Origin of the sequence: Bartonella sp. P0282 (genome assembly GCF_048452985.1) — a bacterium.
GTDB classification, from domain to species: domain Bacteria; phylum Pseudomonadota; class Alphaproteobacteria; order Rhizobiales; family Rhizobiaceae; genus Bartonella; species Bartonella choladocola.
The window spans coordinates 541,099-771,784 of the sequence record NZ_WTFO01000001.1 but is presented as its reverse complement, the minus strand read 5'-3'; the positions used below and the strand labels follow the sequence as shown (position 1 = coordinate 771,784).

Annotated in this window: 173 protein-coding genes, 5 tRNA genes, 1 other RNA gene, 6 pseudogenes and 1 riboswitch (2 of these 186 running past the window's edge); of the genes and pseudogenes, 95 read left to right on the top strand and 90 right to left on the bottom strand. The window is 46.0% G+C overall.

The window, feature by feature from the left end:
- The 3 genes from pcaF to GQS64_RS03380 all read left to right on the top strand — a co-directional run.
- On the top strand, positions 1–325 hold the 3' end of the coding sequence (gene pcaF / locus GQS64_RS03390) for a 3-oxoadipyl-CoA thiolase (protein ID WP_198230627.1). Its footprint begins 881 nt before the window's first position; 325 of the gene's 1,206 nt are visible here — the last part of the coding sequence; its start codon lies off the left edge, out of view; it ends in the stop codon at positions 323–325.
- A 94-nt stretch (positions 326–419) separates the two neighbouring features.
- Complete coding sequence (locus GQS64_RS03385; RefSeq protein WP_198230626.1) at positions 420–1,607, top strand: cyclase family protein; 1,188 nt, start codon at positions 420–422, stop codon at positions 1,605–1,607.
- Positions 1,567–2,271 (top strand): SDR family oxidoreductase, encoded by a 705-nt coding sequence (locus tag GQS64_RS03380; protein ID WP_198230625.1) that lies wholly within the window; start codon positions 1,567–1,569, stop codon positions 2,269–2,271. The genes GQS64_RS03385 and GQS64_RS03380 overlap by 41 nt, the downstream gene beginning before the upstream one ends.
- A gap of 772 nt (positions 2,272–3,043) precedes the next feature.
- Here the strand turns inward: GQS64_RS03380 and attM are convergent.
- The 3 genes from attM to GQS64_RS03365 form a co-directional block, all read right to left on the bottom strand.
- Positions 3,044–3,835 (bottom strand): AttM family quorum-quenching N-acyl homoserine lactonase, encoded by a 792-nt coding sequence (gene attM, locus GQS64_RS03375; protein WP_077990840.1) that lies wholly within the window; start codon positions 3,833–3,835, stop codon positions 3,044–3,046.
- 546 nt (positions 3,836–4,381) lie between these two features.
- Complete coding sequence (locus GQS64_RS03370; RefSeq protein ID WP_198230624.1) at positions 4,382–4,549, bottom strand: hypothetical protein; 168 nt, start codon at positions 4,547–4,549, stop codon at positions 4,382–4,384.
- Positions 4,550–4,957: 408 nt separating this feature from the next.
- Positions 4,958–5,821 (bottom strand): LysR family transcriptional regulator, encoded by an 864-nt coding sequence (locus tag GQS64_RS03365; RefSeq protein WP_198230623.1) that lies wholly within the window; start codon positions 5,819–5,821, stop codon positions 4,958–4,960.
- Between the two features lie 112 nt (positions 5,822–5,933).
- Here GQS64_RS03365 and GQS64_RS03360 point away from each other — a divergent pair, with 112 nt between their 5' ends.
- A complete protein-coding gene (locus GQS64_RS03360) occupies positions 5,934–7,172 on the top strand; it encodes an MFS transporter (RefSeq protein WP_198230622.1) in 1,239 nt (412 codons plus the stop codon).
- Positions 7,173–7,594: 422 nt separating this feature from the next.
- On the opposite strand, the gene GQS64_RS03355 is transcribed toward GQS64_RS03360, so the two are convergent.
- The 3 genes from GQS64_RS03355 to GQS64_RS03345 all read right to left on the bottom strand — a co-directional run bounded on the left by GQS64_RS03355 (position 7,595) and on the right by GQS64_RS03345 (position 10,231).
- Positions 7,595–7,948, bottom strand: coding sequence for a RidA family protein (locus tag GQS64_RS03355; protein ID WP_198230621.1), 354 nt, complete (start codon positions 7,946–7,948; stop codon positions 7,595–7,597).
- A 4-nt stretch (positions 7,949–7,952) separates the two neighbouring features.
- Positions 7,953–9,197 (bottom strand): D-amino acid dehydrogenase, encoded by a 1,245-nt coding sequence (locus GQS64_RS03350; protein ID WP_198230620.1) that lies wholly within the window; start codon positions 9,195–9,197, stop codon positions 7,953–7,955.
- A 137-nt stretch (positions 9,198–9,334) separates the two neighbouring features.
- Positions 9,335–10,231, bottom strand: a complete 897-nt coding sequence (locus GQS64_RS03345) for a LysR family transcriptional regulator (protein ID WP_198230619.1) — start codon at positions 10,229–10,231, stop codon at positions 9,335–9,337.
- A gap of 119 nt (positions 10,232–10,350) precedes the next feature.
- On the opposite strand from GQS64_RS03345, the gene GQS64_RS03340 reads away from it, so the two are divergent.
- Positions 10,351–11,751, top strand: a complete 1,401-nt coding sequence (locus GQS64_RS03340) for a Na+/H+ antiporter NhaC family protein (protein WP_198230618.1) — start codon at positions 10,351–10,353, stop codon at positions 11,749–11,751.
- An 884-nt stretch (positions 11,752–12,635) separates the two neighbouring features.
- On the opposite strand, the gene GQS64_RS03335 is transcribed toward GQS64_RS03340, so the two are convergent.
- A tRNA-Ser gene (locus tag GQS64_RS03335) sits at positions 12,636–12,725 on the bottom strand.
- A 422-nt stretch (positions 12,726–13,147) separates the two neighbouring features.
- Positions 13,148–13,750, bottom strand: a complete 603-nt coding sequence (gene gstA / locus GQS64_RS03330; protein WP_198230617.1) for a glutathione transferase GstA — start codon at positions 13,748–13,750, stop codon at positions 13,148–13,150.
- 267 nt (positions 13,751–14,017) lie between these two features.
- Here gstA and dusB point away from each other — a divergent pair, with 267 nt between their 5' ends.
- The 4 genes from dusB (at position 14,018) to GQS64_RS03310 (ending at position 17,754) form a co-directional block, all read left to right on the top strand.
- The gene (dusB, locus tag GQS64_RS03325; protein ID WP_198230616.1) at positions 14,018–15,004 is read left to right on the top strand and encodes a tRNA dihydrouridine synthase DusB; all 987 of its coding nucleotides are present in this window, start codon (positions 14,018–14,020) and stop codon (positions 15,002–15,004) included.
- 2 nt (positions 15,005–15,006) lie between these two features.
- Positions 15,007–16,137 (top strand): two-component system sensor histidine kinase NtrB, encoded by a 1,131-nt coding sequence (locus tag GQS64_RS03320; protein ID WP_198230615.1) that lies wholly within the window; start codon positions 15,007–15,009, stop codon positions 16,135–16,137.
- Positions 16,134–17,591, top strand: a complete 1,458-nt coding sequence (gene ntrC / locus GQS64_RS03315) for a nitrogen regulation protein NR(I) (protein ID WP_198230614.1) — start codon at positions 16,134–16,136, stop codon at positions 17,589–17,591. Before GQS64_RS03320 ends, ntrC begins: the two co-directional genes overlap by 4 nt.
- Before the next feature lie 73 nt (positions 17,592–17,664).
- Positions 17,665–17,754: transfer RNA gene (locus tag GQS64_RS03310), tRNA-Ser, on the top strand.
- 712 nt (positions 17,755–18,466) lie between these two features.
- On the opposite strand, the gene pyc is transcribed toward GQS64_RS03310, so the two are convergent.
- Together pyc and GQS64_RS03300 are read right to left on the bottom strand one after the other, a co-directional pair.
- Positions 18,467–21,925, bottom strand: a complete 3,459-nt coding sequence (gene pyc, locus GQS64_RS03305) for a pyruvate carboxylase (protein WP_198230613.1) — start codon at positions 21,923–21,925, stop codon at positions 18,467–18,469.
- 111 nt (positions 21,926–22,036) lie between these two features.
- Positions 22,037–22,918 carry a LysR family transcriptional regulator gene (locus GQS64_RS03300; RefSeq protein WP_077990795.1) on the bottom strand — a complete coding sequence of 294 codons (882 nt, stop codon included), beginning with the start codon at positions 22,916–22,918 and terminating at the stop codon, positions 22,037–22,039.
- Between the two features lie 94 nt (positions 22,919–23,012).
- Here GQS64_RS03300 and GQS64_RS03295 point away from each other — a divergent pair, with 94 nt between their 5' ends.
- Positions 23,013–24,509, top strand: a complete 1,497-nt coding sequence (locus GQS64_RS03295) for a CoA-acylating methylmalonate-semialdehyde dehydrogenase (RefSeq protein WP_198230612.1) — start codon at positions 23,013–23,015, stop codon at positions 24,507–24,509.
- Between the two features lie 98 nt (positions 24,510–24,607).
- Here GQS64_RS03295 and GQS64_RS03290 read toward each other — a convergent pair whose 3' ends face one another.
- The 6 genes from GQS64_RS03290 to GQS64_RS03265 form a co-directional block, all read right to left on the bottom strand.
- Entirely contained in the window at positions 24,608–25,921 is a 1,314-nt protein-coding gene (locus GQS64_RS03290) for a c-type cytochrome (protein WP_198230611.1), read from the bottom strand.
- Positions 25,922–25,929: 8 nt separating this feature from the next.
- The gene (locus GQS64_RS03285) at positions 25,930–27,705 is read right to left on the bottom strand and encodes a GMC family oxidoreductase (protein ID WP_198230610.1); all 1,776 of its coding nucleotides are present in this window, start codon (positions 27,703–27,705) and stop codon (positions 25,930–25,932) included.
- 2 nt (positions 27,706–27,707) lie between these two features.
- The gene (locus tag GQS64_RS03280; RefSeq protein WP_198230609.1) at positions 27,708–28,445 is read right to left on the bottom strand and encodes a gluconate 2-dehydrogenase subunit 3 family protein; all 738 of its coding nucleotides are present in this window, start codon (positions 28,443–28,445) and stop codon (positions 27,708–27,710) included.
- Positions 28,446–28,533: 88 nt separating this feature from the next.
- Positions 28,534–29,430 carry a myo-inosose-2 dehydratase gene (gene iolE / locus GQS64_RS03275; RefSeq protein WP_198230608.1) on the bottom strand — a complete coding sequence of 299 codons (897 nt, stop codon included), beginning with the start codon at positions 29,428–29,430 and terminating at the stop codon, positions 28,534–28,536.
- Positions 29,431–29,469: 39 nt separating this feature from the next.
- Positions 29,470–30,354: a GRP family sugar transporter gene (locus tag GQS64_RS03270; RefSeq protein ID WP_198230607.1), complete on the bottom strand. Its 885-nt coding sequence runs from the start codon at positions 30,352–30,354 to the stop codon at positions 29,470–29,472.
- A gap of 236 nt (positions 30,355–30,590) precedes the next feature.
- Positions 30,591–31,271, bottom strand: a complete 681-nt coding sequence (locus GQS64_RS03265; RefSeq protein WP_198230606.1) for a FadR/GntR family transcriptional regulator — start codon at positions 31,269–31,271, stop codon at positions 30,591–30,593.
- Positions 31,272–31,545: 274 nt separating this feature from the next.
- Between GQS64_RS03265 and GQS64_RS03260 the strand changes: the two genes are divergently transcribed.
- From GQS64_RS03260 to GQS64_RS03245, 4 genes are read left to right on the top strand one after another with little or no spacing between them, the layout of a single operon-like run.
- Entirely contained in the window at positions 31,546–32,328 is a 783-nt protein-coding gene (locus tag GQS64_RS03260) for an amidohydrolase family protein (RefSeq protein WP_198230605.1), read from the top strand.
- Between the two features lie 7 nt (positions 32,329–32,335).
- The gene (locus tag GQS64_RS03255; protein WP_198230604.1) at positions 32,336–33,112 is read left to right on the top strand and encodes an SDR family NAD(P)-dependent oxidoreductase; all 777 of its coding nucleotides are present in this window, start codon (positions 32,336–32,338) and stop codon (positions 33,110–33,112) included.
- A 27-nt stretch (positions 33,113–33,139) separates the two neighbouring features.
- Entirely contained in the window at positions 33,140–34,987 is a 1,848-nt protein-coding gene (iolD, locus tag GQS64_RS03250; RefSeq protein WP_198230603.1) for a 3D-(3,5/4)-trihydroxycyclohexane-1,2-dione acylhydrolase (decyclizing), read from the top strand.
- Complete coding sequence (locus GQS64_RS03245) at positions 34,987–35,748, top strand: HpcH/HpaI aldolase family protein (protein WP_246798483.1); 762 nt, start codon at positions 34,987–34,989, stop codon at positions 35,746–35,748. Before iolD ends, GQS64_RS03245 begins: the two co-directional genes overlap by 1 nt.
- Before the next feature lie 199 nt (positions 35,749–35,947).
- On the opposite strand, the gene GQS64_RS03240 is transcribed toward GQS64_RS03245, so the two are convergent.
- Positions 35,948–36,736 carry an SDR family NAD(P)-dependent oxidoreductase gene (locus GQS64_RS03240; protein ID WP_198230602.1) on the bottom strand — a complete coding sequence of 263 codons (789 nt, stop codon included), beginning with the start codon at positions 36,734–36,736 and terminating at the stop codon, positions 35,948–35,950.
- Positions 36,737–36,947: 211 nt separating this feature from the next.
- On the opposite strand from GQS64_RS03240, the gene GQS64_RS03235 reads away from it, so the two are divergent.
- The 3 genes from GQS64_RS03235 (at position 36,948) to GQS64_RS03225 (ending at position 40,067) form a co-directional block, all read left to right on the top strand.
- The gene (locus GQS64_RS03235; protein ID WP_198230601.1) at positions 36,948–38,147 is read left to right on the top strand and encodes a mandelate racemase/muconate lactonizing enzyme family protein; all 1,200 of its coding nucleotides are present in this window, start codon (positions 36,948–36,950) and stop codon (positions 38,145–38,147) included.
- 14 nt (positions 38,148–38,161) lie between these two features.
- Positions 38,162–39,070, top strand: coding sequence for a TIM barrel protein (locus tag GQS64_RS03230; RefSeq protein WP_198230600.1), 909 nt, complete (start codon positions 38,162–38,164; stop codon positions 39,068–39,070).
- Positions 39,071–39,716: 646 nt separating this feature from the next.
- On the top strand, positions 39,717–40,067 hold the full coding sequence (locus GQS64_RS03225) for an antibiotic biosynthesis monooxygenase family protein (RefSeq protein WP_077990770.1): 351 nt from the start codon (positions 39,717–39,719) through the stop codon (positions 40,065–40,067).
- A 341-nt stretch (positions 40,068–40,408) separates the two neighbouring features.
- Here the strand turns inward: GQS64_RS03225 and GQS64_RS03220 are convergent, their stop codons facing one another.
- The 5 genes from GQS64_RS03220 to GQS64_RS03200 all read right to left on the bottom strand — a co-directional run bounded on the left by GQS64_RS03220 (position 40,409) and on the right by GQS64_RS03200 (position 44,996).
- The gene (locus tag GQS64_RS03220) at positions 40,409–41,062 is read right to left on the bottom strand and encodes an ABC transporter ATP-binding protein (protein ID WP_198230599.1); all 654 of its coding nucleotides are present in this window, start codon (positions 41,060–41,062) and stop codon (positions 40,409–40,411) included.
- Positions 41,055–41,810, bottom strand: coding sequence for an ABC transporter ATP-binding protein (locus GQS64_RS03215; protein WP_198230598.1), 756 nt, complete (start codon positions 41,808–41,810; stop codon positions 41,055–41,057). The genes GQS64_RS03220 and GQS64_RS03215 overlap by 8 nt, the downstream gene beginning before the upstream one ends.
- Entirely contained in the window at positions 41,807–42,742 is a 936-nt protein-coding gene (locus GQS64_RS03210) for a branched-chain amino acid ABC transporter permease (RefSeq protein WP_198230597.1), read from the bottom strand. Before GQS64_RS03210 ends, GQS64_RS03215 begins: the two co-directional genes overlap by 4 nt.
- Entirely contained in the window at positions 42,742–43,638 is an 897-nt protein-coding gene (locus tag GQS64_RS03205) for a branched-chain amino acid ABC transporter permease (RefSeq protein ID WP_198230596.1), read from the bottom strand. Before GQS64_RS03205 ends, GQS64_RS03210 begins: the two co-directional genes overlap by 1 nt.
- A gap of 68 nt (positions 43,639–43,706) precedes the next feature.
- Positions 43,707–44,996 (bottom strand): ABC transporter substrate-binding protein, encoded by a 1,290-nt coding sequence (locus tag GQS64_RS03200; RefSeq protein ID WP_198230595.1) that lies wholly within the window; start codon positions 44,994–44,996, stop codon positions 43,707–43,709.
- Positions 44,997–47,425: 2,429 nt separating this feature from the next.
- On the opposite strand from GQS64_RS03200, the gene GQS64_RS03195 reads away from it, so the two are divergent.
- The 10 genes from GQS64_RS03195 to GQS64_RS03150 all read left to right on the top strand — a co-directional run bounded on the left by GQS64_RS03195 (position 47,426) and on the right by GQS64_RS03150 (position 59,309).
- A complete protein-coding gene (locus GQS64_RS03195; RefSeq protein ID WP_198230594.1) occupies positions 47,426–48,187 on the top strand; it encodes an IclR family transcriptional regulator domain-containing protein in 762 nt (253 codons plus the stop codon).
- 245 nt (positions 48,188–48,432) lie between these two features.
- On the top strand, positions 48,433–49,971 hold the full coding sequence (locus GQS64_RS03190; RefSeq protein ID WP_198230593.1) for a pyruvate carboxylase subunit B: 1,539 nt from the start codon (positions 48,433–48,435) through the stop codon (positions 49,969–49,971).
- Positions 49,958–50,488, top strand: coding sequence for an acetyl-CoA carboxylase biotin carboxyl carrier protein (gene accB, locus GQS64_RS03185; RefSeq protein WP_198230592.1), 531 nt, complete (start codon positions 49,958–49,960; stop codon positions 50,486–50,488). Before GQS64_RS03190 ends, accB begins: the two co-directional genes overlap by 14 nt.
- Positions 50,489–50,527: 39 nt before the next feature.
- Complete coding sequence (accC, locus tag GQS64_RS03180; RefSeq protein ID WP_198230591.1) at positions 50,528–51,886, top strand: acetyl-CoA carboxylase biotin carboxylase subunit; 1,359 nt, start codon at positions 50,528–50,530, stop codon at positions 51,884–51,886.
- Positions 51,887–51,944: 58 nt separating this feature from the next.
- Positions 51,945–52,751 (top strand): SDR family NAD(P)-dependent oxidoreductase, encoded by an 807-nt coding sequence (locus tag GQS64_RS03175; protein ID WP_198230590.1) that lies wholly within the window; start codon positions 51,945–51,947, stop codon positions 52,749–52,751.
- 424 nt (positions 52,752–53,175) lie between these two features.
- On the top strand, positions 53,176–54,489 hold the full coding sequence (locus GQS64_RS03170; protein WP_198230589.1) for an MFS transporter: 1,314 nt from the start codon (positions 53,176–53,178) through the stop codon (positions 54,487–54,489).
- Between the two features lie 1,074 nt (positions 54,490–55,563).
- The gene (locus GQS64_RS03165) at positions 55,564–56,550 is read left to right on the top strand and encodes an ABC transporter substrate-binding protein (protein ID WP_198230588.1); all 987 of its coding nucleotides are present in this window, start codon (positions 55,564–55,566) and stop codon (positions 56,548–56,550) included.
- Positions 56,550–57,365, top strand: a complete 816-nt coding sequence (locus tag GQS64_RS03160; protein WP_198230587.1) for an ABC transporter permease — start codon at positions 56,550–56,552, stop codon at positions 57,363–57,365. Before GQS64_RS03165 ends, GQS64_RS03160 begins: the two co-directional genes overlap by 1 nt.
- Entirely contained in the window at positions 57,362–58,093 is a 732-nt protein-coding gene (locus tag GQS64_RS03155) for an ABC transporter ATP-binding protein (protein ID WP_198230586.1), read from the top strand. The genes GQS64_RS03160 and GQS64_RS03155 overlap by 4 nt, the downstream gene beginning before the upstream one ends.
- 4 nt (positions 58,094–58,097) lie before the next feature.
- Positions 58,098–59,309, top strand: coding sequence for an NnrS family protein (locus GQS64_RS03150; protein WP_198230585.1), 1,212 nt, complete (start codon positions 58,098–58,100; stop codon positions 59,307–59,309).
- Positions 59,310–59,670: 361 nt separating this feature from the next.
- On the opposite strand, the gene GQS64_RS03145 is transcribed toward GQS64_RS03150, so the two are convergent.
- Positions 59,671–59,746 (bottom strand) — tRNA-Thr (locus GQS64_RS03145).
- A 234-nt stretch (positions 59,747–59,980) separates the two neighbouring features.
- Here GQS64_RS03145 and GQS64_RS03140 point away from each other — a divergent pair.
- Genes GQS64_RS03140 through GQS64_RS03130 form a run of 3 tightly spaced genes read left to right on the top strand, consistent with a single transcriptional unit; the run spans position 59,981 to position 61,571 of the window.
- Positions 59,981–60,940, top strand: a complete 960-nt coding sequence (locus GQS64_RS03140; protein ID WP_198230584.1) for a hypothetical protein — start codon at positions 59,981–59,983, stop codon at positions 60,938–60,940.
- A 5-nt stretch (positions 60,941–60,945) separates the two neighbouring features.
- Positions 60,946–61,368: a group III truncated hemoglobin gene (locus GQS64_RS03135; RefSeq protein WP_198230583.1), complete on the top strand. Its 423-nt coding sequence runs from the start codon at positions 60,946–60,948 to the stop codon at positions 61,366–61,368.
- Positions 61,368–61,571: a SlyX family protein gene (locus GQS64_RS03130; RefSeq protein WP_369805223.1), complete on the top strand. Its 204-nt coding sequence runs from the start codon at positions 61,368–61,370 to the stop codon at positions 61,569–61,571. The genes GQS64_RS03135 and GQS64_RS03130 overlap by 1 nt, the downstream gene beginning before the upstream one ends.
- An 806-nt stretch (positions 61,572–62,377) precedes the next feature.
- On the opposite strand, the gene msrA is transcribed toward GQS64_RS03130, so the two are convergent.
- The 3 genes from msrA to GQS64_RS03115 all read right to left on the bottom strand — a co-directional run bounded on the left by msrA (position 62,378) and on the right by GQS64_RS03115 (position 64,201).
- Complete coding sequence (msrA, locus tag GQS64_RS03125; protein ID WP_198230581.1) at positions 62,378–63,031, bottom strand: peptide-methionine (S)-S-oxide reductase MsrA; 654 nt, start codon at positions 63,029–63,031, stop codon at positions 62,378–62,380.
- Positions 63,018–63,356, bottom strand: coding sequence for a hypothetical protein (locus GQS64_RS03120; RefSeq protein ID WP_198230580.1), 339 nt, complete (start codon positions 63,354–63,356; stop codon positions 63,018–63,020). Before GQS64_RS03120 ends, msrA begins: the two co-directional genes overlap by 14 nt.
- Positions 63,357–63,499: 143 nt before the next feature.
- Positions 63,500–64,201 carry a cyclic nucleotide-binding domain-containing protein gene (locus tag GQS64_RS03115; protein ID WP_077990753.1) on the bottom strand — a complete coding sequence of 234 codons (702 nt, stop codon included), beginning with the start codon at positions 64,199–64,201 and terminating at the stop codon, positions 63,500–63,502.
- A 208-nt stretch (positions 64,202–64,409) separates the two neighbouring features.
- On the opposite strand from GQS64_RS03115, the pseudogene GQS64_RS03110 reads away from it, so the two are divergent.
- The 7 genes and pseudogenes from GQS64_RS03110 to moaA all read left to right on the top strand — a co-directional run bounded on the left by GQS64_RS03110 (position 64,410) and on the right by moaA (position 75,849).
- Positions 64,410–67,123, top strand: a pseudogene (locus GQS64_RS03110) (nitrate/nitrite transporter).
- Between the two features lie 24 nt (positions 67,124–67,147).
- Complete coding sequence (locus tag GQS64_RS03105) at positions 67,148–70,894, top strand: nitrate reductase subunit alpha (RefSeq protein WP_077990751.1); 3,747 nt, start codon at positions 67,148–67,150, stop codon at positions 70,892–70,894.
- Complete coding sequence (narH, locus tag GQS64_RS03100; RefSeq protein WP_077990747.1) at positions 70,891–72,429, top strand: nitrate reductase subunit beta; 1,539 nt, start codon at positions 70,891–70,893, stop codon at positions 72,427–72,429. The genes GQS64_RS03105 and narH overlap by 4 nt, the downstream gene beginning before the upstream one ends.
- Complete coding sequence (gene narJ, locus GQS64_RS03095; RefSeq protein ID WP_077990745.1) at positions 72,429–73,127, top strand: nitrate reductase molybdenum cofactor assembly chaperone; 699 nt, start codon at positions 72,429–72,431, stop codon at positions 73,125–73,127. Before narH ends, narJ begins: the two co-directional genes overlap by 1 nt.
- A 13-nt stretch (positions 73,128–73,140) precedes the next feature.
- Complete coding sequence (gene narI, locus GQS64_RS03090) at positions 73,141–73,863, top strand: respiratory nitrate reductase subunit gamma (RefSeq protein ID WP_077990743.1); 723 nt, start codon at positions 73,141–73,143, stop codon at positions 73,861–73,863.
- Positions 73,864–73,887: 24 nt separating this feature from the next.
- Positions 73,888–74,829: a peptidylprolyl isomerase gene (locus GQS64_RS03085; protein WP_210329423.1), complete on the top strand. Its 942-nt coding sequence runs from the start codon at positions 73,888–73,890 to the stop codon at positions 74,827–74,829.
- Positions 74,830–74,841: 12 nt separating this feature from the next.
- On the top strand, positions 74,842–75,849 hold the full coding sequence (moaA, locus tag GQS64_RS03080) for a GTP 3',8-cyclase MoaA (RefSeq protein WP_077990741.1): 1,008 nt from the start codon (positions 74,842–74,844) through the stop codon (positions 75,847–75,849).
- 522 nt (positions 75,850–76,371) lie between these two features.
- Here moaA and GQS64_RS03075 read toward each other — a convergent pair.
- Complete coding sequence (locus GQS64_RS03075) at positions 76,372–77,316, bottom strand: 2-hydroxyacid dehydrogenase (RefSeq protein WP_077990739.1); 945 nt, start codon at positions 77,314–77,316, stop codon at positions 76,372–76,374.
- A gap of 248 nt (positions 77,317–77,564) precedes the next feature.
- Between GQS64_RS03075 and GQS64_RS03070 the strand changes: the two genes are divergently transcribed.
- The 8 genes from GQS64_RS03070 to GQS64_RS03035 all read left to right on the top strand — a co-directional run bounded on the left by GQS64_RS03070 (position 77,565) and on the right by GQS64_RS03035 (position 88,564).
- Complete coding sequence (locus GQS64_RS03070) at positions 77,565–78,809, top strand: aminopeptidase (protein WP_198230578.1); 1,245 nt, start codon at positions 77,565–77,567, stop codon at positions 78,807–78,809.
- A gap of 576 nt (positions 78,810–79,385) precedes the next feature.
- Positions 79,386–80,261 (top strand): bifunctional DNA-formamidopyrimidine glycosylase/DNA-(apurinic or apyrimidinic site) lyase, encoded by an 876-nt coding sequence (gene mutM, locus GQS64_RS03065; protein WP_198230577.1) that lies wholly within the window; start codon positions 79,386–79,388, stop codon positions 80,259–80,261.
- A 165-nt stretch (positions 80,262–80,426) separates the two neighbouring features.
- Positions 80,427–81,809, top strand: coding sequence for a dipeptidase (locus GQS64_RS03060; RefSeq protein ID WP_198230576.1), 1,383 nt, complete (start codon positions 80,427–80,429; stop codon positions 81,807–81,809).
- 10 nt (positions 81,810–81,819) lie between these two features.
- The gene (locus tag GQS64_RS03055; RefSeq protein WP_077990734.1) at positions 81,820–82,440 is read left to right on the top strand and encodes a ribonuclease D; all 621 of its coding nucleotides are present in this window, start codon (positions 81,820–81,822) and stop codon (positions 82,438–82,440) included.
- 201 nt (positions 82,441–82,641) lie between these two features.
- Positions 82,642–83,379: an outer membrane protein gene (locus tag GQS64_RS03050; protein ID WP_077990732.1), complete on the top strand. Its 738-nt coding sequence runs from the start codon at positions 82,642–82,644 to the stop codon at positions 83,377–83,379.
- A gap of 393 nt (positions 83,380–83,772) precedes the next feature.
- The gene (locus GQS64_RS03045; RefSeq protein ID WP_198230575.1) at positions 83,773–84,513 is read left to right on the top strand and encodes an outer membrane protein; all 741 of its coding nucleotides are present in this window, start codon (positions 83,773–83,775) and stop codon (positions 84,511–84,513) included.
- Between the two features lie 242 nt (positions 84,514–84,755).
- Positions 84,756–87,671 (top strand): isoleucine--tRNA ligase, encoded by a 2,916-nt coding sequence (gene ileS / locus GQS64_RS03040; RefSeq protein WP_198230574.1) that lies wholly within the window; start codon positions 84,756–84,758, stop codon positions 87,669–87,671.
- A gap of 263 nt (positions 87,672–87,934) precedes the next feature.
- Entirely contained in the window at positions 87,935–88,564 is a 630-nt protein-coding gene (locus GQS64_RS03035; protein ID WP_077994415.1) for a hypothetical protein, read from the top strand.
- 212 nt (positions 88,565–88,776) lie between these two features.
- Here GQS64_RS03035 and GQS64_RS03030 read toward each other — a convergent pair whose 3' ends face one another.
- The 3 genes from GQS64_RS03030 to GQS64_RS03020 form a co-directional block, all read right to left on the bottom strand.
- Positions 88,777–89,010: a hypothetical protein gene (locus GQS64_RS03030; protein WP_198230573.1), complete on the bottom strand. Its 234-nt coding sequence runs from the start codon at positions 89,008–89,010 to the stop codon at positions 88,777–88,779.
- A gap of 410 nt (positions 89,011–89,420) precedes the next feature.
- Positions 89,421–90,254 carry an aldo/keto reductase gene (locus GQS64_RS03025; RefSeq protein ID WP_198230879.1) on the bottom strand — a complete coding sequence of 278 codons (834 nt, stop codon included), beginning with the start codon at positions 90,252–90,254 and terminating at the stop codon, positions 89,421–89,423.
- Positions 90,254–90,703: a nucleoside deaminase gene (locus GQS64_RS03020; protein WP_198230572.1), complete on the bottom strand. Its 450-nt coding sequence runs from the start codon at positions 90,701–90,703 to the stop codon at positions 90,254–90,256. Before GQS64_RS03020 ends, GQS64_RS03025 begins: the two co-directional genes overlap by 1 nt.
- A gap of 175 nt (positions 90,704–90,878) precedes the next feature.
- On the opposite strand from GQS64_RS03020, the pseudogene GQS64_RS03015 reads away from it, so the two are divergent.
- From GQS64_RS03015 to lpxK, 10 genes and pseudogenes are all read left to right on the top strand, one after another.
- Positions 90,879–92,261 (top strand): annotated as a pseudogene (locus GQS64_RS03015) (pseudouridine synthase); the annotation flags it as partial.
- 526 nt (positions 92,262–92,787) lie between these two features.
- Positions 92,788–93,345, top strand: coding sequence for a 16S rRNA (guanine(966)-N(2))-methyltransferase RsmD (gene rsmD, locus GQS64_RS03010; RefSeq protein ID WP_369805198.1), 558 nt, complete (start codon positions 92,788–92,790; stop codon positions 93,343–93,345).
- A 146-nt stretch (positions 93,346–93,491) separates the two neighbouring features.
- Positions 93,492–94,844: a M16 family metallopeptidase gene (locus GQS64_RS03005; RefSeq protein WP_225868134.1), complete on the top strand. Its 1,353-nt coding sequence runs from the start codon at positions 93,492–93,494 to the stop codon at positions 94,842–94,844.
- Between the two features lie 8 nt (positions 94,845–94,852).
- A complete protein-coding gene (locus GQS64_RS03000) occupies positions 94,853–96,181 on the top strand; it encodes a M16 family metallopeptidase (RefSeq protein ID WP_198230569.1) in 1,329 nt (442 codons plus the stop codon).
- A 433-nt stretch (positions 96,182–96,614) separates the two neighbouring features.
- Entirely contained in the window at positions 96,615–97,946 is a 1,332-nt protein-coding gene (locus tag GQS64_RS02995; protein ID WP_198230568.1) for a TldD/PmbA family protein, read from the top strand.
- The gene (locus GQS64_RS02990) at positions 97,933–98,733 is read left to right on the top strand and encodes a 3'(2'),5'-bisphosphate nucleotidase CysQ (protein ID WP_198230567.1); all 801 of its coding nucleotides are present in this window, start codon (positions 97,933–97,935) and stop codon (positions 98,731–98,733) included. The genes GQS64_RS02995 and GQS64_RS02990 overlap by 14 nt, the downstream gene beginning before the upstream one ends.
- 46 nt (positions 98,734–98,779) lie before the next feature.
- Positions 98,780–99,025, top strand: coding sequence for a DUF4170 domain-containing protein (locus GQS64_RS02985; protein ID WP_198230566.1), 246 nt, complete (start codon positions 98,780–98,782; stop codon positions 99,023–99,025).
- Positions 99,026–99,250: 225 nt separating this feature from the next.
- Positions 99,251–100,006 (top strand): lysophospholipid acyltransferase family protein, encoded by a 756-nt coding sequence (locus GQS64_RS02980; protein WP_198230565.1) that lies wholly within the window; start codon positions 99,251–99,253, stop codon positions 100,004–100,006.
- Between the two features lie 11 nt (positions 100,007–100,017).
- On the top strand, positions 100,018–101,340 hold the full coding sequence (gene waaA / locus GQS64_RS02975; protein ID WP_077990709.1) for a lipid IV(A) 3-deoxy-D-manno-octulosonic acid transferase: 1,323 nt from the start codon (positions 100,018–100,020) through the stop codon (positions 101,338–101,340).
- Positions 101,330–102,352: a tetraacyldisaccharide 4'-kinase gene (gene lpxK / locus GQS64_RS02970; RefSeq protein ID WP_077990707.1), complete on the top strand. Its 1,023-nt coding sequence runs from the start codon at positions 101,330–101,332 to the stop codon at positions 102,350–102,352. The genes waaA and lpxK overlap by 11 nt, the downstream gene beginning before the upstream one ends.
- A gap of 63 nt (positions 102,353–102,415) precedes the next feature.
- Here lpxK and GQS64_RS02965 read toward each other — a convergent pair whose 3' ends face one another.
- The 3 genes from GQS64_RS02965 to GQS64_RS02955 all read right to left on the bottom strand — a co-directional run bounded on the left by GQS64_RS02965 (position 102,416) and on the right by GQS64_RS02955 (position 106,442).
- Positions 102,416–102,655 (bottom strand): DUF2093 domain-containing protein, encoded by a 240-nt coding sequence (locus tag GQS64_RS02965; RefSeq protein WP_075869960.1) that lies wholly within the window; start codon positions 102,653–102,655, stop codon positions 102,416–102,418.
- 571 nt (positions 102,656–103,226) lie between these two features.
- Positions 103,227–105,092 (bottom strand): DNA mismatch repair endonuclease MutL, encoded by a 1,866-nt coding sequence (gene mutL, locus GQS64_RS02960; RefSeq protein ID WP_198230564.1) that lies wholly within the window; start codon positions 105,090–105,092, stop codon positions 103,227–103,229.
- Positions 105,093–105,248: 156 nt separating this feature from the next.
- Positions 105,249–106,442, bottom strand: a complete 1,194-nt coding sequence (locus tag GQS64_RS02955) for an O-succinylhomoserine sulfhydrylase (RefSeq protein WP_198230563.1) — start codon at positions 106,440–106,442, stop codon at positions 105,249–105,251.
- A gap of 148 nt (positions 106,443–106,590) precedes the next feature.
- A riboswitch (SAM riboswitch) is annotated at positions 106,591–106,656 on the bottom strand.
- 79 nt (positions 106,657–106,735) lie between these two features.
- Here GQS64_RS02955 and GQS64_RS02950 point away from each other — a divergent pair.
- From GQS64_RS02950 to GQS64_RS02940, 3 genes are all read left to right on the top strand, one after another.
- Positions 106,736–107,830: a 2'-deoxycytidine 5'-triphosphate deaminase gene (locus GQS64_RS02950; protein ID WP_077990703.1), complete on the top strand. Its 1,095-nt coding sequence runs from the start codon at positions 106,736–106,738 to the stop codon at positions 107,828–107,830.
- A gap of 55 nt (positions 107,831–107,885) precedes the next feature.
- Positions 107,886–107,959 (top strand) — tRNA-Gly (locus GQS64_RS02945).
- Positions 107,960–108,367: 408 nt separating this feature from the next.
- Positions 108,368–110,737, top strand: coding sequence for a membrane-bound PQQ-dependent dehydrogenase, glucose/quinate/shikimate family (locus GQS64_RS02940; RefSeq protein ID WP_198230562.1), 2,370 nt, complete (start codon positions 108,368–108,370; stop codon positions 110,735–110,737).
- A 764-nt stretch (positions 110,738–111,501) separates the two neighbouring features.
- Here the strand turns inward: GQS64_RS02940 and GQS64_RS02935 are convergent.
- The 7 genes and pseudogenes from GQS64_RS02935 to gshB all read right to left on the bottom strand — a co-directional run.
- Positions 111,502–112,269: pseudogene (locus GQS64_RS02935) on the bottom strand (cell wall hydrolase); the annotation flags it as partial.
- Positions 112,270–113,334: 1,065 nt separating this feature from the next.
- Positions 113,335–114,057 (bottom strand): phosphate signaling complex protein PhoU, encoded by a 723-nt coding sequence (phoU, locus tag GQS64_RS02930; RefSeq protein WP_198230560.1) that lies wholly within the window; start codon positions 114,055–114,057, stop codon positions 113,335–113,337.
- A 17-nt stretch (positions 114,058–114,074) separates the two neighbouring features.
- Positions 114,075–114,833: a phosphate ABC transporter ATP-binding protein PstB gene (gene pstB / locus GQS64_RS02925; RefSeq protein ID WP_077990690.1), complete on the bottom strand. Its 759-nt coding sequence runs from the start codon at positions 114,831–114,833 to the stop codon at positions 114,075–114,077.
- Positions 114,834–114,901: 68 nt separating this feature from the next.
- Positions 114,902–116,194, bottom strand: a complete 1,293-nt coding sequence (gene pstA / locus GQS64_RS02920) for a phosphate ABC transporter permease PstA (RefSeq protein ID WP_198230559.1) — start codon at positions 116,192–116,194, stop codon at positions 114,902–114,904.
- Complete coding sequence (gene pstC / locus GQS64_RS02915; protein ID WP_077990688.1) at positions 116,191–117,675, bottom strand: phosphate ABC transporter permease subunit PstC; 1,485 nt, start codon at positions 117,673–117,675, stop codon at positions 116,191–116,193. Before pstC ends, pstA begins: the two co-directional genes overlap by 4 nt.
- A gap of 56 nt (positions 117,676–117,731) precedes the next feature.
- Positions 117,732–118,781: a substrate-binding domain-containing protein gene (locus GQS64_RS02910; protein WP_198230558.1), complete on the bottom strand. Its 1,050-nt coding sequence runs from the start codon at positions 118,779–118,781 to the stop codon at positions 117,732–117,734.
- 142 nt (positions 118,782–118,923) lie between these two features.
- Positions 118,924–119,862 carry a glutathione synthase gene (gene gshB, locus GQS64_RS02905; RefSeq protein WP_198230557.1) on the bottom strand — a complete coding sequence of 313 codons (939 nt, stop codon included), beginning with the start codon at positions 119,860–119,862 and terminating at the stop codon, positions 118,924–118,926.
- 98 nt (positions 119,863–119,960) lie between these two features.
- On the opposite strand from gshB, the gene GQS64_RS02900 reads away from it, so the two are divergent.
- Entirely contained in the window at positions 119,961–120,728 is a 768-nt protein-coding gene (locus GQS64_RS02900; RefSeq protein ID WP_198230556.1) for a molybdopterin-synthase adenylyltransferase MoeB, read from the top strand.
- 111 nt (positions 120,729–120,839) lie between these two features.
- On the opposite strand, the gene GQS64_RS02895 is transcribed toward GQS64_RS02900, so the two are convergent.
- From GQS64_RS02895 to GQS64_RS02870, 6 genes are all read right to left on the bottom strand, one after another.
- Entirely contained in the window at positions 120,840–121,073 is a 234-nt protein-coding gene (locus GQS64_RS02895; RefSeq protein ID WP_198230555.1) for a hypothetical protein, read from the bottom strand.
- A 563-nt stretch (positions 121,074–121,636) separates the two neighbouring features.
- Entirely contained in the window at positions 121,637–123,262 is a 1,626-nt protein-coding gene (locus GQS64_RS02890; RefSeq protein WP_077990672.1) for an ABC transporter ATP-binding protein, read from the bottom strand.
- Positions 123,259–124,419 (bottom strand): ABC transporter permease, encoded by a 1,161-nt coding sequence (locus GQS64_RS02885; RefSeq protein WP_198230554.1) that lies wholly within the window; start codon positions 124,417–124,419, stop codon positions 123,259–123,261. The genes GQS64_RS02890 and GQS64_RS02885 overlap by 4 nt, the downstream gene beginning before the upstream one ends.
- Positions 124,419–125,525 carry a microcin C ABC transporter permease YejB gene (locus GQS64_RS02880; RefSeq protein ID WP_075869757.1) on the bottom strand — a complete coding sequence of 369 codons (1,107 nt, stop codon included), beginning with the start codon at positions 125,523–125,525 and terminating at the stop codon, positions 124,419–124,421. The genes GQS64_RS02885 and GQS64_RS02880 overlap by 1 nt, the downstream gene beginning before the upstream one ends.
- A 168-nt stretch (positions 125,526–125,693) precedes the next feature.
- Positions 125,694–127,517 (bottom strand): extracellular solute-binding protein, encoded by a 1,824-nt coding sequence (locus tag GQS64_RS02875; RefSeq protein WP_198230553.1) that lies wholly within the window; start codon positions 127,515–127,517, stop codon positions 125,694–125,696.
- A 59-nt stretch (positions 127,518–127,576) separates the two neighbouring features.
- Positions 127,577–128,122: a c-type cytochrome gene (locus tag GQS64_RS02870; RefSeq protein WP_198230552.1), complete on the bottom strand. Its 546-nt coding sequence runs from the start codon at positions 128,120–128,122 to the stop codon at positions 127,577–127,579.
- A gap of 118 nt (positions 128,123–128,240) precedes the next feature.
- Here GQS64_RS02870 and GQS64_RS02865 point away from each other — a divergent pair, with 118 nt between their 5' ends.
- A complete protein-coding gene (locus GQS64_RS02865) occupies positions 128,241–128,981 on the top strand; it encodes a 3-deoxy-manno-octulosonate cytidylyltransferase (protein ID WP_198230878.1) in 741 nt (246 codons plus the stop codon).
- Positions 128,978–129,838, top strand: a complete 861-nt coding sequence (locus GQS64_RS02860; RefSeq protein WP_198230551.1) for a prephenate dehydratase — start codon at positions 128,978–128,980, stop codon at positions 129,836–129,838. The genes GQS64_RS02865 and GQS64_RS02860 overlap by 4 nt, the downstream gene beginning before the upstream one ends.
- 385 nt (positions 129,839–130,223) lie before the next feature.
- Here the strand turns inward: GQS64_RS02860 and nudC are convergent, their stop codons facing one another.
- Both nudC and GQS64_RS02850 read right to left on the bottom strand, forming a co-directional pair.
- Complete coding sequence (gene nudC, locus GQS64_RS02855; protein WP_198230550.1) at positions 130,224–131,138, bottom strand: NAD(+) diphosphatase; 915 nt, start codon at positions 131,136–131,138, stop codon at positions 130,224–130,226.
- An 18-nt stretch (positions 131,139–131,156) separates the two neighbouring features.
- A complete protein-coding gene (locus GQS64_RS02850) occupies positions 131,157–131,567 on the bottom strand; it encodes an HIT family protein (RefSeq protein ID WP_077994405.1) in 411 nt (136 codons plus the stop codon).
- A 68-nt stretch (positions 131,568–131,635) separates the two neighbouring features.
- Between GQS64_RS02850 and ffs the strand changes: the two genes are divergently transcribed.
- From ffs to GQS64_RS02820, 6 genes are all read left to right on the top strand, one after another.
- Positions 131,636–131,733: signal recognition particle sRNA small type (ffs, locus tag GQS64_RS02845), an RNA gene on the top strand.
- A 190-nt stretch (positions 131,734–131,923) separates the two neighbouring features.
- Positions 131,924–133,924 (top strand): DNA polymerase III subunit gamma/tau, encoded by a 2,001-nt coding sequence (locus tag GQS64_RS02840; RefSeq protein WP_198230549.1) that lies wholly within the window; start codon positions 131,924–131,926, stop codon positions 133,922–133,924.
- 5 nt (positions 133,925–133,929) lie between these two features.
- Complete coding sequence (locus GQS64_RS02835) at positions 133,930–134,253, top strand: YbaB/EbfC family nucleoid-associated protein (protein WP_198230548.1); 324 nt, start codon at positions 133,930–133,932, stop codon at positions 134,251–134,253.
- A gap of 511 nt (positions 134,254–134,764) precedes the next feature.
- Positions 134,765–135,370 carry a recombination mediator RecR gene (recR, locus tag GQS64_RS02830; RefSeq protein ID WP_198230547.1) on the top strand — a complete coding sequence of 202 codons (606 nt, stop codon included), beginning with the start codon at positions 134,765–134,767 and terminating at the stop codon, positions 135,368–135,370.
- A gap of 3 nt (positions 135,371–135,373) precedes the next feature.
- On the top strand, positions 135,374–136,618 hold the full coding sequence (locus GQS64_RS02825; protein ID WP_198230546.1) for a lytic murein transglycosylase: 1,245 nt from the start codon (positions 135,374–135,376) through the stop codon (positions 136,616–136,618).
- The gene (locus GQS64_RS02820; protein ID WP_077990656.1) at positions 136,619–137,596 is read left to right on the top strand and encodes a cation diffusion facilitator family transporter; all 978 of its coding nucleotides are present in this window, start codon (positions 136,619–136,621) and stop codon (positions 137,594–137,596) included.
- 320 nt (positions 137,597–137,916) lie between these two features.
- Here the strand turns inward: GQS64_RS02820 and irrA are convergent, their stop codons facing one another.
- Entirely contained in the window at positions 137,917–138,345 is a 429-nt protein-coding gene (gene irrA / locus GQS64_RS02815) for an iron response transcriptional regulator IrrA (RefSeq protein WP_149866625.1), read from the bottom strand.
- A gap of 284 nt (positions 138,346–138,629) precedes the next feature.
- Between irrA and fabA the strand changes: the two genes are divergently transcribed.
- The 3 genes from fabA (at position 138,630) to fabI (ending at position 141,303) form a co-directional block, all read left to right on the top strand.
- Complete coding sequence (gene fabA, locus GQS64_RS02810; protein ID WP_077990655.1) at positions 138,630–139,139, top strand: 3-hydroxyacyl-[acyl-carrier-protein] dehydratase FabA; 510 nt, start codon at positions 138,630–138,632, stop codon at positions 139,137–139,139.
- A gap of 77 nt (positions 139,140–139,216) precedes the next feature.
- Positions 139,217–140,437, top strand: a complete 1,221-nt coding sequence (fabB, locus tag GQS64_RS02805) for a beta-ketoacyl-ACP synthase I (RefSeq protein ID WP_077990654.1) — start codon at positions 139,217–139,219, stop codon at positions 140,435–140,437.
- A gap of 47 nt (positions 140,438–140,484) precedes the next feature.
- Positions 140,485–141,303, top strand: a complete 819-nt coding sequence (fabI, locus tag GQS64_RS02800; RefSeq protein ID WP_077990653.1) for an enoyl-ACP reductase FabI — start codon at positions 140,485–140,487, stop codon at positions 141,301–141,303.
- A 522-nt stretch (positions 141,304–141,825) separates the two neighbouring features.
- On the opposite strand, the gene GQS64_RS02795 is transcribed toward fabI, so the two are convergent.
- The 3 genes and pseudogenes from GQS64_RS02795 to rpsO all read right to left on the bottom strand — a co-directional run bounded on the left by GQS64_RS02795 (position 141,826) and on the right by rpsO (position 146,040).
- Positions 141,826–142,827 (bottom strand): class I SAM-dependent methyltransferase, encoded by a 1,002-nt coding sequence (locus GQS64_RS02795; RefSeq protein ID WP_198230545.1) that lies wholly within the window; start codon positions 142,825–142,827, stop codon positions 141,826–141,828.
- 598 nt (positions 142,828–143,425) lie between these two features.
- Positions 143,426–145,561, bottom strand: a pseudogene (gene pnp, locus GQS64_RS02790) (polyribonucleotide nucleotidyltransferase); the annotation flags it as partial.
- Positions 145,562–145,770: 209 nt separating this feature from the next.
- Positions 145,771–146,040, bottom strand: a complete 270-nt coding sequence (gene rpsO / locus GQS64_RS02785; protein ID WP_077990649.1) for a 30S ribosomal protein S15 — start codon at positions 146,038–146,040, stop codon at positions 145,771–145,773.
- A 504-nt stretch (positions 146,041–146,544) separates the two neighbouring features.
- Between rpsO and GQS64_RS02780 the strand changes: the two genes are divergently transcribed.
- Positions 146,545–148,176 carry an MFS transporter gene (locus GQS64_RS02780; RefSeq protein ID WP_198230544.1) on the top strand — a complete coding sequence of 544 codons (1,632 nt, stop codon included), beginning with the start codon at positions 146,545–146,547 and terminating at the stop codon, positions 148,174–148,176.
- Between the two features lie 608 nt (positions 148,177–148,784).
- On the opposite strand, the gene truB is transcribed toward GQS64_RS02780, so the two are convergent.
- The 16 genes and pseudogenes from truB to tsaB form a co-directional block, all read right to left on the bottom strand.
- Positions 148,785–149,747 carry a tRNA pseudouridine(55) synthase TruB gene (truB, locus tag GQS64_RS02775; RefSeq protein WP_077990647.1) on the bottom strand — a complete coding sequence of 321 codons (963 nt, stop codon included), beginning with the start codon at positions 149,745–149,747 and terminating at the stop codon, positions 148,785–148,787.
- Between the two features lie 6 nt (positions 149,748–149,753).
- The gene (gene rbfA / locus GQS64_RS02770; protein WP_077990645.1) at positions 149,754–150,152 is read right to left on the bottom strand and encodes a 30S ribosome-binding factor RbfA; all 399 of its coding nucleotides are present in this window, start codon (positions 150,150–150,152) and stop codon (positions 149,754–149,756) included.
- A 184-nt stretch (positions 150,153–150,336) separates the two neighbouring features.
- Complete coding sequence (gene infB, locus GQS64_RS02765; protein WP_077990644.1) at positions 150,337–152,985, bottom strand: translation initiation factor IF-2; 2,649 nt, start codon at positions 152,983–152,985, stop codon at positions 150,337–150,339.
- Positions 152,982–153,615 (bottom strand): annotated as a pseudogene (locus GQS64_RS02760) (RNA-binding protein). The gene infB and the pseudogene GQS64_RS02760 overlap by 4 nt, the downstream one beginning before the upstream one ends.
- A 17-nt stretch (positions 153,616–153,632) precedes the next feature.
- Positions 153,633–155,264, bottom strand: a complete 1,632-nt coding sequence (gene nusA, locus GQS64_RS02755; protein WP_077990643.1) for a transcription termination factor NusA — start codon at positions 155,262–155,264, stop codon at positions 153,633–153,635.
- A 117-nt stretch (positions 155,265–155,381) separates the two neighbouring features.
- A pseudogene (gene rimP, locus GQS64_RS02750) lies at positions 155,382–156,005 on the bottom strand (ribosome maturation factor RimP); the annotation flags it as partial.
- 196 nt (positions 156,006–156,201) lie between these two features.
- The gene (gene trmB, locus GQS64_RS02745; RefSeq protein ID WP_198230543.1) at positions 156,202–156,918 is read right to left on the bottom strand and encodes a tRNA (guanine(46)-N(7))-methyltransferase TrmB; all 717 of its coding nucleotides are present in this window, start codon (positions 156,916–156,918) and stop codon (positions 156,202–156,204) included.
- Positions 156,918–158,183 carry a methionine adenosyltransferase gene (gene metK / locus GQS64_RS02740; RefSeq protein ID WP_077990637.1) on the bottom strand — a complete coding sequence of 422 codons (1,266 nt, stop codon included), beginning with the start codon at positions 158,181–158,183 and terminating at the stop codon, positions 156,918–156,920. The genes trmB and metK overlap by 1 nt, the downstream gene beginning before the upstream one ends.
- A 319-nt stretch (positions 158,184–158,502) precedes the next feature.
- The gene (locus tag GQS64_RS02735) at positions 158,503–158,916 is read right to left on the bottom strand and encodes a helix-turn-helix domain-containing protein (protein WP_077990636.1); all 414 of its coding nucleotides are present in this window, start codon (positions 158,914–158,916) and stop codon (positions 158,503–158,505) included.
- Positions 158,917–159,048: 132 nt separating this feature from the next.
- Entirely contained in the window at positions 159,049–160,659 is a 1,611-nt protein-coding gene (gene lnt / locus GQS64_RS02730; protein WP_198230542.1) for an apolipoprotein N-acyltransferase, read from the bottom strand.
- A 144-nt stretch (positions 160,660–160,803) separates the two neighbouring features.
- Complete coding sequence (locus GQS64_RS02725) at positions 160,804–161,811, bottom strand: hemolysin family protein (protein WP_198230541.1); 1,008 nt, start codon at positions 161,809–161,811, stop codon at positions 160,804–160,806.
- 118 nt (positions 161,812–161,929) lie between these two features.
- Positions 161,930–162,403, bottom strand: coding sequence for an rRNA maturation RNase YbeY (gene ybeY / locus GQS64_RS02720; protein WP_077990631.1), 474 nt, complete (start codon positions 162,401–162,403; stop codon positions 161,930–161,932).
- Positions 162,400–163,479 carry a PhoH family protein gene (locus GQS64_RS02715; RefSeq protein ID WP_198230877.1) on the bottom strand — a complete coding sequence of 360 codons (1,080 nt, stop codon included), beginning with the start codon at positions 163,477–163,479 and terminating at the stop codon, positions 162,400–162,402. The genes ybeY and GQS64_RS02715 overlap by 4 nt, the downstream gene beginning before the upstream one ends.
- Positions 163,480–163,637: 158 nt before the next feature.
- Positions 163,638–165,002 carry a tRNA (N6-isopentenyl adenosine(37)-C2)-methylthiotransferase MiaB gene (gene miaB, locus GQS64_RS02710; RefSeq protein ID WP_077990628.1) on the bottom strand — a complete coding sequence of 455 codons (1,365 nt, stop codon included), beginning with the start codon at positions 165,000–165,002 and terminating at the stop codon, positions 163,638–163,640.
- Between the two features lie 229 nt (positions 165,003–165,231).
- A complete protein-coding gene (gene rimI / locus GQS64_RS02705; RefSeq protein ID WP_198230540.1) occupies positions 165,232–165,726 on the bottom strand; it encodes a ribosomal protein S18-alanine N-acetyltransferase in 495 nt (164 codons plus the stop codon).
- Positions 165,723–166,391 (bottom strand): tRNA (adenosine(37)-N6)-threonylcarbamoyltransferase complex dimerization subunit type 1 TsaB, encoded by a 669-nt coding sequence (gene tsaB, locus GQS64_RS02700; protein ID WP_198230539.1) that lies wholly within the window; start codon positions 166,389–166,391, stop codon positions 165,723–165,725. Before tsaB ends, rimI begins: the two co-directional genes overlap by 4 nt.
- A gap of 742 nt (positions 166,392–167,133) precedes the next feature.
- Between tsaB and dps the strand changes: the two genes are divergently transcribed.
- Positions 167,134–167,622: a DNA starvation/stationary phase protection protein Dps gene (gene dps, locus GQS64_RS02695; RefSeq protein WP_077990620.1), complete on the top strand. Its 489-nt coding sequence runs from the start codon at positions 167,134–167,136 to the stop codon at positions 167,620–167,622.
- 620 nt (positions 167,623–168,242) lie between these two features.
- On the opposite strand, the gene cyoD is transcribed toward dps, so the two are convergent.
- The 10 genes from cyoD to acnA all read right to left on the bottom strand — a co-directional run bounded on the left by cyoD (position 168,243) and on the right by acnA (position 181,361).
- Complete coding sequence (gene cyoD / locus GQS64_RS02690) at positions 168,243–168,677, bottom strand: cytochrome o ubiquinol oxidase subunit IV (RefSeq protein ID WP_077990611.1); 435 nt, start codon at positions 168,675–168,677, stop codon at positions 168,243–168,245.
- Positions 168,677–169,366, bottom strand: coding sequence for a cytochrome (ubi)quinol oxidase subunit III (locus GQS64_RS02685; RefSeq protein WP_077990608.1), 690 nt, complete (start codon positions 169,364–169,366; stop codon positions 168,677–168,679). The genes cyoD and GQS64_RS02685 overlap by 1 nt, the downstream gene beginning before the upstream one ends.
- Positions 169,363–171,381, bottom strand: a complete 2,019-nt coding sequence (gene cyoB / locus GQS64_RS02680) for a cytochrome o ubiquinol oxidase subunit I (protein WP_077990604.1) — start codon at positions 171,379–171,381, stop codon at positions 169,363–169,365. The genes GQS64_RS02685 and cyoB overlap by 4 nt, the downstream gene beginning before the upstream one ends.
- A 79-nt stretch (positions 171,382–171,460) precedes the next feature.
- Positions 171,461–172,441: a ubiquinol oxidase subunit II gene (gene cyoA, locus GQS64_RS02675; protein ID WP_077990602.1), complete on the bottom strand. Its 981-nt coding sequence runs from the start codon at positions 172,439–172,441 to the stop codon at positions 171,461–171,463.
- Positions 172,442–172,712: 271 nt separating this feature from the next.
- Complete coding sequence (aroQ, locus tag GQS64_RS02670; RefSeq protein WP_198230538.1) at positions 172,713–173,150, bottom strand: type II 3-dehydroquinate dehydratase; 438 nt, start codon at positions 173,148–173,150, stop codon at positions 172,713–172,715.
- Positions 173,151–173,175: 25 nt separating this feature from the next.
- Complete coding sequence (locus GQS64_RS02665; protein ID WP_198230537.1) at positions 173,176–174,486, bottom strand: DNA replication/repair protein RecF; 1,311 nt, start codon at positions 174,484–174,486, stop codon at positions 173,176–173,178.
- Between the two features lie 6 nt (positions 174,487–174,492).
- Positions 174,493–175,611: a DNA polymerase III subunit beta gene (dnaN, locus tag GQS64_RS02660; protein ID WP_077990591.1), complete on the bottom strand. Its 1,119-nt coding sequence runs from the start codon at positions 175,609–175,611 to the stop codon at positions 174,493–174,495.
- Positions 175,612–175,801: 190 nt separating this feature from the next.
- A complete protein-coding gene (dnaA, locus tag GQS64_RS02655; protein WP_369805194.1) occupies positions 175,802–177,262 on the bottom strand; it encodes a chromosomal replication initiator protein DnaA in 1,461 nt (486 codons plus the stop codon).
- Between the two features lie 947 nt (positions 177,263–178,209).
- The gene (gene rpsT, locus GQS64_RS02650; RefSeq protein WP_077990583.1) at positions 178,210–178,476 is read right to left on the bottom strand and encodes a 30S ribosomal protein S20; all 267 of its coding nucleotides are present in this window, start codon (positions 178,474–178,476) and stop codon (positions 178,210–178,212) included.
- A 191-nt stretch (positions 178,477–178,667) separates the two neighbouring features.
- The gene (acnA, locus tag GQS64_RS02645; protein WP_198230535.1) at positions 178,668–181,361 is read right to left on the bottom strand and encodes an aconitate hydratase AcnA; all 2,694 of its coding nucleotides are present in this window, start codon (positions 181,359–181,361) and stop codon (positions 178,668–178,670) included.
- 298 nt (positions 181,362–181,659) lie between these two features.
- Here acnA and ccmA point away from each other — a divergent pair, with 298 nt between their 5' ends.
- From ccmA to GQS64_RS02620, 5 genes are all read left to right on the top strand, one after another.
- Positions 181,660–182,283: a heme ABC exporter ATP-binding protein CcmA gene (ccmA, locus tag GQS64_RS02640; RefSeq protein WP_077990578.1), complete on the top strand. Its 624-nt coding sequence runs from the start codon at positions 181,660–181,662 to the stop codon at positions 182,281–182,283.
- On the top strand, positions 182,283–182,948 hold the full coding sequence (ccmB, locus tag GQS64_RS02635; protein WP_198230534.1) for a heme exporter protein CcmB: 666 nt from the start codon (positions 182,283–182,285) through the stop codon (positions 182,946–182,948). The genes ccmA and ccmB overlap by 1 nt, the downstream gene beginning before the upstream one ends.
- 91 nt (positions 182,949–183,039) lie before the next feature.
- Positions 183,040–183,810, top strand: a complete 771-nt coding sequence (locus GQS64_RS02630; RefSeq protein WP_198230533.1) for a heme ABC transporter permease — start codon at positions 183,040–183,042, stop codon at positions 183,808–183,810.
- Positions 183,807–184,022 (top strand): heme exporter protein CcmD, encoded by a 216-nt coding sequence (gene ccmD / locus GQS64_RS02625; RefSeq protein WP_198230532.1) that lies wholly within the window; start codon positions 183,807–183,809, stop codon positions 184,020–184,022. The genes GQS64_RS02630 and ccmD overlap by 4 nt, the downstream gene beginning before the upstream one ends.
- 5 nt (positions 184,023–184,027) lie before the next feature.
- Complete coding sequence (locus tag GQS64_RS02620) at positions 184,028–184,633, top strand: DsbE family thiol:disulfide interchange protein (RefSeq protein ID WP_198230531.1); 606 nt, start codon at positions 184,028–184,030, stop codon at positions 184,631–184,633.
- A gap of 379 nt (positions 184,634–185,012) precedes the next feature.
- Here the strand turns inward: GQS64_RS02620 and GQS64_RS02615 are convergent, their stop codons facing one another.
- Entirely contained in the window at positions 185,013–186,488 is a 1,476-nt protein-coding gene (locus GQS64_RS02615; RefSeq protein ID WP_077990567.1) for a RimK family protein, read from the bottom strand.
- A 6-nt stretch (positions 186,489–186,494) separates the two neighbouring features.
- Positions 186,495–187,595 carry a GNAT family N-acetyltransferase/peptidase C39 family protein gene (locus tag GQS64_RS02610; RefSeq protein ID WP_198230530.1) on the bottom strand — a complete coding sequence of 367 codons (1,101 nt, stop codon included), beginning with the start codon at positions 187,593–187,595 and terminating at the stop codon, positions 186,495–186,497.
- A gap of 360 nt (positions 187,596–187,955) precedes the next feature.
- Between GQS64_RS02610 and GQS64_RS02605 the strand changes: the two genes are divergently transcribed.
- Entirely contained in the window at positions 187,956–188,567 is a 612-nt protein-coding gene (locus tag GQS64_RS02605; RefSeq protein ID WP_198230529.1) for a transglutaminase-like cysteine peptidase, read from the top strand.
- 581 nt (positions 188,568–189,148) lie between these two features.
- Here GQS64_RS02605 and GQS64_RS02600 read toward each other — a convergent pair.
- Together GQS64_RS02600 and GQS64_RS02595 are read right to left on the bottom strand one after the other, a co-directional pair.
- On the bottom strand, positions 189,149–190,255 hold the full coding sequence (locus GQS64_RS02600; protein WP_369805193.1) for a PLP-dependent cysteine synthase family protein: 1,107 nt from the start codon (positions 190,253–190,255) through the stop codon (positions 189,149–189,151).
- Between the two features lie 157 nt (positions 190,256–190,412).
- Positions 190,413–190,976, bottom strand: coding sequence for a GcrA family cell cycle regulator (locus tag GQS64_RS02595; protein WP_077994396.1), 564 nt, complete (start codon positions 190,974–190,976; stop codon positions 190,413–190,415).
- Between the two features lie 561 nt (positions 190,977–191,537).
- On the opposite strand from GQS64_RS02595, the gene GQS64_RS02590 reads away from it, so the two are divergent.
- The 5 genes from GQS64_RS02590 (at position 191,538) to GQS64_RS02570 (ending at position 198,576) form a co-directional block, all read left to right on the top strand.
- Positions 191,538–192,737: an aspartate aminotransferase family protein gene (locus tag GQS64_RS02590; protein ID WP_198230527.1), complete on the top strand. Its 1,200-nt coding sequence runs from the start codon at positions 191,538–191,540 to the stop codon at positions 192,735–192,737.
- Between the two features lie 10 nt (positions 192,738–192,747).
- Positions 192,748–193,671 (top strand): ornithine carbamoyltransferase, encoded by a 924-nt coding sequence (argF, locus tag GQS64_RS02585; RefSeq protein ID WP_077994395.1) that lies wholly within the window; start codon positions 192,748–192,750, stop codon positions 193,669–193,671.
- A gap of 195 nt (positions 193,672–193,866) precedes the next feature.
- Complete coding sequence (locus GQS64_RS02580) at positions 193,867–194,892, top strand: Hsp33 family molecular chaperone (RefSeq protein WP_198230876.1); 1,026 nt, start codon at positions 193,867–193,869, stop codon at positions 194,890–194,892.
- Between the two features lie 517 nt (positions 194,893–195,409).
- Positions 195,410–197,482: a transglycosylase domain-containing protein gene (locus GQS64_RS02575; RefSeq protein WP_198230526.1), complete on the top strand. Its 2,073-nt coding sequence runs from the start codon at positions 195,410–195,412 to the stop codon at positions 197,480–197,482.
- A gap of 128 nt (positions 197,483–197,610) precedes the next feature.
- Complete coding sequence (locus GQS64_RS02570; protein ID WP_198230525.1) at positions 197,611–198,576, top strand: DUF1402 family protein; 966 nt, start codon at positions 197,611–197,613, stop codon at positions 198,574–198,576.
- A gap of 457 nt (positions 198,577–199,033) precedes the next feature.
- Here the strand turns inward: GQS64_RS02570 and GQS64_RS02565 are convergent, their stop codons facing one another.
- Both GQS64_RS02565 and GQS64_RS02560 read right to left on the bottom strand, forming a co-directional pair.
- Positions 199,034–199,591 carry a Smr/MutS family protein gene (locus GQS64_RS02565; RefSeq protein WP_198230524.1) on the bottom strand — a complete coding sequence of 186 codons (558 nt, stop codon included), beginning with the start codon at positions 199,589–199,591 and terminating at the stop codon, positions 199,034–199,036.
- Between the two features lie 63 nt (positions 199,592–199,654).
- Complete coding sequence (locus GQS64_RS02560) at positions 199,655–200,344, bottom strand: Tim44/TimA family putative adaptor protein (protein WP_198230523.1); 690 nt, start codon at positions 200,342–200,344, stop codon at positions 199,655–199,657.
- Positions 200,345–200,528: 184 nt separating this feature from the next.
- Between GQS64_RS02560 and GQS64_RS02555 the strand changes: the two genes are divergently transcribed.
- Complete coding sequence (locus tag GQS64_RS02555; protein WP_198230522.1) at positions 200,529–201,050, top strand: FxsA family protein; 522 nt, start codon at positions 200,529–200,531, stop codon at positions 201,048–201,050.
- A 125-nt stretch (positions 201,051–201,175) separates the two neighbouring features.
- A complete protein-coding gene (secB, locus tag GQS64_RS02550; RefSeq protein WP_077990542.1) occupies positions 201,176–201,655 on the top strand; it encodes a protein-export chaperone SecB in 480 nt (159 codons plus the stop codon).
- A gap of 679 nt (positions 201,656–202,334) precedes the next feature.
- Here secB and rpsA read toward each other — a convergent pair.
- From rpsA to aroA, 3 genes are all read right to left on the bottom strand, one after another.
- Entirely contained in the window at positions 202,335–204,035 is a 1,701-nt protein-coding gene (rpsA, locus tag GQS64_RS02545; protein ID WP_077990540.1) for a 30S ribosomal protein S1, read from the bottom strand.
- Between the two features lie 148 nt (positions 204,036–204,183).
- Positions 204,184–204,831: a (d)CMP kinase gene (cmk, locus tag GQS64_RS02540; RefSeq protein ID WP_077990539.1), complete on the bottom strand. Its 648-nt coding sequence runs from the start codon at positions 204,829–204,831 to the stop codon at positions 204,184–204,186.
- Positions 204,828–206,156, bottom strand: a complete 1,329-nt coding sequence (gene aroA / locus GQS64_RS02535) for a 3-phosphoshikimate 1-carboxyvinyltransferase (protein WP_077990537.1) — start codon at positions 206,154–206,156, stop codon at positions 204,828–204,830. Before aroA ends, cmk begins: the two co-directional genes overlap by 4 nt.
- 301 nt (positions 206,157–206,457) lie before the next feature.
- Between aroA and GQS64_RS02530 the strand changes: the two genes are divergently transcribed.
- The 6 genes from GQS64_RS02530 (at position 206,458) to GQS64_RS02505 (ending at position 213,125) form a co-directional block, all read left to right on the top strand.
- Positions 206,458–206,859, top strand: coding sequence for a TIGR02300 family protein (locus GQS64_RS02530; protein ID WP_077990535.1), 402 nt, complete (start codon positions 206,458–206,460; stop codon positions 206,857–206,859).
- A gap of 137 nt (positions 206,860–206,996) precedes the next feature.
- A tRNA-Ala gene (locus GQS64_RS02525) sits at positions 206,997–207,072 on the top strand.
- A gap of 514 nt (positions 207,073–207,586) precedes the next feature.
- Complete coding sequence (gene bluB, locus GQS64_RS02520) at positions 207,587–208,222, top strand: 5,6-dimethylbenzimidazole synthase (RefSeq protein ID WP_198230521.1); 636 nt, start codon at positions 207,587–207,589, stop codon at positions 208,220–208,222.
- 144 nt (positions 208,223–208,366) lie between these two features.
- On the top strand, positions 208,367–210,205 hold the full coding sequence (ilvD, locus tag GQS64_RS02515; protein WP_077990528.1) for a dihydroxy-acid dehydratase: 1,839 nt from the start codon (positions 208,367–208,369) through the stop codon (positions 210,203–210,205).
- Positions 210,206–210,354: 149 nt separating this feature from the next.
- On the top strand, positions 210,355–211,950 hold the full coding sequence (locus tag GQS64_RS02510) for an AMP-binding protein (protein ID WP_198230520.1): 1,596 nt from the start codon (positions 210,355–210,357) through the stop codon (positions 211,948–211,950).
- Positions 211,951–211,952: 2 nt separating this feature from the next.
- Positions 211,953–213,125, top strand: a complete 1,173-nt coding sequence (locus GQS64_RS02505) for a thiolase family protein (RefSeq protein ID WP_198230519.1) — start codon at positions 211,953–211,955, stop codon at positions 213,123–213,125.
- A 3-nt stretch (positions 213,126–213,128) separates the two neighbouring features.
- Here GQS64_RS02505 and GQS64_RS02500 read toward each other — a convergent pair whose 3' ends face one another.
- A complete protein-coding gene (locus tag GQS64_RS02500) occupies positions 213,129–213,419 on the bottom strand; it encodes a hypothetical protein (protein ID WP_198230518.1) in 291 nt (96 codons plus the stop codon).
- Between the two features lie 29 nt (positions 213,420–213,448).
- Positions 213,449–216,160: a DNA mismatch repair protein MutS gene (gene mutS / locus GQS64_RS02495; RefSeq protein WP_198230517.1), complete on the bottom strand. Its 2,712-nt coding sequence runs from the start codon at positions 216,158–216,160 to the stop codon at positions 213,449–213,451.
- A 301-nt stretch (positions 216,161–216,461) separates the two neighbouring features.
- Here mutS and GQS64_RS02490 point away from each other — a divergent pair, with 301 nt between their 5' ends.
- The 4 genes from GQS64_RS02490 to pncB all read left to right on the top strand — a co-directional run bounded on the left by GQS64_RS02490 (position 216,462) and on the right by pncB (position 229,105).
- On the top strand, positions 216,462–218,756 hold the full coding sequence (locus GQS64_RS02490; RefSeq protein ID WP_198230516.1) for an NADP-dependent malic enzyme: 2,295 nt from the start codon (positions 216,462–216,464) through the stop codon (positions 218,754–218,756).
- Positions 218,713–218,805, top strand: coding sequence for a hypothetical protein (locus tag GQS64_RS02485; RefSeq protein WP_369805192.1), 93 nt, complete (start codon positions 218,713–218,715; stop codon positions 218,803–218,805). The genes GQS64_RS02490 and GQS64_RS02485 overlap by 44 nt, the downstream gene beginning before the upstream one ends.
- 284 nt (positions 218,806–219,089) lie before the next feature.
- Positions 219,090–227,684 carry a GH36-type glycosyl hydrolase domain-containing protein gene (locus GQS64_RS02480; RefSeq protein WP_198230515.1) on the top strand — a complete coding sequence of 2,865 codons (8,595 nt, stop codon included), beginning with the start codon at positions 219,090–219,092 and terminating at the stop codon, positions 227,682–227,684.
- A gap of 116 nt (positions 227,685–227,800) precedes the next feature.
- Complete coding sequence (gene pncB / locus GQS64_RS02475; RefSeq protein WP_077990519.1) at positions 227,801–229,105, top strand: nicotinate phosphoribosyltransferase; 1,305 nt, start codon at positions 227,801–227,803, stop codon at positions 229,103–229,105.
- Positions 229,106–230,243: 1,138 nt separating this feature from the next.
- Here pncB and gyrB read toward each other — a convergent pair.
- A protein-coding gene (gyrB, locus tag GQS64_RS02470) for a DNA topoisomerase (ATP-hydrolyzing) subunit B (RefSeq protein WP_077990516.1) crosses the window boundary here: on the bottom strand, positions 230,244–230,686 show its 3' end. 1,987 nt of this gene lie beyond the right edge of the window; 443 of the gene's 2,430 nt are visible here — the last part of the coding sequence; its start codon lies beyond the right edge, outside the window; its stop codon occupies positions 230,244–230,246.

Here is a 230,686-nt window from a genome sequence, read left to right as displayed (position 1 = left end):
TATGGGAATTGGTCCGGCAGCAGCAACGAAAAAACTGTGCCGTCATCTTGGCCTGACACCTCAGGATTTCGACGTTATCGAACTCAATGAAGCTTTTGCCAGTCAGGCGCTTGCAACATTGCGGGATCTCGGACTCAAAGACGACGCCGAAAATGTCAACCCGAATGGTGGAGCTATTGCTCTTGGCCACCCGCTCGGTATGTCCGGAGCACGTATTGGCGGCACTGCTGCTTTGCAATTGAAACTGACACAAGGCAGATATGCACTGGCGACTATGTGTATCGGTGTCGGGCAAGGAATTGCTGTCGCGTTTGAACGCGCCTGACCAAAAGCTTTACGAACAATTCTGGCAACTCCGGTTGGTCTCTTTCGACCCAAAACGTTTTATAGTTATCGGGAGAAATAAAAAAGAAATAAATATGCCAATATCGAGGTGGAAAAAACGCCCCGACGGTTCCAATCGGGGTGATTTTGGTCCTGACGATCAACCGGACTATATTAATTATCTTTTGCCGCAAAAAGTGAAAGAAGGTATAGCCGAAGTTAAAAAGGGTTCAAGTTTTTCACAAAATCCCCCCTTCGGCTATCCGGAAGGTGAAAAACTTGATCCTGATCGTCAGCCACCTGTTTTGCGGCCATCGTTACGTCAAAACCGCGTCAATTATCATTGCGAGATGGATAAGCTTGTTCCGGTAAAGTCCGACATTCCAAGTGACAATATGGTTATATTTTTTCTGCAATATACTAGCCATGGGGAAGGGTTGGCGCATACCGGTTCGCTATTCAATACGCAAGATGAGGGTATCAGACGACCGTTTTACTATAGCGGATTTGCGGCCGGAAAAAATATTATCGGTCCCGAACAAATAAAGGATAGCGGTATTCCGACCGGTTTCGACAATGCAAGTACTTCATCGGCACATGCATTGGGCATTGAAAAAATGTCACGCAAGGCCGTTCAGGGACGTGCTGCCCGGCTTGATTTACGTGCATATTTCAAAGATGACCGTAAGCTCGTTACCTATTCCGATATTATGGAAATATTGGATAAAGACGGGATCGAAGTGACAAAGGGCGACATCTTGTGCCTCCATACCGGCTTTGCCGATCTTGTATTAAAAATGAAGCGCAATCCGGACAAAGACAAGCTTGAGAACAGTTCATCTGTTCTTGATGGAAGCGATGAAAAGCTTCTGGAATGGTTAAGCGAAACAAAAATTGCGGCACTTGCGGCAAATAACGATGCTGTAGAAGCGTTTGTGCCACGAAAAGGAAAGCATAGCTCTGCACTTTTGCTATTACATGTTTATTGGCTCTTCAAAATCGGTCTCCTCATTGGAAAATTATGGAATTTAGCACCACTTGCCTACCGGTTACGCAACCATAAAAAGCATCGCTTTCTTTTGACAGCACCACTCCTTGATCTACCCTGTGCAATCGCATCCCTCCTCACACCTGACGCCACTGTCCGAGGAGAGTTTTCAGTAACAGGGTTCGACCTCTTTTTAACCCAAGCAATGTCTTCTTCTTCAAGCTATTTGATTATTAAAGCCTCAGGAAAAACAAATGACAACGAAACAACGTGTTCTCATAACCGGCGGTGCTAACGGGATTGGTGCTGCCATCGCGCGACGCTCGATACAGGACGGGTATGAACCGGTAATTATTGACAGAACCGGCGACGGCATTATTGCCGACCTTTCCAATCCTGATGAGACAGAAAAAGCTTTAAAGACTGCACTGGCACAAGGTCCCATCACACGTCTCGTCAACAATGTCGGCATCGTCCGTCCGGCGAGTGCAGAAACCCAAACATTGGACGATTTGAATCTCGTCCTGTCGCTTAATTTGCGTTGTGCCATGCAATGTATGCAAGCGTTAGTTCCCTCCATGAAAGAAGCGGGCTTCGGCCGGATTGTCAACATTTCATCTCGCGCCGCATTGGGAAAAGAGTTGCGCACGGCCTATGCCGCAACAAAAGCGGGACTTATTGGAATGACAAGAGTTTGGGCCTTGGAACTGGGCAAATTCGGTATTACGTCCAATGCTATCGGCCCCGGCCCCATCAAAACGGAATTGTTCCAGAAGGCAAATCCTGACGATTCACCGCGCACAAAAGCGATTATCAACTCGATTCCCGTCAAACGTATCGGTTTGCCTGAGGATGTCGCTCAAGCTGTTTCTTTCATGCTTTCCGATAAGAGCGGTTTTGTAACAGGACAAACGCTTTATGTCTGTGGCGGTATGACGGTTGGCGTATCGCCCCTCTGAAAGGTGGATAAAAAACAACGAAAATGTCAACGCCACGGTCGCGATAGATTTGTTTTCCAAATAAAATCTATCGCCATGGACAGAACAGTGGTTTTGACATCCTGTTTTCGGATTTATAGCTGCAAGAGGACGTGAAAAATAGGCCTTAAAAAACAGCACATAGTAAAATATTATAATAATGTATTTATATTGTTTTTACTAATAAATTAATTATGACATTATAAATCATAATATATAATATTTTTATATAATTTTTATTTTAAATTGTTAAAATATATTTTTATGTTAATCATGCTATTCATAATATACAAAATTGCCAACTCCGTTTTCCCAAAACCTTTGTCGGTGAACGGTCTTCCTGATACAAGCATAGCTATATCCCCTCTCCGTTTTTAAACCGGACAAAACACAATGCAGAAATTTCCCGATGAGCAAACGATTATCGATATGAACCGGTGCGATATAATCGGCGCATATTATTTTATCCGGTAAAGTGAAATACCGCGAATCTCCCTTTTACATGAATGAACGTGGCAAACTTGATATTTCCAAGGTCGACAGTTTTTGGCCAATCAATATCACAATGAAATTAAAAACCTTTTCATCATTCCTTAGTTGATTTGAGAATCTGAAATTTCCACGTCGGGTTTCATAAAACGTAACAATTGAAAATATAAAAGCGCATTGCTTATCAACTTCCGCAATGCGCTTTACCAAATTCGATTTGCAATTTTTGCGACATCTATCCCTTGGCTATTACAGCACAATTCTCCTAATCGTAATATTCGGGTGCTTTTTTGAATGTTTTCCAACCGTCAGGATCGTGACCGGTTACAACCATTGCATCCGTTTTATCAGCCAGCATACGTAATTTTTGTACCGATCGCACACTGTCTACTGCAGAAGCTAAAAAGCCGGGCAATGACTTTTCATTCCAATGGTCGGTTGTATAGGCTGCATCCACAGCTAATATAACGGATCCGGTATTTGGCAAATTAACCAGAAAAGACTGGTGTCCAGGCGAATGACCGGGTGTGAAAACACTTATCAACGTGCCATCGCCATAAATATCATAATAATCATCGGCTTCTGCGTTGAGAAATTGCCATTTCAAATTGGGGCGATCAAAGTCTTTATTTATATAACCACCACGGGCAAACCAATCCGGCGTATGGGCATATTCATATTCACGGCGCTGAACAATATGGGTTGCTTGCGGAAAACGCCCGATTGCTCCGGTATGATCCAGATGAAGATGCGATTGAACAACGTAACGAACGGATTCGGGAGCAATACCCAAACGTTTCAATTGATCGACACACCCGTCGTGAGGATCAAGTACCGGCCAGTATACATTACAAATTTCTTCCCAATAGCCCTTCGGATCTGTTGCCACTTCAATGGCATTTCCACCATCAATGACAATATTACCCTTCGGGTGTGTTATAAGATAAAAAGGAACCGGAATTTCATAATCCGTATTCGCGCCTTCGTTCATTTTTATATTATGCAGTTTGCACTTCAGACTCCCCGATTGCAGCATATACAATCTTATTTCGCTCATATTATCCTCCCGTAAAATATTTTTAAAAAAACGAATTTGTAATCAATTACATTTCATCAGAATTATTGCAATTCAAATCTGTTACTAGCTAATTTTTATCGAAAAATTATATTTGAAATATCATTTCCGATCCTTCTGCATCATATTTTACTATTTCGTTCAAATAGTTATGAATCAATCATCGCACATTGGAGACACACAAATTTTCTTAAATTGTCAGAAATAGTAGCGGCTAAAGCGCGATTTCACTATCAAACGATGAAATGCATCGGCGAAGACAAGTCCAATCGCATTGCAAATATCATGCATATGCATCCAAGCAATTGCAACTGGCGGAGCTATAAATTGGCAATGCGGGAAAAATTATCCCGAACTTTTATATATCCGGCCATCATAACCGGACAGGTTCAACGCCATTCAGCCTAATTTTGGTTGAACATAAGCGAATATCATTGAATTTATCCTTTATTCATCAGCAGAAAACAAAGTGCGTCATTCCACTGATGAATATTTTTAATGATGTCGAGCGAGCTTGAAAAGCTGACATTATATTTCGCCTTTCGCATTGAATTCTTCCAATGACATACGGATATTTGCGGCAATTGTTTTGATCGGTTCAGGTGGACACCATTCGGGATGGCACATCTTCAATAAATATCGTAATTCCTCGCTATCTATTCCACAGGCAAGATCGGCAAGGAAAAAGCCAAGCATAGAACTGCGTATAAGCCGCGAACCATCGCCAACTGCTGCTGCGGTTGTTACTTCTTTGGCCTCGTCGTTTCATATTTTTGAGCGATAGAAACAAAACCCCTCAATTTGAACAAAGCCGGCCCCCTGAATTGAGTTCATTAATTAGATTACAATAAAGGAAAGGATGTTGATAAATGAAACATCCTTTCCTTTTTACGAATTTCTGAACCACTGTTTTATTCGACAATATAATTTGCTTTTGCCTTAAATAAACGCCACGAAAATTGGCCATTTATGATAAAACATATGTTGCACCCCTCGCACTTCATTATGCGATTTTGCATCATTGCCATCTTATTAAAAAGGCTCAGGGCTTCATGCAAAGTGACGGCGTTTTCATTCAAAAACCTTGATAACACGTTCCATTTTCTAATTTAAAGTCGCATCAAGCGAGCGGCGTAAAACTTCGGCAATATCCGATTTTTCCGGCTTATATAAAAGCAGATATTCAATATCCGGCAAAGTCGGGAGATTATAGAAATGCGTATAATCTTTTAGACTGTCATCCATCGAATTTTCGTTAAGACACCCAATGCCCAAACCGGCTTTGACCGCCAATTGTAAACTTGCAACATTCGAGGCTGTATGCGTCAATCCAAAAGGAACCGAACTATCCGAGAGAAGTTGAAGGGCTGCCTTTTGTATGACACAGCCCTTTTTCATACCAATCAGCGGCAAGACCCTACCGGTTGAAAACCTCTTCTTTGCTGCACCCGCCCAATATAACCGCTCGCGTTTTATAACAACCCTATTGGAATAGGAGGGTAACGGCGTACCGATAAGATGTGTCAGGATTATTATATCGAAACCGTCAAGATTGTTTTCATGAATAAGCGTATTTGAGCCGCTTTTGAATGTAAGGCTCAATTGTATTTTCGGACGATCTGCTGTCAACATCTCCAAAGCCTCTGCCACTTTTTCAGGCATGAGGTAATCTGTAATAGAAATCGAGATGTTTTCGGTTGCTGCGACATTATGCATGTCGGCAAGCGCCAAACGGTTAAGTTTCAAAATAGCAAGCGCATGTTTTTGCAACTTTTCGCCATCAATTGTCGGTCGTGTTCCTTTTTTTCCTCTTTCGAGTAATTGACAGCCACAAACAAGTTCAAGCTTTTGCATTTGCTCTGTCAATGCCGACTGGGAACGGTAGAGGCGTTCGGATGCTTTCAGAAAACTTCCGGTTTCCAAAATTGTAATGAAGGTCGTTAAAAGATCGGGATCCAGATTTTGCATATACGCACCTTTTAAAATTCGGAAAAACCGAATTATTTTATAAAATATTCCTGTTATATTTATAATTAATCCAGTGCTACGCATTTCTCAACTGAAAAAGCGGAGCTGAATAATGAGTGACAAAATTTTCATCAACGACGGGGTTCGTTCAAGCGGGCACAAGTGGAAGGTACTGTTTACATGTGCGTTGGCGAATACATGTTTTACATTTGTGATTGGTGGTGTTCCGGCCGCAGCTCTCCTTTTACGGGATGATTATCAAATTTCCACACCGGTATTGGGGATGCTTATGGGAATTGTCGGAATAGGCATAGCTTTTGGTGAAGTTCCTTGGGGAATGCTCACCGACCGGCTGGGCGACCGGCCCATTCTTATAACCGGTTTGACGACCACGGCATTTGTCCTCATCCTGACAGCTATCATAATAAATGTCGTTCCGATTGTTTATGCTCCTGTAACATTATTCATCGGGCTACTCATTATCGGCCTTTCAGGCGGCAGCCTGAATGGTTCGAGTGGACGAGCTATTATGCAATGGTTCGACAAAGACGAACGTGGATTTGCGATGGGTGTCAGACAGACTGCTGTTCCGCTCGGCTATGCCTTGGGAGCAGTCTTTTTCCCTCTCGTTTCATATAAAATGGGTTTTGTCTGGTCACTTTATATCTCGGCCTTGTTTTGCATTCTCTTTGCCTTTTTAACTTATCTTTGGGTTGTTGATATAGATCAGGGAAAAAGCACCGAAACAAACGGGACAGCCAAGAAAACTGAATCCGCTACCCATGTTTTCAAACAGTTCGCTATATGGCGTATTGTTGTCGCAATAGGCCTTTTGTGCGCACCACAATTTGCACTGATGACTTTTACAATGCTTTTCTTACACGACTTCGCACATATCAATATCGAATATATCAGCGCGATACTGTTCTTTATCCAGATAAGTGCCGGTTTCACACGTATTTCCGGTGGCTATTATACCGATAAGAAAAACAATCGCGCAGGCTTTTTAAAAGCGGTAACAATATTAAGTGCTATAGCGTTTTTTGTTCTTACACTCCTTACCTTTTTCTATGGAGAGGCTCCCTCGACGCATCTATCATGGGCTTTGGTGACTGCGGTTCTCGTTGCCGGTGTCTTCATATTATCTTGGCAGGGCGTCGGAATGACCGAATTGGCAACAATGGCAGGCCCGAAAAGCGTTGCAACCGCAATGGCAATGGCAAACACGGCAACCTTCTTTATATTGTTCGCAACCCCGACAATTATACCGTGGATACTAAACGCAACATCCTGGACAGGTGTTTGGGGGGTTATGACACTTGTCTGTGTCGGAATGTTTTTCCTGTTCTGACTGAATGTTTTCCATGAAAATTAAAAATAAAAAATCACCCTTTCATCAAAATTGGAAACCCACTGCTAAAAAAAGTCCCGAATTTTTAATATGATAGTTACGTTCGGGACTTATCAATTTGTAAAAATTATTTTTTAATATAAAAAATAGAAATATATACTATCTATAATATATTATAATACTTTTATAAGTAAATTATATTAATAAATTTAGATTTAAATTATTTATTATATAATAATTATTCCATAATAAAATGAAAATTACAACTTAGTATATCATCATAATGAAAAATGCTAAAAAACAAAAACCGGATGATACGCTCTGCGGACAGTCCATCCATCGCAAAGAGTAACAACCCGGTTTTTATGCACCCGTAAAAACATTTTCATGGAAGTAAAAATAGTTTTTAACGCAGCTTGATTTTACCGCTTCACCGCTATTGCCGCCACTTCCACCAAAACATTCGGACGAGCCATATTTGCTTCCACGGCGGCACGCGCCGGCGCACAATTTTCAGGCAACCATGCTTCCCAAACTTCATTAAACGCGTCAAAATCTTTTGCGATATTCTTGATCCAGATCTGCGCCGATAGAATATGAGCTTTATCACTTCCAGCTTCATCAAGCAGATGATCTATTTTTTGCAATACCTCTCTTGTCTGGGTTACAAAATCACCGTCAAGTGTCGTGGGAACCTGCCCCGACAAAAATACAAAGTTGCCGCATGAAACAGCAGCAGAAAGCCGTTTATTTGTGTCAATACGATCAATCGTCATGATATTATTCCAGTTCCAAGCCATTCAAATCGATTGGTGAAGATTGATGAGTTATGAGATGAGAAAGGACAGTTGCACTTCCCGCCGAAAGCGTAAATCCGAGGCTTCCGTGACCAACATTCAGCCAGAGATTCTGATATTTCGACTTGCCCAATATGGGTGGGCCCTTTGGCGTCGACGGACGCAATCCCGTCCATTCTTCAGCTTTATCGATTGTTGTGAACTCATTGAAAGTTTCCCGCGCTATTTCCTTTATGGCATTAATACGTGATTGGCGGATTCCGGCGTCTTCGTAACCGATATCGACCATGCAAGCCAACCTCAGACGATCACCAAGTTTTGCGTAAAGAATTTTATTGCTATAATCTGTAAGACTTATAGCTGGTACAATGTGTGGTTTTTCGGGATAAGGAAGCGTAAGACTGTAGCCTTTTAACGGATATATCGGCACAGAAATACCGATATGCGCCAAAATGTCTTTGCTGCTGTTACCCGTACAGATAACATAATCATCTCCGGTGACAGAACCGGAATTTGTCTCGACGCCCGTAATACGGTCTTTTTGCGTGATAATTTGATCTATATGGGTTGATGTTTTAAGAGTAAAATTCGGATGTTTTTTTAATGCCTCTAATAAAACACAACAAAATTTATAACAATCTGCGGTTTCGTCACCGGGAGAAAAAATAGAACCGGCCAACTTGTTTTCTATAAATCCGAGCGAAGGTTCAAGTTCTACACTTTCTTTAGCGGTCAAAGCCTTCTGAAATTCTTTATTAATACCTGCTTTGGCTTTGTTAAAATCATTCAAATCACGATATATCACAAGTTTTCCGGTCTTAACCCAATCAAAATTACCCAATTCGCCACTCTCGCGCCATTGCGTAACAATTTTTTGGCTGAATAAGGATAATCTGAGAATATGAGCGCCATTGATTTTATTGGTTTTGGCATTGCATGCCAATAGAAATTGAAACAACCATTTCCACTGATCCAATGAAAAACGTAACTTCAGATTAAGTGGCGACCGTGGCTTACCTATCCACTTGAAAACATGCATGGGTACTCCGGCATCAGCAAGAGGCGATACGTAGCGATAGCTTAACTGCCCGCCATTGGCAAAGCTTGTAACCAATCCCACATCGTCCATTCGTTCGACTAACGTAACTTTTTGCCCTTGTTTAATCAAAGCATAGGCCGTCGTTAATCCGATAACGCCACCGCCAATGACAACGACATGTCTTTCCACTTTTCCTCTCCCGCCCATTTCATTCAATAAGCTCGCCCTTTTCTTTCAATAAGCCCGCCCATTTCTTTCAATAAGCCTGCCCATTTCTTTCAATAAGAATGAGTAAAAAGGATAAAGAAGAAAACAACAATTGAGTTTTATTTTGTCATATATAACCTTTCGTTAAGTTGTTTAACCTGCGTCGCCAAATGGTGTTGCAACATGGAAATATATTTTTGTGTCGGTTTTGAAACTGTCAAATCACGGTGTTGGATGAGATAAATCGTTGCGGAAAGTTTTGGTTCTATTGGAAATATCATGTGGTCAGGCAGCATGAAAAAAGCTGTGAACAGGTCGATAATTGACGAACCAACGCCCTGTTTTACAAATTCGGCAGCCATGTAATAAGTTTGAACATCAACGACTGTTTTCTTGAATATTCGTGATCGACCGATCGCCGTAGTAAAAGAATATGCATTAGGATGTATCCAGCGATCTTCATCAATCTGATGAATGTTTATGGGGTTACGATGCGGTAGACTGTCAATATATACCAATGGTATTTCTGCAATCGGCGTAGAAATCAACCCGCTATCGTTTTTCAAACCGAAGGTAATGGCCAAATCCAATAGTCTATTATTTAATTGTTGCTGTAATTCATCGCTATGTTGCGTACCGACAGTGATAAATACACGCGGGTTTTCTTTTATAAATCGAGCTGTAACTTGCGGAATTGCACAAAGAGCCAAACTGGGCAAGCAGCCAATGGTTATTCTGCCTTCAGGATTATTGGCCAAGTTTCTTGCAAGACTTTGTAAATTGTTTAGATCGACATAAATCGATTTTATTTGTTCAAATAATATATGTGCTTCCTGAGTGGGCGTCAGTTTGCCTTTTACCCGTTTAAAAAGGGAAAAACCCAATTTATATTCTGCCAATTTCAATGATTTACTAACCGCAGGTTGGGACACACATAAAATTGATGCCGCGCCATTGAGCGTTCCGCACGTCATTACAGCATAGAAAACTTCCAAATGTTTCAGACTAAGTCCCATTTACCTCTCCCGCCATTAACCTTTGGTTATAGGTACTGGAAAAAAAATCATTCTCCGGATTCGATCATTGTAAAGTAGATTGCACGGAAAATACAATAAAACACTTGGGAGGGTTATAAATGGCGGTGAAATTACATTTTAGCAATCGCAATTTGGTGCTTGGTTTTGTGATGTTCGTATCGCTATTATTGGCACTATATACGCGAACGCTGCCTAGCGGTGAAATCGGCATCATCGGTTTGACACCAATTTTTGCCTTGGCAATTCTATCCATTTGCGGATTGGATATCGTTTTATCTGTGGTTGTTGCGATCATTCTTGGCGTCATAATGACGTCGACCACACCTGTGGAATTAGGCAAGCTCTTAGCAGCATCCACCGGTTCTTTTATCGCTACGGTCGGCTTGATTATTATGTTGGGAGCTGGTGTCGGAGAGGTAGCAACCCGCACAGGTGCGGCAAAGCAACTGGTCAATTTTATCGTCAATAAAATTGGACTTTCGAGCCAAAGACGCGTCAAACTCGGAATTATTATTTCATCCATTGTAATTTGTGGCTCGTTAGGCACTATGGCAGGCGGGAACGCGATCATCGTTGCGGTCATTATCCCCGTAGCGGCTGCAGTCGGATTGACACCCCCGACTGTGGCACTATTGTTGATGACTGCGGGATCAATCGGTCTATTTATTGGTCCATTTACGCCGAGCACAGTCACAATTCTGGAATTGGGCGGCTTGTCCTATCCACAATTTCTCATTCACGCCGGCTTACCAATGAGCCTTGTTACGTTATTGGCTGGCTGGTTTATGTCTAACAAAATTCAACAATGGACTGTCGGCAAGATAAAATATGATGAAGAAATCGTCGATAAAAATAAGACCGACGTGGACGACGAAAAAAGAGGAAAGCGTTCAGCACTGGTATTTTTCTTGACCATTGTTGTAATGGCTTTCATAGGAGTGATTGTACAAGCCGGTTTCAGTTTTGCGATTTTTGTTATGTTGACGGTTGCAACTTTGACCGGTCTCTCAGGTGGTTTATCTCCCATAAACATTCTGGATGCGATGTACAAAGGATGTGGTCGTCTCGTCTGGATGTTCCTGCTTTATTGGCTTTATAATCCGGTACTGGTATTGGTTGACAAACTTAGTGCTTATCAGGCTTTGCTCAACGATGTAACGCCATATCTACAAGGCTTCTCGGCCGCCTGGTTGTGCTTCTTTGTTTTCCTGTTCAACATTATCGGCCACGTACCGGGAGCTGCCGTAGCCCAGATGACCTTTACCAAAAAAATCTTCGGACCTATTCTTTTGGCACAAGGTGTTACCCCGGAAGGTTTAACTGCGGTTCTACTGGCCAGTTCGCAGGTTGACTGGTTTGGTCCTTTTCCGTCGTCCGATATGTTCGGACAAATGGGATTAGCCCGTTCGACATCACTTAAATATATGCTCTACGGGGGTTGGGCAATTGTTATCGCGAATATCGTGATGTTTGCGATATTATTTCAGATTGTTACTTGAAAAAGCCGGTTTGATAAGATGTTTAAAAAATGGCGGCCTTGCCGCCATTTTTATTTTTGCTGGCCGGTAATCCGGTTATTAACTGAGCTGTCAAGCTGGCAACTTCAATTGACCTAACAAGCTCACTTCAAGTTGTTTCACATTCACTTAAAACAAAAATAGAAGTAAGAAATGCTGACTATCGGCTATCGAAAGCGCATCGAAGTGGTTAAGCCGAATTGGCGGGTTAGCCGAATTGGGCGGGTTGCCCCGAAAGAAGAGCTATATTGCGTTTTATGACCAACATTCCAACGATCACCACACAGACGTTTCGGATACCAGACAATATCAGTTAATTAAAATGTTAGTAGCATCGAGATAAAGATCTGGAAACACATTGTCGATTTTCCAACTTGGCGTGAAATATCGGAGAGGCAGTTACAGCACCCGTTCCAAGGACAAATGTCTTTAAGCAAAGAATTAAAAAGTAAATCTGTTCTTTAAATGAGTGATGTCATTCGATTGTGATTGACCACTATTTTATAGCTGTCACCCCGCCTGCATTTATAATGGTATTTTCGCGCGACAGATTGTATCAAATATCGAAAATATACATTAAAAATTTATGTAGGAAGAGTTTTGGAAAAACTGATAAAAGTGATTAATCTAATGAATCAAAATAGTTTCTTTTAAAAATGGCGGAGAAAAAGTCCCCTTCGCTATTGTTTCAGCACGTCGCAAGCCGTGCCATACAGATTTTTTGTTTAATATTATCAATGAGTTATTGTCCTTTACGGCCTATCATGATACCGTCCCTTCCAAGTTGTATCGGGGGATGAAATGGGGGATGGGAAAATATTAAAGTAACTGATATTGTTGCTTTATATATGTTTTTTTGATTGCAATGGCGGAGAGAAAGGGATTCGAACCCTTGATACGGTTGCCCGTATACACGCGTTCCAGGCGTGCGCCTTCAACCACTCGGCCACCTCTCCAGCGAGGCGCAATATAACGGGAAAGACTCCGAGTTCAAGAGGAAACTTCATTTCATACAAGAAAAAGTCGTTTGATCTCGGATGGCTTCCACCTTTATGACGCGAACCGGCAAGAATTTGAAGATGCGATTGAATAAGCTGACAGGGTGAAAGTCTTATCAATTCAATTCGATGACACTTTATTCAATTATCAAGATGATTGCCATTTCTCGAAGTTATATCGCTCCCGTCATCAAGCTTCGGGCATTTTAGCACTTCACAAAATTTGCAAAACAATGGTTATAAAAAAATCCCCATTGAAAAACAGAAAGCCTGCTTCGACCTCTCGTCAAAAGCAGGCTTTCTTCCCCTTGAAAATGAAACCGGCTAGCTCAACCCGAATCCTAATATGCAGTGATTTCCGCATATTGATTCTGATATACTCAAGCAGCTTTTTCATCCGCAAAAGCTTTTTTTACGCTGTCGCGGCCATTGATTTTTTCCATATAAGAAGACAAGGCAGGCATATCGAGAAGATCGATCCCGACAAATTTGCACCATGTCAAAATTGTGAAAAGATAGGCATCAGCAACCGTGAAATGGTCACCGGCTACAAACTCGGAATTTTCAAGCTTTTTTTCTGCGTAGACAAGCCTCTGGATAAGTTTCGATTTCGCAGCTTTTTTCTCTTCTTCCGAGGTCGGGTGGAAAAGCGGCCCGAAACCTTTATGAAGCTCGGTTGCAATGTAATTCAACCATTCCTGCACTTTTGCCCGCTCGAAAGTGCCCGGCTTTTCAGCCAAATTCTTTTCAGGCTTGAGATCAGCAAGATATTGCACAATAGCCGGCCCCTCGGTAATGACACGACCGTCATCAAGTTCAAGAGCCGGAACATAGCCTTTTTGTGTGACAGTCAGGTAATCTTTGCCACTTGCTGTGACCTTTTTTGCCAAATCAACCTTTTCAAGCGTAATTGGTATACCTGCTTCCAGCGCTACGATATGTGGAGAGAGTGAACAGGCACCGGGGGCAAAATACAATTTCATAATCTCTATCCCTTCAAAAATATTGCTGTTTTATAGCCCGAAATTGATACAGTTTTTCGTTTCTTTCAATAGTCTCGCTTCATCTTACATTGTTCAATTCAAATGCGCATTTCAATTTATTTTTAACAGAACAAATCCCGATCTCTTTATTTTTTGCGCATAGAACCGATTTTGAATGCATAATCCTAGACATTGCATTGCCTTTTGTGAATAAAATGATAAAAGATTAGGCGTTTTTAAAATTGCACAACAAAAAGGCACTCGTGATTGTCCATTCTTTCCACTCCTCTTAAAGTTGGCAATCTGGAATTCAGAAACCGTGTTTTTCTTGCCCCTATGTCGGGGGTAAGTGATCTACCGTTCCGGCAAAGAAGTTGGCTCGCCGGTGCGGGCATGGTGGTTTCGGAAATGGTGGCGAGTGCCGAATTATGTTCCGGCGCGGTTGAAAGCCAAATGCGTGTGAATGGCAAAGGCCTTCCCCAGCATGTGGTACAGCTTGCCGGTCGCGACCCCGAATGGATGGCAAGAGCGGCTGAAATCGTTCAGGATAATCATGCCGATATGATAGATATTAACATGGGATGTCCGGCCAAAAAGGTCATTGGTGGATATTCGGGTGCGGCACTCATGCGCGACTTGAAACTTGCCATGTCATTGATAGAGGCCGTTTTGAAAGTAGCCAGAATACCTGTTTCACTCAAAATGCGGCTTGGTTGGGATGAAACAACAATCAATGCGCCGGAACTCGCACAAATGGCCGAAGCGGCCGGTATTGCCATGATTACAGTGCATGGCCGCACCAGAATGCAGTTTTATAACGGTCAAGCCGACTGGGATGCTTTGAAAAAAGTGCGTGATGTCATTTCAATTCCCATGGTAGCAAATGGCGATATTGGCAATCTTGAAGAGGCTGAAGAATGCCTGCGCCGCTCCGGTGCCGATGCTGTCATGATCGGGCGGGCAAGTTACGGTGCGCCGTGGCTCTCCGGTGAAATCGCAGGCCATCCTTTTTCAGCAAATCTCGGTGATTATGTTTGCGACCATTATCAGGCGATGCTTGATTATTATGGTGAAAATACCGGTCTCCGTCACGCCCGAAAACATATCGACTGGTATTTGAACAAACATGCCAAAGGAGTTTATAGCAGCGAAGAGCGGCAGGAACTGATGACTTCACGCAGTCCGGAACGTGTTCTTACATTAATAAATTCGATATTTTCAAGAGATTCGGTTCATCCGAAAAGGGCAGCTTGACAATGCAACAAAAAGCCAAAAATCCGGAGCAAAATCTGGCAGGTCTCGTACTTGATGCTGTTCGCCATCCGGTTATTCTCGTCGATAAGGACAATAGCATCGCCTATGCCAATGCCTATGCCGAACAATTTTTTAAAGCGAGTTCTTCTGTATTGGCGCGAAACAAGCTCGAAACATTCTTGCCCTTTGGCAGCCCCCTGCTCTCGCTTATCAATCAGGTGAGGGAAAAACCAAAACCGGTTAATGAATATCATGTCGATTTATCATCACCAAAACTGGGTTATGACAAGCTTGTCGATATTTTTGTCCAGCCGCTCTCGGAGATACCGGGTAGCGTTGTTGTGCTGTTTCAAGAAAAATCTATGGCCGAAAAGCTCGACCGGCAAATGACCCATCGGGGAGCTGCCCGCTCGGTTACCGGCCTTGCCTCGATGCTTGCCCATGAAATAAAAAATCCGCTTTCGGGAATACGCGGTGCTGCCCAGTTGCTTGAAAGTGTGGTTGGCGATGACGACCGCCAGTTGACACGTCTGATTACCGATGAAACAGATCGTATTGTTGCTCTGGTTGATCGTATGGAAGTGTTTTCCGATGAGCGGCCAATCGAACGTTTTCCGATCAATATTCATACCGTTCTCGATCATGTCAAAAGACTGGCGCAAAACGGTTTTGCAAAGAATATAAAATTTGTCGAAAAATACGATCCCTCGCTGCCACCGGTCTTTGCCAATCGTGACCAGCTTATCCAGATTTTCCTCAATCTCGTTAAAAATGCGACAGAAGCTCTGGAAAGTGTAAAGAACCCGACAATTACGCTTACCTCCTCCTATCGGCCCGGTATCAAACTTTCTGTTCAAGGGCGGCATGACAAAGTCACTCTGCCGATGGAATTCTGTGTGGAAGACAATGGAGCGGGTGTTCCCAAAGACATTCAGGAAAACCTGTTTGATCCGTTTATTACCAGCAAACCGAACGGATCCGGCCTTGGACTTGCACTGGTTGCCAAACTTGTAAACGACCATGGCGGGGTGGTCGAATGCGATTCACAACCGGGGCGTACGATATTTCGTGTTCTTTTACCTATGTGGCGGCCGGAAGAAACAGAACACAAGCACAGCGGAGAAACCGAATGACAAAAGGGATGATACTTGTTGCAGATGACGATGCAGCAATCCGCACCGTTCTCAATCAGGCACTCTCGCGTGCAGGTTATGAAGTGCGCGTCGCACCGAATGCTGCAATGCTGTGGAGATGGATTGCCAATGGCGATGGCGATCTCGTCATTACCGATGTTGTTATGCCGGATGAAAACGCATTTGACCTTTTGCCTCGCATTAAAAAGGCTCGTCCGGAAATTCCTGTGATTGTCATGAGTGCCCAGAATACATTTATGACGGCGATCAAAGCCTCGGAAGCAGGCGCATATGACTATTTGCCCAAGCCGTTCGATCTTTCGGAGCTTATCAATATTGTCGGAAGAGCCATGGTGGAGCCGCGCTCCGAAAACGAAAAGCCCAAATCCGATGAAACCGCCGATGCAATGCCGCTTGTTGGCCGTTCCGCTGCAATGCAGGAAATTTATCGCATTCTTGCCCGCATGATGCAGACAGACCTGACTGTGATGATTACAGGGGAATCCGGAACAGGAAAAGAACTGGTTGCCCGTGCACTTCACGAATATGGCAGACGCAGAAAAGGCCCCTTTGTCGCAATCAATATGGCAGCAATTCCGAAGGATCTCATTGAATCGGAACTTTTCGGGCATGAAAAAGGTGCTTTTACCGGTGCCAATATGCGTTCGAGCGGGCGCTTCGAGCAGGCCAACGGCGGAACCTTGTTTCTCGACGAAATTGGCGACATGCCGATGGATGCACAAACACGTTTGCTACGCGTTTTGCAACAAGGCGAATATATGACAGTTGGCGGAAGAACGCCGATCAAAACAGATGTCAGAATCGTTGCTGCAACCAACAAGGATTTACACCAGCTTATCAATCAAGGACATTTCAGAGAAGATTTGTTTTATCGGCTCAATGTGGTGCCGCTACGCATTCCCGCTTTGCGTGAAAGAGCCGACGATATTCCCGACCTTGTGCGCCATTTCTTCAAATTGGCCTCCGACAACGGATTGCCTTCAAAACATATCAGCAATGAGGGGCTTGATTTGTTGCGCCGTTATTCCTGGCCGGGCAATGTCAGGGAATTGGAAAATCTTGTACGCAGACTTGCCGCACTTTATCCGCAGGAAGAAATTGCGGTCGACGTTATCGAGACCGAGTTGAAAAATGAAACCGGTCTTCACGGCGCAGACAATCCCGTTTCGGTGAGTGACAATATAACGATTGGCGAAGCAGTCGAGATGAATATGCAAAAATATTTTGCTTCTTTCGGTAATGAGCTCCCCCCTGCCGGACTTTACCACCGCGTATTGGAAGAGGTCGAGTATCCACTTATTCTTGCCTGTCTTACAGCGACAAAGGGAAACCAGATCAAGGCAGCAGAGCTGTTGGGGCTTAATCGCAATACTTTGCGCAAAAAAGTGCGCGATCTCAAAGTGAACATTTATAAAGGCACGAAGGCAAATTAAATTTGGCTCAAAAAAATTCAAATAAGTGATTGACCTTTAGCCAGAACCTTGTAAAGACTTGCGCATCCTTTTTGGAGGGGTGGCCGAGCGGTTTAAGGCACCGGTCTTGAAAACCGGCGTGCAGGCGACTGTACCGTGGGTTCGAATCCCACCCCCTCCGCCATTTCAATCAAAAAAATATATATAAAACAATAATATCATTTACTTTTGTATTTTATCATCCCCCAACTCATCCCCCGATAATTCTTGAAGGGTATAGCAGCATAATGGACGGTAAAGAATTTTTGGGAGGCAAAACTGCATAGGACAGCATCACACAGCCTTCAATAGCGAAGGGGATACCCCTTCCGCTATATTCCATGAAAAAATAGGAAGAAGAGTTCTTTATATAAAATCTGCCGGAATTGTGCCGTAGATCGGTCAATATTATACACCAACCGAACTTTACTGTGCTGTTTGTTCCAAACAAAATACAAAGTTAAAGATATTCCTGTATCCAAATACAGTGCCGTAAAACCGGTTCTGATTGGACATGCATATAGTGTATCTATTCGCGACAGGCTCACTCCCCCTTACTGGTGTCTAAAGCTTTTCCTCTGCATGGACATTTCTCCCGAATGCAAGGGTATAATGCGTTGACATTGTGCGGAACATAGATATGCGAGCACAAAGGCTCGCATTAAAAATTTTACAGATGCAATTGTAAAAGTGAGGAAAACGGTTCGTCGCTTGACTGTCTTTATCATTGATAAAGAATGGAACCGAACCGGAAAGCCGAGACGACTTTATCCGACTTGTAACCGGTTCCGGCACAAGCAAACGAGAATAATAGTGCCGCGCCGGAACGGGATTGGTAAGAAAATAACAGTTAATATTTATTCCAAAACGACAAGCAGATCCTTGGCATCAATCTGGTCGCCCTGTTTGACCAGAACTTCTTTTACCGTAGCATTTTTATCGGCATGAAGGACTGTTTCCATCTTCATGGCCTCGATTGACACCAAAACATCGCCTGTCTTTACTTTATCGCCGACATGAACCGCAACAGAAGAGATCATACCCGGCATCGGAGAACCGATCTGGAAAGCGTTTCCGGCTTCCGCTTTAGGACGAATATTGTTGGACGAACCATGAGCACGATAATGCACATGGATGCGGCGTGGTTGGCCGTTCAACTCGAAGAATAATGTAACCATACCTTTTTCATCCGGTTCGCTACGCCCCAGATAATGGATGATTAACGATTTGCCGTTTTCGATTTCGACCAGTATTTCATTTTCCAAAGGCAGGCCATAAAAATAAACCGGCGTCGGAAGCGAGCTTACCGGACCATAGAGATTTTTGGCCACCACATAATCCGTGAAGACTTTTGGATACATCAAAAAAGACGCAAATTCCGCATCGTCAATATCACGTCCTGCTTTTTCGGTTGCGATCTTTCTTTCTTGTTCAAGATTTGCGGCTTTAAGCAAAGAACCGGGCCGAACTGTAAAAGGTTTTATGTCTTTGAGTATCTTTTTCTGTAAAGCAACCGGCCACCCGCCTTCAGGTTGTCCCAGATCACCTTTCATCATCGAGACAACCGAATCCGGAAACGCGATGTCTTTATCCGGATTTTCGACATCTGCAACTGACAGATTTTGGCTCACCATCATCAAGGCCATATCGCCAACAACCTTGGAAGAAGGGGTCACTTTGACAATATCGCCGAACATCCGGTTGACATCGGAATAGGCCTGCGCCACTTCATGCCAACGGCTTTCCAATCCCAATGAACGTGCCTGCTCTTTGAGATTGGTAAATTGCCCGCCCGGCATTTCGTGCAAATATACTTCAGAGGCAGGGCCTTTCAAATCACTTTCAAAAGCCGCATATTGTTGACGTACCGCTTCCCAATAGAACGAAATGCGGCGTATCCATTTGCTATCCAATCCGGTATCACGGTCGGTTCCTTTCAATGCTTCGACGATTGATCCGAGACAGGGTTGAGACGTATTTCCGGAAAACGCATCCATCGCAGCATCAACAATATCGACACCGCTTTCCACAGCAGCCAGTACAGATGCCGCTGCGATGCCGGATGTGTCATGGGTATGAAAGTGGATTGGCAGATCGGTAGATTCACGCAATGCTTTAAACAAAACACGTGCTGCGCGCGGCTTCATCAAACCGGCCATATCTTTAATGGCTATGATGTGGGCGCCTGCATTTTCCACTTCACGTGCAAGTTTCAAATAATACTTCAAATCATATTTCGGACGGGCACTATCCAGAATATCGCCTGTATAACAAATGGCGGCCTCGCAAAGTTTTCCTTCCTCAAGCACGCTGTCCATCGACACGCGCATGTTTTCCACCCAATTGAGACTGTCAAAAACGCGAAAAATATCAATGCCGTTTTTGGCAGCCTGACCGATGAAATATTTGACGACATTATCAGGATAGCTCTTATAGCCAACGCCATTGGCACCCCGTAACAACATCTGTGTCAAAATGTTGGGAATGGATTCACGTATTTTTTGCAAACGTTCCCACGGGTCTTCGGTCAGAAAGCGCATTGCAACATCGAAAGTGGCCCCACCCCAGCATTCAACCGAGAAGAGATCGGGCAGAGCTTTTGCATATGTTCCGGCAATCGTGACAATATCATGGGTACGCATACGCGTTGCCAGTAATGATTGATGCCCGTCCCGCATTGTCGTATCGGTAACAAGTACACGATCCTGTTTGCGTATCCATTCGGCAAATTTCTGCGCTCCCAACTCGTCTAGCCGGTTCTTGGTGCCGCTCCTGATATTCTGGTTATCGGTGACGGGTACGACAGGACGAGCCAAATGTTCGGACGGCTTTGAACGCCCTTTTACCTCAGGATGACCATTCACCGTGACATCGGCAATATAGGTCAGCAGCTTTGTTGCTCTATCCTGACGTTTTACAAAATTGAACAATTCCGGCGTGGTATCAATAAATCGGGTGGTATAGTCGTTGGCAGCAAATTTCGGGTGGCTGATGATTGCTTCCAAAAAAGTCAGATTGGTAGCAACACCCCGAATCCGGAATTCGCGAAGTGCTCTATGCATACGGGCAATAACTTCATCCGTTGTCGGAGCCCATGCTGTAACCTTTTCAAGCAACGGGTCATAAAAGCGGGTAATCACCGCCCCTGAATAGGCAGTGCCACCATCAAGACGGATTCCGAAACCTGTTGCACCACGATAGGCCGTAATCCGACCATAATCGGGAATAAAATTCTGTTCCGGATCTTCGGTGGTAATGCGGCACTGAAGCGCATGACCACGTATGCGAATGTCTTCCTGCTTCGGAATACCCGATTGTGGTGTACCGATCGCAGCGCCTTCCGCAATACGGATTTGCGCTTTGACCACGTCAATACCGGTTATTTCTTCCGTGACCGTGTGTTCAACCTGAATACGGGGATTAACTTCGATAAAGTAGAATTTGCCGCTATCGACATCCATCAAGAATTCGACAGTGCCGGCACCGATATATTTTGTCGCGTTTGCAATCTTCAAACCATAGGAAGCAAGTTCGCTGCGTTCATCGTCATTCAAATAGGGCGCGGGTGCGCGTTCCACTACTTTCTGGTTACGGCGTTGGATCGAACAATCCCGCTCGAACAAGTGCACTGCATTGCCGTGAGTATCTCCAAGAATTTGCACCTCGACATGACGGGCATGTTCAACCAATTTTTCAAGATAAACTTCATCCTTGCCGAAAGCCGCTTTGGCCTCGCGTTTTGCTTCCAATACTTCTTTCGCCAAATCGTCGGCTTTGCGAATGGTACGCATGCCGCGACCGCCCCCGCCCCAGGAAGCTTTCAGCATTAACGGATAGCCTATTTTTTCGGCGAGACTCTTTATCTCGTCGAGATCATCCGGTAGCGGATCGGTAGCAGGAACAACCGGAACGCCGATTTCGACAGCAAGATTGCGTGCTGCAACCTTGTTGCCCAGACGGCGCATCGTTTCACTCGTCGGGCCGATAAAAATAATTCCGTTTGCAGCACATGCATCGGCAAATTCGGGACTTTCCGACAAAAGCCCGTAGCCCGGATGGATTGCATCGGCTCCCGACAATTTGGCGACGCGGATGATTTCGTCAATTGATAGATAGCTTTCGATCGGTCCCATTTCGTGGTCGAGATGGGCTCCCCTGCCAATCAGATAACTTTCATCCGCTTTGAAGCGATGCAGTGCAAGCTTGTCCTGTTCGGCAAAAACAGCAACCGTCTTGATATTCAGCTCGTTGGCTGCGCGAAAAACGCGGATTGCAATCTCTGAACGATTGGCAACCAGAAGTTTACGAATGCCCATCTGTATATGTTCCCTTTTACTATTATTTTATATTGAGCCGGTAAATAGATCACATTCAATATTGTTTTTTGCACATCAACTGTGGAAGAAACTACCAAGATGAAATTGTTATTACTCGAAAAGAGAACGGTTTTTTTGCACAATGACCGCAATCATTGATGCAACCTCGCTCACCCGACGAATATTGCGTGCGGACTCGTGGTAGGATAGCCAATAGGCACGCTCGATTTTGTGGTCTGGCAATACAGGTATCAAATCATTATAATTTTGCGCTATATAGGAGTGTAACACCGCAATACCGGCGCCACTTCTGGCTGCTTCCAATTGCCCCAATGTGCTCGAAATCTGGAAATTGGATGTAAAATCACGACTGATTTCATCATTATAGGCAAGTGCCTGGGAAGCCACCAAATCTTCAACATAGCTTATGAGATGGTGCGCCTTAAGTTCTTCAATGCGTTCAGGAAGACCATATTCCTTGATATAATTACGATGGGCATAGAGACCCAGCCGATAATCGACAAGTTTGCGGGCAATAAGCCGCCCGTGTCTTGGTCTTTCAACTGTTATGGCGATGTCGGCCTCGCGCTGCGATAAAGAAAAGGATCGTGGCATAGGCACCAATTGCAAAACAAGATCGGGATAACGCAATAAAATATCATTTAAACGGGGAGCAAGAAAAGAAACCCCGAAACCATCAGGCGCTGCAATACGTACATGACCGGCAAGATTGATATTTTTGCCGCCAAGCTGTTCTTGCGCAAGTAACAATTCGGCTTCTATCTTTTCGGCACGCACCAGCAATTCTTCGCCGGAAGCCGTCAGGTCACAACCGGTGGTACGTCTTACTACCAATTGCGTTTTGAGTTCATCTTCCAATGCCGTGAGCCTGCGGGCAACTGTTGTATGATTAACAGACAAAAGTTTTGCTGCAGAAAGAAGTTGCCCTTTCCGTGCGACCGCCAAAAATATTTTTAGATCATCCCAGTTCATAATACATAATTTTGCACAACAGATAAGAATTATCCACCATTGTTTTTGTATAATAACACGTAACAATGGAGTCATAACTTCATTGGAGGAAGTAATGCAAGAATATGGTCATTTTATAAACGGTAAATCTGTCAAAGGTAAAAGCGGGCGCCAGTCCGACGTTTTTCTGCCTATGGATGGTTCGGTTCAAGCCAAAGTCGATTTGGCAACGAAAGCTGAAATCGACGAAGTGGTGAAGATTGCAGCAGCGGCACAACCTGCCTGGGCGGCTGTCAACCCGCAACGCCGATCGCGTGTGTTGCGCAAGTTTTTAACACTTGTCGAGGAGGAAATGAAACCGCTTTCGGAACTTCTCGCCAAAGAGCATGGCAAAACAGTTTCCGATGCTGCCGGAGATATACAGCGCGGTCTGGAAGTTGTGGAATTAAGCCTTGGTGTGCCCCATTTGACAAAGGGAGAATTTACTGAAGGTGCCGGCCCCGGCATTGACACTTATTCGATCCGCCAACCTTTGGGTGTCGTCGCCGGTATTACCCCTTTCAATTTTCCGGCTATGATTCCGCTTTGGATGGCCGGACCGGCAATTGCTTGCGGCAACGCTTTCATTCTCAAACCGTCCGAACGCGATCCGGGTGTGCCGCTCAGATTGGCAGAATTGTTTATCGAAGCCGGTGGCCCTGCCGGAATATTCAACGTTGTTAACGGTGACAAAGACGCAGTTAACGCAATTCTGGATAATCCCGATATTAAAGCTGTTAGTTTTGTAGGCTCGACGCCTATAGCCCGATATATTTACGAACGGGCGGCCGCAAATGGCAAACGGGTACAAGCTCTGGGCGGCGCCAAAAATCACATGTTGATTATGCCGGATGCCGATCTCGATCAGGTTGTAGATGCATTGATCGGAGCCGGTTATGGTTCTGCCGGTGAACGTTGCATGGCGATCTCGGTCGCAGTCCCCATCGGAGAAGATACAGCCAACCGGTTAATGGAAAAGCTTATTCCCCGTGTCAAAGCCTTGAAGGTTGGCACTTCGCTCGATCCTTCAGCCGATTATGGCCCGGTTGTAACAAGAGAAGCCCAACAGCGTATCCTCAATTATGTCGATATCGGTGTCAAAGAAGGTGCAAAACTGGTCGTCGACGGGCGCAACTTCAAACTTCCAGGCTATGAAAACGGCTTTTATGTCGGCCCCTGCCTGTTTGATAATGTCACCAATGAAATGCAGATATATAAAGAAGAAATCTTCGGGCCGGTTCTTGGCGTTATTCGTGCCAAGAATTATGAAGAAGCTCTCGCTTTGCCAACCACACATTTATTCGGCAATGGCGTGACTATTTTCACGCGTGACGGTGATGCCGCGCGGGATTTTGTCAGTCGCGTAGAAGTTGGTATGGTCGGCGTCAATGTGCCGATACCGACACCGGTTGCCTACTATACTTTCGGTGGCTGGAAAGCTTCCATTTTTGGTGATTTGAACCAACATGGACCGGATGCGTTCCGCTTCTTCACACGCACCAAGACGGTCACGTCGCGTTGGCCCTCGGGTATTCGCAGCGGCGCCGAATTCTCGATGCCGACTATGAAATAAGTTTGAACAATCCGGGGTATTACGAAGAATACCCCGGATTTTTTAAAGTTTTACCGATATCGAGAGCAACCTTGGCTCAAAGCCCGACCTGTCGAGTATCATTCCCCTAACGGTTTTCTTGCTTTCAACGTTTCACGCATTTTGGCAACTTCGTCAGGCGAAACCGCAGGTGCCGCATTGCCCCACTCATTACGGATATAGGTCAACACATCGGCAGCCTGCTGGTTTGTAAATTTCCATGCAAAACCCGGCATTGACGCACCCGTCGGATTAAACCGGGTGATCGCTCCTTGGGAACCGACCAGCAGAACACGTGTCAAGCTTTCACTACTTCCACCTTTAATCCCGTTATTGCCTTTGAAAGCCGGAATCATATCGGCGACACCTGTTCCATTGGATACATGACAGGCAGTGCAATTGTCGTTAAAGATGCGTTTGCCATTGACCATTTGCGGGTTATCGGCCGATAAAGCTTGCAGTTTCACTGCACCGTGATCCGGCAATGATTTGATATAAATCGCCATGGCTTTCAAATCGTCGTCGGTGAAATACTGGAAGGATGCCTTGACGGCCTCTGCCATCGGGCCGGATGCAACAGTTACATGGTTGCTGCCGGTTTTCAAATATTGAACCAACGAAGCTTCATCCCAATTGCCCAACCCTTCGTCTTTGGAACCGGTTAGTGATGGTGCATACCAGTTTTGCAACGTCGCTCCGGTGTAACGACGGGAATTGATTTCGGCGCCAAAAGCATTACGTGACGTATGGCACATGGAACAATGTGCAGCTCCCTGAACGAGATAACGACCGCGGTTCCATTCCGGTGATTGGTCTTTCGCAACCTTTATATCCGAGGCATCAAAGAACAGCCGTTTCCAACCAAGCATCAGAAAACGGATATTGAAGGGAAATGATAACCGGTTTTCGACAACCTCATTATGAACAGGCGTTACAGTTTGCAGATAGTTCCACAAATCATGAATATCCTGATCGCTCATCTTGACATAGGATGTATAAGGCATTGCCGGATAAAGCGGGCCATTCGGCCCCTTGCCATTGCGCACAGCATCGGCAAATTGTGCTTCTGTCCAATTTCCTATACCGGTTTCTTTATCCGGCGTAATATTGCTGGCATAAAGCATACCGAAGGGCGTCTCTACCCCGAAACCGCCAGAAAGATCAGCCTTATGATCTTTGGTTTGGTGACAGGCAACACAATCGGCAGTCAAGGCAACATATTGCCCGCGTAAAATACTTGCCTTCAGCTCGCTATCATCTTTCCGGTCAGAGCCTTTACTAGCAAATTGCGAACTATCGTAATTGCGCGACGGCATTGTTACAATTCCGCCAACTGCCACGATAACACCCAGAACAACGAGGCCAAGGATAATTTTAAAAAATCTCTTCATCATCCCCCTCCTCAAACACGTACCAACGGACCGGGAGCCGGTATATATTTTTCTATAATTGCGCGTGCAGTCCACAGTGCCAGTGCACCGACTGTTGCGGTAGGATTATAGCCGGCATTATTGGGAAATGACGACGCTCCCGATACGAATACGTTATGCACATCCCAGCTTTGTTGATAGCGGTTCAAAACGCTCGTTCTGGGATCTTCACCCATCACTGCGCCACCAATTGTGTGATCGCTCGCTGTGTCATAGCCGGTGAAATTTGCTCGTGCAGAATTTGTACCGACAACATGTTCGGCTTTCATGGCGTAACCGATTTCGACACTTTTTTGCTCAATAAATCGGGCAGAACGACGATCATTTTCATTATAATTGAAGGTCATTCTCAACAATGGTTGTCCATGGCCGTCTTTATAAGTGGGGTCGAGATCAAGGTAGTAATCCTTGTGGGAATAGCTTGTACCCTGCCCGAAAACGACAGTCGCGTTCTGAAACGCATGTTTATAGGCTTTTTTCCACTCTCTTCCCCAACGCGGAGTACCGGGCGGGAGAAAGTCTGTATTTCCGATGGGGCGGGAACCTCTGGTAACAACCAGAATGCCCGCGCCACCAATAAAATCGAGATTTGAATGATCGAAACAATCGCCATTGAAATCGTCAATCTGGGCAGACAAGGCACCCGAACCGGCGAACTGGTTGAGATATTCGTTCTTGAAGAAAATGCTTGCGCCGGAAACTGTCTGGAAACAATAAGCGCGACCGACCGTACCTTCTCCGGATACCGGATCGTAAGGCTTGCCAATTTTTGAAAGCAGCAACAGGCGCACATTATGCAACTGGAATGCGCTGAACACTACAATATCGGCAGGTTGTTCCCATTCTTCACCGGTATGTTTATCAATATAGCTCACACCGGTCGCAGTTTTGCCGTCGGGTGCAAGATTGGCTTTAAGAACGGTTGAATCTGCAATAACTGTAAAATTCTTGCGTTGCATCAAGGCTGGAATAACACAATTGTTCGGCGTTCCCTTTGACCAGTTTCCGCAACCATAATAGAGGCAATAACCACAATAGGTACATGGTGCCATATGGATGTTGAACGGATTGGTATAGGCAGCAGATGTCTGGGCTGCCGGTACCATGAACGGATGATAGCCCATATTTGCCGTTGCTTCGGTAAAAATATCCGTCAAACGTGTTGTTTTCAAAGGTGGCAACGGATATTCGTTTTGACGCGGTTCTTCAAACGGATTGCCGCCTTCAATAATTTTACCCTGAAGGTTACCGGCTTTGCCGGAAATACCGGCAATTTTTTCATAACGATCGTAAAACGGCTCCAGATCTTCGTAGCTGACACCCCAATCCTGTACGATAAGGCCATCAACCAGTTTTTCTTTACCGTAACGCTCGGCAATCGTTGTCATCGGCTTGAAATCATAGGCCGTAAAACGCCATGCCATTCCTGCCCAATGGGCGCCTGCACCACCGACATTATAGCCCATGTCGAAAGTGCTCCAGTCACGCACCGGCAAGGCTGTTTGTGTGCGATCATTACGCACCGTGATGGTTTCTATGGCCGGCGGTAAAATCAGGTCACGACGTGTATCCCAACGTAATTCATCCGCATCGACAGCAGGCGGATGGTCGGTCGAGGTTTCCAACCATGGCCCCCGTTCGATTGCAACAACATCAAGACCAGCGCGGGTCAGTTCTTCGGCAATCAAAGACCCTGCCCAACCAAGACCGACGATGACAACATCGGCTTTAGGACGACGATTTGTCATAATCAGATTCCTTGTTTATGATTGCTACGCATAACGAGACTGATAGGCTCGATGCCGAGATTTTCGCCTTTGCGATCCATTGCAAAACGGAAATCGTAACGGGCACCCGGAAAGCCCAGCATCTTCCAGCTTGCCATTCCTTTGTTACCCCCATATATCGGATCCGAAAGATAGCCTTCACGGACGTTTTGCAGCATGAGTTCAAAAAGAGCTTTGGGATGAACATTGTCGGGTAAAGGCAAAGTTCCTTCTTCCATAGCCTCCAATATGGCTATCTGACGTTCGTTCGATAGTTTATCAAAGCTCTTGCCATCCGTATTTTTGCAATATGTATCAAGTGCAGCCAAACCGATTTTATAGCGTTCAGCCGGAGAAAATGAATATTGCGGGCCTTGTTCAGGTGTGCCTTTCAAAAACGGGCCAACCAGATATTGTTTTGTTCCCTTGCCGAATGCACCGGCCAATTGATTGTCGATAAAGGTTACACAACCGGCTTCTTTCCCGCCAATACCCAATTCATCCGACGGAATAAAACAATCGGCAATTGCACCCATCACATCGGCTTCGGATTGTGTGAAAAAAACAAGTTTATGTTCATCAATAACAGGATAAAACGACGTAGGCGTTGCATCGGCCTTCCAGGGCATTGTGCTGTTTATAATTGTCGCACAACCTTTCTGGACAAATGTTCCCGCCACCATAAATCCCGTTAACATTGTAATAAATTCACGGCGTCTCATCAGTCTAGGCTTTCAATATCAATGTATTTCTCGATTTCCGTATTTTTAAGTCAATAGAACTTGTCCCATAATTTAGATCTATTCTAAACTACTCTATAATGTAGCCCGAATTATCCAAGCATTTTTTCAGATAGTTATAACCCATGGTAGCATATTGCAGCGGGGGGGCTTTTTCGGGATCCTGTTCGGCTTCAACAACGAACCAGCCTTGATAATGTTGTGCGGCCAGTTCATCACAAATTTTCTGGAAATCGATCATACCGTCACCGGGCACGGTAAAGACGCCTTCCAGAACGCAATCCAGAAAGGAGGAACGATCCCGATCAATTCCATTCATGATATTTTCACGAACATCCTTACAATGGACATGGACGACGCGTTTGCCGTATTTTTTCAGTATAGATAACGGATCAACGCCCGCCATAACGAGATGTCCGGTGTCAAATAACAAGCCAACGCTCTTTTTGGTTGCTGCAAGAAAGCGATCAATATCATGTTCCCTTTCAATAACCGCGCCAAGATGGTGGTGATAGGCAAGTTGAATATCTTCTGTGAGACACCAATCGGCAAAATCGTTCATCTTCTGCGCATAGCCAAGAATTTCATCGTCGTTCAATTGCGGACGCTTGTTTAACGGAACATGACGTTGACCTTGTATGCTGCGGGCAACTTCACCATAAACCATTGTCTTTACATCAAGATCACGTAGCAACTTCATTAAAGGCAAGGCTTGCTTTTTTTCGGCTTCCAAATTGTTATCAAGCAAAGTGCCGGAATACCAGCTTGCGGCCAATGCCAGATCATTGTTTGCCAATAATTGCCGAAGAACATTTGTTTCGCGCGGGAATTTGCCGCCCATTTCTGTTCCGCTGTAACCTGCTTTGCGGCTTTCTTCCAAACATTGTTCAACCGGAGTATCTCCGCCCAATTCGGGAAGATCGTCATTTGTCCATGCGATAGGGCATGCTGCCAATCGAGCTTTCATTTTTCTAATCCTTCAACCATGATGACGAAAATTTAATGCTTACATTTTGGTCGCGCCGACCATCAAACCGCCAATGACAACACAGCCGACGCCGGACAAAACATAGATCAGCTCTTTGCGTGTCTTTTTTTCCTTCAAAAACAGAAGTGCACCCAATGTTGCAACAACCACAGCCATTTGCGACAGCGTCCAACCGACAGCCAATCCATTCATCTGGATAGAAATCAAAAGTGTAAAATTGGCTATTGCGAAGAAAAGGCCGGAAAGTAAATTGGCAAATGTCTTTTTACCGAAAACACCGGTATCCTTGTCGCCAACAGATTTCCCCATGGTCAAAACACATAAGATTAATGTAGCGACAAACATCACAATTGATTGTGGAACGACCATCTGCCAGCCATCGACAGTAAAAAACTTTCCGATAGAGGCATAGGCGATATATGTCAGAGATGATAGCACAACACATATCATACCAAGCTTGGTGTCACCGTGGACTTCTTCTTTTTTCTCGGTGAACGTGGTAAGCCAAACGCCAACAACCAGAAGCAGAAGAGCGGGAACACCGCACATAAACTGCCAGGAAGCAATCCAATCTTTGAAGAAAAGGACGCCAAGCAGAGTATTACAGGCCAATGTCAGCCCTGTCACAATCGGAAAAGCTTTCGATACGCCTATGAGCTCGAAGGAACGAACCTGTAAAAATTGCGCGACTGTCCAGCAAATACCATTAATCAGGGCTGCTGCAATCAATGTTGGGGACCAAATGATCGGCTCCCCGAATAACCAGACGACAATTGCAAATATAAGTGTAGCAGTGACAACACCCATCAATTTATTTTGGGTAATACCACCGACTTTTTGCATAGAGAGGACTTGCAGCCCCCATCCAAGAGCAGGCACCAGGCCAATAAGCAGTGCTTCCATATTTTCCTCCCGATTTGTAAAGCACCAGAGACCTCTTTTTGCAGCTCCATTCTAAAACGGCACTTTTCATTTGGCCGGTCAGAAACATCTGAAAGTTATTTGCGTCAAAGGATCTCCACCCAGTGACGAATGATATGTTCAGCTTCCATAAATGTCAATATTGAACAATATTAATATATTTTTCTTATATTTTTCAATATGATAACTATTATTATTTACTAATTTTTACTAATTAATTATTTTCCTATCAATCGTTCTATGCCTGCCGACAAATGTTTCAATACAGCCGCTTCCGCCTCATCCGGCGCGTTGTCTTTGATAGCTGTAAATATACCGGCATGTTCTTTTGCCACTCTTTCAGCATGTCTCCAATCGAAAGCAACGGTGCGCATTTGGCGTCCCAGACGCATAGCGACCAGAATATGCGGCTTCAACATATTGAATGTAAAATCGAGATAATGGTTGTGTGCGGCTGCGACAATCAGACGATGAAATTCAATATCGCGATCCATCTGTTCTTCACCGTCAACACCGGATTTTGCATAAAGCTCCATGGCCGCGTGTATTTTGTCGACATCCTCGTCGCTGCGAACAAGTGCTGCCTGTCGGGCGGCTCCCCCCTCGATAATCATTCTGAATTGTAAACATTTAACGAGATCGGCAATCGTCGTCGGCGGGTCGATAAAGGCCGTTTCTTCTGTTGCTTTTTCACGCAGATACGTTCCCGACCCGCGACGGGATTCAAGTACGCCTTCGGCCTTCAATATATCGAGCGCCTTACGCAAAACAGGGCGTGAAACCTGTATCTGGCGCGACAAATATGTCTCCGGCGGCAATCTGTCACCAACCTTGATAGCAGGATCACGCAACAAAGTTCTTAATTTATCAAGAGCACCATCAATGAGCGGCGTTGTCATAAAACCATCTCCTAAATTAGTAATAATTTGTAATTTTTAATTTTTTACAACTATTTTTAATAAGTAAAATCATTATGTTAAAAAAATAGCCCTTTCTTTTTTAAAATTAATATTGACTAAAACTATAGATAGGCTTTTATATAGTTCAGGTGAAACTTTCAGTAAAACCATAATGGGGAGCGGGAATACAGATGTTCGATAATGGCATCAACTCCCAGTAATTTTGATGCTTGATAATAACAAATTCTTACCACCTCGTCTTTTTGATGCACATATGCACTTTTATAATACTGTCGCTAACACGGCGACAACGCCATTTAAAGTTCCCGTCGCCGACGTTAATTCCTATCAACAAAAAATGGCGGAACTGAATATTGAAAAAGTAGCTGTTGTGCAATCAATGCTCTATGGCACCGATAATTCGGTGATGCTTCACGGCGTTGAAGCGCTTGGATTGAAGCGCGCCTGCGCTATTGCGGTTACAAAAGCCGATGCGCCTAAAAAATTATGGCAGGATCTCGATAAGAAAGGCGTTCGCGGTTTAAGAGCCTTTATGCTGTTTGACCCGTTATTGCAATGGAGTGAACTGGTAGAGTTATCAAAACGTCTGGCGGATATAGGCTGGCAACTTCATTTGCAAATGGACGGAAGAAAACTGCCGCAATATCGGGACATCATTTCACAAATTGCCTGTCCGCTCGTCATCGATCACGTAGGCAAATTTATCCCCCCCGTTAAAGTTCATTCGGATGAATTCCAAACACTTCTGCGCCTTCTCGAAAACGAAAACAGATGGGTCAAGATTTCCGGCTTTTATGAAACGTCGAAAAACGGCGCTCCCGATTATGAAGATGTAACGGTTCTGGCGCGCACGCTCGTTTCCCATATACCGGATCGGGTGGTTTGGGCATCCAATTGGCCGCATCCCAATTTACAGCCGCCCCCCGACGATTTGGCCCTCATTGAATTGACAATGAGGCTTACCGACACACCGGAAGCGGCAGAAAAGTTATTTTATTCAAACGCAATGCGCCTCTACGGCTTTTCAAAACCTTAAGGACTTTATGATGTCATTCGACGGAAAATTCTATATTATTACAGGTGGTGCCGGCGGCATTGGACTAGCAACCGCGAAATATCTCGCCAAACGTGGTGCAAGAATTCTCGCTATTGATCGGCAAAAAGCCTCTTTTTCACAATCGGAAGCGGAGTTTGATCGCATAACGTTTGAAACCTGCGATGTAACCAACCGGAAACAAATCGAAACAATCATCGAGCAAGCCGTCGAAAAATTCGGAATACCGGACGGTCTTGTAACCAGCGCAGGCGTTGATCGGCACCATGATTTCTTTTCATTAAGTGACGACGAATTCAAAAACATTCTTGATATTAATGTATTGGGTTCTTTCAGATTTACCCAGATCTGCGCGCGTCTGTGGAAAGAACATCCGCGTCAGGACAATAGTACATATGCTGTTGTGCTACTTTCATCTGTCAATGCGATCATTGCTACCGCGACCCACACGGCTTATGCGACATCAAAGGGAGCAGTCGCACAAATGACCCGTGTTATGTCAGTCGAGCTTGCTCCATATGGCATTCGGGTGAACGCGATGGCTCCCGGAACAATACGAACGGCACTTCTCGACGCTCTCGTCAAAGAAAGTCCCGATGCACTCGATTCAGTCCTTTCCCGAACGCCATTAGGCCGTGTCGGTAACCCCGAAGAGATTGCAAGCTCCATCGCTTTTCTGCTCGATGATGCTTCTAGTTACGTGACCGGACAATCACTTTACGCAGACGGCGGAAGAACAATTCAAAATCTCATACTCAAAAAATAAACATCAACCCATGACCGGGAGGAAAACATGACTCAAAAAACGATACGCCTGACAATGGCGCAAGCATTGGTTCGCTACCTTATCAATCAGTTCATTGACGACGATGGCGTTGAAAAGCCGCTATTTCCCGGTATTTTTGCTATATTCGGTCATGGCAATGTGACATGCCTTGGCGAGGCCCTGGAACCCTATCGCGACAGACTTCCGGTTTGGCGTGGACAGAATGAACAGTCGATGGCAATGGCCGCCATTGCTTACGCAAAAGAGCACCGCCGCCGCCAGATTATGATAGCGCTTTCGTCGATTGGACCCGGCTCGTCGAATATGATGACCGCAGCAGCTGCCGCCTACTCGAACAGATTGCCGGTTCTTTTGTTATCGGGCGATGTTTTTGCAACCCGTCGACCGGATCCGGTTTTACAACAAACCGAAAATTTTCAGGATGCAACCGCAACTGTGAGTGACGGTTTTAAACCGTTCACACGTTATTGGGATCGCATAACCTATCCATCCCAGATTATTTCTTCACTACCTCATGCTGTATCAACCATGCTTGATCCGGCCACTGCGGGACCGGCATTTATCGGATTATGTCAGGATGTTCAGGAAATGGCTTATGACTATCCGGAAGCATTTTTTGCCAAAAAAATACATCACATAGACCGCCCGCGCGCCGATAAAAAATCCATAGAACAGGCTGTTGAAACTCTTAAAAAAGCTGAACGTCCGCTTGTCATTGCCGGAGGGGGTGTGCGTTATTCAAAAGCCGAACAGGACTTGCAAAGCTTCGCCGAAAAATACAATTTGCCGGTTGTAGAAACAATCGCCGGTAAAGGAACATTGATACATGGTCATCAAAATCTGATGGGAATGATCGGCGTATCCGGTTCCGATGCCGGAAATATGATGGCAGCAAATGCCGACTGCATTATTGCCATTGGAACACGTTTGCAAGACTACATCACCGGCTCGTGGACGTGTTTTCCACGCGATGCGAAATTTGTTTCAATCAATACAACGCGCTTTGACAGCGTCAAACATCAGGCACAAGGCGTTGTCGGCGATGCTAAAGAAGCACTAGCCGATATTTCGGAAAAGCTCGGCTCATGGAAAGCTGATAAAGACTGGTTGAAACGAGGACAGGACGCCACCCGAAAATGGTATGAAAAAGTCGAGCAGTTTCAAAAACCTGACAATGGTGAAATCCTCACTTACGCACAAGTTGTCGGTGCTGTTAATGCCCAATCGGATGAATTTGACACCGTCGTTTCATCCGCAGGCGGAATTGTCGGCGAACTCCTGAAAGGCTGGCATGTCAAGGGACGTTACGGCTTCGACAGCGAGATGGGCTCCTCGACGATGGGCTATGAAATCGGCGCGGGTTGGGGAACAGCGATGGCACGTAATAAAGGTGAAGTCTATGTCATGCTTGGCGACGGCTCTTACCTGATGGCCAATTCGGATATCTATTCTTCCGTCCTCACAGGGCACAAGATTATTGTTATCGTCTGCGACAATGAAGGTTTTGCAATTATCCGCCGCCTACAGGTGGGAAAAGGTAATGTTCCTTATAATAACATGATCGCCGAAAGTAAGGTAAAGCAACCCTTTGGTGTCGACTTTGCTGCCCATGCTGCCGCTATGGGAGCTGCTACAAGACGGGTTGACAGTTATAGCGAGCTCGAAGATGCTTTGGACTGGGCACGCAAACAGGATAAAAGTTGTCTTATTCATGTTCCGGTTGCTGCTGACAAATGGACACCCGGCGACTCGTTCTGGGATGTGGGGGTTCCGGAAATAAGCCACCGCAAGGAAGTTTGTGATGCAAGAGCCGAGCAAGTTGATGGAAGAAAAATGCAACGCGAGGGGGTATAATGATGACGCAGTCGGGAAATAGTTTTAAAGCAAATTTGCACAAAAAGAAGCTCATAGGATTATGGGTTTCGCTGTGTTCACCCGCATCTGCCGAAATTTGCGCCCGTTCGGGAGCCGATTGGGTACTGGTCGACATGGAACATGCCCCCAATGAGGTGGCAGGTGTTGCCGATCAGCTAAGAGCGGCCGAACATGCAACCGCAGTCATTGTCCGCCCGCCCGAAAGCACACAGACATATGCCAAACGCCTTCTCGATATAGGTGTTAAAACCATTATGTTTCCCATGATCGATACACCCGAACAGGCTAAGGCGGTTGTCTCATGGACAAGGTATCCGCCACACGGTATACGCGGCATTTCCGGAGTTATCCGCGCTTCCGACTATGGCAGAGATAGCCAATATCGCGAACGTCTCGAAGAAGAAATCTGCGTTATTGTGCAGGCTGAAACACCTCAGGCTATTGCTAATATTCCGGCAATTGCAGCCGTTAAGGGCATTGATGCGATTTTCATTGGCCCCGGTGATCTTTCAGCATCAATGGGATATACGGGTAACGCGAATGCACCTGAAGTAAGACGCGTCATCAAAGAGGCATTGGGAACCATTAAAAGCAACGGAAAGGGTGCCGGTGTGCTCGGATATGGTGCTCCCCTTGCACACGAGTTTTTTGCAGAAGGTGCCGATTTTGTTGCAGTTGGTGCCGATACCTGGCTGCTTGCTCGCGAAACAGCCGGACTTGTCAAAGCCTGCCGCACCTGACTATATCGAGTTTTAAACTATTGATTTTTGTATTGAAACCGGCAACTCCGTTTTGCCGGTTTCATTGATTTAACCCCTTTTGGCGATTTCAATGATTTACCCCCGTTTGCCGATTTTAAATATTGAACTCCGGCAATGCGGTAAACTGTCAGCATTGAGTCATGCACTGGCAGTTAATTATGGCTCCAATAATAGAACATCAAATTGAGTCAATCACACCGCCGTCGACACGTATAGATGCACCTGTCGTTCCTGAGGCCTGTTGTGAAGCGATATAGACGACCATATTGGCGACCTCGTCTGTTGTCGTTGGACGTTGAAGAATTGAACTTGGACGCATGCGCATAACGTAATCACGGGCTGCCTGATCCAGTGTTTTACCGTTCTTCTTGATGTCATCCTGCAACTGTTCAATCATACCATCTGATAATGTTGGCCCTGGCAGAACCGCATTCACCGTCACGCCGGTTCCTGCCAGTCTTTTTGCCAAACCGCGCGATAAAGCCAAAAGCGCCGTTTTTGTCACACCATAATGAATCATTTCCGAAGGTATATTGAAGGCCGATTCCGAAGAAATAAAAATGACCCTGCCCCATCCTTTTTTAATCATGGACGGGGTTAATTTGCGCGATAAGCGAACACCCGACATAATATTGGTTTCAAAAAACTGCTCCCAAACGTCGTCTCCTGTGTCATAAAAATCGCGTTCGCCGAATATTCCAAGATTATTCACCAATATATCGACAGACGGAAAAGTCTCTGTCAATTTTGTGCAATCCTGTGCCAAAGAGAGATCGCCAACAAAAGACTGGACAGCCTTGCCAGTCGCTTTTTTCAACTCTTCAGATGCATGTTCGACACTTTCGCGACTGCGTCCATTAATGATGACATCTGCGCCCGATAGCGCCAATCCTTTGGCGATGGCCAGACCGATGCCTTTTGTCGATCCGGTTACGATAGCCCGCTTACCATTAAGTTCAATTTTCATTTACATCTTCCTTCAATTCTGTTTTCACACCAACGGACAAAGCGATTCCGCTTCAAACATTAATTTGTATAAATTAGTAAAATACCCGTTTTTAACATATTGTAATAACGTTATTTTTTAAAAATTATTTGTATAATATAACACATTTTTACAAATAATTATTGACTTTTTTCGATTATAAGTTTCAACATGCTGCAATGGGAGAGTTATTATGTCCAAAATTCAGTCCATTCAAACAATCCGGATTGCCGACCGCCCGAAACTTATATGGGTAGAAATCACAACCGATGAAGGCATTGTCGGTCTTGGAGAAAGTTTCCGCAATGCTGAAAGTGTCGAAGCTCTAATTCATGAACACGTTGCTCCCCAGATACTTGGAAAAGATTCCAGAAATATAGAAGAAATTTCACGTTTGTTGATGGGCTATTATCTCGGATTTAACAGCAGTGGTGCTGAAATCCGTGCGGCCAGTGCTGTCGATATTGCTCTATGGGATATTGCAGGCAAGCGCCACGGCATACCGGTTTATGAAGCGATAGGCGGAAAAAGCAGGAACGAAATACGCGTTTATAATACCTGTGCCGGCTATGACTTCAATTCGCGCGGTGTAAACCGACGTTTGGTAAGTGGCAATGAAATTCCTGCCGGTCCATCCGACGACCAGATAGCTTTTACAAAAGATGCCGGTGCACTCGCAGAAAGCTTGTTATCGGAAGGTTATAGCGCAATGAAAATTTGGCCTTTTGATATTTTTGCTGTGACTGGTGGCAATACCATCACTTTGCCCGAACTGAAGCAAGGATTGGAACCTTTCAGAAAAATTCGGCAAGCGGTCGGTGATCGCATAGAAGTCATGTGTGAACTTCACAGTTTGTGGAGCTCATATGCAGCCGAGCGGATTTGTCGCGCTTTGGAAGATTACAATATCTTCTGGGTTGAAGACCCGATTAATAAAATGGACAATTTCAAAGCGCTGGCAGATCTGCGGCAACGGGTGCGCGTTCCGGTCTGCGGTAGTGAAACACTCGGTGGAGCGGCAAGTTTCCAAAAAATGCTGTCGGCGAATGCCACCGATATTGTGATGGCTGATCTCGCATGGTGCGGCGGCCTGACCGAAGGGCGCAAAATAGCCTATCTTGCCGAAATCTATGGCAAACCTTTTGCGCCGCATGATTGTACCGGTCCGGTTACACTGGTTGCCGGTCTTCATCTGGCGCTCCATGCTTCCACAGCCATTTATCAAGAAGTGGTCAGAGCAAGTCTGGCATCGTGGTATCCCGAACTCGTTTCCGGACTGCCGCCGATTGAAAACGGAAGCATTCATGCTCCTGAAAAACCGGGGCTCGGAATATCTCTTCATGAAAATGTAAAAAGCCGGAAAGATGCAATCTTGCGAAACAGTCACCTTTGACGGAGGGACCTAAAATGAATAGAAGACAGATCCTGAAATCTATCGGCCTCATGGCCATTGCCAATCCGTTTTACATCAAACAATCCCTCGCCGAAAGCAACCAGCCGGCTTTACCGAAATTTGCCTTGAACCGGATAACAGCACCGCATTTATCGCTCGGTCATTATCTTGAATTATGTCATACCCTTGGTATCGACAATATCGAGCTTAGAAATGATATAGCCGGTAGCGAAATACAAAACACAAAAGACATCGGTCAGGTTGCAAAAACCTGTCAATCCGCAAACATCAAAGTTTTAACAGTCAACGCCTTATACCCGATGGATATTTGGAACGACGAATTAAAGAATAAAGCGATAACAATTGCTGCCGCAGCACAACAATTGGGGGCTAAAGGCGTGGTTTGCTGCCCGTCGGTCGAGCCGGATGACAAGAGAAGTAGCGAAGAAAAAGCGGCCGGTTTACGACGTTCACTCGACGCATTGGCAAAAATATTTCACGATCATAATGTGATGGGATATATCGAGCCGCTAGGTTTTACACAATCATCTCTGCGCCGCAAAAAAACTGCACTCCAAGCCATATCGGATGTCGGCGGAAATGATGTCTTCCGGCTGGTTCACGACACATTCCATCATTTTCTGGCACAGGATCCGGATTACTTTGTCGATATGACCGCAATTGTCCATATTTCGGGTGTTGACGATAAAAACCTGCCTATTGATGCAATTCGCAATGAAGACCGGACCGTTGTCGACCCTCAAGATATTATGAGCAACATCCAGCAACTTAAAGAGCTTCGGAAACGCGGATATAAAGGTGATATTTCACATGAAATATTTTCCCCGAACGTACAAAATGATAAAAACATCGCTTCACGATTGAATACGTCCATGGAATATATCCGCTCTTCTTTAGCGTAACCACGCACCGATATGATAACAGACATTTAAAAAATGGGTGAAAAACTTTTATTTCATCCATTTTATTTTATTATATTCATTTTAAAACAATATTATTTTATAATTATACTGTTTGATTTTTATAACGACGAATGATATTTCTTAATATTATATAATAAAATTTATAATACCGTATTCATAACACCTTCAAACTTGATCTGCACCTATCGGTTTTTTCTTATTTAAAACCGCATGCATTCGCTTACTCTTGTTGCATAAGATAACCGGATATTTCATTATTTTTTCTGCAAAAATATCACAAAAAATGTAGTTTTAACCCCTATTAAATAATATTAAAAAAGAAATATATTTGTTTTGTCCGATTTTATCGCGTTTGTTTAAGTTTAACTTTTATTTTATGTATTCTCAATTTTCCAATAACATGTAAAAAATTTACGAGTTTTTATTTTTACTATTGTCATGGAAAATTGAACAAAGCTATTGTTGTGAAATAATCGCGCAAGTCTTTATACGTTCTTTTTACTTTATCATTCGGCAATGGCAAGATCGCTAAAAGAATTTGTCTGATAACGTTAAAAACGCTGTTATAAAACGTGAATTAAGCTAATCTGCTCGAATTGGAATTATATTCGGAACCTTTATTGCAATGACAAAAGCTTTTTCAATAACACCCCCACCCCCCTATTACATTGTAGCCTTTTCGTCACAAAGGACTGAGGGAGACAATGGCTATGGGGAAATGTCCATAGCCATGGAAAAACTGGCCTTGCAGCAACCGGGTTGTCTTGGTGCTGAAAGTGTTCGCGGTGCTGATGGCTTCGGGATTACCAACTCGTTCTGGAAAGACGAAGCCAGTATGAAGGCCTGGAAAGCAAATGTGGATCACAAATTGGCTCAAAAATTAGGGAAGGAAATATTTTATTCCCGTTACATCATCCGCATTGCGAAAGTCGAGCGGGACTATGGTTTTGACAAAGAAGTCACAGCAACAAATTGATTGACTGATGCAATTTCGTTTTTCGAGTTGACCTTCCACGGTCAAAGCCGAACAATCGTTTATTTCATCTGCGGTGATAAATCTATAACCGGTTTTAAAGGGACGACGTGACAACCGATAGCATAATAGATGAGAACAGATGTTCTGTGCATGCATATCAATCCAACGCCCGACCTGAATTGAAATTCATCGTTTTGATATCCATTCAAATGAACAATGATTGAATATAACGATTTCTAATTGTTTTTATCTTTTTACGCACTATACAATGAAAACAGATTGAAAATCGGGAAAATGAGCGATTTTTGTCATTTAAGTTTCAACGTTTTTATTGAACGTTTTTACTGTTTGATATTTTTTTCAACTTTTCCACGCTCGATAACATAAACATCATCAAGGAGGCTCTTGGAATGCACATGATCGGCCTCGGAAAGTAAAATTGTCAAACCTTCCGTTCGTAGGGCTGCAATCACTTCAATCAATCGTTGAGCCAAAGCCGGAGCAACCCCCTCGAAAGGTTCGTCCAACAATAATAATGAACGCCCGATAATTAATGCACGTCCCAATGCAACAAGTTTTTGTTGCCCTCCAGAAAGAGTAATCGCCTTACGGTTTGCAAAACGGGCAATTTCGGGCATGAGTTCATATATCCATTTCAAGCGTTCAGGCTGTCGTTTCTGTCCAGTGGCATCGAGAGGCAAAAGAATATTTTCTTCGACGCTGAATTCAGGAATCAAACGGCGATCTTCCGGCATATAGCCCACGCCAATCCTCGCCCGCATATGGGTCGGCTGGTTCGTCATATCTTTTCCATCAATCCATATTTGCCCTTTGGATAACGGAAGAATTCCCATAATCGTGCGCATAAATGTTGTTTTTCCGGCACCATTTCGTCCAATAAGGCCAACTGTTCGTCTTGGCTCCATGGTAACACTCACGGATCTCAAAATATGGGTGCCCGCTATAAATACGTCGACAGATTTTGTCTCAAGCATAAGACTTTCCAATCACATAGTTTTGCACCTTGTCGTTCTCCAACACGCTGTTTACATCGCCGTCTGCCAGGATAGTACCTTCATAAAAAGCAATGACACGATGAGCATAATGGCGGACAATAGAGACATCATGTTCAATAAATAATATTGTGGCGTTGATCGCTTTGAGCGGAACAATGACCTGTTCCATCATTTCCATTTTTTCATCAACACTTACGCCCGACGTTGGCTCATCAAGCAGCATGATTTCCGGCTTTCCCACAGATGCCATTGCAATATCCAGCTTCTTTCTGACGCCTTGCGGCAATGTACCCGCAAGCTCTTTTTCGATCTCTGACAAACCGAAATGTTCCAACATCTGGCGAGCCTCGTCTATGCGTCGTGACGTGAGGCTACTTGCCCACAAAGACACCGACGATTCAGCCGCCGCATCGGCGACAATCATGTTTTCGAGCACAGTGAGCTTTGGAAATATCTGGGCAATTTGAAACGACCTACGAATACCTTGAAGCGCAGTTTTCCTTGGATCAAGACCCGTAATATCCTTTCCACGGAAAAGAATAGCACCCGCCGAAGGTTTGATATATCCCGTTACCATATTAACAAATGTCGTTTTTCCTGCACCATTTGAACCGATGATAGCGATTTGTTCACGCGGTTTTATTTCCAAAGATATATTGTGGGCTGCGATAACACCTCCGAAATTCTTTTCTAATCCTTTCACTGCAAGAATGGATTCTTGTGTCATTTGCGTCTTCCCCCAATAAGTGACCACAAACCGTTTGGAAGCGTCAGTATAACTGTTAACATGACAACGCCCAGAATAAGTTGCCAGGCATGCGGTACATATCCGATTGAATAGGTGCGAACAATTTCAAGCAAAAAATATCCCAAAATAGGTGCAATGACGCTTCCTCGCCCTGCAAGCAATGCAACAAAGACAAAGCCGCCCGATGTCGTCCAATTTGTTAGTCCGGGTTCGATATGTCCGGTCGAAATGGCAATCAAGCACCCTCCGACGCCCGAAATAACGCCAGCCGTTACATAACAGCAGAAAGTGACAATCCGCGGAGAAGCCCCAAGATAGTTAAGACGCACTTCGTTTTGTTCGACTGCGTCCAACATAGCACCGGCATTAGAAGCCAGATAACGTGTGACTACAAAACAAATCAGGACAACAATAATAACTGAAAACCAATAGGCATATACGTCACGAATGCTGGAATCCGGCACAAATCCGAAATAGCTCACAGCAGGGATGTTGAACCCGTCTGTTGATCCCAGACTCGATGATTTGACCAGAACTCCATACAAAATCATTGAAATAGCCATTGATAACATGGCAAAAAATATTTCCCGATAACGCGACAGCAACAAGCCTAATACCAGACTAAAAAACAGAGATACAACCACTGATGCTATGAGAAGCAATGTGATTTCCCTGATGCCGGAGACCACCGCGAGAAAGCCTGCAACGTAAGCCCCAAGGCAATAGAAAAAGCCTTGCCCGAAAGAAACCAAACCGGCTCTCATCTGAATCATGACGGCAAGAGCGACAAGCCCTCCGGCCAAAGATGTTTGCAACTGATAACGCATCCATGCCGGCAAAAAGAAGCCACAGGCTAACAAGATTGTTAAAAACAAAACCCGATAACCGTCTTTTCTGAAATCGATAGACATTATATTTTCCGAACTGCTTGTTTAGCAAAGAGGCCATGTGGACGTACTGCCAAAACGACAGCCATGATGGCGTATATGGCGAATAACTCGAAATCGGGTGCCAAATGCACACTTGTCGCTCGCGCAAAACCGGCCAGAAGTGCACCGACAGCCGCACCGCTGATCGATCCCAGACCACCAATAACGACCACTGCAAAAGCAAGTATTATAACTTCGGCCCCAATATCGGGCGTGATTGAAATTTTCGGAGCCGTCAATACACCACCGATCACCGCAAGCGTGGTCCCCAAGGCGAATGTTATCGCAAAAATGCGAGTCACATTAATGCCCATAGCCGCACTGATCTCGCGATCGGCGACAACGGAAATCATCATTTTTCCAGTCCTGGTGAAGTTGATCCACCAATAAAGACCAAGTCCGATCACAATGGCTACGGCTATAATCAAGAAATCATAATTCTGATAAAAGAGGCCAGCTATATCGGAATAACCAAAATAGGCATAAGGCTCGGTTACGAAATAACCCTGTACCCCCCATATGAGTTTTACAACGTCAGACAAGATAAGGAAAAGTGAATATGTAACCAAAACCATGAGGACTTCATCTCGACCATATAGCCAACGAAGAACACCTCGTTCGATCACCAATCCGACAATAAAACCTGTGACAATAGCAACCACTGCCATGACCAAAAAAGCGCCTGCTTGTGGCAATCCGGCACTATAATAAGCGCCGAGTGCAGTGACACAAGAATAGGCGCCGATGGTATAGAATGCGCCATGAGCAATGTTCAATATTCGCATTACACCGAAGATCAAAGTCAGACCGACAGCGACAAGGAATAACCATGCCGAATAATTCAATCCATCAAGAAAAATCGCGGTTAACAGTAACATATAAAACAAATTCCATTATTTAGTCGGGGAGGCAGAAAAATATCTGCCTGTTTTATGCCTGATCGAAGTCAATCGCATTTGGCTTGCGGAAATCCTGCCTTGATCCATTCGTCAACCGGAACGCCTTCCGGAGGGTTGACACAAGATGCAGAATAATCACGGCGATTGCTCAAAATTACCTTGCCATCCTTGTCATGATCGATTTTCGCAAAAGATACGCCTTGAATTGCTTGATGGCCTTTGCCAATAGCCATTTCTACAGTGCCCGACGGAGATTCAAATGTTAATCCCTTGAACGCTGCGACGGCTGCTTCCTTATCGCTAACAGGGCCATTTTTCTCCCAAGCGCTCTTTAAGCCGAGAATGGCCTGAACCATCTTCCAGGCGGCATAGGTTGGTTCTTTGCCGAACTTTTCAGTATAGGCCGAGCGAAACCACCTTGAAAGCTCGTTATCCGGTGCAAAATAACTGTAAGGCCCACGTGCCCCGATGATTACACCCGCAGGAAACTTGCTCCCCAAAGTCATCGCTGATGGTTCACCGCAAGTCAACATAACCGGTGTTCGTGCAAATATACCGCGAGGCTGACCTTGAAGCACAAAAGCGTCGACATCACCACCCCAAAGGCTTGAAAATATAACGCTCGGTCGCGATGTCATAAGTGCAGATATCTCGGCACCATATTGCCCGGCACCTAATTTGGGAAATTGTGACGTTGCAACGGAAGATGACGGGAAAATTACCTTCAAAGCTGCACTAAAATCGTTCCAATTATCCTGTCCGAAGGCATAATTGGCATTTATACCCGCAACTCTGCTGACATCAATGCCTTCATCCTTAAAATAACGTGCTGCACCGATTGCATCTGTTGTTTGTATTGGACCGGTACGAAAAAGATATTTCGGATCCTTGACAACGCTTTCAAATATCTGATTGGTTCCACAATCCACCAAAACTGTCGGTGTTTTCATTTCTTCGGCTACCGGCGCAATAGCTTTGCAATTTCCCGATGATGTGTAACCGATTACAGCTTCGACTTTATCCCGCTCGACAGCGTTGCGATATTCGGTCACGGCATCGGTTGCTTCATCTATATATATAGGTTCGATTAGTCGGCCATTGATGCCCTTATGTTCCTTATAAGGAGCAGGAAATGTTCCCTCGTTAAGCGCTTGCACAACAATTTCGGCCGCATTTTTTTCAGGTTCGCCAAAAGTACCGGCAGCTGCTGTTGACAAAAACACCGGAAAAGCAATTTTTATAGGCTGCTTTTCCTGAGCCTGAACCGAGCCGATGCTGATTGCCAAAGCAATTGCCGGAAAAAGCGCTTTCATACTCCGCTTATAATTTATTTTCATTTATCCTCACTCCCACTTGGCCAAGCGCATATTTTGCTGTGCCGACAAAGAAAAACCTGAAAGCAAACCGTTATAAACGCATTTGCAAAAGACCGTTTTAAATAACCGTTCAACCAGCTCTTATGTTGTTCAGTAAAATTTGTTCTTTTTTACATAATCCAACTGAAACACCGTTATTTCTTATATTTTATATTCATTATAGTTTATTTTAATATTTAAAATAGATATTCACTATTAAAAATAAATTTAACATTATAATTAATTAATAGATTTAATTTATTTTTTCATAAAAATATAATTAATTAAATAAATAATTTAAATTATATATTTTTATAATTTCTCCTCTTTTTTATTATATTAGTAATTTAAAATGAATATTTTCTATAAAATTAAATGAACAAAAAATATTTATATATTAATTTTTACAAAAATATTAATATATTTTATTGGTTATTATTCATCATTGAATGACATTTTATAGAAATATTATATCCCTGATTTATGATAAAATACCGCGTTTAAATACGCGTCTATCCTGCCAAATTTTCCAATAATGAAAGGCTGGAAACCGCCCCGATGAAATTAATTTTACAACTCCGACACATCTCTAACACATCATGGCGAACACAGCATATAGCAAAGCGAACAGCGCATTTGTGTTGAATTTCCATGCCAGTCGTCGCACCATCCAATGGCAAACGTCACAGCGCAGAAAAATGTCTTGGTAAATTCATCTTCCTCCCCACTTAAATATTCTCCCTGTTTCGTATTATGTTTTATATTTAATCCGAGTCAATTACCAAAAATCGCATTGTTAACTTTGTTCACATATCGTACTTTATTGATTATACTTAGTTATTCTTATCTTTTTTTCAAAATATCAGTGAAATTTAATAAAATTTAAAAGTTCCATCATGTCTTGGTTTGAACCCTGATAAAAATGATGAGCTGTCTTAAGGCTTTTCGATAACACTAGATTTGGACCCGTTGTTATAGATTCCAGACGAACATCCGTGGGGAATGGTTGCTCTTATCGTTTTCCAAGGAGAATTGTTTTAGTCACGTTCATACGTCGGGAATTTGCGGGTGACGCAACACGCCTGAACACTTAGGCATTGCCGGTTTACCACACGCTACACTATTGCCATATCCTATTATTGATATTGCATCCAATTATTCATATCAGTCATATCAAAACAAGGCTTAAAGCTGTTAGGAATGATTATTCGTGAAGATTATTGGTCGAGAATCCCGTGTTCGCGAAATTCTCGCGATAGGGCATAGATCAACAGTCGATCTATCAGTAATGCCTAGCCTTCAATTTTGAAGCCTTTATCGAGATAGTATTACTTTATCACCGATGCGAGTTATACACGGTTTTTACCGGTTGAGGTGGCGTATGGCGATTATGATAAAAAAAGGAAGCGGTTACTTTAAGACAATCCGTCCAATGCACGAAAAACACTTCCGACCGTTGTGATCTATATTAAAAAACAACAAAAAATTGGAAAACAACAAAAATAGCTGAAACTCGTCATTGCATGCTGTTTTATGTGTAAACCATTCCACTCATATCGACCAGATTTGAAAGTCCTTGAATTGAAGTGATTGGATCCGATAATAATGTCGGTTTTGTTATAGATTATGAACAGCCCGAGAAGTTCAAACTTGAAACGCGGTTTTGCCATGTTCAAGCCTTTTGGAAAAAGGTCGCATTGAAACGGCAAATAGACGGACGAAAGCGTTTTCCATATCAAGCGATAGCGTTAAAAAAATACCCCGCCTTGAAGCTCTTTAACGACGGCTTATGAAGGTTGTCTCCCGCATAATTATGTTAATGCACACACAGGGTTATCAGACTTCAAACTCACGAATTTTTTGCCGATTCAAAACGCCTTTTTCAACGGTCATGAAAAGTAACAAACATCAAATTATGTCTCAACCAAACAAATGTCCTTTTCGGGTTTGAATTGGCTAAAGCTGATTTTGCTAGCCAATAAATTCTGGACTTGATTAAAATTCCAAGTCACGCGGAGATCGCAAAAAAGTACAGCTTTGTATTTTTAAACCACAAAAACCGCTATATTCCAGCCAATTGGTTTTGAAATTCCAGCTTTAATTATAGTTGCCGCCTGCTTACGGCATTTTTCTTCAAGTGCATTGCGAAAAGTTCCGAATTCAGTCTCTTTCACAATTTCAAATGATCTAAAAACCAATGAATTACGGTGCTATCGCAAAATAATATATTTTTAAATCATGCCGGAATTGAAAGGAAAACTATGTTTCCGTTGTAGAACATGATTTATATATCTCCCATATAAGGTTGTTATAAAATATATTTTCGCAACATAATTTTAATAATATAACAACTTTGTCATAATTTAATATTCTACATAATAAATAGACAAATTAATATGAAAGCGGAAAATATGAACTTGAACAAGCGTGATTTGATGGGTGGGTTAGCCAAAGGTTTGCAAGTAATAGAAGCATTCACCGCCGAAACACCCCGATTATGTATCGCACAGGCTGCCGATATAGTCGGATTGGATCGCGCGACAACGCGACGTTGTCTTTTGACACTCGCAGAGTATGGTTATTGTGCTTATGATGGAAAATTTTTCACAGTCACCCCCCGCATTTTACGGTTAGGGACAGGTTGTCTCGCTGCTATGCCGCTACCAAAAATCATGCAACCAATTCTCGATCAACTTTCCGAAAATATCAAACAAAGCACATCGGTTTCGATTCTCGATGAAAATGAAATTGTTTATATAGCACGCGCGTCACAAACACGCGTTATGTCTGTAACACTGATGCCCGGATCCCGTTTACCCGCCTATTGCACTTCCATGGGGCGCGTTCTGTTAGCCGCATTACCCGCCGAACAAGCGCGCGCTATTCTGGAGAATTCATGCTTGAAAAAACGCACCCAATTCACATTGACTACAGTCACGGACATCATGGATGAACTGGATAATGTTCGTAACCATGGTTATGCACAAATAGACCAGGAAGTCGAAATAGGATTACGTTCTATTGCTGTGCCATTAAAAAACGGGCATGGAAAAGTTATCGCTGCGTTAAACACCGGCGTTCCGGCTTCATTTTTACCTATGCAAGAAGCTGTTGAACAATACTTGCCTGCTTTGAGACGTATTCAAAATCAATTCAGTTATATTTCTTCGTGATTTCTTTTTTGTTCGATTAACGAACAAAAATCATATATCGACTTTTTATCATTGACGACATCATATTACAAAACATAACTTGTTCTTGCTCATCATAGTATGAGGGAGGTTTGTGGGAGGACTTTCAAAGACATTTTATGTTTTTATTTTCAGTAAAATATCGCCCTTCTTTACAAATTTAAAATTTATTTTGTCTCAAAGGACACAAATTCTTTGAGGAAAACATACGTAGTTGGGATGTCGCAATGACTCAAAACCAGAATCTTAATATATCTCAAATTATGGCTGCTGGCGGACGTCCAGCTAATAGTTTACGTGAAATAAAAATTATTGATACGACTTTTCGTGACGCACATCAGAGCCTTTGGGCCACGAGAATGCGTACCGAACATATGCTGTCCATGTTGGACGACATTTCCCAGGTCGGTTTTGACCAGATTGATCTGGCTGCTCCGATACAATTTGACGTTTCGGTACGTTATCTCAAGGAAGATCCTTGGGAACGTGCGCGTTTATTGAGCGAAAGAGCGCCAAATGTCCGTTTCCGCGGTCTGGTTCGGTCAAAAAATTTGGCTTCATTCGATTTTTTACCTGACGACATAATTCTAGCCTGGGTCGAGCAACTTTATGCAAACGGTTTTCGCGTTATCGGTTCATTTGACGGGCTGAATGATATTGACAATATCGTCCCCGGATTGAAACGCGCCAAAGAACTGGGAGCTTACACATTTGGTGCTCTGTCGTATTGTGAAAGCCCTGTTCACACAGACGAGCTTTATATAGCCAAGACCAAAGAATATCTCGAAAAGACAGATGTTGACGCATTTATGCTCAAAGATGCGGGCGGGCTTCTTACACCTGAACGAATACGGACACTTGTTCCGGCAATCAAAAAATTGATTGGCGATAAACCGCTTGAAGTTCATACGCACTGCTTGACAGGACTGGGGCCACTGGTGTGTCTCGAAGCTGTAGAACATGGGGCTGATGCGCTCCATCTTTCGATTGCGCCACTTGCCAATGCCAATGCCCAGCCAGCGGTACAAGACGTTGTTCGCGCATTAAAGTTGCTTGGATATAAAGTAAACCTTGACGAGGACCGCATCGCCAAGGTGAGCGACAAAATTCGCGAAATAGCCGAACAGGAAGATAAACCGCTCGGCGCACCTGTAGCTTATAACAGCTTACATTACATGCATCAAATTCCCGGTGGCATGTTATCAAATTTTAAATCGCAACTTGAAACGGCTGGTCTGTCGGATCGTTATGACGAGCTTCTGAACGAAATCGCACGCGTCCGTTCAGAATTGGCATATCCCATCATGATTACTCCGTTTGCCCAATTTGTTGGCACTCAAGCGGTGTTAAATGTCATTACCGGCGAACGTTATAAAATTGTTCCCAATGAAATTAAAAAATATGTTTTGGGTTATTACGGAAAACTACTTGCGCCGATAGATCCCGAATTGCGTGAAAAGATCATCAAAAATGGTGCATCCGACATCGCTATGGAACCTTCGCCATTACCACCTATGTTGGCGGATCTGGAAAAGGCTTATCCCGAAGACAGCGTCGATATAGTTTTGTTGCGAGCGATGTTTGCAGGAACCCAAGTAGATGAAATGTTAAAAGCAAAAAAAGAGGGCACTGGCGGAGAAGACAATAGCCCCCTGCTTAAACTAATCAAGAGTGTCTATGAGCGTAACAAGCAAGGCACAATTTCAATAACAACACCGAATATAGAACTGACAATTGGAGTGGAGAAAGCTGATGTCAATGGATAATGAAGCGATTAAAGAACTTAACGCTATTCTGAAATGGGTCAATCTTTCTGAAGATGTCAAAGATTTCCACCTTAAGACAGGTGATATAGAAATATCGCTTTCCCGCAATAATAATTCGATTCTTTTTTCATCGGGCCAGCAGGTAGCTGCGCCTCATACTCCATCGAATTTGTCGACGCCTGCCGTAAAAGCAGAACCAACACCGAGTGCACCGGCTGTTGCTCCAGTACCAACGCAGGAACCGGCTACAAATAATGCCTATCAGCTTGGTGAAAATGAAATATTCATCAAGGCACCAATGGTTGGAACTTTTTATGCGTCGCCGAAGCCGGGTGCGCCCGCCTTTGTAAAGCCCGGTGATAAAGTAAAACCTGATACGGTGCTTTGTATCGTTGAAGTCATGAAGTTGATGAACAATATCGAAGCAAAAGTAGAAGGCGTTGTAAGCAAGATACTTGTCGAAAACGAACAACCTGTTGAATATGGTCAGCCGCTGATTGTCATCAAGACTAAATAGGCTGTTTTAAGCTTACACAAACGAAATCGGATTAACTAGATGTCATCTCTTATAAAAACTGTTTTGATTGCCAACCGTGGTGAAATCGCGTTGCGCATTATCCGTGCATGCAGGGAACTGGGTATTAGAACAGTTCTTGTCCACTCCGAAGCCGATGCAAAGTCTCTTCCTGTCAGATTGGCTGATAAGGCTGTTTGTATCGGCCCTTCTCAATCCAATTTAAGTTATCGGAATACACAGGCAATACTCAGTGCAGCCAAGACGTTTGATGCTCAGGCTATCCACCCCGGATATGGTTTTATGGCCGAAAATGCAGCCTTTGCAGCGGAGTGCGAAAAAGAAGGGGTGATATTTATCGGGCCGGAAAGCTCGGTTATTCATCAGATGGGAGATAAAATAGAAGCAAAAAAAATTGCCAAAAAAGCCGGTGTACCTACGGTTCCCGGTTCTGATGGGGCAATCAAAGATTTTGCCGAAGCCCTTGATGTTGCAAAAAATGTCGGTTTTCCTTTGCTGATTAAAGCTGCTGCCGGCGGCGGTGGCCGTGGAATGCGTATTGTTCGCGAAATGGCCACCCTTGAACGTGATCTTTCTGAAGTTATGTCGGAAGCAGAAACGGCATTCGGTGACGCATCGGTTTATATCGAACGTTATCTCACCAATATCCGCCACATTGAAATTCAGGTGATTTGCGACGGAAAAACTTTTTTACATTTGGGAGAACGCGATTGTACAACGCAGCGCCGTAATCAGAAACTTATCGAAGAAGGGCCATCTCCCGTATTGGATAAAGAACTGCGTTCTCAATTGGCAGAAGCGGCTATTTCTTTGTGTCGCGAAGTCAAATATAAAAATGCCGGCACTGTCGAATTTGTGTTCGATCTCGACGAAAGAAAATTCTATTTCATAGAAATGAACACCCGCATACAAGTCGAACACCCCGTTTCAGAAATGATTACCGGTTTCGACTTGATAAAAATGCAAATAGGGATTGCAAGTGGAATTCCTCTCGCAATTAAACAAGAAGACATATGCGTTAACGGACATGCTATAGAATGCCGTATCAATGCGGAAGATCCTATGAACAATTTTATGCCTTGCCCCGGCGTTGTGAACAGGTTTCATATGCCCGGCGGCCTTGGCATCCGGATGGATACACATATCGAAGCCGGATATGCAATTCCACCATTTTATGATTCAATGGTAGGCAAATTGATATGCTGGGGGCAAACGAGAGACGAAGCAATTGCACGGATGCTCTCTGCCTTGGACGAGCTTGATCTCGGTGAAATCACAACAACTGCGTCGTTTCACAGAACGTTGTTGCAGAACAAACAATTTGTTTCTGGTGTCTTCAATACGTCATTTGTTGCCAATTTGATGAAGGCAGAGAATTGAAAAATCTTATAATTTCAATCTTTGACCAAACATAAATTCGCTTTCGGGAGGGAAAAAAGTGAACGATTATAAATTTGATTTCACGGGTAAAAATGTCGTCATAACCGGTGCATTGGGAGGATTTGGATCAAAAGCTACAGAGACGTTCAAAGCTCTAGGTGCAAATGTAATTGGCTTGGAGAAAGGTCCTCTCAAAGAAAGACATTCGCACAATATAGATCTTTTGATTGAAGTGGATGTATCCGACCCCGTAAGTGTATCCGATGCATTTCACAAAATCGACGAAAAATACGACCATATTGATATATTAATCAATAATGCCGGCGTTCGCGAAATAAAAACGATTCTGGAAATCGAACCGGCCGAGTTTGCTCGCGTTATTTCGGTTAATGTTAACGGCACATTCTATTGCGCGCGCGAGGCTGCATTGCGTATGGCCAAAAACAAGTCAGGCAATATTATATCCGTTGCCTCGATTTGTGGTGTTCTAGCAATGCCCAATCGTCCGGCTTATACAGCCTCCAAACACGCAATTATCGGCTTGACAAAAAATCTCGCAACCGATCTCGCAGCCCATGGAATACGCGTTAATGCAGTTGCTCCCGGTACTATCCGCACACCACTAACAGAAGCTTATTATCAAGATAAAAAATTTCTTGATGATCTTGATTCTACCGTTCCACTGGGCGCGCAAAAAGGAAATGTTGATGATATTATCAATGCATTTTTATTTTTAGCGTCTCCATTTTCGGAATTTGTAACAGGAACTGCTCTCGTCGTGGATGGTGGATGGTCTGTCACGAAAGCGGTCAGTTACAGGCCGGATTCACCGCATACAAAAAGTAGTTCCTCAGGTAAACTATAGAAAATCGGAGCAAAGCGAGCTTGATTAATCAAAATCGCACCGGACCCCTGCATACTTAATGTTAACGGTGCGATTTAACTTATATTTCATCAATAAAAACCGGGTATCCAATTTCGTTGTTCTTATTGAAAGATATCAATTTATTAGAAATTTATAAATTAAAATTTAATAATATTTAAATTTAAAAATTTTAAAAACTATTTTTATATATATTTCCATTTGTAACAATTTTAATAATATATTATATAAATATTTATATTCTATTATATTTACAATAAAAATATATCATATCAATTATTACCAATATTAAAAATAATTTTTTTATATATAAAAATCGTAACATTTTTAGAAAATTTGATGAATACACTGATAAACTGTAAGTGATCTTGCAAAAACACTTAAAATTGCATTCGGGAGGAAAAGTATGTCTACACAATCGGAAATAGAAGACGGAATCGAAATAATAAAAATGGGCGCTAGCCAAGCTGACCGTATAAAAGCAGTTTCTTCGGCTGTACTCGGAAATATATTGGAATGGTTCGACTTCGCAGTATACGCGTTTTTTGCAACGATTATTGCCGCAAAATTTTTCCCTTCCGAAGATCATACAGTCTCCATATTGGCAACTTTTGCGGTTTTTGGTGGCGGCTTCCTCGCACGCCCGATAGGGAGCATCATCATCGGAAAAATTGCCGACTCCAAAGGACGCAAAGTCGCCTTGATTATAACAATATATTTTATGGCTCTTTCCACGATTGGCATCGGTCTGTTGCCGTCTTATGAAACAATAGGGATATTTGCACCTATTTTATTAATGGTTTTTCGCATTGTTCAAGGCCTCGCAGCCGGTGGTGAATTTGGTGGTGCGACCGCTTTTATTGTTGAATGGGCGCCAGAGAACCGTAGGGGCTTTTACGGTTCATTTGTTATGGCCTCTCTTTGTGCGGGAATGCTTTTGGGTTCGGGTGTGGCTGCTATCGTTACATCTGTCATGAGCGAGCAGGCGTTGGTTGCTTGGGGATGGCGTATACCGTTCTTGTTGGGTGTTTTAATTCTTATCGTTGGCGTTTATATGCGCAGTCAGGTGGGAGAAGCGCCGGCATTTGAAAAAGCCAAGAAAGAAACAACACCCCAGCAAAGCGAAGCCAAATCGAGGTCGTTTCTCATTGCATGCAAGGCATTCGGTATATCAATTGTTTGGACCGGTTCATTCTATGTATTGCTGAGTTATATGCCGACATTCACCCAAACTATACTCAAACTATCAAAAGCTGAAGCCCTTTGGTCAAATACGGTCGGGTTGCTTGTCATTGTGATTGCTATCCCGTTATGTGGATTGGCTTCCGATATTTTCGGAAGAAGGAAACTTCTCCTTATTGCTTGTGTATTCTTCATCTTTCTTACCTACCCATTGTTTTCATTGATGATAGCCTACCCGACATTTACAGTCGTTGTGACATGCCAGATCATATTTTCAGTTCTCGCGGCTTTCTACAATGGCCCGGCGCCTGCAGCGATGGCTGAAATGTTCAGCACTGAATCCAGAACTTTGTGGATGTCACTTGGCTATAGCGTGTCGAATGCTATTTTTGGAGGTTTCGCCCCTTTTATAGTTACACTGCTAATAAAATTTACAGGTTCACCACAATCGCCAAGCCTCTATGTCATTCCGATTTCTATCGTTTCTGCAGCGGTAATTTTAAATATGCGTGAAACTGCCCATGATAAACTCAAATGACATAACCATTCCATTAGCAATTTAAGATCTTAATTTTCACCGTCGGATAACATTTTTATTATCATAATTGATTATATTATAAAAATCGTATTATCCGACGGTGAAGTTATATTAAAATATTTCAATGTTGTTATTTCTAATTAATTTTTAAAAATTTAAATTAATATAAGTTTGTTTTTAAATATTTTAACAAATAATATTACTTGATTGTTCAATCTACCACACCAATTTCGCCCGCAAATCAGGCCACAAAAATAAACGTTATGGGTGTTCCACAAGCTGATGAGAATTCATATCGGTTTTAAAACCGTTCGAGGGATATTCCAACGATCGAAATAAATAGACCGATACTTCCGAGAGAATAACTTGCGAAGTTATAGACTTATATTTTCAACAATGTTGTTAATGATCTTCTGATTATTATTGATCTCAAATTCGATCATATCAATTTATTCCTGCACGAAAGAAAGTTGGCGGAATGGATATTGTTTTTGCCTACAATAGAGGAAAACTGAAACAGAAGTTCCTCTATCACACCACTTGCTCGATATTGAAACCGTTATATAAAAATTCCTTAACGGCATCATTTAGCACCTAAGATAACCGATACAACGTTTTGAATATACTTGTTATGAATTTTCCCGCAATACTTACTGTCAACCGCAATGTGTCGTATTTTATCTATAAATGACGAATTTTCACAGATTCTCAATCTATAAAACCAGAATCAACATGGAAGCAAAATATAAAATCCGACGAAAAGATCGTAAGGTTCATATATTGTTTTAAAAATATTTTTCCAATTCAATATATTATCAAAACAACGAATATATAATTTAACATTACATGATAATACTATAAAAACAAAGCATTTTAACAATAATCATTTCAGGAAGTGCGCTATAGTAAAGCGACATTTCGCCTTGTCAGGAAATATTTTTTCGCCTGAAATGAAAGCAGCATTTTGATTTTTTAAAATTGAGGAATAAACTCATCTTAAATTCTATGCCATAATCAAACACCCATGACCAATTCATATGACCATTGTTAATGAATGATTTTTACCAGAGGTAGATGATGCTTACTCAAACACGCCGTCATTTTTTAATTGGTGCTTCACTTCTCCCCGCTATTTGTGCATTTCCTGCTATTGCCGCTGCCGAAGACAAAAAACCGGTAATATGGGGGCCTCCGGCGGGTCCTTCTATCGTCGCGGCTTATGCAGTAAAAACCGGCATGTTGGAAGATTTGCTACCCGGATGCCAATTCAAGGTTTGGAACAATCCCGATCAGATCAGAGCAGGCTTAAGCTCCGGTTCTGTCAATATGGCTATTTTGCCAAGCTATAACGGCGCGAATTTATATAATAAGGGTCTTGACGTGAGATTGGCAAATATTCTGACAGACGGGCTTCTTTACATCGTCGCACCGGAAGCATCCAATATCAAAACACTTCAGGATCTTGTCGGGAAAAAACTTGCTGTACCGTTCAAAAACGATATGCCCGACTACATTATGCAAGCAATTTTAAAAGCATATGACATCAAGCCGGATGCAATCGACATGCAATATACGGGAAGCCTCCCCGAAGCCATGCCGCTTCTTATGATCGGGCGTGTTGATGCTGCAGTCATTGTCGAACCTGCAGCGTCCACAGTGATTTCTATGAGCGCTGCATCGCCTAAAAAAATTGTTCGTGCGCTTGATATTCAAAAACTTTGGGAAAAAGTTTCAAAGACGGGTGCCATTCCGCAAGCCGGTCTTGTCACCGGCAAAGGATTTGAAGGCGACGCAGGAACAAAAAAAATAGCAGCACTCAATGCATGTTTGGCAAGTGCGCTCGAACGAATTAAGGCCGATCCCGAAAAAGCCGCCGAACAGGTTGGCGATTTGCTTGATTTCCCTCCGCGATTGATTGCCGCATCCGTCGCTTTCAGTCATCTTGTTGTCCATAATGCCAGAGAAGTCAAACCATCGCTTGAAACATTTTTTAATGTTCTCATCGAACAAAATTCCGCAATTCTAGGCGGAAAACTACCTGACGACGGATTTTATGCCTGATGCGCTCTACCAGACTCATTTCTCATCTTGTTTCGCTTGGAAACTATTTCTGGGGAGGTTTTGCAGGGCTTGCCGGTTGCTTCTGTTTTTTCGCTGTCTGGCAGTTAGCACATGAGCTTTATGGCAGTTATGTGCTCCCCTCTCCGCAACAAACTTTGCAAGCAATGATCTTGCTTGTCCAAACGGACAAATTCATAGCGATGGCAAAAATAACGGCCGAGCGTTCCTTCATGGGCTTTGCGATAGCCGGTTCAATCGGAATTCTAAGCGGAGTATTATGCGGTTATTCATTTGCTGCGATCCGGCTAATGCGTCCGATCATTATCATTCTATTAGGGGTTCCACCGATAGGCTGGATTGTCCTTGCACTCATATGGTTTGAAAACGGCGGCGGGTCTGTTGTCATGACGATTGCAGTTGCGTCCTTTCCGCTTATTTTTATCAATAGCGTAGAAGCAATTGCCACGCGTGACCGTTCGCTCGACGATATGGCTCGTGCTTTCAACATCGGCATATTGAAACGATTTCGTACAATCACATTTCCGCAAATGGTGTCTTTCATATTTCCCGCCTTGTCGCTTTCGGCAGGAAGTGCATGGAAAGTTGCGGTCATGGCCGAACTTTTAAGTTATTCGGGGGGCTTGGGAGGCTTACTTTTCGAGGCACGTAGTACCTTCGATGTACCCGAAGTTACTGCTATCATTTTGATTATTGTGTGTTTTGCTTTGGTAACCGAATTCGGCATTATTCATCCGATACGGGAATTTTTTGAAAGCTGGCGGCATGCATCCGACCCTTGGGGCGTTAAAAGATGAGAATCGAAATGCAGGATATTGCGTTTTCTTATCTCGGAAGACGTATTCTTGAAAACGTCAATATTCACGTCGACGACCATGAAACATTGGTTGTTCTGGGTGCCTCCGGAGCCGGAAAAACGACAATATTGCAGATAGCGGCAGGCCTGTTGACACCTAACAAAGGAGAGATCAAGAAAAGTTTCCGGCAACAGGCAATCGTTTTTCAGGAACCGAGATTGTTACCCTGGAAAACGACCTATGAAAATATTGCCTATGGTTTGAATCATTCACGCCGGAGAGACGAAACAAATGACCTCGTGTCGGACTGCGCAAGAAAAGTCGGTTTAAAAATAACAGATCTTGAAAAATATCCGGCCGCATTATCCGGTGGTATGCGCCAGCGCGCAGCAGTCGCGCGTGCTCTTGCTGTCAATCCCGATATTATCTTTTTTGACGAACCGTTTTCGGCAGTCGACATTGGCTTACGGCGCAATCTTCAGGATATTGTTATTGAAGAGGCAAAAGGCCAAGGTTTTTCGTCATTATTTGTTACCCATGATCTTCACGAAGCATTGCGCATTGCTCACCGTCTGTTACTGGTTGGTGGCGATCCGGCAACAATTGTCGCTGAAAGACATGTTGAAGGTGAACCAGGAAAGAGGAGCGAACGCGAAATATTCGATATGAGCGAAGAATTTGCCCAAGATCGTGATTTTTACGACCTTCTTTATAGGAACAAGGATTAGCGCGATGGGGCTTGGCAAAAAGATCAGAGCAGTGATTGCTCATAGTCCCTTTTTTATAGAGGGCGTTTTCCTTTTCTTTCCGGTATCGGCCTGTTACGCCGTATTGATGCCGTTTATCTGGGTGATTGTCTATCAACTCGACTATCCCGGTACACGATATATCTTCCCCCAGCAATGGCATGCGCATGAAATGATTTTCGGCTTTTACTCTGCTGCCCTTGCAGGCTTTCTGTGTTCGGCCGTTGCCGAATGGACAGAAACCAAGCCGTTAAATGGCATGAGACTTTTCCGGTTATTTTTATTATGGCTTCCCGGACGCATTGTCGGTTTTTTCGGTTCGGATTACCTGATGATAACGGGCAGTCTATTTGATTGCGCCTTTTTGGCCTTGTTGATCGCTTATGTCGGCTTGCCAATTATTTTGGGAAAAAAATGGAAAAGCATTTCGTTCCTGTTATGGCTCCTCATCCTTTTCATACTCGAAACAACTTTGAAAATTTCATGGTGGCAGGAAGAAACAGAACTCTCGTCTCGTCTTTTATGGGCGATCATTTCTGTTTTTGTTGTTTTGTTCTCTTTGGCAATTTCGCGCATCAACACCGTCGTTACAAATCTCTCATTGGATCCTTCGGGCGAAACAAGCCCTTATCGCCCGCATCCGGGCAGACGCAATCTGTCGCCATTTTTGACAGTCTTATATGCTCTTTCAATGCTTTTCCTGCCATCTTCACAAATGCAATATTATCTGGCTTTCGCTGCCAGTGCTGGTTTTATGGACAGAACAGCGGAATGGTTTATCGGTAAGGCTGCTTTCAAGGCTGAAGTGTTATGTCTCGCGCTTGCAAACACCAGCGCGGGTGTGGGCTTTTTTCTTATCGGTCTTTCCGGTTTCAACGAAAGCATATCAATTTATGCAGGATTACATATATTGACTATCGTAACACTCGGACTTGGTGTTCTGGGTGTATTCACGATCGCCGGTTTACGTCATTCAGGACGAAAATTGATAGCCGTACCATGGCAATCAAAAGCGGCAATCGCATTTATTATATTTGCGGCGGCGTCGCGGGTTCTTCCTGAAACAAGCAGTGCATTCGCGTTCATTAACTCCCATTATGCTGTGGCTGCAACATTATGGTCGGTGGCTTTTTTGCTGTGGCTGTGGGGATATTTGCCAATCCTCGGACACCCCGTAAAAGTGAGCTTCCCTGAATGATTTCCGGGCTTTTTTATTTGTGCCGATTTTTATTTACCGAAGAATTTTCTTTTTGATCTGCAGGAATTTTTCGTTCGCTTTTTCCGTGTTAAAAAACGTGTAAATCCGTCTGGAAAATCGTAGTGCGCTCTATTATGACGCGCTCCATTCAGGATAAGAATTAATATGTTGTTTTATTTGTGATTTTTGGTGCAGCATGCCGGCGGCATAATTTTTTATATAATATTGTTTTTATTATATTTTTACCGTTGTATTTTGTAAATGTGTTACATTTTGTTTTACATTTTTGGCTAAAATATCAATATCTTAAAAATTGAAAATAAAAAAATTCAATAAAAACAGATACTTATGAAGATTTTATTGGTGCCGCATGCCGGAATCGAACCAGCGACCCCATCATTACGAATGACGTGCTCTACCAACTGAGCTAATGCGGCACAGATTCTTTTAACTACAAAAGAACCGGTATCGGGTGATAACTAAAAGATCAAACGAAAGCAAGCGGGCAATTCGGTCTTTCAGTGTTTTTCGTTGGTTCTCGATATTACTATATCAAAAAAACGGTTTCTTTGAAAACTTGACCATAAATTTGATTTGCGATTTGGTTTGCCAATCTTTCCGCTCTTGCTTATTCTATCGAACGGATTTTCGATTATAAGGAGAATTGTTCTTTGGCCAATGCCGAGCAAGCCATCCGCAACGCATTATTAAAAATTGATGCGAGCAATGTTGCCCAAAGACGGCGTGTGTATGAATCAGCCTGGAATGCACATGAACGTGCTCTATTGGCTAATCACAGGCTGAATGATGAAAGCCGGACCAATCGTCGGGATGCGTTGATGCAACTTATCCAACATATTGAAAACGGCTATACGACTTCCAATCCGGACGATCCCGCTGAGGAGAATCATAAACTTGCAGCCGAAGGTCCCGAAGAACAGATAGAAATAGAAGTCAATGGTGCAACCAATCTTATAAACACCACACAACACCGCGCATTGGCGCGCCGACGTTCAAAAATTCTATTGATTGTTGCACCGTCAATTCTTGCGATTGTTATGATAATCTGCTTCACCGCCTGGTCGTTTTTCAATAGTCTTTCCGGACGCGCAATTATCGAACATCGCGCGCAAGCTCTGACGCAAAGCCAACAGGTAAAAACAGTTGTTCCTTTTCGTCAGGAAGCAAGCAAGGATGACGGTTGGATAAAATTTTTCAACCCCGGTGATGCAACAGCAATCACAACATATGGAAGCACATCTGTGTCCATAAAGGATGATGACGGTGTGCCTTATACACATATTTCCGCTAATAGCGAGCAAGATGTCGTCGTTATAGAAATCGGTGCGGGAGTACTGTCCGGCTTACGCGGCAAAAAAACCATGCTCGACATCAATGCAAAGAGTGATAGTTCAACGCCTAGCCAGATGAGCATTACCTGCGATCTCGGAAGTAATGCGGATTGCGGCAGACGCCGTTTTGAAGTTCCCTTGAATAGAACCGACCTTCTGTTCGAGGTCACAATACCGGCTGAAGGAACGAGTGCGGCCAAGCTTTATTTGACGACTGATCTTTTAGGCGAAGGCCATGGAATTGATATTTACGGGATGAAAATAAAAGCAGCGGATTGAGATTTATGGCACAAGAACCGATTGCAGTAGATGAAGCAGTTATCGAATCTGTGGTTCGTACATTTTATGGGCGGGTGAGAAAGGATCATTTACTTGGTCCCATCTTTGAAGAACATATTCGAGATTGGGAACCCCATTTACAAAATATGTTCGCCTTCTGGTCATCGGTCATGCTGCATACCAACCGCTATAACGGACGCCCAATGCCAAAGCATGTCGTTTTACCGATTGATGCTGCACATTTCGACCAGTGGCTCGACATTTTCAAAAAAACTGTTGAAGAACTTTGCGTGAAGGAAGATGCCGAATTGTTCATGAAAAAAGCAACCCAGATTGCCCACAGTCTCGAGCTGGGTCTTGCCTTCAACAATAAGGTTCTTTTACAACCCGGCGAACGCTATATCAGAAATAAGGATCACACATTGTGATTGAAACAGATCGTCTTACCGAAGTGGAAATAAAACTTGCCGAACAGGAGCGGCTCGTCGAGGAGCTTTCTACTGTTCTTGCCGAACAATGGAAAACAATCGACCTTATGGATAAAAAATTGAAAGCTCTGACCAAACGCTTTCTGGAGCTTGAAGAACAAAGCCAGCCCGACATTCCTGTTACCCGACCACCGCATTGGTGAAACATGGGTTAAGCCTTGTTCCAAAGGTGTTGAAGCCGAAACTCTGTTAGACAATATTGATAATCAACATTTATTAGGAATAATGACCCTCTCCATCTTTTTCATCGGCAATAACGGGGTTGAAAATTTTGTTTAGCCTTATTTGCTGATGACCAATCGGTGCACGTGGAAAATATTTTTCAAACATCTTAAAATATTGCCGAAAGCCAGCCAACCCAAAGCATAAATCCGCGACAGACACCTCCGGGGAAAAAGATTAGGCCGACAAGCGCGAGTATGACGTTATCGTGCCACAACGCTTCTACGACATGCGTCCCGAGCAGGAATGTGAACGAGTTCCAGATAAGAAATAATATACCGTCAACTGTATTCCGCATTTTTAGTCCGTCAAAATTCAATAACTGTCAGCCTATAAAAAGCGCAAATAATATATGCAAAAATTATTGAATCTTTTGACTTCAATTTTTTGTTTGCGGCTGAATCCCATCTGAAATCGACGCTATTTTCCCTGTGATTGGCATGGTTGAACCACGAATTTTTAGAAAATTTTGCTTAGAAAAATGACACGCATTATTTGGTCAACTTCGACCAATCGGAAGGCACATTCCGCTTTGAAATTCTCTCCGCTGATATTTTCCGCACTATCAAAGATAGTCATAAAGTTATTCTCTGCAAAATGCCAAGACGTCATAAGGGCTTTTTGAAAGTAAGAAACAAATTGCAATAATAATGCCGTCCAAAATTGTAATGGACGGCAGATTTTTAATAAAACTTTGAAACTTGCTTTTAACTACCGGCGGTCACCTTCATGAAATAGGACAGGTCACGCCGGTTCCCTTCAATCCACAATAGCCATTCGGGTTTTTGGCAAGATATTGCTGATGATAATCTTCAGCAAAATAGAACGGCCCTTCCAGCGCGATTTCCGTTGTGATTGGCCCCAATCCCTGCGATTGCAGTGCCTTTTCAAATTGTGCTTTGCTTTTTTGGGCAATTTTGAGATCTTCGTCATTTGCCAGATAGAGGCCGGAACGATAATTATTGCCTATATCATTTCCCTGCCGCATTCCTTGCGTGGGATCATGTTGTTCCCAAAAGGTTTTCAATATCTCGTCGAGATGAAGGATCTTCGGGTCATAGACGACAAGTACTGCCTCTGTATGTCCGGTTTTACCTGTGCAAACTTCTTCATAAGTCGGGTTTGGTGTAAAGCCGCCTGTATAACCTGCGGCTGTCACGTAAACGCCCGTCATTTTCCAGAACAGTCGCTCGACACCCCAGAAACAGCCCATCGCCACAATAATATGATGCATATTTTCAGGATATGGACCTTTCAGATTGTGACCATTGACATAGTGTGTTTTTGCGGTTGCAATCGGTTCACTCCTGCCGACAAGTGCATCTTCTTTTTTCGGCATATCGAGTTTTTCCGAAAATGACAAAATATCAAACATTTTCATCCCCAAAGTTTCCGGCATCCGGTAAGGCTTCACCATCATAACCGATCATATAAGATACCAACGCTAAAATACCAAAAACGATCCATGTCGGACAGCGACTTACAAATTCAACGGCTGGCGAAAGATAAAGGGGAAAAAAATTCAAAACCGGATTCTCCGCGGTCGACGTGCCTAGCGATAGAATGAACGAGGCTGTCGACGCGATTGAAGTAAATGTGATCGTTGAAGCTCCGACCGAATGGGCTGCATCAATGACAAGCACAATAATCATGATAACAAGAAATAAAAACGAAACGAAACGAAAGATCCGACGAATAAACCGCACAAGAACAATTCCTTATCAATAATGATTTCAGTTCTGAATAATTTCAAGCTCGAATGACTTCAAGCTCGAACGCATTCACGTTTGGCGCTTGAAATTCGGGCAGCCATTCTGAAACCGGTTCTGTATCGTTCGTTTATTAATAATCAAAGAGGCTCGCGTTTGTCGATGAGTTTATCCGGATGGGCAAAATTGATAAGCTTTTGCCTGTCTGTGAAGACAATGCGTGAACCATCAACATTGACACCGTGTTTTGCAACAGTTGCGAATGCACGTGAAAGATTTTCCGGCGTCATACCGAGTTTGAAAGCAAGCAGCTTCTTCTCGAACGGAATTTCAATATAATTGGCATCCACATGATAATCGGCTTCAGCCAAAATCCAGTTTGCCAATCTTTCACTGCCATTTCTCAATTTCTGGTTCTTCAACTCCTTGATGGTCGTGCGGTACCGACGCGACAATTCGCGCACCACCGCATGCATAAATGCGGTATCATTATCAATGGCTTCTCTGAACCGCGCAGCCGGAATCATCAGCACCTCGGCTTCGGTCAATGTTCTGGCAGATTGCAAACACACATCATCATTCAAAATAGCTGCGAGAATGAAGAGACTGACCGGTTGGAGAATATCAAGAATTGTTACCCGCCCATGGCTGGTCGCATACATTTCGACCTGACCATCGACCAATATATAGAGAAAATCCTGCATGTTGTTTTCGCTCACCAGAACCACTCCTGGCGGAAAACGTTGAAAAAAACCCGGACCCGTTAAGGAGTGGAAGGTTTTTTCGCTTGCCTGTGAAAAAATATCAAGATTTTGAATTTTTAATCGATCTTCTGATCTCATATTGTTCCTCTAATTAGCATTTTTTGTTTTTGCCTTAACAAATATCAAGTGCAGCAGAGAAATATTTCAAGCCACAATCATCATTATTTTAAATTAAGCTTTTCTTTTATTTTAAATAAAACTCATTTGATTTTGATCAAGGTGCGCTATTTCACTCATTACTACATACGCCCTCAACAAAAAGAAAGAATTTATCTGGTGCTAAAAAATGGAACAAACTGATACTCCAATCAAAGGCTCTTCAGAGGCACTTTGGCTGAGCTCTTTAGCCTTTACCGTTTGTTTTGCGGTATGGACAATTTTTTCGATTATCGGCATTGCGATACAGAAAAAATTGGGCTTGAGCCAGTCTGAACTCGGACTTCTGATAGCCACGCCGGTTCTCACCGGCTCACTCGTGCGTATTCCACTTGGCATCTGGACCGAACAGATCGGTGGACGCATTATTTTTGTATTATCAATGCTGGCCTCCGCTTTATCGACGTTTCTTCTCACATTTGCCCACACCTACACGTGGATGTTGGTGGCAGCTCTTGGAATTGGCATTGCCGGTGGCACATTTTCTGTCGGCGTTGCCTATGTTTCGCGCTGGTTCAGCGCCAAAAGACAGGGTCTCGCACTGGGCATTTTCGGTGCAGGCAATGTTGGTGCAGCCGTCACAAAACTTGGCGCTCCATGGGTGATGAGCTGGTGGGGTAGCTGGGAAGGTGTGGCCTATATCTGGGCACTGGTGCTCGTTATCACGGCGGTGATCTTCTGGCTCTTTACGTCCGATGATCCTGTGCTTGTCGAACAACGCCGTTCAGGCACAAAACCGCAAAGCGCTTTGCTTGAACTGGCACCTTTAAAGAAACTGCAAGTATGGCGTTTTTCCTTCTATTACTTCTTCGTATTCGGTGGATATATCGCTTTGGCAACATGGTTGCCGCACTATTTGCAGGATGTTTATTCGATTGATCTGTGGCTTGCCGGTGTTATCGCAGCACTCTATTCGATACCCGCGTCACTCTTCCGTGCCTATGGCGGTTATCTTTCTGATAAATTCGGTGCACGCCGTGTCATGTATTGGACACTGACAATGTGTACAATTACATGTTTCATCCTCTCCTACCCACCGACACAATACACGGTTGAAACGGCCAAAGGTCCATTCACCTTTACATTTGCCATCAGCCTTGTCGGTTTTGCCCTGATCGTTGCCATACTCGGCTTCTTCATGGCTCTAGGGAAAGCGGCTGTTTATAAGCATATTCCGGTTTATTACCCGAAAAGCGTCGGTGCCGTTGGTGGCCTCGTCGGTATGATGGGCGGACTTGGCGGTTTTATCCTGCCAATTCTCTTCGGTGAAGTCCTCGACATCACCGGCGTCTATTCAACCTGCTTCATGATTTTATTTGTCATTTCACTCGCGGCACTCATCTGGATGCATGTTTCAATCCTTCTGATGGACCACCGCAAATTGGTAGAGCTCGGGCAAAAAACGCCTGAATTTCAGGAGTAATTCGCATGTCCAATCAAATTAATAAAGGTTATGTATTAACCGAATGGAATCCCGAAGATAACAGCTTCTGGAACAATTACGGGCGCAAAATTGCCAACAAGAATCTCTGGTTGTCTATTCCGGCTCTGCTTCTGGCTTTTGCCGTGTGGCAGGTTTGGTCGGTGGTTGTGGCCGAATTGCCGCGTGCCGGTTTCAAATTCAGTTCGACACAATTGTTCTGGCTTACCGCTTTACCTGGGCTTTCAGGTGCAACACTGCGTATTTTCTATTCCTTCATGGTGCCGATATTCGGTGGCCGTCGCTGGACGGCGCTCACAACCGCTTCTTTGTTGATACCGGCACTCGGAATCGGTTTTGCTGTGCAGGACGTCAACACCCCTTATTGGATCATGGCGCTTCTTGCACTGTTGTGCGGCTTCGGTGGCGGAAACTTTTCTTCCTCCATGTCGAACATCTCGTTTTTCTACCCGAAAGCCGAAAAAGGTAAAGCGAGCGGCCTTAATGCCGGTTTGGGCAATCTCGGTGTGTCGGTTGTGCAATTTGTTGTACCGCTCGTTATTGCTACCAATGCCTTCGGCTGGTTGGGCGGCCACCCGCTCACTGTGACGCAAGCCGACGGTTCCACTTCCGAACTCTGGCTACAGAACGGCGCTTTTGTTTTCGTACCCTTCATTGCTTTATCAGCCATATGCTGCTGGTTCGGAATGAACGACATTGCCGATGCCAAGGCTTCATTTGCCGATCAGGCTATTATTTTCAAACGCAAAGACAACTGGTTGATGTGCGTTCTTTATATGGGAACTTTTGGCTCGTTCATCGGTTTTTCTGCTGCATTCCCACTTTTGATGCGGTTGACCTTTCCGGATGTGAACGTGTTGCACTACGTATTCTTGGGACCACTGATTTCGGCACTCGCACGTGCGGGATTTGGTGGCGTAAGCGACAAAATCGGCGGTGGACGTGTAACCTTCTGGGCATTCATCCTGATGATGCTTGCTCTGGGTGCCGCACTCTATTTTGTGGCTAATCCCGGCAGCGCCATTGCTTTCCCCGGTTTCTTTGCTGCATTCATGGTTTTGTTCTTTGCAACCGGTGTTGGCAATGCTTCAACCTTCCAGATGATACCGGTTATTATGAGCCGTGTTATCGACAAGACCATGCCGAACGCCACGGAAGAACAAAAACGCCATCAAAGCGACCGTGAATCGGCTGCAATCACCGGCTTTACTGCCGCCATTGCTGCCTATGCCTTCTTTCTTATACCCGTAAGTTTTGCACTATCCAAAGATGCAACGGGTGGCCCGCAAGCCGCACTTTGGGGATTTATGATTTTTTACGTTATTTGCCTCGCCATCACATGGTTCTGTTACATCCGTAACGGTGCAATCCTCCATGTCGAAGGTCGTCGGACACAAAAATAACGCTGTAAGTTAAGGAGACCATTGATGAGTCTACTACTCGATCGCCTGAATTTTCTGGCACGAAAAAAACAACCGTTTTCTCATGGACATGGTGTAACAACCGATGAAAACCGCTCATGGGAAGACGCTTATCGCAAACGCTGGCAATATGACAAAATCGTGCGCTCCACGCATGGTGTCAATTGCACCGGCTCGTGCTCGTGGAAAATCTACGTCAAGGGTGGTATTGTCACTTGGGAAACCCAGCAGACCGATTATCCGCGTACCCGCCCCGATCTCCCCAACCATGAACCACGTGGCTGTCCACGGGGCGCAAGCTATAGCTGGTATATGTATTCGGCAAACCGTGTAAAATATCCGCTGATCCGCTCGCGTCTCATCAAATTGTGGCGCAAGGAACGCGTGGTAAAAACACCGGTCGGTGCATGGGCTGCAATTCAGGAAAATCCTGAAAAGCGGGCTGAATACCAGAAGGTACGCGGGCTTGGTGGCTTTGTTCGTTCTACATGGGACGAAGTCAACGAGATTATCGCTGCTGCCAATTCTTACACAATCAAGAAATATGGTCCCGACCGGATTATCGGCTTTTCGCCGATTCCGGCAATGTCCATGGTCTCCTATGCTTCCGGTTCGCGTTACCTGTCACTTCTGGGCGGTGTATGCATGTCTTTCTATGACTGGTATTGCGATTTGCCGCCTGCTTCACCTATGACATGGGGTGAACAGACAGATGTGCCTGAATCTGCCGACTGGTATAATGCCGGTTTCCTTATGCTTTGGGGCTCTAACGTGCCGCAAACCCGCACACCGGACGCGCATTTTTATTCGGAAGCCCGCTATAAAGGCACAAAATCGGTGGTGGTTTCACCCGATTATTCGGAAGCAAGCAAATTCGCCGATCTCTGGCTTCATCCCAAGCAAGGAACCGACGCAGCACTTGCCATGGCGCTCGGCCACGTTATTTTGCGCGAATTCCATCTGGAGCGTCAGGCTGAATATTTTGAAGATTATTGCCAGCGCTACACAGATATGCCGATGCTCGTCAGACTGGTTAGCAAAAATGGCCACTTCATTCCTGACCGGTTGCTGCGTGCCTCCGACTTTGCCGACAAGCTCGGTGAAACCAATAATCCCGAATGGAAAACTGTTGCCGTTGATATGAAAAGCGGTGATTATGTTGCGCCACTTGGCTCATCCGGTTTCCGTTGGGGCGAAAAAGGCAAATGGAACCTTGAATCAAAAGATGGCAAGGGCCGTGATGTCACATTGGAAATGAGTTTCATGCTTGAAGGCGAGCATGACACCGTTGCCGATGTCGATTTCCCCTATTTTGCAAGTCGCGAACACAGTTTCGATGACGGCACAGATCATGAGAGCATTCTCACACGCAAAGTACCTGCCCGCAAATTGAAATTGCCGGAAGGCGAGGTTGTTGTCGCCACCGTTTTTGACCTGTTCGTTGCCAATTACGGCTTGGAACGTGGCTTCAAAGACAAAAACTGTGCAACCTCCTATGATGACAACATCCCTTATACTCCCGCATGGGCAGAAAAGATTACGGGCGTTTCGCGCGACAAAATCATAACCGTTGCGCGGGAATTTGCCCGCAATGCCGAAAAGACCAAAGGTCGCTCGATGGTTATTCTCGGTGCCGGTATCAATCACTGGTACCATATGGATATGAACTATCGCGGCATTATCAATATGCTTGTTATGTGCGGTTGTATCGGCCAATCCGGAGGTGGCTGGAGCCACTATGTGGGACAGGAAAAATTGCGCCCGCAAACCGGTTGGGCTCCGCTTGCTTTCGGTCTTGACTGGTCGCGCCCGCCACGCCAGATGAACGGTACGTCGTTTTTCTATGCCCATACCGATCAATGGCGCTATGAAACTGTGAAAGTCAGCGAATTGTTGTCGCCAACTGCTCCCGAAGGGTCGTGGGATGGTGCATTGATCGACTATAATATCCGTGCCGAGCGCATGGGATGGCTGCCGTCGGCACCACAATTGAAAGCAAATCCGATCAACCTTGTTAAAGAAGCGGAAGCTGCCGGTAAAGAAACGAAGGATTATATCGTCGACGGTCTGAAATCGGGCAGCCTTCAAATGTCGTGCGAAGATCCGGATGATCCGTTAAACTGGCCACGCAACATGTTTGTCTGGCGCTCGAACATTCTCGGTTCATCAGGTAAAGGGCACGAATATTTCCTCAAACACTTCCTCGGCACGGCCAATGGAGTGTTGGGCAAGGATCTGGGAGATCAGGGACGGGTCGAGACCAAAGAAGCCGTCTGGCACGACGAAGCGCCGGAAGGCAAACTCGATCTTCTCGTCACACTCGATTTCCGTATGTCTACAACCTGTGTCTATTCCGATATCGTGTTGCCGACTGCAACATGGTACGAAAAGAATGACCTTAACACGTCGGACATGCACCCCTTCATCCACCCGCTTTCAAGCGCGGTTGATCCGGCTTGGGAAGCAAGATGCGACTGGGATATTTTCAAAGGCCTTGCCGAGAAATTCTCCGAAGTATCGAAAGAAGTGCTGGGTGTTGAAAAAGATGTCGTTTTGTCTCCGAGCCAGCACGATACTGCGGGCGAGCTTGGTCAGCCATTCGATGTCAAGGATTGGAAAAAGGGCGAAATCGAACCCGTTCCCGGCAAAACAATGCCGGCCATTGCAGTGGTTGAACGCGACTATCCGAATATCTACAAGCGTTTTACCGCCCTTGGGCCTTTGATGAAAAAGGTCGGTAATGGTGGCAAAGGTATCAACTGGAAAACCGAAGAGGAAGTCGATCTCGTCGGCCGTATCAATGGCGTTGTTGAAGATGAGGGTGCCACAAAAGGCATGCCGAGCATTGCAACCGATATTGATGCAACCGAAGTCATTTTGACCCTTGCACCTGAAACCAATGGTGAAGTTGCCGTCAAGGCATGGGAAGCTTTGGGTGAACATACAGGACGCGACCATACGCATCTCGCATTACCTAAGGAAGACGAAAAGATCCGTTATCGCGACATTGTTGCCCAGCCGCGTAAAATCATTTCGTCACCCACGTGGTCTGGTCTTGAATCAGAAAAAGTCTGCTATAATGCCGGCTATACCAATGTTCACGAATTGATCCCGTGGCGCACTATCACCGGTCGCCAGCAACTTTATCAGGATCATTTGTGGATGCGTGCCTTTGGTGAAGGTTTCTGCGTTTATCGCCCGCCGATCGACACCAAAACGGTAACAACGGCGATCGAAGCCAAGGCCGGTGACAAGCCGCATCTGATTTTGAACTTCATAACCCCGCACCAGAAATGGGGTATCCATTCGACCTATTCCGACAATCTGTTGATGTTGACTTTGAACAGAGGCGGACCGGTTGTCTGGATTTCGGAAAATGACGCTCAAAAGGCCGGTATTGTCGATAATGACTGGGTGGAAGCTTTCAATGCCAATGGTTCGCTTGTTGCCCGTGTCATCGTTTCACAGCGCATGAAAGACGGAACGGTCTTCATGTATCATGCCCAGGAAAAAATCGTGAATGTTCCTGGCTCGCCTTTAACCAAACAACGCGGAGGGATCCATAACTCGGTGACCCGCGTTATTACCAAACCGACCCATATGATCGGCGGCTATGTCCAGCAATCATACGGTTTCAATTATTACGGCACTGTCGGTGCCAATCGCGACGAGTTTGTGGTGGTACGCAAACTTGACCATGTCGATTGGATGGATGGTGAAGCAAATTCAGCAATGAAGGAGGCCGCAGAATGAAGGTTCGCGCGCAAATAGGTATGGTTCTGAACCTCGATAAATGTATCGGTTGCCATACCTGCTCTGTCACCTGCAAAAATGTCTGGACGAACCGTGAAGGCGTTGAATATGCCTGGTTCAACAATGTCGAGACCAAACCCGGCATCGGTTTTCCCAAAGATTGGGAAAACCAGAAACGCTGGAATGGCGGCTGGATAAGAAAATCGAATGGCAAGATACGTCCGCGCATGGGCGCAAAATGGCGCGTTCTCTCCAAAATTTTTGCCAATCCCGATCTGCCGGAGATTGACGATTATTACGAACCGTTCGATTTCGACTATGAGCATTTGCAAACGGCAAAAGAGTCAAAAACCATGCCGGTTGCCCGTCCGCGCTCGAAGATTACCGGCGAGCGCATGGAAAAAATCAAATGGGGCCCGAATTGGGAAGATGTGCTTGGTGGCGAATTTTCCAAGCGTTCCGAAGATTACAATTTTGCCAATGTCGAAAAAGAAATTTACGGCGAATTTGAAAATACATTCATGATGTATTTGCCACGTCTTTGCGAACATTGCCTCAATCCTGCCTGCGTGGCCGTTTGCCCATCGGGAGCGATTTATAAGCGCGAGGATGACGGTATTGTTCTCATCGATCAGGAAAAATGCCGCGGCTGGCGTATGTGTGTTTCAGGCTGCCCCTATAAGAAGATCTATTTCAACTGGTCTTCCGGCAAATCGGAAAAATGCATTTTCTGCTATCCGCGCATTGAAAGCGGTATGCCGACTGTTTGTTCGGAAACTTGTGTCGGGCGTATCCGTTATCTTGGTGTGATGCTTTATGATGCCGACAAGATTTCCGATGCTGCTGCTACAGAAGGCGAACAGGATCTTTATGAGGAACAATTGAAGATTTTCCTTGATCCGAATGACCCTGCTGTTATCGAACAGGCACGTAAAGACGGTGTCAGTGACGAATGGATTGAAGCCGCCCAACATTCGCCTGTCTATCAAATGGCAATGAAATGGAAAGTAGCCTTTCCGCTTCATCCTGAATATCGCACTTTGCCGATGGTCTGGTATATTCCGCCGCTTTCGCCGCTGCAATCGGCAGCCGAAGCCGGCAAGCTTGCAATGGACGATTTTATTCCCAATGTCCGCTCGTTGCGCATACCCGTGCGTTACCTTGCCAATTTGTTGACTGCCGGTAAAGAAGCACCGGTTGTTTCGGCACTTGAACGTATGCTTGCCATGCGTGCTTATATGCGTGCGAAATCTGTCGATGGTGAATATCGTCCGGAATATGCGGAAAAAGTCGGCATGACACCTGAAATGATCGAACACATGTATCAGGTCATGGCGATAGCCAATTATGAAGACCGTTTTGTCATTCCGACATCCCACCGTGAAGTGAGTGAAGATGCCTATGATCTGCGCGGGTCTTGCGGCTTTTCATTCGGCAACGGATGTTCGGGCGGCAATTCAAAGGGTGATCTTTTCGGCTCAAAGGGTAAGAAAGTCGTCACAACACCGACAGACTTATTGAAGGAGAGCGCGTAATGAATTCCGATCTCAAAATCATTTCCTTACTTTTAAGCTATCCGGATGAAGAATTGCAGCAATCGGGCAATCTCATCAGAGCAACGCTCGATCAACTTTCCGATCTTGATGCGTCAGAAATTGTCGGCCTGAAAAGTCTGGTCTCGGCAATTTCCGATCGTGACATTTATGAAGTACAGGAAGACTACGTTTTGCTTTTTGACAGAACGCGGTCTTTGTCGCTCCATCTTTTTGAACATGTATACGGCGAAAACCGTGATCGTGGACAGGCGATGGTCGACCTCAAGGACATGTATGACGAGGCCGGTTTTGAAATCGACGTTCACGAAATGCCGGATTATCTGCCGATGTTTCTGGAATTTCTGTCAACAAGAAGTGACGAAGAAGCCCGCCATCTTCTTGGCGAAACCTTGCACATCATTTCGGCTATCCGGCAGAGATTGCAAAAACGCGGTTCCGTTTATGCAGCAGCTTTTGTTGCTCTTGAAAGCCTGTCTGGCGAACGAGCCGACGAGGCACTAACGGCCGAAATCGTCAACCGTAAAGAAGATGACCCGAATGACCTTGAGGCTCTCGACCGCATCTGGGAAGAAGAAGCCATTACTTTCGGTGGCAATCAGGGTGAAAATGATTGTGGGCCTGACCGGTTACAACGTCGCATCCGTGCCCAGCACCGCGATGCTTCAACGCAAATTTAAGGATAGAGAGACAATGTTGCACTTTTTCCATACACTCATATTCGGGGTCTATCCCTATATTGCTTTGACTGTTCTGGCACTTGGCTCGATTATCCGTTATGACCGCGAGCCTTATACATGGCGTGCAAGTTCCAGCCAGTTGTTGCGTCGTAAACAATTGATGTGGGGTTCTGTTCTTTTCCATGTCGGTGTGTTGTTTATCTTTTTAGGCCATTTTGTCGGGCTTCTCACACCGATAGCCGTTTGGGATGCTCTAGGCGTCAGCCATAGTTTCAAACAGATTGTTGCAATGACAGCCGGTGGCATTGCCGGAGCCATGGCCATTATCGGCGCAACAATGCTTGCCCACCGACGTTTGTTCGACCCGCGTGTCAGGGCAACGTCAAGCACAACAGATACATTGATTATTCTTCTGTTGTGGGTACAGCTTTTCCTCGGCCTTGCAACCATACCTTTTTCGATGCAGCATCTCGACGGGCATGAAATGGTCAAGCTGATGGATTGGGCACAGGGAATATTCACCTTCAACCTAGCAGCTTCAAGCTATATCACCGATGTGGCTTTCGTATTCAAACTGCACCTTTTCCTCGGTCTTACCATTTTGCTTTTATTCCCGTTTACACGTCTCGTTCATATGCTGAGTGCGCCGGTGCGTTATATCTGGCGTCCGGGCTATCAGGTTGTTCGCAAAAAAGAACGCCTGCCCGTTCACATCCGTAGAGAAGTAACGGAGTAAAACTTCGGATAAGGGAATAATTTTATGGCAACAAGGGTTAAAATCGAACATTCGGGATTAAGAAAAATAGTGGTTCCCCCTTCCCCCACCAAGCAGGAAATCGACACCAGAATTCCGCCGAAAGCAAAGCCACTATTTAAAGAAGTCAGCGTCAATGGCGTTGTCATTCCCGAAGTTGATATTCTGCAAGAAGCACAAAATCATCCGGCTCGAACGCCGGGTGAAGCGCTTCTTGAAGCCGCGCGTTCATTGGTTATCCGTGAACTTTTGTGGCAGGAAGCAAAAAATAAAAATCTTGTTCCCGATAATGAAGACAGCCCACGGGAAGAGAGTGCGGGGGAGGATAATGGGGCGCAAGATAATGCCCGCCAGACAAAGCTTGATGCTGCAATCTCTGCCCTTCTTGAAAGTGAAATAAAAACACCTGAAGCAAGTGAAGAAGATTGCAAAGCTTTTTATGATCGTGACCCGTCACGCTTTTCAACCGAAACGATCTGGCAGGTTAGACACATTCTCGTTAGCGCCAATCCGAAAGACAAAAAGGCTTTCGATCAAGCACGCGAGAAAGCTTATGCCATTTTGGAACAGGTGAAAAAAAATCCGCAAGACTTTGCCACAATTGCGAAAGATATTTCTTCCTGCCCTTCAGCGGCAGAAGGTGGTAATCTTGGTCAGATAACGCGTGGCTCGACTGTGCCGGAATTTGAAAATGCTTTGAAAAAAGCAAAAAAACCAGGGCTATTGATGCAACCAATCGAGAGCCGTTATGGTTATCATATTGTAGAAATAAACCAGATTATTCCCGGAAAAATTCTTCCGCTGGAATTGGTAAAAGAAAAAATCGCTGCCTGGCTGGAGGCGTCAAGCTGGTCAAAAGCTGTTCAACAATATATAGCAATTTTGGCCGGAAAATCCCATATCACGGGTATTGATTTAAAATCCGGTGAGGGACCTCTTGTCCAGTAAGGAGTTTAGAGAGTGCAAAAAACACCAGAATCAAAGTTGGTTGATCCTTTTGGCAGAAAGATCAGCTATCTGCGACTTTCTGTAACCGATCGTTGTGATTTACGCTGTGTTTACTGCATGGCGGAAGAAATGGTGTTTTTGCCCAAAAAAGAGCTTCTGACAATCGAAGAACTCTACCGTGTTGCCAGCCGGATGATTGATCTTGGTGTCACCAAAATCCGTCTTACCGGTGGAGAACCATTGGTTCGGCGCAACATTATGGTCTTGTTTGAAATGCTGGGTAAGCATCTCGGACATGGCCTTGAAGAATTGACATTGACAACCAATGGAACATTGCTTGCCCGTTATGCCGAGGCACTTGTTCAAAATGGTGTCAAACGTGTCAACGTTTCTCTCGATACACTTGACCCTGTCCGCTATCACCAATTGACCCGTCGCGGTGATATTGCCCATGTGCTTGCCGGTATTGATGCGGCACAAAAAGCCGGATTGAAAGTTAAATTGAACGCTGTTGCCATGCGTGGCGGCTTTCTCGGTGAAGTTGACGATCTTATCCGTTTTGCCCATGGGCGCGGTATGGATTTGACAGTCATTGAAGAGATGCCAATGGGCTATACCGGTCATGACCGTTATGAAACCTTCCTTTCACTCGGTGCTTTGCGCAAAAGTCTCGAACAACGCTGGACATTGGTTCCGGATGCCCATTGTTCAGGCGGCCCTGCCCGTTACGTAACAGTCAAGGAAACGGGTGGCAGACTTGGTTTCATTACCCCGCTTTCTTGTGATTTCTGTGCTTCTTGCAATCGTGTGCGCATCGGTTCGACAGGCAAACTTTACCCTTGCATGGGGCAATCCGGCATGGTCGAATTGCGTGAAGCCATCAGAAGCTCGGAAAGTGATGAAAAACTCACCGAACTTATCCTGAAAGCAATCGACAGCAAGCCAAAGGGGCATGAATTTTCGATCGAAAAAGATGGTATTTGCGGATTAAGCCGCCACATGTCGGAGCTTGGCGGCTGATTATCACCTTCAGCATAAAAGCTTAGAGAGCCATTCCGGTAAAACTGAAAACACAGTGAAAAACCGGAAGCACTGGCCGCTCGACTTATTATCGTTATAGCACACCTTATTATCGTAACAGAATTATCGTAACAGAAATTGTGCTCGCTGCCCCAACTTCGTAAACCGGTGGCTTTCAATGATGGTCGAGAGCCATGAATTGTCGATGGTTGAACACACGTGCCATTAGTTTTTTAGAGCATTTTTAGAATGTGTAGAGCAGACTGTCAAACCGGATTTTACGTGATTTTTCTGCTTCAAACCGGTTCGTTCCAAAACGCCCTTCCACCGGCTTTCAACTGACAAAAACTTGTGCAATCAACCTTTCCATCAAATAAAATAAGCACTGTAACGGACTACAGTGCTTATCTCTCGTTTATCAAGATTTCTTTTTCTCGATCACTGGATAAAATGCGCTTATAAAAAGCGCTTTCGACTTATCCGGCGACAGACTGTTTTTCATTTTTAACCGCTATCAAAGCGTCAGAGTGCCACTTCTGAAGGCAAGGGTTTGTCGGCAAAAAACGCATCGACATTTTCCACCACAAGATCGGACATTCTATCACGTGTTTCAACAGTACCACTGCCGTGATGGGGGTAGAGAACCACATTTTCAAGCGTATAAAATGCCGGATTGATATTAGGCTCGTTAAGATAGACATCAAGACCGGCCGTTTCCAATTCTTTATTTTGCAAGGCTTTAATCATGGCGTCTTCATCAATAACCGTACCGCGAGAAATATTGATAAGAGAACCGCGGTTTCCAAGTGCTGCGATAACCTCTTTGGAAATGAGCTTCTCGGTTTCCTTGCCGCCGGTTACTGCAACAACCAGAATATCCGACCATTTGGCAAGTTCCACAAGCGAGGGGAAAAACTCGTAAGCAATATCCGGTTTTTTGTGGCGACCGTAATAACCGATTGTCAGCCCGCAACTTTCAAACCGTTTGGCTATTGCATGTCCAATGCGTCCGAGACCGACGACACCTGCGCGTTTTCCGGCCGTTGTTTCTGTAAGAGCCATCGGGCCTTTCTTTGCCCACTCACCGGAGCGCACATAATGATCGCCAAAAACAAGTCTGCGACGGGCGGCGAGCATCAACATCAGCGCGACATCGGCAACGTCATCGGTCAATACATCCGGCGTATTGGTTAAACGGATTTTATGATCTTTCAGGTCTTTGAGATTGACCTGATCGAACCCCGCCGTCACACAGGCGACAAGCCCGACATGTGGCAGTTTTGAAATCAGCCTGTTATCAAAAACAATATTGCCGGTACTGATAACTGCACGACAATCTTTTGCGTTTTTTTCGATAAAACCGGCACTATCCTTGGCCAAATCCGCGCGTAACAAATGGTAACGCTTGTCGAGGTCTTCCATTTGGCGGTCGCCTAGCGGGCTTAGTACCAATATATCCTGTTTCACTTTATTCTCCCTCTGGTTTTATTAAAATATTTTTCAACAAAAGATATTAATGAATGGAACTGTGCTGTCTATCGAAAAATTCAAATACCACTCATGATTTGAAAGTCATGATAGGCGATTGTTCCAATTTCCCCGTTTTTTCAAGTCTTGCTGTTTTCAAAGCGGCTTTGACATCGCGGGTAAAACTATTATCATTTGCCCGAAAACACGTCGTTTCGCGATTTATATTGTAAAAGGAAACACCCGCAATGAATGAAGACCAATCTGTTATCGATCCCCAAAAACTTGACCGGCTTGCCGAAGTTGCTGTCAAGGTCGGTCTCAACCTGCAGAAAGGTCAGGATCTCGTTCTCACAAGCCCGCTCGCGGCACTTCCGCTTGTGCGCCGCATCGCCCATCATGCTTATAAAGCCGGTGCAGGAGTTGTCACCCCTATTTTCAGCGATGAAGAGATGACACTCGACCGTTTCAAACATGCTGATGACAAAAATTTCGATAAAGCCGCAAGCTGGCTTTATGAAGGCATGGCAAGAGCCTATGCAAACGGTGCGGCACGACTTGCTATTGCGGGTGACAATCCGTCACTTCTTTCTAACGAAGATCCCGCCAAAGTATCACGCGTCAATAAGGCCACATCTCTTGCCTATCAACCGGCGCTCGAAAAAATTGCCGGTTTTGACATTAACTGGAATATTGTCTCCTATCCCAATCCCTCTTGGGCGGCCGTGGTTTTTCCCGATTTACCAATCATCGAGGCGACCAAAAAACTTGCCGACGCGATATTTGCTGCTTCCCGTGTCGATAAGCCGGATGCAATCGGTGCATGGAAAGATCATAACGCCAATTTGAAAAAACATGCAAAATGGTTGAATGACCAACGCTTTTCCGCCCTTCATTATAGTGGCCCCGGAACAGACCTCACAATCGGTTTGGCTGACGGGCACGAATGGCAAGGTGGCGCTTCAAAGGCAAAAAATGGCGTTATCTGCAACCCGAACATCCCAACAGAAGAGGTGTTTACCACTCCTCACGCCCATCGGGTTGAAGGTTATGTAAGTTCGACAAAGCCCCTATCCTATCAAGGAACATTGATTGACAACATCAAAGTGCGTTTTGAAAAAGGGCGCATCGTTGAAGCTCATGCTTCAAAGGGCGAAAAAGTATTGCAACAGATACTCGATACCGATGAAGGAGCCCGCCATTTGGGTGAAGTTGCACTCGTTCCCAACTCATCGCCGATTTCTGCAAGCGGCCTGTTGTTCTATAATACATTGTTTGATGAAAATGCCGCTTGCCATATCGCTCTTGGACAATGTTATTCAAAGTGTTTTTTGAAAGGCGCAGCGCTTTCAAAAGAACAAATCGAAAAGCAGGGTGGCAATAAAAGTCTCATTCATATCGACTGGATGATCGGGTCGGGAGAAATCAATATTGACGGCATCACCGCTGACGGGAAAAAAGTTCCGGTCTTCAGAAAAGGTGAATGGGCTTAATTAAGCCCATTTTTTCAACAAAGCCCGATTTGAGAAATACGGATTTCTTTTTTTGCTAAAAATTCGACTTTTGCTAAAAATTCGACGCCTGTCTTTGAACAGGGCTAAAAACAACAAAAAGGCCGGGGAAAAACCCGACCTTCCGTTATGCGTTGACTGCCAGTACATCCGTGGTCAATCACCGCTCTATTGAACCTGATTTAGGTGTGTTATCGTGCTTTTTCAAGTAGATAACATTTAATGTTATTTAACACTAGCAGAACATCGTTAAAATTCCGTTAATTTTTCAACCGGTCTTCCAGAAAATTGAAACAAGACCAAACAATCAAATTCTCCGGCTTTCTCATGACAGTTCAAAGTCCCATAAAACTTCACGAGCGGGCGATTTCAAAATTTTTTATTTCTGTTCAAAAAAATATGACCTTCTGTCATTTAAAAACATCATTTTTTTCATAAGAAAAATTTTTTTGACCTTAAAAACAGCGTTTCCGAAGATTATTTTGATAACGACAATTCTTTAAAGCCGGAACTGGAACGGTTGAAACAAATCCCCGACGATAAGCAAAGCAGCCGAATATGCCCGAACTTCCCGAAGTTGAAACTGTAAGACGTGGTCTTGAACCAAGCTTCACCCATGCGAAAATAATAAACGTTAAACAAAACCGGCCGGATTTGCGTTTTCCTTTTCCGGAAAATTTTCAGTCCCGCCTTACCGGTCGTGAAATTATCGGCCTCGGACGGCGGGCAAAATATCTCCTCATCCATCTTGATAGTGATGAAACTATTATCAGCCATTTGGGCATGTCCGGTTCGTGGCGAATTGAAAACACGACGCTTGGTTCCTATTATCACGAAAAAAATAAACTCGCGGCACATGACCATCTTGAAATGGTGATAGAAACACCGGATGGCCAATCGTTACATGTGATTTATAATGACCCGCGCCGTTTCGGTTTTATACTTTTGGCAAAAACCGCAGAGCTGGAACACCATAAATTATTGGCCCATTTAGGCCCCGAACCTACGGGAAACGGTCTTTCCGGAGCTTATCTCAACGAGAAATTACGAAATAGGAAAGCCCCTCTTAAAGCAGCACTTCTCGATCAAACCATCATTGCCGGACTTGGTAATATTTATGTTTGCGAAGCTTTGTGGCGAAGTCACCTTTCTCCCAAACGCAAATCATCGACATTAGGAGCAAAATCTGCGACGGCGCGAAAAAAATCGGAATTGCTTGCACAAAATATCCGTGATGTCATAACCGAGGCAATTGAAGCGGGTGGCTCTTCCTTGCGCGATTACGTCCATACCGATGGTTCGCTTGGCTATTTCCAACACCGGTTTTCGGTTTATGGGCGTGAAGGGGAACCATGCCCCGACTGCGGAAAGGCTATAAAACGAATTGTCCAATCCGGTCGTTCGAGTTTTTATTGCACGCATTGTCAAAGGTAATGTCGGGATAAGACTGGAAAATGTTTCAGAAATACGAAAAGCTGAAACATTGTGCCCGATATGATGTCATAAGAACGAACGAACCAAAATTGATTGTCAACAGCTTGCAAATCGGTTCGAGAGGCTTAAAGTTGTTTTTCAATCAACGAACCGCAGGTGCATTCCATGCTTGATAAAGTTTTATCCCGTCTTGATTTAAATCTCGATAATAGTCTGCAACATCTCTTCGAGCTGTTACGCATTCCCTCCATTTCGACCGACCCGAAATATCGGGAAGATTGTCGCAAAGCTGCCGATTGGCTGGTCAATGATTTGAAATCGATCGGTTTTGAAGCCTCGCGTCGCGATACCACAGGAAATCCTATGGTTGTTGCCCATCATCCGGGACCGACAAAAGATGCACCCCACGTTTTGTTTTATGGCCATTATGATGTGCAGCCGGTTGACCCGCTCAACCTTTGGGAAGATGATCCTTTCGATCCGAAAATAAAAGAGCTCAATGGTGAAAAGGTCATTGCCGCGCGCGGTGCCGGAGATGACAAGGGACAGCTTATGACCTTTGTCGAAGCATGTCGCGCTTTTAAAAATGAAACCGGTAGCCTTCCGGTTGCCGTTACCATCCTGTTCGAGGGGGAAGAGGAATCAGGCTCTCCCTCGCTACAACCATTTTTGCATGCCCACAAAGACGAATTGAAGGCCGATTATGCACTTGTTTGCGACACAACTATGTGGGATGCCGACACGCCTTCCATCTCTATAGCGCTAAGAGGCATGGTCGGAGAAGAAATTATTATTCATGGTGCCGATCGCGATCTTCATTCCGGTCATTTTGGTGGTGCAGCGGCAAATCCGATTCAAATTCTTGCAAAGATTATTGCCGGCCTCCACGATGAAAACGGCCATGTAACCCTTGAAGGTTTCTATGATGGAGTTGAGGAAACACCGGAAGCTGTTTTGAAATCGTGGAATGCACTTAACCGTGGCCCCAAGGAATTTTTAGGGCCTGTGGGCTTGTCGATACCGGCAGGCGAAAAGGGGCGCACTGTTCTTGAAATGACATGGGCAAGACCGACTGCCGAAGTCAATGGCATTAGCGGCGGCTACGAAGGAGAAGGCTTCAAAACAGTGATTGCTGCAAAAGCCAGTGCAAAAATTTCCTTCAGACTTGTTCATAAACAGGATCCGGCAAAAATCAGAAAATCATTCCGTGATTATGTCCGCTCCAAAATTCCGGCCGACTGTTCGGTTGAATTCAAAGACCACGGTGCTTCTCCGGCAATCAACCTTGCCTATGATTCGGCGCTTGTACAGCTCGCCAAGAAAGCTTTGACCGAAGAATGGAACAAACCGGCTATTCTTGCAGCCATGGGCGGCTCTATTCCGATTGTCGGTGATTTTCAATCTTTCCTCGGCATGGAATCATTGCTTGTCGGTTTCGGTCTGGACGATGACCGCATCCATTCCCCTAATGAAAAATACAATCTCAAATCATTCCATAAGGGACAACGTTCCTGGGCCAGAATTTTAACAGCCCTGGGAAACAAATAGGACAATAAGAATGGCTAAAATACGCGTTCACAAAGGCGACTTGCCTGACCTGAAAAACTATAATGTCAAGGAAGTTGCCATTGACACTGAAACTCTCGGACTGCAACCGCATCGTGACCGGCTCTGCGTTGTCCAGATTTCGCCGGGTGATGGCACTGCCGATGTTATCCAGATTGCAAAGGGGCAAAAGACTGCCCCCAATCTTGTAAAAATCCTCAGAGATCCGGATATTACCAAGATATTCCATTTCGGCCGTTTCGATCTTGCCGTATTGGCTTTGACGTTCGGCGTTATGCCGAGACCGGTTTTCTGCACAAAAATTGCCTCGAAACTGACCCGTACCTATACCGACCGGCACGGTTTGAAAGATCTTGTCGCCGAACTTCTTGAAATCAATATTTCAAAGCAGCAACAATCATCGGATTGGGGGGCAGACGAGCTGTCGTCGGCGCAAGTCGAATATGCGGCAACCGATGTTCTTTATCTTCACCGGTTAAAAGCGATTCTTGAAGCAAGGCTGATCCGCGATGGTCGGGCAAGTGTGGCAAAATCTTGTTTCGAGTTTCTGCCGTCAAGGTCGGAACTCGACCTTATCGGCTTTCCCGAAGTCGATATTTTTGCGCATAGCTGATTCGCCAATTGCTGTTTATAAATTAAAAAACGCCGGTTTTCCGGCGTTTTTTTATCGTTTGTTTACCATAATGAAGAGCTTATAGGCTTCAAGGCTCAAAAAAATGCTCATTCCACTTGTTGTGGTATTTTTGCTACAGACTTTATCCCCCCGCAAACTATATTGACCTCAATCGCAATACATTTCGCGTGGAGTTAACAAATGAAAATAAAATATCTCGTTGCTGCTTCGGCTTTGGCTTTAACCGCTGCTTCCAGCGCACAGGCTGCTGACGTTGTCATGAATCAGGAACCGGCTCCGGTTGTTGCCGCTCCTGCTTTCTCCTGGACCGGCTTCTATGCTGGTGGTCAAATCGGTGGTTCATGGTCTGATACAGACCAGAAAATCAAAGGCCGTAGCGACGTAAAGGACTATGCAGGCTTCGGTAAATCATTCTCGCCGGATCCGTCAGGTTTCATCGGTGGTCTTTATGCCGGTTACAACTATGACCTTGGAAACAATATCGTAATTGGCGCCGATACCGACTGGGTATGGGGCGATATGGACGAAAGCGACAGCAAGACCTACCTCAAAGATCAAGCGGGCGAATACAAGCTTAGCGGCAAGATCAAAGAAAAATGGGCCGGTTCTACCCGTGCTCGCATCGGCTACGCAATGGATCGCTGGATGCCTTATTTTGCTGGCGGTGTTGCTTATGCCAAGATCGACTCGGATGCCAAGTTCTCCGGTGCTCGTAACAGCAAGGTCAGTGATAGCGATACTTTGACAGGCTACACTTTGGGTGCCGGCGTTGATTATGCCATGACCGACCACATCATCCTTCGTGCTGAATATCGTTACACCGACTTCGGTGACCAAGACTACGGCAACAAGGACTTCAAATATAATGTAGATTACAAGACCAACGATGTACGCGTTGGCGTTGCCTACAAGTTCTAATTCTTTTCTGAAGAATTCAAAAAAAGCCCCGCAGAAAACTGTGGGGCTTTTTTTATCTCGTTCAATTAAACTTTCCAATTTTCAGAGAAGCTGATATAGCGCGAATGCGTGTCTTTTACGTAAAGTATATCAGGCATATGAATTATCTGTTTTGAAAAGAACGGAGAATTTGCGAATCATAGCATTTTGACGATTTTTGATCCCGATCAAACGGGATTTTGAGCATTTTGCCGAAATGGATTGCATTAAATTTCCCCGTTTTTTCAAGCACTTTCACATTTTATTGAGGTTTTTTATTCAGTTTTTGTGAGGTGTGTCTTTCGTGCTACAGCAATTCTTATCCGGATAAACTATATAGGTTCAGACGGCATTTTATTGCATTGGAGAATAAAAATGAAAATTAGATATCTTATCGCTGCTTCCGCAGCTGCTCTCACAGCAGCTTCTGCAGCTCAAGCTGCTGACGTTGTAGCAAATCAGGAGCCGGCTCCTGTTGTTGCAGCTCCTGCTTTCTCTTGGACCGGTTTCTATGCTGGTGCCCAGATCGGTGGTTCCTGGTCTGATACAGACCTTAAAGGCAAATACAAAGATGACAAAGGTGACTGGGGTCGTAGACAGGGTTTCTCACCCGATCCGTCAGGCTTCATCGGTGGCATCTATGCCGGTTATAACTATGACCTCGGCAACAACATCGTTATCGGCGCTGATACCGATTGGGTATGGGGCGACATGGACGAGAACGACAAACGTTCTTACAACAACAATGCTTTCAGCCTCAATGGCAAGTTGAAAGAACAGTGGGCCGGTTCTACACGTGCTCGTGTCGGTTATGCAGTTGACCGCTGGATGCCTTACATCGCCGGTGGTGTTGCTTACGCCAAGGTTGATTCGCACTTCCGTGTAAAAGATTCTAACGGCAAGGTAATTCCTGGTTACTCGGCTAGCGATAGCGACACACTCGTCGGTTGGACAATCGGCGCTGGTTTCGACTATGCTATGACAGACCACATTATCCTTCGTGCTGAATATCGTTACACCGACTTCGGTGACGAAGACTACAGCAAGAACAACGTCAAGTACAATGTTGACTACAAGACCAACGATTTCCGCGTTGGTGTTGCTTACAAGTTCTAATTTAAACGAACTTTGTTTTGGAAAGGCTCCGTATTTTACGGGGCCTTTTCTTTTTGTCCATTTTTCAGTTTTCTTTCTGTTTCATCTCATGATAAAGCCATGCATCATGAGTCATTATTATCCTGACCTATGGACGTTGCGAATTATTAGCCCGATCTTCACCCTTGCCTGAAAAATGCAACGGTTTGAAAGATCGGGAGAATGTAATTTCAAAGCTGTGACGTTCTACGGGAATTTTCGATATGTCAAATAAAGACCAAGCCATGGATTATTCAAAAACCCTTTATCTGCCTAAAACAGACTTTCCTATGCGTGCGGGACTGCCGCAAAAAGAACCGGAAATTGTCAAACGCTGGGAAGACATGGATCTCTATAATGCACTACGCAAACAGGCGGTTGATCGCCCGCTTTACGTGTTGCACGATGGCCCCCCCTATGCCAATGGAGACATCCATATCGGGCACGCTTTGAATAAAATTCTGAAAGATACAATCGTTCGTTCTTTCCAGATGCGCGGTTATAATGCCAATTATGTACCCGGTTGGGATTGCCATGGCCTGCCGATAGAATGGAAGATCGAAGAAAAATATCGGGCAAAGGGCAAGAATAAAGACGATGTTCCGATTAACGAATTCCGTCAGGAATGTCGGGAATTTGCCAAACATTGGGTTAAAATCCAGTCGGAAGAATTCAAACGGCTTGGCATTATCGGAGATTTCAAAAATCCTTATACGACGATGGCTTTCCATGCAGAGGCACGCATTGCCGGTGAATTGATGAAATTTGCCATGTCTGACCAGCTTTATCGCGGTTCCAAACCCGTTATGTGGTCGGTTGTCGAAAGAACCGCTTTGGCAGAAGCGGAGGTCGAATATCACGATGTTGAATCCGATACAATCTGGGTCAAATTTCCGGTTCTGAAAGCCAAGGCCGATGATTTATCAGGGGCTTTTGTTGTTATCTGGACAACCACACCGTGGACAATTCCGGGTAACCGTGCTGTTGCCTATTCTTCGCGTATTCCTTATGGGCTTTATCAGGTTGTGGATGCCGAAAACGATTATGGCCCCAAGCCCGGTGAAAAACTGATATTTGCCGAGGCATTGGCTGAAGAAAGTGCCAAAAAAGCAAAACTGACTTTCAGAAAGCTTCGCTCTTTGAATCCTTCCGAGCTTGATACGATGCTGCTTTCGCATCCGCTCAAAGGCTTTGCCAATGATTACGCCTTCAAGGTTCCGCTGCTTGATGGAGACCATGTAACGGCCGATTCCGGTACCGGTTTTGTTCATACAGCACCAAGCCATGGGCGCGAAGACTTTGAAGCGTGGATTGCAAATAAAGGAAAAATTGAAGCGCTCGGCATTGATTCATCCATCCCCTTTCCGGTTGATGATGCCGGATATTATACCAAAGACGCTCCCGGTTTCGGCCCCGATCGCGAAGGCGGTGCTTCTCGCGTCATTGATGATAATGGTAAATATGGCGACGCTAATAAAACCGTTATCGCCCTGTTGATTGAAAAAGATATGTTGTTTGCCCGCGGGCGTATCAAACACTCTTACCCGCATAGCTGGCGGTCGAAAAAACCTGTTATCTTCCGCAATACACCGCAATGGTTTGTCTATATGGACAAGAAACTCTCTGACGGTACAACATTGCGCGAGCGTGCCCTCAAAGCTGTTCACGATACACGTTTCGTTCCGCCGGCAGGACAGAACCGTATCGGCGCAATGATGGAAGATCGCCCTGACTGGGTATTATCGCGTCAACGTGCATGGGGTGTTCCCATTGCAATTTTCGTTAAAGAAAATGGCGAAATTCTCAAAGACGAAGCGGTTAACAAGCGTATTGTCGAGGCTTTTGAAAAAGAAGGTGCCGATGCATGGTTCAAGGAAGGTGCAAGAGAACGTTTTCTGGGTGAACATGCCAAAGAGGACTGGCAACCGGTTCATGACATTCTCGATGTCTGGTTCGATTCAGGTTGTACGCATGTGTTTACTCTTGAAGACCGCCCCGATTTGAAATGGCCTGCCGATCTTTATCTTGAAGGCTCGGATCAACACCGCGGCTGGTTCCACTCGTCAATGCTTGAAAGCTGCGGAACGCGCGGAAGAGCTCCTTATAATACCGTTCTAACCCACGGGTTTACGCTCGATGAACAAGGCAAGAAAATGTCGAAATCATTGGGTAACACCGTAGCACCTCAAGATGTCATCAATAGTTCGGGTGCCGACATTTTGCGCCTTTGGGTTATGACAACCGACTATTGGGAAGACCAGCGTCTGGGAAGAAATATCATCCAGACCAATGTCGATTCCTATCGGAAACTCCGCAATGTTATCCGCTGGATGCTTGGCACACTCGCTTATGACGAAGGCGAAAATATCGCTTATGAAGCCATGCCCGATCTTGAAAAGTTCATGCTGCATCGCCTTTACGAGTTGGACAGGCTCGTTAATGATGCCTATGACGGGTTTGATTTCAAACGCATTACCCGTGCCTTGCTTGATTTTTCGATCGTTGACCTCTCGGCCTTCTATTTCGATATTCGCAAAGATTCGCTTTATTGCGATGCGCCTTCTTCTATAAAACGCAAATCCGCCATCCATGTTGTACGTGAAATTTTTGAACGCATGGTCACATGGCTTGCGCCGATGCTGCCATTCACAATGGAAGAAGCCTGGCTTGAACGTCATCCGGAAAGCAAATCGGTTCACTTCGAGCAATTCCGCAAGACACCCGATAGCTGGTGTGACAATGAACTGAATGAACGTTGGCGCAAAATCCGTCAGGTTCGTAAAGTTGTCACAGGCGCACTGGAACTTGAACGGGCAGAAAAACGTATCGGCTCTTCTCTGGAAGCAGCCCCTGTTGTCTATATTTCGGATCTCGACTTGCTGGAAGCGGTAGAGGGTATGGATATGGCTGAAATTTCTATAACCAGCGATATTGTCATTACCAATGCAGAAGCCCCGAAAGACGCTTTCAGGCTTGATGATGTCAAGGGTGTTGCTGTGGAATTTCATAAAGCCGAAGGGACGAAATGTGCACGCTCCTGGCGTTACACACAAGATGTCGGAAGTGATCCCGATTATCCGGATGTATCGGCGCGCGATGCTGCCGCTTTGCATGAACTTCATGCTCTGGGAAAGATCTGATTAAATATAGAAAACACCGGCAGAGACTGTTACTTTGCCGGTGTTAAACAAGTCATAAGACTTCTTCTTAACATCCGCTTTCATAGGGATTGCCGTGAAGGTACATCTCATGATAAGGGTTTGGTTTATAAGTGCCGACAAGTGGCACAAAAGAATGGTCGTGATCTGCCTGAGGGTGGAATAGTAAAAGCAATTTTTGGCGGCACAGCCGGGAAGACGGATTAGCAGTGAAAAAACGCGAAGTAGCAATTATTGTAACGGGTATGGTTACGGCCGGTCTTATGCTGACGGGGTGCGGTGTTTCCAGCCCGACCTATGGAACGGACAAATCGACCGGAAAACAGTTGATCGACGATTTTTCAAATATTGCATCAATCAGATCGAATAATAACCGGAATCAGGTTGACACAAAGCCCCGTCCGGAACTGGTTCGCCCTGCTCCCGGTACAAAAGGCGTTCTTCCCCAACCACAAACCAATGTTGCCCAGACAGGTACACCTGATTGGCCGGAATCGCCGGAACAGAAGCGCCAGAGATTGCGCGATGAAGCAACGGCCAACCAGAATAACCCGAACTATGTCTCCCCCATCGTTCCCGATAGCGGCAAAGAAACGAAATCGACCGGTTCGAGTGATTGGTTGAACGGCATCCACCGTAACGAGCAGGTTAATAATGACAAGGAACAGCGTGCCGAATATTTACGCCGCAAAAAAGAAAATGAAGGCGGCTCATCCACCACACGCAAATATCTGAGTGAACCTCCGTTAAGTTATCGCCAACCGGCGGCATCGGCACCGGTCGGGGATAAAGGTGAAGACGAAGCGAAGAAAGAACGCGAGAGAAAGAAAGCCATGAAGGAAACTTCGGGCAAAAAGAGCTGGTGGCCTTTCTAAATATCAAGGTAATGCCCCTGTTCTTGAACAGTTTATTCTTTTGTGAAAACACACCGGTTTTCCCGATAGGGCGAGAGTTTGATTTTGCTTGAAAGGTATGAAGACTGTCCGTTCGCTGGCTGTAGCTTCAGCCAAGTCATTCCGTTTTTTTATACTGTCTTAGCCTCCCGTTACATGTTCCATTGCCCCTTTCAACGCATTTTACATTGACCTCACCCGTTACATGTTAGATCGACTGTTATATTGACTGTTACATCGACTGTTGCATTGACAATGTGAAAAAGCTCCAAACGTGTAACGCAATAGTAGAGCCGCTTCCGGATTGAAACTTTTCGCCCTATCAAACGGCTATAGCAATGGGTGCATATCATGACTTGTTTGTCTCGATAAATGCTGCTATTCGGGCAACCTCCAAACTCGCCTTGGGCGAAGGTCTCGTCGTTCATTTTTATTCGGGACACACGAGATAAAAATAGCGTTCTTTGTTCAATTCATTCACTTGTTTCAATTGCCCGTTAAGTCAATTTTCAATCAATGTGGATTTCTTCAAGAGCTTCCAAACCGACTATCAAGCAAACCGAACGGCAACCAAACCGACTATCAAGCAAACCGGCAGCAAGCAAACCAACCGGCAAGCAAACCAACCGGCAACAAAACCGGCAGCAAGCAAACAAAGTGTTCAGGAACAGGTTGGACTTTCTAAAATGGGTGTTTCTCTCATCAACTTCGCGATTTTTCCCTTCTTCTTCGTTTCAAGAGGTCAAAAAAACAGCCATTCTTATTGTCCAGTCTTTCTGAACGCTCACCACCCGCTTGTTTCAAACATTCGGCATTCAAAAAGAGTTTTTTACGTTTCTCAGATAACCTCAAGCGGGTGTTTCTGTGATGGTGGCAAAAATATTTTATCAAGTCGCTCTAAAACATTGCGGTCGAGTGCGAGATCAAGCGCTTTGACGTTTTCACGCAAATGTTTAATTGACGAGGTTTTCGGGATAGCAATCATCAGCGGATTGCGGATTACCCAAGCCAGCGCAAGAACAGACGGGGCAATATCGAGTTCTGCCGCAAGCGCGATCAGATCACGGTTTTTCATGATGCGCCCCTGTTCGATCGGCGCATAGGCCATAACCGGAATATCACGTTTTTCACACCACGGTATAAGGTCGAATTCCGGCCCGCGACGCGACAGATTATAAAGTATCTGGTCCGTTGCAATGTGACCTTTCAGCGAAACAGCTTCGAGTTTTTGCATGAGTGCGGTATCGAAATTGCTAACACCCCAGGAACCGATTTTTCCTTGTTCGACAAGTCGTTCAAAAGCTTCCACCGTTTCGCTCAAAGGAATACTGCTTTGCCAATGAAGAAGATAAAGGTCTATTTTTTCGATTTTTAAATTTTTAAGGCTGCGTTCGCACGCAGCAATCGTCCCTTTTCGTGAAGCATGACTTGGCAAAACCTTTGAAACAACAAAGGCATCGTCACGTCGCCCGACAAGAGCTTCACCAACCACTCTTTCGGATCCACCGTTTCCATACATTTCGGCCGTATCAATAAGTTTCAATCCCAGATCAAGACCGGCACGCAAAGAATCGGCTTCCGCTTCGACGGGGGCTATTCCCTCGCCCATACCCCATGTTCCCTGTCCTAAAGCGGGCACGAACGAACCGTTCGGGAATTTTACTGTTTTCATCATTCTTCCCTTTTTCCTGCAAAAAAATTCTTGAGCAACAGGGATGCCCGTCTTTCACCCAAACCGGAATAAACCTCCGGCCGATGATGACAAGTTGCCTGATGATAAAAGCGCACACCATGTTCAACCGCGCCGCCTTTTTCGTCGCCTGCGGCAAAATAAAGTCGCCTTATACGTGCAAAAGATATGGCAGCCGCGCACATTGTACAGGGCTCCAAAGTCACATAAAGATCGCAATCTATCAATCGCTCGCTTTGAAGCGCCTCGCACGCCATACGAATAACCCGTATCTCCGCATGACCTGTCGGATCGAAATTCCTATGCGTCAGGTTGGAAGCCTTGGCGATGATTTTACCCGCTTTGGTAATAACAGCACCGACCGGCACTTCGTCGTTGGTATTTGCAATCAAGGCTTCATCAAAAGCTATTTCCATTGGCGTTTTTGTCATTTTTGCCTTTCAGTCGCTTGAAGCTCCGGAACAATTGGATTTTATCGACCATTTATGTCATTTATGACAGTTTAGCAGAAAACACCTGATGAAAGAGATTCCATATCAGAAAAAAATAAGCTAGAGCGGTTAAAAATGAACAATGCGCCCCGGTGCTTCTAAAGGATAATGTGAGATGACATATGATCGCGGCAATAAGAAACCGCAAAATGACCGGGGGGATACAAGAAATAATTTCGACCCGCGTGGAAAGAAAGCCCCAAAACCGTCAAGGGAAAAGACCCCCGAAGAAAGCGATGGCAGCGAACGTATTGCCAAAAGATTGGCACGCGCCGGAATTGCATCACGGCGTGACGCTGAAACCATGATTGCAGCAGGGCGTATCGCGGTTAACGGTAAAGTTCTTGATACGCCTGCATTCAATGTCAAACGCACAGATGCGATTACCGTTGATGGCAAACCCTTGCCCCCCATTGAACGCACCCGCGTCTGGCTTTACCACAAACGCGCCGGACTGGTGACAACCAACCGTGATCCGGAAGGTCGTCCTACGGTATTTGACAGCTTGCCGGAGGGAATGCCGCGCGTTCTTTCGGTCGGACGGCTCGATATTAACACAGAAGGCTTGCTGCTTCTCACAAATGACGGAGGGCTTGCCCGTGTTCTTGAATTACCGTCAACCGGTTGGGTGCGCAAATATCGTGTTCGTGCACATGGCAAAGTCACGCAAGCCGATCTTGACACATTGAAAGACGGTATTGCCATAGATGGTATTTTTTATGGGGCTGTAGAAGCAACCCTTGAACGCGAACAAGGAACGAATGTCTGGCTGACAGTGGCTTTACGAGAAGGTAAAAACCGCGAGGTCAAGAATATTCTGGGTGCTCTGGGACTGACCGTCACACGTCTTATCCGCATCTCTTTCGGTCCCTTCCAGCTTGCCGACCTTGAAGAAGGTGCTGTGCGCGAACTCAAAGGCCGCACATTGCGCGACCAGTTGGGCGAACGCCTTATCGAAGAGGCCAATGCCGATTTCGATTTGCCAATTTTGAAACCGTTTTCCAATGCCCCTGTCGTTGGTGAACAAAAGCCGCGCGAAAAACCGGCTGTTTCGGATGACGGCTGGATTTCTTCAACACCGGAAGCCCCCCGTTTTTACAAGCGTTGGAAAAAAGCCGATTTTGCCGAACGTGGCCGCGACCAGCTTTCAACAAGACCTGACGGTTTTAATAAACGGAACGATAAATTCGGCAGTAAATCTGCACCCTTTAAAAAAGCTTTCGAGAAAAAGCCCGAAGCCGAACCTCAGCGATTGCGCAGTTCCAATGTCTGGATGGCTCCCGGCGCCCGCCCTCAAACCGCGCATAAGAAATTCTGGCGGACGAGAGATGAACAGGAAAGAAATGATAACGGCTTTGAAGAGAGAGCCGCTCGCCGTCATCCGCATCGTGCTTCACAAAGCGAGAGCGACACACATTTTGACCGCCGTGAAAAACATTTCGATAAATCGGCCCGCAAACCCGATTTCAAACAGAAATTCCGTAAAGAGCGCTCGTCAGAAGACTATGAAGGCCCGACAGGCTATCGGAACAACAGGGATTATCCGAAAACCGGAACTTATAGACGATCGGAAAACGATAGCCCCGATCACGGGCACAATCACGAATTTGCAGGTGAAAAGAAATCCTTTCGCCATAAATCTTCCCCGGCTGCCGGAAGACCACCAAGAAAATATCTTACGGAACGGAAATTTTCTAAAAATCAGGACTTTGATCGGCCGGAAAGAAAATTTGATCGCCCTGAAAGAAAATATCACAGTTCTTCAAAGAGTAGCGAAGGTGGTTTCGGCTTTCCGCGCCGTCATTACCAATCGGAAAATTCCGGCGGGTCCGAGCAAAAGAGATCGGCACATTTTTCGGGAAATCGGTCTGAAAGACCATTTTCCTCCAAAAATGAACGCAACGGGAAAAAAGCCTTTGCCGGTAAGCCTGCGAAAACCGGCAAATTTTTAGATCGTAAGGGCGGCACAAAAGGAAACGGGCGTACCGGCAGCCAACGTTCCGGTCGACCGGATGGAGGAGCGAGTGCGGGTCGTCGGCGGTAAATTTTCCGGACGCCATCTTGCAACGCCTGCCGGTCAGGCAATCCGCCCGACAACTGACCGCACGCGTGAGAGCCTGTTCAATATTCTGGGATCGCGTCAAGATAATTTCTGGAATGGCAAGCGCGTGCTTGATCTGTTTTCGGGAACCGGTGCGCTCGGCATTGAAGCGCTTTCGCGTGGTGCGGAAACCTGCACTTTTGTCGAGCAGTCGGTTGAAGGGCGCGGATTAATCCATAAAAATATCGAAGCCTTCGGGTTACAGGGTGTTACCCGCCTGTTACGCCGCGATGCAACGCGTTTGGGGCAAATCGGTACGATGCAGCCGTTCGACATTGTGTTTGCCGACCCGCCTTATGGCCGTGGCCTCGGCGAACAAGCTTTTTCTGCCGCTGTTGAAGGCCATTGGGTTAAAAATAGTGCGCTTTTTGTGCTTGAAGAGACCAAAGAGGCCACAATTCGTTTACCGGAAATTTTTAAGCTTGACGACGAGCGTCATTATGGTGGCACAATTATTTATATCTATATGTTACAATTGTGATGAAACAGCCGAGAGAGGTTTTGCCTGTGCCTGAATTGATGAGAAAAACGGTTTTAAAAGCGACGTTCGGCGTTCTTTTGTCTACAAGCGCGCTTTTTCCCCTTTATGCCGAAGAGACCAGCGGGAAAAATCCGACGGAGCAACAAATGACAGCTTCAGACAAAACTGATCTTCCTGAAATTACAAAATCCGGTCCAACGCAAAGTTTTACCTTGAAAAATGGACTTCAAGTTGTTGTGATCGAAAATCATCGGGCGCCGGTTGTTACACAGATGATCTGGTATCATGTCGGTTCGGCCGACGAGCCGAAGGGACATACCGGTATTGCCCATTTTCTCGAACATTTGATGTTTAAAGGCACTGCCACCCATAAAGACGGTGAATTTTCCAAATTCATTGCCAGAATCGGTGGGGAAGAAAATGCATTCACGTCCTATGACTATACCGGTTACTATCAAAGCGTTGCTTCCGATTATCTCGAAACAATTATGAAGTTTGAAGCAGACCGGATGGAAAATCTGGTTTTGACAGATGATGTGATCGCGCCTGAAAGAAATGTTATTATCGAAGAACGGCGGATGCGCACCGACAACAGCCCTGATGCCATACTTGCCGAAGAAACGCGGGCAACATTATTCATGAACAGCCCCTACCATAATCCTGTTATCGGGTGGAAACAGGAAATGGAAAAGTTGACACGTGATGATGCGATTGATTTTTACAATAAATATTACACCCCGAATAATGCAACGCTTATTATATCGGGCGATGTTACAGCGGAAAAAGTGCGCGAAATGGCTTCCGACATTTACGGAAAATTGCCGGTTCGTTCTGAAATCGGCCCGCGTATCCGCCCGCAAGAACCGGAAAAAAGAACACTTCGCACTGTGACAATGCATGACCCGCGGGTGAGTGAACCGAGTTTCCAGAAAATGTGGGTGGTTCCCTCCTATCATAATACAAAAGTCAAAAATGAAGCCGAAGCACTTGATTTGCTTGGTGAAATTTTAGGAGGCGCACCACGGGGACGGCTTTACCAGAAGCTGGTTGTCAAAAACGGGTCGGCAGCATCTGTCGGTGCCAATTATAGCGGCAATGCTGTTGATGACGGTTTGTTTTACCTCTATGGAATGCCTCGCGGCGAGGCAAGCCTCGATGATGTCCAACAACAAATTGCCGATGAAATTGCAGATATTCGCAAGAATGGCGTCACTAAAACCGAGCTCGATCAGGCGCGCAATCGTTTTATCAAGAATATGATATTCTCTCTCGATAGTCCGGCCGGTCTCGCACAAATATATGGAAGTTCCCTTTCCGTCGGCATGAATATTGATGATGTTACCCATTGGCCGGAGCGGCTGAAGGAAGTGACGACAGACGATATCAAAGCCGTTGCCAACCGTTATCTTGATACGGACAAAAGCGTAACCAGCTATTTGTTGCCGCCCGTTCACGAAGCCCTGCCACACGACGTAAACCAACAAAAGAAAAGCAAATGAGGGTCGCTATGAACAAGAAACCGCATATTTTCCATCGTGCCTCGATCCTTGCTTTTTCACTATTTTTAAGTCTCGGATTGGGCGTGTCCGTTGCCGGTGCGTTGAACATCGAAAATGTAACGTCGAAAAAAGGCCTTCACGGCTGGCTTGTGGAAGACAATACTGTACCGGTTGTTTCCATACAATTTTCTATTGGCGGGGGAACAACGCAGGATCCTGAAGGTAAAGAAGGTTTGGCAAATTTGATGACAGGCCTTTTTGATGAAGGTGCCGGTGATCTCGACTCACAAGCATTTCAGGGGCGTCTTGATGATCTCGGCGCTGAAATGGCATTTTCGGTTAATCGCGACCGGATGCGCGGAAACATGAAAATGCTCGCCGATAAAAGAAACGAAGCTATCAATTTGCTGGCTCTTGCTGTTCAAAAGCCGCGCTTTGATGACGAAGCGATCGAGCGCATCCGCGAACAACTGGTTGCCGAGCTTAAAGCTTCCGAAAAAGACCCGAAAACCATTGCTCAAAACCGTCTTTTGACGTTGATTTATGGCAAACATCCTTATTCAAAAAAGGGAGAAGGAACACCGGAAACATTAGGCACTATAAGTCGTGACGATCTTCTTAAAGCACATCATGCCATGTTTGCCCGCGACAATATTCATATCGGCATTGTCGGGCCGGTGAAGGCGGAAGAAGCGGCAACAATAATCGACAAAATATTCGGCGCTCTGCCGGAAAAAGCAGACCTTCAAAAAATAGAAGAAGCCAAGCTCAATCTCGGCGGTATGGCCAATGTCAATTATGATTTGCCGCAAACATCCTTGATGCTTGTTTACCCCGGTGTCAAACGTAATGATCCTCAATTTTTTGCGGCTTATCTCATGAATTATATTCTGGGTGGGCCGGGGCTCACATCGCGTCTGTTCTCGGAAGTCCGTGAAAAACGCGGCCTTGCCTACACGGTCGGTTCTTCACTCATGCTTTATGAACATTCGGCCGCCTTGGCTGTGTCGACCGGCACGCGTTCAAGCGAGGCACAAAAAACGCTCTCTACCATTCGCAATGAAGTCAAAAAAATGGCCGACGACGGGGTGAGTGAACAGGAACTTGAAGATGCCAAGAGCTATGTCATCGGTTCCTATGCTGTGCAGAATATGGGGTCTTCTTCCGACATTGCCGCAACACTTGTCGGCCTACAGGATGAAAATTTGCCGATAGATTATATTGAAAAACGTCAGGCGCTCATCAATGCTGTAACGCGTGAACAAATAAAAGCAATTGCTGAAAAGCTGCTTCGTCCGGAACCTGCTTTATTGGTTATCGGGCCATCCAAAGGTTAAAATGAATTGTTCGATGCCGGTTTCTTAAAATCGACATCGAATCCCCAAAAAACGCAATACATTTTCCGGTCAAAACGCGTATCATTCATCACTGCTTTTGACACTATTTTCAAAATATCTTCCCGTATAAGGTCCTGTACCGGTCAGAGGCTCTATCTTCCGGCTTATGGAAGAAGCTTCCTTCTTTCGACCGGCAAAACCGTTCAAAACCGGAATTTTTAAATAATACCGGCGGGCTTTTTGAAAACAATCGCCGCCCCTCTAAAAGGTTAATGCCTGTTTGTTGAAAAACGGGTTTGTTCAAAACGTTTTCCAATTTTTGTCACTTGAAATAGTCTCGGCAGACTTCTTCATATATATTTTATGAAAAGAATTGAGTTTTATTGCGCAAGTTTTTATAAATCTTGAGCGAAATGATTAAGAGGAATCTTCTATGGTTCACAACAGCCAAATTGATAAAGCGTCTGCCCTTGTAGAGGCTGCGCGCAAAGCCGGAGCCGACAGTGCTGATGCGGTCATCATTCGCTCGCGTTCGGTTAGTGTATCGGTAAGGCTTGGAAAAGTGGAAGCAACCGAAGCTTCCGAAAATGACGACTTTTCATTGCGCGTGTTTGTCGGCAAAAAAGTTGCAAGCATTTCGGCCAATCTTTCGGCAGATCCGGCAAGCCTCGCAGAACGTGCGGTTGCCATGGCTAAAGTTTCGCCTGAAAATCCTTTTGAAGGTTTGGCTGACCGCTCTCTCCTTGTTAAAAATCCGAAAGATCTTGATCTTTATGATCCATTTGTTCCGGATAGCGAACGTCTGACAGAAGAAGCTCTCGAAATCGAAAATGCTTCCCTATCGGTCAAGGGTGTTACAAATTCCGGTGGTGCAACATCTGCCTATGGTAGCGGCGGACTGGTTCTTGTCACCAGCGACGGATTTTGCGGTAGCTATCAATCAAGCCGTTTTTCCTATTCATGCAGCGCACTTGCCGGTGAAGGAACGGCAATGGAACGTGATTATGATTACACGACAGCTCTTCACCATGAAGACCTAGATAAAACAACAAAAATCGGAAAAAATGCAGGCGAGCGTGCGGTGAGACGATTGAATGCGCAAAAGCCGAAAACCGGAACTGTCAATGTTATTTTCGAGCCGAGAATGGCACGCGGTATTGCCGGACACATTGCTTCAATGGTGAATGGTGCTGCTGTTGCACGTAAAACCAGCCTGTTGCAAAATCGCATGGGCGAACAAATTATGAAGCCGACAATTACCATAACCGATCAGCCATTGAAAAGGCGCGGAAATGCTTCCCGCCCCTTTGACGGGGAAGGTGTGGAAGGAATGGCCTTGAATATTATCGAGAATGGCGTTCTCGAACACTGGTTTTTATCATCATCTGTCGCACGCGAGCTTCACCTTCAAACCAATGGGCACGGGGTTCGCTCGGCTTCTTCTGTGCAACCGGCAAGCACCAATTTTGCAATTGAACCGGGAAATCAGACACCTGAAGACATGATGAAGGCAATCAAAACCGGTTTTTACGTAACCGAACTCTTCGGCCATGGCGTTGATCTTGTGACCGGTCAATATAGCCGTGGTGCATCGGGGTTCTGGATTGAAAATGGTGAACTTGCCTATCCGGTAAGTGAAGTCACTCTCGGTTCCAATCTCATTGATATGTTGTCACATCTGACACCGGCAAGCGACATTGACCGCCGCTATGGCACGGCAGCCCCCACTCTGTTGATTGAAGGAATGACCCTTGCAGGCAAATAATACGATCAATTCCGAAGATCTGGAGCTTATCAGCAATGCTGCTCGACAAGCAGGAGAAACAGCGTTCAGCTATTTCGGTCGGAATCCGAAAGTCTGGATCAAACCCGGAAATTCACCGGTAAGCGAAGCCGATTTTGCTGCCGATAAAGTTCTCAAAGAACTCTTATTGGCCGCCCGCCCCGATTATGGCTGGATTTCCGAAGAAACCAAAGACGAACGTCCGGACAGGCACTATCAAAGATATTTCGTGGTCGATCCGATTGACGGAACACGCGGCTTTCTTTCCGGCTCCCATCATTGGTGTATATCGGTGGCAGTGATCGAAGAGGGAATTTCGCAAGTTGGCGTTCTTGATTGCCCTGCAACCCGTTCTGTCTACAAGGCGGAACGGGGCAAAGGTGCCAGCCTCAATGGCAATAAGCTTCCGCTTCTTGAAGGGCATGACGGGAAACTCGTTGTTTCTGCAACCGGAAAATTTGAAGCAAAGTTACCGGAAACCTTCAAATCCAAGGTCAATTTCGCACATTATCTCCCCTCTCTTGCCTATCGTATTGCACTTGCCGCCGAAGGCAAAATAGACATCGTCCTGATAAAGCCCGAGAGCCATGATTGGGATATTGCTGCGGCTGATCTTATTTTGCAGGAATGTGGCGGTTTGATACAGGACTTCAATAATGTGCCTCCCGTTTACGGAAATCCGCCATATGAACACGATTTTTTGATTGCATGTATTAAAGGTCGGCTTGATAACATGGTAGATATTGTCCGAAAAACCCGATTGAGGTAATCCTTCCGGAATCCGGATACGGGTAAGGCAATAACAGGAGGTATATATGAGCACGACAGGTGAATCGAAACAATTATTGCATCTGGTCTTTGGTGGAGAATTAAAAAACCTTGATAGCAATGAATTTCGTGATCTCGATAAACTAGATATTGTAGGAATTTTTCCTGATTATAAGTCGGCCGAGGCCGCATGGCGGGCAAAAGCCCAATCGAGCGTCGATAATGCATTGCAACGTTATTTCATTGTTCACCTTCACCGCTTGCTGGATCCTGAACATTCCGACAGCAAATAGCTATTTGCCAGTTTTGAAACGAAACACTATAATTTTAACGCTTTTTGAAGCATTTTTATATTCTCGGTAGTGCATTTGGTTGGCTTCTCTTGATCTTGACAGGAGAGTATGACAATGCACTCGTATATGGCAAAGGCGCTCTCGAAACGCCTTTGCAGGCTGTGTTTGTCTTCCAACAAGAGGGTTGCGACCGTCCGTGTTAAAAGTGATCGGTTCGACAATTGAATGACTGAGCAAAAAAAGAAGAAAAAATCGGGCATTTTAAACCGCTTATGGCGCAAAATTCGCTATCCTTTGATGAATGCACGCGTCACCAAAGCGATTGTCGTGTCACTGATGGCTAATTATTTGCGGCTGGTTTATTGGACCAATCCACGGCTTAAAGGTTCTGATGATCCGCAAAAAGCCCATGATGCCTACAATCCTTTTATCATCACTTTCTGGCACGGGCGCCATATTATGGGGCCGTTCTTGCGCCCCAGAAAAGAACATATCATTGCCATGTTTTCCCGCTCTGCCGATGCCGAAATCAATGCAAGAGTCGGCGAAAAACTGGGACTTGAAACAGTGCGCGGTTCGGGCGGACGGAGCAAGCACCAGAATACCGACAAAGGCGGTGCACGGGCACTTCTTACATTGAAACGTGCATTGCAAGAAGGTAAAACAGCGGCAATGATTGCCGATATTGCCCATGGAAAAGCGCGGGAAGCCGGAAAAGGCATTATTTTACTGGCAAAAATTTCCGGTCGCCCCATTATTCCCTATATATATTCTTTTTCACACGTGAAAATTCTCGAAAAAACATGGGACAAAACCGTAATTCCGCTCCCTTTTGGACATTCTATATTTCTTATGGGAGATGCGTTCTATGTGCCGGAAGATGCAGATGAAGACCTTATGGAACAAAAACGCATCGAACTTTCTGATATAATGAACCGTCTGACCGACGAGGCAGAAAAACGCCTCAAAGAAAGAAAATAGGGGGGAGCACTATGAAGGAATTCAAGGCTCGCACAGCGCTATATCTTTATCGCATGGCAGGCGGCCTGATTAGTCCACTCGTTCCGTTCTATCTTTCGATAAGAGCCGCACGCGGCAAGGAAGACCCGCACCGCAAACGCGAACGTATGGGGCGCACCAATAAAAAGCGCCCTGAAGGGCCGCTTATCTGGCTTCATGCGGCAAGTGTCGGGGAAACGCTGGCACTGGTTCCTCTGATCGAGCGTATTTTGCAGCTTCATATCAATGTTCTTTTGACAACCGGCACTGTTACGTCTGCCAGTCTCATTGAAAACCGCTTTGGCAGTCGCGTTATCCACCAGTTTGCACCACTTGATGTTAAACCGGCAATCAGAAGATTTCTTGACCATTGGAAACCCGATCTGGCACTTGTCTGCGAATCCGAAATCTGGCCCTTACGAATCAACGGGCTTGCGCGCCGTCATATCCCGCAAGTTATGGTGAATGCACATATGTCCGCTCGTTCATTCCATTCATGGCAAAAACGGCCGGCTCTCGCTTCGCATATTTTCAGGCAGATTGATGCTGCCATTGGTCAAAGCGAAAGTGATGCCGAACAATATCATGCGCTCGGCGTCAAAACAGTTGCGGTTTCAGGAAATCTGAAAGCGGATATTGCACCGGAAGCCGACAAAAATCTGTTAATGCAATATCGGGAAAGTCTGCATAACCGGCTGGTTTGGGCGGCGATTTCCACCCATGAGGGTGAAGAAAATATTGCTGCCGAAGTTCATATCGCTTTAAAAACACGGCTACCCAATCTTTTGACAATCATTGTGCCCCGTCACCCCGAACGGGCTGACGCGATCATGGAAGAACTTGAAAAGAAGTCCCTTCACGTTATTCGACACAGTGAAAAACGGATGCCCGATGAGGATACCGATATTATACTCGTTGATACGATTGGTGAAATGGGAGTGTTTTTGCAACTTGCAAAAGTATCCTTTATCGGCAAATCTTTAACGGAAACCGGAGGGCACAATCCGCTTGAACCGGCGCTTTTGGGGTCAGCTATCCTGACAGGCCCGCATGTGGAAAATTTCAAAGATACATTCGATGTATTTTTTGCCAATAATGCGGCGAGAGTCGTTGAAGATGCCACGCAATTGGCTGTCCAGCTCAATACACTTTTAACACATGAACCGTTACGCTATGAAATGATCGAGGCGGCCTATGACACGGCCACCAATATGAGCGGAGCACTGGAACGCACATTAAAAGTGTTACGCCCGTTTATTGATCCTTTGATTATGCAGGCCAAGCTTCATCATCAGGATACCAATCATGGTTGGTGAAGCGCCGGACTTCTGGTGGAATGAACAGAAAGTCATGCGTTGGCTTTTACTTCCGGTTTCATGGATTTACGGTTTTTTTGCCCGCCGTAGAATGGAACGGGAAAATGTTCCGGTGATTGACCTTCCGGTTTTATGTGTCGGCAATTTTACGCTTGGTGGAACGGGAAAAACGCCCGTTGTTATCAGCCTTGCAGAAGCGGCCAAAAAACTTGGTCTTAATCCGGGCATTGTTTCGCGTGGTTATGGTGGTGAAATTCGCAGTGCCCATCTGGTCGACGCGCAAATGGATAAAGCGCGCGAAGTCGGTGACGAACCATTGCTTCTTGCCCGACATGCACTTGTTGCCGTAGCCACCGACCGGTTGGAAGCAGCAAAACTTTTAAAACAGCAAGGCTGCAATTTTATTTTGATGGATGACGGCTTCCAAAGTCGTCGTCTCTTCATTGACTATGCTTTGATGGTAGTGGATGGCCTTAGGGGCTTGGGGAACAATGCAGTGTTTCCGGCGGGGCCGCTCCGTGCACCGCTTGTAACCCAACTTGCCTATACCGACGGTGTGCTGATGATCGGCAATGGGAACAAAGGTAACGAAGTTATCCATATGGCAGCCCGTGCAGCAAAACCGTTGAACTTTGCCCATCTTCTGCCCTCTGCCAGCGATACTGTTTCGGGCAAAAAATTTCTGGCCTTTGCAGGCATAGGAAATCCGCAAAAATTTTTCCGCTCAATTGGCGAATTGGAAGGCAAAGTTGAACAAACGCGAATTTATGCCGACCATCATTTTTATACAGATTTCGATCTTGATGACATTAGGGGCACGGCCAAGGCAGAGCATCTTTCCATTGCTACCACCGCAAAGGATTTTGCCCGTTTAAAAACCGATGGGCAGGACAAAAAGCTTGAAAATCTTGTTGTGTTCGATGTCGAGGTTCAATTTGATGATGCGGATTTTTGTAAGCAACGGATAAACGAAACACTCGAAGCGTTCAAAAACCGCACTTTTGAAGAATAAAAAACAAAAAGCGCCCCGAATAGGCGCTTTTATTGAAATCAATGCATAAACCGGCAATAACATTTATTTTTTAAGTGTTGTGCCTAAAAGCTTACGTAAACGGGGATCGCATTCAAGTTCACGGCGATAGGAAATTTCGCAACTTGCATAAGCTTCCTGACGGGGCGCACTCCAGTATCTCAGTTCGTCCAACGGAATTTTCTCGCCTGTAATTGCACATAAAACATAAGTTCCGTGTGTTAAAACTTCATAATCGCCACTCAGGTAATGGAGTTGTGCCTCGCGTTCACCACCGGGAAACATCATTATTCTAAACCTTTCAGATTGCTCATTGGCGATCATTATAAAGCGTCGGGTAAAACTATAAAAGCCTTAAATCCTTCGCTCACGAAACTATTGATAAGTGTTCAAACCTGTCGGTCATTTTGAGAGGTTCACTTTTTATCTCCTCTAACCATTATCTCATCGACGAGGTTTTCGTTTTCGTTCAGGATTTTTGTCATTCAGGCTTTCAGCACTCATCCGCAACGAACTGTCCAAACCGGAAGCCGGACGGTTTTGTTAAGAGAAGAGAACCACATCGGTAAATTTCAACAAATGACTTCACGGTAAACGGAAAGGCGAAGCTGTTTTTTAGAAATAAACACGAGACCCCGATCATCCGAAGCGTTCCCGATTTAATTCGGCCACATAATTCCGGTTGCATAAGTTCGGCCGCATAATTTCGGGCGCATAATTTCGGGCGCATCATAAAGCCTGTTCGGGCGCATAAAATTGGCAGACAAAGCCGCGAACCGGTTTTTTCATCCAGAACCGTCGGTTCTTAAGTGACGGTTACGAACAGACACCCGCAAGCCTTTCAAAATCAAAACAATCAACGGCGGCCGAACAATCTTTCAATATCGGTAAGTTTCAACTCGACATAGGTCGGGCGTCCGTGATTACAAGTTCCGGAACCCGGAGTTGCTTCCATCTGGCGTAAAAGCGCATTCATTTCTTCCGCCCGCAACAAGCGGCCGGAACGCACCGAGCCGTGACAGGCCATGGTTGCCGCAACATAATCGAGCATCGCTTTCAAACCGTTTGTTGTATCATAAACGGCAGCTTCATCGGCCAAATCGGCAATAAGGCCTTTGACATCCACCTCGCCAAGCATGGCCGGTGTTTCGCGAACCGCGACGGCACCGGGGCCGAATGCTTCGATTTTCAACCCGAATTTTTGCAATGTCTCTGCATGTGCCAAAAGCCGGGTTGCATCTTCTTCCGGCAATTCCACGATCTCCGGAATAAGCAACATTTGGGATGGCAAAGGCTTGGAATAGAGCGCCTGTTTCAAAGCCTCGTAAACCAGCCTCTCATGTGCTGCATGTTGATCGACAATAATAAGGCTGTCTTCAGTTTGGGCGATAATATAGTTTTTGTGGATTTGGGCGCGTGCAGCACCAAGGGGAAAACGCTGTTCCTCGACAGTTGGAATTTCCATTGCCGGACGGCTATCGGTCGTCGGTTGATCGAGATCACCCAACACATTTCCATAGTCTTCATTGAAGCCTGATGAAGGTGTTGTATAAAGCGGCTTGTTGACCATTTGTGCGGCCGGTGGCACAGGCGCTCTTGAAAAAGAATTATAGGAAAAAGCTCTATTATTATAAAAAGTCGGGCGCGGTGGAACAGATGAAGAAGGTGGTATGCCATCAGGGCGGAAACTTTTGAGCATTGCGTCCGCCCCCGTCGTTGCGGGGTGAATGCCGGCATGGCTTAAAGCTTCGCGAATGCCACCAACAATAAGCCCGCGCACTAAACTCTGATCGCGAAAACGCACATCCGCCTTTGCCGGATGGACATTGACATCGACATCGGATGAAGGAAGATTGATGAAAAGCACACAAACCGCATAGCGGTCGCGCGCCATCGCATCGGCATAAGCCCCGCGAATAGCGCCCAATATCAATTTATCGCGCACCGGTCGGCCGTTCACATAAGCAAACTGATGGAGACTGTTACCCCGATTGAATGACGGTATGCCCGCAAAGCCTTTAAGCTCCACCCCTTCTCTTACCGCGTCAAGAGTAATAACGTTGGGGGCAAAATCTTTTCCCATAATCTGGGTGATGCGCTGTAATTGTGCCTCTTCTCCTGTACCGGTCGCGGGATAATCGAGCATCGAGCGATCTGTACCGGAAAGCGAAAACCGGACATTCGGAAATGCAATGGCAATCCGTTTGACAATATCGGTTATCGCATTGGTTTCGGCACGATCTGTTTTCATGAATTTGAGACGTGCCGGTGTGACGTAAAAAAGATCACGCACTTCGACAATTGTTCCCGCGTTACCTGCTGCGGGACGCGGCCCATCAACATGTCCGGCATTGACAACGATTTCAGCCGCATGTTCAGAAGAAGCTCTACGTGACACCAGTTTCAACTTTGAAACCGACCCGATTGACGGCAAAGCTTCACCACGAAATCCGAGTGAATGGATGTCGTGAACATTATCGTCGAGTTTGGAGGTGCAATGACGCGATATTGCCAGTTCAAGTTCGTCCTCCGCAATACCGCACCCGTTATCCGACACGCGGATCAGACTTTTTCCGCCACCTGCCGTTACAATTTCTATCCGTGTCGCACCGGCATCAATAGCATTTTCGACGAGTTCTTTGACCACACTTGCCGGACGCTCGATCACTTCGCCCGCTGCAATCTGGTTAATTACGGTTTCACTGAGATGATGTATTGTCATGAAGTCATTATAACCGATTTACAAACCCGCGTATAGCGAAAGCACATTCTCGCTCCGGCATTATCCCCCCCTTGAATAGATAAATCCATTTAAAAAAGCGCAAGCTTTTTAAAAAGCTCGCGCTCATATTTGTGAACAATCCGGAAAATGGATTTATCAGAGTGTCGCGTTCAATGCCTGTTCGACATCTTCCAACAAATCGTTGACATCTTCGAGACCAACCGAAAAACGCAACAATCCGTCACTAATGCCGAGTTCGGCACGTGCTTCGGGGCCGATGCTCTGGTGCGTTGTGGTTGCCGGATGGGTCATGATCGAACGTGTATCTCCAAGATTATTGGAAATAAGCGGTATTGTCAGATGGTTGCAGAATGAAAAAGCAGCCTTTTTGCCACCCTTCAATTCAAAGGCAATCATTGTCGAACCGCCGGTCATCTGTTTTTTTACAATATCTCTTTGCGGGTGGTCGTCACGCCCCGGATAAATGCATTTTGCGACCGCCTTATGCCCGCTGATAAAATCGGCAAGTTTTGCTGCCGAGCGTGTCATTTCCTCGACACGAAGCGGGAGCGTTTCAAGACTTTTCAACATAAGCCATGCGACATAAGGGCTCATGCCCGGTCCCGTATGGCGGAAGAAGTCCTGCAAATTTTCTGTCATCCATTCTTCACTCGATAAAATCATTCCACCGAGACAACGCCCATGCCCGTCAATATGCTTGGTGGTTGAATAGACAACGACATCAGCACCAAGTTCGAGCGGCTTTTGATAAAGCGGCGTGGCGAATACATTATCGACAATCACAGTTGCGCCAACTTTATGGGCAAGTTCCGAAACCGCTTTAATGTCGACCATTTCCAAAGTCGGATTGGCAGGCGTTTCAAAAAATATCCCGCGTGTATTGGGGCGAATTGCCTTTTCCCAATTTTCAATTTTACGCCCGTCAATGATTGAAACCTCGACGCCATAACGGGGCAAAACTTTTTCAATGATATAACGGCAGGAACCGAACATGGAGCGGGCTGCAACAAAATGGTCGCCCGCTTTCACAAAACATAAAATAGCTGTCGAAACAGCGGCCATTCCCGAAGCAAGTGCGCGCGCACTTTCAGCCCCTTCCAAAGCACACATACGTTTTTCAAACATATCTGTGGTCGGATTGGCATAACGTGAATAGACAAAGCCCGGATCCTCTCCGTCAAAACGCCTTTCGGCTGCTTCGGCACTCGGATAGGTAAAGCCCTGGGTTAAATAAATCGCTTCACAGACTTCTCCATAAGGAGAGCGTTGAGCCCCCGCATGAACCATTTCTGTAGCGGTACGGTATTTACGATGCGGATTAAGTGTCATAAGTCACCTGCTTTCATCAAAAAACCTTTGCCGTCATGGTAAAGATTGAAAAACAAGATGCCAAAAGTCCGCTTGATCTTACGGCCTTTTAGCATTTCAAGGGGGTGAATGGAATTGGCACCGAAGACTTTACGTTGTCATCCGAACGCGTTTATATTCCATAACCCCAAGCGTGGCTGCAAGCCGGCCGGCCCAAATCACCACGGGATAAATCTTCCATATGCCCTTCAACCGCTTGCGTCAATCCGTGAACAGGTTAAAGAGAGAATGGAAAACAGGAAAAGGTAGTCATCATGGCACGCTCAAGCGGCATTCTGGCAGATAGCGATATTCAGGGTTTATTTGAAAACAATATTTTGAAATCGGATCGCCCGTTAGACAAAGATCAGATACAACCGGCCAGTCTCGATTTGCGATTGGGCAAAAAAGCCTATCGTGTCCGTGCTTCTTTTCTGCCTGGCCCTGAAAAACAAGTGATTGATAAACTTGAACAATTCAAGCTTCATGAATTCGATCTCGAAAATGGTGCGGTGCTTGAAACGGGGTGTGTCTATATTGTACCGCTTATCGAGACACTCGCACTTTCTGACGAATTGAGTGCCTCTGCCAATCCGAAAAGTTCAACCGGACGGCTCGATATTTTTACCCGTATTATAACCGATTACGCACAAGAATTTGATAAGGTCACCAGTGGTTATCATGGGCAACTTTATCTCGAAATAAGCCCGCGTACATTTCCCGTTATTGTCCGCACCGGTTCAAGATTGTCGCAAATCCGTTTCCGTAAAGGAAAGAGCGGGTTGAATGAAAGCGAACTCTTGGCCCTCCACAAAAAAGAAATGCTGGTTTCCGATGACCACCCCAATATTACCGCAAGCGGTGTCGGGCTTTCGATTGATCTTACAGGAAATTCAAACGGACTTGTCGGCTATCGCGGCAAACATCATACCGGCGTTATCGACGTGGATAAGCGCGGCGTGGCCGATGTGCTCGATTTTTGGGAGCCGATTTATGATCGGGGTTCCCATTCGCTTATCCTTGATCCGGACGAGTTCTATATTCTCGTCTCGCGTGAAGCGGTTCACGTCCCGCCGCTCTTTGCTGCCGAAATGACACCGTTTGACCCGTTGATCGGCGAATTCCGTGTTCACTATGCCGGTTTCTTCGACCCCGGTTTCGGCAATAATGAAGCGGGTGGCAAAGGCTCGCGCGCCGTTCTTGAAGTGCGCAGCCATGAAGTTCCCTTCATCCTCGAACACGGACAAATCGTCGGCCATCTCGTTTATGAACATATGTTGAGGCATCCGAAATCTCTCTACGGGCGTGATCTCGGCTCGAATTATCAGGCACAGGGCTTGAAACTGTCAAAACATTTTAAACCACTTTGATGAGAGGGTGCTTGACAAAAAGCATTAAAGATTGCATCCGTGTGTCACGCATTTTGCGGGTATGATGTAATGGTAGCCTGTCAGCTTCCCAAGCTGAACGCGCGGGTTCGATTCCCGCTACCCGCTCCAGCTCTTTGGCTGTTTCCCTAGCCTTTATAAAGTATTTTCTGTTTATACAGTATTTTTGTTCTCCTCTTATATTTTTGAATTTATGCTCAATTTAAATAAATATAATCCATTGAAGTTTTCAAAACCAAAAAAATTTATATCGTTGTTTTGAATGATTATAATTTTATATTTTTGCAATTTAATTCATTTATATGAACATATGTTTAAAATTATTTTAATTTTAAATAATAATTAAATAAAACCACTTGATCTATAAAATATTATTATATTTTTATATTAAAAACCTGGCGTTCATCACACTCATATGAACGGGTGCCGAATTGACGCTGTTTCAACTTTATGCAAAAGATTTGCAAAAATAAAAATCTGAAAAACCCCGAAATTATTTCCAATCAGTGGGAAGTTCAAATGATAAGGTTCAAAAATGGCCCTTCGAGAATGACCGTTTTTCTGGTTATTCTGTTAAGCTTGCTGGTATTAGCGGCGGGGCTTTATTTCACTCTTCTTGGCGGCTATCTCATTTATCTCGGCAGCCGGACATGGTACTATTTAGCACTCGGCATCCTGTTGCTTCTGTCGGGCTTGTTCATGATCCGGCTTAACCGTTTCAGTGTATGGATCTTCGCTTTTATCTATGTGATGAGCGCATTATGGTCTTATCATGAAGCGGGGCTTGATTACTGGCAGCAATTTTCTAACCTCTTTGCTTTGTCTGTGGCCTTTTTTCTGGTGTTGCTTGCCTATAGACCAATGGCAAAAAAACAGGGGAAAATCGCAGGCTCCGCATCTCTTGTTTTGGCCGGCTTGGTCTTTATCGGTATGGCGGCAACAATTGCCAGTTCGTTTATACCGAAAAATGTCATCCATACGGCAGAAAAAGCCAAGCCTGCATTACCGGTGCAACCGGCTAATGAACAAAAAGACTGGAAAAGCTGGGGCAATGACGATCATGGCAGCCGCTTTGCCGCCCTTGACCAGATAACGCCTGCCAATATCAAAAAACTTGATGTGGCCTGGATTGCCCATACCGGTGACATTCCCCAAAGTAACGGTTCAGGGGCGGAAGACCAGAATACCCCGCTCCAGATCGGCACTAATCTTTATGTTTGTACAGCCTATGGCAAGGTGCTTTCATTCGACGTTGATAGCGGTAAACAGAACTGGATGTTCGACCCACGCGGAACGGGACCGAACTGGCAACGTTGCCGCGGCTTGGGTTATCATGAAACGCAACCGGTCAAAGCTGTGAAAGCTGATACAGCTTGTCAGGCACGTCTGTTTTTGCCAACCGGAGACGCAAGACTCATCGCACTTGATGCGGCAACCGGAAAGCCTTGCGAAGAGTTCGGGGATAAAGGCACTGTCGACCTTAAAGTGGGCATGGTTGAAGTCAAACCCGGTTATTACCAGCAAACATCGACACCACTTGTTGCCGGTGATGTTGTTATTGTCGGCGGGCGCGTAGCTGACAATTTCTCGACCGATGAACCACCAGGGGTCGTCAGAGCCTATGATGTGAAAGATGGCCATCTCGTCTGGGCTTGGGATCCCGGTAACCCAGATATTCACGGACTTCCGCCGGAAGGGCAAACCTATACACGTGGAACACCGAATGTCTGGGCGGCAATGTCATATGACGAAAAACTCGGACTCGTCTATTTACCGACAGGCAATTCGACACCCGATTTCTGGGCTGGCTATCGCACAGCCGAAGATGACAAATACTCGTCTTCCGTTGTGGCTGTCGATGTGAAAACCGGCGAGGTGCGTTGGCATTACCAATTTGTCCATCATGACATTTGGGATTTTGATACGCCCGCACAACCTGTCCTGCTCGACGCACCCGATGATGATGGAAACATCGTACCGGCACTCGTTCAGGTCACCAAACAGGGAGAAGTCTTCCTGCTTAACCGTGAAACCGGCGAACCGATTGCGGATGTTCAAGAAAAACCGGTACCGCAGGGTGATGTTGCCGGTGAACGTTATTCGCCAACACAGCGCTTCTCTGTCGGGATGCCGTCATTCGGCAATGCAACTTTAACGGAAGCCGATATGTGGGGCACGACACCATTCGACAAGCTTCTATGCCGGATCGAATTTGCCAAAATGCGTCATCAGGGTGTGTTCACCCCTCCGGGGCTTGATTATTCATTACAAATGCCGGGGTCACTTGGCGGTATGAATTGGGGATCTGTCTCGATTGATCCGACATTGAACTATGTTTTCGTCAATGATATGAGGCTCGGCCTTGCCAATTATCTTGTCGAGCGCAAAGATATTCCCGAAAGTGCGTCCGGCATTGAAATGGGCATTGTCCCCATGGCCGGAACACCTTTCGGCGCTATGCGCATGCGCTTTCTTTCGCCGCTTGGCGTACCCTGCCAAAAGCCACCTTTTGGCACAATGTCGGCAATTGATCTCAAAACCCGCAAAATTGTCTGGCAGGTTCCGGTTGGCACTGTCAGGGATACGGGGCCGCTCAATATCGCACTCGGCGTGCCCGTTCCTATCGGAATGCCGACACTTGGCCCCTCTTTAGCGACACAATCCGGCCTTGTGTTCTTTGCCGGAACGCAGGATTTCTATTTGCGTGCGTTTGATAGCCGCACAGGCAAAGAAATCTGGAAGTCACGTTTGCCCGTCGGCAGCCAGGGCGGCCCTATGACCTATATTTCGCCAAAAACCGGCAAACAATATATTGTCATTACCGCAGGTGGTGCCCGTCAAAATCCGAAACGGGGAGACTATGTCATTGCCTATACTTTGAAAGATTAGGCATAAAAAGCTAAAATTTTCCGGTTCCCGCGTGTTTTGAATATCAGCAGCGTTGGAACAGTGTAAAATAGAACCCGCCGCACATTTGCGTGGCGGGTTTTTCTTAAACATTTTCCGGTATTATTTTTTAATAATAAAAAACAGATTAACACGTTAAATTCAAATTAAATATTACAAAACAATATTCATCATTTGTTTTTATTTGGTTTGTTTTATTATTTTTGAATTTAAGAAATTCTATAAAAAACGGGAAGTTGAATATTGATGTTTTATTTTTTCATTGAAAAATATTCTTAAAAATTCACTGGTGAATGCAAGCGTTTTGAACATATGCTGGTTAAAAACCGCAGCAATGGTTAGAAAACAAACTGCAAAAATTGTGTGAAGCCGAAAAATCATGAAAAAAGCCCGCAATTCATTGCGGGCTTGTTACATGAGGTTGCTTGCAAAATGTGCCTTCAATCAGACTATTCCAGACAATTTATCAAACAGACAATTTATCAAAACCGTTTGTTTTTATTCTGTTTTTGCAACAGAGCACCAATTTCGTCAATTTTCTCTTTTGATGGTGCGGGATAGCCAACTGTTGTCGAACCTGTCTGTGTATGGTCAACCGAACGGGCGGCAGGTTTGGGAGCATAATTGTAATTTGCATCGGCAACCATAACCTGTTTTGGCGCAGGCGTTGGAGCCGTCTGGAATGGCAAATAAGGTTCTTGAGCCTTTTCAACCGGCTTTGTATGGGAAACGGCCGGTTTTGCATCGGCTACAACCGTACTGGTTTGATGAGTAGCGACGCTCTTCTGTGATGAAAACGGCTTTGCATCAACCGGTACAGGTTGAGCTTGGGCAATCATCACCGGCTCACTTGTTGGAGCTGTCTTGACCGGAAGTGCAGGTGCCGGTTCTGAAACCGCTTTCGGTGCTGCCGGTTGTGCACCCCGCCCCGGCGTTGTGAACTGCGGTGCATTGCCGTTCTTTTCCTGCGCAAAGGCAAAAGCGACATCATAAGGCGCATCATTGGTCGGAACTTGCAATTCGCCGTCACGCCCACGCTTTTCATAAAATGCGTTACCGCCAGCAACCTGAACATAATGGATATTTTTATAAGGGAATGTCAAACCGGCAGTGTGAAAGAACATGGCATTCTTGCTCTTTTTCGCCCTTTCGCCGCGTAACACTGCATCGGCCGCTTCACCCGCTCTTGCCATTGCAGCAGGCTCTGTCATCGGTTTTGTCAAAACACCGGGAGCGAATTGGTTGGGCTGGCCGACAACGCCGCAAATTGTCTTTGGATAAGCTGTCGAATTCACACGGTTCATAACCACTGTTCCTACAGCAATCATACCATCACGGCTTGAACGGTTCGATTCAAAATACATTGCCCGCATCAGGCAAGTGCGCTCTGTCAGGGGAAAAGAAGCCTGTTTATTATTTTTATGCCCGAAACCGAAATGGGTCGATGCACAGCCTGTAACGATGAACGGTGCAAGCAAAATTGCAGCGGTACTTGCCCAACGGAGTTTTTTCATCTTATCAAATACCATTCTTAAGTTTCGTTTTCTCTCTCACCCGTAAAAACAAAGGCAAAAAAAGGCCAAATGAAGGCAATGCTTTTTGCGCCTCCATCGCGAACCGGTTTATTGAACCGAAATCCTTGTAAAAGACTATCGCTTTAAACCTTTTAAAAATAATTAACCGCGTTTTCCGCGCGCTTTTCACGCCCGATCATGCCGGTTCATGCTGCAAATTCAAAACCGCCGGAATGAATACGGAACATAAAATTAAATCATTGTTTTTATTAAGTAAAATATTAGAGTTCTGACAGCCCGCGGAAGATCAATCGCCTATTCTGACTTATTCTTCTGCTTCCATGTCATTGTAGCTGTTCACTAATTGTTAACGCTAAAACGACAAATTGTGCCTATAAAACGGATTTTGTCGCAAAATCGGGCCGCGCCACCCGTTGGTGAACACTTTTTCCCCCCTTTTGAGCAGGATTTCACAAGCTCTCCCCAGCCCTTTGTTTTCGTTTTTTTCAACCTTTATGAACTTGTCTGATAGCCGATTTGCGCGTGGTTCATTCGTGCTTTTTCGATTTACACTTTTGTCCCGAGCCGAATTTTCAACGTTTTATGGCAACCTGTTTATCGTTTTCTGTGCCCTCTGTTTATCACAGATAACCATTCTTTCTCTTAACCCTTTTCGGTTGGCTTTATGAGCCAATGCCGTCGAGGAAACTTCGTTTGCCCGCTCTGTTCACGCCGGTCTTGCGGAAGGAAAAATCGTGAAGATCTGTCTTCATGACCTGTGCACTTCGTAGCTGCGGGCATTGGTCAGCCAATTATCAACGAGGAAAGTACCAACAGGGAACAAAGTGTTCCGATTGGCAATTTCAAAATGAAAAACATAATCCGAATAACGAAAATCCATAATTCGATCAGGATTATTTCATGCCACTGGGAAAATGGCGTGTTTACATAAGGCAAACGGATTCACCTTCCAAAAGGCGAAGATTTCATCACCTTGGAATATCGATATTTTTGAAACCGCGAAAAAGCTACGTTTCTATGACGAAATGCCCGTTATGCCTGCCACTATTTCGAGGCTTTTCCATCTGCTCCGACTTTATAAGTCATATCATCACGCGGGCGATCCGTGCTCAAATAAGTGCCGGTCATGATATAGTGCAATGTCTCTGCAATATTGGTTGCGTGATCGCCGATACGCTCGATATTTTTGGCGCAAAATAGTAAATGCGTGCAAGCGGTAATATTGCGCGGGTCTTCCATCATATAAGTGAGAAGCTCGCGAAACAGCGACGTATACATAGCGTCAATCTCTTCATCCCGGTTACGCACGGCATCAATCCGTTCAAGCGAGCGGCTGGCATAAGCGTCCAACACTTCCTTGAGTTGGTTGAGCGTTAGTGTCGCGAATGATTGCAGGCCATGATACAAGCTCGCCGGTTGCCGGCTTTCGACAATAGCAGCCGCCCTTTTTGCAATGTTTTTCCCCATATCGCCAACGCGTTCCAGATCGGCAGCAATGCGCATAGCACCGATAATTTCACGCAAATCCACCGCCATTGGCTGGCGTTTTGCAATAATTGCCACCGACTTTTCGTCGATTTCGCGTTCGGTTTCATCAAGAAACATATCATCGGAAATGACCTTTTTAGCCAAGTTCAGATCATTATTCACGACAGCATTGACTGCTTCTTCGATCATCTCGCTGGCGAAAGTTCCCATTTTCGCAATTTTTGCTTCAAGGTAGCCCAATTCCTCATCGAATGAACGGACGGTATGATTTATCGGCATAAGCGTGCTCCCTGAATTTAACCGAAACGACCGGTAATATAATCTTGTGTACGTTGCTCTTTTGGCGATGTGAACATCATCTCGGTTTCGCCCACTTCAACGAGATCTCCCAGATGGAACATCGCCGTATATTGCGAAACGCGTGCAGCCTGTTGCATTGAATGGGTGACGATAACAATTGTAAAATTCTCGCGCAAATCATCAATCAATTCTTCAATGCGCGCCGTCGCAATCGGGTCGAGTGCGGAACAGGGTTCATCCATCAAGATAACTTCCGGACTGACCGCAATGGCGCGTGCAATGCACAAGCGTTGCTGTTGGCCACCTGAAAGACCGGTTCCGGCATCGTTCAAACGGTCTTTGACCTCATCGAACAAACCGGCCTTGACAAGGCTTTGTTCAACAATCGTATCGAGTTCCTTGCGTGATTTGGCAAGTCCATGAATACGCGGCCCATAGGCGACATTCTCGTATATGGACTTCGGAAAAGGATTGGGCTTTTGAAAGACCATACCAACACGGGCTCGCAATTCGACAACGTCGATGTCGGGATCATAAATATCCTGCCCGTCAAGAGTGATAAGGCCGGTGACTTTTGCCCCGTCAATTGTATCATTCATACGATTGAGACAGCGCAGAAACGTTGACTTCCCGCAACCGGACGGGCCAATCAGTGCCATAACCTGATGTTCCGGAATATCAAGGCTGACACCATGCAAAGCTTCTTTGGTGCCATAAAACACTTTGACATCCTGACCACGCATCTTGATTTTCATTATCGACCTAATCCTATTTCGTCTTGAGCCAGAACAGGCTCGCTAAATCAATATGTTCAACTTTTATTCTACCAGCGCCGTTCAAACTTACGGCGCAGCAATACTGCGGCTATATTCATGATAGCGAGAAACGCCATCAAAATAATGATCGCTCCGAATGTGCGTTCATTAAAGGCACGTTCCGGTTCATTTGCCCACATGTAAATTTGTACCGGCAAGGCTGTTGCAGGTTCCATCGGGGTTGCCGGATAATTTGCAACAAAGGCAACCATGCCGATTAATAAAAGTGGCGCTGTTTCACCCAAAGCCCTTGCAAGACCGAGAATTGTACCGGTAAGAATTCCAGGCAAAGCAAGCGGCAAAACATGACCAAAAACGGTTTGCGTTTTTGATGCTCCAAGTCCCAACGCTGCATCGCGGATTGAAGGAGGAACCGCCCGCAAAGCAGCACGCGTTGCAATAATGATGGTTGGCAGCGTCATGAGCGTTAATACCAGCCCGCCGACAATTGAGGAGGCGCGCGGCAGATGCAGGAAATTGATAAAGATGGAAAGCCCCAATAAACCAAAAACAATAGACGGCACGGCCGCAAGATTATTGATGTTGACCTCTATGATATCATTGAACTTGCTGCGGCGGGCAAATTCTTCAAGATAAATCGCAGTTGCGACCCCGATTGGCAAAGACAATATCAACACGATTGCCATCATATAAGCCGAACCGATAATGGCAACGCCAAGCCCTGACGTTTCGGGACGGCTCGAAGCACCGAATGTAAAAAGCCCTTTATTGAAAGCTTTATAGAGCGTGCCATCGGAAGCGAGTTTTTCCATCCACCTGATCTGGCGATCGGTAACTTTACGATTTTGTTCGGGAACAGAAAGGTCGATTTGTCCTTTGAATGCTGAATCTATATCGGCAGCAGCTAACACATCAATCGTTCGGGTTTGGCCGATATAATCGGGATGTTCGACAAGAAGCTTACGTATTTCAACACGCACACCACCTGAGATCATACGGTTGAGTTCCCGCATTGCGCCATGGTTATTCTTGTCGACGCCGAGCTTGTCTGCCAGAGTATTGCGCACAAGAAGCGGATAATTTGCGGTAATGAGAACTTTGGGATTTGTGAGCCGCTCGCCTTTCGGGTCAATAATGTGTTCATCGAAATAGACCGGCAAGGTCATCGTTGTCTGCTGAAAGGCACTCAAACCTTGAGCGATAATCGACCACAAAAGAATAACGAGAAATAGAAGCCCGACCCCGATTGCTAAAAGCCCATAGGCGCGGAAACGCCGTTCCGCCCGATAACGGCGCTTTAAACCGATGTCGCGTCTTGGCGTTTGAACAACGTTACTCATTCATATTGTTCCCTATATTTACGCACAATATAAAGCGCAAAAACATTCATCAAAAGTGTCAGTACAAAGAGTGTCATACCGAGGGCAAATGCAACCAATGTCTGCGGCGAATTGAATTCAAGGTCGCCGGTGAGCTGATTGACGATTTTTACTGTCATCGTCGTCATGGCCTCGAACGGATTAAGTGTCAGATTTGCAGCAACACCGGCTGCAAGAACCACAATCATCGTCTCGCCGATAGCCCGTGACGCGGTCAGCAACACTGCACCCACAATCCCCGGCAATGCTGCCGGAAGAACAACCTTTTTAATGGTTTCAGACTGTGTGGCTCCAAGCCCGTATGAACCATCACGCAAAGCCTGCGGTACTGCCGATATAATATCGTCGGAAAGCGAGGATACAAAAGGTATCAACATAATTCCCATGACAAGACCGGCAGTCAAAATGCTTTGCGACATAATGAAACCTTGTCCGCCAGCAATGGCAATTGAAAGATCACGTAAAAACGGCCCGACAGTAACCAGAGCGAAAAACCCGTAAACAATTGTCGGAATACCGGCGAGAACCTCCAATAACGGTTTGATAATTGCACGCACACGGCGGGACGCATATTCCGACATGTATATTGCCGCAAAAAGCCCGACAGGAACCGCAAAAATCATTGAAACCAATGCGATATAAAGTGTACCGGCCAGAAGCGGCAGCAAACCGAATTGCCCGACAGCACCGGCCGAACCGCTTGCGCTGAAACGCGGGTCCCAAACAGTACCGAAAAAGAAATTCGATAACGGCACAACTTTGAAAAAACTGATCGTTTGGAACAGCATTGAAAAGAAAATGCCGATGGTTGCAAGAATAGCCACGATAGAGGCAATAACGAGACCGGCAAACACCATCTTCTCGACTTTGTTGCGGGCGCGTTTTTTCTCGCCCACGCCGAAGATCCCGCAAAACAGGCCGACGATTGCGATAACCAATGTGACAATCAAACAATAGAAATGGGACTTCGTCGCCCCTTTATACCATTCGATGGCAACCGGAATAAGGCTGTCTGCTCCCTCACTCGGCAGCATGATGCCTTTCTTTGCCATATCATCGCTTATTGTCTTATAAGTAAGCGGGGAAGCCGGATGATTAAGATCAAGATCTGCAATGTCGGTTTTGGCGGCCGAAAAAGCACGGGTAAGACTGTCAACCGTGCTTAATGCCAAACTGTGATTTAACGTCTCTCCGCTTTTTATAATTTCGGTCAATCCGGTCGAAGCACGTTCTTCAAGATAGACAGCACTTCCCAATTCCCACAATATAAGAACGAGAAAAGCAGGAACGACGGTCAACAAAAATGTCCACCAGCCAAAATAATATGGCCGCGAATGCAATTTTTTGCCTTGTTTCTCGATTGAAGCGGCACGCTTTCCCGAAATGACAAACCCGGCTATGCCAAGAGCAAAAATAACCAAGATTAATAGTGATATGGACATTCCATTTTCCGGTTTTATTTCAAAAATAACGCGGGAATTTCCCGCGTTTGCTCACTTCATTTGTCAATTGACATGACGGTTCCACTCTCGAATGCGGCCCTTTGCGCTTCCCGTTCGCTATCAGGCGCGGGAATAAGGCCATAATCTGCAAGCGGACCATCCGGCCCGATCATCTGGTCAGACAAGAAAAATTCGACATAGTCTCTCATACCCGGAATGACCCCCAAATGGGCTTTCTTGACATAGAAAAACAGCGGACGGGAAACCAGATACTTTCCGCTCGAAATCGTGTCAACATTCGGGGTAACACCATTAACGGTCGCAACTTTCAGCTTGTCGGCATTATTTTCATAAAATGCCAGTCCGAAAACCCCGATCCCTGTTTTATTCGACATAACACGGGCAAGAGTTTCCGAATAATCGCCATCAATATCGATAGCCCTTCCATCCTTGCGAATGCTTATACAAGCGGCGGTGACCGCCTTGTCATCCATCGAAAGAGTTTTCATGCTTTCGGCCGCGCCACTTTGTTTGCAGCCTTCAGTCATCAATTTTTCCTCGAAAACTTCTCTTGTGCCATGTTTTTCGCCGGGGATATATGCGTTGATCTCCCAATCGGGCAATTTCGGGTCAATCTCGCTCCATTTTTTATATTTATTTTCAACAAGCTTCCCGTCAACAACGATTTTTGATGCCAATGCCTTATAAATATCGACAGGCGTCAAATCGAGATTTGGCCCGTGAATATCGCTTGCAAAAACAATCCCGTCATAGCCGATGCGAACTTCTTCGACTTCCGTGACACCGGCATCAAAACAGGCTTTCAATTCGGTTTTTTTCATCGGTCGGGAAGCATTGGCAATATCTATGGTATTTTCGCTGATACCGCGGCAAAATTCTTTGATACCCGCACCCGAACCACCTGATTCTATAACAGGTGTACGATAATTGGTAAAAATTTCACCGAATGTTTCTGCAACTATTTTGGCATAGGGCAAAACTGTCGATGAGCCGGACACTTGAATATAATCGCGCGCATTAGCGGTGCTGCAAGAACAGGCGGTAACCAGTATCAGGCCCGCAACTGTTGGAAGCAATCTGCTCATCCACGCACCCATGGACTACCGGCAGCTTTTTTTAACAAGACTAACAATGGATTGTTATTTCTCTCATAATGCTTGTTACAGTATTCTGACGAATACCTCATACAGTCTAAAGCGATTTTTGACTATCTTTATATTGGCTTTTTCAACCTTTTATTTTGTTTTCCACATGATTCCAGAAAATTTTTGCAGCATCGGCACCACCAAAACGTTTCAGTTCGCGGATACCGGTTGGCGAAGTGACGTTGATTTCTGTCATATAATCGCCAATGACATCGATTCCGACGAGAAGAAGACCGCGTTTTTTCAATGACGGGCCAATCCGTTCGCAAATTTCAAGGTCGCGGCGGGTTAATTCCGTTTTCTCTGCTCTGCCACCAATATGCATATTGGAACGGGCATCGGTCGAGGCGGCAACGCGATTGATGGCTCCCACCGCCACACCGTCAATCAATATGATGCGCTTGTCACCGGCACTCACATCTTTCAGATAACGTTGCACGACAAAAGCTTCCGGATAAAGTTTGTTGAACATTTCAAGGAGCGAGCCGAGATTCTTGTCGTCCTTTTTCAACAGGAAAACCCCTGCCCCGCCATTTCCATAAAGTGGTTTGATAATAATATCGCCGAATTCGGAGCGAAAATCATTGACCTCTTCAACATCACGGGTGATGAGCGTCTCCGGCATCAAATCGGGAAATTCAGTAACAAAGAGTTTTTCAGGACTATTGCGCACCCAATTCGGATCATTCACGACCAAAGTCTTATCCATTATCCGTTCAAGAATATGCGTGGTCGTAATATAATTCATATCGAATGGTGGATCCTGCCTGAGCAAAACAACATCCATTTGTTGAAGCGGTGTGCGCTTTGCCTCACCCAATTCGTAATAATTGTTTTCCTCATCCCGCACTTTCAACGCTTCGATACGGGCAGTCACCTCTCCATTCAACATGGAAAGCCGGTCGGGTGTATAATGGAACAGTTCGTGTCCCCGCCTTTGCGCCTCCAATGCCAGAGCAAATGTTGTATCTCCCTTAATATGGATGGTCGAGATATGATCCATCTGGATAGCTATTTTCATAAGATTTGCCTCATATAATCAAAGCGGGTAATCAAAGCGGGCTGGTCAATCGTACCATGAGTCACTAGATAGGAATAAAATATGACAAGGGTTAAGACATGACGCAAGCACCAGATGAAAAATTAAACAAGGAAGAAATAGAGCGCTATGCACGCCACATTCTTTTGCCGGAAATCGGTGGTGCCGGTCAACAGAAACTTAAAGCTGCGAAAGTGCTGGTTGTCGGTGCGGGCGGGCTTGGAGCGCCGGTTTTAACCTATCTTGCGGCCGCCGGTGTCGGCACTCTCGGCATTATTGACGATGATGTGGTTTCGCTTTCAAACCTGCAACGGCAGGTTATCCACAAAACTTCGGCAATCGGCGAAAAAAAGACTGAAAGTGCTGCCGAAACGCTCGAAGCGATCAACCCGCATGTCAAACTCGACCTTTATCCCTTAAGACTGACGGAAGAAAATGCTGCCGAAATTATCGGCAAATTCGATCTTGTCATTGATGGTTCGGATAATTTTACCACCCGTTATCTTCTCGCCGATAGTTGCGAAAATTTGAAAAAACCGCTTGTCAGCGGTGCAATCGGGCGTTTTGACGGCTCTTTAACGGTACTCATGCCTTATCTTGGCGGAGAACATCCCTCCTATCGCGATCTCTTTCCGACCCCGCCACCCAAAGGTGTTATACCGACATGTGCAGAAGCCGGCGTGATCGGTGCTCTTCCCGGTGTTATCGGTTCGTTAGAAGCCATGGAAGCCATAAAAATCATCACCGGTTGCGGTGAACCGCTTGTCGGAAGGCTGCTCCTTTACGACGGGTTATCAGCCCGTTTCGAGACAATCCGCTATAAAAAAAGAACGTCGACACAAAAATAAAACGCGGTTTGTTCTTTTAAAACAATGCCTCTCGAAGCACGTATTTTTTGCCCCCGTCTTTCTAATAAAGTCGAACGATTTTGAATGTCGGGACCAATTAATCTGAAAGGACTATTTCTGTTTGTCGGTCGACAAATCATCGGATGCAATGTTCTTTTCCAATAATGGACTGTCGGAATCCGATAATGGGCCATTATAATCTTCAAGATTACCCGCATCGAGAAGCGTTTCATTGGTTTTATAGGCAGTGCCATCCGGCATGGTCTCGTGACGGCGCTCATATCTATTTTCTGGTTTGTTTTTATGTTCGGGTGACTTATGCCCATTTTTATGTGCTTTTGTCATAATGTCTTTCTCCTGAAAATCTCACAGCTAAAAGACATTGAGCGGATCAAAAACTTTTCAAGACTATAAACTTTATTTCGCTCACAGGCTCTGATGCTCTTTCAAAACTTCTGCAAAACCCCTCCAAAGATTGCCGGTTTTGAACCCCGTAAATCCTCTCTTATGCGAATTGTTCAACAAAAATAGTTTTGATAATTGTTATTTCCTGAAGCTATTCCAGCCAAGTAATGCACTATCGCCTCGGCGTTTCTGCTGATGTTTTATTGCCACAATTTTTATTTCACTCAAAGAAAATACAAGGAAATTTCAAAATATGTGAAAGCAGAAACTCGACCGGCCAAAAAACTTTTCCAAGCAAAAAGCTGGACGACCTAAAAACTGGTTAACCAAAAAACTTGACCAATCAAAAAACTTGGCCAATCGCAAAACTGGCCGATCAAATAGCTGAATGACTTAAAAATGCACAACAAAAAACTGCCCTTCAGTTTTTAAACTGCACTTCAGTTTTTATAAGCAGAAATTGAATTTTTGCTTTGCTCGCATGCATTCAAGCTTGATAAATATCAAGCGTCGGCAATGTCATTCTTATCGACGCTTAAATCGAAAGCGGCATTCATCAAAGCTCTGGTATATTCGGTTTTCGGTGATGAAAACACTTCTTCTGCCGGTCCATGTTCAACCATTTGACCATTTCTCATGACAATAAGATCATTGGCCAATGCTTTGACAACTTTCAGATCATGGCTGATAAAGAGATAGGCAAGATTGTGCTTTTGTTGAAGAGTGCGCAACAAATCGACCACTTGTGCCTGAACACTCATATCAAGAGCCGATGTCGGTTCATCGAGCATCACAAAACGCGGATTGAGAACCATGGCGCGGGCTATCGCGATGCGTTGGCGTTGACCACCGGAAAACTCGTGCGGATAGCGATTGCGCGTTTCAGGATCAAGATCGACTTCTTCTAACGCACGGACAACACGTTCATCGCGTTCTTCGTAATTCAGGTTTTTCTCGTGAATGAGCAGCCCCTCGGCGATAATTTCACCGACCGACATTCTTGGCGACAGCGAGCCGAACGGATCCTGAAAAACAATCTGGATATGACGGCGCAAAGGTCGCATCTGTTTGAAGGAAAAATGTTCAATATCTTTCCCGTTAAAACGGATATGGCCTTTTGAAGAAATCATACGGGTGAGCGCGAGACCCAGTGTGGTTTTTCCCGAACCGGATTCGCCAACAACGCCCAATGTCTGCCCTTCACGTATGGTTACGTCAATATCATTAACCGCCTTGATATAATCGACCGTGCGGCGGAAAAAACCTTTTTTAACCGGAAACCAGACTCTGACCTTTTCCCCTTCCATAACAACAGGAGCATTTTTATCGGCTTTCGGCGGATTTCCTTTCGGCTCTGCGGCAAGCAGTTTTTTGGTATAGTCATGTTGCGGGTGATTGAATATGTCGGCGGTTTTTCCTGTTTCGACAATTTTTCCGCCGGTCATCACACAAACACGGTCGGCAAATTTCCTCACAATTCCGAGATTATGGGTAATAAAGAGCATCGACATCGAACGCTCTTGCTTGAGCTTTTCAAGAAGTTCGAGAATTTGCGCCTGCACTGTCACATCAAGTGCGGTTGTCGGCTCGTCGGCGATAAGAAGTTTCGGATTATTGGCAAGCGCCATTGCAATCATAACGCGTTGGCGCTGGCCGCCGGATAATTGATGGGGAAATGACGACAAACGTTTTTCCGGCTCGCGGATTCCCACTTGAGTGAGAAGCTCGATCGTGCGTTGGCGAGCGTCTTTATCCGACATGCCCTCATGAACTTTCATCACCTCGCTTACCTGCCGCTCGACCGTGTGAAGAGGATTGAGCGAAGTCATCGGTTCCTGAAAAATCATTGCAATGTCTTTGCCGCGAACTTTCTGCAAAGATTTTTCATCAAGCTTCATTAAATCCTTATTGTCAAAAAGGATTTCGCCTGAAGGGTGGCTTGCCATCGGATAGGATAAAAGCTTCAGAATAGAAAGCGCGGTTACAGACTTTCCCGAACCTGACTCGCCGACAAGCGCGAGTGTTTCACCGGAATTGATGTCAAACGAGACGTGATCGACGGCAAGTGTTTCCTTGCCATCCTGACGAAACATCACTGAAAGATCGCGAACACTGAGCAAAGCTGTCATTGGAATGTCTTCCTCGGATCGAAAGCATCACGGGCGGCTTCACCGATGAAAGCCAGAAGCGACAACATGACCGCAATAGCAACAAAGCCGGTAATGCCAATCCACGGAGCGTTGAGATTAGTCGCCGCCTGCCGCATGAGTTCTCCAAGCGAGGCCGACCCCGGAGGCAAACCGAAACCGAGATAGTCGAGCGCAGTCAAAGTCGAGATACCGGCTGTCAACAAAAACGGCAAATAGGTGAGCGCTGCAACCATGGCATTGGGAAGAAGATGGCGTATCATGATCGTGATATTAGGTACACCCAGCGCCCTTGCTGCATTGACATATTCAAAATTTCTGGCTCGCAAAAATTCCGCACGCACCACGCCAACCAGCGCCACCCACTGGAACAGCAACATAATTCCCAGTAGAACCCAGAAGCCTTGGGCAAGAACCGCCGCCATAATGATGATGAGATAAAGTGCGGGAACCGAAGACCAGATTTCGATGAAACGCTGGAAAATGAGATCGACCCAACCGCCGAAATATCCCTGCACTGCACCGGCAGCAATGCCGATAATCGAAGAAACCGCCGTCAAGATAACCGTAAACAATATGGAAACACGAAAGCCGTAAAGCACACGCGCAAAAACATCACGTGTCTGGTCATCTGTACCAAGCCAGTTCCAGTTTCCGATTGTGCATTCGGGATCCTTTGCACCGAGAGCGTAATTCTTGCACCGTTCGTCTTTACTTTGGAGCCAGAATGGCGGAGCCAGCGCAACAGGCTTGTTGCCGACTGTTGTATCATAGGAATAATGCACAGGCGGCCATATTGCCCAGCCATGTTCGTTGATTTCTTTCTTGATATAATCTTCCCGGAAATCGACCGTTGCAAGAACACCGCCAAATTTGGAATCGGGATAGTCGAAAAGCACCGGAAAGAGCAGTTCGCCTTTATAGGATGCGATAATCGGTCGGTCATTTGCAATAAAATTGGCGCCAAAAGAAAACAGGCAAAGAATAAGGAAAATCCACAACGACCACCAGCCGCGCCGGTTTTTCTTGAAGTTTCTCCAGCGCCGTTCATTAAGCGGCGACAAAAACGGCCTTTTTTTGCGGCGGGGTTTTGCTGGCTTTGCCACGTCGATTGTCTGTCCGGAAGGTTGCTCGCTCATCAAACGTCCCTCTTCTCGAAATCGATACGCGGATCGACAAGCATATAGGTAAGATCGGAAATAAGGCTGACAACAAGACCGATCAACGAGAAAATATAGAGCGAACCGAACACGACCGGATAATCACGATTGACAATGGATGTATAGCTTAAAAGCCCCATTCCGTTTAACGAATATAGCATTTCAATGAGCAGCGATCCGGTGAAGAATGACGCAATGAAAGCTGCCGGAAAACTTGCAATGACAACCAGCATGGCATTGCGGAAGACATGCCCGTAAAGAACCGCGTGTTCGCTTAAACCTTTTGCCCGCGCCGTGACCACATATTGCTTTCTGATTTCTTCTAGAAAACAGTTTTTGGTCAGCAATGTTGTCGTGGCGAAAGCCGAAATAACCATGGCTGTGAGTGGCAAAGCAAGATGGTGGAAATAATCCAGAATTTTGCCGCCGAGCGACAATTCATCAAAATTTTCCGATGTCAAATGGCTCAATGGAAACCAGTCGAAGAATGACCCTCCGGCAAAAAGCACCATTAACAGAATACCGAACAGGAAACTCGGTATTGCATAGCCGATAATGATAACAGCACTTGTCCATATATCGAATGTGGAGCCGTCCTTGACGGCCTTGCGGATACCGAGAGGAATGGAAATTGCGTAAGAAATCAACAATTGCCATAGCCCTAAAGAAATCGAAACCGGCAAAGCACCTTTGATAAGATCTACGACAGAACGCCCTTGCGTATAGGAATCCCCGAAATCGAAACGGATATAATTCCACAACATCGTGAAATAACGTTCAAGCGGCGGTTTATCAAAACCGAACTGCTTTTCGAGTTTTGCTATAAATTCCGGATCAAGGCCGCGTGCACCACGATATTTTGCACTCGCGTCGCTACCCTGAAACGTTACCTCCGATGAAAGCCCCAGATCGCCACCACCGCCGGCAACCCGCCCCATGGCATCGCCACCGGTCCCTTGCAATTGTGCAATAATATTCTCGATAGGACCACCGGGAGTAAATTGCACAATGACAAATGTCACCGTTAAAATGCCGATCAATGTCGGTATAATCAGCAGCAAACGCCGCGCTATATAGGCCGCCATATCTCTCTTTCATCCTTTTTCCGGTATGGGTTTTATCACGCCCGCAACATGCGAATCAAACCGGTGCGTTCAATTGAACCCCTATTCTGGAACATTTATGGTAAACAAATGACAAACGGCTGATTTTTCAGCAATTCCGGTTCTTGGTAATTCTAGTACACCGCAGTTCTAGTTTTTGTCTTTTTTCACCCACCATGAGGGAATATCAACGCCGCTTGCTTCCGGTTGCGGTTCGGGAATGCCGAATTTGTCCCAATAGGCAATATTGAGATGTTCGGCATACCATTGCGGGATAACGTAATAATTCCACAACAAAACCCGGTCGAGAGCACGCGTTGCAGCAACGAGTTCCTCACGATCTTTTGCATAGATGACACGTTCGATGAGTTTATCGACAGCCGGATTTTTAATGCCCGCAACATTATAGCTTCCCTGCCGGTCAGCCGCTTTCGAGCCCCAATATTCCAATTGTTCATTGCCGGGTGAATCGCTTTGGCCGATAACCTTGATGACAAGATCGAAATCGAAATTCGCTTCGCGATTTTGATATTGTGATGCGTCGACAACGCGCATGGATGCATCGATTCCCAAACGTTGAAGATTGGCTATAAAAGGTGCTGTTGCACGCTCGAATGCCATGTCACTCAGCATCACTTCCAATGTGAAAACTTCACCATTTTTATTGACAAGCCGGTTCTGCTCCAGATGCCAACCGGCTTCGTTCAACAAACGCATGGCTTCTGTCAGATAGCGCCTTGATGAATCGGGCTTGTCATAAACGGGGTTGGAAAAGGGTGTGGTAAAGACTTCGGCCGGCACTTCATCTTTGGCCGTTTCAAGAATTTCAAGTTCCTTTCCCTGCGGCAAACCTTTTGCCGCCAGATCAAGCCCGTCAAAATAGCTTGAGATCCGATGATAATCATTAAAAAACAACGATTTATTGAGAGACTCGAAATCAAAAGCGAGGTTGAGTGCCTGACGCACGCGCCGGTCGGCAAATTGCGGGCGGCGCGTATTGATAAAGAATCCTTGCATACGTCCCGAGCCATGAAAGGCGAAACTGCGCCTGATAACTTGCCCGTTTTTGACTGCAGGAAAATCATAGCTCTGGTTCCAGCGCTGGATACGGTTTTCCAAATTCCAGTCGACGAGATTACCTTTTTTGAAAGCTTCCCATGCAGCGTTCGGATCAAGAAAATAGCTATAATGCTCTTTATCGAAATTGAACCGCCCACGATTGACAGGAAGATCGGCTGCCCAATAGTTTTTAACCCTTTTCCACGTGATCGATTTTCCGGCTATAAAACTTTCAACCTCGTAAGGCCCTGACCCCAAAGGTATTTCGAGAGTTGGTGCGGTAATATCCCTTTTTTTACCCGTTTCATCGGTCCCCTCCCACCAATGTTGAGGCAGAACCGGCATTTGCCCCATCACATAAGGGAGTTCGCGATTGCCTTTTTCTTCAAACACAAAGGTAACTTCATTTTCACCGGTTTTTTCGGCTTTTTTGACTGAATGATAATAATTGTTGAAAAATGGCGAATTGCTTTTCAAAACATTGAAGCTCCACACCACATCCTCGGCGGTAATGGGGCGACCGTCATGCCATCGGGCTTTTTTGTTCAAGCGGAATTTTACCCACGAAAAATCGTCCGGATATTGTGCAGCCTCGGCTATAAGGGGATAGTTGACCGACGTTTCTTCGGTCGAAGGTGCCATCAGTGTATCATATTGTTCCCCGCCACCGCGGGAAGAAAAACCCGCTGCAGGTGTACCTGTAACAATATAGGGGTTGAAACTGTTGAATGTGCCGGTGCGACTATCGTTAAAAGTGCCGCCTTTGGGCGCATTCACATTGACATAATCATAATGGGTAAAATTGGCGCCATATTTGGGTTCAACTCCGAGAGACAGGCTCGTGCGCCACTCGGGATCGGCGATAGCTATACTGTTAAGGGCGAAAAAGAGACAAAAAGCCAATCCGAGTTTCATCAAATCCCCAATCGATTTCAATATAGCCAATAGAAAACAGATTTTATTGATTGTTATTCTTAAGGGGTTAAATGTGGCAATTCAACCGGCTCATCGGAAAGACTACGCAAATAAAGAATAAGATCGGCTCTGTCTTTCTCGTCTTTCACACCGTTAAAAGCCATGGCCGTTCCGGGAATATATTTACGCGGGGAAGCAAGATAGGCGTCAAGCGTTGCAAAGTCCCATGTCTTGCCATTTTCTGCCCGCATGGCGCGCGAATAGGTGTATTCGGAAACGGAAGCAAATGGCCTTCCCACTATTCCATATAAAGGTGGGCCGACACGTGCAGGGCCATTTTTTGCAGGCGTGTGACATAAACCGCATTGGCCGAATATTTTGCGGCCATTTTCAATATCCGCCTGTTGAAGCCTTTCAATGAGTGATATTTGTTGTTTCGGCTCTGCCTTTTCGGTAACCGGTGCTTCTTCACCGTTGATTGAATAAACAATTTTTGCCGGTTGCTGGTGGTCATAAACAAGGTCACTGCCATAAACGATAAGAAAAAGAAAAACAGCCCAGAGAAGACAGGCGGCAATAAGGTCGTTGACAGTGGATACCTTCATAAAAAATTCGGTCGCTTAAATTTTATAGATGTTGAAAATTTAAGTCTTTTGCGTCATCAACGCAACATCTATAAATCGGATAGAATAAACTGGGATAATAATCTTCAGGACGATGATGATGGCTTTTTCTACTCTTATACTTATTCCTGCCCGCATGTCTTCAACACGACTTCCCGGAAAGCCTCTGGCCGATATTGCCGGAAAGCCGATGATTGTTCATGTTGCCGAACGCGCCAATCAGGCAAATCTCGGCAGGGTGGTTGTTGCAACCGACCATGAAGACGTTGCCAATGCTGTCAAGGCGCATGGAATGGAAGCTGTCATGACACGTCCCGACCACCAATCGGGTTCCGACCGTATCTATGAAGCGTTAACGCTTCTTGATCCGGATAACCGTTTTGATGTCATTGTCAATGTGCAAGGTGATTTGCCAACAATTGCGCCGCATGAAATTGCCGCGGCATTGGAGCCACTTGAAAACCCTGAAACGGATATTGCCACTTTGGGGGCCGAAATTTCGGTTGAAGAGGAAAAGTTCAATCCGAATGTGGTGAAGATCGTTGGTTCGCCGATCGGAAAAACCAGATTGCGCGCCCTTTATTTTACCCGCGCTACAGCACCCTATGGCAAGGGGCCGCTTTACCACCATATCGGCCTTTATGCCTATAAACGTAAAGCACTTCAACGTTTTGTCTCGTTACAACCTTCCTATCTTGAAAAGCGGGAAAGCCTTGAACAATTGCGTGCACTTGAAGCAGGCATGCGTATTGATGCGGAAATTATCGAAACTGTGCCTTTAGGGGTTGATACAATTGAAGATCTCGAACACGCAAGAGAAATGATCGGGGCGGGGAAATGACAAAAACCAATAAAATAGCGTTCCAAGGTGATTACGGCGCCAATTCCGACACAGCATGTCGCAATATGTTTCCCGAAATGGAGCCTTTGCCCTGTACGACGTTTGAAGATGCTTTGCATGCGGTCGAGAGCGGAGAAGCCGATCTTGGCATGATTCCGATTGAAAACACGCTTGCCGGTCGTGTTGCCGATATTCACCATTTGTTGCCGCAAACAAAACTCTTCATCATCGGCGAATATTTTTTACCAATCCATTTTGAATTGATGGTACTGCCGGGTGTCAAACGTGAAGAGATAAAATCTATCCATAGCCACATCCATGCACTGGGACAATGCCGCAAGATTATCCGCGACAATCATTGGCAGGCTGTCGTTTCATCCGACACGGCAGGTGCTGCAAAATTCATCAAACAGGCAGGTGACCGCACGCAGGCAGCCCTTGCACCAAAACTTGCCGCCAAACTTTACGGTTTGGATATCATTGAAGAAAATGTCGAAGACTCGGAAAATAATGTAACGCGTTTTGTTATCCTCTCACGGGAAGAGAAACGCGCACCAAAACCCGAAAACGGCGAAAAGGTCGTGACCAGTTTTCTTTTCCGTGTGCGCAACGTTCCGGCAGCACTTTATAAAGCCATGGGAGGTTTTGCGACCAATGGCGTCAACATGACCAAGCTTGAAAGCTATCAGGTTGGCGGCACATTCAATGCGACACAATTTTTTGCCGATATTGAAGGCCACCCCGATCAGCCGATGGTGCGCCTTGCTTTGGAAGAATTGGGCTTCTTCTCGACCAAGGTCAGAATAGTCGGTGTCTATCCGGCAAGTCCTGTCCGCGACACGAAAATTTATGGGTGAGGTTCACCGGCTTAGCCGGACGGTGCTCTTAAATCACAGAAATCGACAGAAATTTGCCGATTGTTATTTGTGCGTTTCGAGCATGAATTTTCAGCCGGACTTTTATCCTGCTTATGGCAAGTGATAATATTTGAGGGTTGACGACAATCGGGTGAGAATTTTCGGCCATAATGGATGAAGGTTAGAGAATGGCCGCTCTCAAGGCTTGAGATCAACAAAAGTGGCTTTTGTATTTTCCGTCCGGTCGAAGCAATGGGTTCAGAACGGATGAGACAAGCTGTTCAACACGAAATACCACAAGCGGATAATTTTGAGGCCATTCCCTTAATCTGGATAGCGGCGATTTTCAAAACTCACAAAAACCACCGCCACCAAAAGCCATATCCTAGTCGATAAACTTCTTTTCCAGCCATTCCCTTATCAAAAAATTGGCAATTGCTGCGCGGGGTGGCAAATGCAGGCCTTGTTCATGGCGACCGGCCATCATGAGTGCTACTTCCTGACGGGTAAACCAGCGCCCGTCTTCCATCTCGTCATAGCCGATGGTAATCTTGTCGTCGAGCGCTTCGGCATGACAACCGAGCATCAAAGAATGCGGAAACGGCCAAGGTTGGGACGCAATATAGACCACCTTGCCCACCGGTATTCCCATTTCCTCGCGTGTTTCCCGACGCACCGCCATTTCCAGTGTCTCCCCCTGTTCGACAAAACCGGCAAGGCAGGAATAACGCCCCTTTTCAAAGCTCGGTGTGCGGGCAAGAAGGCACTTGTCCCGAAAATGGACAAGCATGATGGCAACCGGATCTGTTCGCGGAAAATGCTCGGTTCCGCAAGCCGTGCAGATGCGCTTTGCACCGCCTGCCGCAATCCGGCTGGGCTTGCCGCAACGCGAACAAAAGCGGTTATTTTTGTGCCACATGAGCAATGAATAGGCTTGTGCGAGAACGCCCGATTGCGTCTGGCTGAAAAGTGCGCGGCTATAAGCTTCCCTCAACCCCACCTGATTGAATGGTGAAGGGGGTTGACCGGCAAATTCTTCAACCGGCAAAGCAATAACCGGATTTTCATCTTCCCAACCAAGCAGGCAGGCTTCTTCCCATTGCGGCTTGAACAGCTCTAACGATTTTTCATCAAGATAGAGATCGGCCATCCCTTTAACATTCCGATAGACGATTGAAAAACCGTTGAGCACAATAAAATGCGCATGATGGTTTTTCTGCTCGGCAACAATAGTATCCGTACGCTTTTCAAGCTGCCGGTTGATAGGGTTTCCGATAAATGCAATTGCAGAAGATGTCATATTCAATCCAGCCTTAATTCAATCGAGCCTCAGTTGCAGCTTACGAATAAGCTTGCGAGCGGCTTCATCGCTATAGGGAACGGGTTCTCCATATCCCCAGACCGTTTTCGGCCAATTTATATCGCCTTCGTTACGGGCAATAATGTGCACATGGAGTTGTCGTACGATATTGCCGATAGCGGCTGTGTTGACTTTATCGCATCCGGTGATGGCTTCAAGTGCTACAGCAACCTCGTTCATTTCGGCAATAAGAACCTGTTCATCGTCAACGGAAAGATGATGTATTTCTTCCGCTCCGGCAATGCGGGGGACGACAATAAGCCACGGCCAACGGGAATCATTCATGAGCCGGACATCGGATAAGGCAAGCCCGACAATGAAAAAACTGTCTTTTTCCAAACGTGGATCAAGTTTAAATGGCTGTTGCAACGTATTTATCTCCATGTTTTTCGTTTCACGACTTGCTTTTTTGTTTCAAATTAGCGATATGAACGCCGGGAGGTTGGTGGTGGACGAGCCACTCGCCAACCGGGTCAGGTCCGGAAGGAAGCAGCCCTAACGAGCTTCGGCACGGGTCACAGTGCCAGCCTCCCACCCATTATACCAATCACATCTTATTCAGGTCACGTCTTGTTTATCGGAAAATTCGGGCAATGGCGTTTTGAAAAATTCCCTAAACTGTCGAAAATCCCCACCTGAAATCCTATATTTAACACAATTGGTTGACGCAGACGCCGTCAAAGTCCACATTCAGGAAAATCACATTTCGGAAACTGGAAGAACACATGGAAAGCACTGAGGCAGAGACAGGTTATCGCGTTCTCGCCCGAAAATATCGGCCGCAAAATTTTTCCGACCTTATCGGTCAGGAGCCGATGGTGCGCACACTTACAAACGCATTCGATAGTGGACGGATACCGCAAGCATGGATGTTGACTGGCGTTCGTGGCGTAGGAAAAACCACGACAGCCCGCATCCTTGCGCGTGCACTCAATTACAAGACAGACACAATCGATAAACCGACAATCCATATGGACAAACTCGGCGAACATTGTAAGGCCATTATGGAAGGCCGGCACGTCGACGTGATCGAAATGGATGCGGCATCCCATACCGGTATTGATGATATAAGAGAAATTATTGAACAGGTGCGCTATCGTCCGGTTGCAGCCCGTTTCAAAGTCTACATTATCGACGAAGTCCATATGCTTTCGACGCAGGCCTTCAATGGCCTGTTAAAAACATTGGAAGAACCGCCGCCGCATGTAAAATTCATTTTTGCCACAACAGAAATCCGCAAAGTTCCGGTAACTGTCTTGTCGCGTTGCCAACGCTATAATTTGCGGCGCGTCGATTCAAATGTGCTGGCAGCTCATTTGAGAAAAATCTCCGATCTTGAAAAAATCGAGGCCGAAGACAGTGCTCTTGCTTTGATTGCCCGTGCCGGAGAAGGTTCTGTTCGCGATGCGCTTTCAATACTCGATCAGGCGATTGCCCATGGTGGCGGCAAAGTCGATGCTGATTCTGTGCGTACCATGTTGGGGCTTGCCGACCGCACGCGCATTATCGACCTTTTTGAAATGATTATGAAAGGCGATGTTGCCGGCGCTTTAAAAGAATTTCGCGATCAATATGACGGTGGAGCCGACCCGCTTGTCATTTTGAACGAGCTTGCCGATTTCAACCATCTGGTGACCAGACTGCGTTTTACGCCCGAAATTGCCGATGATATTTCGCTCATTGAAGAAGAACGCGAACGCGGGCTTGATTTTTCCAAAAAACTGTCCGTGCGCGTTCTCTCAAGTACCTGGCAAATGCTTCTTAAAGGTACTCAGGAGGTTGATTCGGCTGCAAGTCCGATTGATGCTGCCGAAATGCTTTTGATCCGGCTCACCCATGCGGCCGACTTGCCAACGCTTGACGAGGCGCTGAAAGCCCTTGGCGAGGGAAAGCCTGCTATCAAACTTCCACCAAGTTCCGATGGGGCACAAGGCTCAGCTGATTCGCATCGTGTGAGCGGCAATTCCGGAAAAAGCAGTGCCAATTCCGGAAAAAATATCATGGAAGAAAAATCCGCAACAAAAAATGTGTTGGCGGATAATTCGACCGGCAGTGACAATGCTTATTCAACGGGAACTCATGAAACTGCCCGTGCAGAGATTGATAATAGCTCTCGCAATAACGCCGTGGCGGAACAGAAGAATTTGCAAAGCCCTTCCCCGCAAAAAGCACCAACCATGCAATTGGTGAGCACGTCTTCGGCCGCATTGGAGCAGGACGAGCAGGTTTCTCAACCCCTCGAAAGAAATAACGAAACAGCGGAAGAGAACAGCGAACCGGCAGTAAACAGGATTATTCTTCATTCCTTGCAGGATGTTGTCGATCTTGCCGACAAGCATAATGACATGCAATTCAAACTTCTGGTCAAGGAATTTGTGCGTCCCGTTTCGTTCCGCCAAGGCCGTATCGAATTTGAACCAGCTGAAGGTATGCCTCGCTTTTTTGCCCATGACATGGCAAAAATGCTTAGAGAATGGACAGGCGAACGCTGGACTGTGACAGTCGTCAACGAGGGCGGCGGATTGACTTTGCGTGAAGAGGATGAAAAAGCCCATCAGGCACTTTTATCCGATGCCGAAGCCGATCCCGATATTGCCAAAATTTTGAGATATTTTCCCGGTTCAAAAATTGTCGATGTGCGTGTCAACCGATCCGACGATGGTCTTGATTTGACCAATAATGACGATATGACTGATGAAGACGACGAAAACGATCAAGGAGAATAAACCCCATGCGTGACATGATGGGCATGATGAAAAAAGCCAAAGAAATGCAGGCAAAAATGCAAGCCATGCAGGATGAAATGGCAAATATTCAGGAAACGGGAACATCTGGCGGTGGTCTGGTCAGTGTGACTTTGACCGGTCAGGGAACCATTTCTGCAATCAAGATTGATCCTTCACTGGTAAAACCCGATGAAGTTGAAATTCTCGAAGACCTGATTATGGCCGCCCATAATGAAGCCAAAGCGAAAATTGAAAACACAATGGCTGAAAAAACCAAGGAAATTACCGCCGGTCTACCAATACCTCCCGGCTTCAAACTGCCATTCTGATTTGTGTTTCCTTCGGTTACCGACTTTTAAAACCGGTAGAGAAGACAAGAAACAAAAGACGTTTCAAAAAGCTCGTTGTGTGGAAGCACAGCGGCTTTTGTTTTTCATTAAACAACATTCGGCTAAATGCCTATCCGCTCTGTTCAAAGCTCGATAAATCCGTTTTCATGCATTCGCTTACAGGAATATAAAACACTTGCACTTTGAATAATGGGAGCGTGATAAATATGGCGTTTGTGGTTCTCGAATAGTGATAATAAAAACAGATCATCAACCGGTATCAAGCCGGATTGTAAAAAGAATCGGAGTAAAGAACACGTGTGATGAAGAGGCGGGAACAATTGTTATTTCAAAACAATCGGTTTTTAAACTCCATGCTTTTGTTGTAACTATCTGAAAATAATCTTCATATCAAAAGACGGTATATCCGTTAGATTCAATTCAAAAACTGGTAATTCAATAACTGGCATTTTCCAGAAGTTTGCATATATATTTTTAAAAGAGTTCGTCCATGTCAAAGCATCTTGCGGGTCCAGAAATAGAAAAGCTCATCCAGCTTCTTGCACGTGTTCCAGGTCTTGGGCCACGTTCGGCAAGAAGGGCTGCACTTTTCCTGATTAAAAAAAAGGAAGTTCTGTTAAAACCTCTGGGTCTTGCGATGCAGGATGCCGCTGAAAAAATTCGTATTTGTTCGGTCTGCGGTAATGTCGATACATCCGACCCCTGTTCTATTTGCACCGACCCGCGGCGCGATCAATCAACGATCATCGTTGTCGAAGATGTCTCCGATCTATGGGCGCTGGAGCGGGCCGGTACAATGCAGGTCAAATATCACGTTCTGGGTGGGCATCTTTCGCCGCTTGACGGCATAGGGCCGGATGATCTCAACATAGCAAGTCTTGTCAACCGCGTGGCAGAAGGCGATGTCAAGGAAGTGATACTTGCGGTCAATGCAACAATTGAAGGCCAGACCACAGCCCATTATCTCACTGACCAGCTTCATTCCTATCCAGTGAAAATTACCCGTCTGGCACATGGTGTTCCGGTTGGCGGTGAACTGGATTATCTTGACGATGGCACTTTGGCTGCGGCGTTACGAGCAAGGACGAGTCTTTGAAGAATGTTGAAAACTTACCGTTTTTTTACAGCATTTATCTTTCTCTTTGCCACTTTGGTGGCAAATGCCTCCGCCATTGATCGGGATGCGATCAACAACCAATTTAGCGATTGGCTTAACAAGGATTTTTATAAAGAGGCTCTCAAATCAGGAATTTCGGCCGGAACATTTTCGGAAGTCCTTTCTACAGTCACGCCCAATCTCGCATTACCCGACCTTGTGATTCCGGGAGAAAAACCGGAAGCGCAAAGGCGCCAACATCAGGCGGAATTCAGCGCACCGGCCAATTATTTTTCAGCAAAAACATTGGCCCGTCTTATTGGTGACGGGAAAGCGCAATTTTCCAAAAACCGTGGGCGTTTGAAAAAAATAGAAAAACAATATGGCGTTCCAGCCTCAATTACACTTGCCATATGGGGGCGGGAATCCAATTTTGGCAATGTCAAAATTCCCTATAATGCTTTTGAAGTTCTTGCAACCAAAGCGTTTATGAGCACACGAAAAGACATGTTCAGAACCGAGCTTATCGCCGCTTTGACCATTGTACAGAATCATTACATGGATGCGGCTTCCATGAAAAGTTCGTGGGCGGGTGCATTAGGTCAACCGCAATTCATGCCGACATCCTATTTGAAATATGCTGTCGATTTTGATGGTGATGGCCATCGCAATATCTGGACATCAACACCCGATACTCTCGCTTCTATTGCAAATTACCTCAAGCTTAACGGTTACAAGGCAAATGCCGGTTGGGGCTATGAAGTCCAAGTTCCAGAAACTGTCGGCTGTTTTCTTGAAGGTCCCGATCAGGGTAAAATGTTAAGTGAATGGCAAAAGCTCGGTGTTTTACCGCAGTCTTCCGACGCCCTTCCCGAAATTGATAAAAGCCGCCCGCTTTATCTTCTTATGCCGGCGGGGCGTCTTGGACCGGCTTTTCTTGTTACCGACAATTTCTATGTGTTGAAATCTTATAATATGAGCGACCTTTATGGCCTTTTTATCGCCACTGTCGCGGACGGGATTGAAGGAAAACGCGGCTTTATCGAGTCTTGGCAAAAAGTCGACGAGCTTTATCAGTCCGAAGTTTTAAATCTACAGAACAAATTGCAATCGCAAGGTTATGATATAGGCAAAGCCGACGGTCTTGCGGGGTTTAAAACGCGCCGTTCCATTGGACTGTGGCAACAAAAACACGGACAGAAGCCGACCTGTTTTCCCAGTCGTTCTTTAATTGCGGATATTCGCTAAATGGCATCACATTCCGGTTCCAAAGTAGTCATCTATGCAGCACTCGCAGGCAATCTTCTGATTGCACTTACCAAATTTGTTGCCGCATCATTTACCGGTTCGTCGGCTATGTTATCGGAAGGTGTGCATTCGATTGTCGACACCGGCAATGAATTGTTATTATTGCACGGTCTCAAGCGTGCCTCCATTCCACCCGATCGGGTACATCCTTTCGGCCACGGGCGGGAGCTTTATTTCTGGAGTTTTATTGTTGCCCTGCTGGTCTTTGCATTAGGTGCAGGTGTATCGTTTTTTGAAGGCGTTTTGCACGTTCTCGCCCCTGCGGAAATTCATAATGTAACCGTCAACTATATTGTTTTGGGGCTATCGGTATTTTTTGAAGGAACCTCATGGCTTTTGGCTTTGAGGCATTTCCGCCGGACAAAGGGTAAACTCGGCTATCTTGCTGCTGTCCACCGTTCCAAAGACCCGACCGTTTTTTCTATTCTTTTCGAGGATAGTGCGGCACTTTTAGGCATTGCAATTGCTCTAACCGGTATTACAGCTTCGATTCTGACTGGTAATTTTATTTTCGATGGCATTGCCTCCCTTGGCATTTCTGTCATTCTGGCGGTAACAGCGATTTTTCTTGCCAGAGAATGCAAAGGACTCCTTCTCGGCGAGGCTGCCCTTCCCGAAGTCCAAAAGGCAATTTTCAACATTGTATCTGCCGACCCCGATGTGCAAAAGGTCAACGGAATCATCACCCAGCAGATGGGCCCCAATCAGGTCGTCGTAAATGTCAGCCTCGAATTCGAGGACAAACTGACTGCACCGAAAATAGAAGAATGTGTGCTACGTATCGAAAAAAATCTGGCGATTGCAAGGCCTGAAGTTGTGGGTTTTTTCGTAAAACCGCAAACTGCCGGAATCTGGGCAAGAAGACGGGAAAAAATAGAATCAAATCATGAAGACAATAATGACAATGATGAAGAATAGAAAATAAGTGATGAATTTCTATTCAATGACAATAGATAGCTTCATTGTAGAAAAACAAACCGGTTGGAATTTTCGGTTAGAAAAACTCTAAGCCTCACCACCGCTATAATCGGCTCTCATTCAAAAATCGCTGAAAGACATCATGTCGTGTCGTCAACAAATACGGTTGACAGACAGGAAAGAAGCAATATTCCAGACGTTCAGACTCGTTAAAAACCCGCGCCAGAGACGGTTTTAGCCAAAGATAATTTTGCCAGTGATAATTTTTGCCAGAGATGGTTTTTGAAAAAATATGCTGTTGTTTCCGGCTTGATTTTTTCTCACTCGTCTTTCGGACGCAGTCTGACAATGAGATCGACGTGGGAAATTTCCATACCATCTGGCGGTTCAGGTAAATTGCCTACAATCGGCTTGCCTTCCGGGCCTGACGGAATATCGACAATTTCATTTTCCCCTTCAAGGAAGAAATGATGGTGATCGGATGTGTTGGTATCAAACCAGGTTTTCGAGCCTTCAACAGCAATGATGCGCAACAACCCTGCCTCGGTGAATTGATGCAAAGTGTTATAGACTGTTGCAAGTGACACCGGCACAGCAGCTTTGACTGCTTCTGCGTGCAATTCTTCGGCCGCAATATGGCGGTTTCCTTTGGAAAATAACAAGTCGGCCAGAGCCATGCGCTGCCTTGTCGGGCGCAAGCCTTTTTCGCGTAAGCGTTTTTCCAATTCTCCAAGCGAATGATAAATCACTATTTTTTCCGCGTTATTTGAAGTTTCCCACCAATCCAATAAAAAATGTATATACTGAAAAGCATTTGCAATCAAGTATACTTGATTGTTACCATCACCTTTAGAGCTATGCTTTTCTCAACTTATACGGGCGTCTGGTCATAATTATCACAAATAAAATTGATTAAGAACGTGTTTTGTCATCAAAAACTGTCGAAAAGCGGTTTCAACATTGTTGAATATGCTCTAAGAGTATGTCGTAAAAAGGCGCTAAGAGTGATAAAGTGCTGACGGATGGAGTAACAATGGCTGAACAAAAGTCTAGCTACACGTATGAAGAGCTTTTAAGCTGCGCACGCGGTGAAATGTTCGGAAAAGGCAATGCACAATTACCGGCTCCGCCAATGTTGATGTTCAACCGTATTACCGAAATCAGCGAAAATGGTGGCGAACACAACAAAGGACTGATTCGTGCCGAATTCGACATCACACCGGATTTATGGTTTTTCGCCTGCCATTTTATTGGCGATCCGGTCATGCCCGGTTGTTTGGGGCTTGATGCATTATGGCAACTCACGGGTTTTTTCCTCGGTTGGCTTGGTGAACCCGGCAAGGGACGTGCCATCTCAACAGGAGAAGTGAAATTTTCCGGAATGGTTACGCCAAAGACGAAGCTTATCGAATATGGTATTGATTTCAAGCGTGTTATGCGTGGTCGGCTTGTGCTCGGCATTGCTGACGGTTTTGTTAAAGCCGATGGTGAAATAATTTATAAGGCGGCCGATTTGCGTGTAGCCTTATTCAAGGAAGAGTAAGTATTCTTTCAAATAGACAGGGTGGCAAATAGACAGGGGGAGCGAACCTTTGTTTATGAGATACCAAGGAGATACTGATGCGTCGAGTAGTTGTAACCGGTATGGGAATTGTCTCATCAATCGGGAATAACCCTGAAGCCGTCCTCAATAGTTTGCGTGAAGCAAAATCGGGTATTAGTTTTTCGCAAGAATACGCAGATCTGGGCTTCCGCAGCCAGGTTTACGGCATGCCGCATATTGACATTGAATCACTCGTTGATCGTCGCGCCATGCGTTTTCACGGACGTGGTACTGCCTGGAATCATATTGCTATGGATCAGGCAATTGCCGATGCAGGGCTCTCATCTGCCGAAGTTTCAAATCCGGAAACCGGAATTATTATGGGTTCCGGTGGGCCATCGACACGCACAATCGTCGATTCAGCCGATATTGCACGCCAAAAAGGCCCCAAACGCGTTGGTCCTTTTGCCGTACCAAAAGCCATGAGTTCGACTGCTTCGGCAACGCTGGCTACCTTTTTCAAGATAAAGGGCGTCAATTATTCGATTTCTTCAGCCTGTGCGACATCCAATCACTGTATCGGCAATGCATATGAGCTGATCCAGTTCGGCAAGCAGGACCGTGTTTTTGCCGGCGGGTGCGAAGACCTTGATTGGACCTTATCGGTATTGTTCGATGCCATGGGTGCTATGTCGAGTAAACGCAACGCAACGCCTGAAAGTGCCTCACGTGCCTATGATGCGGGTCGTGACGGCTTTGTTATCGCAGGGGGAGCGGGCGTTCTAGTTCTTGAAGAACTGGAAGTGGCCAAAGCACGCGGTGCAAAAATCTATGCAGAGATTGTCGGATATGGTGCGACATCGGATGGCTATGATATGGTCGCTCCCTCCGGTGAAGGGGCAGAGCGCTGCATGCGCATGGCTTTATCAACTGTCAAAAATAAAATTGATTATATCAATCCCCATGCCACATCCACTCCTGTGGGTGACCCTCCGGAAATAGAGGCCATTCGCAAGATTTTCGGTTCGGGTGATTCGTGCCCGCCGATTTCGGCAACCAAATCGCTAACCGGCCATTCACTCGGAGCTGCCGGTGTGCAGGAAGCCATTTACTCACTTCTTATGATGAAGAATGATTTCATCTGTGAAAGTGCTCATATTGATGAGCTTGATCCGGCGTTTGCGGATATGCCGATTGTACGCAAACGTCTTGATAACCAAAAACTGAACACAGTCCTGTCAAATACTTTCGGCTTTGGCGGAACCAATGCAACGCTGGTTTTCCAGCGTTACGAATAAACCGGACACTTTCGCTAAGAGAGTGCCACAGGCTTACGGAGAATATGATGGAAGGTTTGATGAAGGGCAAGCGCGGCCTCATAATGGGCGTCGCGAACGACCATTCAATCGCCTGGGGAATAGCATGTCAGCTCGCAAAAGCGGGGGCTGAACTGGCTTTTACCTATCAAGGAGATGCATTTGGAAAGCGTGTCCAACCCTTGGCAGAAAAATTAGGTTCCAAGCTTTTGCTTGAATGCGATGTCGAAAACATTGCTTCGGTCGATGCTGTTTTCAATCGGCTGGAAAAAGAATGGGGTACACTTGATTTTGTCGTTCATGCGATCGGTTTTTCTGACAAATCGCAACTCAAAGGACGTTATGTCGATGTGACGACACGCGAAAACTTCAGTCGTACAATGGTCATTTCGGCATTTTCCTTTACCGAAATTGCCCAGCGTGCAGGAAAACTGATGCCTAACGGTGGCGCATTGCTGACATTGACCTATGGTGCATCCCAACATGTTGTTCCCAATTACAATGTTATGGGGGTTGCAAAAGCCGCACTTGAAGCGATGGTGCGCTATTTGGCGGCTGATTTCGGACCGCAGAATATCCGTGTCAATGCAATTTCAGCGGGTCCCGTTCGCACACTTGCCGGTAATGGTATCGGTGCAGCGCGCGCGATTTTCTCTTACCAGAAGCGCAATGCACCTTTGCGTCGTACCGTTGATATTAATGAAATTGGCAAATCGGCACTTTATCTGTTATCCGATTTGGCTTCCGGTGTTACCGGCGACATTCATTACGTTGATTGTGGCTATAATATTATGTCCATGCCGATACTGGAAGAACTTAAAGACAGTGACGAATCACGCGGCGAATAATTTTCGCCGCGTTTTTTATTTCGGGGGTGATTGTCTGTATTTCCTTTTGGCACTGTTGCCCAATTCATGGGGATCAGTCATTTATCAGGCTTCCGTTCCGCTCAATCCCCTCACTCGACAAGAATAATTCAGCAGAACAGGCAAGCTGTCACACCACTGTGGTGAGCCACTCCTGTCATCGTATATAGCGGCATTGATTGCTGCCTTTTCCATCAAGACCGTTCACCTGCTTATAAAAGTATAGTTTTGGAGCGAAAATCCAGCAGAATGCGATTGCCTATCCTATTGATTTGCTCCCGAAAAAAGCAAATATCCTTTGGCTTCGTTTTCAAATCTGTCAATGATGGTACGTCAATGATGGCAAATTCACGTTTTTTGATACACGTTTTTATTCGCCATTTTGCCGTGTGACAGGTAGATTTTTTCCTTGTAGTCACTCAATTATCAGTCGGAATAGTCCTCAAAACATTCAAACACATTTGTGTTGTCTTTTGCCGCCTCTTTATAGCCTTTTGATAAACGTCATTTGCGCGCTTCAATCACTTTGAAGCCGTTCTGCTCTTCAAGAAGCAGTACTTTCCGGAAACATTTTTGCAAAGTCGTTTCATAGGGCAATTGCCGATTGGCCACCATGAGAAAGCAACCACCGGGTTTCAATCTTTGCGCTGCAACACTTATGAATTTTTGTCCCAAGGAGACATCTGCCGCACGCCCGTCGTGAAATGGCGGGTTTGACAGGATTGTATCATAAATCCGATCTATCGGCTCGCTTGTAATATCCTGCCATAAATAATCGACCGGAAGTGAAGCATGAAGGCTGCCTATATGTGTTTTCGCCGCCTCCAGTGAATAATAATCGGCCTCATAAAGATCAAGCTCGTTAAGCTTTTTTGCCTGTTTGATCGCTTCATAGGAAAGATAGCCCCAGCCTGAACCAAAATCGGCCGTTTTACCAAACACAACTCTTTCCATATGTTTGACCAACATTTTTGACCCTTGGTCAATACGCCCGTTTGAAAACATGCCTGCCTGTGTTGTGAAGGCATTTTCAAAGCTCTGCGGAAGCTGTTGAAGCGTTTCCAGCTCTTTTTCCTGAATATCCTCCGGTACTGTCAACCAGAAAACAATGCCATGTGCTTTCGAGAGCTTCCCCAAAACCGGAACAATAGAATTGACCCATTTCAAAAAGGATTGGGCGCCGGATAATTTATCGCCACTGACAATAATTGTGCCACCGGCTTTCACCACACGCAAAAGGGCGAGAAACCGGTTCTGGTTCAGTTTTTTATGCTTGTTAAGCTCAAGGAGACCACCCGAAAATTTCTTTGCTTTCTCGGATAATTCAGGAAAGCATTTAAAGCCAGCCTGTTGAAACGTTAAAAAATCCGCCCGCCAAGGCTGGATAATTTCGAGTGATTTGACCCACTCGTTTTCCGGTTTTTCTGTCAAACCGAATGCGCACCACAAACTTTCCGGATGTGGATGTTCTATAACATTCTGGTTAAAAGGCAGAAAAACCGACATTTTGAACTCGCTTTTTTTAAACCGGCTTTTTAACAAGCCCGCATCTTTGTTCCTTTATCGTTATGCTGAAGAAGGCGCAATTTTAAAATTGAAAACAAAAACCGGAACAATGATCTACCTGCAAAGATTTGTGGCAATAGATATTTGTTTTCTGTCCGGAATTTTTGACAATATGTCGGATCCAAGAACCCGCTTTATGCAATGAACGCTTTTGAACGAACCATTCTTAAAAAAATAACCGGACTTTCCGGTAGATTGCTTTTATTCCAACCTCGTCATCCAAAGAAAACCAAATCCCGTTTGATTTCCTTCGATTCCCTTTGATTTTCTTTGATTTTCTTTGATTTCCTTTGATCTGCCTTGATCTGCCTTTGATTTCATCTCCAAAAAAAAGCCGCTCATGAGGAGCGGCTTTTTCCATTCAATGTTGTTTCAAAGACTATTCTTTGTCTTTATCAGCATTCTTTTTGCGACGATGTTTCTTTTCAGGCTTATCGGATTTTTCATCCCTCTCGCCCTTTTCGCCCTTTTCACCATTGTCTTCATGGTGCTTTTCAGCCTTTTCATGCTTTCCATGTTTTTCGGCATGGTCGGATTCTTCAGACTTCGGAGCTTCTTCGCGCGGAATTTCCTGCCCTGTTTCCTGATCGACAACCTTCATCGACAGGCGGACTTTGCCACGTTCATCAAATCCCATAAGTTTGACCCAAACTTTCTGGCCTTCCTTGACGACATCTGTCGTCTTGTTGACGCGTTCGGGAGCCAATTGGGAAATGTGTACCAGACCGTCACGGGGACCAAAGAAATTGACGAAAGCGCCAAAATCGGCTGTCTTCACGACAGTACCCTGATAGATCTGCCCAACTTCCGGCTCGTCGACGATGGAGTGGATCCAGCGTTTTGCAGCTTCGATTGTTTTGGCATCGGAAGATGCAATCTTGATTGTGCCATCATCCTCGATATTGATCTTGGCACCGGTCTGCTCGGTAATCTCGCGGATAACCTTGCCGCCGGAACCGATAACATCGCGGATTTTATCGACAGGAATATTCATCATCTCGATACGTGGAGCATATTCACCCAATTCGGAACGTGCGCCGGTCAAAGCTTTTGCCATTTCACCCAGAATATGGATGCGGCCTTCTTTGGCCTGTCCGAGTGCCACTTTCATAATGTCTTCGGTAATGCCGTTGATTTTAATGTCCATCTGCAAAGCAGTGACACCATTTTCCGTACCGGCAACCTTGAAATCCATATCGCCAAGATGGTCTTCATCACCAAGAATATCGGAAAGGATGGCGTAACGTTCGCCTTCCTTGATAAGCCCCATAGCAATACCGGCAACAGGATGCTGCAACGGAACACCGGCATCCATCAATGCAAGGGATGTACCGCAAACAGTTGCCATGGATGACGACCCGTTAGACTCGGTAATTTCCGAAACAGCGCGGATTGTATAAGGGAAACTTTCCTGCGAGGGAAGCATCGGATGGATTGCACGCCATGCGAGCTTTCCATGACCGATTTCACGGCGCCCCGGTGAGCCGATGCGGCCGGTTTCACCAACCGAGAATGGCGGGAAGTTATAATGGAGAAGGAAGGTTTCCTTGTACATTCCTGTGAGCGAATCAATATATTGCTCGTCTTCACCTGTTCCCAAAGTTGCAACAACGACGGCCTGTGTTTCACCACGGGTAAACAATGCCGAACCGTGGGTGCGTGGCAAAATGCCGACTTCCGTATAGATCGGGCGGACTGTTTTCAAATCGCGACCGTCAATGCGGCTACCTGTATCGAGAATGTTCCAACGAACAATCTTTGCCTGCAAATGCTTGAAGACTGTCGCAATTTCTTCTGCATTATATTCCGGCTCGTCTTCACCTTCAGGCATGAACTTTGCGTCGACCTTGGCTTTGACTGCATCAACAGCGGCATAACGTTCTTGCTTGTCGGTAATCTGATAGGCTTTACGCAGATCTTTTTCGGCAAATTTGAGCATTTTCTTTTCCAAAGCACTCAAATCTTCGGGAGCAAATTCGCGCGGCTCCTTGGCAGCAACTTCAGCGAGTTTGATAATCGCGTCAATGACCGGCTTGAAGCCGTTATGACCGAAAACAACAGCGCCGAGCATCACATCTTCACTCAGTTCCTGCGCTTCCGATTCAACCATCAAAACCGCGTCGGACGTGCCTGCAACGACGAGATCAAGCTTTGATTCCGGCATTTCATCAATATTCGGATTCAACACATATTTGCCGTTGATATAGCCGACACGTGCGCCACCAATCGGCCCCATGAACGGAACACCCGAAAGTGTCAAAGCAGCAGAAGCGGCAATCATCGACAAAATGTCGGGATTGTTTTCAAGGTCATGCTGCAAAACAGTGATAATAACCTGTGTTTCGTTTTTGTAGCCTTCAGCAAAAAGCGGGCGGATCGGACGGTCGATCAAACGCGAAATCAATGTTTCACCTTCGCTCGGACGGCCTTCACGCTTGAAATAACCACCCGGTATTTTACCGGCTGCGTAAGTTTTTTCCTGATAATTGACTGTGAGCGGGAAAAAATCCTGTCCGGGCTTGGGTTCTTTTTCGGAAACCACGGTGGCGAGAACAATTGTTTCGCCATAAGTTGCCATAACTGCACCGTCAGCCTGACGGGCAATTTTTCCTGTTTCAAGAGTTAGCGGGCGGCCTGCCCAGTCAATCTCTACTTTATGAGTGTTAAAAAACATTTCTTGTCCTTGATTAACCGTCAAAGGCATATTCTCCTTTAAACGGCCTAGTTCTTTTGTCATGTCATGGGCAAGACAACGAGACGCACACGATTGTTTTCCTGTGCGGCTGGCAATCCTGCCCCATGACGGTTCCTCGATTTCTGCGACTTTTTCAAGTTGTAGAAATTGAAAGGCGGGAAACCTTGTGATTTCCCGCCCTGATTGTTTTAGCGACGCAAGCCGAGCTTGGAAATCAACGACTGGTAACGTTTTTCATCGACACCGTTCAGGTAATCGAGAAGACGACGACGTTGGGAAACAAGTTTCAAAAGGCCACGACGGGAATGGTTATCCTTTTTGTGGGATTTGAAATGCTCGGTCAAATTGGCAATACGTTCTGACAAAATAGCAACCTGTACTTCCGGCGAACCTGTATCGCCTGCTTTGGTTGCATATTCATTGATGAGAGCCTGTTTACGTTCAGCAGTAATCGACATCGTATCATCCTTTCAAAAAAATGGGACATTGAAGACGCCCCGGCCGGGATGTCGTCCAGCTAGGGTCTATGAATCGGCAAACGCAAAAACATCTGCACGACAGGTTCATATATAGGAAATGCGCAGCCATTACTAGCCCTGCCGATCATTTGCCAAGGTTTTCGACCAATTTTCCTTCAGCGTTCTTTCAACGCCTTTAAAAAACGGACGTCATTCAAGCCAATGATTAAACGCGATAACAATGTTCTTTATAAATCCGGTTGTAATTTATATATTTTTCGCAATTTAAAACTTAACCTGACGATATATTTCAAAATATCAACTTTCAAAGTGACATTAAAAGACAATTCAATCTTTTTCTTTTTTAAAATTGTAATCGGACAATATTATCAAAAATAGGTGTGTGGATTTTTACCCCGAAATAAACAAGTCCTGGCATCGAGACTTGCGGCTTTCATAGGTCTCGCCTAGATTGAGTCAAATAAATTCATATAACGGGAACCGATGCAACAAAAAAGCTCAGCATTTGCACCATTCAAAAGTCACGCGTTCAGAAGCCTGTGGGCGGCAACGCTTGTATCCAATCTGGGTGGCCTCATCCAGACAGTCGGTGCCGGCTGGCTCATGACATTAATCAGCACTTCCCATTCAATGGTAGGGCTTGTTCAGGGGGCGAACACTTTACCGGTTGTCATTTTTTCACTGTTGGCCGGTGCACTCGCCGATAATTTCAATCGTCGCCAGATTATGATTACCGCCCAATTGATGATGATGGCCGTTTCTGTTCTCCTTGCGGTTCTCACCTATCTCGGTCTTTTAACCCCGTGGCTGTTGCTTGCTTTCACCTTTCTGATCGGCTGTGGCTCGGCCCTTTATAATCCTCCCTGGCAAGCGACTGTCGGTGACATTGTTCCGCGCGAGGATATTTCGGCTGCCGTTACATTGAACAGTGTCGGTTTCAATCTGATGCGCAGTGTCGGCCCTGCAACCGGCGGGGCTATTGTTGCCGCATTCGGTGGTGCAGCCGCATTTGTTTTCAATGCATTCAGCTATATTCCGCTTCTCGGTGCATTGTTTTTCTGGAAACCGGACTATGTCAATAATGGTTTGCCACGCGAACGGCTTGTCGAGGCAATGTCGGACGGTTTGCGCTATGTCTTGATGTCACCGCATCTTTTAAACATCATGACCCGCGCATTCATGTTCGGATTGGGTGCGATTTCGGTTCTTGCACTTCTGCCCGTTATTGCGCATGACAAACTCGACGGCGGTGCTCTCATTTACGGCACATTACTCGGTTCTTTCGGCATAGGAGCTATAGCTGCCGGCATTATCAATTCGCAGATAAGAAAACGTTTCTCCTCGGAAGCTATTGTTGCCGGTTCTTTCATCGGTTACGCCTTGTCGTGTCTGTTACTTGCTTTGAGCAATTCGGCAATCATTGCCCATATTGTTCTTTTCCCCGCAGGTATGTGCTGGGTTCTGGCACTCTCGCTCTTTAATGTTTCGGTGCAATTGTCAACACCGCGCTGGGTTGTCTCACGCGCTCTGGCACTTTATCAAACATCCTCTTTCGGGGGAATGGCGGTCGGAAGCTGGCTGTGGGGAAGCCTCGCCGACAGTTATTCGCCTGTCGTTGCTTTATATATTTGTGTAATATTTCTTGTCATCGGCGCCTTGATGGGGTTCAAATTTACAATCTTTGAAATACCGGGTCTCAATCTTGATCCGCTCGATCAATTCCGCGAACCCGAACTGCATCTTGACCTTCAGGCAAGAAGTGGCCCGATCATGATAATGATCGATTACGAGATTAAAGACGAAGATCTTGCAGAATTTCTCAAAACAATGTCGCTAAGGCGGCGTATCAGATTGCGTGACGGGGCGAGACAATGGACCTTGTTACGTGATCTCGAACACCCCAATCGGTGGATTGAAACCTATCATATGCCAACCTGGGTGGATTATTTGCGACACAATCGCCGCCGCACAAAGGCCGATGCCGATGTAACGGAAAAACTGCGCCAATTAAGCCAGATTCCCGATGGCTTGAGAGTGCACAGGATGATTGAACGCCATACTGTACCGGGTGCCGACCAGATACAGGTTAAACATTCGGCCCATCATCTCCATTAAACATAAAAGCCGGAAGTGAAAAAACCTGCGGTCAATGTTATTTTATCAAGACTATATCTCTTATGAAGTTCTTTTCTTGCACAAATTAAAAATTTTCAAGAAAATAGATCATATAAACAATATAAATATCTATATTTTTCTAGAAATATCCGTTAATTAATCAATAATTTTATAAAGATTTATTGTTTCAATATTTTATTTTTCATTAAATATATAATATATATTTTTTCAATATTAAAGATGCAATAAATTAACAACGAAAATTGAATCCATACAAAAATAAACTTTAGTTCCCCGCTTCCAAACAACAATAAACACTGTTTGCCAATTATGAAAGATGTGAGCGAAATACCCGCTTTCAGGACAATAAAGCCGATACTTTCCCGTGAAGGTTTTTATTTATTTGATAACGATATTGGCTGATATTAATCATTTTATGAACATGACCTTTGGCAGGCGAATATCCCGATCGCTGATGTCAGTACAACAACCGGCGCAGAACCTAAAAAATGCTGAACTCTGTTCTTTTACCTCAAGCTTTTTGTCTTGAGTAACGCACGATCCCGTCCTGAATATTCTCGATAGACAAGCTTTTTACCCGACGAACATCAGCTAACTGTAAAGACACGCTTTGGTTTGAACTGGCCTTTTTCAATCATACCGATCGCAAGCAATTTGCCTTTTTGGGTCACACAAACCTCATCCTCGTCAACAGGTGCATCACGCCCGCGTAACAAAACAGGATTCCCCATTCGTACACGGTAGGCCTGCTCGTCGCTTAACGGATATTGTGGCAGAAATTCAAGTGCCGCACCGGTTTCGATCAGAAGTTCGTCAAGAGCGGAAAAATCACGCGGCGGAAAAATGCCATTGGCGTCAGCCTCGCCTCTTTCGGGTGCAACAGCTTCCAGCTCTTCGAGGCTCACAAAATCGTCTTCTACAAAAGGTGAAACTTCAATGCGACGCAAATCGGCAATATAGCCATAGCATCCGAGTTCTCTCCCCATATCGCGAGCCAGAGCGCGCACATAAGTTCCTTTACCGCACTCCACCTCGAAGACCGAATGCCCTTCCGGCGTCATCTCGATAAGCTCAAGACTGTCAATTTCGACTTCACGCGGTGGAATATCTATTTTTTCACCTTCTCGTGCCAGATCATAAGCGCGATTTCCATCAATCTTGATAGCAGAAAATTGCGGCGGGGTTTGAAGAATTGTGCCTGTGTAATTGGGCAATATCGCCAATATTTCTTCTTTGTTTGGCCGCTTGGTGGACGTTTTTGTAACTTCACCTTCCATATCATCGGTATTGTGTTCTTCGCCCCAGGAAACGGTAAAACGATAAACCTTTGTACCGTCAACAACATAGGGAACAGTTTTCGTGGCTTCGCCCAGAGCAATCGGCAACATACCCGACGCAAGCGGGTCGAGTGTACCGGCATGACCGGCTTTTTCGGCTTGAAACAGCCATTTGATTTTCGAGACAGCCTCGGTCGACCCCATGCCTTTCGGCTTATCAAGAATTACCCACCCCGAAACCGGACGGCCTTTTTTCTTCCGCTGACGCGCCATAAAATTCTATTCCTTTTCCTCGTCATCGTGATGAAGATCCCGCGCTACCTCTGGCGAATGCAACAGAGCGTCGATCTTTGCAAAATTGTCAAAACTGGTATCCGGTTTGAAGCGGAACTCCGGCATATATTTCAATTGCCGCAAATCTCTTGCCGCTTCGCCGCGAATAAATCTTGCATGGTGATTGAGTGCTTTTACCACTTCTTCGCCATCAGCATCGGCAAGTGGTGCAACAAAGCAGGTCGCAACGCGCAAATCCGGTGACATTTTGACTTCTGTTGCACTGAGAACCACGCCGTCAAGCACGGGGTCCAGAATAACTCCGCGTTGGAAGATGGAAGCAAGGGCGTGGCGAACCTGCTCGCCGACACGCAATTGCCTTTGAGAGGGGCCTGCATGTTTCATAGCTAATACCTTTGATTTTTCGGGCGTATATTTTTTAGATAAATATCCCGAAATTTTTCCGAACGATCAATTCGCATCGAATTAAGCGGCCAACAACCACTTGAAAACCGGCGCGACTTTTGTCCATCCAACGGGATGTTCCGTTTGGCCATATCATTTAATATATGGCCAAACATAAGATCATTTAGAGCGAGCGTTTAATTGTTTCAACGCGGAATGCTTCGATAATATCTCCAACGCGAATATCGTCGTAATTCTCGAAGGCCATACCGCATTCCTGACCGGCAGGAACTTCGGCAACTTCGTCTTTGAAGCGTTTCAAAGTCTTGAGCTTGCCTTCATGGACAACAACATGGTCGCGAATAAGGCGGACACCCTCTCCGCGTTCCATCTTGCCTTCTGTAACACGACATCCGGCCACTTTGCCAACCTTGGAAATGTTGAAGACTTCGATAATCTCGGCATTGCCAAGGAAAGTTTCGCGCCGTTCCGGCGTCAACATGCCCGACATTGCTGCCTTCACATCGTCAACAAGATCATAAATGATATTGTAATAGCGAATTTCGATGCCTTGGGCTTCGGCTGCGTCACGCGCCTGACTGTTCGCACGAACGTTGAAGCCGATAATGGCAGCATTGGATGCTGCAGCCAATGATACATCGCTTTCCGTAATACCACCGGGTGCGGCATGGACAATATGGGCGCGCACTTCGTCATTGCCAAGTTTTTCCAGTGCCGACGTAATCGCTTCGACAGAACCCTGAACATCCCCTTTGATGACCAGCGGAAATTCTTTCATGCCGCTTGTCTGCATACGGTTCATCATCTGTTCGAGCGAACCGCGCGAGCCTGCCTGCCGTGCAACCGCTTTTTCACGAGCCAGACGTTGACGATATTCGGCAATCTCGCGAGCCTGTGCTTCATTCGCGACGACTGCAAAACGGTCACCCGCCTGAGGCGTGCCCTGCATGCCGAGCACTTCTACCGGCATTGACGGGGTTGCAGCTTTGATATGAGCTCCACGATCATTGATGAGCGCACGAACACGCCCCCACTCGTTACCGGCAACGATAATATCGGAAGGATGCAATGTTCCCTTCTGGATGAGAACCGTTGCAACAGCACCGCGACCGCGATCAAGCTGCGCTTCAATAACAACACCTTCGGCTGTACGATCGGGATCGGCCTTCAAGTCAAGAATTTCAGCCTGTAGCAGAATTGCTTCGAGAAGCTTGTCGATATTCTTGCCGGTTTTTGCCGAAACCTCGACTTCCAGTGTATCACCACCCATGCTTTCGACGAACACTTCATGCTGAAGCAATTCTGTTCTGACTTTCTGCGGGTCGGCAGCCGGTTTATCAATCTTGTTGATGGCAACAATAATCGGCACACCGGCGGCTTTTGCATGGTGAATGGATTCAATCGTTTGCGGCATAACACTATCGTCGGCTGCAACCACCAGAACCGCAATGTCGGTCACCTGCGCACCGCGGGCGCGCATGGCTGTAAAGGCAGCATGTCCCGGTGTATCGATAAAGGTGATCTTCTGTCCCTTTTGTTCGACCTGATAGGCACCGATATGCTGGGTGATACCACCTGCTTCACCGGCCACAACATTGGCATGACGGATGGCATCAAGAAGCGATGTCTTGCCATGGTCAACATGCCCCATAATCGTGACGACAGGTGGACGCGGTTTCAGCTTTGCCGGATCATCCGGAACATTGAAGAGACCTTCTTCAACATCCGATTCTGCAACGCGTTTTACCGTGTGGCCGAATTCTTCGGCAATCAATTGCGCCATGTCGGCATCAATCACATCACCGGGTTTCAACATCTGCCCTTGTTTCATCAAGTATTTGATAACGTCGACAGAGCGTTCGGTCATACGTTGGGCAAGTTCCTGAATGGTAATGGTTTCAGGAATTGTCACCTCGCGCGAAATCTTTTCACGTGGTTCCTGAATTTGCGAGCGTTTGAATTTTTCCTGACGCCGACGCATCGCAGCCATTGAGCGGCCACGCGAATTGCCTTCATCGTCAAGTGCGCTGTTCAGCGTCAGCTTGCTGCGGCGACGTTCGTCTCCGCCTTTGACGGCCTTTGGAACACGCACTTCCGATTTATTGCCACCACCGCGACGTGAACGATGTTCGTCCTCGTCATCGTCAACAATATTGCGTTTTGTGACAGGAGCGGCTGCGCGTTGTTTGGTAACGGGCGCAATGTCAAGTTCAATCGGGCGATTGGCAGCCTGTTTACCTGTTTTAGGCCGATGACTTTCTTTGGCTTTATGAACCTCGGGCTTCCTGACTTCCGGCTTTTTAACGTCGGCTTTGTGTGGTTCGTCCTTTTCCGCTTCATGGGCTGCGCGGGCTTTTGCATCTGCTTCAGCCTGCTTGCGCAACAATTCTTCGCGTTCTTTGGCGCGTTTTGCCTCTTCCAATTGGCGACGTTTTGCTTCTTCTTCGGCGCGCTTATGCTCTTCTTCTTCGCGTTTATGTTCTTCTTCTGCTTGAAGACGCGCCTCTTCAAGAGCACGCATACGGGCTTCCATTTCAGCCGAGGAAAGATTGCTGTGCGGATGCTGCAAGGAAACTTTCGGGGGCATTTCGGTGCGCGGTTTTACAGTCGGGGCAACGCGCGGCTTGGTCACAACCGGCTTGACTTCAACCTTCTCGTCCGGACGGGTAATTTTACGCCGCTTCGTTTCGACGACGACCGCCTTTGTACGCCCATGACTGAAATTTTGCTTGACCGTGCTGGTTTCAATCCCCGGACGTTTTAAGGTCAGCGTTTTTTTGGCTGTTTTCTTGTCGTTATTGTTTTCCGTCATTCCGTTTCCTTCACGGCTTCTACCGTCTTCTTTTCCGGCCTAGTGCTTACCATCGCGGTAGGCGACAAGTTTTTGCACCGTTTTAATGAATCCCTGCGCAAGCTTTATATTCAATAATGCAGCATGTACCACAGGATTATCACCAAAAGCCACACCCATTTCATCACTATCGAACAAAGTTACAACCGGAATATCTTGCCTATCCGGTCGCCTGACCGAGTAAATTGCCTGTTCAATCTTGCGTTTGCCATCAAAAGCGGCTTCCTTTGAATGCAAAACAAGGCATGCCTCACCCGCCCTTATTGCCTGCTCTACTTTTGTCGCACCGGTGACAACCGCACCGGCTTTCCGTGCCAAAGCAAGACGGCCGAGCGCTGCCTTGACCAAAAGTTTATCAACAAGATCGGCAATCCCCTGATCTACAATAATATCAGCCTTCAGGCTATGTGTAAAAGCCTTACGCCTGATTGCTTCTTCAAGCACCGATCGCGAAGCGGAAATCCATGCCCCCCGCCCCGGCAAATTGGCTTTTATATCGGGTACCAAATGACCGTCCGGTCCGGCAACAAAGCGGATAAGCTCTTGCGCCTCTCCACTTTTTCTTGTCAGGATGCATGTACGGTCATTCATCAATCAACCTGTCTTTCCTATTCTGCCGGTGTTTCTGTCTCGTCCGGTGTTTCAGCTTTCGCTTCTTCATCGGCCTCTTGATGATCTTCGTTATGAATATCTTCTTCGGTCATCCAGCCTGCTTTCAGACGGGCGGCAACAACCATTGCTTCGGCATCTGCACGACTGATGTCGAATGGTGTCAAAACACCGGCAAAATTCTGTGTTTCACCATCCTTGCGCTCGCGCCAACCGGCAAGATCGTCAACGGCATAACCGGCAAAGTCTTCGATTGTTTTGACACCGTCTTCACCGACAGCCACCATCATAGCGGTTGTCATACCCGGCAACTCACGCAATTCATCAGAAACACCGAGTTTTTTACGTTTTTTGTCAAGTTCGGCTTCCTGTTTGTCGATAAAGTCTTTGGCGCGCTGCTGGATTTCAGAAGCGGTTTCTTCATCAAAACCTTCAATCGAGCTGATTTCTTCCGGATCGACATAAGCAATTTCTTCAATCGAAGCAAAACCTTCGGAAGCAAGAACCTGAGCGACCATTTCATCGACATCCAGAGCTTCCATGAAGAGCTTGCTGCGTTTTGCAAATTCTTTCTGGCGGTTTTCCGATTCTTCCTGTTCCGTAAGAATATCGATATCCCAGCCGGTCAATTGTGAAGCCAGACGCACATTTTGCCCGCGCCGTCCGATTGCAAGGCTGAGCTGGTCATCCGGCACAACGACTTCGATACGTTCTGCATCTTCGTCAAGAACAACCTTGGCAACTTCTGCCGGCTGCAATGAATTGACGATAAATGTTGCAGCATCAGGTGACCACGGAATAATATCGATCTTCTCGCCCTGAAGTTCGTTGACAACAGCCTGAACACGGCTACCACGCATACCAACGCATGCCCCGACCGGATCAATCGAACCATCGCGCGAGACGACAGCAATCTTCGCACGTGATCCGGGATCGCGGGCAACCGACTTGATCTCGATAATACCGTCATAAATTTCCGGCACTTCCATGGTGAAAAGTTTCGCCATAAATTGCGGATGGGTACGAGAAAGGAAAATTTGCGGCCCGCGTTGTTCACGCCGGACATCATAGACATAAGCACGAATACGATCGCCATAGCGGAACGACTCACGCGGAATGAGTTCATCACGACGGACAATCGCTTCACCACGCCCAAGATCGACAATGACATTGCCATATTCTACGCGTTTGACTGTGCCAGAAACAATTTCACCGACCTTGTCTTTATATTCTTCATATTGGTGATCGCGTTCGGCCTCGCGCACTTTCTGGACAATAACCTGCTTGGCCGACTGGGCAGCAATACGGCCGAATTCCATCGGAGGCAGGGGATCTGACAGAAAGTCGCCGATTTCTGCATCGGGTTTGCGTTTTTTTGCATCTTCAAGAGAAATCTGGGTTGCGTCATCCTCGACATTGTCGACAACTTCCAACAAACGCTGCAACTTGATTTCGCCGGTTTTGGAATTGATGTCTGCACGTATATTGGTTTCCTGACCATAACGTGACCGGGCAGCTTTCTGGATAGCATCGGCCATTGCAGAAATGACAATTTCACGGTCAATCGACTTTTCGCGGGCAACGGCATCTGCAATTTGCAGAAGTTCAAGCCTATTAGCGCTCACAGCCATTGATTCTCTCCTTTTTTGTGCCGCTTTACGGCATCGACTAAGTTATCTTTTTTCCGATTTCGGTTTGGACCGTTTCCGTTTGTCCTTACCGCTCGAATTATTTTTTTCCACATCATGATGATTATCATTGGCAGAATTGTCATCTGCCCCAAGGTTATCATCGGGAATGGATTGTTGACGCAATGCTTTATCTTTTGCCAGCGCATCACGAATAAGATCGTCGGTTAAAACCAGATGCGCATCTGCAATATCTGTAAACGGAAGCTGAACCGCCAATGATTCCCCATAGGCAGCTTTATCGGTCGTCAGAACAAAACCGTTCTCGTCGACATTGCTGATTGTTCCGCGAAACTTTTTGCGCCCGTCCACCATGATCGACGTTTCAATTTTGGCAATATGGCCTTGCCAACGCGAAAAATCGGATTTTCTGACCAATGGACGATCAATTCCCGGCGAAGAAATTTCCAGATGATATTTGCGTTCGATAATATCTTCGACATCCAGAATGGGAGACACGACACTGCTGACTTCTTCACAGTCCTTGATTGTCATTGTGCCATCGCCACGTTCGGCCATAATTTGCAAAGTAAGACCATTAAGTCCGGATAGACGTACACGCACAATCCTGTAACCGAGAGGTTTTAGCACCGGAGCGACAATTGCAACCACTCGCGCTTCAACGCCTTTTTCCTCGAAAAGACGCGGTTCATCCAAATCAACTGTTTGTCCGCTCTCGCTCATACCCAACTTTTCCAAATACCGACAGGACCATTCCCGTAACAAAAAAGAGCGGGTTCGGAAAACCCACTCTTCATCAAACGATCAAGAATTTTCTACAATATACACCCGCCAAATTTTATTTTCAAGTAGAACCTTATTGAATGTTGAAAACAGTTCTTGAAAAGAACATTCCAGTCCGATCATTTTTCTATTGCTGTTATTTCCTGACAAATGTGAGATAGGCGGGTGTTCGCCCAGCTTTCATCGCCTTTTCTTCATAGCGCGTTCCCGGCCACTCTTGAAACGGCAATTTCCAATCGTCCGGCGTCGATGCGGACCAGATAAAATCCGGATGGTGTGCACAATGGAAAAGCGTCCAATTTACATAAGTATCAATATCGGAAGCAAAGCGGAAAGGTGCACCTTTTTTCAACACACGAGCAAAACGATCGAGATTTTTTTCGTTGACGAACCGGCGTTTCCAATGCTTTTTCTTTGGCCACGGGTCAGGATAGAACAGATCTATCCCTGCAATCGAAGAAGATGGCAACCAGTCGAGCAATTCGGTCGCATCGTCATCATAGACGCGGATGTGTTGCAATCTCTGCTTCTGGCCTTCCAAAGCGCCGAGCAATTTTGCCATGCCGTTAACAAATGGTTCTACGCCGATAAAGCCCGTTTGTGGAAACCTGTCCATTTCATGGACAAGGTGTTCACCGCCGCCAAAACCGATTTCAATACGCACATCCGCGCCAATATGGGGCGCGTCACCATTGAAAAACAATTCGGCGAGTTGTTCAGGGGCAGGCTTGCTCAAATCCAGTTTAAGAAGGGGAAGCAATGTTTCCTCACGCTTGATCTGGGCGGCGCGCAAGGCTTTACCCCGACGCCGTCCAAAAAAAGCTTCACTTGCCCGTTCTTTATGGCCGTCCATTACGCCTTAATCGCCTCTTTCAGCGCTTTACCGAGATTTGTCCGCTCCCATGAGAACGAACCATCGCGGCCGGGCTTGCGACCAAAATGTCCATAAGCGGATGTTTTGGCATAAATCGCTTTATTAAGCTCAAGATGTTTACGAATCCCCGAAGGCGACAAATCCATAACTTTGCGGATAGCTGCCTCGACTGCACCTTCATCAACCTTGCCGGTACCGTGGAGATTAACATAAATGGACAAGGGCTGAGCCACACCGATGGCGTAAGAAAGCTGGATTGTGCAGCGATCGGCAAGCCCTGCTGCCACAACATTTTTGGCAAGGTAACGCGCGGCATAGGCGGCCGAACGGTCGACCTTTGTGGTATCTTTACCGGAGAATGCACCACCACCATGAGGAGCGGCACCGCCATAAGTATCAACAATGATCTTGCGACCGGTAAGACCGGCGTCTCCATCCGGACCACCGATAACAAATTTACCTGTCGGATTGATGTACCAATTACAATTATCGGCAATTTTTATATCGCTCAGAGCCTGACGGATATAGGGTTCGACAACCGAACGAACTTTTTTGGAATCCCATGTCGGGTCGATATGCTGTGTCGAAAGAACAATGGAAACGACCTCGACCGGTTTGTCGTTCTCATAACGCACAGTCACCTGACTTTTTGCATCCGGTCCGAGCTTGCTTGCCTCGCCTTCATCAAGATGGCGTGCAATTGACAATGTTTCGAGGATTTTATGGGCATAATAAATAGGTGCGGGCATCAAGTCCGGTGTTTCACGGCAAGCATAGCCGAACATGATTCCCTGATCTCCGGCCCCTTCTTCGCCCTGTCGATCGGATGCATTATCGACACCTTGTGCAATATCCGCCGATTGGGAATGTAACAAAACATCTATCTTCACGGTTTTCCAATGGAAACCTTCCTGCTCGTAACCGATAGCGCGGATAGCACGGCGAGCTGCCGAGCGGAAGCGTGAAGGATTGATAACCGGATTTCCCTTTTTATCGTGGACAAGCTTGCCATTTTTATCTTTTTTCAAAAGCGTATCGGGCACGCGGACTTCGCCGGCAATAACAACACGATTGGTTGTAGCCAAGGTTTCGCAGGCAACGCGAACAGACCAGGGATCAACTCCTGATTTGGCTGCTTCCTTATAGATCATATCAACAATTTCATCTGAAATACGGTCACAAACTTTGTCGGGATGACCTTCCGATACCGATTCACTGGTAAAAAGATAATTTTGATGAGACACGGGAAACCCCTCTAGAAAGAAGACGTTTACATTCTCTCCGGATACTCCGAAAAGAAAAACGACAGTTGCTTTATTTGCCAAGCTTGTCGAATTGCGTCAATGCTGTTTTGGTCTCTATCGCGAAATAAATGTGATATTCTTTATCTGTCAATAAAATTTGACGTCTTTTTCAAACATCGTTCAGGCATGTGAGAGACGAAGTAAAACAATAAAAGCAGATTTTTCACGGAGTGAACAAATTGCCTTCATCAGGGAAATAACAATAATGAAACGGGCAATTTTGATTAAAATTGCCCCCCGATTTTTATCACAAACCAGCCTAAAGCGTATTTAAAGTTTCGTCTTCTGAAAGGGCTTTGGCCAAATCAATGATTTTACGGCGAACTTTCGGGTCTTTTATATTGGTAAATGCACGCAAAAGCTGGATACCTTCATTGCTTGAGCAGAAATCCATGAAATTATTGTCACCCTCGCGAAAACCCTCGGATGAACGGGCACCGGGAGCTTCTTCAAAAAAATAGGATACCGGAACGTCGAGAATTTCGGAAATCGCCTGAAGACGGCTTGCTCCAACGCGGTTCGTGCCTTTTTCATATTTTTGAATTTGTTGGAACGTAATACCGAGTTGCTCCCCCAGTTTTTCCTGACTGAGCCCAAGCATATTGCGCCGTAATCTGATGCGGCTTCCCACATAAACATCGGTAGGGGCGGGTATTTTTTTGGGTGCGGACATGATCTAACTTTCTCGCGTCAAAACTGATCCATCTTCACAAGTTTGAACCGATGCAGATGTTTATTGTTATTTAGGGGTTGCAGTATCGGTCCCCCGCTGGAACCACTCTCCATTCACATAACATCCCATTGGTTAGAACTTGTCAATCGAACGCGCATTTTTTATAAAACCAAACATTAAACTTAATATCAGTATAATAACAAATGGCATAAAAACTTGATTAAAATTCGGTTGTTTGCCCCATATCGGAACAATAGCCGGCGGAATTGGTGAATCAAGCACACCGATATTATTCAACTCTAACGATCGAACGATTCGCCCGTAGGGGTCAACAACGGCCGAAATTCCGTTATTGGCCGCACGGATAAGCGGAATTCCCAATTCGACTGCACGCAATCGTGCCTGATCGAAATGCTGATATGGCCCCGGTGTATTACCGAACCAGCCGTCATTGGTAACATTTAAAATTGCTTGCGGTTTATCGCCTTTGTAACCCATACCATCGGGGAAAATGACCTCGTAACAAATCATCGGCAGATAAACAAACCCGTCAGGCATTTTTACAGTTTTTCGTATTGAATTGCTGCTATACCCCCCCGCCATGACCGCCAGCGCATGAAGCCCTATTTTGTCAAAAAAACTCTGGAAAGGCAGATATTCACCGAACGGTACGAGATGCACTTTATCCGAAGAGGAAAGGATATTTCCATTCCCGTCAATTGTCTCAATCGTATTGAAATATCTGTTGTTTTTGTCGTTGGGAGCACCGCTGCTGCGAACCGCGCCGACAATCGCCCATTGATGCGGTTTCAGTATAGATGCAATGCGCGTTTTTGCTTCAGGAACATAATCGAGAATATACGGCACAGCCGTTTCCGGCCAAACGATATAAGACAATTCGTGTTCTCCGCTTGAAAACGGCTCTTCACTCAATTTCATATGCGCTTCAAACATTGCATAACGCACTTCATTATCGAGTTTTTCATCCTGCTTTATTGACGGCTGAACGAGTCTTACCCATTTCTCTGCTTTGTCATAACTCTCGACCGGCAGAGCATTATAAAGGCGGATAGCACCAAAACCTGTATGAGCGGCAAAAAGACCGACGCCGATTGTCAATGCAATTTTCCGCCCGCTTTTGTCGAAGAGAGTGGCTGGCAAGGTATAAAGAAGCACCGCCAGTGCATTCATGCCATAGAGCCCGACTACCGCGTCGGACTGCATAAAAAGCGGTGTTGGCATAATCGTGTAACCGATCGCATTCCACGGAAACCCGGTCAACAAAGTTGCACGTAAATATTCGGCAATGCCGAGCGCAAAAGCCAAAGTGAACAGACGTGACAACCCCTTTTTCCAGAACAGAATTGCGCATCCGCCCGCCAGCCCCCAATAAAGTGCTAAATAAAAGGGAAGTCCTAAAACTGCAAAAGGAATAGCCCATGCAAAGCTGAGCGGGTCTACAAGCATAGCACTTGCAAGCCACCAGAGCCCGAAAACAAAATAACCGAAACCGAAACTGAAACAGGTCAAAAAAGCAGCTTTAAAACGTGTTTTCCTGTCCGCTTCACCGCTTGTTACATCAAGCAGCAAGACAAGAACCGGAAAAGTAGCAAATGCAATAGGAAAGAGATAAAATGGCGTCAGCGCAAATGCGGTTATTCCACCAGATGCAAAGCCGAGAATCTGCCGCTTGAACCCGCGCAATCCTCTCATATAAAGAATGGCTTTTGCCAAAATTTGCATCGTTCCTCCCCGCTATCTCGTCATAATCGACATTGAAGCGATAAACATAGAAACAACTTGAAGAGCATGAAAACCACATGCAATTATCGCCAACCCGTTAGTCAATAGCTGAAATTTAACCGTTAAAAACGGGCATCATAACATTCATTCAGATGGAAGATTGGCTCCTTCAAGCTTCTGGTGCGTATTCAACGGTTGAATTCTAATTCGTTTGATACGGCGTTTGTCGGCTTCCAGAATACGGAACTGATAGCCGGGAACGGCTTCCACAACTTCGCCTTTTGCCGGTATCCGGTCCAATGTCGAAACAATCAACCCGCCAATTGTATCAACATCCTCACCATGTTCTCCTACTCTGAAATCCGGCCCCAATGCTTTTTCGACCTCATCCAGCTCGGCACTTGCGTCAACAAGCCATTTATTATCAGCCTCTTTGATAATAGACATATCAACATCGTCATGCTCGTCTTCAATATCGCCAACAACAAGCTCGACAATATCTTCCATTGAAGCAAGACCATCTGTTCCACCATATTCGTCTATAATCAGCGCCATCTGGGTTCGCGTCGCTTGCATACGTGTCAAAAGTTGCCCGGCCAACATGGAACCGGGAACAAAAAGCACACTGCGTATCAGATCAAGGTTGCCAACAGGCTGCGACAAATCCACTTTGGAAAAATCAAGACATCCCTCTTTTTCGCCATTTTGAGCTTTATGGGTGATATAATTCAACACATCCCGAATATGCAGCATACCGCGCGGATCATCGAGACTTTCGGAATAGACCGGCATACGGGAATGTCCGGATTTTTCAAATTCGATCAATGTTTCGGCAAGCGTTGTTGTAATATCGAGCGCTTCTATTTCGGAACGCGGTATCATCACATCTTCCACGCGCGTTTCCCTGAGCCGCAAAATATTGTTCAACATGAGACGCTCTTCAGGAGAGAAAAGGCTGTTTGCCTCTCCTTCATCTTCAGAAAGAGCATCTGTCAGATCTTCACGCAATGTCGAATTATTGCGCGAGCGCAAAAAAGAAAAAAGATTGGCAAATAGCGATTTTTTTTCGTTGTTTTGCTGGCGCGAAGAATTTTGTCCTGTTGATGACCGGGAAGACTCTTCCTCGATTGAATTATCCGTTTTATCAGTCATGGTTCCTAACAAAAATCTCTTTATTCAAAATAAATCGGTTCATTTTTTATATTAACCCAAGAAATATATTATTCCAATATCTGTATGATTCGTTAATAGCAACGTTCATCTTCCTTGTTTATTCACTGTAAGGGTTGGAAATACCAATCTGCGATAATATTTTTATCTCCAAACCTTCCATTTGTTCGGCCTCTTCATCGGTTTGATGATCGTACCCCATCAGGTGAAGAAGCCCATGAACAATAAGATGGCCGAGATGATCGTCAAAACTTTTATTTTCTTCGCGTGCCTCGCGCTCGACGGTTTCAAAGGCAAGAACGATGTCACCCAGAATGGGACCCGGTTGTTGACCCGGTTTTACCGGAAAAGCCGGAAATGACAAAACATTGGTAGGTTTGTCGATATGACGCCATTGCCCGTTTATTGCACGAATGTCCTTATCATCGGTGAAGACAAGACTAAGTTCACTTTCAATCTTCCCGAAGCCGAGTTCAACCAATGTCGCCTGTAAGAGAGGATCGACAATCCGTCTCAAAGCCTCTTCGTTTTGCCAACCTTCAGCATTAATCGCTACATCATAACGCACTGTCATCTGGATAAATTCTTTATTCTATCATTTTTTTGACTATGATTTTGTAAATTCGTTCGCGCATCACGGTCATAAGCCGTAACGATCGCCGTTACCAATGGATGGCGAACAACATCGGCTTGACTGAAATGTATGATCTTTATGTCTTCAATAGGTTCAAGGATGCGCATTGCCTCTGTCAAACCGGATTTTTGTCCGAAAGGTAAATCAATCTGGCTTGGATCGCCGGTAACGATCATACGCGAGCCTTCACCAAGCCGTGTCAAAAACATTTTCATCTGCATTGAAGTTGTATTCTGCGCTTCATCAAGAATAACCGCGGAATGCGAAAGCGTACGTCCACGCATAAAGGCAAGCGGGGCTATCTCGATTATATCGGCAGCTATTGCACGCTCGATCTTTTCGGCCGGCATCATGTCATAAAGTGCATCGTAAAGCGGCCTTAAATAGGGGTCGACTTTTTCCTTCATGTCACCGGGTAAAAAACCCAGCCGCTCACCTGCCTCGACAGCAGGGCGGGAGAGAATAATGCGTTCCACCAATCCGCGTTCGAGCAACATTGCTGCATGGGCAACGGCAAGATAGGTTTTTCCGGTTCCTGCAGGCCCCACTCCGAAAACAAGTTCGGCTCGTTGCAGCGCTCGCATATAAGCGTCTTGCGTTGGCGTGCGAGCGTAAATTGTTTTCTTGCGGGTCGAAATATGGGCGGGCGTTACTTTGTTGGTCGTGCCATTTCCGTCCAATTCGTGACCTCCGGTATCACCCGCCGACGAGGCAATCGCGATAGCCCCGTCCACATCCGACAACCCCGGCTGCATGCCGCTCTTGGCCAGTTCATAAAGTTGATCCAGAGCCTGACGGGCAACCTCGATATCCTGTTTATTGCCACGAATTGATACTTCATTTCCCTGTGCGCGGATATCAAGTCCCAATTTTTGCTCGATCCGGGCCAGATTTTCATCGAATTGTCCAAAAACAACATTTGCCTGCCGGTTATCCTCGAAGACCAGCACAATATGGTCTGTATCGGATAGTCCGGTTGGAACAGGAACATGTAAGTCTTTGCCGGACTTTTTTATTTTTCCGTCTTCTCCGACTTTTACCGTTTTTTTCTTTCCGGTTGAATCGTTCAACCTTTTCTCCTCAAAAAACCGACACTGTTAGAAATATATAAAATTCCAGCCAAAAGAAAACATGCTTTTCATGCTTCTATACATGATGAATGCAATTGCTGTTTTCAATTTGCTGCATTGCCAAGAAGACTGTTAGAGGAAGCTTCTGTAATATTGACGGGTATGATTTCGCCGATTTTTGCATTTGTCAAAACAGCAACAGGTAACAACCACGGCGAACGACCGACCATTTGTCCATCATGACGACCGGCTTTTTCGATAAGCACATTAACCCGTTTACCAATTTTCGATTTCAGAAACCGGTGTTGCTGGTCAAGAATAAGTGCCTGTAAACGTTGCAGGCGTTCATCTTTCACCTTTTCCTCGACATGGCCTTTCATCGTCGCACCCGGTGTCCCCGGACGTGGCGAATATTTGAATGAATAGGCAGAACTATAACCGACTTCTTCAACCAGTTTTATTGTCGCCTCAAAATCTTCGTCGGTTTCGCCCGGAAACCCGACAATAAAATCTCCCGAAAAGGCAATATCGGGACGTGCTTTACGAATACGTTCGATCAATTTCAGGTAATCTTCAGCCTTATGCTGGCGGTTCATGGCTTTGAGGATGCGGTCGGAACCGGATTGCACAGGAAGATGCAAATAGGGCATCAACATTTCAAGATTACCATGAGCATCAATCAGACTGTCATCCATATCGCGCGGATGGCTCGTCGTATAGCGCAAGCGCTTCAACCCGTCTATCTCGGCAAGTCGATAAAGAAGATCACCCAATCGCCATTGACTTCCGTTTTGTGAAACGCCATGCCAGCCATTGACGTTTTGCCCAAGCAAAGTGATTTCTTTTACGCCCGCATCGACAAGCTCTTTTGCTTCATCGACAATCTGTTCGACCGGCCGCGAAACCTCGGAGCCACGCGTATAGGGCACAACACAGAATGTACAGAATTTATCGCACCCTTCCTGAACTGTCAGAAAAGCCGTGACACCGCGTTTTCTTACCGCCTGACGGTTATGATGCGGAAGATGGGCAAATTTGTCTTCAACTGCATATTCTGTTTCAACAACCTTTTTGCCTTCACGTACTTTTTGCAACAGCTCCGGCAAGCGATGATAGGTTTGCGGCCCTACAACGAGATCGACTGTCGGAGCACGCCGTAAAATTTCGTCCCCTTCGGCTTGGGCAACACAGCCCGTAACACCGATTGTCAACGGTCTTGAAGGATCACGCTCTTCGCGCATAACGCGCAAACGTCCGAGATCCGAATAAAGCTTTTCGGCTGCTTTTTCGCGAATATGACAGGTATTGAGCAATATAAGATCGGCGTCTTCGGGAGACTGTGTGGCAACATAGCCTTCGCCGTCAAGACTATCACCCATGCGCTCGCTGTCATAGACATTCATCTGACAGCCATAGGTTTTGATATAGACCTTGCGGATATTGCTGTTTTTTTCTTTTGCTTCACTCATAACGCATTTTTATCCGGTTTTCTGGTAAATCTCAATCTTTTTACTCGTATGTCTTTTACATAAGGTTTTGCACTCAAGAAGTTATTTTCAGGGGGTATTCTCAAGAGGTCTATTCTCAAGGCGCTTATAGTCAGTTTTTTACCCACGGGCTTTTTTCCGGAAGCTTTTATTCATGGGCTTTTTGCCGATGGGCACTTTACCGGTCTATTCTTCACCCATCCGCTTTTTGCTAACCGGCTTGTTGGAGAATGGTTCTACGCATTATCAAGGCATCACTATGGCCTTTGTCGGTTTGATAATAGCCGGGCCTGCGTCCGACTTCACCAAAACCGAAACTTTTATAAAGTGAAAGTGCCGCGAGATTATTTTCATCAACCTCAAGAAAAAGTTCTTTAGCCCTTTGTTGATAAAGATATCTGAAAACTACATCCATAAGTTTGTGTCCTATGCCTTTTGCCCTGAAACGGGGATGCACAGCAATTGTTAAAATTTCTGCCTCATCAACAACAAGCCGGCAAAGAACGAAACCCGCAACTTTTGCGGGTTTGCCAATGGGGCCGGCTGTAAAACCGAAGATTCGCGGGTCAGTTAAAAACGCGGAAAAAGTCGCATCGTCCCAAGCGTGATAAAACGATTTTTTATGGATTTCATGTAGAACATCGCTATCGTCGACAGCAATCGGATTAACAACGAATTCGGTTTTTGAAAACAAAAAACCACTCATTTGTCTTTCCTTGGCAAGGAAAATCCCATCTGCGGCTTTGCATCTGCATCGCGCAAATAAAGCGGCTTGGGGGAGCCTTCCGGCAATTTTGACTGCGAAAGAATTGCAAAACTCACAACATCCGGCGCATCTATAGAAAAAATTGCATTATCATTCACTTTTGCCAAATTTCCGATTGTTTTGGCAAAAGGCCCTGCGAGAATGGCATCTTCGTCAAGTGTAGCAACCACATCTTCTGTCTCCTGTACTCTGGCCGGAGAAAGCGATTTTGAATTTTTATCAAAATCCTGCCGGTAAACCATACCCCGCCCTGCATCAATGAGCGAGATAATGCGCTTTTCAGGAAATTGGTGATGGGCTTCATAAGCTATTGCTTCAAGGGAACTGACGCCGATTGCCGGTTTTTGAAGAGCCAGTGCCAAACCTCTTGACGTGGCTACACCGATACGCACACCTGTGAAAGATCCCGGCCCGATATTGACTGCAATACGATCAACCTTATCAAGATCAAGTCCGGCTTCTTTCGTAGCCAGAATAATCTGGTCAATCAATTTTTCGGCATGCCCTTTTCCTATCTTGTCACTTACCCGTGCAACAAGTGAACCATCTGCCATCAATGCGACGGCACAAATCGAAGAAGCTGTATCTATGGCGAGTGTAATCATTCGATGTTTATTAGATCATTGTTAATGAAAACAAAAGGACAGATAGGGTGGAATCAGTCGATTTTGAAGTCTTAACCTGCAATCTATCAAAGATCGTCCGGCAGAGACTACATCCCGCCAATCAGACCTCATCGTATCAACCGATAAGTTAAGCAAAATATTATCATTTGAAAAAACTATGAAAATATCTTGGAGACTGCGCATGTGATTCATTATCGTAGATAAAACACCTTTTCTTTTTCACGAAATACCGATGCAGCCTTAAAATTCGGGTCTCATGATATTTAACCTGTTGCTTGACAATCGCTGGCGTATTACAGGCAGATTTTTTCACGGATATTTTGCCATTTTATTTTTACTCTAAAATATTCGATAAATTCTAATAACTTATTTTAATTTTTATATTTATATTTAAAATTACAACATAAAGTTGATTTGTTTTTTCAATCATTGAGTTTATTTTTAGAAATATAATAATTTTAAAAAAGTAAAATGACAAAAAATAGGTACATAAGTTTATAAAAAAAACTTATCTATTCCATAACGGATCGATATATGAAAAATAATACAAAAATAATTTGAATTTTTGTATTGGATTATTATTGATAAGGAGTATTCTATATATGCATCACCGCACTACCGTTGAGACAGCTTGACAATGGTAGAAATTCCAAGCGGAACTTTTTAGCGTTTGGTGCGTTTTATAATTACGCAATTCAGTTCAAGCGGAGATTAATTCGATATGCTAAAAACACATAAAACCCGTAATGATATGCCTTCCAACACAAAAACAACTGCAATCGCATTGTTGAACAAAAATCTGGCAACGCTGATTGATTTGGCACTCATTACCAAGCAGGCTCACTGGAATCTCAAAGGTTCAAATTTTATCGGCGTCCATGAAATGTTGGACGGTTTCAGAGATGCCATTGATGAACATGTTGACATTATTGCCGAGCGTGTCGCCCAGTTGGGTGGAACAGCGCTTGGTACAGTTCAGACTGTAGCAGGAGCATCGAAACTCAAGGCTTATCCGACCGACATTTACAAGGTGCACGACCACCTTTTGGCTCTTATTGAACGTTACGGCGATGCTGCAAATGATTTGCGCAAAGCCATTGACGAAGCAGATGACGCTGGTGATGCTGATACTGCCGATATCTTTACGGCTGCATCACGTGAACTTGACAAGAGCCTTTGGTTCCTTGAATCACACGTACAAGAAGCCTGAGCAATAGCATTTAAATAGTTGAACCGGATTGACCGGTTATCAAAAAAAGGAAGCAGCCGCTGTTGCTTCCTTTTATTTTTTTAAAAAATTTCAGGCCACTTCAATCCCGATAAAAGCGATTGAAATTAACCGGTCAAAAAATACAAAAACGAAATTGTTTTTTGAGCTATGGAAACAGCTCCTGACCAGATCGGTTGCCAACCGGGAAAAATGCTTCGGTTGCCAACCGAGGGAAAAAGCATCGGTTCCCAACCGGAGAAAAAGCATCGGTTGCCAACCGAGGAAAAAGCGCTTTGTGAATATTGTCTGCTCGCGTTTCAGGTGCGCCATCCTTTTACGATTTTAAATGCCCTCGACCGGATGGGAAAGTATGTAACTTACCGTTTTTGAAACCGGAACACATTCGCTTAACGGCAAAACAAAGTGTCGAAAAAAGTGTCGAAACCTGTGTTTCAGATAACGACATGTTTCAAACACCATAAAATTCCGGCACCTTAGAATTCCGGCACCTTAGAATTCCGGCACCTTAAAATTCCGGCATTGAAAATTCGCCGCAGAAAAGCAAAGCCCCGCTTGAAGGCGGGGCTTTCCAAACTCGTTTATATTCAAGACAATTGCTATTATTGCGCAGGTGTAGCTGGTGTTTCAGGTGCAGCTTCTGTCGAAGGTGCAACCGGACTACCACCGGGAACCTGATCGATAATATCAGGCTGAACAATACGCCCCGAACCACCCATCATATTGTAGTTCAAGTGGGAAATTGCCCACCATGTACCACCAATAACGATGAATACGCAGAGTGCACCGAACCACATTGAGCCGACCATCCACTTCGCATCCGGACCTTCGTTGAGGTGGAGGAAGAAAACAATCTGAACGACTATCTGGATGAGAGCCATACCAATGAGGTAGATAACCTTGGTGCTCACTGCCCAGTTATCGAGCATTCCTTGCATAACAGGAATGAATGATGCGAGGGTTAAAATAACAGCCAGAATAAAACCGACCATGTATTTACCGGTTGTTACACCGTGTGCTTCTTCATGTTCGCTCATTATAGTGCTCCCAAAAGATAGACGGCGGTGAAGACACCTACCCAGACGATGTCAAGGAAGTGCCAGAAGATAGACAGACAGCTTAAACGTGTCTTGTTATCGCTATCCAGACCGCGACGGCCGAGATGTACAAACATCAATGCCATCCAGATCAAACCGGTTGTAACGTGAATACCGTGTGTGCCAACCAGCATGAAGAAGGACGACCAGTAAGCCGAAAGGACTTCTTTGCCGAATACCCGCACACCGGTTTCAGGGTCAACACCTGCATAAGCGGAAGGGTCAAAGAAGAAAACGGATTTCAGTTCACCGTTTTCCATAACACCCCAAAGCAGCTTATGGAATTCATTCAACTCCATTCCGATAAATGCAAGGCCGAGAATGAAGGTAATAGCAAGCCATGTTTTAACACCGCCGATGTTACCTTTATGAACCTGCACCATCGCCATGCCATAAGTAATTGACGAGAACAGCAGCAAGGCTGTTTCACAAAGCACATAAGGCAGCTCGATGAAGTCTTTGCCGGCAGCGCCGCCGCCATAAGCGGAGGCGAACACTGCAAATGTAGCGAACAGAGTTGCAAACAGGATCAGGTCGGAAAGGATATAAACCCAGAACCCGAACACCATTGTCGAACTGCCGTCGTGGTGATTTTCCGCGTGAGCGGTTGTTACTGCTGTAGCGCTCATGCTTTTACTCCTTGTGCTTTGAGAACAGCGCTGAATTCGTCTTCAGTCTTCTGTACTTCCTCAGCCGAGATGTAATAGCCTGCATGGTTTCCATTAAGCGAATGAAGCAGAATGGTTACAATGAAGCCAACGAACGTAATTACAGCCAGCCACCAGATGTGCCATACGAGAGCGAAACCGAGCACCAACATCAACATGCCGGAGATAAAGCCAGCAATCGTGTTGGAAGGCATGTGAATCTTCTCGAAGCCTGATGTTTTACGATGCTCACCACGTTGTTTCATATCCCAATAGGCATCGTCCGCTTGAACGACAGGGACTGTAGCGAAGTTGTAAGCAGGAGGAGGACAAGAAATTGACCATTCCAGTGTACGAGCATCGCCCCATGGATCGTTCTGGGTAATCGGCAATTTGCCTTTATGCTTGATGCCATACCAGATGGCGATCAAAACCTGAAGAACGAAGCAAAGGATACCAAGAAGGATGATAAACGCACCTACAGCAGCTGTAATGAACAATGGCTGCCAGCTTGGTTCCATGTAGTGTTGCAAACGACGTGTTGCACCCATCAAACCAACTGCGTAGATCGGGAAGAATGCGACGTAGAAGCCGATGAACCAGCACCAGAACGAAGCAATACCCAATGCACGATTCGGCTTGACACCGAAAGCTTTCGGGAACCAGAACGCCAACGCTCCGAGGTAGGCGAACACAACACCACCAAGAATTGTGTGGTGGAAGTGGGCAACCAGGAACAGGGAGTTGTGGAACTGCCAGTCAGAGGGAACAATCGAGAGCAGAACACCGGTAAGACCGCCACCGACAAAGGTGAACATCATACCCATGCACCACAACATCGGAGGTTCAAAACGGATGCGTCCTTTATACATGGTGAAGAGCCAGTTGAAGACCTTAACACCGGTCGGAATAGCAATAATCATCGTTGCTGTACCGAAGAAGGTGTTAACAGCTTCACCGCCACCCATTGTGAAGAAGTGGTGACCCCAAACAATGATCGAAAGGATCAGGATGACGAGAACAGCCCAAACCATCGAGGTGTAGCCGAAAAGACGTTTTGACGAGAATGTCGGAACGATTTCGGAAATGATACCGAATGCAGGAACAACCAGAACATAAACTTCCGGGTGACCGAAAATCCATACATAGTTGATCCAGACCATCGGGTTACCACCGGCGGTATTGGTGAAGAAGTTCATATCAAGATAACGATCGCCAGCAAGCAGAGCATAAGCAACTGTCAACGGCGGATAAATGATAAGGATAAGAACGTTTGAAACCAATGCGCACCAGCAGAATACCGGCATTTTCCACATTGTCATTCCCGGAGCGCGGCACTTGATAATGGTGGCAACAAAGTTGACCGCACCCATTGTCGTCGCGATACCGGATAGCTGTAGTGACCACAAATAATAGTCAACACCTGTATCCGGACTATTCAACAATTCCGAGAAAGGAGGATACATCAACCAGCCACCGCGGCCGAAATTACCGATACCGAGTGAAATGTTGATGAGAATTGCACCGGCGCATGTAATCCAGAAGCCGAGGTTGTTGGCAAATGGAAAAGCCACATCGCGAGCACCGAGTTGTAGCGGCAGAACATAGTTCAAAATACCGAACAATAGCGGCGTTGCCATGAAGAAAATCATGATTGTGCCGTGTGCCGAGAAAATCTGGTCAAAGTGATCAGGCGGCAAATAACCCGCATTCTCCGATCCAAGCGCGAGCGCCTGGTGTGTACGCATCATGATAGCGTCTGCAAAGCCACGGACAAGCATGACAATTGCGAGGACAATATACATAATGCCGACGCGCTTGTGATCAACAGATGTGATCCAATTGCGCCACAATATTCCCCACCAGCCGAGCAGCGTGATAGCGGCAAGAACAACGACTGCCAATACAACCACAACAAGGCAGGTGTATAGGACAATCGGCTCATTCGTTAGCGCGTGAAACGCTCCGGCTACAGGGTCTGTAAGTCTTCCAAACATTTTTCAACCCATATTAAATGAATTTCGGTTTGGAGGGGACGCTGCCTTTTCATAAGGTTAGGCCCCTTCCTCGATAATTTTATTTCTTCTGAACCACACCGGGATCAAATACGGAGCAGAGTTCACCCCACAGAGATTTCGCTGCAGCTAGTTTCATCTGATCTTCGTTGCAAGTGGTGCCTTCATCAACGCAACGGTTCACGATGCGGTAGTATAGACCTTTTTCAACTTGCGAGAAATAGCGAACCTCGGCGTCTTTTTGCTTACCTGCAACATCACCCATTTTCGGTGAGAAGGAAAGCTGGCGGTAGCCTGCACGGTCAAGCGTTTCTTTGCTTTCACGCGCTTTGGCAATCCAGTTGTCAAAGTCGGCTTGAGCCACAGAATTCCACTTGAAGTGCATTTCAGAGAAACCGTCGCCACTGTAATTGGCTGAAGATCCGTTGAATACACCCTTACGGTCAGCAATAAGGTGCAACTTCGCATTCATTTGCGGCATTGCATATAGAACTGTCCCAAGACGTGGAACCCAGAAAGCGTTAACCGAATTTTCAGAAGTCAACTGAACGAGAACCTGACGGTTTTCCGGTGCATAGATTTCGTTGATCGAAGCTACGCCATATTGCGGATAGATAAACAGCCATTTCCAGTCGAGTGCTACAGCATCGATCTGGAGCGGCTCCTGTGTTCCGGCAGCATCTGCGCTGAGAGGCTTTGAAGGTTCGAGCTTATATGTGAAATATGCTGTCAAACTTCCCAAAATAATAATAACAAGAATCGGAATCCCCCACATGAAGGTTTCCACTTTTTTCGAGTGCCCCCAATCCGGCAGATATTCTGCTTGGGTGTTGGTAGCACGATATTTAATTGCGAAAGCAACGACGGCGATCATTACTGGAATAACAATACACGCCATCACGATAACGCACGTAACAATCAAAAATAGCTCATGGCGCGCCACATAGCCCGCCGGGTTGAGAACATCAAATTCACAACCTGACAAGAGCAAAGCGGATATTAAAACGCCCAGCAGCCCTGTTAGTTTACCAAAGTTCTTCATTCCTACCTGCCTCTTTATATGCATTGCATATTATTGCACGAGGGTATTTCTATTCATTCGTCACGAAAAAGCAGCATTTTCCCGCTCTTCCGGTATTCCACATCAGACAGATTAATTGTCCCAAAAAGACATAGAAGCCCGATCTGGACTGACGTTGCCACAAAGACAATTGTGGCATCATCTAGGCACGTCTTACTCTTTAGGTGAAAATTCGCAAGGGTTTTGTCCCCCCCTGCGTCAATATTGCGCGGTTTTTCCGACGATTTCGGATTCACAAATCGCGTTGAACGATATATTCAACTGCGAAGCGGTATCCGGCACTTCCGCAGCCCGCGATGACAGCATCGGCACGTTCCGACACAAATGAGTGGTGGCGGTAAGCCTCTCTTTTATGGATGTTTGAAAGATGCACTTCTACAACCAATCCTTCAAACATTTTCAGCGCATCGAGAATCGCAATCGAAGTATGGCTATAAGCTGCCGGATTGATAATAATTGCATCACTTTTCCCGATAGCATCCTGAATAAAACTGACGAGCTGGCCTTCATGATTGGTTTGTAAAAATTCGATGTCAAAACCGTGCGACCGTGCGCACTCGTGAACGAGAGCCTCTATATCATTCAAGGTTTCGCGACCATATATGGCCGGTTCGCGTTTACCTAGAAAATTGAGATTCGGACCATTTAAAACTGTAATCTTTTTTGCCATCGCCATTTGCCCCTCTTAGTTCGAGCTATTCCCCCAAGTCATCCAACATTTCCGGACTCTCTGCAATGCTTCCGTCCGAGATTTCAAAAAATTGTGCGCGCCCGTCCAATGCAGAAAAAAGTTGCCTGTCGGTTCCGGTCATGAATGTCTGTCCACCAAGACGATCAAGACTATCGAACAAGATCGCCCGACGATTCTTGTCAAGGTGGGCTGCCATCTCGTCGAGCAAGAGAATCGGTGTCATACCCGATATTTCTGCCGTTAATTGCGCATGAGCCAAAACAAGCCCTATCAGCAATGCCTTTTGTTCTCCTGTCGAACAAAGTGCAGCCGGCATATTTTTCGCCCCATAAAAAATTAGCAGATCGCTTCTATGCGGGCCTTCAAGAGTGCGACCGGCTTTACGGTCAAGCTCCCGTTTATCGTGAAGACGCTGTCTGTATTCTTCCTCGACATCCACCGCCGATTGACGGGCAAGTGCCCGTTCCACGAGCCCCTCTATATCCAGAACAGGCGTTGGAAACGATTTTTCGCTATCAAAATTTTCAATATCGGAGATGAGCCGCACAACATCCATACGCGCCGCCGCAATCGCAATTGCGAGTTCCGCCATCTGCATTTCCAAGGCATTGAACCAACCTTCATCGCTACTTCCATCCGCCAAAAGGCGATTTCTCGCGCGCATTGCCTTTTCAAAATCCACCACACGCCGCGCATGGGCAGGGTCAATTGCCAGAACCATACGGTCGAGAAACCGCCGCCGCTCGCTTGCCGGCCCCGTAAATAGTCCATCCATCGAGGGAATAAGCCAGCTTAGACGACAATATTCGGTCAATCGGTCAGAAGTTACACCTTCACCGTTTATCCGCACTTTACGCCCGCTGGATGCGATGTCACTTGCAGTTCCGATATTCACATCTCCGTAAAGCGCAGAATGTAATTGTGCGAAAATAACAAATCCATCAGCCCCCTTCTGATCGATTGCTCCCTTTTGAAGAAAGTCGGCACCCTCTCCCGCCGTTATTTTTTCTTGAACAGCAGTTTCCAATTGTTGAAGACGGGTTTCGTCGGCACCGCCGGATGCTCTTTCATGACCGAAAACCGGATTGGAACCGGCACTAACAACATTGTCATAAGCCGCCCGACGCAAACCACGTCCGGGCGAAAGAAACGACAGGGCTTCAAGAAGATTGGTTTTCCCCGCACCATTGTGACCGGTGAAGACGACAAGCCCATCGGAAAAATCGGCCGAAAAACCCCGATAGTTGCGAAAATTGGTTAGTTTCAGTTGCCGGACAAACACCTTTACAGCTCGTCCGCCATATTTTTCCACCATTCGTTTCTATACACGCATCGGCATCAAAACATAAAGTGCATTCGCATCTTCACCATCCCGAATGAGCGTCGGCGCCCCGGAATCGGCGAGCATGAAGACCGCATTTTCACCGTTGAGTTGTGCCATAATATCAAGAAGATATTTTGAATTGAAACCGATTTCCAAAGGTTCGCCTTCATAATCGGCGACGATCTGGTCTTCCGCACTGCCGGAATCAGGATTGTTGACTGTGAGTGTTAATTGACCATTTTCGATTGTCAATTTGACGGCTCGCCCGCGATCACTCGAAATAGTCGAAACGCGATCGACCGATGCAGCAAAGCTTTGACGGTTAATAGTGAGTTTCTTGTCATTACCCAAGGGAATAACACGTTGATAATCAGGAAATGTGCCGTCGATCAATTTCGAAGTCAGCACAACAGAAGCGATGCTGAAACGTATTTTCGTTTCCGAAACTTCTATTTTGATTTCGCTTTCGGCTTCTTCCCCCAACAGCTTTTGCAATTCGCCTACGGCTTTTCGGGGAATGATAACGCCCGGCATTCCTTCAGAACCGGATGGTGCATCGGTTTCGGCTTCGGCCAGACGGTGACCGTCCGTTGCAACTGTGCGCAGTTTTAACCCTTTATCATCTATCACATGGAAATAGATGCCATTGAGATAATAGCGCGTTTCTTCGGTTGAAATAGCAAATTGGGTGCAATCAATGAGTCGCTTCAATGCAGATGCCGCCAATGTAAAACTATGGCTGAAGTCACCGGCATTGAGTTCGGGAAAATCTTCCTTGGGCAAACATTGCAACCGGAAATTCGACCGGCCGGAAACAACCAGCATGGCATTTCCGTCATCTGCGACCGAGAGCATTATCTCGCCACCTTCGGGAAGTTTGCGGACAATTTCGTAAAGAAGATGAGCCGGAACCGTTGTCGACCCTGACTGTTCGATATTGGCTGCAGTCGTTTCTGTCACTTCAAGATCGAGATCGGTCGCCTGCAATTCAACTCCGGAATTGACTGCATTAATCAGGACATTCGACAGAATAGGAATCGTATTTCGTCTTTCGACGACACGATGTACCCGACCGAGAGATTTTAACAGATGGCTACGATCGACTGTGATGCGCATATTGGACACTCTCTATAACTAATTCTGCCATTCAACTATTTCTTGCCGTAAAATTACACGCAATGATCCTTTAAAGACAAGGAATCACCTTGCAAGAAAACAAATTAAAAACAGAATGGCAATATTCTTGCCTGAAATGCAAGTCTTCGCCTGATTATCACATCCGGTATTCGGTTTGCAAATGAACCCGTCAGGCTGACTGTTCGTCGATCAAACGTTTCAGCAATTCCAGTTCTTTGGCCAATTGCTGATCGGCTCCGACCATATCCTCGATCTTGCGCACAGCATGGAGAACGGTTGTATGGTCACGCCCGCCGAAACGCCGACCGATTTCCGGTAAAGAGCGCGGTGTCATCATCTTGGCGAGATACATTGCAACCTGACGCGGTTTCACAATTGTGCGGGTCCGCCGGTTCGACAACAAATCCTGCTTGGAAACATTGTAATGGCGGGCGACAACACGTTGTATTTCTTCAATGCGAATCCGCTTCGGCTCACCGGAGCGCGTCAAATGATCCAGCAATTCGTCAATGCGGTTCAATGACAAATCGGGTTCAAAAGACTGGCGGAATAAAAGCTGGTTAAAAGCACCTTCGAGATCACGCCCCGAACCGGAAACAGTTCTGGCAATATGCGACAAAACTTCATCCGGAATTGCAATCGAAGGATCATCATGTTGGGCAGCTTTCAAACGCTTGCGCAACATTTCAAGCCGCATATCAAAATCCGGCGACTCGATTTCCAATGAAACTCCACCCTGCAACCGCGAGCGGACACGCACGTCAAGCGACTCAAGCTCGGCAGGTGCCCTGTCGGCAGCAACGACAACCTGCTTCGCACTGTCCAGCAACATATTGAGCAAATGACAGAACTCGTGTTGAATCGACTTGCCTTGCAAAAATTGCATATCGTCAATGATGAGCAGATCAATGTCACGCAATTGTTCTTTGAATGACAATGCATTGTTGTCGCGAATTGCCGTTGCAAAACGCCACATAAAATATTCTGCCGTCAAATAGATGACACGGACCGGCGTCGGACGTTGCAAAGCTGCAGCCGCAATAGCCTGTAAAAGATGGGTTTTCCCCAGACCGACAGCGGCATGAATGAAAAGCGGATTGAAACGCAGAGCACTTTTATGACTTTCCGCAATGGACCGCGCTGCAGCGAGAGCTACACGATTGGAAGGCCCTTCGACAAAGGTATCAAAGGTGTAACGCGAATCGAGCGGTGAGCCAAAAACACTTTGCTGCGCCTCTGCCGGAAAATGGTCTGTCCGGTTATGGAGAGAAGAAGGAACAGAATTTTCCGGCTGGACGTGTGCATGATTTTCTTCGTCCTTGCGCGGTGCGGCGTGTTTTACTACACGATTCATGCCACGCACGACGACATCGACACGCAAGAGCGACGGGCATTCCTGCCGCCAAAGCTCTGTTAGAATTGTTGCATAATGGTTGGTAATCCAGGAACGCAGAAAAGCGGTCGGAACAGAAAGGCGCACCTGACTTCGATTAAACTCGTCGAGCTGCAAACGCCCGAACCAGCTTGTATAAGCTTCATTGCCAACATGGACTTTCAACTGGGCCATTACCCGATCAAAAAGTTCGTCCCCTTCACCTTGTGTTACCAAATGGTGTGCACCCTCACCCATTCCGGTTTCACTTGACACTATCCCATTCAAATTTGACATTTTACGCAACATTCTCTCTGACAACAACCGAAGGAAAACGACCGGTAACGATACCCTCAAGCCAACCGACGATTTTCGTCTTTATTAAAAATAAAACAACTCGCACAAAACAGACTTCGTGTTCGCTCAGTCTTGTTGAACCGATACACTTCCGCTTTATCCGACAAACCCTGTTAAGCCCCTACAAATTTTCGTTCGCGAGATCGGACATTGCCAACATGCTTCAAGACGGCACCATCCAGCGCAGTGTCTTATTTCAGGCAACTTCCGAAACAAGCGATACCTCATCAACTGTTTCACCGGCAGAACGAACGTCCCATCATTATTCAAGCAGCAACGGAGCCGCTTGAACCGGACAGTCTTGCCAGAACAACAGCCAAAAGAAATTCCCTTCCGGCTCTCGTCTATCCCTTTCGCCGCATTTGGCGAAAGACTCATGAAACAGCTAGGAAAGCTATCCTTTCCTTCGTTAAACATACAAAAACGCTATCCATAATTGCAAGGGGTGAAAAATGTGCCAAATCGTCCCAAACACCCGATCCTGACTGTGCCGTCTTTTAGCAATGAAGCGTAATTACTTTGATTCAATAAGCTTTTTTTCAAATGTTCCGGATAGTCTCATCGAGATAAAACCCCTTAAAAAAAAATTAAAAAAAATACTTGACAAAAACTATGGCGAACGGGGCTTGCGACAGCTTGTGGATAAAACAGGTAATTATCTGTTTTTAAACGTTTTTTAAACCAAAAAATTTAACGATAATTTATTCTAAAAATAGCATTTTTTTCAGTTAATTTTTTTCTTCCTGACACAGATCAAATGCCAAAAAACCGGCATCCAGAAGATACCGGTTTGAAGTCAAAACGAATAAAACACACGCGGCCCATTTTGGCCGCCAGAGTTTTTAAAATCAGGCCGAAATAGTTTTCAACTTTTTAGCAAGACGTGACACTTTGCGCGATGCTGCATTTTTATGCAGAACACCTTTGGTCACAGCACGCATCAATTCAGGCTCGACTGCCTTGAAAGCAACTTCAGCGGCGGCTTTATTACCGGCAGCAACCGCATCATCAAATTTGCGCACAAATGTACGAACACGTGTACGGCGTGATTTATTAACTTCTGTGCGTGCTGCAATCTTACGCACTGCTTTTCTGGACGAAGGTGTATTCGCCATAAGTCTATCTCTCTCTTCTTATTGAACGGCTTTTAAGCCTAGAAACACAAACTGCGGCCAGTAGCCGCTTAATCTTGGCGGGCTTATAGCTTAATTCAGCCGCTCGCGTCAATGAGATTCTCTCAAATTGTCATTTAAAAATAAACGGGGTGCGATTCCACACCCCGTTTATCAATTTTTAAAACTGCCAATCAGCCTTCTTTGGCCAAATTGCGCAGAACATACTGCAAAATGCCGCCATTATGGAGGTAATCAAGTTCATCGACCGTATCGACCCGGCAAAGAAGCGGAACTTCCTTGACAGTGCCGTCACTGAATTGAACTTTGGCAACAGTCTTTTGGCGCGGCTTCAGATCGTTGATACCATCAATCGTGATAACTTCATCGCCTTTCAGCCCCAAAGAGCGCCAGCTCTGTCCATCCTCGAAGACAAACGGAACAATTCCCATACCGACGAGATTGGAACGGTGAATACGCTCGAAGGATTGAGCTATCACCGCGCGCACGCCCAAAAGATTGGTTCCCTTGGCCGCCCAGTCGCGGGATGAGCCGTTACCATATTCGATACCGGCAAAGACAACGAGTGGCACATGCTCGCTCTTATACTGCATGGCAGCATCATAGATCGATTCTTCTTCCTTGGATGGATAGTGAATGGTGTAACCACCTTCGCGTCCATTCTCGCCAAGCATGAAGTTACGGATACGGATATTGGCAAATGTGCCGCGCATCATCACCTCATGGTTGCCACGACGGGTACCATACTGGTTGAAATCGGCGGGTTTTACACCGTGTTCGATCAAATATTTACCGGCCGGAGAATCAACCTTGATAGAACCGGCAGGTGAAATATGGTCGGTCGTAATCTTGTCCCCGAAAAGTCCGAGGATACGCGCTCCGTCAATATTCTTGAGCGGTGCTGGTACTTTCGGCATATTTTCAAAATAGGGAGGATTGCGAACATAGGTCGACTTGTCGTCCCATGCATAAGTCTCGCCTGCAGGAACCTGAACTTTCTGCCAGTTTTCATCACCCTTGAAGACATCCGCATATTTCGATTCAAAAATCTTGCGGGTAACATTCTTTTCGATGAATTCCTGAACTTCTTGCGAAGTTGGCCAGATATCCTTCAGATAAACCGGTTTGCCATCCTTGCCGGTTCCAAGAGGCTCTTTTGTAAGATCCTTGGTGATGGTTCCAGCCAAAGCATGGGCAACAACAAGTGGCGGTGAAGCAAGGTAGTTTGCCTGAACATCAGGCGAAACACGCCCCTCGAAGTTACGGTTACCCGAAAGCACTGCCGCAACAATCAAGCCCTTGTCATTGATGGTTTTTGAAATTGCCGGTGGCAGAGGACCGGAATTGCCGATACATGTCGTGCAACCGAAGCCAACAAGATTGAAACCTAAAGCATCAAGGTCTTTTTGCAGTCCCGAATTGACAAGATAGGCTTCAACAACCTGCGAGCCGGGAGCCAGCGAAGTTTTAACCCACGGCTTGGATTTCAAGCCTTTGGCAACCGCGTTTCTGGCAAGTAGACCTGCCGCGATCAGAACACTCGGATTGGATGTGTTGGTGCAAGAGGTAATCGCTGCAATAGCGACATCTCCGTGGCCAATGTCGAAATCCTCGCCTTCAACCTGATAACGTGTTTTTTCGCCGGTTGTTTTCTTATATTCGTTGTGAAGAGCTGTGGCAAAACTTTTACCGACTTCTTCAAGCGGCAAACGCCCTTCCGGACGTTTCGGACCGGCCATCGAGGGCACAACCGTTCCCATATCAAGTTCGATTGTATCGGTAAACACCGGATCGGCCGTATGGGAATCATGCCACATGCCCTGAGCTTTTGTATAAGCTTCGACAAGTGCAATCCGCTCTTCTTTACGACCTGTCATATTGAGGTAGCGGATGGTTTCCTGGTCAATCGGGAAAAAGCCGCAAGTCGCGCCATATTCAGGGCTCATATTGCCGATTGTTGCACGATCGGCCAAAGTCATATGCTCAAGACCGGGGCCAAAGAATTCGACAAATTTACCAACCACGCCTTTTTTGCGCAACATCTGCGTTACGGTCAAAACAAGATCGGTCGCGGTAATGCCTTCCTTGAGTTTGCCTGTCAGACGGAAGCCGATAACTTCCGGCAATAACATCGAAACCGGTTGGCCAAGCATGGCAGCTTCGGCTTCAATACCGCCAACACCCCAGCCGAGGACACCAAGACCATTGACCATAGTGGTATGGGAATCGGTACCGACACAAGTGTCGGGATAAGCTATTGTGTGGCCATTTTCTTCTTTTGTCCAAACACATTGGGCAAGATATTCAAGATTGACCTGATGGCAAATACCTGTCCCCGGAGGAACCACGCGAAAATTCTTGAAGGCTTGTTGGCCCCATTTCAGAAAGCGATAACGTTCGCCATTACGCTTATATTCGAGTTCTTTATTGTGTTGGAAAGCGAGCGGATTGCCGAAATCATCAACAATGACCGAGTGGTCAATGACCAGATCAACCGGAACCAACGGATTGATTTTTTCCGGGTTTTCACCAAGTTTCACCATTGCGTCACGCATGGCAGCAAGATCTACAACCGCCGGAACGCCTGTAAAATCCTGCATCAAAACGCGTGAAGGGCGATAGGCGATTTCAGCGCCTGCTTTTCCTTTGTCGTTCAGCCATTTGGCGATATTTAAAATGTCGTCTTTCTTGACCGTGCGACCGTCTTCAAAACGTAACAGATTCTCCAAGAGAACCTTCATTGAAAATGGCAAACGGGAAACACCGGTAAGACCATTTTTTTCAGCCTCTGTCAGACTGTAATAAATATAGTCCTTGCCATTCACATGGAGCGTTTTGCGGCACTTAAAACTATCTATTTGAGACACGACTGTTCGTCCTTATATCTGTGCGAGCCTTAGCTCCTGGAACGAACGCCACAAACTGCGGGTCAAGATCGCAGCTACGGTGCGGGTGCAGTCATTTCCGCTGTCCGTTCCTCAACCGCCAGAACAAGCAGATTTGGAGACCGGCCCAAAAATTGTTCCACACCGACCGCTGGTATGGTAATTCTTTTATAGTTCCTTTTCTGGAACTGTTCCAGACGTAATCCATTAAAAAAAATGTGTTTACTTGTTTGAACGCGCCATCCATCCTAAGAAAGGTCAAGCAAAATCCGGTGGTTACATGGAAATAAAAGCAGTCGAACTCAGCGCAAAAAGGGGTGAAGAGGTCTTATTTCAGCACCTCTGCTTTACAATCCATGATAGAGAAGTGATGACGATTACCGGCCCGAATGGCATCGGCAAGTCAACTTTGCTGCGAATCATTGCCGGTTTTCTGCAAGCGAATGAAGGAACCATAGAAGCAAAAGAAGACGGGCAGATTTTTCCTGTTGCTCTCCTCAGTCATTATCTTGGCAGTCAAAACGCCATGAAAACGCATTTGAGCGTTTTACAAAATCTCGAATTCTGGTCAAATTTCGATTCAGCGCAATTGTTGTCGCCGATGGAAGCACTCGATCAGGTCGAACTTTCCGGCATTGAACATCTTCCCTTCGGTGTTCTTTCAACCGGACAGAAAAGACGCGTTGCCATTGCGCGATTGTTATTATCCCATCAGCCTTTATGGCTCCTCGACGAGCCGACATCGGGGCTTGATAAACATGCAAGTTCGATCTTTGCAAAAATCATGGAAGACCATAGAAACCGTTCGGGCATGATTATTGCCGCAACCCATTTGCCTCTTGGCATAGAAGAAAATTATAATATCTTACTTGATAATTATCTTCCCGATTTCGAGGAAAGCTGATGAAGGCTCTTTTCTTGCGCGATCTGCGTATTGCTTTTGGTCCGGGAAGCTCCTTGCTCACTGGACTTCTGTTTTTTGCAGCAATTATCATTATAACTCCGTTTGCGATCGGCCCCGATCAGGAAATTTTATCCCGCATTGGTCCCGGAATGCTGTGGATCGGAGCCTTGTTATCTATCCTTCTTGGACTGGACCGCATGTTCCAGACCGACCGCGACGATGGCAGCCTCGATCAACTGATATTATCGCGACATAGAAAAAGCTTGAGTCTCGTTGTTTTTACCAAATGTTCGGCTCACTGGTGTGGAACTATTCTGCCGCTCATTCTTTTTACTCCTGTGCTTGGATTGATGCTCGGTCTTGATGGAACAGCAATAGGCGGTCTTATGCTCACACTTTTATGCGGAACACCTGCCATTACCCTGATTGGTGCAGTCGGAGCGGCACTTGCAACCTCGCTACCGCGTGGCGGCATCTTGATATCGGTTATTGTTCTGCCGCTTGCCGTGCCGGTTATGATTTTCGGGGTATCCGCAGCTTATGCTACCACCGCTCCGGGGATCTCGTTTATAAATCCGTTATTGTTTTTGATCGCACTGTCACTGTTTTTCTCGATCCTCGGCCCATTGGCTGCGGCTTTGACACTTGCTTCATTATCGGACTAAACATCACATCTTTGTCAGATTGGTGTCATATGTTGGTCTCTATGAAGAAAGATAATTGCGACAAAAACAAAACCCGATAATAAGGGACATCATGGAATTGATACAAAAAAAGACAAACTGGCTGCAATCATTAGCCAACCCGACGCGTTTCATGGGGTTGAGCGGTATAATTTTGCCGTGGCTCAGCCTTGTTGCTGTTATTGTTCTCGCCTGTGGCCTTTTCATGGTCATGCGTTCGCCCGACGATTATCAGCAAGGCATGACGGTGCGCATCATGTATCTTCATGTGCCTTTTGCATGGCTTTCCATGTGCTGTTACACTTTGATGAGTGTTTCGGCACTCGGAACTCTGGTCTGGCGCCATCCGCTTGCCGATGTATCACTCAAAAGTGCAGCTCCGATCGGTGCGACTTTTACCGCACTTGCCCTTATAACCGGCTCTCTCTGGGGGCGGCCAACTTGGGGTACATGGTGGGAATGGGATGCAAGGCTCACGTCTGTGCTCGTGTTGTTTTTGATCTATCTCGCTATTATTGCGCTTTCACGAGCCTTTGACGATCCGACAAAAGGCGCAAAAGCTGCCGCTATCCTGACACTTGTCGGCTTTATCAACATACCGATTATCAAGTTTTCCGTCGAATGGTGGAACACACTTCATCAACCCGCCTCCATTCTTCGCAAAGGTGGCTCGGCCATAGATAGCGCCATGTTATGGCCGCTCTTTACCATGGCTATCGGTTTCACACTGGCATTTTTTGCCCTCTATCTTGCCAGAATGCGTACCGAGATTACCCGTCGGCGTGTGGAAACAATGCAAAGAATGGCTGCGCGGCATCTGCGCCAGAAGGAAAATGTAAAATGACCATTGAAAATACAACCGGTATTTCCGATCGTATCGACATCTTTCTGGGTCAGTTCGACCATACCCAGATTGTCAGCTTGAGCTATATTGTCTCGGCTGCCATACTTTTGCTGCTGGTTTTATATATTTTCCTTGATGGCCGCCGTCAAAAAAACCGGCTACATAAACTTGAACAATCAAATGCCATCCGTGCCAACAAAATAAAATCGTGACGATCATGGACGCGCCTAAAAGAAAAATGAGTGTTCCGGTGATGATTGCCCTTTTCGGGCCATTCATCCTGTTTGTTGTTCTGGTTGTTATCATGTTCAGCCATATGGAAACGACCAATCCGGACACGGCCAATCTTGTTCCCAATGCACTTTCCGGCAAACCGGCTCCTGCAACCCGCTTGCCTCTACTCGGTCAAACCGGTTCTTTTAACCCTGAAGACTTCAAGGGACGTGTCACACTCGTCAATTTCTGGGGGTCATGGTGCCCGCCCTGCCGTGACGAACACCCCACCCTTATCGAAATTTCCAAAGACAACCGCTTTGACCTTGTCGGCGTCAATTACAAAGACAATCAGGAAAATGCCATACGCTTTCTTGATAATTTCGGAGATCCTTTCAAGCTCGTCGGCTTTGACCAAAGCGGCCGCGCTGCCATTGATTGGGGTGTTTACGGACCACCGGAAACTTTTCTTTTAAACCGCGAAGGCATTATTGTTTATAAACATATCGGGCCATTAACGCCGCAAATCTTTAAAGATGAAACATTGCCACAAATTGAAAAGGCACTGGATAGCAACACTTCTTCGGCCAATCATTCTTCTTCCCGGTAGCTTTTTTATCATGGTTCCCTTATTATGATAAGGAACGTCCTTTGTGCCAGAACAGCAATCCAATCACACCGGCCTTTGTGGGGTTTCATTTTTGCTTTTGTGACACGCAAGGAAACATGAAGGCCACTCATGCTTCTGTCAAAAATGATGTTTTTGAAGAAATGCCCAATGCCCGTTTTCGCTTGGTAACGAGATAAAACTTCATTCTATGAAATATGAAAAAACCGGCAACCCATTGCCGGTTTTTCTCTTTAAGGCCTTTAAATCAACGTTATGCCTTTTAATCGGTGTTAAGACTTTTAGACAACGTTAGAACTTTCAATCAAAGTTCATCCTTCAAATCAGCGTTCATTCTTTAGTGCAACGTTCATTCTTTAGTTCAACGTTCGAGGCGCTCGATAAACCAGCGTGTGAGGTTGATCCAGACATCGTCTTTTTCGGCCAGATCCTCGACACCATGTTCGATATTGGGATTGTCGTTCACTTCAATGACCACAATACCTTCATCGGTTTCTTTAATATCAACACCGTAAAGGCCATCACCGATACAACGGGCCGCCTTCAACCCGATTTCGACGACTGCCGGCGGAGCATCGGGAATAGCATAGGTTTTGAAACCACCTTCCAGCGGTTCGCCACCATTCGGATCGTGTTTGATGATTTGCCAATGGTGGGGTGCCATTTCATATTGGCAAACAAAAAGCGGCTTGCCACCCAATACACCGACACGCCAATCGAATTTGGTCGGTAAATATTTTTGTGCCAGCAAAAGATCGCTATCTTTAAGCCATTCATGGGCAAGGCGGCGCAATTCTTCCATCGAGCCAACGCGTTTCACCCCGCGTGAAAATGACGAATCCGGAATTTTCAACACCATCGGGAAGCCGAGCGTATCTGCCGCTCTGACGAGATCATCATTGCCACCGATCATCACGGTGGGGGGAACCGGCACACCGTTTGCGCGCATCAACTCGTCAAGATAGACTTTGTTCGTACACCTAATCATCGACATCGGGTCGTCGATAACCGGCATATTTTCCTGCTCCGCGCGACGGGCAAAACGATAGGTGTGGTTGGATATATTGGTTGTTTCGCGAATGAAAAGCGCATCAAAATTGGCAAGACGGGCAAGGTCTCTTGCACCGATCGGTTCGACTTCCACACCAAGGCGGGCAGCAATTTTTGCCCAATGTTTCAAATCGGCAACGTTTGTCGGCGGTAACTCTTCTTCCGGATTGCATAAAACTGCAAATGTCCAACGCGGCGGAACTTTGTGGCGCGCTTCTTTCCAGGCACGTGTCGTATAAGTTTCCATCGCCTTATAGAAAGCATCTCGGCTATCACCCTCAAGCTTTTGCCAATTGGCAAAACATATTTTGTGAATGCGTGCCCATTCACCCGGTATAACGTGAACTTCCAATGCCGGAGCCCGATACCAGTCAAACAAAAGGTGGCCGAATTTTTCAAAACGGTCACCCTTTATGTCATCCGAACTATCGGCAATACCAAAAAATACCCTGATGATTTCCGGTGCGCGCGTACCGTCTCCTTTCAGGGCTTTGTTGAGACAATCTTCAAGTTCGGGAATGGATTTTTTATATAACCGTCGTTCCGACAGGTCGATCATGGTTTCGACCGAGGGCAACACACGATGGCCGCGCGCTTCGGCAAGCAGCGAACAATAATAAGCGCGGCTTTGATAGCGGTAAGAACGTGACAGGTTGATAATACGGGGACGTTGACCGGCAAATAGCGCAGGATTGGCCAAATAGTCACGATGTGTCATGACTTTATGCGTCGTCGCACCATTATCTACGTCAGACACTCGTCCAGCAAGAATTACACAAATAGTCATAGAAAACTAGCTTTTCTCCAATATGACGGCTGCGCGCAAACCGTCTTTTCCAAAGCGCGCAATATGATCGAATACTTCATAATTCAAAGGCAGGTTTGCAGAATCGGCAATTGTTTCACCTTCGTCTTCCTCCACCCACGGGTCATGAATAAGAAAATGACTTCCGTCATCACCATGAACCAATACCCAATGGGGAATTTTTTCCCCGAACATATGGTAGAAACTGATAAGCACAAGCACCAACGCCCCGCGTGCAAGCGCGGCACGAATATCATCAAGAGTAAAAGCAGCAATCCGCACCGGAATGTGGGCTGCGTCAGCCTGCTCGCGAAAATCGGTCTGTGCAATTTCCATTATCTCGCGTTTCTTGCGATCCCGCACCGAATTGATAAACAAAAATTCGTAGCTTGTCACGATGATAGTGGGTTTGAGACCATAATTATGTGCAAGAACGGCAAGCCCGAACGGCTCGCATCCCCCCGGCCCCGAAAGCATGAAAACCGTTGTCGCACCCCGCCATAGTCTAAGCTCGAAAACAGGATCAAGGCGTGATTGCGGATTGAAATATTTGAGTGCCATCATCAAACAGGCAGCACCGCAAGTAAATTCCGATGTTTGTTGATAATAAGGGACAGACGTTTCAACCGGTGTATCACCGCGCAAGGTTTTTTCATAACGCAGGGCTGGTGCATGATCGGCATAATAATCAAGATAACGGCCGATCGGTCGATAGTGAAAGCGTTCATAAAGACGAATTGCCCGTTCATTGTCTTCGCGAACTTCAAGGCGCATATAAATGCGCCCTTCATCAAAAGCCGCCTGCTCTGCAGCCTCCAATAGTTGAGAGCCGACACCTTTTATTTTGCCGCCGGGTTTGACCGCAAGCGAGTAAAGGCGCGCAAGTGCCGTGCCTTTACGAAACAAAATCATTGCATAGCCGATAATTGTTCCATCAAGTTCGGCAACAATTGTTCTGGCCGTCGGACGATCAATCAAAGTACGGAAGGAACGCCGCGAAATTCTGTCGCTGTCAAAACATGCCTCTTCAATAGCAACCAACGCATCTATATCATTTACTGTTGCTTTGCGTTTTATCAATTCGCCCATTCACATACTCTCGATTTCCGAATGCCTTCTATCTATCCGATATAACATAGTCCATAATAACATAGTTCATATAAGTGATTTTTTGCACTTGAATAAGGTTATATTCCGGCTTTTTCAAAAATGTCGCAAAGTGCCCCCATGGTTTTTCTGAAAATCGACAAATCACGTCATTGCGACTGGCCGATCTTGTTGCATTAACCATAATAAAACGGTAACACATTGAAAAATATTGTTTTTATTTTTTAACCATAATTTAAATCTTAAACAAGTGTTGCATTCCGGTCATTGACTGGAAACCAAAGTTGGACTTTAACCTTTTGTTAACGATCTTTATCGTGACAGGTTAAATCGAGTAGAAAAATGGTGTTTGCGTTCAGAATATTAGGGGTGGTGTTTGTGGCACTCGTCGGCCTGACCACTGCTGCAAAAGCTGCTAGCGAATTTATGATTGTCACCGGACAGACTTCACAACCTATCGGCCATTATGAATTTTGCGAGCGTTTGCCCCGTGAATGTAAAATACGCAACACTGTACTCCAACCGGTAAAATTGACACAAAATGTCTGGGATATGCTGATTGACGTCAACCACAGTGTTAACGCCCGCATTACTCCTGCTACAGACATGGAACTTTACGGCAAGGAAGAATATTGGACTTATCCGGTAAATGCCGGTGATTGCGAAGACTATGTTCTGGAAAAGCAGAAAGAACTGCGTGACAAAGGCATTCCGCTTGCAAGTTTGCTCATTACTGTTGTGCGTAAACCTGATGGCGAAGGCCATGCGGTTCTAACCGTGCGAACCGATCGGGGCGATTTTATACTCGATAATCTGCACGACGAAATCTTCAACTGGAAAGATACCGAATATACTTATCTGAAGCGCCAATCGACCCAATCGCCCGGAAAATGGGTAAGCATTGAACAGCGTGATGATATTGTTGTCAGTTCGGTCAACAATAACGGAAACTAGAAACCGGTTGGCTCCGGTCTTTTCAAACCTTTTAAAACCGGAGCTTTTCGACTGAACCTTCAACAACGCATCCGGCAACGACAAAGCCGGTCAAGGCATGGTCGCAGCCAGAAAGAATAGCTGGCCTTTCAGCTTCTTATCACGTCCTATTGTCTCTTCCACTCCGGTGCGCCTTTCACGATAGACCGACAAAAGCTGCACTTTCGGGTTTTATTGTCTCATCCACTCAGGTGCGCCTTTCAGGATAGACTGATAAAAGCTGCGCTTTCGGGTTCTATTCTCCCTCCCGCTCCTGTTCCCCTTTCGGATTAATCTCCAAAAATGATTTAAACCGTCTTGGCAGGTGGGCGAAGACCGAAATCCGGCAAAACAAACGGAAAAAATCATGCATTCCGATGAGATCGACAGTGCCGTGCCCGGTTCAATCCTTTGTTGGCCTCGTAAGTTATATGTTCAAGCCGGATTTATAAGTTCCAAGCCGGATAATCGGCTTGAACACAAAAACACGAGAAACCTTCACGTAACAATTATTGAAGCAGATGAGTGGGAAGTTTGGTGTAACAATTTTCAGGCGCTTCCTGTCAGAAAGGCTTTCCTTCCAGAAACAGCCTTTCCAGACGTTTCATATCACCGGAAATATCAAATCCCCTTTTTTCCAACCATTGATCGTCAAGATAGGTCGAACGGTAACGTTCACCACTATCGCAAATCAATGTCACGAGTGAGCCATGTTGGTGATTTTTAATCATATCGGAAATGAGTTCTGCGGCCGCATAAACGTTTGTTCCGGTAGAGCCGCCGCAACTGCGACCGATGAGACGACTTATCACACGCATTGCTGCAAGACTTGCCTGATCGGGAACCGAAATCATGCGGTCTATCACATCCGGCATAAAAGACGGCTCGACACGTGCGCGTCCAATTCCTTCGATAACCGAACGGCAACAATCTATTTCCTTTATAGAGCGGTCGGCATAGTGAAGGTGAAAAACCGAAGCTTCCGGATCGGCCACGCAAAGTCTCGTTGAAAATTTGCGATACCGGATATATCGCCCCAAGGTTGCCGATGTTCCACCGGTACCGGCACTTGCAATAATCCACTCCGGAACGGGATGAGGTTCTTTCGCCATTTGGCAGAAAATTGAATCAGCGATATTATTGTTGCCACGCCAATCGGTTGCCCGTTCGGCAAAAGTGAACTGGTCGATATAATAGCCCCCCAATTCATCAGCGAGGTTTTGTGCTGTCACATAAACCGACTTCGGATCGTCTATAAAATGGACACGACCGCCATAAGCTTCTATGGCAGCGACTTTTTGGGGAGATGTCGTCCTCGGAATAACTGTCACAAAAGGAACGCCGATCAGTTTGGCAAAATAGGCTTCCGAAACCGCCGTTGAGCCGCTCGAAGCCTCTACAATCGTTGTCTTCGGCCCGATTTTACCATTGCAGAGCGAGTAAAGAAAAAGCGAACGCGCCAAACGGTGTTTCAAACTACCCGTCGGATGACAGGATTCATCTTTCAAATAAAGCGTTATCCCGCATGACGCTGGCAAATCATAACGGATGAGATGGGTATCGGCCGAGCGGTTTATTTCCGCCTCGATGATTTCTATTGCTTTTTTCAGCCATTCACGGCTGCAAGAATGCGGAGCATCATAGCTCGCGATTGAATCAATTTTATTCACTTTTGATCTTCCTTTTGGAGAGATCTGGAGGTTATAAAACCGATTATTAAATTTGAAGAAAATACAGTTTATTTTTTCTAATAAATAAATAAACCTTGGAATAAACATTCCAAGGTTTTCAATTTTATTAAAATATTATTCTCTTTGATATAATGTTTTATGCTCTTACGCGGCGGCGTTCCGACACCGGTTGGAAAGCAAGCTTTGCATGAAAAGCACAATAGGGGCCGGAGTCACCGGCATCGGCACCACAGAAATAGAAATCATCCGACAAAGGGTCACCGACCGGCCACTTGCAAGTGTTTTCGCTCAACTGCAAAAGGCTCAAATGCCGTGACATCGGAACAACAACATCGGTTGATGGTTTCTCTTCCACTTCCGAAACGGCGTCGGCAACGAAATCCAGTTTCAAAGCTGTGGCTCCGATGCTTGAAGGCTGTGGCTTTGCAGTAGCTGCGACAGCGGCAGCAACCGGCTGAACCGGCGTTGTACGTGTTGCACGCGGTGCCTGAGGAGCAGGATTAACGACGGTTTCTGCCGGTTTTTTCGTACGCGGTGTTGTTTTTGTGGTTTTACCGCGCCCCGACAGTTTCAATCGATGAACTTTGCCGATGACCGCATTCCTGCTAACTCCGCCAAGCTGGGCAGCAATCTGGCTGGCACTCAACCCGTCACTCCAAAGCTTTTTCAAAAGTTCAACACGTTCATCTGTCCAGTTCATACCGGCACTCCGTTTCTTATTTTCAATCATTGCCACCGGACTTGCAGGTGACACGACCATTTCCTTTTTCATCTCGTTAATTGCCGGAATCCATCAATGCGCTAAAAAGCGCAAAACAGTCTTACTTGTTATGATAATTATCCGGCAGAACCAGAAATGTTCCAGTTTTACGCTAACTACTACTATACGCTGTGACTCCATGACAAGAGTCTCCATAGTCATATATAGTGTTTTCAGACGTTTTCCCCAACTTGCGAATCACTTTTTTTACAAATCTCGAAAATCCGGTTCGCAAATTGCGATTTTTTCAAGATATTTTTTGAATGTGGTCTTTCAAAGGCATCAATTGACTTTTTCCCTGACAGGCAGGATAGTAAAAACAACAGTTTTCTCAGCGTCGTGATGATACACGGCGCTGTTAATGTTTTATATTGGATAAAAACGCTGTTTTTCAAAAAACCTAACGTTTCATTCAGAAAAACAACGATATTATCGTTCTTGCTATATCCGGAACCGGCTTTCGGCATCCGGCATAAATTATAATGGATAGGAGACCAGGCAATGACCCAAAACAATGCGCAACCGCTTTATGATACTTTTGCACGTATCGGTTTGCGCTTCACACGAGGAAACGGTGCCTGGCTCATCTCGGACAATGGCGAACGCTATCTTGATTTTACGTCCGGTATTGCGGTCAATGCGCTTGGACATAATCATCCGAAACTTGTCAAAGCCATTGAAGAACAGGCCCACAAGCTTTGGCATGTATCAAATCTTTTTCAATCTCCCGAACAGGAGAAAGTGGCTGAACGGCTTTGTGCAAACAGTTTTGCAGATAAAGTGTTTTTCTGCAATTCCGGTGCCGAGGCGATAGAATGCGCCATTAAAACAGCCAGACGCTATCAATATGTGAGCGGGCATCCTGAACGCTATGAAATTATTACCTTTGAAGGTGCTTTTCATGGTCGCACGCTGGCGACACTTGCCGCCGGAGGGCAGGAAAAATATCTTGAAGGTTTTGGCCCGAAAGCTCAAGGTTTTGTGCAAGTTCCGTTCGACGATGAAAAAGCATTGCGTGCTGCAATCGGCGAAAAGACGGCTGCCCTTCTCATTGAACCTATTCAAGGTGAAAGCGGGCTGCGTCCGGTTCCGAAAGAATTCATGCAATTGTTGCGCAAGATCTGCAGCGAAAACGGCCTATTATTTATCGTTGACGAGGTCCAAACAGGTATGGGCCGTACCGGCAAGTTATTTGCCTATCAATGGTCGGGCATAGAACCCGATATTATGGCACTTGCAAAAGGTCTTGGCGGCGGTTTCCCGATTGGTGCCTGCCTTGCAACCAAAGAGGCCGCAAAAGGCATGACGCCCGGCACCCATGGCTCGACATTCGGTGGCAACCTTCTTGCAATGGCCGCAGCCAATGCTGTGCTCGATGTCATGTTGGCAGACGGCTTTCTCGATCATGTCAATGCTATGGCCAATCTGTTCAAACAGGGATTGGCATCCATTATTGACCGGTTTCCCGATGTCGTAGAGTCAATTCGTGGAGTAGGGCTTTTAACAGGGCTTAAATGTGTTGTTAAAAACACTGAAGTTATTGCCGCTATGCGGGATGAAAAATTGCTGGGTGTTGGAGCCGGAAATAATGTTATCCGCCTTTTACCGCCTTTGACTGTCACCGAAGATGAAATCCGTGATGGCCTTCACCGTATTGAAAAGGCTGTCCAACTCGTTTCTAATGCCCACAAACAAAAATAGGCTTGATATTATGACGAAGAATATTCGCCACTTTACTGATCTTTCCATTCTGTCACCTGAAACAGCACGTAAAATTATCGAACATGCAAAGGCGGTTAAAAACCTCCTTAAAAAGGGACAGTCCGAAAAACCCTTTATCGGCAAAACGCTTGCCATGATTTTCGAGAAACCCTCGACCCGCACCCGTGTGTCGTTCGATGTCGGAATGCACCAATTGGGGGGCGAGGCCATCATGCTTACCGGTTCGGAAATGCAGCTTGGCCACAGCGAAACAATTGCCGATACAGCACGTGTATTGTCGCGCTTTGTCGACATCATCATGATCCGGACGACGGCTCATACCAGAATGCTCGAACTTGCCGAACATTCCGATGTACCTGTTATCAATGCATTGACAGACGATACCCACCCCTGCCAGATTCTGGCCGACATTATGACTTACGAAGAACATCGTGGGCCAATTGCAGGCAAAACTTTTGCCTGGATGGGAGACGGGAACAATGTGTTACATTCCCTGATCGAAGCATCCGCATTGTTCAAATTCAATTTGAGAATTGCGACCCCCAAAGGCAGCGAACCGCAACAGAAATATGTTGATTGGGCTCGTCAACATGGTGCAGACATTGTTCTCACCAATAATGCTGAAGAAGCTGCCAAAAATGCAGATTGTATTGTTACCGACACATGGGTATCCATGGGGCAGGAATTCCGTGCCCGTGGGCGCAATGTTTTCCAGCCCTATCAAGTCAATGAAGCATTGATGAATTTGGCAAAGCCGGATGCCTTGTTTATGCATTGTCTTCCTGCGCACCGTGGTGAAGAAGTTGTCGATGCTGTTATCGACGGGCCCCATTCTGTTGTCTTTGACGAAGCAGAAAACCGCTTACATGCGCAAAAAGCTGTTCTTGAATGGTGCTTGCAGGCTTTGAAATAATACCTATCTATAAAGCTCATTACGAACGGTTCTCCTGTTTTAACAACTCCGGGCATTATGAAGTATTTGTTTGAACACTCTGTTCAAAACTTCATTCTGCTTGGAGTAAACTTCTTTCCATTTATCTAAAACAGTCAAAACCGTTTTGATAAACAAGCTCCATAGTTTTAAGGAAACGCGGTTTTGACGAAAGAAATGAATGTAAGCGACCAACCGGCTCAAGGTAAAAAAAGCCGTACCCTTGGTGATTTCAATTTTGCTGGCGATGATGCTGTTGTGCCCTTTGAAGTGGACGGCCTTGATGCGCGTGGCCGCGCTGTACAATTGGGAACTGCCGTCAACACTATTTTGTCGCGCCACCATTATCCCGAACCGGTAGCACGGTTATTGGCCGAAGCTATGGTTTTGACCGTTTTACTCGGCACATCATTGAAATTTGAAGGGAAATTTATTGTCCAGACCAGTTCTGACGGACCGGTCAACCTTCTGGTATGCGATTTTAAAACCCCGTCCAGTCTGCGCGCCTATGCAAGGTTTGACGAAAAGAAACTTGAAGAGGCTGTTGCTTCCGGCCACGATGCCCCCGAAGAACTTCTTGGCAAAGGAACTCTGGCTTTAACAATCGATCAGGGTGAACATATGCAACGCTATCAGGGTATTGTTGCACTTGACGGCTCCAGCCTTGAAGAAATAGCGCGTAACTATTTCAAACAATCGGAACAGATTCCAACCGAAGTCAAACTTGGTGTTGCAACACTTTTCGATCGTGATGAAAACGGCCAGCCAAGAGAGAGCTGGCGGGCTGGCGGTGTGCTTGTCCAACATCTTCCGAAGTCTTCAATCGGAGAAGAAAAAGACCAAAAGGTTGATAAACAAGCCCGTCTCGATCACTGGAGAGAAGTGAAAGCGCTTGTGGACACTGTCGAAAGTTCGGAAATGACCGACCCGCAAGTGGGAGCCGAACGATTATTGTTCCGGTTATTTCATGAACATGGTGTCAGGGTTTTCAATGCGACACCTATTCTGGACCAATGTTCATGCTCGCGTGAAAAAATAGAAAATGTCTTGAATACCTTCACGGCGGACGAAATAAATTCCAGTGTCGAAAATGGCAAAATCACCGTTAAATGCGAATTTTGTTCAACGGTTTATAATTTCAATCCGGATGAATTTTTGAAAACACAAGACGATGTTGCCGATCTGAAGGCAAAACAAAATTGATAAATGCAATGCAGCCAATCGGCTGCATTGTTATTCGACTTCATTGGCATATGGAATTTCATTCTTCAAATGCAAACGGTTACAATCCCTTGAACCTGATTTATCGTATTTAATCAAAATCAAAAGCTGATCGGGTGCCGGACTTTTCGTCAAAAACAATTTTAGAGAAGAATGATAACCCGCGAAAATCAAAACACCAGAACAGACGAAACTCTGATATAGAAACCGGATTTTTAATTTGCCGAAATATCTGGCCGCTCGATAATTTGCTTCTCGAAGGCGAAAAATATAAAAGATCATAAATAACAGTGAGGAAGTGCTTGAAGCTGATAAAATCATTGGATAGAGCAAGCCATTTCTCTTAAAATTGCCGGAATCATCCTGCTATTTTAACAAAACGGAATGCCTCATCGGCTTTTCGATTTAATGCGCAGTTTCTTTAAAATTTTTCAAATTCGCCCCATGTCACCCATGTTCAATAAAAAACCCAATTTCAAAAAAACGGAGCTTTGTGCCAATGCGCTTGACAGATGATGACCGCGCATTGCCGCCGCAACGAAGTTCCCGCTCCAAAAAGGGTAGAACAAGAGAAACCGGAAAAAGCCACGGCTTCATTTTCCGGCTTGTGAAATGGTGCTTTGTTTTAGCAATATGGGGTGCGATTGCGGTTGCCGGTTATGTCGGTTATGTCGCACTCAGAATGCCGCAAGCCTCGACCTGGGACATTCCCCAACGCCCGCCGAATGTGCGTATTATCGACCGTAACGGATTTCTGATTGCCAATCGCGGAACCACAGGTGGCGAAGCCCTTTCACTGAAAGAAATGAGCCCGTGGATACCGAAGGCCGTCGTGGCAATCGAAGACCGTCGTTTTTACGACCATTATGGTGTCGACCCTATCGGCATTGCGCGCGCAATGGTAACCAATATTATCCATAGCCGTAGTAAACAGGGCGGCTCGACGCTCACCCAACAATTGGCCAAGAATCTGTTTCTTTCTCCCGATCGAACATTGGAAAGAAAGGTGCAAGAAGCGCTGCTTGCGCTCTGGCTTGAGCATAAATACACCAAGGACCAGATTCTTGAGATGTATTTGAACCGCGTTTATCTTGGTTCGGGTGCTTATGGTGTCGAGGCAGCCTCAAGACGATATTTCGGAAAATCGGCAAAAGATGTTGATTTGATGGAAGCTGCAACTCTGGCGGGACTATTAAAAGCCCCTTCGCGCCTTTCTCCCGCTCGTGACCCCAAAGCTGCCAATGACCGAGCCAAACTCGTTCTTGCTGCCATGAAAGAAGAAGGCATGGTGAATGACAGAGAGGTAGCGATGGCAGAAGCCGAGCCGATGGCACGTCCTCAATCCTATTGGACAGGTTCGGAAAATTATGTCGCCGATCAGGTTGTTCAACAATTACCATTTCTGATCGGCGAGACAGATAAAGATATTGTCGTCGAAACCACGCTTGATATGACTCTCGAAAGGGCTGCCGAAGAAGCAATCCGCACACAAATTTCCGAAAATGGAGACAAACGCAATGTCAGTCAGGGGGCACTGGTATCCATTGATAAAAGCGGGGCAATCCGTGCCATGGTTGGCGGTGTCGACTATGCGCAAAGCCAGTTCAACCGCGCGACCGATGCAAAAAGGCAACCCGGTTCGACGTTCAAACCTTTTGTCTATCTTGCAGCACTTGAAGCCGGTCGTACCCCCAATTCAATTCGCAACGACGCACCAGTCAGAATTGGCAACTGGACGCCAAGAAATTACGGCGGCAAATATATGGGCGAGGTTACATTAACCACCGCCCTATCGCATTCGCTGAACTCGGTTGCCGCCCAATTGATTATGGAAGTCGGTACTGACAAGGTTATCGAAGTGGCTCACCGTCTCGGTATCCATTCGGCACTTTCGGACAATGCCTCTATTGCGCTCGGCACATCGGAAGTAAGTCTGCTTGAATTGACTGGCGCATTTGTGCCTTTTGCCAATGGCGGTTATAAGCCGCAACTGCGTCTGATCTCGAAAGTAGAAGATACAAACGGTAAAACCATATATGATTTTGGCGAAATTACTGCCAATCGCGTTGTTGAACCGGATATTGTCGGCATGATGAATGCAATGCTTGAACAAACTGTCGAGAATGGTACAGCACGAAAAGCCGCGATTGACCGGCCGGCAGCCGGAAAAACCGGTACAAGTCAGGATTTTCGTGATGCCTGGTTTATCGGCTATACAACAGATTATGTCACAGGCATATGGTTCGGGAATGACGATGGCCATCCGATGAAAACAATTTCTGGCGGCTCGCTTCCCGTGCGCGCATGGAAATCCTATATGACGGTTGCCGAAAAATCATTGCCGGTTTTGCCACTTCCGGGCAATTACAACCTGCAAAATGCGGTTCCAGGAGGGAACGATATTTTGCCGGAAAGCGAACAACCGTCGACAACGCCTTATCCGGCTCCGCCGCCTGAACCGGGAAGCGGTGACGATTATTGGGCTTCCCGCCCTGCGGTCGATGTCGGGGCGCAGGCCCAACCGGTACAAACCAAAAAACGTTCATTCTTTGATTTTTTACGTGGCCGGTAACAAGGAATACGTTAAAAATGTGCCAAGTCATGCGTTAAAAATATTCTATGTCTCTGGCAATTTGCCATCAACACGATAAAAGTATTTTTACGAACTCGGTATTTGTAAAATTCAGATAGGGTAAGCACATGCCAACAATCGTCAAGAAGCTGTGTTTTATCATACCTTTGGCTTTATCGCTGATTGTTGAAGCCGGAGCCGTTACCGTTGTGCCTGCCAGTAACCGTAACAGTGTGCAACCGCCGGTTCCCGGTGCCTCGGCAAAGCGCACGCGCGAACTTTCGACGAGTTATGCTGCAAAATATGCCAAAATCTATAATCTGTTAAAGACTGATAACAAATTGAGAGCGCGCATTATCGCGGTTGCAAAAGATTACGGCATCAATCCTGTCCATATCGCCGGTGCAATTGTCGGAGAACATACCTATAATGTCGACGTTTATGACCGGTTACAGACCTATTATGTGAAAGGCATGTCCTATCTTAATCAGGGCGTGCAATTTGCCTATAATGGTGAGGACGTAACCGATTTTGTCAAACGCGAGCAATTTTCCCCGTGTAACGGTTTGTCGGATAGTTATAGATTGTGGACTTGCCGTGAAAATATCTGGGATAAGGATTTTCGCGGCAAAACAGTTGACGGGAAAAAATACCCTGATAACCGTTTCAGTGCGGTATTTTTCCAACCATTTTTTGCCGGACAGACTTTCGGTCTGGGACAGGTCAATCCGCTTACAGCTTTGATGATGTCTGACAGAGTTAACCGGATTTCCGGTTTGCCCAAGCTTTCTGCGGAAAATGGCGGACAAGTCTATAAAACCATTATGGATCCCGACCAGACCATTCCCTATATTGCAGCAACAATCCGCCAATCCATTGATGCTTACCGACAGATTGCCGACTTTGATATTTCACAAAACCCCGGTTTGACCGCCACACTCTATAATACGGGAGGTGCCGAAGCGCGGGCGCGGGCATTGGCGGAAGAAAACAAGCGCGCACTTGCACGCGGCGAGAAACCGAAATTGCCACAAGAAAATTATTATGGCTGGTTTGTAAACAGCAAAATCGGCGATCTTGAGAAACTGTTTTAAGGGCTTGGCCTTTTCCGCATTGGTGGGGCTAACGCTTTTTTTGATCTCACACGTGGTCAACTCATAGGATTGCTTGATGCGCTTTTTAAAACATCGCCATTACCTGATTAAGATGTCATCAAGAAAGTGATAAAAACCTTTTCACGGGCTTTGCGATATTTTAACAGCGCATATGCCGGTCTCTTTGCCAACGCGCAAGATCAACTCGCACCCAAACAACGGGAAAAATAGAAAATCAACAGGTCGCTATAAAAGCAACACAAGCCATCTGGAACGGGTAACTTATATGAGAGAGGTAACCCGCACAGATTGAACGTGTTTAAAAATTTTGTTTCCTATACTTCATCTTCAAAACAGGCAAAACGATTGACTTACGATCATCGGAAATTTTTTAAAACAGGCTTGTTGAAATTGTTACATTGCCTATTCCGCTTGTCATATAATCAGATTTTCGTAATCAGATTTTTGCTTGCCGCCGCAACCGGACATAGAGTGCACCTTTTCCGCCATGATTTCTCGGTGCATCATCAAATGAAGATACAATCTGGCGGAATGGAGCCGTTTCCAACCAATGAGGAACGGCTTGCCGCAAAACGCCTTCACTGCCATGTGACAAACCTTTTCCGGTAATGACAAGAACGTGGCGCAAGCCGCGATGGCGTGCAGACTGCAAGAAGTTGAGAAGCAGCGAGTAAGCTTCATCGCGATAAAGTCCGTGAAGGTCGACGCGTCCCTCGATTTCAACACGCCCGCGCGATATTTTACGATAGGTCGGTTTATCAAAGGCAAAGAGCTTCGGCAGTGTCTCTTGCCGATCGCTATTGTCATCCTTCACATTTTTCAATCTGGCCTGTCTTATAAGTTCCATCGAGAAAAAAGCAGGCATATCTTTCATTTCGACTGAAAGAATCGCGGACTTTGCTAACGGAATTGCGGTCCTTCTTACTTGATCCCATAAAATGCGATCTTCAGGTTTCAGCCGGTCAATCTTTTCCCGATTATTGTCACGAGCCATTGTCATTCAACCTTCAAGTATACGACCGACGTCATCGGTTGAACCTAGCGTTTCTAAAGAAAATTACTCGCCATCTTCCGTGCCGATAATTTTCCAGTTCGGATCGCGCGATTTGACATTCCGTGCAAACGTCCAGATGTCTTTGATTTCAGCTATTGTTTGGGGGTCACCATCTATAAGTTTCCGGCTGTCATCGTAAGTCGCGGAAATAATCTCGCTGGCAACCTCTATTGTCAATTGCGCAATGTCCGCCTGACAGGTGGCATTGACTATCTCTATCTTATCAATACCGACAAATGTGAACTGGACGTTTTCACCTTTTTTATCGCGTTCATCAATAGCTGCCGAAAATCCAGCATAAACCTCGTCGGATAAAAGCGATTTCAGTGTTTTCTTATCCCCTTTGGCAAATGCTGTTACGACCATTTCATAGGCCACTCTTGCACCATCCAGAAATGAATTGGGTGAAAATGTCGGGTCTTCCTTGCGGATAGCGCGCAATTCCTTGTTGAGGTCGCTGTTTTCAGGGGCAATTTTATCAATATCGGAAAAATCGTCGGCTGCTCTTGCTTCCGGTTTTGGTAATGCGATAACGTTATCTGACTCCTTCTCTTCCGCTTTTTCCGCTTGCCGCGAATAAGGGTCGAAAGGCGGCCTTTCAAAACCTGTGCGTTTTCCCAATACACTCCGTAGCTGCAAAAAAACCACTACAGCAATAATCAGGGCAATAACCAATACAATGTCGAAATCCATCTGCGCGGCCGATCTCCAAACTCGAAAAATGGGTATCACTACAAGAATGCAATGATAATCGTAGATTTAAATATATAGAACAGCAAAAGTCATCATTCAAATATGGCTTTTTAATCCCTATTTAAAGAAGGAATTATATTGCTGCTATCATTATGCCTTAAAAAATCCGGAAAGGACAACATTGGTGAGAAATATCTACCGTAATACACCCAATATTGCCGGCCTATTTTTGCTTGTCGCAATTTTTATCGAGATTGCAGGTTTCATCATTGTTGGAAAAGAGATAGGTGTTCTTGCAACATTGGCGCTCATCATTCTGTCTATGTTTGTCGGATTTATTCTTCTGCGTATTCAGGGAATTACACTTCTTGCCAAAATGCAGCATGAACTTTCTGCCGGCCGCATACCTGACCGCGAACTTGCTCACGGTGCGTTGCTTATTCTGGCCGCTATCCTGTTAATCATTCCGGGTTTTGTCACCGATATTATCGGACTTTTACTCTTTATTCCGCAAATCCGTGATCTCTTATGGAAGTGGGTGTCGAAAAAAATGACAGTCCGCGCCACTTTTTCATCCGGTTTTAGAGAAAACAGTTACGATAATAACCATTCGCAAACGATTGATCTTGATGCCGAGGATTATCATTCATCCGATCCCGAACATTCTCCATGGCGTAAAGATGACGATAATAAGCGTTTAAATTGATAATAAAGCGAAAAATAGTGAAAGGCGGTTTCGCTTTTATTGCAACAATGTCCGCGACATGCTAGCCCGTATTATCTCTAACCCCTCATGGCGCAATTTGGCGCTAATAATAGAAGGTTTTTATTATGGCCGAAGGCGAAGCAAATAAAAATGGCGAAGCTCCCGTATTCACGGTTCTAACGCAATATCTCAAGGATTTTTCATTTGAAAGCCCGAATGCTCCACAGGCATTGAGACCACGCGAAAAAGCACCCGAAATCAATATCGGTATCAACGTCAATGCCAATCCGATGGAAGATGACAATTATGACGTTGTCCTTTCGCTCACTGCCAAAGCTGGCGAAGGCAAGGATATGCTGTTCAACGTCGAATTGGTCTATGGCGGTGTTTTCCGTGTAAAAAACATTCCTCAAGAACATGTTATGCCATTGGTTTTCATTGAATGCCCGCGTTTGCTCTTTCCTTTCGCGCGCCAGATCGTTGCCGACGCAACACGTAATGGCGGCTTCCCTCCTTTGATGATCGACCCGATCGACTTTGCAGGACTGTTCCAGAAGCGCATTGCAGAAGAACAGGCAAAAGCACAGAAATCCAATCCTTCGTAAGAACTTGAAAAATCTGTGACTATTCCATTATTCCCGCGAAATTCGCGGGATTTTTTTTGTCCCTTCCCTATCCCCTCGCCAGACATTGACAACGGAATAAAGTGGCTCGCCAAAGATAAACAAATCGACGAATGCTTCCATCTTTTGTTATTTAATTTTTGAAATAAAATAGGTTTAAAAAACTGACCAAAGCGCATTCTGCCCAGTCGGTTGCAAAACGGAACTCTATTGCTTGTTCAAAGCATAAAAAATCCGTTCACCCTTGCTTTTCTAGAATAGACAGGACAACCGCAGTCGCCTTGTCAAACCGGATTATAAGCGCCCAGCTCCAGTGATGAGTGATACGAGGTGATTATTGGCAAGAAGAAGTACCTGCCCGACTTTTTTTCAAAAGCGGAAGAAACCTCCCCATTCTTATCGCTGCAAAATAAGCTGATCGTTGCTTTAACCAATATGGATTTTTAAAAATACTGCTATTTTGGAAATCTTTATTCAGCCCGCGTTACCTGTCGCGCGGGTGAAGCTTCAGTAACGGCGCTTTCCCGCTTTAGAATGAAAAACGGCAATTCAATTAAAAACCGGAAAAAACTATCGTATATAAAAAAACCCGCCTCGAAAGGCGGGTTTCCCGATTTTTTAAAAGCCATCGCAGTCACCTGCGACAACAGGAGCGGAATGATTATTCCTGTTCCTGCTTTTTCAATGCAGCACCCAGAATGTCACCGAGTGAAGCACCGGCATCCGACGAACCATATTGTGCAACAGCTTCTTTTTCTTCGGCAATTTCCAAAGCCTTGATTGAAACTGTGATTTTGCGGGTCTTTTTGTCGAATGCGGTAACGCGTGCATCAACCTTCTGGCCGACTGTAAAGCGTTCCGGACGTTGTTCGTCACGATCAAGCGACAGATCCGAACGACGGATCGTTGTTTCGAGATCATGGTCGACCAGTTTTACATCAATGCCATTGTCGTGGATTGCAGTTACTTCGCAAGTTACAACAGCACCTTTGCGCAATTCACCGGAAGCAACGGCTTCACCGACCTTGTCGCCGGAAAGCTGTTTGATACCGAGTGAAATACGTTCTTTGTCGACATCAACATCAAGAACAACAGCCTTGACGACATCGCCCTTGTTGTATTCCTCGATAACCTGCTCGCCAGGACGGTTCCAGTCGAGATCGGAGAGGTGAACCATACCGTCAACATCGCCTTCAAGACCAATGAAGAGACCGAATTCGGTTTTGTTCTTGACTTCACCTTCAACAACAGAACCAACAGGGAATTTGTTGGCAAAAGCTGTCCACGGGTTTTCAAATGTCTGCTTGAGACCCAAAGAAATACGGCGTTTTGCCGGATCCACTTCCAGAACAACAACTTCGACTTCCTGAGAGGTCGAAAGAATCTTTCCTGGGTGAACATTCTTCTTTGTCCAGCTCATTTCCGAAACGTGGATAAGGCCTTCGATACCCGGTTCGATTTCGACAAAAGCACCATAATCGGTAATGTTGGTAACAGTGCCCTTGATCTTCTTGCCAACCGGATATTTCTCGCTGATGCCTTCCCACGGGTCGCTTTCAAGCTGCTTCATGCCCAGGGAAATACGATGTGTATCCTGATTGATACGGATGATCTGTACTTTTACAGTCTGACCGATCGACAGGATTTCAGACGGATGGTTGACACGGCGCCATGCCATATCGGTAACGTGCAAGAGGCCATCAATACCGCCGAGATCGACGAATGCACCGTAATCGGTGATGTTCTTGACGACACCTTCAACAACCTGACCTTCTTCAAGGTTCTGTACGATTTCAGAACGCTGTTCGGCGCGGCTTTCTTCAAGAACTGTACGGCGTGAAACAACAATATTGCCACGACGACGGTCCATTTTCAAAATTTCAAAAGGCTGCGGATTATGCATCAACGGCGTTACATCGCGAATCGGACGAATATCGACCTGACTGCGCGGCAAGAAAGCAACTGCTCCATCGAGATCAACCGTGAAACCACCTTTGACCTGACTGAAGATAACGCCTTCAACGCGTTCACCGGCGTTGAATTTTTCTTCCAGACGAACCCAGCTCTCTTCACGGCGGGCTTTTTCGCGTGAAAGAACAGCTTCACCCATAGCGTTTTCGATACGCTCGACATAAACCTCGACTTCATCGCCGGGCTTGAGCGAACCGTCTTTACCCTTGGCACCGAATTCCTTTAACGGAACACGGCCTTCTACTTTAAGACCGGCATCAATGATTGCCATATCTTTTTCAATTGCAATGATGCGGCCTTTGACAACCGAACCCTCGACGAGATCATTGGTCTGGAGGGATTCAGCCAAAAGGGCTTCAAAATCCGCTTTTGTGGGATTGTATTGTGACATAGAAACTCCTGAAGAAGTGCCTTTTGAAATAATAATGAATTAAGGCACGAGCGCCGGGTTAGTGTTAAAACGATGTTATTTTCCTGCCGCCCGTTCTTTGCGGGGTAGTTTGGCGCATGGCCGGAAATAACATTTCTCTTAAACTCTTCTACCGTTTTGCCAAAATTGGATCAATTATAGCACAAGCGGCAGTAAACGCGCCTTCTATACTCAATTTTGTTGTATCAAGCAAGTGCGCATCTTTTGCAGGTTTCAACGGGCTTTCGGTGCGCTTCATATCGCGTTCGTCGCGCCGTTTGAGATCGACAAGAATAGCATTATAATCGGCTTTCTCGCCTTTCTCCATCATTTCATTATAGCGCCGTTCGGCTCGAACTTCGGGGGCTGCAACGATATAGAGCTTGACATCGGCATCGGGACAAACAACTGTTCCAATATCACGCCCGTCAAGAACTGCCCCATTACTTTGTTCGGCAAAAGCTTTCTGCATGTCGACCAATGCTTTTCGCAAACGCCCCATCACCGCCACCTTCGAGGCTGCTTCACCGATTTCATGTTCGGATAAATGCGCCCGATCAAGTGAACCAAAATCAATCAACGAAGCGGTTTTTACTGCAATGTCTTCATTATCCAGCGGCAAATGGCGTTTTAAAAGCTCATCGGCAACCGCACGATAGGTCAAACCGGTATCGAGATAGGAAAATTTATAATGGGAGGCAAGTTTGCGCGCCAATGTGCCCTTTCCTGAAGCGGCCGGCCCATCAATTGCAATAATAAACGGCTTGTTCGGGTTCATTCGATATGCGCTCCCAATTTGGCCATCAGCCCCATAAATTCCGGAAAACTTGTTGCAATCATGCGTTTGTCGTCAATTGTCACAGGCTTTCCGGCTCCAAGACCAAGAACCAGAAAGCTCATGGCGATACGGTGGTCGAGATGTGTTGTGACAGTTCCGCCACCAATGTTTTTTGCCGAAGGCTCACCAGTCACGATAAGGAAATCTTTTCCCTCTTCACAATCAACACCATTTTTTTTCAAACCGTTGGCGACGGCTGAAAGCCGGTCCGATTCTTTGACCCTCAGTTCTGCAAGCCCTTCCATAACTGTTTTTCCCTCGGCAAAAACGGCCGCAACTGCAAGAACAGGGTATTCATCGATCATTGACGGTGCGCGCTCTTTTGGCACTTTTATCCCCTTTAATCGGGAGGAACGCACACGAATATCGGCCACCTCTTCCCCGCCCGTCTGGCGTTTGTTTTCAAAGCTAATATCAGCTCCCATTTCCAAAAGCGTGGTGATTAATCCGGTGCGGGTGGGATTTAACAACACATTTTCTATTGTTATATCCGAGCCTTCGGTAATCAAGGCTGCCACAATCGGAAATGCTGCCGAAGACGGATCGCCGGGAACGGTTATAACCTGACCGTATAATTCTCCCTGCCCCTCTAAATGGATATAGCGCACACCGTCATTATCTGTCTCGACCTCAAGATCGGCACCAAAGCCCACAAGCATCTTTTCGGTGTGGTCACGTGTCATGACCGGTTCGATGACAGTGGTAATACCGGGAGTATTGAGACCGGCAAGCAAAACGGCCGATTTCACCTGAGCCGATGCCATGGGAACGCGATAGGTAATCGGGTTGGGTGTGACTGCGCCCCACAATGTCAATGGCAATCTGTCACCTTCCGAGGCTTCCACCTGCACACCCATCAGCCGTAATGGATCAAGGATGCGCCCCATAGGCCGTTTTGACAAAGATGCGTCACCGATAAAACGGGTCTTCATTGCATAAGTACCGACAAGCCCCATCGTCAATCTCGCACCGGTTCCGGCATTGCCGAAATCAAGTGGTTGTTCTGGTTCAAGAAGACAGCCGTTTCCCGTTCCGTGGATGACATAAACACCGTTATCCTTGGTTATTTTTGCACCCATTGCCCGCATGGCATTGGCAGTGTGAATAACATCGTCACCTTCCAAAAGACCGGAAATGCGGGTTTCTCCACTTGCAAGAGCACCGAACATCAGGGAACGGTGGGAAATGGATTTATCTCCCGGTATCCGGATATGTCCGGAAAGATTGGCAGATTTTTTTGACGAAGCGGGAAGTGGTTCAGACATAGCAAATGTGTTTCTTCTTTATATATAGGAAAAGCATGCTTCTAACATAAGCAGTTTCATACGTCATGAAAAAATACATCGCTTCAAGGAAATTGAACACGGGTCTTATTGTTTATCTTTGACAAAAGCATATTTTTGCGCTTAAGCACCGTGAGCGAATTTTTTGATTAATCTTAACGGCATTTTATGGGCGCGTAAATGCTCGCGTCCGGTTAAAGTGCTTTCAAACAAAGGCGCGTGTCTATTTTTATAAGCATGAGGCAAATAGAAACAGCACGACCAACCAAAAGAGGCTCGGTCCATGGCAAAACCTGAACTTGGAACCAAACGAATAGACCCGGAAACGGGCAAGAAATTCTATGATCTTAATCGTGACCCGATTATTTCACCTTATACTGGGATCTCCTACCCCAGATCCTATTTCGACGCCACAGCCGACGCTAAGGGCGAGGATGAGGAAGAGGAGACTGAGACGGAGGACCTTGACACGGCATTAGAAAAGCCTGAATTCATCTCGCTTGAAGATGCTGATGATGAAACAAAGGGTGGCGAAGACATACCGGATATCGGCGACGATGAGGATGTCGACCTTGGTGACGATGATGACGACGCATTCTTGCCGGATGATGAAGACGACGAGGATGACGACGTAAGCGGTATTATCACCGGTGGCAATAAAGTTCATAAAGACGACGACATCTGACGAGAATTAAAGGGAAATTGTTTTCTTTTATAAAGTTTGCAATTTCCCTCTTGATCTTTGGCGCCACTCAATTTAAGAAGCCGCCAGACAGTTTGTCTTTATCCCTGAGGTCACAACGTGATCTTCTCGTCTTGAATGGGGCTATAGCTCAGCTGGGAGAGCGCTTGCATGGCATGCAAGAGGTCAGCGGTTCGATCCCGCTTAGCTCCACCAATTCTTGAAAAAACCGGCTTTTAAAAAAAGAGAGCTTCCCCCGGCTCTAATCTCGAAATTTTGCCGCTTAAATTTTTTATCCGTTAACTTCTTTACCTGTTAACTTATTTGCCCCTTAACTTCTTTGAATGAAGACCCGTTTCTCAAAGCTGTTTTATATTTTGATTTCCAACCGGTCTTGTTCATTGCTTTTTCTATTCCGCAGGTTCCGGATTGCCATTTTTAAAACTTTACTGTTTTTGATGGTCCTTGGGAGACAGTTTGACACTATTGGCAAACGATTCTTGATTTTTTAAAATCTTGCCTGCGCCAGTCATGACCAAAAACATGTGCGATTATTGTTGTGCTTTCAAATTGGCTTACGAGAGAGACTATAAACTTGATCGCTAAACATTATCAATTATAAGGCATTTGTTAGATGGCTAATTAATTCGGGAAAGCATTTTTATGCCGCCAATAAAACGATTTTCATTCAACCATCGGAGCAATCAATAAGGAGTTCGGCACAGAATTTATGTTGGAAGATATCTATAAAGTTATCCATGAACGGCGCGATGTGCGCGACGAATTTTTACCTCAACCGCTTGATGAGGCTGTTATCACAAGGCTTCTTGAAGCGGCTCATTCAGCTCCTTCGGTAGGCTTCCAGCAGCCATGGAATTTCCTTCTTATCCGTGACCAAAGGCGAAAAACACAAGTCAAAGAAATTTTTGACCGTGCGAGCGCCGAGGAAGCAAAAATTTTTAACGACGAAAGGCGAAAACTTTATAACCGCCTGAAATTACAGGGTATTGTCAAAGCACCTCTTAATCTGGTTGTCACATGTGACCGCTCGCGCGATGGCCGCACCGGTCTTGGGCGTTTTCATAATCCGCAAATGTCGGCCTATAGTTGCGTTTGTGCGGTCGAAAATTTGTGGCTTGCAGCACGGGCTGAAAACATCGGCGTCGGCTGGGTTTCGATCTATCATGATGACGAGCTGAAGGAATTGCTAAAGATTCCCCCCGAAATCGACATCATCGCCTATTTGTGTATCGGCTATGTCAGCCACTTTTACGATAGCCCCGAACTCGAACAAAAAGGATGGCGTAAACGCGTACCGCTCGAAAGCCTTGTTTACCACGAAGAGTGGCCCAAGAACGCGCAATAATATTGCGTAATAATAGCGAATTTTTTTTGATTCTAATCTAAATGTGATTGAGCATTGATCGAAAAAGCGTTTAAAATCCTTGCGTTTATATGATCTGTGCGGCACAACCGTTACTACATTGGAATTATTCAAGGAAAATTCAAAATGCCTCCCTATCGCTCAAGAACTTCTACTCATGGCCGGAATATGGCCGGTGCCCGTGGCCTTTGGCGTGCCACCGGAATGAAAGACGGAGATTTTGGTAAGCCGATTATTGCTATTGCCAATTCCTTTACACAATTTGTTCCAGGTCACGTACATCTTAAAGATTTGGGACAACTTGTGGCACGCGAAGTAGAAAAAGCGGGCGGCGTTGCAAAAGAGTTTAATACAATTGCTGTCGATGACGGTATCGCAATGGGGCATGACGGTATGCTCTATTCCCTTCCTTCACGCGAGATCATTGCCGATTCGGTCGAATATATGGTCAATGCCCATTGTGCGGATGCTCTGGTCTGTATTTCCAATTGCGATAAAATTACACCGGGAATGCTGATGGCGGCTTTACGGCTCAATATTCCAACGGTTTTTGTTTCCGGCGGCCCGATGGAAGCAGGAAAAATCAAATGGAAAGGCAAAGAACTTGCTGTCGACCTCATTGATGCCATGGTTGCAGCAGCCGACGACCATAACAGCGATTCCGAAATTGCCAATATGGAGCGGGCAGCTTGCCCGACATGCGGTTCATGTTCGGGTATGTTTACAGCAAATTCGATGAACTGCCTGACGGAAGCACTTGGCCTATCGCTTCCCGGTAACGGTTCGATGCTCGCAACCCATGCCGACCGCAAACATCTTTTTGAAAAAGCCGGCCACCTTATCGTAGAACTGGCCAAGCGTTATTATGAACAGAATGATGACAGTGTTCTTCCCCGCTCGATTGCAACATTCAAATCTTTTGAAAATGCAATGACGCTTGATATTTCAATGGGCGGTTCAACCAATACGGTTCTTCATCTATTAGCCGCCGCGCAAGAAGGCGAAGTTGATTTTACAATGTCCGACATCGACCGGCTTTCACGCCACGTTCCGGTTATTTGTAAAGTTGCACCTGCCGTTGCCAATGTGCATATGGAAGATGTCCATCGTGCCGGTGGCGTTATGGCAATTCTGGGCGAACTTGACCATGCAGGTCTTATTCACAGCGAAGTTGCAACTGTTCATGAACCAACATTGAAGGATGCTTTGCGCAAATGGGATGTCAAACAGACAAATAATCCGGAAGTCCATGAATTTTATCGTGCTGCTCCGGGTGGCATTCCGACCCAAACACCATTCAGCCAGTCACGGCGTTATGAAACAGTCGACCTTGACCGCGAAAAAGGCGTCATTCGCGATGTCGACCATGCCTATTCCAAGGATGGCGGCCTTGCCGTTCTTTACGGCAACCTTGCCAAGGATGGGTGCATTGTCAAAACCGCCGGCGTTGACGACTCGATTTTGAAATTCAAAGGTCCGGCACGGATTTTTGAAAGCCAAGACTCCGCAGTGGTTGCTATTTTGAACGGCAAAATCAAACCGGGAGACATTGTGCTTATCCGTTATGAAGGTCCGCGCGGTGGCCCCGGAATGCAGGAAATGCTTTATCCGACAAGCTATCTGAAATCGAAAGGTTTGGGAAAAGCCTGTGCTCTCATCACCGATGGCCGTTTTTCCGGTGGTTCGTCGGGGCTTTCCATCGGCCATGTTTCACCGGAAGCTGCCGAGGGTGGCACGATCGGTCTTGTCGAAGAAGGCGATACAATCGAAATCGACATACCAAATCGCAAAATCCATCTTGATGTCGATGACGCTACACTTGCCAAACGTCACAAGGAGATGGAACAGAAAGGCGACAAAGCCTGGAAGCCGGAAGAGGTTCGCAAACGCAAAGTTTCCAAAGCTTTACGTGCTTATGCAGCCATGACAACATCGGCCGCCAAAGGCGCTGTTCGCCAAATCTGATTTTAAAATTTTCTCTCCCGTTATGATTGGTAAATTGTAACGGGAGAGTTTTATAATCATTTTTAAAAATATATTGTCATTTTTTAATATACCGCGACTTTGAAACATGAAGTTGGCCTGAAATTATTTCCGAACCGTTAGGGGAACGAATGCCGGTTATTGATGTATTGGCAAAACATGCCAGTTTGACACCTGACAGAATTGCGATTTCGATCGCCGGAAATAAAATCACCTATAAAACACTCTACCAGCGAGCCGAAGCTTTCAGGCGCAATCTTTTTAAATTTAAAAAACGCCACCCCGATCATTTCGGTTTACCGGATGAAGGTCGGCTGGTTCTGCTCGCACTTCCAAACCATTTTCGCTTTGGTGAAATTTTTGTCGGTGGTTCGGCAAGCCCGCATTGCGTTGCAGTTCTTTCTGTTGCCACGCCCCCAAACCAGATTGAAGAAATCATGCGTCGGCTTAATCCCGACATTGTTATTTGCGAGAACAAAGATTGCATCATTGCAGAAATTGCCCGCACCCTTGATTTGCCAGCACTTTATGTTGAAAAAGATACCGACACTCAATTAACTTATGACCGTTTTCTGGCAACTTATGACCGTTTTCTGGCAACTTATGACCGTTTTCTGGAAGGAACGAACCCCGATAAAACGATAGCCGATCTGCCGCTTGGGCCGTTTTTTATCGGTTTTACGTCCGGCACAACGGGGCTTCCAAAAGCTTTTATCAGAAACCGCCAAAGTTGGCGAAACTCGCTCGTGACCGGACGAAAGTTCTTCGGCCTCGACAAATTACATAAAGCGGTTGCTCCCGGTCCCATGGCGCATGGCGTGAGCCTTTATGCGCTTATCGAAACCTTGGATAGCGGCCAGACATTTGAAAGTGTCCGAAAATTCAATGTCGACGAAGTATTGGAGCTTCTGAAGACCGCCGATCGTTTTGTCGGCGTGCCAACCATGCTCAACGAATTGAGACAACGGGCGGATGAACATAAGTCGGTTTTTAAAGAAATGAAGCAACTTGTGACCGGAGCTTCAAAATTCGATCGTCAGCATTATAACGACGCCCGCGCGCTTTTTCCGAATGCGGAAATTTTACAATATTATGGTGCATCGGAATTAAGTTTTGTTGCAGTCAACAAAATGACACCCCGAACGCTTTCACATGAAACCTCCATGTCACCGGTGGGAAAACCGTTTCCCGGTGTCAAAGTCACAATTCGGGATGAAAATTTGTTACCACTCGCGCCGGATAAAATCGGTACTATTTTTGTCGAAAGCGATTTGATCTCGGATGGATATTTATGGGGCGACAATGGCAAATCATTTGTCCGTAACCAATATGGCGCAACTGTTGGCGACCTCGGCATGATGGACAAAAACGGCGAACTTTATGTGATGGGGCGTGCCGGCGGTATGATTATTTCGGGCGGCAACAATATTTATCTTGCCGAAATAGAAACGGCATTGAAAACCATCCCGAATGTCAGTGAAGCAATTGCTTTCGGCATTGCCGATGACGTTTATGGAGAACGTCTTGTCAGCGTTGTTTCATTCAAAGATGCCCCGTTAACCGCAGATGAATTGCGTGAATTTTGCCGCCCGTTAATGGAAAAATTCAAAATTCCGAAAGATTTCTATTTAATTAATCACTGGCCAATGACGTGGAGCGGAAAAATTGCGCGCGTGATAGTCAAAAGAATGGTTGAAGAGGGCGCCCCCGAAGTCACAAGGCTTTAAAAATGGAAGAGAGTAGAACACCTGTTATTATTGCGGCAGCAAGAACAGCTATAGCGCGTGCAAATGGTGCACTTTCGTCCATTGACGTGGAATATCTTCTAAGCCCGCTCATTCAGGCACTCATCGAACGCACAAAGATCGAAAAAACCGGAATTGACGATGTTATGATCGGCAATGCTGCGGGCGGCGGGGGTAATCTCGCACGCCTTGCCGCTTTGACTGCCGGACTGCCTGTTGAAATTTCGGGTGTAACGCTTGACCGGCAATGCGGCTCGGGTCTTGAAGCTGTTGTTATGGCATGCAGACTTGTTGAAGCGGGTGCGGGTGAAATTTATCTCGCCGGTGGTGCAGAGAGCGTATCAACTGCGCCGTGGCGCATAAAACGCCCGAAAACGCCGCGCGAATTGCCGCAATTTTTTTCCCGTGCCCGTTTTTCGCCGGATAGAATCGGTGACCCCGATATGGGAAACATGGCTGAAAATATTGCCCGACATTTTGGCATATCGAGAGAAAGGCAAGATCTTTTCGCGCTTCAAAGCCATCAACGAGCTTTGAAAGCTCAAGCTGACCATCGTTTTGACGATGAAATCATACCCCTTCAAACTGCAAAAGGTCTATTTTCCGCTGACGATTGCCCAAGATCGGGTTTGACCGTGGAAACTTTGGCCCATTTGCGACCGGTTTTTGAACAAAATGGAACAGTCACTGCCGGAAATTCCTGCCCTTTGAATGACGGGGCAGCTCTGGTTCTGGTGACATCTCTCGAAAAAGCCAAACAATTGGGCATTCAATACGGAATTATTTTTATTGATAGTGCTGTAAGCGGTGTTGACCCCAATCTTGCCGGTATGGGGCCGGTTCCCTCGACAAAAAAATTGTTACAAAGAATGAAGCTCGACAATTGTTCGGATTTCAGTGTTATCGAATTCAATGAAGCCTTTGCCGCACAAGTGCTTGCCGCCATTGACGAGTTGGATATATCGGCGGAACAAATCAACCGTGAAGGTGGCGCAATCGCCCTTGGACATCCTTTCGGCGCGTCGGGCACTTTTCTGACGATACGGCTTTTTTCCCAAATGAAAAATCTGGCAGATAATGCGCTCGGCCTTGCGACAATGGGAATTGGCGGAGGGATGGGAATAAGTGCAGCATTCCGACCTTACCATAACGGCTAAACATCAATTCTCTTGAGCGGAAGCAAAATTGTAATAGTTCTTGCGAAAACCGGCTTGTTTAACATACCGGCCTTCTTTTTTCATCAGCAAAGGCGCGAATAATACAAAACCAATGCGATCAATAACAGCATTGGCAACGTGACTTGAAAGCCTCCGGATGGTTATTCGATATAATTCCCGTTTAACATCATCCCGTTCCTGTTGAACCATCCCGTTCTTATTAAACAAAGACAAGCCTTGCCCGCTCTTCAAGTGCTTTAAAAAACACGCATTCCCGCCAATCGGTTTTTTCAATCGAGAGCGTCAAGTCTTCAACCCTGCCATTAATTTTCAGCCAATGAAAGCTGTTTCAAACGATAGAGTTCTTCCAAGGCTTGCTTAGGGGAAAGCTCGTCAGGATTGATTGCCTTCAAGGCTTCTTCGATTTTTGAAGTTTGATGGCTGTTTTCAGCTTCGCGCGCCAAAGCAACGGAAAAAAGTGGAAGATCATCTATCAATTTTGTGGCTTTACCGGCGACTTCACCTTTTTCCAACTGATGGAGAACATCTTTTGCCCGCGACAAAACGGCCGCCGGAAGGCCTGCAAGCTTTGCCACCTGCACCCCATAGGAACGGTCTGCCGCGCCATTTCCCACCTCGTGAAGAAAAACAACATCGCCATTCCATTCTTTGACTTTCATCGTCACATTGTGAAGGCGATCAAGTTTTTCGGTGAGTGCTGTCATTTCATGAAAATGGGTCGCAAAAATTGCACGACAATGATTGACCTCATGAAGATATTCAATGGCTGCCCAGGCAATCGAAAGCCCGTCAAATGTCGAGGTTCCGCGGCCGATTTCATCAAGAATAACCAATGAACGCTCGCCTGCCTGATTGAGAATTGTTGCTGTTTCCACCATTTCAACCATAAAGGTTGACCTTCCATGGGCAAGATCATCGGCTGCACCAACGCGGCTGAAAAGCCTGTCGACAACACCGATATGGGCAGAACCGGCAGGAACAAACGACCCCATTTGCGCCATAATGGCAATCAGGGCGTTTTGACGCAAAAACGTTGATTTACCGCCCATATTGGGGCCGGTCAGCAGCCAAATAGCACCATATTTCGCACCATTTTTAGGAGAAAGATCACAATTATTGGCAACAAACGGTTCTTTGGCCTGCTTTCTCAATGCCTGTTCAACCACCGGATGGCGCCCCGCTACAATCTCGAAATCAAGCGACTGGTCGACAAGCGGGCGACAATAGCCCTGTTCTTCGGCGAGAAAAGCATTGGAGGCGGAAACATCAAAAACAGCAAGTGCCATAGCAGCTTGCCGGATGAAATCGGCTTGATCTGCAATTTCTTCAACCAGCTTGTCAAACAATTCAAGTTCGATTGTCAAAGCGCGATCGGCTGCATTGGCAATGCGGCTTTCAAGATCGGCAAGTTCTGTTGTGGTAAAACGCATGGCATTCGCCATTGTCTGGCGATGGATAAAACGGCTTTTTGCTTCATCCGTTTCCGTCAATGCCGGTGCCTGAAGCGCAGTGACTTCGATATAATAACCAAGAATATTGTTATGGCGGATTTTGAGTGCTTTAACGCCCGTTTCTTCGGCATAACGGCTTTGCAATTCGGCAATGAAGCGGCGCGATTCGTCCCTTAAGGTTCTCAGTTCATCAAGTTCCTGATTATAATTTTCGCGAACAAATCCCCCGTCCCGTTTCAACAAGGGCAGATCATCGGCAAGAATGCGATCAAGGTGGCTGTGCAAATCAACGGGTAATTTTTCAAGGATTGCAAAAGCATCGCCCAATTCTTGCGGCAGAAGTTGACCCGCAAACAGGTTTTTCACATCGCAAATAACAGCAAAGCCACGCTGGATTGCAGCCATATCACGCGGACCGCCGCGACCAAGAACAAGGCGTGAAAGTGCCCGTGGCATATCCGGTGCGCTTTTCAAAATAGCCTGCAAGCCTTCGGCAAGCCGCATATCATTAAGAAAATAGGCAACCGAATCAAGCCTCTCGTTGATGGCAACCGGCGCTATCAACGGTGCCATCAGGCGTTCGCTCAAAAGCCTTGCACCACCGCCCGTCACTGTCCGGTCAATCGCTTTCATCAAGCTGCCATCGCGCTGGCCTGAAAGTGTTCGCGTCAATTCCAGATTGTTGCGGGTTGCCGGATCAATAAACAAAGAGGCATTTTCGTCTTCCCTTAGAGGACGCATAAGGGGCGGACGTTCATTGATTTGTGTTTTTTCAACATAGCCGATTGCCGCAGAAATTGCCGAAAGTTCTGCACGATCATAGTGTCCCAGCCCTTCCAACGTTGCCAGTTTGAAATAGTCGCAAATATTGCGTTCGGCCATATTGCTATCAAAGAGGCTTGCCGCTTGTGGTGTAACGATACGACCAAGAATGTTGAATAACGGTTTCAATGCCTCGTCATGGAAAACACTATCGGCAACGATCAGCTCTTGCGGGTCGATGCGCATAATATCGGCAAGCAACCGGTCGGCATGGGCACGGCTTACTTTGAAAATTCCGGTTGAAATATCAATCCATGCAATCGCAAATTCCTGATCTTTTCCCGACTTGATGCGTGAAAGCGCCATAAGATAATTGGCTCGCGCCGGATCAAGCAGTTTATCTTCTGTCAGAGTTCCCGGTGTGACAAGGCGGATAACATTGCGTCGCACAACCGATTTGCCACCCCGTTTTCTTGCTTCAGCGGGGTCTTCCATCTGCTCGCAAACGGCCACGCGATAACCACAGGCAATAAGTTTTTGCAAATAATCATCAGCGGCGTGAACCGGAACGCCGCACATTGGTATATCTTCCCCCAGATGTTTGCCACGTTTGGTAAGAGCAATACCCAATGCCTTGGAAGCTTCGATTGCGTCGTCAAAAAAAAGCTCGTAAAAATCGCCCATGCGATAAAACAGCAAGTAATCGCTATTTGCCGCTTTTATTTCGATATATTGCTCCATCATCGGCGTGATACGCTCTTGCGAGCTATTCTGCTTTTCTCCGGTTGCGCCTTCTGTCATACTTTTTCTACCCTTGCCTTTTGGCTCGCCACCAAACAGCCTTTCATTTTATGTTCTATGAGGTTCCATAAGCTACATTCAATTTGAACGCCGTACCATTCAAAATACGGTTTCATACAGAACTCTTTCCGACCAATGCAATTTTACAATTTATTGCCGAAAACTCCCGAACAATATATTCAGGAACGAGAAAAAAACTTGGACTATTGTTTAAAGATAATCCATAATTTTGAATTATTATCGCATTTAGACCGGCTTGAATGCAGCGATCATATTCGCTACACCAGAAAATGATAGAAAAATGAGCAAAAAAAATCAAGAAAACACAGATAAAACAAAAACTTACAGTTCTTTAGAACAGGAAGCACTGGATTTTCACAGTCGCGGACGCCCCGGAAAACTGGAAATTGTCCCGACAAAACCGATGTCAACACAGCATGATTTAGCTTTGGCTTATTCGCCCGGCGTGGCTGTTCCGGTAAAAGCAATCGCAAAAGATCCCGCTTTAGCCTTTGATTACACAGATAAAGGCAATCTCGTTGCTGTTATTTCAAACGGTACAGCCATTTTAGGCCTCGGACATCTTGGCGCTCTCGCCTCCAAACCTGTGATGGAAGGCAAGGCCGTATTGTTCAAACGCTTTGCCGATGTTGATTCGATTGATCTGGAAGTTGATACCACCGATGTGGATGCTTTTATCAATGCGGTTCGCTATCTGGGGCCTTCCTTCGGCGGCATCAACCTTGAAGACATCAAAGCTCCCGACTGTTTTATCATTGAAAGCCGATTGAAAGAATTGATGAACATTCCGGTTTTTCATGACGATCAACATGGAACTGCCATTATTGCCACAGCCGGTCTTATCAATGCGCTTTATCTTACCGGACGTGATATGAAGCACACACGCCTTGTGTGCAACGGTGCCGGTTCTGCCGGAATTGCCTGCATTGAACTCATAAAAGCCATGGGTTTCAAGTCGGAAAATGTCATATTGTGCGACACCAAAGGCGTCGTTTATGAAGGCCGTCAGGAAAATATGAACCAGTGGAAGGCTGCCCATGCCGTCAAAACCGACAAACGAACGCTTGCGGAAGCACTTGAGGGGGCAGATGTTTTCTTCGGCGTTTCGGCCAAAGGGGTTTTGTCACCTGAAATGGTCAAATCCATGGCACCAAAGCCGATCATTTTTGCGATGGCCAATCCCGACCCTGAAATTACACCGGAAGAAGTTGCCAAAGTACGCGACGATGCCATTATGGCAACAGGGCGTTCGGATTACCCTAACCAAATAAACAATGTTTTATGCTTCCCTTATATTTTCCGTGGCGCACTTGATGTGCGTGCCAGCACGATCAATGAGGCAATGACAATTGCTGCGGCCAAAGCCATAGCCCAGCTTGCCCGCGAAGAAGTACCCGATGATGTGGCGGATGCCTATCGCGGCAGCAGACTTAAATTCGGGTCGCAATATATTATTCCGGTACCGTTTGACTCGCGCTTATTGTCGGCTATTCCGACTGCTGTTGCAAAAGCCGCAATGGAAAGCGGCGTTGCCGGCAAGCCGATTGCCGATCTTGAAGCCTATGCGCGGGATTTGGCTGCGCGACGTGACCCGATAGCCGCAACAATGCGCGGCGTTTACAACCGTGTACGCCAGAATCCGAAACGGATTGTCTTTGCCGAAGGTGAAGAAGAACAGGTCATGCGGGCAGCCGTTTCTTACGTCAATCAAAAGCTCGGCAGTGCCATTCTGGTTGGACATGAAGATGTTATCGAGAAAAGAGCGAAGGCAGCCGGTATCGACCTTAACAGATCCGGAATAAAAATTGCCAATGCGCGCCTGTCCGATCGGAAAGATGATTATGCAGATTACCTCTATAGCAAAATGCAGCGCAAAGGTTGGTTGTTGAGAGATTGCCACCGTTATATCAATAATGATCGCAACCATTTTGCCGCATGCATGTTGGCATTGGGCGACGCCGATGCGATGATTACCGGCGTAACACGTAATTATGAAACCGGACTTGCAGATGTCCTGCGCGTTATCGACGTAAAGGCAGATGAACGGGTTGTCGGTGTTTCAATGGCAATTTGCCGCGGTCGCACCGTTTTTATTGCCGACACGGCTATTTCCGAACACCCGAATCCGGAAGAATTGGCCGATATTGCCGAACAAGCGGCAAATTTTGCCCAAGATATGAGTTACAAGCCACGCGTTGCACTTCTGGCATATTCTACTTTCGGCCACATGAAGGGTGAAGGCGCCCAACGTATTCAGGAAGCGGTCAAATTGCTTCGCAAGCGCAATGTCGATTTCGAGTTTGACGGTGAAATGAGTGCCGACGTTGCACTTAACGCCAAAATGATGCAGCAATATCCGTTTATGGGATTGAGCGAACCGGCCAATGTTCTGGTTATGCCGGGCTATCATTCGGCCTCGATTGCCAGTAAAATGTTGCAAGAACTTGGGGGCGCAACACTGATCGGGCCAATTCTTTTAGGACTCGAAAAATCGGCCCAGATTGTGCCTCTGGGGGCGCGCGATTCCGACATTGTCACAATGGCAGCTCTGGCTGCCTATAATTCGACAAAATAGACCCATCCGGATTTTAAAGCCCCGTTTTCTCCAACGGGGCTTTAGTTGATTGCTTTATAAATAAATTCTTGAACTTTATAGCTGTTTAACGAATATGTCGGGGAACTGTTTTATTAAATAAATGCCCTGATTTGCTGAATTTTTTCCCTTATAGCAGCGCTATTTAATGCAATTTTTAACACTATGTCCTATTTTTATCGACGTGTAATATAAAGTGTTTGGCGTTTACCAAAAAAATCGAAATTCGAGTTTAATAAAAAAGATATAGTTTATCTTTTAAAAAACAGGCTAAATTCTGTCGCGTGAGCTTTTTAAAGGCAAGGATCAAATAATATGGCGGAAACTGCATCATCAATTAAATGGCTTCTTTCTCAACAAACGGAAATACGCTACCTTCCTGATACAGCTTTTCCAATCCGCTCGACCTTCAAATCGGAAGACGAGTTGCAGCAACTGGCCCATGAAATGGCCGAAGGTAAAAAAATTGTTTTGCCGGAATATACGCCATTCGATTTCAGAGAACGTCTCACCGAAAATTCCAAGCTCATTTTGCATACCTTCCGTTCGACCGATGCTGCCGCTCGCAATAATGAAACCATTACACCGGCTGCCCAATGGCTGCTCGATAACCATTATACGATTGATAAAACCATCCAGCAGGCGCGGCGTGACTTTCCGCGTGCATTTGTCAAACAGCTTCCCCCTTATAAAGGCGAAAATGAACTGCCGAGAATTTTCGCTCTAGCCTGGCTTTATGTTGCGCATACCGACAGCAGTTTTTCGCTTAAAACTTTAACGGCTATGGTCAACGGCTACCAACAGGTTGCAGATTTCCAGATTGGCGAATTATGGGCTTTGCCTTCGGCTGTCCGTATGGTTCTCATCGAAAACGCGCGCCGGCTTTCCATGCGCATCGAAAAAGCCCGCCGGATGCGGCGATTTGCTAACCAGGCCGCTGACCAAATGGCTCTGGCTGAAAATGACAATGCACTTCAAAGCATTTTTTCAACTTACGAGGCACTTGTTGCCGACCCGACTTTTGCGGCCCATCTTCTCTATCGTTTGCGTGGCGCTTCTGTTGATTCAACAACAGCCTTGAACTGGCTTGAAGAGCAGTTACATCGTCATGGCAGCGACCCTGAATCGGCAACTGCCGAAGAACATTCGCGCCAATCAACCGGCGGTGTGACAATGGGCAATATCATTCGTGGCCTGAAAGCCATTGATGACGTTGATTGGACATACTGGTTTGAAACGGTCAGCCATGTCGATTTTCTGTTGCGTGAAAACAGCGATTTCGGAGAAATCGACTTTCCATCGCGCAATACCTATCGCGTCATCATCGAAAAAATTGCCCGTCGTTCGCCGTTAACCGAACTGGAAGTGACAAAAAAAGCAATCGACATGGTCGAGAATGCAAAAAAAGACGGTGTCGCGACTGGTGCATCGGTTGCCTGGTATCTTGTGGGACCTGGACGAGAAGCCTTTGAACAGGCTTGCAATTATGATTGCCCGTTCTCGACGCGTTTCATGCGTGCCTTCCGCGCTATGAAAATTTTCAGCATTGCGGTTCCGGTTTCTGTCCTGACCATTCTCATTCTCATTGCAGTTTATGCATTGCTGCGGGAAACCGGTTTGAGCCATGCTTTGTCGCTAACTTTCACAGCACTGGCACTTTTCCCGACAATGGATACTGCTTTTGCGCTCTTCAATACTCTGGTTGCCTGGACTGTCGAACCGCGGCGACTGATCGGTTATGAATATAAGGACGGTATTCCGGAAGAAGCCAAAACACTTGTCGTCGTTCCGACAATGATAACCTCACGCGATTCTATTGACGAGCAGATAAGAAATCTCGAAGTTCACTATCTCTCGAACCCGCAAGGAGCCATTTATTTTGCATTGGTGACTGACTGGGCCGACTCGAAAAAGGAAGAAACGGCAGACGATCGCGATCTCCTCGAATATGCGCAAAAAGGTATTGCCGATCTCAACCGTTATTATCGCGGTGACGGGCAGCCGTTATTTTTCATTTTACATCGCCACCGTTTGTTCAATCCTAGTGAAGATTGCTATATGGGCTGGGAGCGCAAACGCGGCAAGCTGCACGAGTTGAATCTGCTTTTGCGCGGCGATCGTGACACAAGTTTCTTCCCGACAGACCCACGTCTGCCCATGGATTGCCGGTTTGTCATGACACTTGATTCCGACACCAAGCTCACCCCCGAAGCGGTCACCCGCCTTGTCGGCAAACTCAATCATCCGTTAAACCGCCCCGTTATCGATCCCGAAACACATAGGGTTAAAAGCGGCTATGGCATTCTTCAGCCGCGTGTGACACCCTCGCTTACCACCGGTGATGATGCTTCATTCCTGCAGCGTGTTTTTTCGGTCAATCGCGGCATTGACCCTTATGTTTTTGCCGTCTCCGATACCTATCAGGACCTTTTGGGCGAAGGAACCTATACCGGCAAAGGCCTTTATGACATTGATGCGTTTGAAATAGCGCTTGCCGACAAAGTGCGTGAAAATAGTGTGTTGAGCCACGACCTTCTTGAAGGCGGTTATGCACGTGTCGGTTTTGTGAGCGATGTCGAAGTGGTTGAAGATTATCCGACGGCTTATAATGTCGATGTTGCCCGTCATCATCGCTGGATCCGTGGTGACTGGCAATTGTTGCCCTATCTTTTCACCCGTCACAATATCAACCTTATTACCCGCTGGAAAATGCAGGATAATTTGCGGCGTTCACTAACCCCGCTCATGTGGATTATTGCCTCGCTTTTCGGTTGGTGCATATTGCCGCTTCATACGGCTGTGTTCTGGCAATTATTTCTGCTTTTGGGCATGTTTATTGCCCCCACACTTGGTGTTTTGCGCAATATTATGCCGACAAGCATGGATAATTCCTTGCGCGGCCACTTCCAGTCGGTGTTGACGAATATTGCGACAAGCACCGCAGATGTTGCACTGCGCACGACCTTCCTTGCCTATTCGGCATTCTATATGGTTGATGCGATTATCCGTACGCTCTATCGCATGTTTGTTTCACACAAACATCTGCTTGAATGGAAAACATCGGCAGCAACGCGTTCGTCTCCCAACACGCTTTCCTATTATGTCACCACCATGTGGCCGGCTTCGTTAATTGGCATCGTTTCCATTGCGTTACCTGCCGCACTTCATAATTCGGCAGTTTTTGTGGCTCTTCCTTTTGGCCTTGCCTGGTTTTTTTCACCGCTTATTGCGTGGATTGTGAGCCGTTCGGCTGCCTTTCAGGATTCGCTTGAAATCCGGCCATCCGATAAAAACGAACTTCGCCGTATAGCACGCCGCACCTGGCATTATTACGAAACATTCGCCAATGCCGATAACCACTTTCTTCCTCCCGACAATTATCAGGAAGATCCCGTACCGGTTCTGGCACGCAGAACCTCTCCAACCAATATCGGCGTCTATCTGCTATCAACAGTCGCAGCACGTGATTTCGGCTGGGTCAGTTTTGATGACGCTATCCAGCGTATTGAACGCACACTCGATACAATGGATAAGATGGAAAGATTCCGCGGCCACTTTTTCAACTGGTATGAAACAGATACATTGCGGCCATTGGTACCGAGTTATGTTTCGACCGTTGATTCAGGCAATCTTGCCGGTCATCTTGTAACACTGGCTGCCGCCTTGAGAGAATGGGGTGAAGCACCATCGGTATTCTTACAAGGTGATCTTGCAGGCCTTCTTGATGTCAATGACATTTTGCAGGAAACATTAAACCTCATCCCCGATGACCGTCGCATTCTGCGCCCGCTTCGCAGAAGAATTGAAGAACGCATCGCCAATTTCCGGAGAGCCGTCCGCTCGATTATGGATGAACCGGAAACGGCAACATTCCGCACAGCAAATCTGACAACTGCGGCAAATGACATAGGACGTCTCACAAGCGAGCTTGACGGCGAAATCGGCAGCGATGAATCACGTCATGCTGTTTCGTGGGCCGAATGCCTGATCGAGACCTGCGAAGCCCATACCCATGATGCCACAGCCGATCATGACACAGAAGCTCTCCGGAAAACTTTGAATGATCTTTCGGCGAAAGCTCGCCAGTTTGCTTTCGATATGAAGTTCGATTTCCTCGAACGACCGGAACGGCGGTTGATGTCAATCGGCTATCGTGTTCAGGAAAACGAGCTTGACGAAAGTTGCTATGATCTGCTTGCTTCGGAAGCCCGTCTTTCGAGCCTGTTTGCCATTGCCAAAGGCGATGTCAAGGTCGAGCATTGGTTCCGTCTCGGTCGTATGCTGGTTCCGGTCGGCTGGAAAGGTGCTCTGCTTTCCTGGTCGGGTTCGATGTTTGAATATTTAATGCCACCGCTTGTCATGCGTGAGCCTTTGGGGTCGCTCCTTGACCAGACAAACCGGCTTGTTGTTCGAAGACAAATCCAATATGCCAATGAACGCGGATTGCCATGGGGTATTTCGGAAGCAGCCTTTAATGCCCGCGACCAACAGATGAACTACCAATATTCCAACTTTGGTGTTCCCAGTCTCGGCCTTCAACGCGGGCTTTCGCGCAATGCTGTTATTGCGCCTTATGCAAGCATTCTGGCTTCACAATATATGCCAACCGAAGCAGTTGCCAATCTTGCACGCTTGCGCAAACTCGGTGCGCTTGGAGAATACGGTTTTCATGACTCGGTCGATTTCACCCCGGCGCGTGTGCGTGAAGGCGAAAAATATGCTGTCGTCAAGAATTATTATGCGCACCACCACGGCATGTCTATTCTTGCAATTGACAATGTCATTTTCGACGGTCGCATGCGGGATCGTTTCCATAGCGATCCGGTGATCGAAGCTGCACAGCTTCTGTTGCAGGAAAAAGCACCCCGCGAAATTCCTATGGTTCATGCAAAAACGGCAAATCCGATGCGCAGCGATGCCGGCGGTTTTGAAGATGCACCGGTTCGCGTTATCAAAACTCCGCTCACCAAGCCGCGTTCGACAGTGCTTTTGTCAAACGGGAACTATTCGGTGATGTTGACCGGTAAAGGTTCGGGTTATAGCCGCTGGAACAATATTGCCGTTACCCGTTTCATGCCCGATGCAGCCGAAGACCAGCAAGGTACTTTCATCTTTTTACGTGACCCTGCTTCCGGCCGCTGGTGGTCGGCAACAGGTGAACCAACGCGCGTTGCCGATGAAGAAGCTTCAACCGTTTTCACCGATGAAAAGGCCGAATATACAAAAACCGTCGATGGTATAAAATCGACTGTGGAATGTATTGTTGCATCCGAAGGTGATGGTGAAGGACGACGTATCGAACTTATCAACACCACCTCGAAAGACCGCATTCTTGAAATTACTTCCTATGCCGAGCTGGTATTGACAACACCCGAAACGGATGCGGCGCATACTATCTTTTCACGCATGTTTGTGGAAACAGAAATTGCCGATCAGGGCGGAACAATTTATGCCAAACGTCGTAAACGCGACCCGAAAGATCCGGAAGTCCATGTGGCCCATTTTGTCACCGATACATCCGGTGCCATTCGTGATGCAGAAGCAGAAACCGACCGGCGCGTCTTTATCGGTCGCGGTCGTTCTATCCGCCGTCCGGCCGCTTTTGACCGTGGTGCGACATTGACCGGAACAGAGGGATGTGTGCTTGATCCTATCGCAGCAATAAGATGTCGTGTGCGGGTTCCGGCACGCAAAAAGGCGGCTTTGATATTCTGGACATTTGCGGCAAATTCAAAAGAAAAGCTCGCCTCACAAGTTGAATATTACCGTCAACCGAATGTCTTCGAGCGCGAGTTTTCGCTCGCCTGGACCCGTTCGCAAGTGTCGCTTTATCAGCTTGGTATCAAGCCGAAAGAATCGGTCGTTTACCAGAAATACGCGACCTCGCTTATCTATCCGGATCGCACTTGGCGTTTGCCTTCGGAGGCGCTCGCCGAAAATCTTGGCAAACAATCGGATTTATGGCCGATGTCAATATCCGGCGACTTTCCGATCTTCCTTCTCAGACTTGATAATGAAGCCGATCTGGAAGTCTTGCGCGGGCTTTTGAAAGCCCATGAATATTGGCGGATGCGCGGACTGACTGTCGATGTTGTCATTTTGAATGAACGGGCATTTTCTTATGCGCAAGATACCCAACGCGCGATCGAATGGATGTGCGAAGGTTATCGCAACCGCACCGCTGAAGCAGACGGACGCCAACATATTTTCACCATCCGTCGTGACCAGATGAACGAGCAGAGTTTTAAAACTTTGCTTGCAAGCGCCCGCATTGTTTTGCAAGCCCAAAACGGTTCCTTGTCCGAACAAATGCAGCGCATGGAAAATATTGATTCCGACCTTTCCCACCGCAACAAGGAGGACGAGGCTGCCCAATCTACCAAGACGCATACCAATGGAAAAGCAGCGCAACGCAAAAGCGGCAAACACGAAGAGATCGTTATGCCACTTGAACAAGGCCAATTTACATCTATCGGTATCATTGGCGACCAGCATAAATCCTGCCCGCTTCCTGATGGCAAAGACCTTGCTTATTGGAATGGCTATGGCGGTTTCGACAAGGATAATAGCTACGTCATTCGTCTTTCGGGAAGAAATGCAACGCCAAATCCATGGATTAACGTTATTTCAAACGAACATTTCGGTTTCCACGTTTCGGCAGAAGGGTCGAGCTTTACCTGGTCGGGCAATAGCCGCGATTACCAATTGACACCGTGGGCGAACGATCCTGTTGTCAATCGTCCGGGTGAGGCTCTCTATATCGTTGACCGCCACTCGTTAAAACGTTTCTCGCCGGTATCGGTTGTTGAATGTGATGACACGGCACTTTACGAAGCGCGCCACGGCCTTGGCTATTCGACATTCACGTCGAAACACGGAGCGATAAGTCTGGAATTGACCCATACCGTCGATAACAAACGCCCGATCAGGCTTTCGCGTCTTGTTATCAAAAACGATGACAAGAGTTCAAGAAGTCTGAGACTTTACGATTATGTCGAATGGGTGTTGGGCACAGTCAGGGCAAAAGCTGCTCCCTTCATCATTCCCGATTATGACAAAAAACGCGGTGCGCTTTTTGTTCGCAATCCTTATCATACGGAGAAGTCCGAAGAAGTCAGCTTCATTGCGGCTAACAGCACACCTTCAAGTTACACAGCCGACAGAACAGAGTTCATCGGCTCGATCGGTACTGTCAAACATCCGCAAGCAATCCGTCAAGGAGAGGCGCTCTCCAACACGGTTGAAGCCGGACGCGATCCATGCTCCGCACTTGCTTTTGATATTGAATTGAAAGCCGGTGAAAAGAAAGAGATCATCTTCTATCTCGGTAATGCACGGAATAGAGTTGAAGCCGAAAAATTGCTTGATAGCATACGCAAAGAGACTTTCACCTCTGTTCTTGAAAAAGAGAAAAAACAATGGACCGATTTTGTTTCCGGCCTTCAGGTCAAAACAAATGACCGTTCATTCGATCTCATGGTCAACAACTGGCTTCCCTATCAAACCTATGCCTGCCGCATCATGGCGCGCGCTGCATTCTATCAGGCAAGCGGGGCGTTCGGTTTCCGCGACCAGTTGCAGGATACTTTGTCGCTCTTGCTGCTCAAGCCGGAACTTGCCCGCGAACAGATCATCAATGCCGCATCACGCCAATTTCCGGAAGGCGATGTACAACATTGGTGGCTGCCCGATAGCGGTGCCGGTGTCAGAACATTGATTTCCGATGACGTGGCATGGCTCGGTTATGGTACTGCGCTTTATGTCAATAGCACGGGCGATCATGCGTTTCTTGATACAGACATTGCTTTTATTGATGGCGACAAGCTCAAGGAAGGCCAGCATGACAGCTATTTCCAGCCAGCCGTTTCGCCAAAAACCGCAACACTTTACGAGCATTGCGCACTCGCCCTTGACCTTGCAGTCAAACGTACCGGCGAACACGGCTTGCCGTTAATGCTGGGCGGTGACTGGAATGACGGAATGAATCTTGTCGGCATTGAAGGGAAAGGCGAAAGTGTCTGGCTCGGCTGGTTCCTTGGCACGGCTTTACAAGCTTTCATTCCTATTGCCGAAGAACGCAAGGATGAAAAGCGCGTCAAGACATGGACGCATCACCTCGAAACACTGACCAAAGCGCTTGAAACCAGCGGGTGGGATGGAAAATGGTATCGTCGTGGTTATTTCGATAATGGAGAACCTTTGGGTTCACACACCAATGACGAATGCCGGATTGATACGATTGCCCAATCATGGAGTGTTATTTCCGGCATGGGAACGGAAGAACACCAAAAACAAGCCATGCAATCCATGCTTGACCAATTGCTGGACGAGAAAGGTCAACTTATACGCCTGTTCTGGCCACCATTCGACAAGACCGAGCTTGAACCCGGATATATCAAGGGCTATCCGGCGGGTATTCGCGAAAATGGCGGTCAATATACCCATGGCGCAATCTGGAGCATTCTGGCACTTGCCAAACTTGAGGAGAACGATAAGGCTTATCAGGTCTTTTCGATGATTAACCCGATTTCCCACGGGAAAAATCCTCATGTCTATCGTGTCGAACCCTATGTGATTTCTGCCGATATATACTCTGTCGAGCCACGGCGCGGTCAGGGTGGATGGACCTGGTATACGGGTTCGGCCGGCTGGTTCTATCGTGCGGCGACAGAAACTATTCTCGGCATTAACCGCAAGGGTTCCAAACTTTATCTCGAACCATGTCTGCCAAAAGATTGGCCGGGTTACGAAGCAACTGTCAAATTTGACAGTGCAACCTATGTTATCAAGGTTAATCGCGGTAAAACGCCCGCTTTGACCGTTGATGAGAAGACCGTCGATAAACCTGAAAACGGCATCGGTCTGAAAAAGACAGGACATCATGAAATCAATCTGACGATCGATAAATGACTTCAAGGAGTCTAAAGACTCCTTGAAGCACCTCGCGAAGGCTTTACTTTCCTTTGTTCTTTTATCAAGGTAACCTTTTCTTGTAAGGTAGAGTCAACAAACAGATTGAAAGTGTTATGGCGCAAACCGATATTGCAGAACGTGTATATAATCACACATGGAAGCTTGATCCTATTATAAGATCACTGCTTGATACCGATTTCTATAAGTTCCTGATGTTACAAATGATTTGGGGGCTTTATTCGGATGTCGATGTGACTTTTTCACTGATTAACCGGACAAAAACGGTTCGGCTGGCAGATGAAATTGATGAATCGGAATTACGGGCACAGCTCGATCATGCCCGTACTTTGAAATTCACCAAAAAGGAAATGATTTGGCTTGCCGGTAATACATTTTATGGCCGCAAGCAAATTTTTACCCCCGATTTTCTCCATTGGCTTCAGGGTTTCCAATTGCCTGATTACGAGCTGACACGTAAAGACGGGCAATATATTTTGAATTTCGAGGGGCCGTGGACACACACCACAATGTGGGAAATACCTGCACTCTCGATTATCAATGAATTGCGTTCGCGCGCGGCAATGCGCAATCTCGGACGGTTCGCACTCGATATTCTTTATGCGCGTGCAAAAGCGAAAATGTGGAGCAAGGTCGAGCGGCTTAAAAAATATCCGGATATTCGTATTTCCGATTTCGGTACACGCCGGCGCCATTCGTTTTTGTGGCAACGCTGGTGTGTCGAGGCTTTAAAAGAGGGAATCGGGAATTCATTTACCGGTACTTCCAATGTTCTTCTTGCCATGAACAACGATTTGGAAGCAATCGGCACCAATGCACATGAACTGCCGATGGTTGTTGCAGCCCTTGCCAATAATGACGAGGAGTTGCGCACAGCTCCTTACCGGATTATGCAGGATTGGAACCGTTATTATGGCGGTAATCTTCTGGTTGCACTGCCTGACGCTTTCGGTACGGCGGCATTTTTACGCAATGCACCTCAATGGGTGGCAGACTGGACAGGCTTCCGTCCGGATAGTGCACCGCCGATCGAGGGCGGAGAACGCATTATCAAGTGGTGGAAAGACCACGGCAAAGACCCGCGTGAAAAACTTATTGTTTTTTCCGATGCATTGGATGTCGATACAATCGAGGAAACCTACAAGCATTTTCAAGGGCGTGTTCGCATGAGCTTCGGTTGGGGAACAAATCTGACCAATGATTTTGTCGGTTGTGCTCCCAAAGACATCAAAGAACTTGATGCAATTTCACTTGTTTGCAAGGTTACCCATGCCAATGGCAGACCGGCTGTCAAACTTTCGGATAATCCTGAAAAAGCCATTGGCGAGCCAAGTGAAATTCGCCGGTACTTGCAATTTTTCGGCAATGAAGAGCGCGTGGCAAAGCCGGTAAGGGTGTAAGAGCATTCTATTTCCGGTTTAGCCTGTTCTCAGGATTTACCTCTATGTTCCATTGGCGGCCAATAACGTTCAGATAAAGCTTTATTGGCCGCCAATAATTTTCAGTTTAGAGTTAATCACACCGTTATCGGTGCATTTGATGGGCTTCGTGTTTTTACTAGCGCGAATTTCAAACCGCTTGCCTGCCGTCAACTTTTATCTGTTATTGGTAATTGTCTTGGCGGGAACCGGCCTTTCATTTGCCGTTTCGACTAAAACAATTTGAAAATTCCTGATATAATTATGTTCCGGACATCTCATAGCTTATCGGGGTGAACAGTTTTCGTTCGCCAATATTTTGTCGTAAAAGTCCATTTAACCTCTTTTATCCTATAGCCTGTTTTATTACGTCGATTTTGTTTCTCTCTGCTATAGGCTGCCAATTTTCTTATTGTTGGCATCAATACCGCCTGAAAACACATTATCTTTGCCCCACGGGAAACGAAATTCGGAAAAACAGCAATTGTTTTCAAGATTTGATATGCCTTTCCTGAAGGTTCATTTCCATCCTGATTCAAAAAATGCCAATTTTTATCATGGTTGGATTTATCCGGTTTCGCCGAACCGATTTCTGGCGGGACTTTGGATAGAGTGGTGTTGTTCATCCGGAAAAGCCGGAATTTTATTATTGAAAACCGGCAGCATCATCCATTTTTGCCGGGAAGCGACAGGGGTAAACAGAAGGGCGAAAAGCTCATCGGGATATAAATTCGCAGTCGCATATAATTGAAATCGACAGGCTATAAATTCAGAGTGTCATAGTGGGACTTGTGCAAAATAGTGCAAGACAATTGCACTATGTTTATTAACCCGTCACAGAAACACCTGACATCGTAAATCTTGAATTGGCGACTGATTGTTAGAACACATCCCGTCACGCGCCGAAAAATCTGTCTTAAAAAAATCGGCTTTGTTAAACAAATTTCGGGAGATCAAAAGCCTGATAAAAACCGGCCTTTAAACAAGGCCGGTCTGTTCAAATAAAGCGGGAAGGATAAAAGAGCCGTGCCGGATTTAAAGAACACGGCTTTAACGAATACAGCTTCTGCGCCGGATGTTTTCCGCAAACATTTGTATCATCCGGCACAATGAAATTCCGTCAAACGTCGAGATTCGAGACGTTAAGCGCGTTTTCCTGAATGAATTCACGGCGGGGTTCCACTTCATCGCCCATCAATTTGGCAAAAACCGCGTCTGCATCCTGTGCATCGCCAATTTTGACCTGCAATAGTGAACGGGCATTGGGATCAAGTGTTGTTTCCCAAAGTTGCTCGGCATTCATCTCGCCCAGACCTTTATAACGCTGCATCGTCAGCCCCTTTTTGCCATTGGCAAAAATGGTATCGAGAAGAGCAATCGGGCCAGAAATCGTTTCCGTTGTATCTTTACGACGAAAAACCGGAAGTTTTCCATAAATTTCATCGAGATGATGGGACATATTGTCGATCCGCTTTGCATCGGTCGAAGCAATCAATCCCATATCAAGAACGACAACATCTTTTACACCGCGTAAAACGCGCTCGAAACGGAGACCACCGTCGT

Bases quoted from the DNA above. Each gene is read 5' to 3' on its own strand.
- narJ (WP_077990745.1), top strand. From the start codon at position 72,429: ATGAATTCCGATCTCAAAATCATTTCCTTACTTTTAAGCTATCCGGAT.
- trmB (WP_198230543.1), bottom strand. From the start codon at position 156,918: ATGGACGGCCATAAAGAACGGGCAAGTGAAGCTTTTTTTGGACGGCGT.
- GQS64_RS02590 (WP_198230527.1), top strand. From the start codon at position 191,538: ATGACCCAAAACAATGCGCAACCGCTTTATGATACTTTTGCACGTATC.
- GQS64_RS02575 (WP_198230526.1), top strand. From the start codon at position 195,410: ATGCGCTTGACAGATGATGACCGCGCATTGCCGCCGCAACGAAGTTCC.
- GQS64_RS03190 (WP_198230593.1), top strand. From the start codon at position 48,433: ATGACTCAAAACCAGAATCTTAATATATCTCAAATTATGGCTGCTGGC.
- ilvD (WP_077990528.1), top strand. From the start codon at position 208,367: ATGCCTCCCTATCGCTCAAGAACTTCTACTCATGGCCGGAATATGGCC.
- GQS64_RS02835 (WP_198230548.1), top strand. From the start codon at position 133,930: ATGCGTGACATGATGGGCATGATGAAAAAAGCCAAAGAAATGCAGGCA.
- pyc (WP_198230613.1), bottom strand. From the start codon at position 21,925: ATGGGCATTCGTAAACTTCTGGTTGCCAATCGTTCAGAGATTGCAATC.
- GQS64_RS03020 (WP_198230572.1), bottom strand. From the start codon at position 90,703: ATGACAAAAACGCCAATGGAAATAGCTTTTGATGAAGCCTTGATTGCA.
- GQS64_RS02950 (WP_077990703.1), top strand. From the start codon at position 106,736: ATGGCACGCTCAAGCGGCATTCTGGCAGATAGCGATATTCAGGGTTTA.
- GQS64_RS03360 (WP_198230622.1), top strand. From the start codon at position 5,934: ATGAGTGACAAAATTTTCATCAACGACGGGGTTCGTTCAAGCGGGCAC.
- GQS64_RS03215 (WP_198230598.1), bottom strand. From the start codon at position 41,810: ATGACACAAGAATCCATTCTTGCAGTGAAAGGATTAGAAAAGAATTTC.
- GQS64_RS03045 (WP_198230575.1), top strand. From the start codon at position 83,773: ATGAAAATTAGATATCTTATCGCTGCTTCCGCAGCTGCTCTCACAGCA.
- GQS64_RS02605 (WP_198230529.1), top strand. From the start codon at position 187,956: ATGGTGTTTGCGTTCAGAATATTAGGGGTGGTGTTTGTGGCACTCGTC.
- gstA (WP_198230617.1), bottom strand. From the start codon at position 13,750: ATGAAATTGTATTTTGCCCCCGGTGCCTGTTCACTCTCTCCACATATC.
- GQS64_RS02825 (WP_198230546.1), top strand. From the start codon at position 135,374: ATGTTGAAAACTTACCGTTTTTTTACAGCATTTATCTTTCTCTTTGCC.
- bluB (WP_198230521.1), top strand. From the start codon at position 207,587: ATGTTGGAAGATATCTATAAAGTTATCCATGAACGGCGCGATGTGCGC.
- GQS64_RS03285 (WP_198230610.1), bottom strand. From the start codon at position 27,705: ATGACAAATCGTCGTCCTAAAGCCGATGTTGTCATCGTCGGTCTTGGT.
- recR (WP_198230547.1), top strand. From the start codon at position 134,765: ATGTCAAAGCATCTTGCGGGTCCAGAAATAGAAAAGCTCATCCAGCTT.
- ileS (WP_198230574.1), top strand. From the start codon at position 84,756: ATGTCAAATAAAGACCAAGCCATGGATTATTCAAAAACCCTTTATCTG.
- GQS64_RS03380 (WP_198230625.1), top strand. From the start codon at position 1,567: ATGACAACGAAACAACGTGTTCTCATAACCGGCGGTGCTAACGGGATT.
- GQS64_RS02965 (WP_075869960.1), bottom strand. From the start codon at position 102,655: ATGTTTCCCGGTGGTGAACGCGAGGCACAACTCCATTACCTGAGTGGC.
- GQS64_RS03265 (WP_198230606.1), bottom strand. From the start codon at position 31,271: ATGACAACGCCGCTCATTGATGGTGCTCTTGATAAATTAAGAACTTTG.
- GQS64_RS02735 (WP_077990636.1), bottom strand. From the start codon at position 158,916: ATGTCCGCACCCAAAAAAATACCCGCCCCTACCGATGTTTATGTGGGA.
- GQS64_RS03000 (WP_198230569.1), top strand. From the start codon at position 94,853: ATGAACAAGAAACCGCATATTTTCCATCGTGCCTCGATCCTTGCTTTT.
- ccmA (WP_077990578.1), top strand. From the start codon at position 181,660: ATGGAAATAAAAGCAGTCGAACTCAGCGCAAAAAGGGGTGAAGAGGTC.
- GQS64_RS03270 (WP_198230607.1), bottom strand. From the start codon at position 30,354: ATGGAAGCACTGCTTATTGGCCTGGTGCCTGCTCTTGGATGGGGGCTG.
- GQS64_RS03035 (WP_077994415.1), top strand. From the start codon at position 87,935: ATGGTTACGGCCGGTCTTATGCTGACGGGGTGCGGTGTTTCCAGCCCG.
- cyoA (WP_077990602.1), bottom strand. From the start codon at position 172,441: ATGAAGAACTTTGGTAAACTAACAGGGCTGCTGGGCGTTTTAATATCC.
- rbfA (WP_077990645.1), bottom strand. From the start codon at position 150,152: ATGAAACATGCAGGCCCCTCTCAAAGGCAATTGCGTGTCGGCGAGCAG.
- pncB (WP_077990519.1), top strand. From the start codon at position 227,801: ATGGCGCAAACCGATATTGCAGAACGTGTATATAATCACACATGGAAG.
- GQS64_RS03345 (WP_198230619.1), bottom strand. From the start codon at position 10,231: ATGGGACTTAGTCTGAAACATTTGGAAGTTTTCTATGCTGTAATGACG.
- GQS64_RS02615 (WP_077990567.1), bottom strand. From the start codon at position 186,488: ATGACTATTTGTGTAATTCTTGCTGGACGAGTGTCTGACGTAGATAAT.
- GQS64_RS02560 (WP_198230523.1), bottom strand. From the start codon at position 200,344: ATGGATTTCGACATTGTATTGGTTATTGCCCTGATTATTGCTGTAGTG.
- aroA (WP_077990537.1), bottom strand. From the start codon at position 206,156: ATGTCTGAACCACTTCCCGCTTCGTCAAAAAAATCTGCCAATCTTTCC.
- ccmD (WP_198230532.1), top strand. From the start codon at position 183,807: ATGACCATTGAAAATACAACCGGTATTTCCGATCGTATCGACATCTTT.
- GQS64_RS03005 (WP_225868134.1), top strand. From the start codon at position 93,492: ATGACAGCTTCAGACAAAACTGATCTTCCTGAAATTACAAAATCCGGT.
- nudC (WP_198230550.1), bottom strand. From the start codon at position 131,138: ATGACATCTTCTGCAATTGCATTTATCGGAAACCCTATCAACCGGCAG.
- ntrC (WP_198230614.1), top strand. From the start codon at position 16,134: ATGACAAAAGGGATGATACTTGTTGCAGATGACGATGCAGCAATCCGC.
- GQS64_RS02490 (WP_198230516.1), top strand. From the start codon at position 216,462: ATGAGCAAAAAAAATCAAGAAAACACAGATAAAACAAAAACTTACAGT.
- GQS64_RS02530 (WP_077990535.1), top strand. From the start codon at position 206,458: ATGGCAAAACCTGAACTTGGAACCAAACGAATAGACCCGGAAACGGGC.
- GQS64_RS03320 (WP_198230615.1), top strand. From the start codon at position 15,007: ATGCAACAAAAAGCCAAAAATCCGGAGCAAAATCTGGCAGGTCTCGTA.
- GQS64_RS03295 (WP_198230612.1), top strand. From the start codon at position 23,013: ATGCAAGAATATGGTCATTTTATAAACGGTAAATCTGTCAAAGGTAAA.
- iolE (WP_198230608.1), bottom strand. From the start codon at position 29,430: ATGAAAGCTCGATTGGCAGCATGCCCTATCGCATGGACAAATGACGAT.
- argF (WP_077994395.1), top strand. From the start codon at position 192,748: ATGACGAAGAATATTCGCCACTTTACTGATCTTTCCATTCTGTCACCT.
- GQS64_RS02630 (WP_198230533.1), top strand. From the start codon at position 183,040: ATGGAATTGATACAAAAAAAGACAAACTGGCTGCAATCATTAGCCAAC.
- GQS64_RS02510 (WP_198230520.1), top strand. From the start codon at position 210,355: ATGCCGGTTATTGATGTATTGGCAAAACATGCCAGTTTGACACCTGAC.
- GQS64_RS02870 (WP_198230552.1), bottom strand. From the start codon at position 128,122: ATGAAGGTATCCACTGTCAACGACCTTATTGCCGCCTGTCTTCTCTGG.
- GQS64_RS02505 (WP_198230519.1), top strand. From the start codon at position 211,953: ATGGAAGAGAGTAGAACACCTGTTATTATTGCGGCAGCAAGAACAGCT.
- GQS64_RS02580 (WP_198230876.1), top strand. From the start codon at position 193,867: ATGAATGTAAGCGACCAACCGGCTCAAGGTAAAAAAAGCCGTACCCTT.
- fabB (WP_077990654.1), top strand. From the start codon at position 139,217: ATGCGTCGAGTAGTTGTAACCGGTATGGGAATTGTCTCATCAATCGGG.
- GQS64_RS03170 (WP_198230589.1), top strand. From the start codon at position 53,176: ATGTCTACACAATCGGAAATAGAAGACGGAATCGAAATAATAAAAATG.
- cyoD (WP_077990611.1), bottom strand. From the start codon at position 168,677: ATGAGCGAACATGAAGAAGCACACGGTGTAACAACCGGTAAATACATG.
- rpsT (WP_077990583.1), bottom strand. From the start codon at position 178,476: ATGGCGAATACACCTTCGTCCAGAAAAGCAGTGCGTAAGATTGCAGCA.
- dnaA (WP_369805194.1), bottom strand. From the start codon at position 177,262: ATGGGTGAGGGTGCACACCATTTGGTAACACAAGGTGAAGGGGACGAA.
- GQS64_RS02665 (WP_198230537.1), bottom strand. From the start codon at position 174,486: ATGGTGGAAAAATATGGCGGACGAGCTGTAAAGGTGTTTGTCCGGCAA.
- aroQ (WP_198230538.1), bottom strand. From the start codon at position 173,150: ATGGCAAAAAAGATTACAGTTTTAAATGGTCCGAATCTCAATTTTCTA.
- lnt (WP_198230542.1), bottom strand. From the start codon at position 160,659: ATGCAAATTTTGGCAAAAGCCATTCTTTATATGAGAGGATTGCGCGGG.
- GQS64_RS03260 (WP_198230605.1), top strand. From the start codon at position 31,546: ATGCACTTTTATAATACTGTCGCTAACACGGCGACAACGCCATTTAAA.
- GQS64_RS03280 (WP_198230609.1), bottom strand. From the start codon at position 28,445: ATGAGACGCCGTGAATTTATTACAATGTTAACGGGATTTATGGTGGCG.
- GQS64_RS02820 (WP_077990656.1), top strand. From the start codon at position 136,619: ATGGCATCACATTCCGGTTCCAAAGTAGTCATCTATGCAGCACTCGCA.
- GQS64_RS03150 (WP_198230585.1), top strand. From the start codon at position 58,098: ATGGGGCTTGGCAAAAAGATCAGAGCAGTGATTGCTCATAGTCCCTTT.
- GQS64_RS03210 (WP_198230597.1), bottom strand. From the start codon at position 42,742: ATGTCTATCGATTTCAGAAAAGACGGTTATCGGGTTTTGTTTTTAACA.
- msrA (WP_198230581.1), bottom strand. From the start codon at position 63,031: ATGAAAATGTTTGATATTTTGTCATTTTCGGAAAAACTCGATATGCCG.
- GQS64_RS03165 (WP_198230588.1), top strand. From the start codon at position 55,564: ATGATGCTTACTCAAACACGCCGTCATTTTTTAATTGGTGCTTCACTT.
- GQS64_RS03060 (WP_198230576.1), top strand. From the start codon at position 80,427: ATGCTTGATAAAGTTTTATCCCGTCTTGATTTAAATCTCGATAATAGT.
- GQS64_RS03205 (WP_198230596.1), bottom strand. From the start codon at position 43,638: ATGTTACTGTTAACCGCGATTTTTCTTGATGGATTGAATTATTCGGCA.
- cmk (WP_077990539.1), bottom strand. From the start codon at position 204,831: ATGAACCCGAACAAGCCGTTTATTATTGCAATTGATGGGCCGGCCGCT.
- GQS64_RS02595 (WP_077994396.1), bottom strand. From the start codon at position 190,976: ATGAACTGGACAGATGAACGTGTTGAACTTTTGAAAAAGCTTTGGAGT.
- iolD (WP_198230603.1), top strand. From the start codon at position 33,140: ATGACTCAAAAAACGATACGCCTGACAATGGCGCAAGCATTGGTTCGC.
- GQS64_RS02840 (WP_198230549.1), top strand. From the start codon at position 131,924: ATGGAAAGCACTGAGGCAGAGACAGGTTATCGCGTTCTCGCCCGAAAA.
- dnaN (WP_077990591.1), bottom strand. From the start codon at position 175,611: ATGCGCATCACAGTCGATCGTAGCCATCTGTTAAAATCTCTCGGTCGG.
- GQS64_RS03340 (WP_198230618.1), top strand. From the start codon at position 10,351: ATGGCGGTGAAATTACATTTTAGCAATCGCAATTTGGTGCTTGGTTTT.
- rpsO (WP_077990649.1), bottom strand. From the start codon at position 146,040: ATGTCGATTACTGCTGAACGTAAACAGGCTCTCATCAATGAATATGCA.
- GQS64_RS03155 (WP_198230586.1), top strand. From the start codon at position 57,362: ATGAGAATCGAAATGCAGGATATTGCGTTTTCTTATCTCGGAAGACGT.
- lpxK (WP_077990707.1), top strand. From the start codon at position 101,330: ATGGTTGGTGAAGCGCCGGACTTCTGGTGGAATGAACAGAAAGTCATG.
- GQS64_RS03115 (WP_077990753.1), bottom strand. From the start codon at position 64,201: ATGAGATCAGAAGATCGATTAAAAATTCAAAATCTTGATATTTTTTCA.
- infB (WP_077990644.1), bottom strand. From the start codon at position 152,985: ATGACGGAAAACAATAACGACAAGAAAACAGCCAAAAAAACGCTGACC.
- accC (WP_198230591.1), top strand. From the start codon at position 50,528: ATGTCATCTCTTATAAAAACTGTTTTGATTGCCAACCGTGGTGAAATC.
- tsaB (WP_198230539.1), bottom strand. From the start codon at position 166,391: ATGATTACACTCGCCATAGATACAGCTTCTTCGATTTGTGCCGTCGCA.
- GQS64_RS02795 (WP_198230545.1), bottom strand. From the start codon at position 142,827: ATGTCGGTTTTTCTGCCTTTTAACCAGAATGTTATAGAACATCCACAT.
- GQS64_RS03105 (WP_077990751.1), top strand. From the start codon at position 67,148: ATGAGTCTACTACTCGATCGCCTGAATTTTCTGGCACGAAAAAAACAA.
- fabI (WP_077990653.1), top strand. From the start codon at position 140,485: ATGGAAGGTTTGATGAAGGGCAAGCGCGGCCTCATAATGGGCGTCGCG.
- GQS64_RS02865 (WP_198230878.1), top strand. From the start codon at position 128,241: ATGGCTTTTTCTACTCTTATACTTATTCCTGCCCGCATGTCTTCAACA.
- waaA (WP_077990709.1), top strand. From the start codon at position 100,018: ATGAAGGAATTCAAGGCTCGCACAGCGCTATATCTTTATCGCATGGCA.
- GQS64_RS03220 (WP_198230599.1), bottom strand. From the start codon at position 41,062: ATGCTTGAGACAAAATCTGTCGACGTATTTATAGCGGGCACCCATATT.
- GQS64_RS02985 (WP_198230566.1), top strand. From the start codon at position 98,780: ATGAGCACGACAGGTGAATCGAAACAATTATTGCATCTGGTCTTTGGT.
- GQS64_RS02480 (WP_198230515.1), top strand. From the start codon at position 219,090: ATGGCGGAAACTGCATCATCAATTAAATGGCTTCTTTCTCAACAAACG.
- GQS64_RS03030 (WP_198230573.1), bottom strand. From the start codon at position 89,010: ATGAACGACGAGACCTTCGCCCAAGGCGAGTTTGGAGGTTGCCCGAAT.
- GQS64_RS02875 (WP_198230553.1), bottom strand. From the start codon at position 127,517: ATGAAACTCGGATTGGCTTTTTGTCTCTTTTTCGCCCTTAACAGTATA.
- GQS64_RS03355 (WP_198230621.1), bottom strand. From the start codon at position 7,948: ATGACGATTGATCGTATTGACACAAATAAACGGCTTTCTGCTGCTGTT.
- GQS64_RS03200 (WP_198230595.1), bottom strand. From the start codon at position 44,996: ATGAAAATAAATTATAAGCGGAGTATGAAAGCGCTTTTTCCGGCAATT.
- secB (WP_077990542.1), top strand. From the start codon at position 201,176: ATGGCCGAAGGCGAAGCAAATAAAAATGGCGAAGCTCCCGTATTCACG.
- GQS64_RS03055 (WP_077990734.1), top strand. From the start codon at position 81,820: ATGGCTAAAATACGCGTTCACAAAGGCGACTTGCCTGACCTGAAAAAC.
- miaB (WP_077990628.1), bottom strand. From the start codon at position 165,002: ATGAGTGAAGCAAAAGAAAAAAACAGCAATATCCGCAAGGTCTATATC.
- fabA (WP_077990655.1), top strand. From the start codon at position 138,630: ATGGCTGAACAAAAGTCTAGCTACACGTATGAAGAGCTTTTAAGCTGC.
- GQS64_RS03160 (WP_198230587.1), top strand. From the start codon at position 56,550: ATGCGCTCTACCAGACTCATTTCTCATCTTGTTTCGCTTGGAAACTAT.
- GQS64_RS02980 (WP_198230565.1), top strand. From the start codon at position 99,251: ATGACTGAGCAAAAAAAGAAGAAAAAATCGGGCATTTTAAACCGCTTA.
- narH (WP_077990747.1), top strand. From the start codon at position 70,891: ATGAAGGTTCGCGCGCAAATAGGTATGGTTCTGAACCTCGATAAATGT.
- GQS64_RS03385 (WP_198230626.1), top strand. From the start codon at position 420: ATGCCAATATCGAGGTGGAAAAAACGCCCCGACGGTTCCAATCGGGGT.
- truB (WP_077990647.1), bottom strand. From the start codon at position 149,747: ATGGCGCGTCAGCGGAAGAAAAAAGGCCGTCCGGTTTCGGGGTGGGTA.
- GQS64_RS02885 (WP_198230554.1), bottom strand. From the start codon at position 124,419: ATGAGCGAGCAACCTTCCGGACAGACAATCGACGTGGCAAAGCCAGCA.
- GQS64_RS02995 (WP_198230568.1), top strand. From the start codon at position 96,615: ATGGTTCACAACAGCCAAATTGATAAAGCGTCTGCCCTTGTAGAGGCT.
- GQS64_RS02685 (WP_077990608.1), bottom strand. From the start codon at position 169,366: ATGAGCGCTACAGCAGTAACAACCGCTCACGCGGAAAATCACCACGAC.
- GQS64_RS02780 (WP_198230544.1), top strand. From the start codon at position 146,545: ATGCAACAAAAAAGCTCAGCATTTGCACCATTCAAAAGTCACGCGTTC.
- GQS64_RS02610 (WP_198230530.1), bottom strand. From the start codon at position 187,595: ATGGGCGAATTGATAAAACGCAAAGCAACAGTAAATGATATAGATGCG.
- pstB (WP_077990690.1), bottom strand. From the start codon at position 114,833: ATGAAAATCAAGATGCGTGGTCAGGATGTCAAAGTGTTTTATGGCACC.
- GQS64_RS03135 (WP_198230583.1), top strand. From the start codon at position 60,946: ATGGCACAAGAACCGATTGCAGTAGATGAAGCAGTTATCGAATCTGTG.
- GQS64_RS03245 (WP_246798483.1), top strand. From the start codon at position 34,987: ATGATGACGCAGTCGGGAAATAGTTTTAAAGCAAATTTGCACAAAAAG.
- ccmB (WP_198230534.1), top strand. From the start codon at position 182,283: ATGAAGGCTCTTTTCTTGCGCGATCTGCGTATTGCTTTTGGTCCGGGA.
- GQS64_RS03025 (WP_198230879.1), bottom strand. From the start codon at position 90,254: ATGAAAACAGTAAAATTCCCGAACGGTTCGTTCGTGCCCGCTTTAGGA.
- cyoB (WP_077990604.1), bottom strand. From the start codon at position 171,381: ATGTTTGGAAGACTTACAGACCCTGTAGCCGGAGCGTTTCACGCGCTA.
- GQS64_RS02955 (WP_198230563.1), bottom strand. From the start codon at position 106,442: ATGACACTTAATCCGCATCGTAAATACCGTACCGCTACAGAAATGGTT.
- GQS64_RS03195 (WP_198230594.1), top strand. From the start codon at position 47,426: ATGAACTTGAACAAGCGTGATTTGATGGGTGGGTTAGCCAAAGGTTTG.
- pstA (WP_198230559.1), bottom strand. From the start codon at position 116,194: ATGAGTAACGTTGTTCAAACGCCAAGACGCGACATCGGTTTAAAGCGC.
- GQS64_RS02860 (WP_198230551.1), top strand. From the start codon at position 128,978: ATGACAAAAACCAATAAAATAGCGTTCCAAGGTGATTACGGCGCCAAT.
- GQS64_RS03290 (WP_198230611.1), bottom strand. From the start codon at position 25,921: ATGATGAAGAGATTTTTTAAAATTATCCTTGGCCTCGTTGTTCTGGGT.
- GQS64_RS03240 (WP_198230602.1), bottom strand. From the start codon at position 36,736: ATGAAAATTGAACTTAATGGTAAGCGGGCTATCGTAACCGGATCGACA.
- dps (WP_077990620.1), top strand. From the start codon at position 167,134: ATGCTAAAAACACATAAAACCCGTAATGATATGCCTTCCAACACAAAA.
- GQS64_RS02565 (WP_198230524.1), bottom strand. From the start codon at position 199,591: ATGGCTCGTGACAATAATCGGGAAAAGATTGACCGGCTGAAACCTGAA.
- GQS64_RS02620 (WP_198230531.1), top strand. From the start codon at position 184,028: ATGGACGCGCCTAAAAGAAAAATGAGTGTTCCGGTGATGATTGCCCTT.
- GQS64_RS02940 (WP_198230562.1), top strand. From the start codon at position 108,368: ATGATAAGGTTCAAAAATGGCCCTTCGAGAATGACCGTTTTTCTGGTT.
- mutS (WP_198230517.1), bottom strand. From the start codon at position 216,160: ATGACAGAAGGCGCAACCGGAGAAAAGCAGAATAGCTCGCAAGAGCGT.
- nusA (WP_077990643.1), bottom strand. From the start codon at position 155,264: ATGGCTGTGAGCGCTAATAGGCTTGAACTTCTGCAAATTGCAGATGCC.
- GQS64_RS02900 (WP_198230556.1), top strand. From the start codon at position 119,961: ATGACGCAAGCACCAGATGAAAAATTAAACAAGGAAGAAATAGAGCGC.
- attM (WP_077990840.1), bottom strand. From the start codon at position 3,835: ATGAGCGAAATAAGATTGTATATGCTGCAATCGGGGAGTCTGAAGTGC.
- mutM (WP_198230577.1), top strand. From the start codon at position 79,386: ATGCCCGAACTTCCCGAAGTTGAAACTGTAAGACGTGGTCTTGAACCA.
- GQS64_RS02570 (WP_198230525.1), top strand. From the start codon at position 197,611: ATGCCAACAATCGTCAAGAAGCTGTGTTTTATCATACCTTTGGCTTTA.
- mutL (WP_198230564.1), bottom strand. From the start codon at position 105,092: ATGACAATACATCATCTCAGTGAAACCGTAATTAACCAGATTGCAGCG.
- rpsA (WP_077990540.1), bottom strand. From the start codon at position 204,035: ATGTCACAATACAATCCCACAAAAGCGGATTTTGAAGCCCTTTTGGCT.
- GQS64_RS03225 (WP_077990770.1), top strand. From the start codon at position 39,717: ATGACAAAAGCTTTTTCAATAACACCCCCACCCCCCTATTACATTGTA.
- GQS64_RS02725 (WP_198230541.1), bottom strand. From the start codon at position 161,811: ATGACTGATAAAACGGATAATTCAATCGAGGAAGAGTCTTCCCGGTCA.
- GQS64_RS02890 (WP_077990672.1), bottom strand. From the start codon at position 123,262: ATGACAGCTTTGCTCAGTGTTCGCGATCTTTCAGTGATGTTTCGTCAG.
- GQS64_RS02880 (WP_075869757.1), bottom strand. From the start codon at position 125,525: ATGGCGGCCTATATAGCGCGGCGTTTGCTGCTGATTATACCGACATTG.
- phoU (WP_198230560.1), bottom strand. From the start codon at position 114,057: ATGCCGATAAATCATACCGTCCGTTCATTCGATGAGGAATTGGGCTAC.
- GQS64_RS03235 (WP_198230601.1), top strand. From the start codon at position 36,948: ATGTCCAAAATTCAGTCCATTCAAACAATCCGGATTGCCGACCGCCCG.
- pstC (WP_077990688.1), bottom strand. From the start codon at position 117,675: ATGTCCATATCACTATTAATCTTGGTTATTTTTGCTCTTGGCATAGCC.
- gshB (WP_198230557.1), bottom strand. From the start codon at position 119,862: ATGAAAATAGCTATCCAGATGGATCATATCTCGACCATCCATATTAAG.
- GQS64_RS03230 (WP_198230600.1), top strand. From the start codon at position 38,162: ATGAATAGAAGACAGATCCTGAAATCTATCGGCCTCATGGCCATTGCC.
- GQS64_RS03085 (WP_210329423.1), top strand. From the start codon at position 73,888: ATGGCAACAAGGGTTAAAATCGAACATTCGGGATTAAGAAAAATAGTG.
- GQS64_RS02895 (WP_198230555.1), bottom strand. From the start codon at position 121,073: ATGACAAAAGCACATAAAAATGGGCATAAGTCACCCGAACATAAAAAC.
- GQS64_RS03255 (WP_198230604.1), top strand. From the start codon at position 32,336: ATGATGTCATTCGACGGAAAATTCTATATTATTACAGGTGGTGCCGGC.
- GQS64_RS03050 (WP_077990732.1), top strand. From the start codon at position 82,642: ATGAAAATAAAATATCTCGTTGCTGCTTCGGCTTTGGCTTTAACCGCT.
- rimI (WP_198230540.1), bottom strand. From the start codon at position 165,726: ATGAGTGGTTTTTTGTTTTCAAAAACCGAATTCGTTGTTAATCCGATT.
- GQS64_RS03300 (WP_077990795.1), bottom strand. From the start codon at position 22,918: ATGAACTGGGATGATCTAAAAATATTTTTGGCGGTCGCACGGAAAGGG.
- ybeY (WP_077990631.1), bottom strand. From the start codon at position 162,403: ATGACAGTGCGTTATGATGTAGCGATTAATGCTGAAGGTTGGCAAAAC.
- GQS64_RS03370 (WP_198230624.1), bottom strand. From the start codon at position 4,549: ATGCTTGGCTTTTTCCTTGCCGATCTTGCCTGTGGAATAGATAGCGAG.
- GQS64_RS03070 (WP_198230578.1), top strand. From the start codon at position 77,565: ATGAATGAAGACCAATCTGTTATCGATCCCCAAAAACTTGACCGGCTT.
- GQS64_RS02910 (WP_198230558.1), bottom strand. From the start codon at position 118,781: ATGAGCAGATTGCTTCCAACAGTTGCGGGCCTGATACTGGTTACCGCC.
- GQS64_RS03365 (WP_198230623.1), bottom strand. From the start codon at position 5,821: ATGCAAAATCTGGATCCCGATCTTTTAACGACCTTCATTACAATTTTG.
- narI (WP_077990743.1), top strand. From the start codon at position 73,141: ATGTTGCACTTTTTCCATACACTCATATTCGGGGTCTATCCCTATATT.
- accB (WP_198230592.1), top strand. From the start codon at position 49,958: ATGTCAATGGATAATGAAGCGATTAAAGAACTTAACGCTATTCTGAAA.